Below are 230,686 nucleotides of genomic sequence, written 5' to 3'. Positions count from 1 at the left end.
TTTCGCCGTACAGCCGGTACCGGGCTTCCGTGCGAACGGAGGGTTTTAGCAATCCCAGGCGGTCATAGTGGTGTAACGTGCGCACGCTCACACCCGCCAGACTCGCCAGCTTTTTAACGGAATACGTTCTCATAATCACTACCTTACTAAGCTTGACGCTGTAAATGTAGGCTATGACGTAAGGGGAGAGTCAAGAAAAAAAGTGAGTTTTTTAAACTTTGCCGTATTTTAACGCACTCATCGATTCCCTTGGAGACAAATCAGCCCGCTACCGATCTGATCCGGCCGGTTAAAACCACCGCCGACGCCGATGCGTTACTGCGCATGATGGAAACGTTTTGCCGTCATTTTGACTATCCGTTCGACGCGTCGCTCCGGCAGAGCCTCATCCGGGCTGTGCTGGAAAATCCGGCGCTGGGTTCGCTCTGGCTGGTTGGGCAGAACGGGCAGGCGGTGGGCTACGTGGCGCTGACGTACGGCTTTGCGTTCGAGTTTGGGGGTAAAACCGCACTGGTAGACGAGCTGTTTATGGAAGAAGCGCACCGGGGCTCGGGACTGGGTCGGCGGGTGCTGCTCGGGGTTCAGCAGTTGGCGGGTCACTTGGGCGTATCGACGATTCTTTTGCAAACCGAAAAATACAACACCCGCGCCAGACAGTTATACGAGTCGCTCGGCTTTGTCGATCAGGACCGCCACACGCTGATGTGGGTTAAACCGATTTAAATTCTGATGAAATTCTTTGTTCCCGCTACCAAAAATCCGGAAGAAGCCGAAAAAGTATACGGTATTCTGCGAAAATCCATGCTGAAACACCGGTACGAAACCACTGACCAGCGCATTTATTCCATTACGTTTGACGACAACGGCTTTAGCCTGACCGAAACCGTGGGCAAACCGTCTGAAACCTCCGGCGAAACCATCGTGGCCATTTTTCAGTCCGGCGATCTATACCTGATCTGCACCAACAACCGCGGAGTGCTGCGCGGTATGCCCATGATTGCGGGCGAGTGGGCGGTAACGAACGTGGAGTTGTTTGAAAATGCGGAGTAAGGCGTTACCCGTTTATCACTGCTTCCTGACATATTCCACCGTGTACCCGCCCGGCACTTTGGGAATAATAACAAAATTCCCCTGCCCATCGGTGGGTGAGCATTGCTTGCAATACAGTTCGGTAACGGTGTAAACAATCCGTTTGTTGGCGTCGTCGCGCCGGACATTCCGCTGGTAACTGCTGCTGCACCCACGGTTCACGGTCGATAGGCCCAGCACATCACTCTCGTTGAAATTGACCGCTCCCAGATGACCGTTGCAGCAATTGGCAAAAAGCCGCTGGTAGTCTTCAGAGGTCGAAATCCGGATTCCCTCCCTACCCAGGTCGCCAGCCGCCGGATCAAGCGCGACGCGGTTGGACAAAACGCCAATGATGATGCCCGTGGCTTCGTCGTCTGTTTTTTCACAGGTAGGTTCGTCCTGACAGGAAAGGAAGGGCAAAAGAAGTAGAAGTAGCAAATTTTTCATCCCGCAAACGTTGAGTTTACCTCTAAGACTGCTTTCCGGGATGAAAAGTTGCAGATGGACCGAATAAAAACCGCACAGACCCTCTGCTCAGACCGTCTGCGGTCAGACGGTCTGCGAGAACAGCCGCGTCTGGGGTTGCGCGCGGTTCAGCCGGGCATCAAACGCCATGCAGATGTTCCGCAGAAAAGGCCGCCCTTCGGGAAACACCTGCAAACCGTTGGTGTCATACCTGAGCAGACCGTCGAGCTGGAACGTTTCCAGTCGGGCACTCAACTCCGCCCACTCGTTTTCCGACCACCGATCAATTGGCCACCGGGTTTGGCCCTGACACATGATGTTCAGAATCTGCCGGCGCAGAAACTGGTCCTGATCGTCGAGAACGTGGCCGCGCAGCAGCGGCAATTCACCCGCCTGCACCCGGTTTAAATAGGCATCCAGGTCTTTTTCGTTCTGGGCAAACGCCGACCAGACATCCCCGATGGACGATGCCCCAAGGCCAATCAGTACCCGCGTCTGGGTTGTGGTGTAACCCATAAAATTCCGGTGCAGCGTGCCGTTGTGCAGGGCTTTGTAGAGCGCATCGTGCGGTAACGCAAAGTGATCCATACCAATTTCAACGTATCCCGCGCCTTCCAGTAAATCGCGGCCCTTTTCGTAGAGCAGTCGTTTCTGTTCACCCGTTGGCAAATCTTCATCCCGAAAACCGCGCTGACCGTTGCCTTTGATCCAGGGAACGTGCGCGTAGGAATAAAACGCAATGCGGTCGGGCCACAGGGTCAGCGTTTTGTTGAACGTATCGGTGATGGATTCCGGCGTCTGAAACGGCAGACCGAATACAATGTCGTGGCTGATCGAGGTATAGCCAATTTCCTGCGCCCAGTAGGTTACCTGCTGTACATTTTCAAACGGTTGAATCCGGTGGATAGCCCGTTGCACGGTCGGATCGTAATCCTGCACGCCAAAACTTACCCGCCGAAAACCGTAATCGTACAGCACCTGCAAGTGCTCACGGGTGGTGTTGTTCGGGTGCCCTTCCCAGCCGTAATCGGGCGCTTCGGTAGGCGTTGCCCGTTCAAAAATCCCGGCCAGAAGCCGCTGGAGTTGTTCCGGAGCAAAAAAGCTGGGTGTTCCGCCCCCCAGGTGCAGTTCAGCAATGCGCGGGCGTTCCGGCAGCAAGTCACAATACAGTTTCCATTCGGCCAGCACCGCATCGATGTACGGTGTTTCGACGCCGTGATTGCGGGTGATCCGCTTGTTGCAGCCACAAAACGTACACAGGCTTTCGCAGTACGGCAGGTGGATGTACAGACTTAGGCCCGTGCTGCTGTTGGTAATAGCGACCGCCTGTTGTAAATGGCTCACCCAGGCGGCTTCACTGAAGGTGGTTTCGTCCCAGAACGGCACGGTCGGATAACTGGTATAGCGCGGGCCCGGAACGTTGTATTTCTGAATCAATGACTGCATGTAACGTGAAAGGTTTTGGGCGGAAAAGCCCAGGAAACCAGCGGTTTTAACCCAGGCACTACGGCCACGACAAAATTGGCTACTGGATGGCAACTATACGCTGACTTCTCTCATGCCGTCCGCTGATGATCGTCAACCTTTCAGAACAGACGTGTGACCAATTTGCGTAAAATTTTAAAGTATGCGTACGGCAACGATTTCATCCACGAGCTGCTACCACTGCGGCAACGATTGCACCGGGCACGAAATCCGGTACGACGAAAAACCGTTTTGCTGCGAGGGTTGCCAAACGGTTTACAGCATCCTGCAACAGAATCAGCTTTGTCAGTATTATACGCTGGAGGAAGGCAATCGGCCGGGCGTCAGTTTGCAGTCGAACAATACTCCCAAAAACCGGCTTGAATTTCTGGATCACCCCGATATCGTCGCCCAGCTGCTGGAATTTTCCAGCACCACGGCGGCCCGCGTAACGTTTTACGTTCCAACGATTCACTGTAGCTCGTGTTTATGGCTGCTCGAACACCTCTACCGCCTTCATCCCGGTATTCAGCAGTCGCGGGTTGATTTCCTCAAAAAGCAGGTTCATATCAGCTACCAGCCCGACCAGCTTACGCTCCGGCAGGTGGTTGAACTGCTGGCGTCCATCGGTTACGAACCGCTGATCAGCCTGAACGATGTGGTGAAGGAAGGACAAAAACCGTCGTACCGTCCGTTGCTGTACCGGTTGGCGCTGGCGGGTTTCTGCTCGGGCAACATCATGCTGCTGAGCTTTCCTGAATACCTCGGCCTTGACGACCCATCGTATAAAAATTATTTCGGCATCCTCAATATGCTGCTCGCCATTCCGGTGGTGTTCTACTCGGCTTCGGACTATTTTGTGTCGGTCTGGACGAGTCTGAAAAAAGGGATGATCAACATCGACCTGCCCATTTTGCTGGGTATTCTGGTTGCTTTTTTCCGGGGAACCTACGAAGTGCTGTTTCTCGACGGTGCGGGTTATTTTGATTCACTCACCGGCCTGACGTTCTTCCTATTGTGTGGAAAATGGTTCCAGCAACGCACCCACGAATTTCTGTCCTTCGAACGGGATTACAAGTCGTATTTTCCGCTGGCCGTAACGGTTCTGAAACCGGAAGGCGAAACCGCCGTTCCGGTGGCGCAGGTCCGGAAAGGTGACCGCATTCGGGTTCGGAATCACGAACTGATTCCCGCCGACGGTTTGCTGTATAAAGGTCAGGCCCTGATTGATTACAGCTTTGTTACGGGCGAATCGGAGCCGGAAACGCAGAAACCGGGTTCGCTGCTCTACGCGGGCGGCAAGCAGATTGGCGAAGCCATCGAACTGGAAGTGGTGCGTGATGTGTCGCAAAGCTACCTGACCCAACTCTGGAACAACGACGCTTTCCGCAAGCAGGACACCACCCGGATGCGTACGTTCGCTGATGCGGTCGGTAAATACTTTACCCTGACAGTCATCACGTTGGCAACCGTGGTGGCCCTGTACTGGTATTGGCAGCATGACCCCGCCCGGGCCGTCAACGCGTTCACGGCGGTGCTGATCATTGCCTGCCCCTGCGCCCTTTCACTGTCCTATCCGTTTGCGCTGGGTAACGGCCTTCGGAAACTGAGCCAGCGGAAATTGTACCTCAAAAACGGGGAAGTAATCGAGCAGCTGGCGCAGTGCGACACCATCGTTTTCGATAAAACCGGCACGCTGACGGAAATAAAGAGCGAAAAAGTAAGTGAGCCGGTGAGCGAAGTACCCGGCACCGGAATCGTGGAAGATTTTTCACCCGGTATAACCGATTTCGAACGGTCGCTGGTGGCTTCGCTGGTGCGGCAATCGGCCCACCCGCTCAGCCGGAAGCTGGCGGCTCTTCTGGCGAATGCAAAACCGCTGACGGTTGACGGTTTTACGGAAATTCCGGGCTGCGGGTTGCAGGGCGTCGTTGATGGCTGGGATGTTAAAATCGGCTCGCGTGCGTTTGTCGATCCGCAAACCAATGCCGCGCAAACGAAAACCGATTCCAACGGGACGCGTGTTCACGTTTCGGTTGAACAGAATTACCGGGGCTGTTTCCGTTTCCCGAATCAATACCGTCCGGGACTGGACGAGATGCTTACGGCCCTCAAATCCAGCCACAACCTGTACCTGCTGTCGGGTGATAACAACGCGGCCCGTTCGGAGTTAACCCGCTGGTTTTCGCACGAAAACATGACCTTCAACTGCCAGCCGCAGCGAAAACTGGATATCGTGCGGCAGTTGCAGAACCAGGGGCACCGCGTCCTGATGATTGGCGACGGTCTGAACGATGCCGGGGCGCTGAAACAGGCCGATGTGGGCATTGCCGTAACCGACGACACCATCCAGTTCACTCCGGCCAGCGACGCCATTCTGGAAGCTTCTTCCCTGCGGCTCTTACCGAAGTTTCTGGACTACACCCGGTTTGGAATGCGGGTCATCCGGTTCAGTTTCGTGGTGTCGCTGTTGTACAATTTCATCGGCCTGACCTATGCCCTGACGGGAGATCTCTCGCCCATTGTGGCCGCCATCCTCATGCCGATCAGCTCGGCCACGATGCTGCTGATTGCAACCATCGGAATGCGTTGGAAGAAAATCGAAAATGGATGAGCAGGGCCCAAACGGTTCTGCCCTACGTTGGAAACGGTTTCCTGCTGATGATTCCGGTCGTGATCTGGAATCTGGCTTTGACGGATCAGCTCCCGGCCGTCTTTCAACCGGAAATCTTCTGGAACGACATTCCAGCCTGGCTGACCTATGGTGAAAACGGCTCCCGTATTCTGGTTTTCGCTCTGGCAGGGCTCATGCCCATCCGCTCGTCAACCAAAAATCAGGGCGTCGGCTTTTTTAGCTACCTGGCCGGTCTGGTCCTTTATTTTGCCTCCTGGCTGGCATTGATGTATTTTCCGGATAGCCAATGGAGTACGAGCCTGCCGGGGTTTATGGCCCCGGCTTTTACACCTTTGTTCTGGCTCACCGGTATTGGACTCATCGGCGAATCGTTTTATTTCAACCTGCCGTTCAGGCGCTGGATTTTCATGCTAACGGCTTTCCTGTTTGTGGTCTTGCATTGCTTCCACACCTACACGGTTTACGACCGGCTTTACTGATCAGTTCATCCGACGTTGTTCGTCTTCCGAAACCGTCCGGCGATTGCCCCCTCCTTTCAACTTCTGGTTGCCGAAATTATAGGTAAACGTCAGCCGGGCCACGCGGGTTTCGGTGTAGGTGCCAAAGCGAAAATCCATGTTCTGAAACCGGACCTTGCCGTAAAACCGCTGGGTTTGCAACAGGTCGTTCCAGTTGAAACGCAGCACGGCTTTTTTCTGCCACAAACTCTTCTGAACCCCGATGCTCACCTGCCCGAATGCCTTCATCCGGTTCTGGCTGTACACGTAGGGCGAGTTATAGGAAGCGGTCAGTTCGGCCGTCAGACCGTGCCCAAATACAAACGTATGGCTGCTGTTGAGGTTGGCCGATAGCTGCCGGTAATGGAGGGGCGTTCCGCCTAGTTCGGCCCGGTAGGCATCCCGGAAAATACTCGCCGAATGGCGCGACGACCACCAGCGCGAAAACCGCAGGGGTGTACTCAGAGTCAGGCTGATGTTGCTCTGCCGGGCCAGGTTGGTGAATGTAATCCGGGTCACGCCGGTCTGGTCGTTTTGCTCGTTGATGTCAACCACAACGTCGCGCGTCCGGTTGTAACCCAGACTCACGGTTGTTTCTTCTTTGTAGCTGTATCCAATCTGGAAAGCGTCGGTGTACTGCGGTTTCAGATACGGATTGCCCTGCTGGTAGGTATAGGGATCAAACACCCGGATAAACGGGTTCAGATACTGGTAATTCGGCCGGTCGATCCGGCGGCTGAACGCATATTGAAACTGGTGATTTTCGCCCACTTTCCGGGTCAGTGTGACGTTGGGAAACAGGTTGAGGTACGAACGGCTAACCGTGCTGTTGGCTGTCACCGAGTGCGCATCGGTCTGGGTATACTCCAGCCGCAGCCCCACTTGCAGCGTCCAGCCCGTCCAGGTTCGGCGGCCCGAAAGGTAACCCGCGTGAATGATTTCCCGGTATTCAAACTGATTGGTTCGGCCCGTATCCAGTTGCCACGGAACGGTTTGCCCCACTTCGGCCGATTTGGTTTCGACGCGCAGATCGTTGTTCAGCGTCACGTAACTGCTTTTCCAACCGGCTTCCAGGGTTGTTTGCCTATCGAACGGATGAATGTAATCGACCTTGCCCGCCCGAATGGACGCATCCGATACCATGTCCAGGTGTTGAGATGACCGTGGGCCGGTTTCCACCTGCCGGGCGTTGAAATAACGGGTTTCGAACAGCTCGTCAGGATGAAAACTGGCGTCGGAATAATCCACATCCACAAGCAGTTCACGGCCTTTACCGCCCCGGCGGGTGGTATCAAACTGATGCCGGAAATTTACGTTGGCGGCCAGTCGGCTGATGTCGCGCTGGTTGTCGTTCTGCGTCCGCTGCGCTGAGGTCAGTACATCCGACTGATAAAGGGTGCTGGTAGCCCCACCCTGCGAAGCGCCGTTGACCTTCGTGCCGTTCACCAGCAGGCCCAGCGTGGTGCGCTTGCTGAAGGCGTAATCGGCCCCAAACCGATACGTGTGGCTTGTGTTCTGGATAGGCCGGTAGTTTTCCTGCTGGATGAGGGTAGGCGGAGTGGTGGTTTGCAACCGGCGGTCGATTTTAGCCATCGACCAGTAATGGCGCTGATCAATCGCGTAATTGCCGAAGAAGCTCCACTTGCCGGGCCGGGCGTTCAGGGTCAGGGCCGCGTTGTATTTGGCAAAACGACCATACCCGGTGCCAACCGTCAGGTTCCCGTTCAGGGGCCGACCGGATTTGTTGCGCTTCAGCCGGATGTTGATGATACCCGCCGTACCAGCCGCGTCGTAGCGCGCCGACGGGTTCGTAATAAGTTCGATGGTTTCGACGGTATTGCTGGGCGTGTTCCGCAGGAGTTCCAGCACCTCGGCCGTTGACAGGTAGGTAGGTTTGCCGTCGAGCATCACCAGCACGTTGTCGCGTCCTTTCAGGCTGATCTGCCCGGATTGCAGATTGACCACCACACCGGGTGCTTTTTCGAGGATTTCCAGCGCCGTGCCGCCACTGGCCACGATGCTGTTCTCCACGTTCAGAACGGTTTTGTCGAGGTGCTGCTCAATAAACGGTTTCTGGGCTTTCACCGTCACCTTGTCTAGCTGACGGGTTTCTTCCTGAACAACGAGGGGCGCAAGCTGGTATTTGTTATGCTGACTGTCAATGGTGAACGGTTCGGAATAGACTTTCTGATGCCCCATCATCGAAGCCGCTACCCGGTACTCGCCCGACGGAACCGACTCAACCGTGTATTGCCCCTGCGCGTCGCTGACAGCGCCTTTTACCAGCGTAGAATCACCGGCTTTTACCAACAGCAGCGTCACCAATTCCAACGGTTTGCCAGCGGAGTCCTTCACCAGCCCGGAAACCGTACCAACGGGCGGACTGGCGGCTGTTAAAGGGAGGGAAAACAGCAGAAAAGCGAGGGTAAGCGGCCAGTTTTTCATCAGGTTGATCGTGTGAATACCTGACGAAAATAGCCGCTGATGGCGTGTTCCGGCACCGTTTTTTGTCTTAACTGCCGAATTTGCGGTTTCAATTGTCGGTTGTGTTCTCCGAAATGCTTTATGCAATTTCGACAAATTGATGTGCCCTCGCCGGCTTCGGGTTAAATAGCTTTATGGATAGTACATCACCATAAATTTGTTATACCTTTGTTATAACAGCATAAGACAAGGATTATGGTACAGATAATTCGTAAGATTGGCAATTCGCAGGGTATTCTTCTTCCCCGCACCGTTCTGCAACAGGCTGGCATTGAGGGGGCCGTCGATATTGAAATAGCCGAAGGTGCATTAATTCTGCGGGCGATCAAAAAGCACCCCAGAGACGGCTGGGAAGCCGCCTTCGACGAAGCGATTCAGGCCGGTGACCAACCCGATGACGACCTGCTCGAAGGGACTTCCAACCAGTTTGACCAAACAGAGTGGACATGGTAATTGAACGATTTGATGTCTGGCTGGTTTCAATCGACCCAACCCAGGGCAGCGAAATTGCCAAAACGCGGCCCTGTCTGGTCGTATCGCCCGACGCGATCAATCAACGGCTTAATACAGTTATGGTGGCTCCAATGACCAGTACGCAAAAACGGTATCCTACCCGGGTCAATTGTCATTTCGCCGGGCAGGATGGGCAGATAGCTTTAGACCAAACCCGCGCCGTTGATAAATCAAGACTCGTCAAACGGATAGGACATCTGGATGATGCTACCTGTCGGCAAGTATGTCAAACGCTGGTCGCTATCTTCACCTATTAACCAGCAACTCCTCTTTACATATACGCTTCGTCGCGCCCGAGCCGGAGCTTGATTACGCCGACTTTGTTGAGCAGCAGGAGCAGCGGATAAGCCGGGTCGAACTCGTGCCAGCGGAAACCGCCGAAGTTGGGCCGACCACCGAATTTGTGGTGGTTGTTGTGGTACGACTCGCCCATCATCAGAAAATCAAACGGCAGCAGGTTTTTAGCCGTATCGTTCACTTTGAAGTTCGTATATCCGTACAGGTGAGCGCACCAGTTGATGATCGCGCCATGCACCGGCCCCATCAGATAATGCACCGGCAGGAGCAGAAAAAGCCAGGGCGAGGTAGCAAACTGTATATAAAATAAGGTGTAAACCGTTCCCCAGGCTACCCGCACCATCCAGCGATCGCCAAACCGCTCCATCCACTGCCAGTTGGGCACCCCTTTCTTGAACTTTGCCGGAATGCTGTCGCGATTATTCAGAATGTCGTTGTAAAACTGCCGGGTCTTCCACATCATATCCATCATATTGTCGGAATACTTGGGCGAATGGGGGTCATTTTCCGTGTCGGCGTAGGCGTGGTGAAGCCGGTGCATGATACCGTAGGCGCGTGGACTCAGAAACGATGAGCCCTGACCGATGAACGTCAGCACGTAAAAAACTTTTTCCCAGCCCTTGCTCATGGTAAACATCTGGTGGGCGGCATAACGGTGGAGAAAGAGGGTCTGCATCAGCACCGACAGGTACCAATGGCCGAGAAAGAAAGCGAGGATAATCATGGATAAATTGAATTTGGCCTCAAAGCTAGGCCCTCTTCATCAGCCCATTTCTAACGCTTATCAGGCCATCGGCTGAGTTTTGTCATAGCCTTCTGCATGCTGAATTCTGTCAGGTAACCGGCTGACAAAGCTCATAGGCACCCTCCCGGAATACCGGCAATTTTGAATCAGCAAACGCTTACGGCTATGAATATAATCTTCTTTATGATTGGTATTAGTCTGCTGCTGGCTCTGGGCTTTTTCGGCGCTTTTCTGTGGGCGATGCGCAGCGGTCAGCAAGACGATTTATACACACCCTCGATGCGGATTCTGCTCGAAGACAAGGAACCAACTACCACTGATACACCTGCATAATTATCTATTACCACTATGAACGTCGCGCAAAAACCGCCTACCACCGTTCCCCCCCAGCGAATCTGGCCGAAGCCCGAACCCACTCCGGTTGTCGAGCATTTCGAGTACGATAACCGCATTGTCCGCAACTTCGCCATCGCCACCATCATCTGGGGCGTGGTCGGAATGCTGGTCGGCGTGCTGGTCGCCAGCCAGTTATTCGCTCCGTCGGCGAACCTCGGCAACCAGTATACCACCTTTGGCCGGATTCGGCCGCTGCACACCAACGCCGTCATTTTTGCTTTTGTCGGGAATGCCATCTTTATGGGCGTTTATTACTCGCTGCAACGGCTTTGCAAAGCCCGAATGTTCAGCGACCTGCTGAGTAAGATTCACTTCTGGGGCTGGCAGGCCGTCATCGTTGCAGCCGCCATTACGCTGCCGCTGGGCCTGACGACCTCCCACGAATACGCCGAACTCGAATGGCCCATTGATATTGCCATTACGCTGATCTGGGTGGTTTTCGGGATTAACATGTTCGGTACGATCATCAAACGCCGGGAACGTCACCTGTACGTAGCCATCTGGTTTTACATCGCCACGTTCGTAACAGTAGCCGTGCTGCACATCGTCAATTCCTACCAGATGCCGGTGAGCCTGTTTAAAAGCTACTACGTGTACGCTGGGGTGCAGGATGCACTTGTGCAGTGGTGGTACGGCCACAATGCCGTGGCATTCTTCCTGACTACGCCGTTCCTGGGGCTGATGTACTATTTTCTGCCCAAAATGGCCAACCGCCCGGTGTATTCATACCGTTTGTCGATTCTGCACTTCTGGGCGCTGATTTTCATCTACATCTGGGCCGGTCCGCACCACTTATTATATTCCTCCCTGCCCGACTGGGCTCAGTCACTGGGGGTTGTGTTTTCGATCATGCTGATTGCACCGTCGTGGGGCGGGATGATCAACGGTTTGCTGACGCTGCGCGGAGCCTGGGATAAAGTCCGGGAAGATACCATCCTGAAATTTATGGTGGTGGGCGTAACGGCGTACGGGATGGCCACGTTTGAAGGACCGTTATTGTCGCTCAAAAATGTGAACGCTATCGGCCACTTTACCGACTGGGTCGTGGCTCACGTACACGTCGGCGCTCTGGGCTGGAACGGTTTTCTGACCTTTGCGGTGCTGTACTGGCTGATTCCGCGTCTGTACCGTACGCCGTTGTATTCGCAGAAACTGCTGAAAACGCACTTCTGGCTCGGCACGCTGGGTATCCTGTTCTACGCCATTCCGATGTACATTTCGGGTTTTACACAGGGCATGATGTGGAAAGAATTTACACCCGAAGGCGTCCTGAAATACCCCAATTTCCTGGAAACCACAATTCAACTGTTGCCCATGCACCAGATGCGGGCCATAGGCGGGGCGTTTTATTTGCTGGGCGCGATTCTGATGGGGTATAACCTCTTCAAAACAATGGCCGCCGGAAAACTGGTTGCCAACGAAGCCGCCGAAGCGCCGGCCCTGACGAAAACCTACGCCCCGACGGGACACGATACCTACTGGCACCGCTGGTTTGAGCGCAAACCCGTTCCACTGCTGCTGGGTTCACTGGTCGTGATTCTGATTGGTTCGCTGGTGGAATTGATGCCCACGTTCATGGTGGAATCCAACGTGCCGACGATTGCCGCCGTGCAGCCGTATACCCCACTGGAAGTAGAAGGGCGCGATCTTTACATCCGCGAAGGATGCGTGGGTTGCCACAGTCAGATGGTCCGGCCGTTCCGCAGCGAAACCGAGCGTTACGGCGACTACTCCAAAGCGGGCGAATTTGTCTACGATCACCCGTTCCTGTGGGGCAGCAAACGCACCGGCCCGGATCTGCACCGCGAAGGTGGCAAATACCCCGACTCCTGGCACTACCACCACATGCGCGATCCCGAGTCGATGTCACCGGGTTCCATTATGCCGCCATACCCGTGGCTGCTGGAACAGAAACTTGATGTTTCCACCACAACGGCCAAGCTGAAGGCGCTGGAAAAAGTAGGCGTTCCCTATGATGAAGCCGCAATCAGTTCGGCCAACGAAGACCTTCAAAAACAGGCAAGAGAGGTTAGTGAGCGGCTGGCAAAGGACGGCATCAAGGTTAGCCCTGACCGTGAAATCGTCGCCCTGATTGCCTACCTGCAACGGCTCGGTACGGATATTAAGAAAATGGAAACAGCCAATAAATGAGTCATGAATTAAGAATGAAGAGTTATGAGTTACTCATGAACGTTAACTCTTCATTCTTAACTCCTCACTCCTAACTCTCAAAAAGTTATGTTCAAGCAATTCATATCCAAAATCCCCGGCGCGGACGTCTACATGGTAGGCTCGTTTGTCACCTTCCTCGCCTTTTTTATCCTGGTTGGGCTTTATCTGGTGCTGGTTGATAAAAAATACATTCGCCAGATGAGCCAGATGCCGCTCGATGAATCGTCAACCGATTAACCGTTCTTCTTCCCATGCATTCGATCTTCTTACTAAACAATGGGCTGCTGGCCCAGGCACCCACCACCTCCATCTGGAACATCAAGTCGGGCGAAGACCTGCTGCTGCTTACGCTGGCGATGGTTTTGCTGGCGGGCCTGATTGCGGTGCTGGCGGTGGCCCTGAATCTGGCATTCATTCTTAAAAAAGCACTTGAACCCGAATCGGCCGCCAAACCCGTAGATACCCGCACCACCTGGCAACGCATCATGGGCCTGCACGCCCTGAGTCAGGAGAAAGACCTGGTGATGGAACATTCGTACGACGGTATCACCGAACTCGACAACCCGACTCCGCCCTGGTTCATGGGGCTGTTTTACGGCTCCATCGGGGTAGCTGTGGTGTATCTGCTCGTTTTTCACGTTATCGGAACGGGCAACATCATGGAGCAGGAATACACGCAGGAAATGGCGATTGCTACCAAACAGCGCGAAGAATACATCCAAAGAGTGGCGGGGTCTATCAACGAAAATACCGTCACGCTGCTGAAAGATGAACAGGGCATTGCCGAAGGCAAATCCCTCTTTGCGCAGAACTGCGTTGCCTGCCACGGTGCCAATGGAGAAGGCAAAGTCGGCCCGAACCTGACCGATGCCTACTGGCTGCACGGCGGTGATGTCAAAGCGATTTTCCACGTCATCAATGAAGGCGTTCCCGAAAAAGGGATGCTTTCCTGGAAAAAACAACTGAACCCGTTGCAGGTCCAGCAGGTTGCCAGTTACATTCTGTCGCTGCAAGGCTCAAACCCCGCCGGGGCGAAAGAACCGCAGGGCGACAAGGTGGATGCAACAGAGGCCGTGGCTTTAAACAAGTAACAAAATGGAATCAACCATCGCCCAAAAGCAAACCTTTCGCGACCAGCTCCCTACCGCCGACGCTTCGGGTGGTCGGCGGTGGCTTTACCCTCGCAGCACCTCGGGACGGTTTACGCGTTGGCGGACGGTTGTGGCGGTGGTCTTACTGGTGGCCCTCTTTGCCGGCCCGTTTGTGTGGGTCAATGGGCATCCGCTGTTTCTGTTCAACGTACTCGAACGACGGTTTATCTTCTTCGGGGTGATGTTCTGGCCGCAGGATTTTTACCTGGTGGCTATCGGTCTGCTTACGTTTATCGTATTCGTCGCCCTGTTCACCGTTGTCTACGGGCGGGTATGGTGCGGCTGGGCCTGTCCGCAAACCATCTTTATGGAAATGGTTTTCCGGAAAATTGAAGGCTGGATTGAAGGTGACCACAATGCCCGCAAACGGCTCGACGCCGGACCGTGGACAACCGAGAAAGTGGTCAAAAAGAGCCTCAAACACGGCGTCTTTTTTCTGATGTCATTTGCCATCAGCAACACGTTTCTGGCCTACCTGATCGGGCGTGACCAGTGGCTAACGCTCATTACCGACGATCCGGCCCAACACCTGGGCGGTCTGACGGCGATGCTGGTGTTTACGGCGGTGTTCTACCTCGTTTTTGCCTGGCTGCGCGAAATTGTCTGCACGACCATTTGCCCCTACGGACGGCTTCAGGGCGTATTGCTCGACAAAAACTCCCTGCTCGTTGCCTACGATTACATCCGGGGCGAACCGAGGGGAAAAAGAGTTAAGACCGGGCCGTCGGGCGGTGAAGAGTTAAGCGTCAAGAGTAGCGTGCGCCCGTCAACTCATCACGCCCAAAAGGGCGATTGTGTGGATTGTAAACTCTGCGTGCAGGTTTGTCCGATGGGCATCGACATCCGCAACGGTACGCAGCTTGAATGTATTAACTGTACGCTCTGCGTCGATGCCTGCGACGGCGTAATGGACAAAATCGACCGGCCACGGGGTTTGATCCGGCTGGATTCGCAGGCTGGCATTGAAGAAGGAAAACCGTTCCGGTTCTCAGGCCGTATACTGGCGTATAGTGTGGTATTGGTGGCCTTACTGGGTCTGATCGGTTTTCTACTCGTTAGTCGGCCGGTGGTGGATGCAACGGTTCTGCGGGCACCGGGGCAGTTGTTCCAGCGGGAGCCGGGTGGCCACGTTTCCAACCTGTATCTGGTCGAAATCATTAACAAAACGTATCGGCCCATGCCGGTTCAGCTTCGGGTCAATCAGCCCGGCGCCACCCTGCGTTTTGTTCAGCCAATTGCGTCGGTTCCGGCGGGTGAACTGATTAAAGGGTCGTTTTTCATCCAGTTACCGGAAAAAACAATCCGCCAAAATAGCACCCCACTCCGCATCGACGTGCTGGCGGGTGACGAAATCGTTGATCAAATTCAAACCACGTTTCTGGGACCTGTAAAATAAGGAGGCAAGGATGGAAGGAGTGAATCAATAACACCGCTTTCTCATTCTCACTTTTATTCTATCATTCGCTCATTCCATCATTCACTCATTGCATATTATGAACTGGGGAAAAGCTATCATACTTATTTACATCGTGTTTGCCGGGTTTATCGGCAGCATGGTTTACCTGATGTGTCGTCAGCGCGTTGATCTGGTGCGCGACGATTATTACCAGACCGAACTGGCATATCAGCAGCAGATTAACCGGATGGCCCGCACGGCCCAACTCGCACAGTCGCCCGCAATTCGCTTTGATGCCGATCAGCAAGTGCTCCACATCACACGGGCCGCCCAGACCCTGGCAAACGGTAAACTGACCTTTTACCGCCCCTCCGACCGACGCCAGGACCGGGTTGTTACCTTACAGCCGGATCAGACTACGGTATCGACTGCCAGCCTTGCCAAAGGGTTCTGGCGCGTTCAACTGAACTGGTCCGAAAACGGGCAGGAATTTTACAGTGAAGAGAGTTTAACCCTTCCGTAATCATGTCCTCTGTCTGGATCATCGCGGCCCTGACGACGGGTTTGGTTGGTAGCCTGCACTGCGTCGGCATGTGCGGACCGCTGGCGATGGCCCTGCCCATCGGGCGGCTTCCGCGTTCGCAGCGGGGGCTGGCAATGGGCCTTTATCACGTAAGCCGGGTGACGGCGTATGCAGGGCTGGGTACGCTGGCGGGTACACTCGGACAGGGCCTGCTACTGGCAGGATTTCAGCGGTCGGTCTCGGTGGCTGCTGGCCTTTTTCTGCTGCTCTGGACGGTTTTCCGACAAGGAAAATTTTCGGGTTTAACCACCAGCCGAACCGCGCAGTGGATCACCCGCCCCATGAGCCGGTTTCTGCAAAGCCCGACTCTGGGAGCGTTTGCCGGACTCGGTTTCCTAAACGGCCTGTTGCCCTGCGGTTTTGTTTACGTGGCCCTGACCGGAGCCGTGACCACCGGCAGCGCGGTTGGTGGAGCCGCCTATATGGGTTTGTTTGGGCTGGGCACAGTTCCTGCGCTTATGCTGGTGCGGTTTGTGCCCGATTTGTTTCCGGTAACGCTCCGGCGTCGGTTCACGGCTTTTATGCCGGTTTTGACGGTGGCGCTGGGCGTGTTGCTGCTGGTCCGGGGCGTATATCCATCAACCGTTGCCGACCGGGCCGGTCATGAAGTCCCCCTTTGCCACGGTGGGCGAACGGAAGTAAATCAGAAGACTCCGTAAACAGGTATCGGATAACCTTCAAGGTCTTACGACTCTAAACAGTTACCGCGAACGATCTGATACCCAGACAAAATCGCACAAACTTCCCTACACTTATTTCCTCCAGAATTATCCATAACTGATCTGTAGAACGGGTGTTTAATACAAATCTACCCTCTAGATAACACTTTAAAAATCAACGCATTACTAAAACCAGGTTGATCGTCTAAAATTTTTTCTATTTTTTTTCAAACATTTCGATCCCGGCGCAAGTTTTATATTCAAGTAAGTCGCTGATAACCGGGGATATTGTGAAAAGTATCTGATTGTAAAAATAAACCGTTTATTAAGCGATTAAGAAAGCCAGGTGACTTCAAACGTCGTCTGGCTTTTCCTTTTTTGGTAGCCTGCTTACCGCTTCACACTAGCCGTTGTGGAAACTCAATCTATTCTACCCAAACCGTATGTTGCTTGAAAAACCAATCCCATTGACTTTTTTAATTCGCCGGATTCGCCGGGAAGTTTTATTTATTCTCTTATTTTCAAATGTGGTTGTTCTGGCCAAACACTTCTTTGACTTATGGTACCTGACCATCCCGATTGCCATTCCAACGCTGCTGGGGACCTGTATTTCGTTGCTGCTCGCATTTCGGACCAATCAGGCATATGAACGCTGGTGGGAAGCACGCACCATTTGGGGCGCTATTGTCAATGATAGCCGCAGTTTTATCCGACAACTTTTGATGTATCTGCCCGCATTGCCCCACCGTCAGACAATTATTCATTCGTTTGTGCAGCGGCAATGTGCCTGGTGTTTTGTCCTGGGAGACTCACTGCGCGAACAGAGCCTGGCCGATCGATTAAGCGAATTTTTGCCCCCCGAAACCGTTAAACACATTTTGTCATTCGACAATAAACCCAACGCCCTGCTGCTCGACCACGGTTTGTCCATTCAGCAACTTTACCGCGACGGCCACCTGACGGATTATCAAATGGTACACCTGAGTACCACCCTCAATAACCTGACGGATTCGATGGGACGCTGCGAACGGATCAAAAGCACGCCGTTTCCCCGCACCTATACGTTTAATATGCAGGTGTTTATTTATCTCTTTGCGGCTATTCTACCCTTCTCTTTTGAGGAAAGTCTTTATTACCTCGACGTGCCGCTGGTGACACTGATTTCCAGTGGTTTTCTGCTCATTGAAAAAAGCGCCCTCCAGCTCCAGAACCCATTCGAAACTAAAGAAACCGATACGGCGGTGACAACTATTGCCCGCAACATCGAGATTACCCTTAAAACGATGACAGGCTATACGCCGATTCCGGATAAAATACAGCCCTACGATTTTTATGCGCTGTAATCCCGGCTAGCTTTCGGGAGTCAGCACCAGAAAACCGTTGGCGGGCAGGGTTAAAACGGCAGAAGCAAGAAAGCCGTGTGCTATGCTTTCTTCGGCCCATACATGGCCCCCATTGCCGACAGCGTGCGGATTTGGAAAACCGTTTTCGTAGGCATCGCTGTTAAAAACTTCGCGCCATTGCCCGGCCTGGGGTAAACCGATGCGGTACGTATGATACGGTGTATTGGCCAGACTAATAACAATAACGACATCCTGCCCGCTGCCCGGCACCCAGCGATGAATAACCAGCACCCGGTTGCTGTCGTGGCAGTGGCTGACCTGCAGACCGTCGCCCCGCAGACCGGGCAAACGCCGTCGTAACTGAATCAGATCCTGACAAAAACGGAGGTGGTCGAGCATGGCCGGATCACCCGCTTCCAGGCCCGCCCAGAACAGCCGGAGTTCGGGTTTCCACGCCAGGTTATCCGACCACTGTTTGTCTTCCAGAAATTCCTGGCCCATAAATAACATCGGAATACCCGGTGCCACCAGACCCAAACCCGTGGCAACACGGCTCCGTCGGCGCCCCATCAGCGAGCGCGGATCGGCAGGATCGCTCAGTCGGGCGATGCGCTGTTCACGCGAGTTATCACTGTCGCGTAGCACAAGATCGTGGTTTTCCGGCCCCTGCACAAACTGGTAAGAAAACTGGAAGCCCGTTGGCCAGAGACTATCGCCCAAAGCCGTCATCGGTAGCGGACCGTTAAGGCCGTTGTTAGCCTGACTGATCACCCGCCGGATCGCAATGCGCAGACCGTCGGTCAGGGCGTGGTGTCAAAACCGGCCCCACCCTGCGCCGTTGGCGTTACTACGGATGGATTGACGCCCCAGTACTCGGCATGGTGGAGCGCACCCGGCCGGTGACCATGCAGCACGTCCGTCAACTCCTGACAAAACCGCCAGCCGTGGGGCTTTCCATCGTGATCAATCACACTAACCTGATCGTAACGCAGGCCGTCGATGCGGTATTCATCCAGCAGAAACGTTGCGTTCCCAATCAGAAACTCCCGGACCTGATCTTTACTAAAGTCAAAAACCTGGCCCCCGGCATGGCCAATTTCGGTAAAATAAAGCGAGTTACGGTATTGGGGTGGCTGGTCGTTCTGCCCCGGCTGGCGGTCGAAGAAATAAATGCTCTCGTCTCCGAAACCGCCCCCTGCATGATTATAAACCACATCCAGCATCACGGCCATACCGTATAAGTGACTCAGATCGACCAGTGCTTTAAGCTGGTTCATCTCGCCCCGCAGGTCATTTTCCTGATAAACCGGCTGGCCCTGATCGACAAGAAGCTGATTGATCCTGGAAAGATATTCGGCCAGGTGAGCGTCTTCAATGGCAAAATCCATTTCGGGCGAAAAATAATCCGTCCCGTTGTAGCCTAAACTAAATGTAGACTGAAACTCCTGAATAGGTAACAATTGTAAAGCCGTCACCCCCAACGCCGACAGATACGGCAATTTAAGCGCAACATCCAGAAACGTTCCTCCTTTCCGGCGCGTTTCCCAGTTGGGCGTATCAAAAACACCCACATGAAGCTGATAGATAATCCATTCGGCAAACGCCGGAGTTTTGAAGGTAGTGGGATGCCAGGGAAAATCAGACTGGCGGATAATGCAGTCGCTGGGGTACGGTGTGGCCAGTTCGCGCGCCAGCGGGTCGCGTTTCCAGCCCTCGCTGCCCAGCCCCACCACCCAGAATTTATACCGTTGCCCGTTGCGAACGCCGGGAATAAAGCCGCGCCAGTAGCCCCGGTCATCGACGGTGAGCAGGCTATCGGCTTCATGCTGAAAATTGTTAAAATCGCCACAGGCGTGGACCGCCAGTGCGTGGGGTGCCCAAACCCGAAACGTAGCCCCCGAACCAATCAGGTGGGCTCCCAGGGGCGTTTGGTCGGTGATGTATTCAAGGGAGGCAGGCATTACAATCAGCTTGGTAGAGCGTATAAAACAAACCGCGACTAGTTTAATGACAAAAGAAGGCGAAACAAAGCGCTGAAAAACGGTATTTATCCATCGGCAGCCTGCCCGCCCGGACACTGACAATGCCTGTTCAGAAGTCCCTAGGGAACAGCTTATTTTTTCATTCTCCATCCATTCCGTTTCTTTGTCCGGATACCGTAACCCCCGAACCCATGTCCACTTTTCTCCTGCGCTCTAGCCGCGTTATCGCTCTGGCCGCCTTGCTGATCAACGCCCTGCCGGTAATCGCTCCGGCACAAACCCGTTGGAACCCCGCCGACTCCCGGTCCCTCGATCGGTACATTGTTCAGCTGATGGACAGCGCCCACGTTCCGGGTTTATCGCTGGCTCTCATCGACCGGAATCAAATCGTGTACAGCCAGGGATATGGCCTGACCAAAGCCGATTCCACGCAACGCGTTACGGCAGAAACGGTTTTTGACGCAGCTTCGCTGAGTAAGCCGGTTTTTGCCTACGCCGTTTTGCAACTGGTGGAGGAAAAAGTACTGGACCTGGATAAGCCGCTGTATCACTACCTGCCGTACCCGGACGTGGCCGATGACGAGCGTTACAAACTCATTACGGCCCGGATGGTGCTGAGCCACCGCAGCGGTTTTCCAAACTGGCGCAAAAACCGACGCTCCCGACAACTTCCCATGATCGGAACACCGGGCGAACGGTTTGGCTACTCGGGCGAAGGCTTTGTGTATTTGCAGAAAGTGGTGGAAAAGATTACGGGTAAACCCGTTAACGAGTTGCTAACCGAGCGCGTCTTCAGACCGCTGGGCATGACGCGAAGCAGTTACGTCTGGCGAAACGATTTTGATTCGGACTTTGCGCAGCCGCACGGTGAATCAGGCGAACCAGAAGCCAAGTGGAAACCCGTAGGCGCTAATATGGCGTATTCCTTACAGACCACCGCCCCAGACTACGCGCGTTTTGTTCTGGCGATTCTGAATGCCCAGGGACTGCAACCCGCTACGGTGCGCCAGATGCTCTCGCGGCAGAGCCGATTGCCGCAACGGTTTTTGGGCAGTGATACGCTGTCAACAAGCCTTTACTGGGGTTTGGGCTTCGGGCTGGAAACTACCGCAACGGGCGATTATTTCTGGCACTGGGGCGACAATGATAGTTTTAAATGCTTTGTGATGGCCAGTCCCGCTCAGCAAAAAGCCGTTGTTTATTTCACCAACAGCGGAAACGGATTGAGTTTTATTACGGATATACTCAAACACTGCATCGGTGGAGAGCACGTAGTAGCTGCCTTTTTAGGGTATAAATCATACCGAAACGAGACTAAGTAGATACCTGCTTCCGTACCCGGATAGTACTCACTTGAATTATCATATATCTCCACGAAACATTTATAAAAACTCTGTACTAACGAAAAGTACTATGTTATGGGCAGCCCTTCTCTGAACCAGCGGCTTTTGCTCGACACACAGCGTTTTAGTATGTATTATCGTACTAAAAAAAGTAAATATGGCATATCTGACTGATTTATAACGGGTCCTATTATATGCCTTTATTCGTATAACTGCCTTATTATCCCCATCTCCATCCCTTCTTTTCTAACGCTATAACTTTTTACCGGTTTATAAATCTATTTAATTATCAGACAAAAGTTTCTTACTTTTAACAAATTGTCATACCGACGGTTATACTAGAAGGTCATTTGCAAAAAAAAGAGGTTAGCTGGGCCGGTTATTTGACAACAAAAAATTTAACGATTTCCAAAAAAAAGTTATTTTTCTTAGTAATTAGTACTCAATTCAGTAAATTGCACAAGATTTATTGAGACATTCTCACCATATAAATCTACCTATAAAACTACACAACGATTATGACCCACTTTTTACACTCCTTCTCACGCTTTCAACGCGTTTCCTGTGCGTTCACATTAACGGTCTGCTTCACATTAGGAATAACTTCCGGGTTGTTTGCCCAAACTATCTCCACAATAGCTGGTAATGGAACCTTAGGTTTTAGCGGAGACGGCGGCTTAGCCATCAACGCTCGCTTACGGAATCCGCAGGATGTAGCCGTCGATGCACAGGGCAACCTCTTCGTTGCTGATACTGATAATAATCGTATTCGTAAAGTAGCCCCCAACGGGGTCATCAGCACCGTCGCTGGTACGGGTAGCGCGGGCTTTAACGGCGATGGAAAGACCGCCATCAGCGCCAATCTGAACCGCCCTAGCGGTGTAGCCGTTGATGCGCAGGGCAATCTTTTCATTGCCGATCGTTTAAACCAGCGAATTCGGAAGGTGGACGCCAGCGGAATGATCAGTACCGTCGCCGGCAGTGGCACCCGGGGCTTTGCAGGAGACGGTGGTGCCGCTACCAGTGCCCGTCTGGCCGATCCGCAGAATATTACGCTGGATGCGCAGGGCAACCTGTTTATAGCCGATTCGGAAAATAACCGGATTCGGAAGGTGAGCACAAACGGCATCATCAGCACCGTGGCCGGTAATGGTACGGCCGACTTCAGTGGCGATGGCGGCCCGGCCACCAATGCCGCTCTGTATGTTCCGCAAGGGGTAGCCGTTGATGGGCAGGGCAATATTTATATCGCTGATCTGCTGAACCTGCGCGTTCGTAAAGTAACAACGAATGGTATCATCAATACCGTAGCAGGAAACGGCTCTACGGGTTACAACGGGGATAATCAGGCAGCTACGAGCGCCAGTCTGGATATACCGCAAAATGTAATGGTAGATCCTCAAAATAATCTTTTCATCGCCGATATTTTAAACCATCGTGTTCGCAAGGTGACTTCTAACGGTATCATCAATACTGTAGTGGGTAGCGGGGTCCAGGGCTTTAGTGGCGATGGTGGAGTTGCTACCAGTGCCTGCCTGTACCGTCCGGCCAGCATGGCGGTGGATGCCCAGAATAACCTGTTCATCGTTGATTCGCAGAACCATCGGATTCGCAAGGTAACCGCGCAGTCAGTGACGTTGTCGGTTGTTAGTTTCAGCCTGATCAATGCCGATACCGATCAGGAGATCAAGGTCCTGACGCCGGGTGAACAGTTGAATCTGGCCACGCTTCCTACGCGTAACCTCAACATCCGGGCCAATACCAGCCCAACCACGGTGGGCTCGGTGGTGATGCAGTTAAGCGGTCGGCAAAACCGTACCCAGACGGAAACGGAGGCTCCTTATGCCTTATTTAATGACACAGACGGCGATTACAAAAGCTGGACACCGTACACCGGAAATTACAGCCTGACGGTCACTCCGTACACCGGGCCTAAAGGAACGGGCACCTCGGGCCAGCCCCTTACGCTAAGCTTCAGTGTGATTGATCAGCCATCGGGAGCCCGTTTAAATATGAGAGGGGAATCGACGTCAGCGGAGCAGGTACTGTACTACCCTAACCCGTTCCGGGATTCATTTACGGTAAAGCTGCAAGGTCAGGAAAATGCGCCCATCATGATTTATGATCAGCAGGGCCGTCTGATCTGGCAGCGCACGGAAGGCCAGCAGGAACAGCGGGTTGAGTTGGATAATCGGTTGCAGACGGGTATGTATCTGATGCAGGTGGGTGTTGGTCCGAAAGCCAAACGCTATAAGCTGATTAAATCCCGGTAAGCCAGCCGTTGCGGACTGGTTCAGAAAGCCTGAATTCCGTTACCCCAATCTTCAAAGAAACGCTGCGTTTTGGAGATTGGGGTAACTTTTTAAGTAGACTCAAGAGAACCGCGATCCGTTCGCGGTTTCCGGCCGAAGCGTCACTTTTTTTCCACGCTGACGGTATACACCTGCGTACTGCCGTCTTCCGCCGTTACGGTATAATTGACCGGCTTGGTGAAATCCTGAGCGATTCCGGAAGCCGGAGAAATTGTTGCCTGCGGGGAGACGGCGATGGTTGGCGCCAATGCACTCAGGTTTACGCCAGCCGGAACGGTCGCTGCGATGGTTCGTTTGCTTTCATCGATAGCAGCAATAACGGGCGGATTCAACGAGGTAAACACAAAACGGACAATCTGCTTCTCCGAGGACTTGGGGGGAATCTGCTCCTCCACTTTTACCGTATAAACCTGCGTTGTTCCATCTTCGGCGGTGACGGTGTACCGGACCGGATTCGTATAATCCCGGGCAACCGTAGGATCAGGGCTAATCTGGGCCTTCTCACTGATTGTATACGCCAGTTTTAAGGATTTCACGTCCACTCCGGCAGGAACGGCAATCGTGTGCGTAAACGTAGTTGAATCGTAGCTGACTTTTGCATTGATGATTCCCACCAGGGCAAGCTGCGCAAACTCCTTCTTGGTACTTTTGGGAGGAGTATCAACCTGTTTTTTACAGTTGGCTAACAGGCCGATCAAAGCCAGAAAAAAGAGTAAGGAAACAGATGTTTTCATGATTTCAATAGATGTGTTATTAGGGAGCAGCCAGTATCATCTTAGGAAGTTTAAAGATGGCTGACTAAAACAATATGGCCAAAGCTGACGCGAAAAATAGGGCATTAGACGCAAACTACCTAGGAAACAAAAAACACAAAGTACAATTACTAGTTATATCTATTGTATGGCTGTCTATTATACCCGGATTTTGACAATTGAATTTCAAAAATTTCTAAACAGGCACGGACAATTCTGAGATGAAACGATTTGGGGTTCTTTTCCAGCCACAAAGCTAGTTTCAACGCGCTGTTATGAGTCCGGCCAGCTTTCTATTCATCGAAAAAACCCGCCTGCTAGCAAAAAAAATAAGTACAAATACACCATCTAACCAAAGACCGATAAACCAAATTCGACTTCTTATAAATTTTATAGCTATATACGTACTAAAGTAAGTAATTTACCCTATAAATTAGCGCACAATATATACCGCTTTTATAATACCGTTAAATTTCGCAAACAATCCCGTTGTTTATGATCGTACGAATCTACCTCCGTTATTGTATTCTCTGTATGCTGTTGTTTTCAGCGGCCAGCTGTGAGGACATTGACCCCGAAGACCACGAACAAGCGGCTGTCGTCACGGGTCAGGACAATACCTTTTGTGGTTCGTGTGGGGGATGGTTTATCGAAGTGGAGGGCACCCGGTACCGGGCTGATGTTCCCACGACATTCGCCTGCCCGGCCACCAGGGTATGGATTCAATATGAGCTGGATGAAAGTGACGGGTTGAAGAAAATGGGCAAATGGATTAAAATTCAGTCTATTAGAAGGCGTCTGAGTTGAAAAGCAGATCAATAACCTGACCATACTTCCTGAAGGATGGACTAGACCCCAAGCCTGATCCCGAAAAGTAAAAAAGCCCTCTACGCTATCGTAGAAGGCTTTTCGTGAACCCGAAGGGATTCGAACCCCTATCTTCAGAACCGGAATCTGAAATTCTATCCATTGAACTACGGGTCCATAACGGGCGTATACCCCGTTTCGGGTTGCAAATATAGCAATTGTTACCTCTTTTTCGCAAACCCAATTTTCTCTTTTTTCATCTTTCTTTTGCCAAACCTCGTAACCCAACCCCGCTAACCGACCCTTACCTCCTCACTTACAGCAACTTCATGGTTTCATAATCGCCCACAGCCTGCAAATACAAAAAATGAATAAGCAGGCCGTTGATGTTCGTAATGAGCTTATGCGCTTCGGGCAACGTCATCACGGCGGTGGTAATGCGCTCAAATTCCGACGCCACACCCATGTCTTTGTGGTGAAATTCCAGGATCTGCGCCCGCGGCATTTCACGCTCGATGTAGTAATAATGCATAGCCTCGTCGCTGGTGCCGGTACTCGGAAAGCAAAGCCCGGCAATCAGGCGGGTCAGTTCCTCCGGTTTTACGTCCATGCCAATTTCCTCACCGACTTCGCGGGCGGCTACTTCCGCCGGATCGTCGGACGCATCCACCATACCCGCCGGGTGTTCGTAGGTATGTGAGCCGTCGCAGATCCGCCGTTGCCGCACGAGCACCACGTATTTTTCTTTCGTTTCCTGATCAATCAGACACACCAGTACCGAAACCGCGTGGCCTTTCAGAAAAAGTGCGGGCGGAATTTTGTCGCCTTCCGGCGTGTCGGCATCCACTTCCAGCATGGCAAAAAGCACTTCGCCATTATGACGCCGGCGAATGTAAAATTCATCCACTTTATTAATCTTCAGGCCATTCGATTCGGCCTGCTGTCTCCAGAAGCGGTATTTTGGCGCATCGGCCAACAGTTCTTTTTTCATAGTCGTCTGACGGGACATTGCTGTTTCCGGACCCCAAACCGGACTCCGTTCCCGCAAATAACAATCCCTTTTTGGAAATTGTAATCAAAATCTGGCCGAAGCGATAATTTCAGCGGTTTGCAATGAACGTGCGGACCGCCAACGACTTGTTTTTGCAAAAACTGGTTTAAAACAGAAGTCTGGTTTCGGAAACCTGTATATTTGCCATTCGCCATAGCTTGTAGTTTGCTGACTCAATGACGTATTGTTTAGGTATCAAAGTAGCCTCCGGCCTGGTCGCCATTGCCGACACCCGACTGACCTCTGGCTCCGAAGTTTCGAGTAATCGCAAGATTTCGGTTCATGAGCTGGAAAATCACTCCCTGTTCATCATGACCTCCGGCCTGCGCTCCGTGCGCGACAAGGCCATTACGTATTTCAAAGAAGTCATTGGCGAAAAAGACCGTTCGTTCAATAAGTTATACAAAGCCGTGAACGCGTTCGGCGAACAGGTCAGACGCGTTGCGCAGGAAGATAAAGCTGCCCTCGAGGCCTCCGCCCTGCATTTTAACCTGAATGCCATTGTGGGCGGACAGCTCGAAGACGACGAAGAACATAAGCTGTATCTGTTGTATCCAGAAGGAAACTGGGTAGAAGTAGACCAAGGATCACCGTTTAAAATCATCGGCAACTCGGGCTACGGAAAACCGCTGCTCTACCGCAGCCTGACGTATGAATCTTCCTTGCAGGAAGCCCTGAAAATGGGTTTTCTGGCCTTCGATGCCACACGGGTCAGTGCCAACGATGTAGACTATCCCCTTGATGTGGTGGTTTACGCCAAAGATAGCTTTCATCTGGCTGAACACCGGTTTCAGAAAGACGATGTGGAAGCCGTATCGAATCAGTGGAGTGCGTTACTGAACAACTCCGTCCGGAAACTACCGACTGCCTGGATGGACCCTATTTTTGACAAAATCCTGTAAGTCGAACGGCTACTTTGGATTAAACTTTACCCTTCTCCATGAAACTTCGGGTCAGACACGAACTCCGGTACAACTATTCGGCCATGGTATCCCTGGAACCGCATACGTTGTACTTATACCCCCGCATCTACCCGCACCAACGGCTGCTCGACTACCAGCTTTCGATTGATCCGGTACCCGGCAAACAGGTCCTGAATGTGGATAGCGAGGGAAATGTCCAGCAACTTGTCTACATCAACGCCCAGACGGATTCGCTGGTGATTCGGGCGGATATGGAAGTCGAATCAGACTTGTACAATGCCTACGATTTTGTCTTGTTTCCGTTTGAAACCCAGCGCATCCCGTTCAATTACACCGATGCCGACCGGAAACTGCTGGAACCGTATCTGGAACGCTCGGCCGTGACCACCCTGATTGAACAATACGCCCGGCAGATTGCGTCGGAGGCCAAATGGCAGACCGTGCCATTTCTGTCGCACCTCTGTACGACAATTCGTAATAACTTCGTCTACGAAACCCGCCGGGAAGGAGCCGCTACCTCCGCGGAGATGACGCTCATCAACCGCAAGGGTTCCTGCCGCGATTATGCCGTGCTGTACATTGCCGCCTGCCGCAGCATTGGCCTGGCCGCCCGATTTGTCAGCGGGTATCTGTACGGTAATCCGCAGCAGGAACACGAACTTCACGCCTGGGCGGAGGTTTATCTGCCCGGTGCGGGCTGGCGCGGCTTCGACCCCACGGAGGGTTCGGTGGTCATCAATCACCATGTCTCGCTGGCCGCCTCTTTCTTCCACGACCGGCTGGCACCGGTGGCCGGTATTTTCCGTGGGACCGCTCGCTCAACGATGACGGCCACCGTGTCGATAACCGGCGCGGAATAACCAGCGGATGAAAAAAGCGACTATATTTGCTGCCGATGGCTGAATGACCGAATTGTTGACTGGTCGAATTGTTGAATGATGAAGAAGTCAATAACGGAATCCGGGATTGTTTTTCTTACCACATCCAACTATCAGAACCATTTGACCATCCATAGCATCTGACAATCAAATCATCCATCCATTTAGTGTTTTAATCATTCCTCTAACGTGGCATTAATCAAGTCGATTTCCGGGATACGCGGAACAATTGGTGGGCGAAGTGGCGACGGTCTGACGCCTTTGGATGTAGTGAAGTTTACGTCCGCCTATGGACAATGGCTCCGGCAGCGACACCCCGATAACCGCCTGGTTGTGATTGGGCGAGACGGTCGGCTGTCGGGCGAAATGGTTTCAAAACTGGTGTCAGGTACGCTACAGGGGTTGGGACTAAACGTCATTGATCTGGGTTTATCCACCACCCCGACGGTTGAAATGGCCGTAACGGGCGAACAAGCCGCCGGTGGAATTATTCTGACCGCCAGCCATAACCCCATTCAGTGGAATGCCCTCAAATTATTGAACGAGAAAGGTGAGTTTCTGTCCGAAAAAGACGGCTCTGACATCCTGACCATTGCGGAGGCCGAAGCCATCGACTTTGCGGATGTTCGGAAACTGGGAAGCTGCCGGACCGATACCACCTGGCTCCAGAAACACATCGACGCCATTCTGGCCCTGCCGCTGGTTGATAAGGAGGCCATTGCCGCCCGCAAATTCCGGCTGGTGGTCGATGCCGTTAATTCCACCGGCGGAATTGTCGTACCGATGCTGCTCGAAGCCCTGGGCGTCGAAACCGTGCATAAACTGCACTGTGAGCCAACGGGCCATTTTGCGCACAACCCCGAACCGCTGCCCGAGAATCTGCACGACATCATCCGCGAAATTCAGAAAAATGAATACGACCTCGGCATTGTAGTCGATCCGGACGTTGACCGGCTGGCGCTTATTTGCGAAGACGGTTCGCCGTTTGGGGAAGAGTACACGCTGGTGGCGGTGGCCGATTATGTCCTGAAAAACCGGGATGCCGGTCAGGGACCGGGCAATACCGTGTCGAACCTGTCGTCGACGGTAGCCCTGCGCGATGTGACGCAGCGATACGGCGGGAAACATTCGGCTTCGGCGGTTGGTGAAGTCAACGTCGTGGAAATGATGAAGGAAGTGGGCGCGGTTATCGGTGGCGAAGGTAACGGCGGTATTATTTACCCCGATCTGCATCTGGGCCGCGATGCGCTGGTTGGTATTGCGCTCTTTCTGACGCACCTGGCCAAATTCGGCAAATCGGCTTCGATTCTGCGCCGGACGTACCCCAACTACTACATTTCAAAGAATAAGATCGAGCTGACGCCCAATATCGACGTCGATGCGGTGCTGGAGCAAATCAAGACCAAGTACGCCAAAAACCCCATTAACACGATTGACGGGGTTAAAATCGAATTTGATAAAGAATGGGTTCACCTGCGCAAATCAAACACCGAACCCATCATCCGGATTTATTCCGAATCCGATACGCTGTCAACGGCGGATTATCTGGCGAATAAAATCATTTCGGACATTAAGGAAGTGATCTCAACCAAACGGTAACGTATCTTCAGGGGCGTAAAATGTACTCCGGCGGGATCCGTTTTACGCCTTTTCCTTCCCATTCCATGACCGACCAAAGAAATTGGGGGTAGTTTTCTAATTTTGTACCTTTGTGGTGTTATTACACGACATCACATGCGCGCTTACCTTGACAATGCCGCCACCACCCGGCTCGATCCGGCGGTACTGGAAGCCATGCTTCCCCTGATGACCGAGGATTTCGGCAATCCGTCATCCATTCATGCCCACGGACGAAAAGTACGGACGGTGATTGAACGGGCCCGGAAAACCGTGGCTACCCTGCTCCATACGTCGCCAGCCGAGATTTTTTTCACCTCCGGCGGCACCGAAGCCGATAATACCGCCATTCGTGGCTCCATCGAAACCTACGGCCTGAAACACGCCATCACCTCCCCGCTCGAACACCATGCCGTGCTCCACACGCTGGAACACCTGGCCAGTCGGGGAATCATCAAGCTAAGCCTGGTTGAAGTCGATGAAAAAGGCCGTCTGAATCTGGCGCATCTGGAAGAATTACTGCGCACCCATCCGGATACGCTCGTCTCGCTGATGCACGGCAACAACGAAATCGGCAATTTGCTCGATCTGGAAACCGTCGGAAATCTGTGCCGGGAACACAACGCCGTGTTTCATTCGGATACGGTGCAAACGATGGGGCACTATCGTCATGATTTACAACAGCTTCCGGTCGATTTTATTGTTGGTTCGGCCCATAAATTCCACGGCCCCAAAGGCGTTGGATTTCTGTATGCAAACGCCACCACCAAATCCGGGCGGGGACCAATTCACCCGTTTGTTCACGGTGGTCCGCAGGAGCGGAATATGCGGGGCGGAACCGAAAATGTTTACGGTATTGTGGGGCTGGCCAAAGCACTGGAAATAGCCTATGCCGAAATGGACCAACACCGGCAATACATCGAAAGCCTGAAGGTTCGGATGATCGATCAGCTCCGCGAAAAACTAGACGGTGTGGCTTTTAACGGCAGTTCGGACGATCTCGCCCAAAGTCTCTACACGGTTTTAAACGTCAGCCTGCCGTCGTCTGAGATGAGCGATATGCTGCTGTTCAACCTCGACATTGCCGGTATTTCGGCTTCGGGTGGCAGCGCCTGCACCAGCGGCTCCAACCTCGGTTCACACGTTCTGTCGGCTCTCCCTGGCAATGATGCCGACCGGGGCGCTATCCGGTTCTCGTTCAGCAAATACAACACACCCGAAGAAGTTGACTACGTGGTTAACACACTGGTTGAACTATTCCAGCGCGAGCAGGAAGCCGTAAAATAAGCCTACTAACCCCTGCGGGGGTTATCCAGGGGCCTATAGGTGGTTTTTTGTAAACTTCTTGCCTTCGGGCGGGTTACTTACACGACGCTAATCTAGTCATGTAATCCCAGCCATCATGTCTGCCCGCATTTGTCTGATTACCGGTGCCAACTCCGGCTTAGGTCGGATTACGGCCCTTGAACTGGCTCGGAAAGGCTTCAATATTGTCATGTTGTGCCGGGACATCGAGCGCAGCCGACCGGTTCAACAGGAAATACAGGCCGCTGGACGATTGGCCGGTTGGCAAACACCCACTGTTGAGTTGATCCCCTGCGACCTGGGCAGCCAGCAATCCATCCGGGAAGCCGCCCAGGCAGTGCGCAACCGGTTTGAGCGTCTTGATGTCCTGATCAATAATGCCGGGCGGGTGGTCGATTCGTTGCAGTACTCGCCGGAAGGCATCGAATTAACGTTTCAGACCAATTACCTGAGCCACTTTCTGCTCACGCATCTGCTGCTGGATTTGCTGCGCCGGAGCGATGAAGCCCGGATCATCAACGTAGCTTCCGAATTCCATCGACTCGCTCGTTTTAAGGAAATTCCTAGCCGGGATGCCAGCCATTACAGCGCCATTGGTGCCTACAACGACTCCAAACTGGCCAAAATGCTGTTTACGTTCGAACTGGCCGACCGACTGATGGGTGAAGGCATTACAGTGAATGCCTTACATCCGTGGCTGGTAGATACCCATTTTGCTGAAGGCGGTGACGCCAAGGGCCTGTTATATTTAGCTTTTCAGTTTTTTAAAACGTTCGCACCGGGTCCGGAAAGGTTGGCAGAAACGCACATTTATCTGGCCTCTTCGCCGGAAGTTCGGCACGTAACCGGTTTGTATTTTGCCAATTGCCGCTGGGAGCCACCGAGCCAGATGGCTCAAAATCGTGAATTGGGCCGGAAACTCTGGAGCCTGAGTGAACAATTAACCGGTATTACTGATTATGTAGCTTCACCCTATTCACTAACCTAGCGATCTTAACCTCATGAATCCATCCCGAACCTGTCTGATCACCGGTGCCAATTCCGGTATTGGGCGAGTAACGGCCCTGGAATTAGCAAAGAAGGGCTTCGACATTATTATGTTGTGCCGGAATATGGAAAAAGCCCGGCCCGTTCGTCAGGAAATCAAAAAAGTGAGCAAAACCGGCCATGTCGATCTGGTCTGGTGCGATATGGCGAGCCAGGTGTCCGTGATGCAGGCCGCCCGCGAAATTGCGGATCGCTACGACCGGCTTGATGTACTGCTTAATAACGCCGGTTTGTACATCGACAAAAAACAGGATTCGCCCGACGGCATCGAACTGACCTTTGCCACCAACCACCTCGGCCCTTTCCTGCTGACCAACCTGCTGCTGAACCTGCTCCGGAAAGGCACCGATCCGCGCATTGTCACGGTTTCGTCCGAAGCCCACCGCTGGGACCACGGGTTTGTCATCGAAGAACTGGCAAAACCGCGCAAGTACGACGGTATGCGGGCTTACGGCGCATCAAAGCTGTGTAATATTCTGTTCACCAACGAGTTGGCAAAGCGCCTGGCAGACGACGGCATTACCGCAAACAGCCTGCATCCGGGTGCTGTCAAAACCAATTTTGGTCAATCCATCAGCAGCGTGAAAAGTCTTGTCTTTAGCCTGATGCGGCCGTTTTTCATTAGTCCCGAGAAAGGGGCTGAAACCAGCATTTACCTGACTTCTTCCCCTGACGTACAAGGACAAACGGGCCTGTATTTCGCCAAATGCCGCCCAAAAGTGCCCAGCGCAGCGGCCCAGAGCCAATTCAATGCCAGTCAGCTCTGGACCCTAAGCGAGCAGCTAACCCAGTTGAAAAGCCGTCTGGTAACGGTTTAAAGCGATTTGGCGTGAAACAGCGCCTGCTCTAAATCCGCAATCAGATCATCGGCATGTTCCAGCCCGACCGAAATACGCAGCAGATTCTGGGGGGTCCTGGTGGTTGGCCCTTCCACCGACGCCCGGTGTTCGATCAGGCTTTCAACCCCGCCCAGACTCGTAGCCCGGGTGAAAAGCTGTACGTGTCCGGCTACCGCCATCGCGGCTTCGGCTCCGTCTTTGATCTGCACGGACAACATGGCCCCGAACATCGTCATCTGTTTCTGGGCAATCTCGTAGCCCGGATGCGTTTCCAGTCCCGGATAATACACAGCTTCGACCGCCGGATGCCGGTCCAGAAATTCGGCCAGTTGCAAAGCCGTTGCCGATTGCGCCCGGACGCGCGTAGTGAGCGTTTTAATGCCCCGCAATAACATCCAGCAGTCGAATGGAGCGGCAACGGCCCCGCCCAGCGTCTGATACCGCCGAACCCGTTGGTAGAACTCGCCGTCCTCCTTAAAAACCAGCGCCCCACTGAGCACGTCGCTATGGCCGCCGATGTATTTGGTGGTTGAGTGCATCACCACATCACAGCCCAGGTCGAGCGGACGTTGCAGAATGGGCGTGGCCCAAGTATTGTCGCAGGCACACCACGCCCCGGCTTCGTGCGCCAGGTCGGCAATGGCCTGAATATCGGCGATTTTAAGCAGCGGATTGGATGGTGTTTCGATCCAGACCAGCCGCGTATTTTCGTGAATCGAAGCCCGAATAGCATCAAGGTTCGTGAAATCGGCGCGGGTATAGGTCAGCCCCCAGGGATGGAAAAGTTCTTCGAGCAACGCCGGCGTTCCGTGGTAGGCATCATCGCCGATCACAACATGATCGCCGGGCCGGAGCCCCAGCAGCAAGGTCATAGTAGCAGCCTGTCCGGAGCTAAACGCCAGACCGGCAAAACCACCCTCCAGAGCGGCCAGAGCAGCTTCGAGTGCATCGCGGTTCGGGTTGCTGGTGCGGGCATATACGTGGCCGTGCGGAAAGGCTCCGTCAGCATCCCGTTCAAAGGTGGTACTGAGGGAAATCGGGGGAGCAACAGCCCCGGCGTTGGCGTCGGTTACACGGTTCTGGTAGATGGCAAGTGTTTCGGGATGCATACGGTTTTGGTTTACGCGCAAAAATACGGTTAGTTTACCTGTAGTTTATCAGTTGCGGTCCTTACCCCATTGGATAAACGATCAACCCTACCCATAACCTTAAATTGTCCAGGTATGATAAAAACAGATGGAATGCTTCGCGAGGACGCGTTGAAAGATAAAACAATTATTGTTACAGGCGGTGGCACCGGCCTCGGGAAATCGATGGCCCGGTACTTTTTGCAACTAGGCGCTCACGTCGTTATTTGCAGCCGGAAGTTACCCGTTCTGGAAGCCACGGCCGCCGAGCTGATGGACGAAACGGGTGGTCAGGTGTTGCCACTGGCCTGCGACGTCCGGAATCCGCAGGAAATTGAGAACGTCATCGCCCAGACAATCGAACGGTTTGGCCGAATCGACGGCTTGCTGAACAACTCGGCGGGCAATTTTATCAGCCCAACGGAGCGATTGTCGTACAAAGCCTTCGACGTGGTAGTCGACATTGTTCTGCGCGGAACGTATTATTTCACACTGGCGGTCGGAAAATACTGGATCAATAACAACATCCCCGGCACGGTTTTAAATATTTCAACAACCTATGCAACAACGGGTTCCGGCTACGTGGTACCGTCGGCGGTAGCCAAAGGCGGGGCCCTGATTCTGGTCAAATCGCTGGCGGCAGAATGGGCCAAATACGGTATTCGCCTGAACGCCATTGCGCCCGGTCCGTTTCCGACCAAAGGAGCCTGGGACCGGCTTTTTCCCGAACCATTAGTCCAGATGCTGGACCCCACCAGCCGCATTCCGCTCAAACGCGTGGGCGATCATCAGGAACTGGCGAACCTGGCAGCCTACCTCCTGTCGGACTATTCAGCCTATATGACCGGTGAATGCATCACCATCGACGGCGGGGAAGTCCTATCGGCGGGAGAGTTTAATCACCTGGACATGATCCGTCCGGAGCAGTGGGACGAAATCGGGAAAGCCATCAAGCAAGCCAACAAACCCGATAAAGAGTAAGCCAACGGCCTAAAGAATTTTAAAGCTCTGGCAAATACCGTAACTTTACCGTAAAATCTAGAACTGGGATTAAAGGGATTTTTCAGGGCTTTCAGGATGGACGGTTTTGTGTTCCAATCATCCTCCCGATCTCAATAACCCGGCATGTTATGTATAAAACCACAGAAATTACCTCCGCCGAAATTGCTTCCGACAACCCCGTTCACCAGCGGTTGCTGTTTCCATACGTCGAAGCCGCCCAGATCGTGCGCGGTAAGGTGCTGGAAATCGGGTGCGGCTGGGGGCGCGGTCTGGAGTTGCTGACCCAGGCGGCTGATCATTATACCGGCATCGACAAAAACGACGCGCTGATTCAGTCACTGCGTCAGGAATACCCCAAATCAACGTTTATTCAGGCAAACATTCCGCCCCTGAGCGGTCTGGCCGACAATACGTTCGATTATATTGTTACCTTTCAGGTGATCGAACACATTCAGAACGACGACCTGTTTGTGAAGGAAGCCTACCGCGTACTGAAACCGGGTGGAACCCTACTGCTGACGACGGTAAATCGTTTGTTTTCGCTGACCCGCAATCCGTGGCACGTTCGGGAATACACGGCGGATGAGTTGAAGAACCTGCTGCTACGGTATTTTCCGACGGTCGAAACGCAGGGCATCCACGGCAACGGAAAAGTGATGGACTATTACGAGCAGAATAAAAAGTCGGTTGAGAAGATTACGCGCTACGATGTATTCGATCTGCAACACCGGCTGCCGCGCTGGATGCTCCAGATTCCGTACGATTTACTGAACCGTTTAAACCGAAATAAGTTACTGGAAGCAGATAGTCTGGCGGCCGAAATCCGGTATACGGATTATCAGTTGACAAACACCCCCGCCGGTAGTCTGGATTTCTTTTACCTGGCAAAGAAATAACGTCCTGAAGTTGACGGGTTTGGCGGGTTTGTTCGTTGTATGGAAGAATACCCTAAAATCAGTATGAGAATAGCAGTTATCCTACTCTGTACGGCTTTGCTTGGGGCCTGTGCGTCCGGAAAACGAAATAAAAATACGGACAGTGCGGCCAACCGAATGGAACGTACCAGCGAACAACCGAACGATCGGCCCCGTGAGCGTACCGCCGACCGCCCGACGGAACGGTCTGGCACCCGGACGGCTTCGCAACCCGCCCAGACCAACCCGCAACCCGCTGAGAGCAACTGGCGCGTGGTGTCCACCAAAGGCCGTTTTATGGGAAAAGATTCGTCTACCATTCGGGTGTATATGAATGTGATGGTTCGGAAAGGCAGCGAACACGCGACGGTGGAAGACTTTACATCCCAGTTCATGTACAATTACGTGATTTACCCGGATTACAACAGCCGCGAACGGCTTGGCTACGGCAATGTACCGCTCAATGCCGAATCGGTGGTCCGCGAAAATTCCCCCGAAGCAGGTGATGTACTGACGGTTTTCTTTGATGTCAAGAAACCAGCCAACGCAGCCAACGGCGTGATGCTGAACGAGATTACCGAAATAAGCACCGGCCGGAAAGTTCTGAACGACCTGCCCGTTCGGTTTAAAACCGTTAAACTGGGCGACCGGTTTGCGATTTTCAACCCCAAAACCAACCTGCCGCAGCTCCATCATTTCATCAATGCCGGTGATACCGTCGTGATCCGGGATGTAAACGGCGCGGCTTCCAAACCGTTGCACCTGTATCGCTACCGGCACGATTTCGACCCCGCGCAGTCGCCGATGAACACCACGCCCCGCCCGACGACCAAAACGCTGGACATTGACTCGACAATGAACATTACGACCAACCAGCCGTTTACGCTGCCGAAAGAGGGCTTGTATTATTTTCTGGAAGATACCACCGATGCGTCCGGAATCGGCCTGGTTGTCGCCGACCGCCGGTTTCCGAAACTGACCCGCCCCGAAAAACTGGTCAAACCTGTCCTGTATGTCAGTACCAACACCGAAATTAACGGGTTAAATTCGGCGACAGACTTCAAAAAAGCACTGGACCGGTACTGGCTGACCATGATGGGCGGTGATCAGAGTCTGGCGCGGGGTGCCATTAAAGCCTACTACGGACGGGTTGAAGAAGCCAACCGGCTTTTTACGACCTACAAAGAAGGCTGGAAAACCGACAAAGGCATGATTTACATTGTGCTGGGTCCGCCCGACCGCGTGCAGCGCAGCCGCGACCGCGAGGTGTGGGTGTATAACCAGCGGGCCAACGTGTCGGAAATCAATTTTACATTTAATCGAAAACCTAATCAATTTGTGGAGGATCACTACGAACTGGTGCGATATGTTGAATATCAACCCGTCTGGTATCCCGTCGTTGAAGCATGGAGAACCGGCGCAATTCGCGAGTAAATCCGTATCATCAGAACAAGCCCAAACAATACTCCAGCGAGGAGATGGTGTTTGGCATCCAATCCGTTACCGAGACACTGCGTTCGGGTAAGGATATCGACCGGCTTTATCTGGTCAAAGAAGGCAGTTACCCTGAAATTCAGCAACTGGCGTTTGAACGGCGCGTGACTATTCAGCGGGTTCCGGCCGAAAAGCTCGACCGCATTACGCGCAAAAACCACCAGGGCGCGATCTGTTTCGTATCGGCCATTCATTACGCCAAACTCTCGAACGTCATTGCGGGGGTGTACGAACAGGGGCAGATACCACTGCTGCTGGTCCTCGACCGGATAACGGACGTGCGCAACTTCGGCGCCATTGCCCGAACGGCCGAATGCGCCGGGGCACAGGGCATTGTTATTCCGGCGCGGGGTGCGGCCCTGATCAACGCCGATGCCATGAAAACCTCATCGGGCGCACTGAGCCACTTGCCGGTTTGCCGCGAAGTGCATCTGGAGGAGACGATAAAATACCTAAAGGAATCCGGTATTAAAGTCGTGGCCTGTACCGAAAAAACCGATCATTACCTCTACGACGTGGATATGTCCGGACCGACGGCCCTCATCATGGGATCGGAAGACGACGGTATTTCGGAAGATTTGCTGCGTCTGGCCGACCACCACGCCCGCATTCCGCTGGTGGGGCAGGTCGAGTCGCTGAACGTGTCGGTGGCAACGGGGGTGGTCTTGTACGAAGCCGTCCGGCAGCGGATTTTCAACGAGCCGCCGATTGATGAAGGGTTTTAGATTTCCTTCATACAACATAAGTATAACCCAAAAAACCCGCTGATAGCGGGTTTTTTGGGTTAGGAACAGTCAGAAGATTACGCTTTCTTCTTGGCTGCGGGTTTCTTGGCCGGCGCTTTCGAACCGCCATCCAGTGAGTTGATCCACTTGGCCATTTTCAGGGCTTCATCCTTCGGAACGCTTTTCAACGGAGCCATCGGCGGATAACCGGGCCAGTGTTCGGGTTTTGGGTCATAAATAAGCTCAACAATCTGAGCATCAGTGTATTTTTTCTTCGCAACCTCTTTGTAAGGAGGACCCACTAAACGCGTATCCGGATTGTGGCAAGCCAGACAGGCGTTCTTTTGCAGCAACGCTTTGATGTCGTCAGGAATCACAGTTTGTGCTTTACTATCGACGGTAATTGCGGTCAGGGCAACAGCAATGAGCAGTCCAAACGTTTTTTTCATGTAAATCCAAATAAAAAAGCTATAAGTTATGATTACCAACGGACTTAGACTAGCAAAGTTAAAAGGCTAAGTCATATAGACCAACACTAGCCCAGCTTTTTCCTTATCCTACTCTTATGACAACCAATTGCCAGCAAGGTTTAATATCTCCTAAAAAAATTTAAATTTAATGAACGAAACCGCTGCGCACTCCCTGAGTCAGAAAATATAAAACCGCATCCCCTATGGCAATTCTTGATCGCTTCTCCGGCCATGCCGATCTGTACGCCCAATACCGGATTGACTATCCCACCGAATTATATACCTATCTCTTCGGATTGGTAACAAACCGCCAAAAAGCCTGGGACTGTGCAACAGGCAACGGCCAGGTAGCCCATGTGCTGGCGGAAGAGTTTGCAACGGTTGAGGCCACGGACATTAGTGCGCAGCAAATGGAAAAAGCCGCACAGTATCCCAACCTTCACTATACGGTTTGTCCCGCCGAACGAACACCTTTTCCCGAAGGGTCGTTTGATTTGATTACCGTCGCGCAGGCCCTGCACTGGTTTGATGCCGATGCGTTTCATCACGAAGTCCGGCGCGTTGCCAAACCGGGCGCTGTTCTGGCCGAATGGGGATACGGCATGGCCGACATCAATCCGGTCATTAATCCGGCTTTTTACCATTTCTACGAACACATTATCGGTCCCTACTGGGATGTCAACCGTAAGCATATCGAGGATCGCTACGCCCGCATCCCCTTCCCCTTCAGCCGGGTTGAACACCGGGAATTTACGGTTATCCGCGTCTGGAACCTCGACCGTTTCCTGAATTACCTCCGCACCTGGTCCAGTGTGCAGAAGTACATCCAGCAACACGGTACGGATCCGGTTTTGTGGATGGCCGAGCAGTTAACTACCGCCTGGGGAAACGACGAACGGGAGGTGCGGTTTCCGGTATTTTTGCGGGCAGGAAGCGTCTAAGGAGTAATGAATGAACTCTTCACTCCTTAAGCCGTCCAGATAACCCGCAATACGCGCGCGTGAACGCCGATCATTTGGAAAAACTCCAGCCAATGAAGCTGCTGCGCGCCCAGGTGGTCGGTTGGTGATTTGACCTCGACAAACTCATACACGCCCTGTTCGTTCCAGACCATCAGATCCGGAAAACCACGTGTATTTTCGCGCAGGTTCCGGGAAATTTCGAGCATAATCAGCCCTAACTGCTGCGGTTCCAGCAGCTCAATCATCTGAAGGTTCAGGTTCAGGAGTTCCTCGTTCCAGTCCACCAGAACGTTGGTAATACCGTATTTCTCGAAGTACACCGTTTCAATGTGCTTTTTCCAGGCATCGCGCGTTTGCAGGTCAGCCAGGCGTTTTTTCAACTGCGCTTCCCGCTTCACATAAAAATCCGGCAGGTAAAAATCCGACGGCATCCGTTGCAGCGGATGGTGAATGGTCTGCACATTGGCGTCGTGAATAATATCCCAGAACACCAGCCCGAACAACCCGCGCCAGGGGTAATTCTCGGTGAAAGCGGCTTCCCAACCCGTTTCCAGAAAGTGGTTCATCACGCCCGCTTCGACGTGGTGCCGGTAAATGGCCGGAATATCGACGCTTTCGGCATCCGACAAAAACCGTGTGGTGGCCTTACGGCTGCGTTTTTTCTCCCCGGCGCTCTGAATCTTCTCCCGGAAATCGGTGGCAAAATACCGTTCATCGGCGTTCTGCGGACTCAGGGCCATTTCGTCGCACAACGCCAGGGCTTCGTCGATCAGGCCGGAGCGGAAGAGGAGCCGCACACGCCGTTCGCGGGCCGGAACCCGGTCGGTCAGGTTGTATACCTGCATGGCCTGTTCGGGCATTTTCTGGCGTTCCAGATAACCGCCGATGTTCGTCACCAGCTTGGCATAACCGGGCATTGCAATCTCACTCAGTTCGGGTTTGACCTCGTCCCAGTTCATAAACCAGTTGTACACATCTTCCGGGGGCGTTACCGAATCCCGAAGCTCCCGAAACTCCTCGTTTGTCAACGAAATCAGCAGCTTGTCTTCCACTTCCTTGCGGCTTCGAAACCGGGCCGTCAGCTTCGATTCGTCATACCGTTCGAAGGTAACCATACCCAGATCGCGGATCACGAATTCGGTCATATCCGCCGAACGGTTGCCAAAAAACAGGTATTTCAGCATCATCACCTCCGCATCAAAATTCGGCTTTACCACGGTTTCGTACTGCGTCAGGCTTTCGACAATCCGGGCAAAATCCAGTTCATGCAGCGAATACCGGACGATGTTCTCTTTCTTGGCTTTTCCCAGCGGTTTAAGTTCCTCCGGGTCCAGCGGCAGCAATTCCAGTAACTCGGGCTTGGTAAACGTGTTCAGTACGTCCTCCCCCATAGCTTCGTGCGTTGGGTTGAGCCGCTCAATAAAACCGTTCAGGAGCAGTTCGCCCACGGACGCGGGCAGGTCTTCGATTTCTTTGTACTGGAGTTTTTGAATCCGAAAGAACGTACTCCGGCGGTTGCTGAAGCGGACGTACATGCATTGTGCATCTTCGGTCAGCTCCCGGAACCGATGGATAAATTCTTTTTCTGCGTCATTTAAGAGATGACCATACATCCGCTGGACAAATCCGATCAGATAGCGGAAATAATCAAGGTAATATTTGGGAGGTAGTTCAACCTGCTGCGGTTTTGTTGCCATATTTTGCCAGAAAGAAAAGAAAAAAGAACCCGGGTGAAAATCCGTTCATTTCCTCAGGGTCTTCTTTTTTTAATCCATTTGTTCATCTTTGCTGTTATATCTATAACACCATTTATCGTTAATATGTCCCCGGAAAGGGTCTTACAAGAACTTGCCGATCAGCAATTAATCAACGATAAACAGCGGGCTGGCATTCAGACGGTTGAAGATCATAAACTGTTCTCGGCTCATTGGGAATTACGGTCGCTGCTCTACGTTGGCATTCTCCTGTTTACCACGGGAACGGGCTGGCTGATTTACAAATACATTGATCAGATTGGTCATACGTTTCTGATTATTGCCCTGTCGGTGCTTTGTGCCGCCAGCTTTGCGTTTGCCGTTCGCTATAAAGGCACTTTCACGAGGGGCCGCAGCTACAGCCGTTCGCCGTTTGGCGATTACGCCCTGCTGCTGGCCTGTCTGCTCTTTCTGAGCCTGGAAGGGTATCTGCAATACCAGTACACCATTTTCGGCACGCGTTACGGTCTGGTAACCTTTCTCCCCGCCATCCTGTTTCTGAGCCTGGCTTATCTGTTCGACCACCGGGGCGTCCTGGCAATGGGGCTAACGGCCCTGATTTCGTGGATTGGTGTGACAGTGCGGCCGCTGGAGTTTTATTTCAAAGGCAATCTGAAAGACATGACGGTATTGCTCTCGGCTCTGGCCCTGAGTATTTTTCTGATGGTTGGGGCTCTGATGCTGGATAGGCAACGGATCAAGCCCCATTTTACCATTACGACGCTGGGTTTTGCCGGAAATCTGCTGCTGGTGGCGCTGCTGGCGGGCCTGTTCAATTTTGAAAATCTCCACCTTCAGTTTGCCCTGGCGCTGGCGGTGGCCTGCGCTGGTTTCGACTGGTACGCCCGGCGGGAACGGTCGTTTCTGTTTTTGCTGATGAGTACGTTTTACGGTTACATTGGCGCGACCTATCTGGTTTTTCATTACCTGCATCTGCGCGACGAAGCCACGTATCTATACTGGCTTATAACCGGCATCGGTGTTACCGTCTATTTATCGGCCAACCGCAAGATTGATGCAGTTCCCGGGGTAAAAAGCGAAGAGGGCAAAAATTAACGGTTAGCCCTCCTAACTCAACACGCAATTCCATGAAAGCATATAACGAAACCTGGGTGCATAACAAACGCTTGATGGAGTATGTCGCGCGCTGGCAACGGCAGGGGATGCTCGATGCTGCAAAACTGGCGCAGATCCAGGCGAAATTTCCGGTCGGTTTTCGCGAATCCAACGGTTTTATCGAGATTGGCTTGTTTGTCTTTTCCATCGTGGCTACCAGCGGCAGTTATTTTTTGCTGGCTACATTGCTGGGTCAACTGTTCAATCACGACGTCTTTTATCACGTTTTTAACATCGGGTCTGGATTGGCGGTTGGTTTTCTGGCGGGGCGCCTGATCAACAGCCGGAACTATTACCGCTCGGGCGTTGACAATGCGTTGGTGATTGCGGCTGTTGCGCTCGTAACGGCGGGTGTCGTGGGGCTTCTTCCCAACAACCTGCCCACCTGGCAGTACTGCCTGATTATCCTCCCCCTGGTGCTGATGGGCGTCTGGTACTACAGCGATCTGTTGCTGACCATGGCCGCTTTTGCCACCCTCATAACCGCTTTGTTTGATTTCTTTCTGGACTTCCCCGCCGGAAAAACAGGGTTGCCTTTTGTTCTGATGGCCATATCGGCGGGTTTATATGGGATGGCCCGCCGGTACGAAAACCGCGATCATCTGGTGTATTGGCGCGACAACTTCATTCTGTTGGGATGGCTGTCACTAACCCAGTTGCTGATTAGCTGCAACTACTTCGCCGTTCGGCAACTGCATTACTGGACCCTGGACAAACGGCCCGCCGAAGCGCCCGAAATCGCCCTGGCACCCTTGTTCTGGCTTCTGACCACCGCTGTTCCGATTGTCCTGCTCTATCTCGGTATTCGTCAGAAAGAACGCCCGTTGCTGATCATGGGGGCTATTGGCTGGGGCCTGGCCCTGGCGACCTGGCGGTATTACTACCCGGTGTTTTCGCTGGAATTTTACCTGATTAGCAATGGAATCCTCCTGGCTCTGACCGCCATTTTCCTGATTCGTTACCTCAGCGTACCGCGCAACGGTTTTACCGACCGGCCCGACGAAGACTCTCCAAAAGAATTGTTCCTGAATGCCGAAGCGCTGTCAACCATCCAGGCTACCTCGGGCCATCCTGGCTCCAAAGAGGATATGCAGTTCGGGGGTGGCGACTTCGGCGGGGGCGGCAGTGGAGAGCGGTATTAGCATCATATATGAGAGCAAACGTTTTATAGTGAAACCCACAAAATTGAAACCATATAATTTAATTTATAACAAATCCAATAAGCTAATTTTCAGATTGCTTCATTTGACTAAAAACTCCTAAGTTCGGGCCGATTTTATTAGCCAACAGAGAACCTCCGTATGAAAACACTAGACGCTTATAATTTTTCCGGTAAACGCGCCCTGATCCGGGTTGATTTCAATGTTCCGCTGAACAATAAATTTGAAATTACGGACGACACGCGAATGAAAGCCACGCTGCCGACGATTAATAAAATCCTGAAGGATGGCGGTTCGTGCGTGCTGATGTCGCACCTGGGTCGGCCCAAAGGCGGTCCGGAAGATAAATACTCGCTGAAACACCTCGTCGGTCCGCTGTCGATCATGCTCGGCGTCGATGTTAAATTTGCCGACGACTGCATCGGTGAATCGGCCAAAGAGCAGGCCGACGCCCTGCAACCGGGCGAAGTGCTGCTGCTGGAAAACCTGCGCTTTTACAAAGAAGAAGAAAAAGGCGACGTAGGTTTCGCCGAAAAACTGTCAAAACTTGGTGATGTCTGGGTCAACGACGCGTTTGGAACGGCCCACCGCGCCCACGCTTCCACGGCGGTCATTGCGCAGTTCTTTACGGATAAAGTCTGCGGATACGTTATGCAGGCCGAACTGGACAACGCCCAGCGGGTACTGGAAAACGCTGACCGTCCGTTTACTGCCATCATGGGGGGCGCCAAAATTTCGGATAAAATCCTGATCATCGAGAAACTGCTGGACAAAGTTAATAATCTCATCATCGGCGGGGGAATGGCCTACACGTTTTCCAAAGCCCAGGGCGGCAGCATCGGAAAATCGCTGCTCGAAGCCGACAAACAGGAGCTGGCGCTTGAACTGCTCGAAAAAGCAAAAGCAAAAGGCGTTCAGGTGTACCTGCCGGTTGACAACGTCATTGCCGACGATTTCTCCAACGACGCAAACCGTCAGGTGGTGGCCACCGGCCAAATCCCCGACGAATGGGAAGGGCTCGACATTGGTCCCGAAACCGTGAAGCAGTTTGCCGAAGTGGTTGCATCATCAAGAACCATTCTCTGGAACGGTCCGATGGGTGTGTTTGAGTTTCCGAATTTCGCCATCGGTACCAATGCCATTGCCGATGCGGTGGTGAAAGCGACGGAAGACAACGGTGCGTTCTCGCTCATCGGCGGGGGCGATTCGGCTTCAGCCGTCAACAACGCTGGCTACGGCGACCGCGTCAGCTACGTTTCAACGGGGGGCGGTGCCCTGCTAGAGTACATGGAGGGCAAAGCCTTACCGGGTGTTGCGGCTCTGGACTAAGTTATGGAGTGTGATACGTCATTCGGGGTAAAAAATTGTATTTTCCTGAATGAAAATTATTTATTCACATATTCGCAAAAAAGGCCGTCATGAACGGCCTTTTTTTATGACTTTTAAATTATAATTACGAAAACACTGCCATTCTATCAATCTCAGTTACCATGAATTACCAAATGATATTTTGAAATTCCTTGTTGGTACATTATTTTTAAACAATGAAAAAGCCACTCCTCAAAGTGGGAATGGCTTTCTGCTTTCTTAACCTAAACTAATTATCTGTATAGTGTAACGGCGGAGCGGTGAAAAACTGTCCGCCGTTTTCATTTATTTAACGATTATTAATTATTTCCGCCCCCGGCCCGGTTCCGTTCAGCTTCCGTACTGGTGCTACGCTGACGGGCCGCTTTCACATTCTGGTTGCCGAAACGGTATGTAAACGTCAGACGGGCAATCCGGCTTTCCCAACGCGCCCGAATCTTGAAATCAATATCCTGATACTTGGCGTATCCCTGGAATTTATTCAGCCAGAACGGGTCGTTGACGTTCAGTTTCAGCGTCGCTTTGTTCTTCATCAATGATTTCTGCACGCCAAGCCCAAAAGCGCCCTGGGGATGGACCGTGTAAAAACCGTAAATGCTTTTTGAGTTATACCACCCGAATACCTCGGCCGTAAAGCCTTTGGGCAGGACAAAGTTCTGTGAAGTGTATACATTAAAGGCAACGAAGTCTACATTATACTGTGCCCCGAGGTACGGAGATTCGTACTTATTGTAAAAAATGTTGATATTGTTCTGCATATTCCACCACTTGGTCACCGCCACCGGAAAACTCATCGTCAGACTAACGTTATCCTGCGTCGCCAGGTTGTCCGTTGTCACATAGGTAATGTTTTGTTCGGGAATCTGGCCCGGCACTTCGTCCACAATCACATCGGTGGTGCGGCTGTAGCCCAATGTCGTCGAAAACTTGCCTTTGTAAACGTGGGTCAACTGAAACGAATTCGTAAACTGCGGTTTCAGGTACGGGTTGCCCTGCTGGTAGGTGTACGGGTCGAGATAAAACCGGAACGGATTCAGATTCTGATAGTTCGGGCGGTCGATCCGGCGGCTGAATGAAAGGTTCAGCACGTTGTTGGTATCGAGTTGGCGCGACAGAAACAGCGTCGGAAACAGGTTGGTATAATCCCGGTCAACAACTTTGTTCAGGGTCAGCGAATTTCCCCGCGAGAAGGTATGTTCCAGTCGTAATCCGGCCTGAATACGGGTTTTCGTATCCAGCTTGCCCGCAAAATTAAGGTAACCCGCGTTGATGCTTTCGGTGTATTTGAAGCGGTTGCTCTGACCCGGATTGACCAACCAGCGGCCGTCCACAAAGTCTTCGTAAACCAGGTTGTTATCCGATTTTACCGAACTGCTTTTTACACCGGCTTCAAATTTAGCCCCTTTTTTCAGCGGATGTACGTAATCCGCCTTGAACGCCCAGATGTCGATTTCGGAGGGCATATTGTTCCGAACCAGTGCTGCGGGCTGCGCAATGCTGTCGTTGGCGTTCCGGTAGGTCGTGTTCAGGTTGTTGTACGAATCGCCGTTGAAGCGCGAATAGTCGAGGTCGGCGGTTAGTTCACGACCTTTTCCGTCAAAATCATACTTGTAGTTAACGTTTCCCGTCAGGTTCGACCACTTGTTTTTTACCGAAACATCGGTAGTCGGTTTGAGCGTAATCTGGCCCTGTTCGTTCCGGATCACGGCATTGTTGATTCCGTTCGGCTGCCGCCAGTCGTTGAGAAACCCCGTTGCCAGAACGCCGATGGTGCTTTTTTTATTCAGAAAATAATCGACGCCGGTCCGGAATGTGTGCCCGTCGAAGCGGTTGGGCCGGTGCGATGCCTGATCGAAGTACGTAACAGTCCCGTTGTACGGAATGATCCGGTTCAGCTCATTTTCCTGAAACCGATGGTTATGAAAATAGCTGTAGTTTCCGAAGGCGTTGATTTTGCCCACGCGGTGGTTCAGGTTCAGGCTGGCGTTGGCTTTCTCGTACCGGCCATACCCTACTCCCGCAATGGCCGTTCCGTTGGTCCCGAAATTCTTGTTTTTCTTCATCCGGATGTTGATGATGCCCACATTTCCGGCGGCATCGTATTTGGACGAAGGATTAGTAATGATTTCGATTTTCTCGATGTTATCGCTGGGCGTGTTTTTCAGCAGGTTCGACACTTCCTGACCCGACAAATACGTCTGTTTGCCGTCAATCATGACCATCACACCCGACTTGCCTTTTAACTGGATATTATCGTTCTGGCGGTCGATGGTAACACCGGGAGCTTTTTCCAGCACTTCCAACGCCGTGTTGCCGCTCGAAACGATGCTGTTTTCGACGTTAACAACGGTCCGGTCGATTTCCTGTTCGATGAACGGTTTTTTAGCCACCACCTTTACCTCGTTCAGGCTTTTGGCCTCTTCCACCATCGTCAGGGTTTTGACCTGTACTTCCGGATTGGCGGCATCAATCGTGAACGGTTCCGAATATACTTTTTGATACCCTACCAGTGACGTTGCAACCCGGTAACGACCTTCGGCTACGTTGTCGAGTTCGTACTGTCCCTTATCGCTGGTTACGGCTCCCTTCACCAGTGTGGAGTCTTTGGCTTTCAGGAGGAGGATGGTGACAAATTCCGACGGTTTCTGCTGCTGATCAATAACCAGCCCGCGCACTTTTCCTTTCAGAGGAGACTGAGCGATTGCCGATGTCATGACCAGCCATGCACACACAGCGGTGATAAAGGTTTTCATGAGATTTAATAGTAACTTGTTGTTTACTGCTTACGCGTTGACTCGCGTTGTTTACTGCTCGGCACTTAATGACTACGGCTCAAAATTAAGTAGTATGTATTACATAGAACCTGATCTTACATAGATGGTCATTTTATATGGATGACCGGTAAAAGGCCGTATTCTGTCGGAACGGGTACCACTTGCCAGATGCAAAGATGAGCGGACAGGTTGCATTCTTCAATAAAAAAGATGTTAACGGACGTTAAAAGAGGTTAAACGGAACCGGCTTTTGATAGTTAATAGGGAAGCAGTAGAAACACCCCTTATATATAAAGATGCTTCAACCCTTATACAATACCTCGCTCAGCCTGCTTACCGATCTTTACCAAATCACAATGGCCTACGGATACTGGAAGTCCGGCACGGCCGAGAAAGAAGCCGTTTTTAACCTATATTTCCGTAAACATCCTTTCCAGGGCGGCTTTACAATTGCCTGCGGTTTGTCGAGCGTCGTTGAATACCTGAACGCCTTTTCCTTTTCCGATGACGATGTTCAGTACCTCGGCACCCTGACCGGCACCGACGGGCAGCCCTTGTTCGATCCGGCTTTTCTGGATTATCTGCACACCTTACGCTTTACCGGCGACATCGACGCCGTGCTCGAAGGCACCGTGGCCTTCCCGAACGAGCCGCTGGTGCGGGTGCGTGGCCCCATCCTCCAGTGTCAGCTGCTCGAAACACCCCTGCTGACGCTGGTCAATTTTCAGTCGCTCATTGCTACCAAAGCCGCCCGGATGCGGCTAGCCGCCCAGAACGATACACTACTTGAATTTGGCCTCCGCCGGGCACAGGGTATCGACGGCGGCATCACCGCCAGCCGGGCCGCCTACATCGGCGGGTGTGATGCCACCTCCAACGTGCTGGCCGGAAAACTCTACGGGATTCCGGTACGCGGTACGCACGCCCATAGTTGGGTGATGTCGTTCGACAGCGAACTGGAGTCGTTTCAAGTCTATGCGGATGTACTGCCCAACAACGTGACCTTACTGGTCGATACATACGACACGATTCAGGGGGTAAAAAACGCCATCGAAGCCGGCAAAAAGCTGAAAGAAAGAGGCTACCAGTTCAGCGCCATCCGGCTGGACTCGGGCGATCTGGCCTACCTGAGCATCGAAGCCCGCAAACTGCTCGACGAAGCCGGTTTTGGGGAAACCGGTATTGTGGGCAGTAACGACCTGGACGAATATCTTATCACCAGCCTGAAACAACAGGGGGCCAGGATTAACATCTGGGGCATTGGTACCAAACTGGTGACGGCATACGATCAACCCGCCCTGGGTGGGGTCTACAAACTGGCCGCCATCCAGAACCCGGCGGGTGAGTGGGAGTATAAGCTGAAACTGTCGGAGCAGGCCATCAAGATTTCAACGCCGGGTATCCAGCAGGTCCGACGGTATTACAACGAACGCGGTTTTATCTCCGATATGATTTACAACGAGGAAACCCCACCGGCTGGCCCGTCCACCATGATTGACCCTTACGACTTTACACGCCAGCGTCGTTTTACCGAGTCAACGGCTTTTGAAGATTTACTGGTACCGGTCTTTCGAAAAGGGCAACCCGTATACACGCCCCCCGCCATTCAGGCGGTGCGGAACCGTGTTCAGCAACAACTGGCCCGGCTTCACCCCAGCATCAAGCGGTTCACCAACCCGCACGCGTACCCGGTGGGGCTTGAGCAGCAACTCCATCAGTTGAGAACCGATCTGATTCTGAAAATGCGCCAACGTTAGGAGACGGCAGGAACATCAGGCTCGACGCGATTTTCTGCGCGAATTCCTGAATAAACCAATTTCTCCTCCAGATTTGTTATTCTTGTAAAAAGCGAAAAACCACATACATGAAGCTCATAAAAGTTGCTGCCGGTGTTGTCAACCAGATCCCGATGGCCTGGGAACACAACCGCCGGACGATTATCGACGCCATTGAAGACGCTAAAAGACAGGAAGTCAGTATTTTATGCCTACCTGAGTTATGTATCACCGGCTACGGCTGCGAAGACATGTTCTTCTCCAACGAGCTGATCGAGCAGGCCAAACAAAGCCTGCTGGAAATTGTGCCGCATACCGGCGGGATTATCGTGGCCGTCAGCCTACCGCTGCGACTGGCCAATAACCGCACCTACGACACGGCCTGTCTGATTGCCGACAAGCGGATTCTGGGCTTTGTCTGTAAGCAGGTTGTCGCCAATAACGGTATTCACTACGAAAGCCGCTGGTTCCAGCCCTGGACGGCGGGCGTGCGCGACGAAATCCAGATTGGCGAATTTACCTATCCGGTCGGTGATCTGCTGTTTGATGTATCGGGCGTAAAAATCGGTTTCGAGATTTGCGAAGACGCCTGGATTGCCAACCGACCGGGCCGCAGCCTGCACGAACGCGGTGTCGATATTATTCTGAATCCCAGCGCCAGCCACTTTTCGTTTTTCAAGTCCGTGGTTCGGGAGCGGTTTGTGATCGACGGTTCGCGGGCGTTCGGCGTGAGCTACATTTACTGCAACCTGCTGGGCAACGAATCGGGCCGGGCCATTTTCGACGGTGACGCCATGATTGCCGCCAACGGTCAGCTGCTGGTGTCGGGGCCGCGTTTCAGCTACGCCGATCATATGCTGGTCTGCGCCGTGATCGACGTGGACGACACGCGTTTGAGCCAGGTCCAGAACAAGGTCAATCTGGCGTATCTGTACCCCAACCTGCGGGTAGCCGCCCAGTTCGATTTTCCGAAAATCAAGCCCGTGGTTCAGAAACCGGAACTGGAATACTGGGAACGGGGCAATCACCTCAAAGAAGAAGAATTTGCGCGGGCCGTGGCGCTGGCCCTGTTCGACTACCTGCGCAAAAGCCGTTCGCACGGTTTCGTGCTGTCGCTGAGCGGTGGAGCGGATTCGTCGGCCATTGCCGCCCTGGTGTCGCTCATGATCCGGCTGACCGACGAGAGCATCGGACTGGACGGTTTAAAAAAGAAACTGAGCTACATCAAAGCGATTCAGAATCTGAATACCGTCGAGGAAATCTGCGGTGCGTTGCTGACGACCATCTATCAGGGTACTGAAAACAGTTCGAAGGATACCTTACACTCCGCCGAGTCGCTGGCAAAATCCATCGGCGCGACGTTCTACAACATCAACATCAACGGGCTGGTCGAAACGTATACCAAACTCATTGAAGACCAGATTGGCCGGAAGCTAAGCTGGAATACCGACGACATTGCCCTGCAAAACATTCAGGCCCGGGTGCGTGCCCCAAGCGCGTGGCTGCTGGCCAACATCCATAACGCCCTGCTGCTGTCGACCTCCAACCGCTCGGAAGCGTCAGTGGGTTATGCCACGATGGATGGCGACACGGCGGGCAGCATCTCCCCCATTGCCGGCATCGACAAACATTATCTGCGCGGCTGGCTCCGCTGGGCCGAAACCGAGGGCGTGGGCGGCACGATCAAAGTGGAAGGACTGAAAGCCGTCAACAACCTGCAACCCACCGCCGAACTTCGTCCGCTTGACAAAAAGCAAACCGACGAAGAAGACCTGATGCCGTATGAGGTTCTCAATGCCATTGAGAAGGCCGCCATTCGGGATAAACAGTCGCCGAAGGAAGTCATGCAGCACATGGAGGTAATCTTTGACGGACAGTATAGTCGGGAACAGCTTTACGTGTCGGTCGACCGGTTTTTCCGGCTCTGGAGCCGCAACCAGTGGAAGCGCGAACGGTATGCGCCGTCGTTCCACCTCGACGACGAAAACGTGGACCCCAAAACCTGGTGTCGTTTCCCGATTCTCAGCAGCGGTTTTGAAAAAGAACTGGCGGAGTTGAAGGAATATGTCGACGGGAAAGATGGCCCGGGCCGAAAGGGAAAAATCGGGTTTTGACACACCGTCCCTACGGGCTAAAATCCGTAGGGACGTTTTTTACCACCCTCCTCCCGCAAAAATCTTCAGGAGAGCAACGTTTGCCCGGTTGTCGGCGTATGGCACACAATCGACAACCTTCACGACCAGTAATTTGGTAACGCAGAATGTGAGGGCACCAAACGGTTTTGCAAATTCAATGGGGCGACTGGTACAACAACAAGCTTCCCCGTACCTTTACGGTATGAAATTTTTCCTCCCCGGTCTGCTTTTTGCCGCGCTTTGGGCGTCAGCATCGGCGGCCACCAAATTCGGCGTTCTGTCGGTCGATCCGCTTATTCTGGCACAAATTCGGTTTTTTATTGCTGGTCCTCTGATGTTGCTGGTGGCGCACGGTATTCAGCGTAACGCCCTACCGAACCGGCTGGAGTTTACCCGGCTGACAATTTTTGCCCTTCTTAATACCACCATCTACCTCGGCGCGTTTGTACTGGCGCTCAAGCAGGTTTCAGCCGGAATTGGTAGTCTTTCAACGGCTACCAATCCCTTGTTCATTACCCTGATTTCGGCCCTTTGGCTTCGTCGTCCCATCCGCTGGTACGAAGGGTTGGGCATTGCGCTCGGGATGGCGGGTGTACTGCTGGCGACGTATCCGCTCCTGGAAGGCAGTTACGCAACGCTGTCGGGTCTGTTGATTCTGCTGGGCGGCATGGTTTCGGTTTCGGCAGCTACGGTATACTATGCCCGGTTTACGTGGCAATTGCCCAACCTGGTTATCAACGGCTGGCAGGTGCTGATCGGCGGCATTTTGCTTCTCCCTTTCACGCTGCTCTTTGCCGATTTTGACCACTCACACTACGACGCCCGGTTCTGGGGCTCGGTATTCTGGCTGATCATCCCGGTTTCCGTCATTGGCCTGCAACTCTGGTTTTACCTGGTTCGACAGGATGCGGTTCAGGCGTCGCTCTGGCTGTTTCTCTGCCCGATTTTCGGTTTTGCCTACTCGTCCATTCTGCTGGACGAACCGCTGACGATTTACACCTTTCTGGGCACGGTACTGGTGTTGGCGGGCCTTTATCTGGGTCAGCGCGATAAGTTTCAAAAGGGCAAAAAAGTCGCCTAACTCTTACGGCTTTTCGATTACTGTAAATTCCAGATCGACGGTGTTATTCTCAATGTCAGGCAACGGATTAATCCCAATTTGTGTCGGATTAAAATAACCCGACTCAGCCAGTGCTTTCTGGGATTGGATCAGCTTGGAGCGGTTGAAAAGCTCACCCGGGCGAACCGCAACCATTTCGAGCAACTGCTTGGTTGTGATCTTTTTATTGCCTTTAAAAACCACGTTTTCAACATTCGCCGGCTTTCCTTCAAAAACCTCTAACTCCAGATTCACCGCATTACCTACCCGTTTTTCGTGGACCTCCGTGCTAAAAAATAAATAGCCTTTATCCATGTAAAGAGACGCTACATCCGTTCCGGGCTGATTGATCAACCGGCTTGCAAACCCTTCTTTCTCATACAGATCACCGGGTCGATTGCCCAGCACATCGGTTAACTGTTCGGAAGAGTAAACCGTGTTACCCTTCCAGACTAAACGACTAATAGAAACGCCTTTTTGCGGTTTTACGTCCTGAGCCTGAAACGCAGGACGGTCATTATTTCGGAAACAGGAACCAACAAGCAGCGAGAGTGCCAGCACGGGTAGTACCATCAAAAATTTTAGCTTTTGCATAGGACTGGACGGTTTTTGAGTGAGCATTTGAATCCGGCGAATCACCTGCTTGTTCGAGAACGGAGCCATCAGGGGCAGCGGGTTTTGGGCCGTTAATTTCAGGAGCAGGTAGCCGTATGATTTGACAGTACCGCAGGTTCGGGTCACAATGGCATCGACGGCATATTCGTGGACCTGCTGAATAGCAAAATGCAGGTAATGGACAACCGGATTAAACCAGAACACAACACCCGCCAGTTCAAACAGCAGCAGATCGAGCGTGTGCCGGTGCCGGACATGAATTTCTTCGTGCAGCAACACCTGGGCCTGTTCTTCCAACGTCAGCGAATCATTTTCAGGATTAAGAAGAATCGAACGCCCGAATGAAAAAGTTGGTAAATCGGATTGTACATAAACGGCATAAGCTGCCCCCTCCTCCACCTTTGGGCTGGTTTGGATCAACCGGAAAACTGCGTCCAGACTTCGGTAAAGCCGCCAGCTTTTGTACAACACACCCAGCAGATACAGCGTCAGTAGCGTATACCCAATGAGCTGTGCCTGCCCAACAGCTTGAGTCGCATCCTCCTCAGCCTGAAAAGCAGCTTCGTTAGTACCGGATGGAATCCTATCGAACCGCAGTTCCAGCCCCATCGAAACCGGCGTACTCCACAAACCGGAGGTGGGCACTAACGGCATGAGAACACTGAACAGTACACTGGCGAGCAAGTAGATACGGTTCCACTTGAAATGGGTCAGGCGGTCGAAAAGAAGCCGGTACGTCAGGGCAAAAACCGCCATTGATACCGATACCTGGATCAGATAGAGGAAGAAGTCATTCAGCATGGCCGTCGCGTTTGGCAGTATTTCCGGCCTGATCCAGCAGTTCCATCATCCGCTGAACCTCCTCGGAGTTCAGCTTTTCTTCGCTGACCATAAACGACACGACTTTCTCCGGCGATCCTTCAAAGTAATTGGTCAAAAAATTCTGGAAGGTAAATTTCCGGTAAGCGAGTTTTGAAACAGTCGGGAAATATTCGTGGGTTTTGCCGTAGGCTTTATGACCCACAAATCCCTTTTTCTCCAGAATTCGGATCAACGATGATATCGTATTATACGGCGGTTTAGGGTCGGCCATTTGGTCGATGACATCCTTCACAAATCCTCTACGAATGGTCCAGAGAATCTGCATCACCTTCTCTTCGGTTTTCGTTAACACTTCCATAAAACAAACTTAAAACGTACAAATCAGTTATGCAACTATTTAAACAGTTAAATAACGTTAAAATACGTTGATCGATAGAAATGATCTGAGGTTTTTGATTGGAGCGCTCTAAAAATCGGAGGGTAAAACCGGGAAGCCAGAACTAGTTACAGGCCGGGTGGAAAAGCATAAAATTACTACAGAAACCCATTAAAAACCAGCACATTATACCTACAAAATAATTGCAAAATTCGGAACATCAACAGGCGGTTTTTTGTTCTATTTATATGAACACGAACACAGACAATACGATGAACACGGAAAGTAAAATGGTGCCCTTTACACCTGGTCAGCCTGCGGATGAAACCTGGCGGAAATCCATTCCGGCTCAGGTATTTCTGAACCACTTTTTCGCGATCGACTTCCACATTCAGCGGCTGGACGACCTGTTTGACATGGCCCGGTTTCCGCTGTTTCAGGAGTTTGCCCCGGCCGTAACGGATGAGCAGCGGAAGGCGCTGGAAAAACTGTTGCTCAATAGCTGGAGCGCCGAATATGCGCTGCGGATTACGCCGGTCGTGAACGATAATCAGTATTTACAAAGCTCCCTGCACTGGACATTCCCGCAAGCGTATTACAGCGTTTTGTTCGGCGTACGGGCTTTCCTGCATACGATGGGCGAACCCGTCAGCAATGAAGAAATTATTCGCCGTCGCATCGGCAACATGGTGGTGCGCGGTTACTACCCGGCTTCGATTGGCTTTTATGCCTCCGGTCCGCTGAACAATTACCGGACCATGCGGCTTCCGCTGGCGAAGTTTGATATTGCCAAACCGGACCTGATGCTGCCCTCACGCGAGTCGGCGGCTCAGATCGAGATTGCCCAATTCCTGAAAACCTCCCGCGACCGGCACATCAAAGCCCTGCGGCAGGCCATTCAGAACAATCCAAAGACGGCCCTGCGCAGTCCTAAAACGGGTAAGATTTTACAGAAATTTGGGGCGGATCAATACAAGCAATTGGGCAAGCAGATCGGTTATACAACCTATTTCGACGCCCTGAGCCGCCTACGGATTTCGTCAACCAACCGCGAGATTGAGCGGTTTGTGGAGTCGGAGATTGACGTGCGGCTGTTCCATGAATGTTTAGTGAATATCGTTTCACACATCAATGCCGTTCATGAAGCCTACATTGCCAAGGCATTGGGTATTCAGGGTTACAGGCAGTTGATTGCCAAACTGCCTTCGTACCTTCAGGAGGGTTTTCTGCGGGAACGCCTGCAAAACGTCATCGAGCCGATGCTGGAATCGGGCGATCAGACCCTGCGCATGGCGGCTTAATCAAAACCGCATTCCACATAAATCAAAAAGCCCCGGCAACACTGTCGGGGCTTTTATTTTAGGAACGGCTTTCCAGATAAGTTCGGCACAGGTCGAGGTAATGATTGGCCGACGGCATGGCGACATCCGTTTCTTTGGCCTGCTCATCCCAACCGCGCACCTGCAAGATTCCCCGAAAATACGGGTTTTGCTCAAAATCGTGCGCTTCCGCTTCGGTCATCGGCCCGCCCTGAAATTCGAGTGTTTTCAGGCTGGCTTCCGAGAGCTTATTAAAATACGCCGGATGCTTGTAGGTCAGATACCGTTTGGCATTGACATGGTGTTCAATCAGTTGGGCAACTTTCTCCGAAAAACCGCGTTCGCGCAGCCAGTCGGCGCCCAGCTTTTCATGATCGACGCGACCATAATTATCCATGTGATCTTCGGCCAGTTCCGACGGCAGCAAATGCCCAATGTCGTGCAGAAAAGCCGCAATAATTGTCTCGTCGTCGGCCCCGGCCCGTTCGGCCAGCATCGCCGATTGCAGCATGTGTTCGAGTTGGGAAACCGGCTCACCGTAATAATCATCGGCCCCGTGCTTTTCAAATAACTCCGTAATTTCAGAAATCGTCTCGTCAGTTGTCATCGTCTTTCAATGAGCGAATGAGTGAATGATAGAATGAGTGAATAGCTACCGCGATCAGCAAAAGCAAGATCTTTGATCTTATTCACTCATTCTATCATTCAATCATTCAAAATTATTACTTATCCCACCACACGGAGGTGTTGATATCATTAGGTCCCTGGCGCTGGACGGCTTCGTCGATTGACGGCTTGTTCAGGCTCAGCTCCGAACTTGGATAGGTAAACCGCACCGGAACCCGGTTTTGGTTCAGGTTCGACGGTCCCGGCTTGATAGCGGGAAAACCCGTCCGGCGCCAGTCAAACCAGGGTTCCAGACCGTTGTAAAATAACGCAATCCATTTCTGAGTTCCAATCAGTTCGAGTGCTTTTGCGTCCGCAAAAGCCACATCCGGCTGCGTCAGATACCCCGCCGGAACATCCAGCGCGTAGTAGTTGAACGAAGCCGTAATGCCTTTTTCGTAATATTCCTTGGCGTTGCCGGTGATCATCTTTTTCTGCGCGGCTTCGGCCAGAATGAATTGCAGTTCGGCGTAGGTCATAATGATGCCCTTCGCAATGTTCAGGTTGGCGTCCGTCGGGGTTCCAAAGCCGTCGATGTAATAGTTCGTACCCACGCGCGACACATTCTGAGCCCCGCCGTTGTAGGTCAGCGCCGAGTTATCGTCCAGACCATTCGGAACGCCCACGTAAGCCGGTTTTCCGGCGGCTACCGACGCGACGGTTGGGCGGGCGAAAATACCCAGCCGGGGGTCGTTCAGCTGCATCAATTTATCACCCAGAGTTTTGCTCAGCCGGAATTCATCGAACGAACCCACCCGCGAGGTATACAACGGGAACTGGTTAGGCACCGTCGGCAAATACCGCAGGGCCGCATTGTCGGAATTACTGGTAAAAATCGGCGTGGCCGTCTGGTTGCCTACAATGGCCTGCATGTCGGCTTTCACGTCGCGTTTGTTTGAAATCCGCATCAGATACCGCAGCCGCAGCGAGTTGGCCATTTTTCTCCACTTCATTACATCACCGCCAAACAGAATATCTCCGTTGACCGCACCGTTTTCCGGAGCCAGCAGGCCATTCGCTTCCGCCAAATCTTTTAGAATACCGTTATAAATGGTTTCCTGCGAATCGTATTTCGGAAAATACATCAGGTCTTTCCCCCTGATCGCTTCCGTGTAGGGCGCATCGCCGTAGGCATCCGTCACCAGCGACATCATCCACGACTTCATGATCAGCGCAATGGCCTGGTAGTTTTTCTGAACCGGCGACGAATTGGTGGCAATGTTGTACATGTTCTGCACCTCCCGGAGCGTCGAGTAGGTTACGTTCCAGATGCCGTTCTGCTCACCCCACAAATACCGGTCTTCGTTCACGAACTGGATTTTGGCCGTGTACTGCATCACGCTGTTGCCAATCCCCCAGGCCGTTCCCATGTTTTCGTTGATGGGAGCCCGGATGATGTTCGGCAGCAGCAAGTCCGGCGTAACGGTATTCGGTACGTTCGGATTGGTGTTTACTTCTTCAAAATTGTTGTCGCAGGAAGTGCCAGCGGCTACCAGCAGCAGCATATAAGCAAACAACTTAATGTATCTTCTTTTCATGAGTCAGTTTCTTATAGGTTAAACGACAGGTTAACGCCGTAATTCCGCGCCGACGGAATGGCTACCGATTCGGATCCCGGAATGACGGTTCCACCCGCCACCGAGGACGTTTCCGGATCGATATGCGGCACTTTGGTCCACAGAAACAGGTTCCGGCCCACCAGCGAAAGCGTTACGTTGCGGAATGGCAGCTTTTTGCCCATGATGCTGTTGGGCAGCGAATACCCCAGTTTGATTTCGCGCAGCTTGGTAAATGACGCGTCAAAAATGGCGCCCTCCAGCACCCGGCGACCGAGCGTAAAAGCCGTATGCCACTCACGGGCCGAAATCCGGCGCTGGTTCGGAGCAAACTGACCTTCACCGGTTTGCACCACGCCCGGCACCACATAATAGGTCCCCTCCGGTGCATTCTTGAACTCCTTGTCCGTCGAATTGTCGTAATACCCGGTTTCGCGGCCCTGCAACGTTTCCACCAGTTGCCCGGCTTCCCGACCTACCACATACGTATGCGAGTAGACTTCGCCACCTTTCCGGATATCGAACAGGAAGCTTAAATTGAAGCCTTTGTAGGTCAGGGAGTTGTTAATACCGGCCAGCCAGTCGGGGTTGTAGTTACCGAGTTTTTTCAGGTCGGTTGTCGAGATGGGCCGCCCGTCGGTTGTGGTCACCATCTGGCCGACGTACTGCCCCGTCGGATCGTAGTACGGGCTGCGGGGGTCGCTGCTCACGCGCTCGTAGGCATAGCCATACATATCGCCCATGCGCTCGTTGACGCGGGCCTGCACCGAGAAATACCGGTCGGCCAGCTCATAAGTAGAAACACCGTTGGCCAGTTCGAGTACCTTGCTGCGGTTGCGCGAGAAGTTGACGTTCATGTCCCAGCGGAAACCCACGTTGTCCAGCCGAACGGGCGTCAGGTTCAACATCACTTCCACCCCGCTGTTCTGAATCCGACCGGCGTTCTGCACAATCTGGCTGTAGCCCGTCGTTCCCGATAGCGGCAGGAAGATAATCTGGTTCCGGCTGATGGTGTTGTAGTACGTTACATCCAGCCCAACCCGGTTTTTGAGGAAACGAATATCCACACCGTATTCCTGCGAACTGCTGATTTCCGGTTTCAGGCTCAGGTTCGGAATCCGCGTCGATTCGCCAAACGTCGGCGTTGTTCCCCAGGGCGTTCCAGGGTTGTACGGCTGCGAAAACTGGTACGGTTCGGTGTCGTTCCCGACCTGCGCGTAACCCGCCCGCACCTTGGCAAATGACACCCAGGACGGCATTTTCACCCAGTCACTCACCACGGCGCTCAACGTTCCCGACCAGTAGAAGTACGAATTATCGGCATTCCCCACCACGCCGGTCGGCAGCGTCAGCGTACTCGACCAGTCGTTGCGGCCCGTCAGTTCCAGCGTCAGTTTATCCTGATAGGTCAGTTGGCCCGACGCAAACAGGCTGTTGATCCGGCGCTCATTTTGTTCTTGCCGATACTCGAGCGGAACCCGGCTGTTGTTCAGGCTGTAGACACCCGGAACCGTCAACTGGGGCGCAAAATTATCGACATAATCGTAGGTATTCAGCCGTTGGTTGCCACCCGCCGTACCGCTCAGCGTGAAGCTCTCGTTGATGCGCTTATCGACCAGAAACAGCAGATCGGTGTTGCGTTCGAGTGTTTTGACGGCCTCCCGGCGGTAGGAACCGTACGGATACCGCTGCGTGCTGAACGCCCGGCGCCGGGTCCGTAATTCGTCCTGATAATCGACCTGCGTACGGCCCTGTACCGACAGCCAGTCCGTCAGTTGGTACGCCAGCGTGACGTTCCCGATCACGCGGTTTACGTCCTGGCCGTTCGTGTTTTCGTACAGGTTGAAGTACGGATTATCGTGGTAGTTGTAGTTAAAGTTAAACTGCTGAATGTCCTCCAGACCCGGCTGCCAGTAATTCTGCATCGACTTCATATCGATGTGGCGGCCCCACCAGCAGTTGAGCAGGTACATAATGTTCTCGGTTCCGTAGCTCAGGTTCGGGCGGTTGTCGCTGTGGTTGCGGATGTAGCTGACGTTCGTGCGGGCCGTAAAACGGTCGGTCAGCTTATAACCGGCATTGAGGTTGAAGCTGTTACGGGTCAGATCGGTATTCGGTACGTAGCCTTTCTGCGCCAGGTTGGTAAACGACAGACGAAAATCGCCCTTGTCGTTGCTTCCCGTTACGGCCACGTTGTTGGTCATAATACGGCCTGTTTCAAAAAAGTCGCGGATGTTGTCAGGATGGGCAACAAACGGCGTCGGCGTAGCAACTCCGGGACCGCCGGGCACGCGGGTATCCCCGGCCCGGTAGCCTTTGTCGGTAGGCGAATCGTGCTGAACAAGCAACCGGCCGTCCATTTTCGGACCCCAGCTCTCGTCAACACCGTCGCGCAAACCGCCCCCGGAACCGTCCTGAAACGAGAATTCACCGTTCAGGCCCTGCCCGTACACGTTCTGGTAGTCTGGCAGACGTAGCACGGATTCAAACGTCAGGTTCGAGTTGACGCTCACCCCGATGCCTTTCGTGCCTTTGCCGCTTTTGGTCGTAATCACCACAACCCCGTTGGCCGCCCGCGAACCGTAGAGCGCCGTGGCGCTGGCTCCTTTCAGAACCGTCATGGTTTCCACATCGTCGGGGTTAATAAAACCTGCCCCGTTGCCGTAGTCCGCATCCTGGTTGTTGCGGCCCGACGAGCCAACGAAGTTGTTGTTGATCGGCAAACCGTCGATAACAAACAGAGGCTGATTCCCATTGATGTTCAGGGACTTTTCACCCCGGATGGTCACGCGCGACGAGCCGCCGATCCCCGACGGGCTGTTGACGACGGTTACGCCCGCAATTTTACCCGCCAACTGGCTCACCAGGTTGGTTTCCCGCGCCTGTACCAGCGCCGAATTGTCGATTTTCTGGGTAACGTAGCCCAGGTTCCGCTGCTGCTTGGAAATCCCCAAAGCCGTTACGACGACCTCGTTCAGCGCCTGCGTCGACGGCGTCAGCGAGACGTTAATCGTCGTCTGATTGCCTACCGAAACTTCTTTGGCTTCAAAACCGATAAACGAATAAATCAGCACTGCCGATTTATTCGGTACCGTCAGGGAGTACGTTCCGTCGTTGCGGCTCGTGGTTCCAGTGGCAGTTCCCTTGACAACGATTGAAACACCGGGCAAGCCTTCACCGGCTTCAGACGAAACGACTTTACCGGTAATGGTTTGCGCCAGGAGCGGCAGCGCCAAGAACAGATGAGCCAGCGTGAGAAATGCACGATAACAACTAGCCCTTCGCACGTCAGCAGAAAGTAGCTTTTTTTTCATAGTACAGTTAGGGATGTTCCGACAGCGCAGAACCTTTAAGAAGATGGTTAGTAATAGGAATGATTCCCTTGCGAAACCGCAAAGGTACTGGGCACTTATTGCGCAATTATTAAGGAAATATAAACTTACTACTACGTCCAGACGGAGTACTACAAAATTTGCATATTCCGCTATCTGAGGGCATAAATATGTAGTATTACTGCAAAATCAAAAAATATCCTATCGGAAAATTCAAAATATTATTAATATAAATCCGGGCTGGCCATATCTGTTGCCGCCTAAACCCCCGTTGTTCGGTTAAACGTAATGACTTGTCTACCGGCAGAATTCGTTTAGCCAACAGTTGAACCGCGCACAATCAATTGGGTCGGTAACATCACCTGTTCCGGCTGCGGGCGGTCGTCTTCAGCCGCCAGTTGGTTCAGCAGCAGGCGAGCCGCCTGCTGACCAATTTCATTCACCGGCTGCGATACGGTAGTTAAACCGGGTTCGATCAGGGCCGAAATCGGATCGTCGCTGAAGCCCACCACGGCAATTTCTTCCGGAATCCGGAGTCCCCGGCTTTTAATTACTTTCAGGGCTTCGATGGCGGTAGGGTCATTAATGGCAAACAGGGCATCGGGTGGCTGGGGCAGGTTGAGCAGGTGATTGACGTAAATGTTAGCCTTGTCGAGCGTGAGATCATAGGAAATAATGAGCGCGGGGTCAATCGGTATCTGGTTATTCGTCAGGGCATCCCGGTATCCGTTCAGCCGGTAGCGGCTGTTCATCAACGAATCTGGGCCAGAAAGGTGGGCAATACGCCGTTTACCGGTTTTGATCAGATGCTCAACCGCGCGGTACGCACCTTCGTAATCATCCACGGCCACTTTCGATACACTCAGTTCATCGACAATCCGGTTGAAAAACACCACCGGAATGCCCTTCCGCTCAAAGATTTTGAAGTGTTCAAAGTTGCGCGTCTCCTTCGTGTGCGACACCAGAATACCGTCTACCCGGCTGGCTAACAGCAGCCGGGTATTGGCCACCTCCGTTTCATACGACTCATTGGAGTGACAGATAATCACGTTATAACCCGCCTGGGCCAGCACCTCCTGCGCTCCGATAATCACTTTTGGGAAAAACGGACTCAGAAACTCCGGCACCATAATGCCGATGGTTTGCGTCCGGTTGGTCAGCAATGAAATAGCCAGTTGGTTGCGCTGGTAATCAAGCTGGTTCGCCAGTTCAAGCACGCGTTCACGGGTTTTCGGCTTCACGTTAGGATGGCCGGTTAACGCGCGGGATACCGTCGATTTGGATAGGTTTAAGGTTTTTGCAATGTCAATGATCGTGGTCTGGTGGCTTTTCATAAATATAACTATTCTAATTTATACCTTATTTACACAAACAGGCTCCCACTATTTTCCCACTAAATGGCCCTCTTTTTGGGAATGTTCCCAAAATTTTGGGAACATTCCCAAAAATATAAGTCAATTTTTTCTTTGTAAAATTATCATACAGACCTAATATTAAGTAAAAGAAGCGAAAAACAGAGATCTGACTGTCTTAAGGGCGATTACATCCTGCTCCAGCCAATAAAATGGATCTCTTGCGCCTTCAATCACCAAAACCCTAAAATTTGTACTTTTTCTATTACCAACCTTTAACCTTAAGGACAATGTCCCGACATACGTATGCTACTCTCTAAACCCGTTCTGGCAGCGAAGGGCCTGATTTGGCTCTTCCTGCTGTCACTCACAATTCCTTCCTTTGCCCAAAACAACCGGGGCCTGACGGTTCGCGGTCGGGTTACCTCCGGCACCGAAGCCCTGCCCGGCGTCAATGTCATTATCAAGGGGGCGCAACAAGGCACCACCACCGATGTTGACGGGCGGTATAGCCTGGCCGTACCCAACAGCGGATCCACGCTCACGTTCTCGTATATCGGCTACGTTACGCAGGAAATTGCCGTCGGCAACCGCAGCACCATCGACGTTTCGCTTCAGTCCGACGAACGGTCGTTGAGTGAAGTCGTGGTGGTAGGGTACGGAACGCAGCGCAAGGTAGAAACCACCGGTTCGATTGCCTCCATCAAATCCGCTGAACTCACCCAAACGCCGGTTGTCAACGTGGCGCAGGGCTTGCAGGCCCGGGTTGCGGGGGTGCAGGTAAACCAGAACACCGGGGCACCGGGCGGAAACGTCAGCGTTCGGGTGCGCGGTACCAACTCCATCAACGGCAACTCCGAACCGCTCTATGTGGTGGACGGCATCCAGATTTCCAACGGGGGCGGTATTACCGATGTTAGCCCGCTTTCGACGATCAACCCGAACGACATCGAGTCGGTTGAAATCCTGAAAGATGCATCGGCCTCGGCCATTTACGGGTCGCGGGCGGCTAATGGCGTTGTTTTGATCACCACCAAACGCGGTAAAAGCGGAGCCACTCGGGTGACCTTCGATAGTTACTACGGCGTTCAGAAGGTAAACAAAACCCTGCCGGTGATGAACGCAGCCGAGTTTGCGCAGCTGGAAAATGAAGTTTTCAAAAACAACTTCTACCCCGATCCGGCTTCGTTGGGCGAAGGCATTAACTGGCAGAACGAGATTTTCCGGCAGGCTCCCATTCAGAACCACCAGCTTTCGATCAACGGCGGGAACGAAAAAACGCAACTGGCGCTGTCGATGAACTATTTCGATCAGGACGGGATCATCATTAGCTCCGGGTTCAAACGCTACTCCCTGCGCCTGAACCTCGACCACAAAATCGGCCAGCGGTTTAAGGTAGGAACCAGTATTCTGGGTAGCTATTCGATCAATGACGGGATTACGACCGGTAGCCAGACCATCGGTGATGCGGGGGTTGTCACCGGCTCGATTCTGGGTGCGGCACTCGGTGCACCGCCTAACCTGAAACCGTATCGCCCGGACGGCACGGTGTTCCCGTTTGGCGAACAGGCCACCCAATACCGGGAAGTTGCCAACCCGCTGGGTTTTGCCGCCCAGTTAAATGAACGGAGCATCAAACGGGTCCTGGCCAATGTGTACGGCGAAGCCAATATTGCTAAAGGACTGACCTACCGGGCTTCTTTCAACGTCGATCAACGGGCCGAACTGTACAACAACTACAACCCCCGTTCCATCATCAACCGGACTGACCTGAACGACAACTCCGGCTCGGCCCGCAAAGACAACATCAATTACCTGGCCCTGCTGCACGAAAGCATCCTGACGTACAATACGGTTTTTGGGAAAGACCACACCCTGAAAGGAACGGCGGTTTTTGCAACCCAGGCCGAAATGTATAACGACAACAGCATCAGCGCCACCGGTTTCCCGAACGACGCAACGCAGAACGAAGCCCTGCAACTGGGTCTCACCCGCACCGTCAGCAGCAACCGGAACCGCCAACGGCTGGATTCGTACATGGGCCGTGTCAACTACGGTTTTAAAGATAAACTGTTTGTGGATTTCACGGTTCGGGTTGATGGATCGAGCAAGTTCGGCGCCAATCACAAGTACGGGGTGTTCCCGGCTGTATCAGCCGCCTGGCGGTTGATCGAAGAGCCTTTCCTGAAATCGGTTACCTGGATTTCGGACCTGAAACTGCGGGCCAGTTACGGGATTACCGGGAATGCCGGTGGCATCAATCCCTACCAGTCGCTGGCAACGGTTTCGGCTTCGGGCAGTAACTACAACCTCAACCACGCTTATGTAACCGGTATCAACCCTTCCGGTATTGCGAACCCGGATTTGCGGTGGGAGCGTTCGGCCCAGACCAACATCGGTTTTGATTTGAGTTTGCTGAACAACCGGGTTAGTTTTATCGCTGATGTGTACCACAAAAACACAAAAGACCTTTTGTACGTAAAAGCACTGCCCCTAAGCTCCGGTTACAGTACAATCACGGGTAACTTTGCATCGCTGGAAAACAAAGGAATCGAACTGGCCGCCAATGGACGCATTCTGGATGGGCCGGTGAAATGGGATATCTCGGCCAACGTGACCTTCAACCGCAACAAAGTGCTGGGCCTCGATGGTGGTGTAACCAACGAACGGTTTGTAACGACTTATACCATCCTGAAAGTCGGCGAACCCCTGGGTCTGTTTAAAAACTATGTTTTTGACGGCATCAACCAGACCGGTGAAACCATTTTACCCGGTTACGACGGCCGGATCGGTGGTCATAAAGTAAAAGACGTAACCGGCGACGGCCAGATTACGGCCGATGATCAGGTCATTACCGGTAACCCGAATCCGAATTTTATTTACGGTTTTTCGACCAACCTTTCTTACAAAGGATTTGATCTGAGCGCGTTTTTCTCGGGCTCACAGGGCAACGACATTTACAACGCCAGCCGATTGTCGTTCGAAAATCCGGCGGGTCAACGGAACATGCTGAAAGGGGTTGTCAATCGCTGGTCGCCGACGAATCCGAGCAACCAGTACGCCAGTGCCTTTGTGGCCGGCCGGTTGCCAATTACCAACTACGTGGTGGAAGACGGTTCCTACATGCGCCTGAAAAACCTTACCATCGGTTACAACGTGCCCCGCATCAAGGGTGTTCAGGGTATCCGGGTGTATGTCAGCGGTAACAACCTGCTCACCTTCACCAAATACAGCGGATTTGACCCTGAGGTGAATACGTTTGCGGGGTCAAACACGGTGATCGGTGTTGACAACCTCGTGTACCCACAAGCGAAATCATTCCTGGGCGGTATTCAAATCACATTATAATTGAGCGAATTGTGATTAAGTGATTGGGCGGTTTTGTTAGCTCCTTCACTCAATCGCTCATCCACTCAATCACTCAATCCATCATGAAAAAGATATTCATTCCGATACTCGCAGCGTTTTTGCTAACCTCCTGCGAACTGGACGAAACCATTTACTCGTCCATTTATACCGAAGCCTTTTACAAAACAGCCGCTGATGCCGAGAAGGGGCTGATTGCCGCCTACGGCCCGATGGGTGACCTGGGCAGCGGCCCTGCCCTGACCCTGCTGGCCGACATGAGTGACGACCAGACGTACCCTCGTTCGGTGGTGGGGCGCAGTACGCTGACCCTCTTCACGTATGATGTAAACTACACCAATCAGAAAAGTAACGGGCGGCTGATGGAATCGCCCCAGCAGGTCTGGGCGGCCAGCTACGACGGTATCGAAAAAGCCAACTGGGTGATTGCCAAAGTGCCGGAAGCGTCGATGGACGAAACCCGGAAGAAGCAAATCCTGGGTGAAGCCTATTTTCTGCGCGCTTTTTACCACTGGATGCTGGTGAAAAACTTCGGAGATGTGCCCATCAAGATTACACCAAGTTACACCGAAGCCGAAGCCCTGACGGCAAAAAGCCCGAAAGCGGAGGTATTCAAACAAATTTACGCGGATCTGGAACAGGCCGAAGCCGCCGGACTGCTCTCTTACCCGTCCGTCGAGAAAGGGCGCCCCGCCAGGGAAGTTGCCACCGCACTGTACGCTAAAGCCGCTTTGTATAACGAAGATTGGGCAAAGGCGCTGGAAAAAGCGAACGCAGTCATCAATTCTGGCAAGTACAAACTGATGCCCGAAGTGAAAGATGTGTACCGGTACGACAAGGAAGACGAAGCCCGGATCGAAAACATGTGGGCCTACGAAGTCGACCCGATCTCTCCGGGCCGGAGCCACCAGTTGGTCGGTTTATACGGTCCCAGCGGTAGCGCCGGTGCCGAATACGCCCGGACGTCTTTTGGTTCAATGTTCGCCTATCAGTCGTTCTTCGATTCATTTGATCCGACTGACAAACGCCGTACGCTGCTGGACACCAACTACCTGAACAAGAGCGGGAAGGTGGTCGCTCAGAAAGACATTACGCCCATTTCGGCAAAAGGTGTGCTGGTCAAAAAATACCAGGATCCGGTGTCGACCATCGGCTCGATTCCCAACATCCCGATTCTGCGGCTGCCCGATATGTACCTGATTGCCGCCGAAGCCGAAGCCCGCCTGAACGGCCCGACCGCAACGGCCTACGGATTTATCAATACCGTTCGCAAACGGGCTGGGCTGGCCGACCTGAAAACCGGCTTGTCGAAGGACGCCTTCATCGACGCCGTAATTCAGGAACGTGCCTGGGAGTTTTTTGCCGAGGGTGACCGCTGGTACGACCTGACCCGCACCGGTAAGTTCCTGACCGTTATCCCGAAAGCCGTCAACGATGTATACCCTGTGCGGAACGTGCAGCCGAAAAACCGGTATTTCCCGATTCCGCAGGACGAACTGAACGCCAATCCGAAGCTGGAACAGAACCCGGAGTGGAAGTAACAACGAGTAGTTCATTTACGGTATTCGGTTTATTCCCATAAGGGCCAATAACCAGTTGTTGGAGCAAATCGAATACCGTAAAATCATAAGAAAATGCGTAAACAGGGCTGGTTGTTTTTTGGATGGGCGTTGCTGGTGTATTTCGGTTTTCCGGAAAGCGCCCGGGCTGCCGTGGCTCCGCCGGAGAAAGTCCGCGAATACACCATTACCGAAAATGATACGACTTCGTATGTGCTGAAACTGGCTTTTGACGAATCGGGCAACCCGTCGTACTACTTCCGCAATGTGTTTACTCCGGTTTGTCTGACGGGCGAATGCAAACCCGTGTACATCAACTTTTACTGGGATTTGCTGGGCAATTACCTCCGGTTCGACTTTCCGCCCCGCGAGGTACTAACCAAGATGGACCACGAGGAATTCAAGCCGGAAGATTACGAAAAATTGCAGGATATTTTGAGCAACTCCAACTCGCTGCTGAAAGACGTGGCGATGGAAGACCTGATTGGCAAAGGCACCGAAAACCTGGCCGACTCGGTGGATGCGAAGGCCGGAGCCACCCTGAAAACCATCAAAAACGTGGTGATCGACGGGGCGGTGTACACCTGTTACACACTCTGGCACCTCGCGCACGGGTCCGTCGTGGATGAGATGCTGAAAATTACCGAAACCTACCGTACCGACGCCCTGCTGCACCAGTTTCTGAACAGCACCAACCATCATTACCAATACTGGGCAATGGAGCGGGTGATCGATCAAAGCGGGACGGTTGCCGCATCGTTTAGCGCCGATTTGATGCAGATTATGCGCGCCAAAAACGTTTTCACCGCCCGACACGCCCTGCAAAAAGTAAACAGTCAATTCTTTTCGAGCGCCGAGCGGCAAACCTGGCTGTGGGAAACCTACACGAAGGCCAGCTATCCGCTGCAAATTGCCATCCTGAAAAAACTGGCGACGGTTCCCTTTCGCGCTCCGCTGGCCCAACAGACGGCGCAGTTCTTACTGAAAGCCAATCCGGAGCAGTTTAAGCTGATGCTGAATTTGCTGGCGGCCCAGCCCCGGCTACCGGAAAAAGCCGTGCAGACACTCGCGAATCACCTGACTGATTCCAACGCGGACTATACCGCCGAAATCTACCGGGTTCTGACGGCTTTAAAACCCCGGAGTCCGCTGGTTCAGCATAAAATGAGAATCTATAAAGAGGCTATTTCTAAATCCTAACTACACCCGATCAATGCCATGAAAACCGTACTCAGAATAATCGTATGCCTGCTGATAGGCTGGCGGGCCGTTGCCCAGGACCACATTTTTGTGGAAACCGAATCGTTTGAAAACAAAGGAGGCTGGGTGATTGACCAACAGTCGTTTGTAGTTATTGGCTCGTCGTATCTGATGGCGCACGGCATGGGCCGCCCCGTGAAGGATGCGACCACCACCGTCAGTTTCCCCAAAAAAGGCAAATACCAGCTTTGGGTCCGTACTAAAGACTGGGCACCGTTTCCGAAAGGCCCGGGCAAATTTCAGGTCGTACTGGATGGAAAACCGGTCAATACCATCTTTGGCGAAAGCGGTTCCGACGCATGGAAATGGTATCCGGGTGGCGAAATCGATGTCAAAACCGATCAGCTTAAACTCGCCCTCCACGACCTGACGGGTTTTAATGGCCGCTGCGACGCCATTCTGTTTACCAACGCGCCCAAATTTACGCCCCCCGACAAACCCGCCGAACTGACGGCTTTTCGCAACAAACTATTGAACCTGACCGACAAACCCGCCGAAGCCGGAAACTATGATCTGGTGGTAGTCGGTGGCGGTATTGCCGGAACCTGCGCGGCCATTTCGGCGTCGCGGATGGGCTTGAAAGTTGCGCTGATTCAGGACCGTCCGGTGCTGGGCGGCAACAACAGCTCCGAAGTCCGGGTGCATTTGCGGGGTGATGTAGACAAAAACCACTACCCGAAGCTGGGCCGGATTGTCCGGGAAATGGATAACGGCGACCCCGGAAACGGCCATCCGGATGGTCAGGAATACGGCGATACCCGGAAAACCGACATTGTCAAAGCCGAGCGAAACATCACGCTGTACCTGAATACGCACGTTCATAAAATCGAGAAAAAGGGCAACGCCATTACCGCCGTCATCGGGCGCGACATTGCCACCAACAAGGAAGTGCGGTTTACGGGCACCTACTTCTCCGACTGCACGGGCGACGGTACGCTGGGCCATCTGGCCCGGGCCGACTACCGGTTTGGCCGGGAAAGCAAAGCCGAAACCGGCGAATCGCTGGCCGCCGAAAAAGCGGACGATTTCACGCTGGGCACCTCCAATCTGTGGGCCTCGCTGGAGCGCGATACCGCCACCTCTTTCCCCGAAACACCCTGGGCGCTGCCGTTCTCGGACGAGTACCACATCGACGAAGCGCGGTCGGACTGGCAGTGGGAAACCGGTTTTGGCAACTTCAATACCATTACCGACGCCGAGAAAATCCGCGATCACAACCTGCGGGCGATCTTCGGTAACTGGTCGTACCTGAAAAACAACAAGAAAGAGAAATACGGCAAGCGCGAACTGGCGTGGGTGGCTTACATCGGCGGCAAACGCGAATCCCGGCGGTTGCTGGGCGACCATATTCTGACCCAGATGGATATTCAGGAAGGCAAGCAGCATCCGGACGGCACCGTTACGGCCACCTGGACCATCGACCTGCATTTCCCGGACTCCAAAAACAGCAAATACTTTGAGGGTCAGGAGTTTTTCGCCGGAACGAAGCACATCAAAGTAGCGCCCTACACCATCCCGTACCGCTGTTTGTATTCGAAGAATATCAACAACCTGTTCATGGCCGGTCGGAACATCAGCACCACGCACGTGGCCTTCGGCAGCACGCGGGTGATGCGGACCTGCGGCATGATGGGCGAAGTGGTCGGTTTTGCGGCTTACGTGGCGAAAAAATACAACACGTCACCGCGTGGGGTCTATCAGGAACATTTGCCGGAATTCATGGCGATCATCAAGGACGAGCCAACGGCGGCTAAACCGTAATGTGATTCATCAGCCCACGATTCGTTTCATCGTGGGCTGTTAACCCGGTTCTTACAATGAAATACCTTCTTAGTTTAGCATCTATTTTATTCACGGTCAGCAGCTTTGCCCAGAAGCCCAAAACCGTTAGCCTGTCAAACGACCGGATTCAACTGGTTTGGGAATCGACGGCGAACGGCTGGCGGTTACAGAAAGTAGCCGCCCAGAAAGGCAAGCAATGGCAGGCACTGGCCAAACCGTCCGGCGAAAATACCTTGCTGTATGCGGCTGAAAAACCGTCGGACAAACCGGAAACGACCTTTAAAACCATTACCGGCCAGGAATTTCCGGGCAAAGAATACCATTACCAAACTGCGCAATGGGCTGAAACCACCAGTCCGGTGGCGCTGAATACCGCCGGGCAAACTATCCATTTCTTCCCGAAAGAAGCCAAGCAGGCTAGTAAAAACAGCCTCACGTTCCGGCAGGAAACCGACGCGGCCACGGTCAGCACCGAATGGAGTATTGACCCAAAATTCCCGCAGGATGTGGTAGTAAAACAAACGCTGACAGCTAAAAAAGGGGGTTATTTCTCGCTGGCGTCGCCCACGCTGGCCGATATTCCCGAACAGAATCTGACGTGGGCGACGGTGCCGGGCTATTTTCAGGGCAATAAACTCCAGCCCAATTTTGTGCTGGCCTACGCTTACGGTCACGGCATTCCGACGCTGCCGGTATTGTACCGCGAACGCTGTGCCAGTACGCTGTCGCCCATGATCAGCACGAAAAACGGCCTGACGCTTTCGGTTATTCCCGAACCGGGGCTGGCCCGCGACCCGTGGGCGAACGACAAGATCACGCAACTCGACTGGAACATCGGCCTGTCGCACATGAACCGTAAGGCGCAACTGTCACCCACGCTGTATTTCCCGGTGCTGGGCGAACCCAAATCGGCCCTGAAATCCGGCGAAACCGTGAGCTACACCTTCCGCTACAGCCTGACCGACGGCGACTGGTTTAAGGCGCTGAATCACACGGTGTACGACATTTACCAGTTTAAAGAATCGCTGGCCCTGCGGCAAAGCAAACAGTCGCTGACCGACCGCATCCAGAAAATGCACCACTACCTGACCGACCCGAAAACCTCGCTCTGGAACGTGGAAGAATTTGAGGGCAAAAAGATTGGCGCGCAGTCGTACCTCGGCGGGGTGGTTGGGTCCAACAAGGATGCCATGAAAAATTCGGACTACGGCGCGATGTGGATGCTGGCAACCGCCACCGGCGATCCGCTGCTGACTAACAATGTGTTGCCCTACGCCGAAAACTTCAAGCTCGTTCAGCAGGAAACCGCCGATAACTTTTTCAAGGGAGCCGTCGAAGGGCAGTATTATTTAGCCAAATCGAAGAAGTTCGTCGAGGAATGGGGTGCGGTAGTCGAACCGATTGCGCTGACGTATTATACCATGCTCGACATCGGTAATATGCTGCTGTTCAAACCCGACGACCAGGAACTGAAAGACCGGTTACGGTTTGGTGCCGAACGGTTGCTGACCTGGCAAAAACCGGATGGTAGCTGGGCGGTGGCCTACGACAAGCAAACGGAAAAAGAAATTTTCAAGGACATTCAGGATGTTCGGCCCACGTTTTACGGCCTGATCGTTGCGAACCGCATCCTGAAAGACCCGAAATACCTCGCGGCCGCCCGTAAAGGCGCCGATTGGCTGATCAAAAATGCCGTCGAAACCGGGAGTTTTCTGGGCGTCTGTGGCGATGCCCGCTATGCCCCCGACTTTGCCACCGGTCAGTCGGCCCAGGCGTTTCTGGATTTATACGACCTGACCCGTGACGAACGGTATAAACAGGCTGCCATTACCTGCGCCAAAATTTACACCACGTCGATTTACACCCACCCGATTGCCAGCCGTAAACCCAAAACCGTCAACGGCACCCCGCGCGAAGACTGGGAGATCAACCAGTCCGGTCTGAGTTTCGAACACGGCGGTATTTTCGGCTCGGCGGGGCGGCACGGTCCGATTCAACTGGCGAGCCATGCCGGGATGTTTATCCGGATGTACGGCCTGACGAAAGAACCCATTTTTGCCGACATGGCCCGCGCCGGAACCATTGGTCGAGATGCGTTTGTGGACCCGAAAACCAGCGTGGCCTCCTACTATTGGCAGGCCATGAACCGGGGTGCCGGGCCGTATCCGCACCACGCCTGGTGGCAGGTTGGCTGGCTGACGGATTATCTGCTGGCCGAAGCGGAATTGCGTTCGAACGGAAAAGTAACGTTCCCGCGTGGGTTTGTTACCCCCAAAGTCGGGCCGCACCAGACCTACGGGTTTGCCGCCGGAACCGTCAACGGAGAGAAAACGAAACTGCTGATTGACGAAAACCGGGTCAAAATCGACAATCCCTCGGTCGATTACATTCTGGCCCAATCCGAAAAGCAGAATAAGACTTTTGTGATTTTGCTAAACAACAGCGCCCAACCGTCTGACTTTCAAATAACAGTTTCCGACAAACCGGCAAGCCGCAAGCAATTACCGCCGTTTGGGCTGGAGGTTCTTACGCTTGAGAATAAGTAACGAATCGGCATGAATACAACCATAGATACCCTCGTTATCCTCGTTTTCTCGGCTTTCGTGCTGGGAATCGGGATGCTGTTTGCCCGGACCGGACGCAACCTGAAGTCGTTTTTCGCGGGCGGTGAAGCCGTGCCGTGGTTTATCGGCGGCTTGTCGCTGTTCATGAGTTTTTTCTCCGCCGGAACGTTCGTGGCCTGGGGCTCCATTGCCTACAAACACGGCTGGGTGGCCATTACCATTCAGTGGACCATGTGCATCGGCGCGCTGGTAACGGGTCTGTTTCTGGCTCCGCGCTGGAAATCCACCGGGGCACTGACGGCTGCCGAGTTCATCCGCGAACGGCTGGGTACCACCGTCCAGAAAGTCTATATCTTCATTTTCACACTGGTTTCGCTGTTTATCAAAGGCTCGGTCCTCTATCCGGTAGCCAAACTGGTCAGTTCATCGCTGAATCTGCCGCTGGTACCCTGCACCATCGGTCTGGGTATTTTCATGATTGCCTACACCGCCGTTGGTGGGCTGTGGGCCGTGATGGTTACCGATATTTTGCAGTTTGTGGTGCTGTCGGCTGCGGTGTTCATTCTCCTGCCGCTTTCGCTGGACCGCGTAGGCGGTTTTGACGGTTTTACCAGTGCCGTTCCCGACGACTTTTTTAACCTGCTCAACGGTGAGTATACGTTTGGTTTTGTGATGGCTTTCGTGATTTATCACATTTGCTACATCGGCGGCAACTGGACGTTTGTGCAGCGGTATACCAGCGTTGACAGCCCGAAATCGGCCCGAAAAGTGGCGTTTCTGTTTGCCGCCCTTTACCTCGTCAGTCCGGTGATCTGGATGTTACCGCCGATGATTTACAAAGCCATCAACCCCTCACTGACCGGTCTGGATACCGAAAACGCCTACCTGATGATTTGCAAGCTGGTCTTGCCGCCGGGGTTGCTGGGCCTGATGCTGACGGGTATGTATTTCTCTACCTCGGCCAGCGCCAACACGGCTTTGAACGTGGTTTCGGCGGTTTTTACCAACGACATTTACAAAGGACTCATCAACCCGCTGGCATCGGATAAGCAACTGATGCGGGTCGCGCGCGGTTCTTCGTGGTTCTTTGGAATTGGCATGATTATCATTGCGCTGCTGGTTCCGGCGGCTGGCGGAATTGTTGAGGTGGTGCTGAGCATTTCGTCCATCTCCGGCGGTCCGCTGCTGGCTCCTCCTCTCTGGGCCCTGTTTTCCAAGCGTTTGACCAGCAAAGCAACCCTCTGGATTACGGGTATTGGCCTGACGGTCAACCTGTTTTTCAAGGCCATTTCGCCCTGGCTGCTGGATTTCAAACTGACGCGCGGAGCCGAAACCATCATCGGGGTTGGCCTGCCGCTGCTGCTCCTGCTGGCCTACGAACTCTGGGCGGCCCGCCGTTCGGCGCATTCGCGCAACGAGGTAGCCGCCGAAGAACTGACGTATCAGGCCGCCAAAGACCAAAAGCGGGCTAATAACACCGAAAATGTGAGCCTTGAAGAAGCCATCGAAGTAAAGAAACAAAACCGCTTTGGCTTGCGGATTATTGCCGTATCACTGGCGTTTACGGCGGTGATGCTGTTCGGCCTGAGTTTCCTAACCACGCAGGGGGCGGGTATCACGGCGGTCATTTCGGGCGTCGTTTTAGTAGCCTCGCTGATTCCCTGGCGGGCGTCACGGCGCGTTCAAATTCCCACGACCCAGCAACAGCCCGAGAGATTTGCGAATTCAAATCACGACTAATTCGGGCATAACACGATCATTCCCCTTGATTTTCCTATGAAACCTATACACAACCTGATCCTTTTATTGTTTCTGCATCTAACCACGGTTTCCTTCGGGCAATACACCGTCCGTGATCCGAAGGCCATTCCGCTGAACGGCGAGTGGGTCTTTGCGATGGACCCGAACGAGGTGGGCGAAACGGGCAAGTGGTACCGCGAGGACGCCCCGCTCAATCGCTGGAACAAGGTCACCGTACCGCACTGTTTTTCGACCGACCCACGCTACCAGTTTTACACCGGAACCGTCTGGTATCGACGCACATTTCCCTGGCAACCGACCACGGGCAAACGGATTATTCTGCACTTCGACGCGGCTTATTACGAAACCGTCGTCTGGCTCAACAACCAGAAAGTTGGTACGCACGAAGGCGGGTATACCCCCTTCCATTTCGACATTACCGATTATCTGAAAGCGGGCACCAACACCATTGCCGTTTCGGTCAACAACAACACCTGGCGCACCGGCACCATTCCGGGAGCGAAAGACAACAACCAGCCCAACGACCCATTTCCCGGCTGGATCAATTACGGCGGACTAATTCGCCCCGTTTACCTGACCGTCGAACCCGCGGTTTACGTCGAAAACGTCAAAGTAGAAGCCACGCCCGATTTGGCAAAGGGAACGGCCACCCTGAAAGTCAAAACCCGGATTCGCAACACCACCGGACAGGCAACCGCCCCCAAACTGGCTTTCCGGCTCGAACAAACCGGCAAAACCGTCAATGTTACCTGGAAACAACAGTCCGGCAGCACAACGAATCAAACCACGGTTTGGGAAGCCGAAACCAGCCTGAAAGCCGCCGATGTAAAGCTCTGGAGCGTTGACCAGCCGACCTTGTACGACCTTCAGGTTGTAGCCGCAACCGACACCGTCCGCACCCATTTTGGTATCCGGAAAGTAGAAGTAAAGGGAACGCAATTGCTGCTCAACGGCCAGCCGATCAAGGTGGCGGGTGGCAACCGGGTAGTCGATTATCCGACCCTGGGGTCGCTGGAACCGGACTGGCTGGTGGAAAAAGACCTGCGACTGATGAAAGAAGCGGGCATGGAACTGCACCGGCTGACGCACTACACTCCCGCCGAAACCGTCTACGACTGGGCCGACCGCAACGGTATGCTGATTATCACGGAAGCCGGAAACTGGCAGCTCACCCCCCGGCAGATGGACAACGACACCATTCGCACCAAGTTCCGGCAGCAGTTTCGTGAGATGGCCGAGCGCGACTGGAACCACCCGAGCGTGATTGCCTACAGCGTGGGAAATGAATATCTTTCCGAACAGCCCGCCGGGCAGCGCTGGACCAAAGACATGATTGCCTACGCCCGCGAACTCGACCCCACGCGGCTCTACACCTTCGCTTCCATGCGCCTGAATATTCTGCCCAAAAAACCGGAAGACGAAGCCAGCCAGTACTGCGATTTTATTTCGACCAACACCTACGGCAACCACGCCACGGTTCTGAAACACATTCATTCGCTGTACCCCGACAAGCCGATTTTCATCAGCGAGTACGGCACCCGCGCAGACGGTAAAGATGGCGAAACGGGTCAGGTTACGCACATTGAAAAATTCCTGAGCGACATCCGGCAATTACCGTACGTGATCGGCGCGTCGTGGTGGTCGTACAACGATTACCTGAGTCGGCACGACGGCACAAATCCGGACGGCACCCGTCCCTGGGGCCTGGTTCGGCACGACCGCTCGAAACGGCCTTTGTATGATGCCCACCGATCTGGTATGGCTCCCGTAACCGTCGAAAAACTCAGTTGGACACCCGGCCCGGAAGGGGTGCATCAACTCAAACTCCGGGTTACGGCCCGGAATGATTTTCCGGCGTATGCCATCCGGCAGTACCAATTAAAAACGGGCACGTCAAGCCTGCGCATTCCTGACCTGCAACCGGGGCAAACGGCTGATTTCACCCTTCCGGTCAGCGGTTTTGACAAAACCATAACCATCGAAATATTAAAACCAACGGGCTTTTCTATTCTAGCACAAACGATTGATTTAACGAATGATACGCGAACAAGCAACCGATAAACGAACGCCTAAAACCGTCCGGCACGATGCTGATTTGATTGTGGTAGGCGGAGGTCTTTCCGGCACCTGTTGTGCCGTAACGGCGGCCCGCGCGGGGACCCGCGTTGTGCTGGTGCAGGACCGGCCCGTGCTGGGCGGCAACTCGTCCAGCGAAGTGCGGCTATGGGTGCTGGGGGCCACCTCCCACATGGGCAACAACAACCGCTGGGCGCGCGAAGGCGGCTTTATTGACGAGGTTTTACTGGAAAACCTGTACCGCAATCCCGAAGGTAATCCGCTGATTTTCGATACCATACTGCTCGAAAAAGTGATCAGCGAGCCCAATATTACGCTCCTGCTGAACACGGCGGTGTATGAGGTTGAGAAGTCGGGGCCGGAAACCATCAGCGGGGTAAAAGCTTTTTGTACGCAAAACAGCACAGCGTACGAACTGACGGCTCCGTTGTTCTGTGATGCGTCGGGCGACGGCGTTATGGCGTTTCAGGCCGGGGCGGCTTTCCGGATGGGCGCCGAATCGACCGAAGAATTTGGGGAGAAGTTTGCGCCTACGGCAGAGTACGGCGAATTACTGGGCCATTCGCTCTATTTCTACACGAAAGATACCGGTAAACCCGTGCGGTTTGTGCCACCGGCCTACGCATTGCAGGATATTACCAAAATTCCGCGTTACCGACGGTTCAACGCCAAAGAATTCGGCTGCCAGTTGTGGTGGATCGAGTACGGCGGGCGGCTGGATACCGTTCATGATACCGAAACCATCAAATGGGAACTCTGGAAGGTGGTATACGGGGTCTGGAACCACATCAAAAACTCCGGCCAGTTTCCCGAAGCCGAAACCATGACGCTCGAATGGGTCGGGCAGATTCCGGGCAAGCGCGAAAGCCGTCGGTTTGAAGGAGACTATATCCTGAAACAGCAGGATGTAGTCGAACAGCGGACGCATCCGGATGCGGTGGCGTTTGGCGGCTGGTCGCTGGATCTGCACCCCGCCGACGGTATTTTCTCCGAAAAGCCGGGTTGCAACCAGTGGCACAGCAAAGGGATGTACCAGATTCCATACCGTTGTTTCTACAGCCGTAATGTCAAAAACCTGTTTATCGCCGGACGGATCATCAGTGCTTCCCACGTGGCCTTTGCTTCGTCGCGGGTGATGGGAACCAGCGCCCACGGCGGGCAGGCGGTGGGCATGGCTGCTGCCCTGTGTACGCGCGACGGCCTGCTTCCGCGCGATTTGACCGAACCCATCCGGATGCACGAGTTGCAGCAGGAACTGCTCAAAACCGGTCAGCACATTCCGGGTCTGCACCTCTACGATGGCTCTGATCTGGCCCAAAGCGCAACCCTGACGGCTTCCAGCGAATTGATCCTGACTGAGTTTCCCGCCGATGGGCCGCTAACACCGCTCACGTCGGCGGTGGGTCAGATGCTGCCCTTACCCACCGGGCCGGTTCCGCAACTGACGGTCTGGGCCAGCGCCGATCAGGACACGACCCTGACGGTTGAACTGCGCCGGAGCAGCAAACCGGAAAACCATACGCCGGACGTGACGCTCCAGACACTGACGGTTCCGGTCCGGAGAGGTCAGCAGGAACTAACGCTGAATTTTGACGCAATGATCGAAGAGCCAGCTTACGTGTTTGTCCTGTTCATGAAAAACGAGCACGTCCGGCTGCAATACAGTGAATTACGGGTAACGGGCGTTTTGTCGGTTTTCAATAAAGTGAACGCGGCTGTTTCTAATTTTGGGAAACAGGAACCTACCGAAGATATTGGCGTAGAAGCATTTGAGTTCTGGACCCCCGAGCGACGACCCAAAGGACAGAATCTGGCGATGAAAATTAACCCCGGTATCGCCCTGTTTGGTGTCGAAAACCTACGGAATGGTGTGCAACGGCCCACCAATCAACCCAACGGTTATGTCGCCAACCCGACCGACCCGAATCCGACGGTAACGCTAAGCTGGCCGGATGTGCAGCGCATCAGCCGCGTGGAACTGTTCCTCGACGGTGATTTTGACCACCCGCTCGAAACCGTCATCATGACGCACCCCGAAACAGAAGTGCCCTTCTGCGTGCGCGATTACCTTCTCTGCAACGACCGTAAGGAGCGTGTTTTCCAGAAAACGGGTAATCATCAGACCCGCAATACGGTTTATTTTGAGCAACCCATCGAGTCCTCCAGTCTGACGATTCATCTGAAAACCGTGAACGGAGCGGCCCCGGCGGCTCTGATGGAAGTCCGGGTTTACTAAAATCTTCATTATTCTTTCAGGATCGGATATGATTTTGTCAAAACGGCAAGTCATATCCGATCTTGCTATTTTCATATTTCACTAAAATACATATTACTATTACCATCTGATATTGTCTTATTCTTAACTATGATCAGATGAGATAGCCCGAAATGGGCCTCATCAGGTTATTTGATGAGATTTATCATCAGTTTTATCTATATTAAATCAATAAATCCAATGAGGTTGGCATCCATTTTCTTCCCATTTTTGTCAGGAAATTATTTGCAGACAACCTGTATAAATTACTTCAAACTATGAAAAATCATATTGTATCCGTAGGTTCACAGTTTCCAGAATTCAAAAAGCTGGCGGTTGTTTCCCTGGAGAAAGGCAACGAGTTTTATGAAGTTTCTTCCGACGACCACAAATCGGCTGGCAAATGGCTGGTGATGTTCTGGTGGCCGAAAGACTTTACGTTCGTTTGCCCGACCGAAATCGCCGAGTTCAATAGCAAATACGAAGACTTCGCCGACCGCGATACCATGGTGATCGGTGCTTCTACCGACAGTGAGTTTGTTCACCTGGCATGGCGTAAAAACCACGATGATCTGCGTGGTCTGAAATTCCCGATGCTGGCCGATACGTCAAAATCACTGGCCGAAGAGCTGGGCATTCTGGAAGCGAACGAGAAAGTGGCTTACCGTGTAACGTATATCGTTGATCCTCAAGGCATCGTTCGTTGGGTATCGGTTAACGACCTGTCGGTTGGCCGGAACGTGAACGAAGTGATCCGCGTACTGGACGCGCTGCAAACCGACGAACTTTGCCCTTGTAACTGGGTAAAAGGCGAAGAAACGCTGAGCGCATAATTTTAATTTTGAAGGAGCGAATGATAGAATGAGTGAATACTTTCTCCAGAAGCCACCATTCTATCATTCACTCATTCTATCATTCAAAATTGAATATGACCACTTCGATCCAAAACGAAACCATTCTGTCGCTGCTGACCAATCTGGGACTGGATACGACGGCTTCTTATCCGACGCTGGAAACGCTCGGGCAAGTTGACCACCGGTACCTGCGCGATCTGAAAATTAACCTCGGCAACGTTCTGAATAGCAGCCAGAATCTGACGAAGAAAGAAACCAGCCTGCTGGCGTTGTCGGTTGCGGTCAACGAAAAATACCAGCCGCTAGTCGATAGCTTTTCAGCCCTGGCCCGTCAGGAAGGTGCTACGGATGCCGAAATTGCCGAAACAGTTGCCTGTACTTCGTTGTTAAGTACGAACAACGTTTTCTATCGCTTCCGGCATTTTACCGGAAAAGATTATTACCAGCAGACGCAACCCGGTATTCGGATGAGCATCATGATGAACCCGGTTCTGGGCAAGGAGTTTTTCGAATTGATGAGCCTGGTTGTTTCCGCCGTCAACGGTTGTGAATTGTGCGTTCGCTCGCACGAAGAAAGCGTGCTGAAACATGGCGCTACAGAAGCACGGGTTTTCGACGCCATCCGCTTAGGTTCGGTTGTCAAAGGCTTAATTACCGTTTTATAAGAGATAAATTACACTTCATCGACAAACCGGCAGGGCTTTTCAAGCTCTGCCGGTTTTTTTGTGACCAAAAAATAAAATAGAGACGATAATGCTACACAGCAATAGCCTTAACTATCTCAAATGGCGTAATTTATATACTTCCTCTTTATAACCATATCATGAAAAAAGTCTTCAGAATCCTGGGCATTATTGCCGGCGTCGTTGTCCTACTGATTGCCGGTAGTGTTGCTTACATCAAAACGGCCCTCCCCAATGTGGGCCCCGCGCCGGAACTAACCATCCAGGCCGACTCCGCGCAAATTGCCCGGGGAAAATACCTGGCCAATCACGTCGCCGTTTGTATCGACTGCCACTCCGAGCGCGACTGGAAGATAGTTGGCGGGCCGCTCGTGGCCGGAACGGAAGGAAAAGGCGGGGAACCCTTCACCCGCGACATGGGCTTTCCGGGCAGTTATTACGCCAAAAACCTGACGCCCGCCCACCTGAGCGGCTGGAGCGACGGCGAAATTTACCGCGCCATTACCACCGGGGTCAGCAAAGATGGAAACGCCCTGTTCCCGGTGATGCCGTATCGGAATTACGGGCAGATGGATTCGAACGATATCAAGGCCATCATTGCCTATGTCCGGACGCTGAAGCCCATTGAAAATCCAGCGATTCCAGCGTCGCAATCCGATTTCCCGATGAACCTGATTATCAACACGATGCCGACAAAATCAGAGGGCAGCAAACGGCCAGAACCGGCGGATTCGGTGGCTTACGGGAAGTACATGCTGACGTTTGCCGGTTGTGGCGAATGCCATACGCCGGTCGATGAAAAAGGTCAGCCGTTGCCGGGCATGACACTGGCCGGTGGCCGCACGTTTGCCATGCCGGTTGGCACGGTTCGTTCCGCTAACCTGACCGCTGATGCCGAAACGGGCATTGGACGCTGGACCAAAGAAGCGTTCATCGCGCGGTTCAAGGCGGCAGAAAAAGATGACTTTACACATCCGGCGACGCTCGAACACGCCGAATTCAATACACTAATGCCTTGGCGAATGTATGCCGGGATGAGTGAGCAGGACCTGGGAGCGATTTTCACCTACCTGAAAACCGTAACCCCGGTGAAAAATAAGGTGGTGCTGTTCACCCCAAGGGGCAAAGAAATAGCCGTCCGCTAAAACAAAAGACCCGCTTCACGGCGGGTCTTTTTTATTTCTTTACGAACAACAACGTTCAGGGCAGTTCAATCACCCCGCCTTCTTCACCAAATCCACCAGCAGTTCAATCCAGATGGGGCTGTCGTTCAGGCTTTCGACCAGTTGCCAGCGTTTGCCGCCATGCTTCTCGAACAATTCCTTGTATTCCTCCCCCACTTCAATTGTCGTTTCCAGACAATCGGCCACAAAGGCGGGTGAAAAAGCCAAGACGCTCCTGATGCCTTTTTGCCCCAGTTCCTGAACCACATCTTCGGTATACGGCTTAATCCAGGGATCTTTGCCTAGCCGGGACTGGAACGTGGTGGTGTATTTTCCTTCCGGAATACCGAGTGCCCGCACCAGCAGCCGGGTAGTTTCGAAACACTGCGCCCTGTAACAATACTGGTTCTGGGGGTGGAGCGACGAACAGCAGTCACCCAGCTTGCACACCGTGCCGGTCACATCGCCTTTCCGGATCTGACGCTCGGGCAAACCGTGGTAACTAAACAGGTAATGGTCAAACGATTCCTTATCCATGTAGGGGCGGGCGCGCTGCGCAAACCCTTCAATAAACTTCGGATGATCCAGAAAACTGTTGGTGAACTCAATTCGCGGAATAATCTGCCATTTCCCCACAATTTCCATTACTTTTTCGTAAACCGAACCCGTGGTGGCAGAGGCATACTGCGGGAAAAATGGGATGACTACAATGTCGGTTAAACCCAGTTTCTGAAATTCGGAAAGACCGGCTTCGAGGCTGGGATTCTGATACCGCATGGCCAGTTTCACCACGTAATTGTCGCCTAATTGCCTCTGAAGTTCGCGCTCAACAACCTCTCCGTAATACTTCAAAGGGGAACCCTTCTCGGTCCAGACTTCCCGGTACACCTTCGCGGATTTGGGCGCCCGGAAGGGAGCAATAATGCCGTTGACCAGTGCATACCGCTGAACATACGGAATGTCAATCACCCGTCCGTCCATCAGAAATTCCCGGAGATATTTCCGAACGTCCGGCACCGACGGGCTATCAGGCGTTCCGAGGTTGACGATTAGAACGCCGGTTTTGCCGATTGATTTTCGGGCAGCCGGAGATTGTTGCAAGACAGTGACATCCATACCGGGTACTTCCATGACAAAATAATAAGTTAGTAGATCAAAATTACAACGGAAAACCGTATAACTTCAATCAATATCTTTTATTTTTACATCGATAATATTTATGATCGTTAGAGGACTTTGATGGGCGGTCTGCTTACGAAGCGCCTATTCTTTATAGTCTGCCAAGAACTATCTTGGATCATACGATCTATTCTAGCCATTCAACCACTCCGTTAATGACCCTTTCGCAGTTAGATTACATTGTTGCCGTTGACACCCACCGCCATTTTGCCACAGCCGCTGAACATTGCCACGTCACCCAGCCAACGCTCAGCATGCAAATTCAGAAACTGGAAGACGAACTGGGTATTTTGCTGTTCGACCGCTCCAAGCAACCCGTTGTGCCTACCGAAACCGGCCAAATTATTCTGGAGCAGGCCCGTGAAGTCCTGCGGGCGGCCCGACGCATTCCGGAAATTGTCAAAGAGTCGCGGGAAGATTTCAGTGGAGAACTCCGGCTTGGCATCATCCCAACCCTGGCACCTTATCTGCTTCCGTACTTCATCGGCCCGTTCATCGATCAATATCCGGCCGTAACCGTACAGATTCAGGAAATGATGACGGAACAAATTCTGGAACGGCTTAAAAACGGTTTAATCGACGTAGGCATTGTGGTAACACCGCTGGATGAAAACGGTTTGCTGGAAATACCGCTATTCTACGAACCTTTCGTCCTCTACGCGGCCAACTCGCACCCGCTTTTTGAGAAGCCCGCCGTTTGTTCCACCGATCTTCAAACCGACGGCTTGTGGTTATTGACCGAAGGACACTGCTTTCGAAATCAGGTAGTTAGCCTCTGCGGGGCTGACAAACGCCAGAGTGGCAGCCAGCCGCTCCGCTACGAAACGGGTTCGCTCGAAACCCTGATTAAACTGATTGATAAACAGAACGGTTTTACGCTCCTGCCCTATCTGGCAACGCTCGACATGGACGATACCCGTAAAGCCCGCATCCGGCCCTTTGAGGCTCCACAACCGGTGCGGGAAGTCAGTCTGGTAACGCATCGCAGCTTTCTGAAGCGGAAGCTAATCGATGCACTCAGGCATGAAATTCTGGCTCATTTACCTGCCGAACTGACCACGAAGAAAAAGAATACCGTCGTTCAGATTTAGCGACGGCTAAACCGGCGACGATTACCGTTTCGGAAATCGTTGCTGGCTGTTTCACTTCGTTTTTCGGAACGGTTGCCCGGCGTTTGCGAACGGGTTGGCTGCTCCGGCGATTCAATGGCCGGGGCCGTTCCCAACGGATATGGATGGTTATCCACCACCGGAATGGCCTTGGCAATCAATTTATTAATGTCCCGCAGGTATTCTTTCTCTTCCGCGTCGCAGAATGAGAACGCAACTCCATTGTTACCGGCACGGCCCGTCCGGCCAATCCGGTGAACGTAGGTTTCCGGCACGTTTGGCAGTTCGTAATTAATGACGTGTGAAAGCTCTTCGACGTCAATGCCCCGGGCGGCAATATCGGTAGCGACCAGCACGCGGGTCTGCCGGGTTTTGAAGTTGGACAGGGCGCGTTGGCGGGCGTTTTGCGACTTATTGCCGTGAATGGCTTCGGCCTGAATCCCGGCTTTTGCCAGATCTTTGGCCACTTTGTCCGCTCCGTGTTTGGTGCGGGCAAACACCAGCGCCGAACCAATCTTTGGATCGTTCAGCAGGTGAATCAGCAGCCGTTTCTTGTTGGCTTTATCCACAAAATACACGGCTTGCTTCACGGTTTCGGCGGTGGATGAAACTGGTGTCACTTCCACTTTAGCCGGTTTTCTCAAAATGCTATCGGCCAGTTTAGCTACATCCGGCGGCATGGTTGCCGAGAAAAACAGCGACTGGCGCTGCGAAGGCAACTTGGCAATCACTTTTTTAACGTCATGCACGAATCCCATATCCAGCATCCGGTCGGCCTCGTCGAGCACAAAGAGTTCAATCGTGCGCAGATCAATAAACCGCTGGTTCATCAGATCGAGCAGACGGCCCGGCGTGGCAATCAGAATATCAACACCGGCTTTCAGGGCCTGCGTTTGCGCGTGTTGCGAAACGCCCCCAAAAATAACGGTATGGCGCAGGTTCAGGTATTTTCCGTACGCCGTAAAGCTTTCGCCAATCTGAATGGCAAGTTCACGCGTAGGCGTCAGAATCAGGGCTTTAATGGGGCGCTGACCGCGTTCGCTGCCTTTCTGTTCGCTCAGAATTTGCAGAATCGGAATGGCAAAGGCGGCTGTTTTACCGGTACCGGTCTGGGCGCAACCCAGCAAATCCCGGCGGTCGAGCAAAATGGGAATGGCTTGTTCCTGGATAGGTGTGGGAGTGGTATAACCTTCGGCGCTCAGAGCCTCCAAAATGGGCTCAATGAGCGGTAATTTCGTAAAAGACATGTGTTGAATTTAGGTACTTATATCTGTACAACTATTTTAGGACAAATAAAGTGCCATTAAATCATCAACAACCGCCAAACGCCGGAAATCAACAGCAGAACCAGGCCGATGGGCGTCAGGACTTTCCAGCACAGGAACATCATCTGATCAACCCGCACACGGGGAAACGTCCAGCGGACCCACATCTGCAACAGAATTGCCAGCATGGCTTTGGAAAACAGCCAGAAAAAGCCGGTGATGTTACCCCAGGCCGTGCCCGGCAAACCGCTTGTCCAGTCGGCCAGCCGCAGAGGCCCCAGATTGGGTAAGGGCGTGTTCCAGCTTCCCAGAAACAAAATAGCGCCCAGAAACGACACCAGCAACATCATGGCATATTCCGACAGCATCAGTAGCGCAAACCGCATTCCGCTGTATTCGGTGTTGTAACCACCCACCAGTTCCGATTCGCCTTCGGGCAGGTCGAAGGGCGCACGATTGCTCTCAGCCAGGGTGGTAATGAAGAAAACGATGTAAGCAATTAGCAGGAACGGGTTCCGCAGAATGTTCCAGCTAAAAATACCGCCCCAGTTGGTGACATCGATATTCAGAAATTTCAGGCCAAACAGGTAATTGGTTTCTTCGGCATAAATGCCCTGCTGAAAGCTCATATCCTGCAAATTCAGCGTCTGCCCGATCATAACAGCGCAGAGAATGGTCAGGCCAAGCGGTATTTCGTAGGAAATAATCTGGGCTACCGAGCGCATCGCCCCCAGGAGTGAGTACTTGTTGTTGGAACCCCAGCCCGCCATCATAATTCCAATGACATCAACCGACACAATTGCCATCAGGTAGAAAACCCCCACGTCGGTTGTCGCGCCCTGCAAATCAGGTGTAAGCGGCAGAACGGCATACCCGGCAAAGACCGACGCAAAAATCACCATCGGAGCCAGCAGAAAAAGCCGTCGATCGGCGGCTTTGGGCACAATGTCTTCTTTCTGCATCAGTTTGAGCAAATCCGCAATCAGTTGCAGCAAACCGTATTTCCCGACCTCCATCGGACCAAGCCGGTCCTGAATAAAGGCCGAAACTTTTCGTTCGAGGTAAACCCCTACCACAACGAAACTAACCGCAAGCACTAAAAAAATGGGAAGAGCGAGCATATACGAACCCACGGACTGAAACCCGTGTTTGAATCCTGAGCATTGGCGACTTTTCTGGCTTTGGCCGAAAAACCGTATTGGTTGCCAAAGATAGGTACGTCTGGCTAATATCAGGATTAAAGTCCGTGGGTACGCCAAACATTTCTGCCAAATCGTCTAATTTGACTCACAGCACCTTCCAGCCCACCGTCCAGGTCCGGCCACCCGGTTTGAGCTGATCAGCTTTGGGAAGCGGCACACCCGCCAGACCGGTCTGCGGATTCAGGCAGATCAACGTCACACTGTAAGGCTGCTGACCGGCGGCCGAAACCAGCTTGACGGACCGCAGGAAAAGCTGCCCCGAACGCTGGTCCACATCGTCAACAATGGCGTATAACAGGTCGTTTTTGCCTAATTTCTGGTCCCCGATCTGCGCCCCTTCTGTCAATCGGAACTGCCACGTTTACCCGATAGCGATCTTGCCCGGTTTGACGAGTTCGGCCTGCACGTCGCCTTTGAACAACGTAGAGGCAACGGGTTTGGGTCGTGACAAAGCCCCCAGCAAACTATCGACCGAAGCACTTTCAAACCGCAGTTCCAGGCTTTCCTTCGGCTCGATGGCAAAACCGACTGGTTCCGGCTCTTCAGCCGGAATGATGCCCCGCGCAATGGCTTCGGCCCGTTCGCGTTCGTAGGAGTTTACCGATGCCATCAGGTTACTGGTCAGGTACTGCCCCGGAAACTGGAAAAACTCCTTGACGGCCACGATCTTGTAGAGGTAATCGCTCGTTTCCTGATTCATTGACAGAAAGTAATAATTCGTTTCGTGCTGCTTTTTCATGTGCGACTGCATGCGGCCAATGCCCCCGTTGTAGGCAGCCGCCACCATCGTCCACGAACCCAGGTTGCGATACAGAATCCGCAGGTAACGACAGGCCGCATCGGTCGATTTGAGTAGGTCTTTTCGTTCATCCACTTTATCCGTCAGTTTCAAACCCAGTTCCGTGGCGGTTTCGGGCATGAGTTGCCAGTAGCCCAGCGCGCCCTTGTGCGAAATGGCATCGGCCTGCAAGCCACTTTCGACCACCGCCAGGTATTTAAAATCGTCGGGAATCCGGTATTTTTTCAGAATCGGTTCAATGATCGGGAAATACTGTGCAATGGCCCGACGGCGGAAGTTCATCAGGTATTGCTGAGACGACACATTCCGCATCAGCGCCATCGATAAGTTGTGTGCCACCGCCCCGCTTTCTACCGGAACGGGTTCTCCGCAAAAATTAATACCCGCCGGTTTGGGTATCGAAGCCGTTCGAACCGGTAATTTGCGCACTATACCACCGGATTTACGCTGGGCCAAAGCCGTAGTGGCAACCGTACTACTGAAAAAGCTGATAAGGATAATCGAAAAGAAAAAACGTTGTTGATGCACGCCCTAAAACCTTGGTTTTCACTACAAAACGCTCACAAACCGTGATGTGTTCCGGTTAGACGGAGATTTTGAAAAAAGGTCACTGCCAGAATCGATAAAAACCGGACATTTTCTGCCCGTTATGTTGAAATACTCTGTCTATTAATTTTTAGAATCAAATTTGACACAAAAGCTTGCTTCTTGTAGTTTACCTACCGGAAGACGAGGACACTATGACTACCCCCATCAGGAATACAACCGCCGAAAGGCTACCGACTCAACCACTGCGGGAGCCGAGTGCGATGATGCAGGCCGTTATGGATGCAGCCCGGAACTGCCTTGTCTATTGCGTGGCGGTTCGGGATGAACAGGCCCAAATTATCGATTTCAGCTACCAGATCGTTAATCAGAAAATGGTTGAGCTTATGGGGCTCGAACGGGATCAACTCATTGGTCAATCCCTGACCCACCTGTTTCCGGAGGCCCGATCAAGCGGTCTGTTTCAACGGTACGTTAATGCCATCGAATTACAACAATCCCAGGTGGTTGAATTTTCTCACCCGATCAATAACCGTATTACCTGGTTTCTGATTACGGCGACACCGTTGTACGACGGCCTGGTGCTTTCCTTCGAGGATATTTCCGACCGGAAGTGGGTCGAACAGATGCAACAGGAGCAGGCCGAACGTCTTCAGGCCACGCTGGACGCTTCGCTAAGCAGCATCATTACCATGCGGGCCATTCGGGATGAAAGTGGGCAAATTATTGATTTTCTGATGCAGACCGCCAACCGGGCCGTTGAACGGGATTTGTTTCTACCCCCTAATGAAATTACCGGGCACCGTCTGCTGGAAGTTTTTCCCGGCAATATCGAATCCGGCTTATTCAACTTTTATAAGCAGGTTACCGAAACCGGTGAAACGGATCAGACAACGCAGTATTACACCGATGAGAACGGTCTGGAAGCCTGGTTTACCGTAGCGGCTGTTCGGCAGGGACCCGATCAGATTGTGATTACGTTCATGAACATCACCGAAAGCAAACTTCAGGAGCTTCAGTTGAAAAAATCCAACGAAGACCTGATCCGGTCGAACGAAGCCCTGGAACAGTTTGCCTATGCGGCCAGCCACGATTTACAGGAACCACTGCGAAAAATCCGGGCGTTTTGTGATCTGCTGCGCGAAAAGCTCGGCGTTCAGCATGACGACAGCGTCGATCTGATCCAGCGTATGCAGTCCGCAGCCAGCCGGATGTCCGATCTTGTGGCCGATCTGCTCACCTATTCGCGGCTTTCAACGCAGCAACCCGAACCGGTTCCCATTTCCCTCAACAATCTGATCAGCGATGTGCTGACGGATCTGGAATGGGCGATTCAGCAAAAGAAAGCGGTGATTGAAGTCGATTCGCTCCCGACCATCAAAGGCAATATGAGCCAGTTGCGGCAACTGTTTCAAAATTTATTGAGTAATGCCCTGAAGTTTTCGTACCCCGAGGTGCCGCCCCACGTTCGGGTATCGTTTCGGGAAATCCGGTTGGGTGAATTACCAGCAGGACTGAGTTTTCCGGTGTTGCCCGTTATCCTGGAACCTTTGCAAAAAAGCGTCCGATTCTACGAAATCAGCATTCAGGATAATGGGATTGGCTTCAAACCCGAATACCGTCAGCAGATTTTCAGGGCATTCCAGCGTCTGCACAGCCAGAAGGGGCCGTATTCCGGTACGGGCCTGGGCCTGGCTATTGTCAAAAAGGTTGTCGAGAATCATTACGGTGCCATCATGGCCGAAAGTCAGGAAGGTCAGGGAGCACTTTTTCGAATTTACCTGCCTATCAGTCATTAAGTTGTTACGGGTGGAAACGACAAAAAGGGGCGCTAGCGCCCCTTTTTGTCGTTGATCGGTGAAACATTACACCCAGTCCCAATCGAACAGGGGTTGAATTTTACGTCGGGCGGCCAGAAAAACCTGGTACAACCGCGACCGGCGGAACCGCAATACCCGACCACCCAGCAAGGCGGCTGCGGACATCGGCGCATGACCGGGCGATGTCATCATCGAACCCGAATCTTCAGCCGACCCATCGCCACCCGTCGAACCGTTGATAATCTGCGCCAGAGCTTCTTCCAGTAGATTCCGGCTCCGGGGACCCCAGGTTGGCTCGGGTTCAACACCCGGTTCGGTGCTCTGCCGAACAAACGGCATGACCCCCGGCTGAAAACGCTCGCCCGGCAACGGCTTGGTCAGGTCGGCCAGCACGGCCGGATGCAGCATATCGCTGTACATGCGCGGACGCGTCAGCAATTCTTTGTACGCCAGAACCCGGTACAGATACGTGCTGGTTTCCCGGTGGAGCCGCAGATTGTAATAACTCCGGATACCCTGCTGGTCGATGCGTTTCTGAACGTGGGTAACTCCGCTGTTGTAAGCAGCCGCTACCAGCGTCCAGGAACCCAATTCACTGTACAGCTCGCGTAGGTACAGACAGGCCGCAACGGTCGATTTTTGCAAATCTCTCCGCTCATCCCGGCCCGCTCTGACGATTAGCCCATAGTTCCGGGCGGTCTGGGGCATCAACTGCCAGTAGCCCCCCGCCCCTTTAGGCGATGTGCTTGACCCTGACAAATCACTTTCGGCCAGTGGCAGATACTTAAAATCCCGGGGAATTTTGTACTTGGCCAGGATAGGCTCAATGACCGGAAAAAAATGAACCGCTCGTTTACGAAGCCGGAGCAGATAATCCCGGTGACGGGATTGTTGTAATAAAACTGTTACCCAGCGACGGGTAACTTTAGATTGTCTAAGGGGAACAGACTCCCCGCAAAATTGGACCGGCTGTAAACTTTGGATGGTCGCGGTTCCAGGCAACCTTACACTGACGGTGCCATTGGAATGGGACGTGAACTCTCTTGAATGAACGTCCTTCGCCGTCGCGAAATTAAGGCTCGACAGCAGCAGAATTACACTCGCTTTTTTTATCAAAACAGACTTGGTTGTTGTTTACGTCAACACGACGGTCACGGATTAATAAAAAGACATTTATACGAAGCTAGTTGATTTTCTGCACTTTACCAAATAGCGGTTCTATAAAAATTACTAAACGGCCTTCCTACTAATGCCATAGACCATTCAGAGAATGCGCCCCATCAGGGCCGCCACAATCCGGATTTTAGCGTAGTCGTACCGGCCCTGAAGCGCGTCGTAAATTGGCTTTAACGCGCTGTTTTCCACCCCGGCACGGGCAATGGCGCGTTCGATATCCAGGCGTTCGGCGGTGCCAATAAGTTCGGCCAGATCGACCTCGTATCCGTTGTCCGAAAGGTAGATCAGATGCGAGGCAATGGTGGAGGAAGAAAGTTTTCGCTCCTGGGCAATTTCATCAACCGTCAGCCCTTGCAGGTAGAAATCATACGTCAGCAGATGCGTCGCACCTTTCAGGTTGGTTCCCTCCCGTGCCTGTTCGGTCAGAAACGCAGCAATGGCCTGCATAAACGGTTTGCCGAAAACCTGTAATTTCCGGTCGCCAACGCCACCAACATTTCGGAACGCTTCGGGCGTCGTGGGCCGTAGGCGGCTCATTTCTTCGAGCGTCGAGTCGGTAAAGATCACATACGGCGGAACATTCTGTTCGTCGGCCAATTGTTTCCGCAGTTGCCGCAGCCGCTCGAACAGCCCGTCACGCGCCGTCTCTGTTTTGGTTTTCGGTTTTTGTTCGGCTTTGAGCTGGGCCGCATCCTCCGGTTTGATTAATTGGATTTTTCGATTCTGAAACAAGACCGCATCGGCCAGAATACCCCGACGCAGGAAATAATGATCGTCGTAGGCAACTTCAATCACGCCGATGTTGATGAGTTGTTGCAGATAACTCCGCCACTCATCGAATTTCAGATCGCTGCCCGCGCCGTAGGTTTTAATCAGATGGTAATTATTTCGCAGGACCGTCTGGTTCCGCGATCCGCGCAGCACGTCAATCAGCGTGTTTACAGGTACCTGTTCCCTCAGCCGTACCAGTGCCGACAGGGCTTTCTGGGCCAATACCGTACCGTCGAATGTCACGCGCGGATTTCGGCACACATCGCAATTGCCGCACGCTTCCGAAAAATCTTCGGAGAAGTAACTCAACAGAATCTGCCGCCGGCATAAGTGCGCTTCGGCGTATTGCTGCATCCGCTCCAGCTTGGCCATTTGCAGGCCCAGATTGGCCGGTGCGTTTTCGGACAGCATTTCCTTCCAGTTGGCAACGTCGGCAAAGCTGTAAAACAAAACCGTCTCGGCAGCCGAACCGTCGCGCCCGGCCCGCCCGATTTCCTGGTAAAAACTCTCCAGGTTTTTGGGCATGTTATAATGAATCACCCAGCGCACGTTGGATTTGTCGATGCCCATCCCAAAGGCGATGGTCGCGCACATAACCCGTACATCGTCGCGCACGAACTCTTCCTGCGCCTGCGCCCGGCTTTCCGCGCTCATCCCGGCATGGTAGTAACCGGCACGGTAACCTTTTTCCTGCAACTTAGCCGCCAGGCTTTCCGTCGATTTACGGCTCTGGCAATAGATAATCCCCGACTCATCGGGCTTCTGGGCCAGAAACCGCTCAATCTGCTGCATCCGTTTCAGGCCGGGCAAAACCCGCAGGCTCAGGTTAGGACGGTTGAAGGAAGCGATGAAAACCGCCGGATCGTTCAGGTGCAGTTGGGTAATGATGTCCTGCCGCGTCAGTTTGTCGGCGGTGGCCGTCAGGGCGACCACGGGCACATCGGGAAAATGGTTTTTCAGCAGGTTCAACTGGGTGTATTCCGGGCGAAAGTCGTGTCCCCAGGACGAAATACAGTGGGCCTCGTCGATGGCAAAGAAACTGATTTGCAGGGTATTCAGAAAAACAAAAAACGACTCCGACAGCATTTTCTCGGGCGAAACGTAGAGCAGTTTCAAGCGACCGGCCTGACACTCCTGCTCAATCTCGCGCTGCTCCTTGCTGCTTTGTGTGCTGTTCAGGTAAGCCGCCGAAATACCGTTCAGCAACAGGGCCTCGACCTGGTCTTTCATGAGCGCAATCAGGGGCGACACCACCACACAAACGCCCGGTTTCATCAGCGCCGGAACCTGAAAGCAAACCGACTTGCCCCCACCCGTCGGCATCAGCACGAGCGTATCACGCCCGTCGAGCAGCGTCCGGATGATGTCTTCCTGCATGGGCCGGAACCGGTCATAGCCGTAGTATTGCTTCAGAAAATCAACCGGTTGCAGTGTTGCTGTTTCGTTCATTGTATCTTGTCTCTAATCTTACCCTCCGGCGGGCCGCTGCTGCCAGAAACACGTTGTAGACGTTTTCGGCTACCGTTCGTCACACCCCATCCCCAGAACGCCGAAGAACGTTCCCATCCATCATTTCGTCAAAGAACGTGAAGTGTGCCGGAGTGGCTTCAGGAGGTTTCACTCATTAAATTCAGTTTTCAAAAATACGAAAATCGGCCCGCTTATCCCACCAAACCGGCGATAAACATCCGGTCCAGCCGGGTAAAACAGCGCGGGGTATTCCACCTAAAAATTCCGGATTATCCGTAAGTTTGAGGCACCAACACTTCTCAATCTTTCCGAAACTCGCATGAAAAAAATAAGCTTGATGGGCAGTCTTCTGCTGCTATCGCTGAGCACACAGGCGCAAACTCCGCTCACCCCCGAACAGCTCTGGAAATGGGGCCGCGTATCAGGGCTGGGCATTTCAAAAGACAAACAGTCGGTCGTTTATGCGGTCAGTACGCCCAGCGCCGAGGAAAACAAAAGCGCGCGAAAACTCTACAAAATACCGTTAACCGGCGGCCCGGCGGTGGAAATTGCCAATGCCGATGAGCTACTGCTCAATTCCCGGATTTCGTCGGATGGCAAACACATCATCAGCAGCGAAGCCGTGAAGCTGGAGGACATCACCAGCGTCGATAAATACCCGGACCTTAAGAAATCAAATGCGTACGTTTATAATTCGCTGAATTACCGCCACTGGGACACCTGGGAAGACGGCAAATACGATCACGTTTTTGTGGCTCCACTGGTCAACGGGAAAGCCGGAAAGGCCAAAGACATCATGCCGGGCGAGAAGTTCGACTGTCCGCAAAAACCGTTCGGGGGCGATGAGGACTTTATCTGGCACCCCGACGGCAAACGCATTCTGTACGTCACCAAGAAAAAAGCAGGAACGGACTACGCCGTCAGCACCAATACCGATCTGTACGAATACGATCTGGCCACCGGTACGACCAAAAACCTGACGGAAGAAAACAAGGGCTATGACGTTAGCCCCGAGTACAACGCCAAAGGGCAACTGGCCTGGCTGCAAATGAAGCGCGACGGTTATGAAGCCGACAAGCAGGATATTGTGGTCATGAACGGCCCCGCCAAACTCAACCTGACGCAGCAGCGCGACGATATTCACGTCAACAGTTTTAAATGGAGCCAGGACGGAACGGCGCTGTTTTTTACGTCGGCCGTCGATGGTACCATCCAGCTCTTTAAAGTGACGTATCCGGGACTGACTAAAATGATGCCGGTGATTACGCAGATTACCAAAGGTGATTTCGACATTACGGGCATCATCGGGCAGGCTGGGAACACGCTGGTCGTTTCCCGGACGGACATGAACCACCCGACCGAACTCTATACCGTTGATCTGGGCAATGGGTCGCTGAAACAACTCACGCACGTCAACGACGCGGTTCTGAAAAACACCGGTATCTGCAAAACCGAGCGCCGGATGGTCAAAACCACCGACAACAAGCAAATGCTGGTCTGGGTGATTTACCCGCCGGGTTTTGATGCGTCCAAAAAATACCCGACACTCCTTTACTGCCAGGGTGGTCCGCAGTCGGCCCTGACGCAGATGTATTCCTACCGCTGGAACTTCCAGTTGATGGCATCACAGGGCTACATCGTTGTGGCTCCAAACCGTCGGGGGATGCCGGGGCACGGCACCGAATGGAACGAGCAGGTCAGCAAGGACTGGGGCGGACAGGTTCTCAAGGATTACCTGAGCGCAATTGACGATGTGGCGAAAGAACCGTATGTGGATAAAAACCGGCTCGGCTGCGTTGGTCCGAGCTTCGGCGGGTACTCGGTGTATGCGCTGGCCGGGATGCACGACAAACGGTTTAAAACGTTTATTTCGCACGACGGTGTTTTTGATTTCCGGAGTATGTATGGCACCACCGAAGAATTGTTTTTTGTCAACTGGGATTTCGGCGGACCGTATTGGGACCAGAAAAACAAGGCTGCCCAGCGTACGTATGAACAGTCACCGAGCAATTTTGTGGATAAGTGGGACACCCCGATTTTCATCATCCAGGGCGGCAAAGACTACCGGGTTCCCATCGAGCAGGGCCTGCAGGCTTTCCAGGCGGCTCAGTTGCGCGGCATCAAAAGCAAACTGCTTTACCTGCCCGACGAAAACCACTGGGTGCTGACGCCACAGAATGCACTGGTCTGGCAGCGGGAATTTTTCGCGTGGCTGAAAGAGACGCTGTAGCAAAAAAGGGAATGTGGAGGAAAAGGACAAATTACCGTTACTCCACATTCCCTTTCACCTTCAGCCCGCTGGGCACGCGGGTTGGAACGGTTTTGTCGAACGAATCGTCGTTGAGCGTGTTCAGGAATTCAACAATTCCGGAAATATCCCGGAAATTCACGTCCATTTTTCGGGCCAGCGGGTCCATCTGGCTGGCGGTCACGTGCGGATTTTCTATTTTCCCGCCCGCCACATCTTCATAAAACAGCAGCACCTGATCCAGCGTAGCAAACCGCCCGCTGTGCATGTAGGGGGCCGTATACCGCAGGTTGCGCAGCGACGGCGTCCGAAACGCATAGTTGTTGTGAACACCCGCATCCGATTCCTGCCGGTTCTGGGTGTCGGGCACCCCCAGCGTATGCAATTTAAAGTCGGACAGCATCGGGCCGTTGTGGCATTTGGCACAACCGGTTCGTAAAAACAGATTCAGGCCGTCTTTTTCACTCAGCGAAAGCGCATTACTATCCCCCCGCATGTATTGATCAAACCGCGACTGGTTCGCTACCAGCGTCCGTTCGTACGCGGCAATGGCTTTCGCCAGATTGTTCGCGTGTACGGGGTTTGTCTCTCCCGAAAACACTTCGCCAAACCGCGTCTGGTATTCCGGAATGTTGCGAATCCGGGCAATGACTTCATCCAGAATGGTCTCCTCCGTATACGCATGACCCCGCATTTCTTCCAGGGTTTTAATCGGGATCAACGCCTGTTCTTCCAGCCCTTTGGCCCGTAAATCCCAAAACATGGGAGCCAGAACGGGATTATACTCACCGTGGTTGGTGATGCCGTTGAACGCGGTATTCAGGATAGACTGCGAGTTTCGCTTGACAAACGGAATGGAGTTGGGCGTTCGAAACTGCCGTTTGCTGCCGCTCCCGGTTCCGTTCACCCCAATCGATGTTTCCAGAAATTCGGCGTAATTGAAATCCGGCTGATGGCAGGTTGCACAGGCCACATCCCGGTTGCCGGACAAAATCGGGTCGTAAAACAGCAACCGCCCCAGTTCCACTTTCTGCGGGTTCGTCGGATTATCCGGCGGATCAATCACCGATTCGGGCAGGGCACCCAATACGTCGATGGACTCAGACACTTTCTTCTCCTTCCTTTTCCGTGTTTCGCCTTCGTCACCGCATGACATCGAGACCAGGAGAACAAGACTCAGAATCGGTAGCCGAAAAAAGAGGAAGGAAAAACACTTCATGAAAACCAGAATACAACACCAATAAAAACGATTGACGTTTAGCTTTACGGCCAACCGGGTCTGCACCGTTACGAAATTAAGAATAATTTAGTTTTTTATAAAAATAATACTTCATTTTCCCAAGCCGTTCGGTTTCCATCGGAATGAACAAAGGCGTTCCCGGGTTTTCTTCAGGTTGGGCGCGATCTTCGCCGTGGATGCTGCGACTGGGTACTGGAAACAGCCAAAAGAAAAACGTTTCAGGGTTCTAACAATAGGATTCGACGGGTTTGCCAATTAGAAGAGATTACCAAAAAAGCGAGGTCTCCGACGGCTTACAACCGGCAAAGACCTCGTTCTGCACGTCTTCAGTAGCTCAAAACGGATTTACCAGCCCGGATTCTGCGGGGCCAGATTCGGATTGAGCGTCAGTTCCTGCGACGGAATCGGATAGCGGTACATTTTGTCGTCCCACGTCCGGCTGGTGATGTTGTTGTAGGTCCGGATGTAGTTGTTGGCGTCCACCACAATATTAGCGACCTGCGTGGCCGGGTACATCGCCCGCATTGCGGGCGTCAGCTTCATGCCCAGAACGGTTTCGGGATTTTCGATCAGCTTACCGGCTTTCCAGCGCAGCAAATCATCCAGCCGGAAACCCTCAGCGGCCAGTTCGATGCGCCGTTCGCGCCGGATTTCGTCCAGCAGGGCGGGCAGGGCCGGAAAGTCGGATTTTGGATCTTTCGGGACATTCACGTTCAGGGGCGGCATGGCCACCCGCGCCCGGATTTTGTTGATCGAGTTGTCCAGCACCGCCTGATCCGCCTGCCCCAGTTCGGCCTTTGCTTCGGCGTAGACCAGCAGCGTTTCGGCATACCGGAAAATAAACAGGTCCAGTGTTGACTGATTGGCGTTCCACTGCGCCAGGTCCGGCGAGCGGCCTTTGATCACCTGATAGCCCGTCGGGGCCACGCTGGTGCCGATTCGGGGCAGGTTGATGGTATCGCGGGTGCCGTTGGCATTGACTTGAAACACAAAGCCCCGGGTGCCGATCAGCTGCTTGAACCGCGGATCGCGGTTGGTCGCTTCCTCTTCCAGCGTGTTGTCGCCTTTGTACAGCGGACTCAGGCTCGTCGGCAAACCGTCTTTCGACAGGAAGGCCCGCGCGAAGTTTTTGCTGAAACCCGTACCCGATTCGCCCAATTGCCGCGTCAGGTTGTGCATCAGCACGTCTTTCAGGTAGCGCATGGGCATAATGGCTTCCGGATTGCTCTGTAGTTCTTCCTGAATAAACAGGTTGTAGTAATCGGTATTGGGATTGCCGGTTGTCCAGATGCTGTACAAACCCGAATTCATGATCAATTCCGATGCATTGACGGCTTCCTGCAAATACGGCTGGTGGTCGCCCAGCGCGTGGTATTTCCGGAAAGTACCTTCCCACAGACAGATGCGGGCTTTCAGGGCCGCGGCCGCATATTTGTGCAGGCGGTTGGCTTCGGCATCTTTAGGCAGGGGCAGATTTTCAACGGCAAAGTTCAGGTCCACCAGCACCGAATCCATCACTTCCTTATGCGGGCGCTTGGGGTCGGTCAGTTCTTCCGACACGTCGGTTAAATCTTTGCTGAGCCACGGCACATCGCCAAACCGCACCACTTTGCGCCAGTAGTTGTAGGCCCGGAAAAACCGTACTTCGGCGGCATACCTGTTTTTCACGGCGGGAGCCGCATCGGCCCGCTGGTAACGGTTCAGGAAATAATTAGCGTTGCGTTCGTTGGTCCAGGTCCAGCCGCCCTCCGAAGCTGTAACCGGCACCACATACAAGCCCGACAGAAAACTGTCGCGGTTATTGGGCACAAAATTGTCAGATGCATTTTCGGACAGGCTCGTCTGAACAGGTAGTGATGGATAAAACTGATTGGCGTAGAGTTTCAGGTCGTTCTCGTTTTTAAAGAACGTCTGCTCGGTCAGGGCACTTTGCGGAAACCGGTCCAGGAAATCCTCCCGTTTGCAGGAAAGGCCCACCAGCGCCAGCATCAGGAAATACAGAATAGATTTATAGCGAAACATGACGGTATTGCTTTTCGTAAAACTTAAAGACCAATCTGGATGCCCCCGGATAACGCCCGGTTCAGCGGATAAGCGCCCTGGCTGAAGGTTTCCGGGTCGAGTGCCTTGTAAAACTTCGTGACCTCAAACAAATTCTGCCCGGTTACGTACACCCGCACGGTTTGCAGTTTGATTTTGTTGGTCAAAGCCCGAGGCAGGGTATACCCCAGCGAGATGTTTTTCAGCCGCGCGTAGGCCCCGTTCTGTAGGTATTTGGTCTGCGGCTGGAAATTCCCCCCTCCGCCAAACCGCATCCGGGGGTAGTAGGCACCCGTATTTTCGGGCGTCCAGTAGTCCAGAATCGGTTGCAGCGGCACATCCCACTCACTGGTAAAACCCCAGAACTGGCGTCCCGAAAGCGCCAGATCCCGTTTGCCAATTCCCTGCACCAGCATCGTGAAGTCGAAGTTTCTGTACTGCGTTGACAGGTTCAGGCCAAACTGGTAGCGCGGGGTCGAGTTCCCGATAACTTTCTGGTCGCCGGGGTCCGACAGGGTGTTGACGCCCCGCGTAATCTTACCATCTCCGTTCTGGTCTTTGTACTGAATATCACCGGCCAGCCACGTACCGCCCCAGATCTGCTTTTGATCCACCTGAGCAGCCGCGTCGTCGGTTGCAAAGAAGCCCGCGGTTTCAAACCCCCAGATTTCGTTCAGCCGCTGGCCGTTGTAATAGTTGCCGTTCCCCAGATTGGTAATGGAATTGGTGGTGTTCAAATCGTATTTGGTAATTCTGGCGGTATAGTCCGACAACGCCAGCGTCACCTCATAGGTCCAGTCCTTGTTAATCCGGTCGCGCCAGGTAGTGCTCAGTTCCCAGCCTTTGGTGCGCAGGTTGGCCGCATTTTGCCGGGGGGCGCTGGTTCCCAGGACGGCGGGCAGCGGAGACGCCCCGACAATCATGTCTTTCGTATCCCGGATATACCAGTCGAAATTGGTGATCAGGCGGTTGTTAAACAAACTAAAATCCACCCCGAGGTCCATTGTGGTCACTTTCTCCCACGTAAAATTGGCACTAATCAGCCCCGGTGTGCCGACGCCGCCCCCCCGCTGGCCCCCGAAGATGTAATTGACTAACCCCGCCGACATGGTGGCCAGGTACGGATAATTGCCCAGCACGTCACCGGCCTGATTGCCCAGTGTTCCATACGACCCCCGGAATTTCAGGTCGTTGACCACATTTTGCAGCGGTTTAAAGAATGGTTCTTCCGAAATCCGCCAGCCCGCCGAAATAGACGGCAGGAACACGTAGCGATTGCCGCGCGGAAACCGGGAAGTTCCGTCATACCGTCCGTTTAGCTCCAGCAGGTATTTCCCGGCATAATCGTAATTCAGGCGAAAAAACGTGCCGCTCACGGCCCACTCGCCCCGGCTGGCACCAATGCCGGGCGCGGGGTCGTTGTTGAGGTTGGGCGCAGGGATGGTCTGATCAATCAGGTTTTTGATGGAGCTGGAATCGAATTTCATCTGCTTCAATTCCTGGTTGTAACCCACCAGCGCCTTGATGTTGTGTTTGGTGCCGAAGGTGCGCTGGTATTCCGCGTAGGCATTCAGCGCCGTGTAGGTGTCCGTGTTATACGCTTCCGTGACGCGGCTCGGGCGCGACCAGGGGAAGGTTCCGAGCAACACGCCGTTGGCTCCGTATTCGTTGTATTCTTTCCAGTGGCGCTCGATGTTCCGGTTGTAGCCATTCCAGGTGTAATTGGCCTCCACCCGCAAGCCTTCGATGGGCCGCAGCACGATAGCTCCGGTGAGCCACAGGTCATTCGCCTTATCAAGCGAGCGTCCGTTCAGCGTCGCCAGCGCAATGGGGTTGGTGAAGCTCCCCTGCCCGGAAAAATTTCCGTCGGGATGGTAGACCGGCATGATGGGGCGCAGGTCGTTACTGATCCAGCTTTCGGCGGTGCCGCCGGTGTTGGCGGGCGTCGGTCTGTTGCCCTCGGTCCGGTTCAGGTTAAACCGGAAATTCAGGTCCATCCATTTGGTTACCTCCGTCGATACTTTCAGGTTGGCGTTGTAGCGCCGGAAGGTTTCGTTGGCTACGTCCAGGATTCCTTTCTGCCCCAGATACCCCAGCGAAGCCACGAAAGACGTTCTTCCCTCCCCACCCGACAGCGACAGGTTGTGGTCGGTCATCGGTGCCCAGCCCGGATACTGTTCGGCAATCCAGTCGGTATTGCCGACGTAACGGTATTTCGACGGGTTGCCCGGATCGACATAAACCGGCAGGTTGTTCGCCGGATCGGCCAGGTATTTTTCGGCATTGGCCAGGTCGAGTTCCGTAAACTTTTCGGTGGCCTGCGAACCGCCACTGCTGGCCCCGGTGGCGTCGGCTTCGCGGTGCATCCGGATGTACTGGACGGAATTAACGTATTTGGGCAGGCGCGTCGGCCGGGTGGTGGTGATCGAACCCGAATAATTGACCCGCAACGGTGCGTTCTTTTTGGGCGTTTTGGTGGTAATCAAAATAACCCCGTAGGCCCCGCGAACCCCGTAGACAGCCGCCGAAGCCGCATCTTTCAGGACGGTCACGCTGGCGACATCCGCCGGATTGATCAGGTTTGGGTCCATCTGCACCCCATCGACCAGCACCAGCGGCCCGCCCCCGTTGATGGACGTAGTTCCCCGGACGTTGTAGGTAGCCCCCCGGCCCGGCGCCCCGCTGTTGATGTTGATGTTCAGGTTCGGCACCAACCCCTGCAAGCCCTGCGCCAGATTGACCAGCGGACGGCTTTCGAGCACCTCCCCGCCCACGGTGGAAACCGCTCCGGTCAGGTTTGCTTTTTTCTGCGTACCGTAGCCCACCACGACTACTTCGTTCAGGGATTTGGTATCCGCTTTCAGGCTGATGTTGATGGATGTACGGTTTCCGACGGTCACTTCCTGCGCTTCGTAACCAACAAAACTAAATACCAGGACAGCCTTGCCGTCGGGAACGACAATTGAAAAATTACCGTCGGGATCGGTGGTTGCCCCCCGCTGCGTACCTTTCAGCACCACACTCACCCCGGGCAGCCCGCTCCCTTTTTCGTCGTCCGTTACTTTACCCCGCACGGTCACATCCGCCACGGTTTCCGCCCCCCTGCCGGATGGCAGAGCGGAATCCTCAGCCGATTTTTCGCCAGGCAGCTGATTACCAAAACCTTCCGAATGGATATATGTTAATGGCTGATCGTCGGTAGACTTTGGCCCCTTCTTTTCGTCCAGAATCAGGTACGAACCTGCCTTAATTTTTTTGTAGTGTAATTGATTGGGCCGCAGAATCTTAGTCAGGTTCCGTTCGACACTCTGATTGAAATCGACGACCTCGGCGGCTACCCGTATGCCGTCAATCAAACCTCCTTCGAGCAAAATATCGACATTATAACGGCTTTTGATCTCCCTCAGGACGTCTTTCAACGGGCGCGTTTCGGGAGCAATTGCCGTTTTGGCCTTGCGGGCGACCTGCCGGGTCATGGCCAGCGTCTGCGACCAGCCGGGGGTCTCAGCAACACAGAACGCCATTACAAGAAGCCCTGCCTTAAAACGAGTTGGTAATAAATTTTTCATACGAGAAAACAGGTTATGCGCAGGTTAGAAATTACTCTTGAAACAAGACGGTATGCCCCTGACGGTGTACAGTAATCTGGAGCAACTCGGCAATCACACTCAGAAATTCGTCGGCGTTTTTAGCCTGAAACGAGCCATCCAGCGTCCGGTTAGCCAGTTTTTCGCTTTTGATTTCGACCTTCAGGCCGTAGATATCCGCCAGCATCTCAATCAGTTCGCTGATTTTCGTGTTTTCAAACAGAAAGCGGTGATCCTTCCAGGCGGCATACTTGCGGGCAATCACGGTTCGAACGTTGGGGCGCCGTTGGCCCTCAATCGTCAGCAAGTCACCGGGTTTAAGGAAAACCTGACCGGTTTTTTTTTCGACCTCATACCGCACCTGAACTTTGCCTTTGTTCAGCAGAACTTTTGCACCCCGCGAACGGGCATACACACTGAACTCCGTTCCGAGCACGACCACATCGACGCCTTTGTCGGTTTTTACAATAAACTTCTGGTCGTCAACGGTATGAACCACCGAGAAATACGCTTCACCCTGCAGCAGTACTTCCCGGCTGTAGTTGCCAAAACCGATCCGGGGCACCTGCAACAACGAATTGGCATTTAACGTCACCCGGCTGCCATCGGCCAGTTCAAACATCCGGGTTTCGCCAAAGTCTGTCCGGTACGATTCGTAGAGCAGCGTTTTGCGGTAAAGCCAGCCGGTCAGCCCCAGCAGAATCAGCGCTGAAGCCGCCACCAGCCAGCGGGTCCAGAACGGACGGTTTCGGGTGGTGTGTCCGCTTTGATCCGGCTGCTGAACCACCCCATCAACGACCGGCCTGTTTTCCATGTGCTGCCGGTAGCGGTGCAGGGCATGGTCGGTTTCGGGCAGGTACAGCGGAGCCTGCTGTTCCCACTCGGCCAGCCACTGGTAAAAGGTTTCCTGATTGGCCTCGTCACGCGACCATTCTTCAATCAATCGTTTTTGCAGGGGGGTCGTTCGGCCCGCGAAGTGATCGAATAGCAGGTTTTTAGTTACCGAAGGAATCATACTGGTATTGAAGCGACATCTATACGTGGGACAAAATCAGTGGAAAACCTACGCAGTTGAGTCTGAAAAATGTCGGACGGATGGGTTATCAAAAAGAAAAGCACACGAGCAGGACCAGTTCGACCCAGTGGTCTTTCAGACCGTTGCGCAACGTAGCCAGGGCTTTGGCAATGTGCCCTTCCACGGTGCGGACAGACAGGTGCAGTTCGTCGGCAATTACACGGCTTTTTTTCCCTTCAAAACGGTTCATTAGAAATACTTTCTGACACTGGGGCGGCAAGGTCGCAACCAGCTCATCGACCTTGTGATACAGTTCCTCAAAATGCATGATCGGTTCGGGCCGGTCGGACGGGGGCGTTTCGTGCTGCGTGGCCGACTCGAGGGAATCATTTTTTTTCAGTTCGTTCAGCAGGTAATTGTAGGCCCGGTTCCGCACCGAACGAAACAGGTACGAACGATAGGAAAGCCTGACGGAACGAAATGCCTGGGTATTCCAGAAGGTATAAAAAACGTCGGCCACCAGGTCTTCGGCCATATCACGGGAATAAACAAACCGGACGGCATGGGTACACAACACCCGGTAGTACAACCGGAAAAGTAGCTCGCAGCCTTTTTGCGGGTCTTCGTCAAATGCTTTCCGGATAAAAAGCTCCGCATCCACTTCCGAAGTTCCGGACGCTGCCGACAGCGATAAACCAGCGTCGAACCGTTCGCGGGACCAGCCTTGCGGAACGTTCTGTTCCGGATTTTCCGAGGTAGAGTTAACCTGCATACACTACGGTTTAAAAGCAATTAGGGGTCAGGAATAAGCACTTCTGTTTTAAAGACAAATTTGACCGAAAACCTACGTGGTCTTTTTATTTTTTTACTTTAAACCCTTCTGTTCCGCGACGCCCCGGAATCAGCCGAACCCAAGTGCCTGAAGCCCGCCAACCGGCGAACGAGGGAAACAAAAAAGGAGGACAGAGCAACCGAATTGCCCTATCCTCCCTGATTTATTTCTGACTACGTACGGCTTAAAACTCCGCGCTCTTCGGCGTTCTTGGGAACGGAATTACATCCCGAATGTTGCTCATGCCCGTCACGAACAGCACCAGCCGCTCGAAGCCCAGACCAAAACCGGCGTGCGGAGCCGAGCCAAACTGACGGGTTTCGAGGAACCACCAGATGTTGGCCGGATCAACGCCGACTTCCTGCACCCGCTCCATGAGTTTCTCGTAATCATCTTCCCGCTGCGAACCGCCAATGATCTCGCCAATACCGGGAAACAGCACGTCCATAGCCCGCACGGTCGGTCCGGGAGCCGCCGACGACGGCTCGTCCTGCTTCATATAGAACGACTTGATTTCTCGCGGGTAGTTGGTCAGGATAACGGGTTTTTTAAAGTGTTTTTCCACCAGAAACCGCTCGTGTTCCGATTGCAGGTCGACACCCCAGCCAACGGGATACTGGAATTTCTTTTCCTTATGCGGTTTCGATTGCAGCAGAATGTTGATGGCTTCGGTGTACGTCAGTCGCTGAAAATCGTTGTTGACAACAAACGACAGCTTTTCAAGCAGCGGCATCGGGCTGCGTTCGGCCTGCGGTTTATTTTTTTCCTCTTCCAGCAGCCGGGTTTCCAGAAATTTCAGGTCGTCGGCGCAGTGTTGCATGGCGTAGCCGATCACGGATTTCACAAAATCCTCGGCCAGATTCATGTTGTCTTCCAGTTCGTAGAAGGCCATTTCCGGCTCCACCATCCAGAATTCGGCCAGGTGGCGCGTGGTGTTGGAGTTTTCGGCCCGGAACGTCGGCCCGAAGGTATAGATTTTCGACAGCGCCAGCGCGCCCAGTTCGCCTTCCAGTTGCCCCGAAACCGTCAGGTTGGTTTCACGGCCAAAAAAGTCCTGCTTATAGTCGATAGCCCCTTCTTCCGTGCGCGGCAGCTTGTCCAGATCCAGCGTTGTGACGCGGAACATCTCGCCCGCCCCCTCCGCATCCGAAGCGGTAATGATGGGCGTATGCAGGTAGAAAAAACCGTTGTCGTTGAAGTATTGATGGATGGCAAAAGCCAGGGCGTGCCGAATCCGGAGCACGGCGCTGAACGTATTGGTACGCGGGCGCAGGTGGGCGATTTCCCGCAGAAACTCCATCGAATGTTTCTTGGGCTGCAACGGATATTTATCCGGATCGGCGGGCCCGTAGATATGAATGTCTGTTGCCTTTACCTCTACTTTCTGCCCCGACCCCTGCGACTCCACCAGGGTTCCGGTAATGGCCACGCAGGCACCGGTCGTTACCAGCCGGATGGTCTCTTCGTTGAATTGACCCGGTTCGGCAACGGCCTGTAGGTTATGGATCGTCGAGCCGTCGTTAATGGCGATGAAAATGGCGTTTTTGCTTTCCCGCTTGGTTCGAACCCAGCCTTTGACGGTAACGGTTTGGCCGGTTGTGTCAGACGCGAGCAATTGTTTAACAGGTAAAAGACTCATTCTGAAAAGTAAATAAGTGAAAGACAGCCGTAAAGTTACGTCATTCGGCGAAATATGAAGCGACTTCTTCTACGGGTTGCGAACCAATAATTGAAAAACATCCCAAACAATATCTTAATTATCAGACTTATATATTCTTCTTAGATAAAATTAAGTAGGACGGATAACATTATTTTTTTAAAATTGGTCTGGAATTTGATAGGAGCGCCCAAAATACCGTGCCAAGAGGTTGTGGACCAGAATATTGTTACCTTATGCAAAGACTTAGCCTTACCCAATCACTCCAGCAAAAGTTATCTCCGCAGCAGATTCAGTTTATTAAACTGTTGCAGATTCCGACGGCAGAGCTGGAAACCCGTATTGAAGAAGAACTGGAAATTAACCCGGCTCTGGAAGAGGGTCTTGATACTGATTTCGACGAACCCAACTCCGATGATCCGTTTGCGGATGACTATAACGATGATGATTATAAAGAGCGCAACGACGAAGTTGACCTGGGCAGTTATCTAAACGAAGACGACTACAACGGGTACAAAATGCAGGGCGACGGCAATTACGGCGAAGAAGAACGCGAGATGCCGGTGGCCAACCGTTCGACGCTCACCGATACGCTGATGCAGCAGTTTGGTTATCTGAACCTCGATGAGCGGCAGGAAGTCATTGGAATGCAACTCATTGGCAGCATCGAAAACGACGGTTACATCCGGCGGTCGATGCAGGCCATTGTCAACGACCTGGCCTTTTCGCATAATATTTTTACCGATATCGAGGAGCTTGATACCGTGTTGAAGCGGATTCAGACCTTCGACCCGCCGGGCATTGCCGCCCGTTCATTGCAGGAATGTCTGCTGCTGCAACTCCAGCGGAAAGATCTGTCGGACCCCGCCGTTCCGCTGGCAATCCGGATTATCGAGGACCTTTTTGAAGAATTCTCGAAAAAGCACTACGACAAAATCCAGAAACGACTGAATATCACGGAAGACCAGCTCAAGAAAGTGATTCAGATCATCACCAAGCTGAATCCGAAACCGGGTTCGGTCGAGGGTGAAGACAGTGCCGTTCAATACCTCATTCCGGATTTTATTCTGACCAACAACAACGGCAAGCTCGAACTGACGCTGAATTCCCGCAATGCGCCCGAACTTCGCATCAGCCGGTCGTTTGCCGAGATGCTCGACACCTACGAGAAGAGCGATAAAAACAACCGATCGCTGAAAGAAACCGTTTCGTTTGTCAAACAGAAACTCGACGCGGCCAAGTGGTTTATCGACGCCATCAAGCAACGCCAGGCCACGCTGCTTAAAACGATGAACGCCATCGTCAAATTCCAGTACGACTTTTTTCTGGAAGGTGACGAAACCAAGCTCCGGCCCATGATTCTGAAGGACATTGCCACCATGATTGACATGGACGTTTCGACGATTTCGCGCGTGGCCAACAGCAAATCCGTTCAGACCGAGTTTGGGATTTATCCCCTCAAATACTTTTTCTCCGAAGGGATTTCGACGGATTCGGGCGAGGATGTCAGCAGCCGGGAGGTCAAGAATATCCTGAAGGAGTTTATCGACCATGAACCCAAAGGCAATCCGCTTTCGGACGACAAACTCGAAAAAATGCTCAACGAGCGCGGATACAATATTGCCCGCCGGACGGTGGCTAAATACCGTGAACAGTTAAACATTCCGGTGGCCCGGTTGCGGAAGCAATTGTAATTGTTTTGGTTTTCGGTTGACGGTTTAAACGCTACTATTAATCGTTACGCTTTGTTAATTTTGCTAAATGATTGAAGAGCAACGGTTGACCGAAGACCGAAATTTGAAACCCGAGAAGGTAAGCATCATACTGGCCCGCGCGCTGTCGGCGATTTTTCACCCGCTGTTGATGCCCACCATTCTGTTCAGCATTCTGTTGTTCAGGGCACCGGCGGTGCTGGGGGTCGACACGTTTACGGCAACTTTTAGACTAAGTCTGCTGATGCTGATTGGCATCAGTACGTTTCTGGTTCCGGCCTTTCTCATTTATTTCATGCACCGCATGGGGCACGTCCGCAGCCTGCACATGGACGAGTTGCGCGACCGGCGGTTGCCGTATTTCCTGACGGCCCTGCTTTACACCACCACTACCCTGCTGTTTACGTTCCGTCTTTCTCCGCTTTCGGATATTGCACCGGAAATCGGGATTGTACTGGGCAGCGTAACGGTATCGGTTACGTTAGTTGGCCTGATTAGTCTGTTCTGGAAAATCAGTGCCCATAGCGTCGGCATTAGTGGAATGGTGGGCGTCCTGTTCGGCATTGCCGTCAAATACAGCGAACTCACGCTGCTGTATCCGCTCCTGTTGCTGATCATTCTGGCGGGTTTGCTGGCCAGTGCCCGGTTACACCTGAACGCCCACACACCCACCCAGGTCGCGGCTGGTATGGCACTGGGATTAGTTGTGAGCCTGCTAACGGTTGTGCTAATGATTTGACGGGGCAAACCGGCACCGGTCGCCCAAACCGCCTTTACCCTTAAACCACTCCACCCATGTTTGAACACCTGCTGTTTTCTGTTTCGGACGGTATTTGCCAGATCACCCTTAACCGCCCGCAGGTACACAACGCGCTGAGTCCGGCGTTGATCCGGGAGATTACGAGCGCCATCCAGACCGCCGGAGCCGACGATACCGTGCGCGTGGTGATTCTGACGGGTGCGGGCGACAAGGCATTTTGTTCGGGCGCTGATCTGAAGGAAGCCGCCGGACAGCTCCAGGGCACGGACGGCTTTTCGATGGGCGATCTGCTGCGCTCGACGTATCACCCCATGATTCGGGCGATCCGGAATCTGCCAAAACCGGTGGTTTGCCGGCTAAACGGGGTAGCCGCCGGGGCAGGTTGTTCGCTGGCGCTGGCCTGCGACGTGGTGATTGCCACCGATGAAGGGTATTTATCACTGCTCTTTGTCGGGATTGGCCTAATGCCCGACGCGGGCTCTACGTTTTTCCTACCGCGCCTGCTGGGTGCCCAGCGCGCATTTGAGCTATGCAGCACCGGTCGGCGGGTATACGGTCCGGAGGCCGCGCAACTGGGTCTGGTCACCCGCTCGGTTCCAGCCGCCGAACTGGACAATGCCGTGGCCGAAATCGTTACGAATTACGCCAGCGCTCCTACCCAGGCCATCGGATTGATGAAATTAGCGTTGAATCAATCGCTCCATAACGATCTGGAAGCGCAGTTGGAGCAAGAAGCTCAGTATCAGAATCAACTGGGGCAGTCGCGGGATGCCGCCGAGGGGATCATGGCTTTTTTGCAGAAGCGAAAACCCATTTTTATGGGGAAATAGCCGAAAAATTTCTGGCCAGCCATTTGAATCGTATCTTTTTTATTTTACTTTTGCAGTCCCAAGACGGGAAATGCATTCGTAGCTCAATTGGATAGAGCACCTGACTACGGATCAGGAGGTTTGGGGTTCGAATCCCTACGAGTGCACGAAAATTATCAGAAACGCCCAATACATCACGTATTGGGCGTTTTTCGTTTCCTAACCCGGTTCCGAATTGTTTTTTCAGCCCGGCAATAGAACAGCGGAGGGTGCTTAGGTAGCCTAACTGAATTTGTTTACCTTGGTAGAAAAACTCGCCTACTCATGGACAACTCGGAAGAACAGGACCACCGTATAGACCTACCCCATAAGCCGAATTTTGAAAAGCTAAGAGAAGCTTTTATCAACTTGCTGAGCAGTGTTGATCCAACGATTGACTGGTCGAAGGTGCACTGGGACCACCAGACCGGCGAAGGCTTCGGCTCCTGCACCTCCGACGATTCGGAAACGAAACAAAAATTAAAAGCCGCCTACGTTACCCTGAACACTGGTCAATCAGACGAGCGTTAAGCAGGCGGCACAGCTACGATCATCGGGAGGATATGGGCGCTTTCCGTACTCTTCCCCAGGCCACAAAAGCGGCCATGACGGCAAAAAATACATTCGTCCCGATTTGCGATGCTTCTCCCCGGACAAGATGAAAAATACCGGCGCAGACCATCAGGACCACTAGGCAACTAGCCGCAAGGGGCGTTACTAGCGGTTTTAGGCGAAACAGGGCGGGCAGGATCAAGCCGACAGCCCCCAATAAATCTACGATGCCGGTACCTTTTACCAGGCTAACCGGAACCTGACCGGCCCAGGGCCACATGACGGCTAACGTTTCAATCGGTTGAAACAATTTCATTCCGGCGGCCCAGCTAAAACTGGCTGCCAGTATAACCTGTGCGGCCCAGAGAAGCAGGTGCATGGTTTTTAAAGACTTTGGCGGATTGGTCATTTGATGATCTTTTTTATGAATGACACAAAAGTCTTTACATTCGCTTTCCAATCGAAAGCACTTCCACGTTGGATAGCGCTATCCTCCGAGATAGTATCGCAAAAACATACACTAGCTAAACAGTCAAGAAATGCTGAAAGGAGAAGGATGCCCCAAAAATATGCTTTCCATCAGGGACGCCCTGGAAGCACTGGAAGGCCGGTGGAAATTACTGATTTTATTTGCGTTAGCCTCAGGTCCGAAACGGTTCAAGCAACTGTCAAAAGAAGTGCTGGGCATTACCGATAAAACGCTGTCGAAGGAGTTGAAAAGTCTGGAGGGAAATAAACTGGTACAAAGAGCCGTCTATGATACCTTTCCGCCGACGGTCGAATATTCCATTACAGCCCACGGAAAGTCGTTGGAGAAGGTACTAGAAGAACTCCATTACTGGGGCCTGACCCATCGCAAAGAGATCATCGGGAAATGAGGACAGCAACTTCTTACCTGTTCAGGAAGGGTTTCAAGAAGCCGTAGAGCGATGGCGGGTTAGAGATGCCGGGCGGGGCCAGAACCTCATTTAGCTGCTGCCCGGATTTGCTTCTTTGTATCTTAGCCCGTGAAAGTATGTTAATGAATGCCTTAAACTGGATTAGTACACTCTTGATCAACTTCCTGCGATACCCGAACGGCCTTCAGCCGGCGTTCCATTCGGTAGTCCCCTACGGAAGAATAGGCTTCAATCTAAAATATTCTGTTAATATTGTAGTTTGTCAATCACCTTCCTTATGGCTAATAGCTTAACCCAACTCATCCAATCAAACAAAGCACGGCTGCTTGATCTGTGGATCCAGAAACAATTAACCAGTGACAGCCTTCGGGACGACTTAATGAGCAACGACGAACTGCGTGCTCAGTCCGAAGAATTAGTAAATGCATTAGCCAGAAGTCTGACGGAGGAAAATATCGATCAGGTCGATTCTATCCAGTTCGACGAAGTATTCGAAATCCTTTCCGGCATTTCGGTTTACCGCGCCCAGCAGGGTTTTTCACCCCGCGAAACCGGTTTATACATCTTCAGTCTGAAAGATGCCATCCTGGACCTGATCCGGCAGGAGATAACCGACCCCGCCCGGCTCTTTGAGGAAAGCGTAAGAATCAACCGCCTGCTGGACTCGCTGGGGGTGGTTACGTTTGAAACGTTTATTAAAGGCCGTGAAGAGGTCATTCTGCGGCAAACCGAGGAAATCAGCGATATTTCAACCCCGGTTATTCAGATCTGGGAAGGAATTCTGGCGCTGCCCATCATTGGAACGCTGGATAGTTCACGCACCCAGGTTGTGATGGAAAACCTGCTTCAACGCATTGTGGACACGGGCAGCAACATCGCTATTCTGGACATCTCCGGCGTACCCGCCGTGGACTCGCTGGTGGCCCAGCACCTGATCAAAACCGTCAGTGCTACACGTTTGATGGGAGCCGAGTGCATCATTAGCGGTATCCGGCCCGAAATTGCGCAAACCGTTGTTCACCTGGGTATCGATTTATCGAATATTATTACCAAAGCATCTTTAGCCAGCGCCCTCAAACATGCTTTCGCTATGAGCAGAATGGCCGTCAAGCGAATCGATGTAGATAAAAAGGCTCTCTAAACCGTATATGGATAAAATACCCATCCTGCGAATGGGGCCTTTTCTTTTGGTCACCATTCAAGTTGATTTGTACGACCGACTGGCCTTAAATCTGGAAAGCGATCTGGTTCAGAAGGTTCACCAAACCGGGGCTCGGGGTGTGCTCATCGACATTTCGGCGGTATCCATCGTCGATTCGTTTATGGGCCGGATTCTGGGCAACATTGCCAGTATGACCCGCGTACTGGATGCCGAAACCGTTGTCGTGGGCATGCAGCCCGCGGTTGCCATTACCTTGATCGAGCTCGGTTTATCGTTAAAAGGCGTGCATACGGCCCTCGACGTCGAACGAGGTATGGCCCTTTTGCAAGAAAAGCTTGACTGGGATACTGACGTGGCAGACGACGATGGTGATAACATTGAGTAAAGACCGTATGTCCATCTCGCGTGAACAGGACCTGGTCCCTTTCCGAAATCGCGTCAAGGAAGCGGCTGTTAAAATCGGCATGGGCATTGTCAACCAGACCAAACTCATCACGGCAGCCAGCGAACTGGTCCGGAATATGTTTCGTTACGCGGGCGGGGGTGAAGTCCTGATCGAAGTGGTGAGCAAAGGACGCGAATCGGGCGTCCGACTTACATTCACGGATAAAGGCCCCGGAATTGCAGACCTGAGCCTAGCCATGCAGGACGGCTACTCGACCGGGAAAAGCCTGGGACTGGGCCTTCCCGGCGCCAAACGGCTGGTTAACGAATTTGATCTTAAAAGTACCGTAGGGCAGGGAACGACTGTGACAATTTTAAAGTGGAAGAATGGATAACTCCCCGCACGTACGATTTCAGGCCACGGATCGGAGTTATCTGGCGCTCGCCAAAAAAGGAATTACCCAGATTGCCACCCAGGTGGGATTCCGCCCCCAGCGATTAAGCGAGATTGACCTGATTACCGCCGAACTAACCTCAAATCTGGTCAAACACGGCGGTGGGGGCGAAATTCTGGTCCGGCATTTTCAAACCACCAGCAGGACGGGTCTCGAACTCATCAGCATCGACAACGGCCCCGGCATGGCCGACCCCGCGCGAATGATGCAGGACGGCATCTCTACGACGGGTACACTCGGAAACGGATTGGGAGCCATCAATCGGCTGGCCGACCAGTTCCAGCTTTATTCCCTGAAGGGTTGGGGAACCGTCCAGCTGGTCCGGCTTTTTAAAGACCCGATGCCAGCCCCACCACCGACGGGCGGGTTTGAGTTTCGGTCCCTGCTGGTGCCCAAACCCGGTGAGATCGTCTGTGGCGACGGCTGTTACGTAAAACGAACATCCGAATACATCAAAATCTTTCTGGGCGATGGCCTGGGGCACGGTCCGGAGGCAAACCGGGCCGTACAGGAGGCTATCAAGGCCCTGCGTATTTGCCCGCATCACCAACCGGTAGATATCATTCGGTACATTCACCAGTCGGTGAATAAAACCCGGGGGCTGGTGGGTTCGGTGATTGTCTTTGATGCAAAAAGCCAGCAGTGGAGCTGGTGTGGCGTAGGCAACATTTCAACCCGGCTCAGCGGCCCTACACTGACCAAAAACGTTCTGTCCTACAACGGCATTATTGGCATGAACCTGCCCAATACCATGAATAATCATGTCATACCGTTTTCGCGCGGGCAGCTCGTGGTAATGTGTTCGGACGGGCTGCAATCCCGGTGGGATGTTTCAAAATATCCGCAGATTCACCGGTATGATTTAACAATTCTGGCCGCGGCCTTGTATAAAGATTATGCCCGACGAACGGATGACACCTCTGTATTGATCGGACGTTTATAAAAAGGATGGAGGAACTAGTTAAGGTATCGCTCGATAACGAGATGGATTTGATTTTGGCCCACAAACGGACCATGAAACTGGCCGAACTGGCAAGTCTGTCCCTGGCTTCCCAGACCACGTTTGCCACGGCGGTCTCGGAGGTGGCCCGATACGCCATGGAGCAGGGAACCCGGCCCCAGCTTACCCTGGGGGCTATTACCTCCCCCAAAAAACACTATTTAGCAGCCTGCATTGAAGACCCGAATCTGCCGGTGGCCAACCCGCTTCATCAGGGCCTGTTGTATGCCCAGCGGCTGGTGGAGAAACTTGAAATTGCCAGTAGTGAAAAAGGAAACCGGATCACGTTATATTACAACCTGCCCCCAACCCGTAAAATTAATGCCACGCACCTGACCAACTGGCGGTCGCAATTCAGTACGGACCTGCCCCTGTCGGCTTACGATGAAATCAAAAACAAAAACGAGCAGTTACAGGAACTGGCCGGACGGCTTCAGGACAGTGAGCAGCATTACAAACGGGTAACCGATGCCCTGCCGCTCATGATTTTTACCGCCAACCAGGCCGGGCAACTTCTGTATGCCAACGCCTGGGTGGGCGAATTTACCGGCCATTCCATTCAAAACCTGAACCAGACCCGATGGGCGAAGGTGATGCACCCGGACGATTTTTCGGCCTACTGGAAAGAATGGACCCGACAGGCGGCTAAAGGACTCCCGTTCCAGTACCAGTGTCGGCTCAGAGAGCAGGCCAGTCAAGCTTACCAGTGGCACCTCTTCTCGGCCCTGCCCGTAACCAACGAGCCGGCCCCGGTTGCCGCCTGGACGGGTTTTGCGGTGAATATTCACGCCCAGAAGATTGTGGGCCAAACGTTGCAGGAAAAAGAAGAACTGGCGCTGGCAAAATCTAAACTCGAACAATCGCAGCGCGAACTCCAGGCAACCGTCAGCGAACTGAACCGGAGCAATGCCGAGTTAAGTCAGTTTGCCTACGTCGCTTCGCACGACTTGCAGGAGCCCCTGCGCAAAATCCAGGCGTTTGGCGACCTGCTCATTACGCAGTATGCACCGAAGCTCGACGAGTCCGGCACCGATCTGATTACCCGGATGCAGAGTGCCGCCGTTCGCATGAAGGTATTGGTAAAAGACCTGCTCGCCTATTCCCGACTGACCACCCAGCAACAACCTTTCGAAGCGCTGAATCTTAATCAGATTCTTTCCGAAGTACTTGTCGATCTCGAAACCAGCATTCTTCAGAAACAGGCTACGATCGAAACCCAAGACCTTCCCGTTATTCAGGGTGACGCCTTGCAGTTACGGCAGCTTTTTCAGAATCTGCTGTCGAATGCGCTGAAATTTTCCAAACCCGGCCAACACCCGGTTATTCAGATCAGCACGTCCATCCTGCCAGCCAGCGAGCTTCCCGCGGTGATCGTACCAAACGGTTCGCCCACGTATGCGTTTATTTCGATTACAGACAACGGTATCGGATTTGAGCAGAAATATGAAGACCGCATCTTCCGGTTGTTCCAGCGGCTGCATGGTCTCAACCAATACCAGGGTACGGGCATAGGGCTGGCCATCTGCAAGAAAGTCATTGACAATCATCAGGGTTATATTACCGTACGCAGCCAACCGCATCGCGGCAGTACGTTCGTGATCTATCTTCCTACGGAAAGTCATTTAAACAGCGCACAGGGAAGCGGTAAATAACATATATACGGCCCCACGGTTTCGGACAGGCGGCCCGTGTCGCGGGAATCCTGATTCCCGCGCCTGGTTAATCCCGAATAAATAAATAAATAAATAAACAATCATCACCGGTTGTAAACCCAAGGAGCGTACTGACTGGTACGCCCCTTGAGAGCTTTCAGATCAGGACCAACTACCGCAAGGCCCGCTGTACATACGGTTTCTTGTAATCGTGGCCGTACAGCAGGCTGTAGTAATAATCAGAACCTGCCCGTTTGGCAGTTCCCAGGTAGTCGCTTCGCAATGTGCGTTTTTCTTTCACAAACCAAAAAGGGAGCAGCGATCTGGCCTAAGCCACAAAGCTGCTCCCTTCCGGTCCCATAGGTGTTTGTCAAAACCAGTCGCAAAAGTCGGACCGGCCCTCGTATACCTAGTTCTGTTTCAACACGTTAGCGCCCATAATATCGATTTGTGCCTGCGGAATGGGGAAGTATTCGTTTTTCCCTTTTACAAACGTAGCTCCCCCCAGGTACGTCCGCTTCTGGCTTTCTTTGGCGACATAGGCGTTCAGCACCTGATCGGCCACACCCCAGCGGACGAGATCAAAGAAGCGGTGACCTTCCATCGCCAGTTCAACCCGACGCTCAAACCGAACGGCTTTGCGGGCATACTCCTGATTGGCAAAAGCCGGATACGATTTTACCAGGTAGTTAGCCGCTGGTTTGCCGGATGCGTCCATCACAACCACATTCCCGGCGCGGGTCCGGATCTCGTTCACAATTTTCAACGCCGTTGGCAGGTCGTTTTCTTCCACGGCTACTTCGGCCCGCATCAGCAACAGGTCGGAATAGCGGAAGGCCCGGTAATTGTTAGCGTTGGCCCGGGGCGATTCGGCACCCGCATTCTCTCCACTGTAGGCAAAGAATTTCTTGAAGGTATACGGCCCGCCGAAACTCTGGTCACGGATCCAGTTACGACCCGGATGCACACCCCAGTTCAGGAACGGAATGCCCCGGCGGCCCACCGTCCAGTCCAGCCGGGGGTCCAGCGTGCCTTCGTACGGCGTAAACGGATCGGTAGACGCCAATCCTTCGTCATTCTTCACGTCCGTGTTGTTGAACGTATCGAGCAGCGGCAAGCCGTTGGCATCGGTTTTGAAGGCATTCACCAGGTTTTGTGACGGTTGGTAAAAACCGCAGCAACCGCCCGGTGCCGACCCGTACGGGAAGTTCCAGTTATCACCCCAGCTTCCGTTTTCTCCATTTCCGCCGTCACCGACCGACATCTGAACCTCAAAAATCGACTCGCTGTTGTTTTCCGTCGGGATGCGGAAGTTGTCGTGATAGCTCGTCACCAGCTTGAAAGGACCGTTGTTGATGACATCATCGAGCAGCGGTTTAGCAGCCGCGTAATCCTGCTGGTACATGTGGACTTTGGCCAGGTACGATTTGGCGGTCCATTTGCTAACGCGGCCCACCTGCGCTTTGGTAGCCGAAACGTTGTCAATCGCAAACTGGAAATCCGCTTCGATCATCGGCCAGATGTCCTTGTCGTTCGGCAGGTTGATATAATCGGTTACCGTTTCGTCGACGTAAGGAACCTTGTTCCAGATTTTCTTGGCTTCAAAATGGTACCACGCCCGCAGAAAACGTGCTTCACCGGCAGCCTGCGCTTTTTCGGCCTCGTTCATGTCGGTGACTTTCGGAAGCAGTTTCAGCACGTCGTTGGCCCGGGAAACGCCGTCGTACAACGTCACCCATTTGTCGTTGTAAAGCCCCAGATCGGCTTGAAACGAATACCGTTCGAGGGTCGTAATCTGGGCCTGATCGCCAACGTCGCTGCCCTTATAGGCATCATCCGACGCGACGGAGCCAAAAATCCAGTTGCTGACCGAGGAGGTTGTGCTAAAGCCGGAGCCTACGCCGTCGAGCAAACTGTAAGCGGCAATCAGGACGGCATTGACGCCGTTTTTATTCGCCAGCAATTGCTGGTTGGCCACGCCCAGGGGCGTTTTTTCCAGAAAGCTTTCGCTGCATGAGCTCATGAGTCCCATGCAAACCGCGGTGATGAGTAAGAACTTCTTTTTCATTATCGTATGAACCGGTTGTTCCGGCAGACTGTAAAATCGTTAATTAAAACCCAAAGTTGATTCCGATCTGGTACATCTTGGCATACGGATAATTACCCTGATCGACGCCCAGAACCGTGCTGCCCGGGGAAGAACCCACCGACGTTACTTCCGGATCAATACCGCTGTATTTGGTAATGGTAAAGAGGTTTTGCGCCTGGAAGTAAACCCGCACGTTTTCGAACTTGATTTTTGAAGCCACACTGGCGGGCAGGGTGTAACCCAGCGTCAGGTTCTTCATCCGGAAATACGAACCGTCTTCGATGAAGTAGCTCGACGGCTGCTGGCTGCGGCTGTCGTTGGCATCCAGAATTGGCAGAACGGCATCGGGGTTTTCCGGCGTCCAGGAGTCGTACAGCATCCGAAGGCTCCGGTTACCGGCCTGGTTGTTGAAGTCAACCCAGCGTTTCACCATGTTCAGCAGTTGGTTGCCCTGCACACCCTGGAAGAAGGCCGACAGATCGAAGTTTTTGTAGCCTAGATTCAGGTTGATACCGTACGTAAAATCGGGGTGCGGATTGCCCAGGAAGACGCGGTCGTTGTCCGTGATGGTACCGTCACCGTCGGTATCGTGGTACTTATACTTACCAACAGCGGCATAACCGGGATATTTAGGCCCCGCGTCCACTTCGCCCTGATTCTGGTAAATACCGTCGATTTGCAGACCGTAGAACGAAAACAGCGGCATTCCGGCCACCGAACGGGTCCAGGTGTAGCTCCGGATGGCGGGGCCGAGCAGTACGGCGGAAGCACTGTTGTTGAGCTTAATCACCCGGTTTTTGTACGTCGAGACGTTGACGCCAATACCGTAGGTCAGTGCGCCGTTCATGGCTTTGTCGTTGTAGTTCAGGGCCAGGTCAATTCCCTTGTTGTTCATTTCACCGACGTTCACAAACGGAATCGTGGCAACACCCTGCGTCGCGGGCAGACTCACCTGATACAGCATATCGGAGGTGGTCCGGTCGTAGAGGTCCAGGTTGAAGCCCAGCTTACCTTTCAGGAATGTAGCGTCCAGACCGATGTTGGTCTGCGTAGTGGTTTCCCACTTGGCATCGGGGTTACCGAAAGCCTGGGTATCGAAACCGGCCTGCGTGGAGTTGTTCGACCCGTCAATGGCATAAGCCGACTGACTCAGACTCGAACGGTAGGTGCTGAATCCGTTGTAGTTTCCAATCTCCTGGTTCCCCGTTTGTCCCCAACCGACTCTCAGTTTCAGGTCGTTAATCCAGGTCAGGCTTTTCATGAACGACTCTTCCGAAACGCGCCAGCCGGCACTGAAAGCCGGGAAGGTTCCGTACCGGTTGTTCTGACCAAAACGGGAGGAGCCGTCGCGCCGGATGGTGGCTTCCAGCAGGTAACGGTCTTTCAGTGAGTAGTTTACTTTCCCAAACAGCGAGAACAGCGCCCATTCGTAGCCAGCACCCGCGTTGTTGATCCCGGCGGTTCCGGCACTCATAAACATATACTTTGGATCTTCCGAGAAGAAGGTAGTCCGGGTGGCGGAGAAGTCGCGGCCCGTGCCTTTGATGGCTTCGCTACCCACCAGCACGCTCAGCCGGTGGTCGGTCCCGAAGGCTTTGTTGTAATTCAGGGTGTTCGACCACGTCCAGTTAATGTCGTAGGCATTGGCGTTGGTCAGGGCATTATTTGCTTCAATTTCGGCTTCTTCCAGGTCCATCAGGGTGTAACCAACCCGGTTGGCGCTGGTGATGTCAATACCGATGCTCGAGCGGGCTACCAGGTCTTTCAGGATGTCAACCTCGGCGTAGGCGTTCCCGAAGGCCCGGAACGTATTCAGTTGGTTGTTTCGGGTACGCCACAACTGGGCTACGGGGTTCGTAGCGGGTCCGAGACCGGCCGCGCGGGTAGCCGCGAAGTTGCCCATGATGTCGTACACCGGAATGATGGTCGGAATACGGTATCCGTTACCAATGGGGTTGCCGTCCTGGTTGTTGCTCGAACTGGCCGTACCGTTGTTGTTGTAATACCCTTTGTTCTGGGTGTAGCTTACCTCCAGGTTTTCACCCAGGCGAATCCGTTTCAGAAACTGGAATTCAGTGTTGGAACGCAGCGAATACCGGTCGAACGACGTATGAATCAGCACCCCATCCTGCTTGAAGTAGTTCAGGGCAATGGCATACCGTCCGTTTTCGGTACCACCGTTCGCACCAATGTTGTAGTCCTGAATGGCCGCCGGGCGCAGAATCTCCTGGTGCCAGTCGGTTCCTTCCTTGTTGGCCCGCACGATCTGGTAGAATCCGTTGCGGTTGTAGTTGTACAGCGACGGATCGGTGCGGGGATCGCCTTCCTTCAGACCGTAGCTGGCTCCGGCCAGAATGTAGTCGGGCACCACCGCCGTCGGGCCGTTGCCGTACTGCTGGTGCGACGGGTTGCCGTTGGTCAATACCCCGGCGTTCCGGCGCTGAATCCAGAGCAGGTCGCCAAACTCCTGCGGATTTTTGATCAGGCCCAGATCCACTTTACCCACCTGCACCCCGGTCCGGGAGTTGAACGTAAACTGCGGAGCACCCGCCTTTCCTTTCTTGGTGGTGATGATAATGACCCCGTTACCGGCCCGTGAACCGTAAATGGAAGCCGCCGAAGCATCTTTCAGCACCTGCATCGACTCGATGTTGTTCGGGTTGATGTTGTTCAGACCGCCCTTGGTCGGTACGCCGTCAATGATGTACAGCGGATCGTTGTTGTTGATGGTACCAAAACCCCGAATCCGGACGGTTGCTTCGCCCCCCGGAGTGTTGTTCGACGTAACGGTAACGCCGGAAACCCGTCCCTGCAACTGCTGGGCCACGTTCGGGGCCGCTACCTTCGTCAGTTCTTTGGTATCGACCGTTGCAACGGCACCGGTAATGTCCCGGCGCGACTGCGACGAATACCCCGTCACCACCACCTCGCTCAGCGCCTTAACGTCTGATTGCAGCGTCACCTGAATCTGGCTCTGGTTACCAATGGTTATTTCCTGGGTTACAAAACCGATGGACGACACAACCAGCGTGGTGCTGCCGTCGGGCACATTAAGCGTAAAAGCTCCGTCGGCATCCGTAGTAGTTCCGACGGATGTACTGCCCTTGAGCACCACCGTGGCACCGGGAATCGCCGAACCGGACGCATCAATGACTTTTCCCCGGATCGGCAGCAGAGCTACCTGACCCGCCCTAATGGTGGTTGCCGTTGCCATCGGAACCGTCCCAACAGCAAAAGAAACCCCCGAAAACTGACTTAGCAGCACCAATTGGACAAGGCCCATGCGTTTGATACGCGGCCAGGAGGTCTGCTGGTAAAAGCGTTTTTTCATAATAGGTTGATTTTTAAATCAGAAAAGTAAGCGCAATAGGCTGTCTGCCTCTTTTTGAGTGAAGAGAGAGTTAAACAAGCAGATAAAATAGGATTTACAGACAAGTGAATACCGCAGCCGCCTTATTCACTTCTTGCTTTTGAGAAATTCAGCAATCTATCCTGAGCGGGATCATGAACATTAATTTAGGTTAGAAGTTTGGAGATGGTCTACAGTCAACGTGTGCATCCAAAAATAAGAACTCACGATTGGATTCAAAATATAATTTTGACTATTATTGGAATAACAAAATTTAATTACGATATCTTTCAAAACACGAACCCTAAGACCCAACGCATGATGGATATTTTTCGCTACAGGCTTTGTAACGAATGCTTTTCGTATCAATTTGCAATCTGTCGTTCTTTGACACCCGATTCAACGCCCCTCACCTTAATCAGCACCACTTAACCGACAATCTCATGCAGCATTTTGATGATACTTCAGCCCCGAATTCACGGCGCGAATGGCTCAAGAAAGCCTCTTTGATGGGTTCTGCCCTGCTGGCTGGTCACGCCCCCGAAGCCGCCCCTCAACCGAAGGCACCCGTCGTCCGGAGAATTCCGATCAGTGTTTCGAGCTATTCGTACTGGCATTTTACCCCGGAGAAGTTTCCAATCGAAAACGTCATTGACAATGCCGCCCGGCTGGGGTTCGATGGAGTGGAAGTTCTGCACCGCCAGATGGCCGATGAATCCATTGCCTACCAGAACAAGTTAAAGCGACTGGCTTTCGACAGCGGTCTTTCCATGCCGCTCCTTTCGATTCACCAGAATTTTCTTCAGCCGGATCTGGCGAAACGAAAGGCCGATATTGAGCACACGTTTAAATGCATCAACATCGCCACTCAGATGGGCATTCCCTGCGTTCGGATGAATACCGGCAGTTGGGGAACCATCAAAAATAAACGGCAAACGAATTACTATCAGACGGGTATTGAGCCGCCCATCGAGGGCTATACGGACGAAGACGGTATCAAGTGGGTAATTGACGGTATGGGCGAATGCCTGAAATACGCGGAAAAAGCGGGCGTTGTGCTCGCACTGGAAAACCACTGGGGGCTTTCGTCTAACACCGATTACCTCCTCCGCATGTACAATGCGCTGAAAAGCTCCCCGGCGATGGGCCTCAACGTCGATACGGGTAACTTCGTCGGCGAACCGTACAGTGGCCTTGAAAAGCTGGCCCCGTATGCCACCATTGTTCAGGCGAAAACCTACTACGGCGGAGGCACCTTCTACGACAAGGAGATGGACTACACCCGCATCGGTAAAATCTTCCAGAAAGCGAATTTCAAAGGGTTTGTTTCGCTTGAGTTTGAAGGAAAAGAGGACCCGAATACCGCCGTTCCCAAAAGCCTGGAAGTACTCCGGAAAGCCTTCACCTATACGATAGGCTAGGCTCTAAACTGTTACAATAAGTAACCGGTAATCCCTACAACGGTTACCGGTTATTTCTGTTCGTCCGAAGTCAGCTGCCGAATCACCCGGCACGGATTCCCGGCGGCAAACACATCCGGCGGAATATCCCGCGTTACGACGCTGCCCGCGCCAATGATGGTTCGGTCGCCAATGGTGACGCCCGGACAGATGACCGCACTACCACCCACCCAGACATCCTCCCCAATAACAATCGGCTTGGCATATTCCACTGCCGAAGCCCGCACCTGCCAATCCGTGGGGTGCGTGGCGGTGTAAATCTGGACGTTCGGACCAAACAGCGTCCGGCTGCCGATGTGGACCGTCGTGACATCCAGCACGATGCAGTTGAAGTTGAAAAAGACTTTCTCGCCGGTGATGATGTTGCTGCCATAATCGCAGTAAAAGGGCGGTTGTAGCCACAATCCATCGCCCGCCCGTGGGATCAGCGCCCTCAGGATTCGGGTTCGTTCGTCGGGCTGATCTTCCCGGCTGGCGTTCAATTCCTGAATCAGTAACCGGGCCTGAACCCGTTCTTCGCTCAGTTGCGGGTCCAGCGGATCGTACAAGTCACCGGCCAGCATTTTTTCTTTTTCGGTTTTCATCCAGTCAGGAGATCGTCGTGTTTTACGGTATGAACCGGGAAACGCCGGGCACGGTTTTGTAAAATTTGCGGAACTGCCGTTAGGTTACGGTTTCCAGGTGCTTTATTCGCGAAAAGCCCGGAAAGTATGCCAGAGAAAACCGTATTGATTACCGGAAGCACCAGCGGGATCGGGCTGACCATTGCCCGCGCCTTTGCCCGTGAAGGCTACAACCTCATTTTTAACGGCCTGGAACCAGATGGTGAGCAAATTGCGGCTGCGGTGGCCCGGGACCATGGCATCGACCATGTTTTCGATGCGGCCAATATGCTGAATCCCCAGGACCTGCGGACCATGATCCGTCGGGCGGAAGAACGGTTTGGTACTATTGACGTGCTGATTAACAACGCCGGTATTCAGCACGTATCGCCGGTTGAGACGTTTCCGGAGGAAAAGTGGGATGCCATTATCGGCATCAATCTGACGGCGGCTTTTCACCTGACAAAAGCCATCTGGCCCGCCATGAAACAGCAGCAATTTGGCCGGATCATCAACATCGCGTCGGCGCACGGTCTGGTGGCTTCCGAATACAAAAGTGCCTACGTGGCCGCTAAACACGGTTTGATTGGTTTCACGAAAACCGTGGCGCTGGAAGGAGCGCCCCACGGCATTACCGCCAACGCGATCTGCCCCGGTTACGTCAAAACTCCGCTGGTTGAAAAACAGATTGCCGACCAGGCCCGGACTCACCAGATTCCCGAGCAGGAGGTGGTCGAAAAAGTAATCCTGACGAAACAGGCCATCAAAGACTTTATTCCCGCCGAATCCATTGCCGCGCTGTGTTTGTTTCTGGCTTCCGACGGGGCGGCTACGTTAACGGGTGCGGCCCTGCCCATCGACGGTGGCTGGCTGGCCCAGTAATTTTTACCGCGCACGATTTGTCTACATAACGAGTAGGATTAGTAGCGAACCATTTTTTTAGAAGAAACAGGTTTCTTACTTTTACCGCCCTGTATCGTGTATTCCAGCCCAATTATGCCTAAATACTTCGTTCATTTCCTGGTACTCCTGGCGCTCTCTTCCGTTGCAAACGCCCAAAACCGTTCGAATGCGACAGCCCAACGCCCCAACATCATTTTTATTCTGGCCGACGACCTGGGCTACGGCGACATCGGCGTGAACGGTCAGAAACTGATCAAGACCCCGAACATCGACCGGCTTGCGGCTGAAGGCGTGCGCTTCACGCAGTTTTACGCAGGCACGTCGGTTTGTGCGCCCTCGCGGTCATCGCTCATGACCGGCCACCACACCGGCCATACCTACATCCGGGGTAACAAAAGCGTGGAGCCCGAGGGCCAGCAACCCATTGCCGACTCGGTGGTTACCATGGGCGAAACCCTGCAAAAAGCCGGGTACACCACGGCGGCTTTTGGCAAGTGGGGACTGGGGCCGGTCGGGTCGGAAGGCGACCCCAACAAGCAGGGTTTCGACCGGTTTTACGGCTATAACTGTCAGAGCCTGGCCCACCGCTATTATCCCAACCATCTGTGGAATAACAGCGAAAAAATTGTTCTGGAGGAAAACAAAAACCTGCTGCACGCCAAGCAGTATGCACCCGATCTGATTCAGCAACAGGCACTGAACTTCGTACAGGCCAGCGATCCGCAAAAACCGTTTTTCCTGTTTCTGCCGTACATCCTGCCCCATGCTGAACTGCTCGTTCCGAATGACAGTATTTTCCAATACTACAAAGGCAAGTTTGCGGAAAAGCCGTTCAAGGGAGACGATTATGGGCCAAATGCCAGAGATGGCGGTTACGCATCGCAGGAATTCCCGCATACGGCCTTCGCGGCTATGGTAACGCGGCTCGACCTATATGTGGGTCAGATTCTGGCGGCTCTGAAAGCCAGGGGACTGGATCAGAATACACTGGTTATTTTTTCCAGCGACAACGGCCCGCACCTGGAAGGGGGCGCCGATCCGAAGTTTTTCAACAGCGGGGGCGGTTTTCGCGGATTCAAACGTGATCTCTACGAGGGCGGCATCCGTGAGCCGATGATTGCCCGCTGGCCCGGAGCCATTAAAGCCGGTACACAGAACGACTACATCGGCGCTTTCTGGGACTTACTGCCGACGTTTGCCGAACTGGCCGGTACGAAAGCGCCCGCTGCCCTCGACGGTATTTCGTTCGTGCCCGCGCTGACGGGAAAAGGAACGCAGAAAAAACACGATTATCTTTACTGGGAATTCCACGAACAGGGCGGTAAACAAGCCATTCGGCAGGGCAACTGGAAAGCCGTTCGCCTGAACGCGGCCACCAACCCCAACGGCCCCGTCGAATTGTATGACCTCTCGAAAGACCCGGCTGAGACTACGAATCTGGCCGCCAAAAACCCGGCGAAAGCAGCCGAATTGGGCTGTCTGATGAACCAGTCGCACGTACCATCAGCCTTGTTTCCATTTGGCAACGAAAAAGCGGCCCGTTAGACTTAACGGGGTGGGCCGATCTGATGAGCCCACCCCTATTTTTTATCTCGCCAGGTAACCGCCATCCACCGGATAATAGGCTCCGGTCACAAACGACGCCTTATCGGACGAAAGCCAGATGACCAGTTCGGCTACTTCTTCCGCCGTTCCCAGTCGCCCAATGGGGTGTAATCCAACGAGCATTTGCCGGCCCTCCTCTGGAAGCGCGCTCAGAAGCGGGGTATCGATGTAGGCCGGTCCAACGGAGTTGACACGAATGCCACGCGTGGCGTATTCCATGGCTGCGGTTTTGGTCAGGCCCACCACACCGTGTTTAGCCGCGACGTAGCCCGGCGACTGCGGAGTACCGACCTGCCCCAGAATGGAGGCCATATTGATGATGGAGCCAGTACGGTTCTGGCTGAGCATGGCTTCCAGCTCGTACTTCAGGCAGAAAAAAACGCTGTTCAGGTTGATGTTAATGATCCGCTGCCAGCCTTCCAGCGAATAGTCGGCCGTCGCATTTAGCTCCCCGCCGATTCCCGCGTTGTTACAGGCAATATCCAGCCCGCCAAAGGCCGAAACCGTTGCCTGAACCAGTTGCTGACACTGGGCCGCGTCGCCGACATCGGCTTTGAAAAAGCGGGCCTTTCCACCGGCTGCTACAATTTCGTCAACCACCTGCTGACCCAGTTGTTCATTCACATCCGACACCATCACATTGGCGCCGTGCTGGCTATAAAGAATGGCTACTGCCTTGCCGATCCCGGAAGCGGCTCCGGTAACCAGAGCGGTTTTTCCTGCTAAGTCTTTCTCCATAAGAAAATACCGTTAAAGGTTTATTTTGGTCTGCTTTAATCGTTCAAAATCACTGTGGCAAAACTAGAACAGGTGGTTTACCCAAACCCTGATGTTTCTTTTGCGGGTGAGTGATAAATGTCAGGTTAACAGTCCAAGCGTTAGGGCTTCCTTATGGGTAATGCGCTTTAATCGGGCAAAGGCATCCTTTCGAACCTTCACCGACGTATCGTCGAAGCGCCTGAAAGTGGCCCAGTCGACATATGCCCGGTTTGACTCCTGATCCAGAAAACCGCCATACTCGAGCTGATGGTGATCCAGTTCTGAAACGTAAATGACGGTTAAGGTGATCGCCGGTTCCGTTTTGGAGTAGAAGGTCCAGGTGAGTTTCATAGCCTTGGGTTCGTTTTACAACGATACGTATTTTTCGTCGTAAGTTATCCGTGTTCGGTCAGTAAGGCTTGTCCCCTCCCGAAACTATCCACGGCAACCTTGCCGGTTCCGCGCCCCGAACCCCGAAGGCTAACCCCCGGCAGTATCCACGACCTTTCATTGGTTAACGACTGGTTTCTCCCTATTTTTAGTCCCATCGTTCCAACCAGAACTGTTCATCGTGAAGAAAATACCGCTCCTCTCCCTCTTGTGTATTCTGCTTTTCTCTTGTGCCGGTTTTGCCCAGAAAACGGTTCTACCAAGTACCGTCGTAAAATGGCCCGATCATCTGCCCTGGTGGGAACCGAACAACCTGCGCGTCATCCAGACCAACCTCCCCGCCTATGAAGCCGCCACGCTCAACCCCGATTCGCTGCTGCAGGACCTGCTGGATTGCTCGGCCAATACGCTGCTGATCAACGCGGGCGGCATCATGGCCTTCTACCCCACCCAGCTTGATTTTCACTATACGAATCCGTACATGAAGCCCAATACGCTGGGCGAGGTCATCCGGAAATGCCACCAGCACGGCATCCGGGTCATTGTGCGATTTGACTTCAGCCGGGTACACGAAAGCATTTTCAAAGCCCATCCCGACTGGTGCTACATCTCCCCCAAAGGCGAGCGCATCATCAACACGGATATGTACGTCGTGTCCATCAACGCGCCGTATGTGCAGGATAGGGCGTTCAAAATCATTGCGGAAGTGATCGACCAATTCCCGATCGATGGGATATTCCTGAACATGCCGGGCTACCAGGTTCGGAACCCCTACGAAAACGTGTACCACGGCATCGACCAGAACGAATACGACAAAAAAGCCTTTGCCCAATTCAGCAACGGCCTGACACTGCCGACCGTGGAGGACAAAGCCGATCCGGTGTTTCAGAAATACCTGGCGTTTAAGAAAGCCACGGTGGAGGACTGGTCGAAGCGGCTGCATGAACTGGTCAAATCCAAAAACTCCCAGATTGCCATCTGTACCTACATGGACAAATACGTGGACATTATCCGGCACGAGTCGCAGTCGAACACCAGCCTGCCCTACTGGCCCTACACGGCTTCCGACAATGTGGCAAATGCCGTCAACTCGTTCCCCGACCACGTCATCAGCAACGCCAGCATCCAGCAGATTTCGTTTCAGTCACGCTACAACGCCGTTGAACCAGAGGAAGTTGGCATTCGGTTATACGAGAACATCGCCAACGGTTCGGGGCTGGATATCAGCCTGATGGGCGACATGCGCGGCTACGAAGACGAGCGCAATTTTGCTGTTGTGAAGAAGCTATACGCCCACCACAAAAAGTACGAGCCCTATTTCGGGAAATACCGTTCCGTCGCCCAGATTGCCGTTGTCGCGCCGGGAGCCTGGCCGAGTGGCGAACCCATGCAGGAGTACCGCGGCATTCAGCTCATGCTCAAGGAAGCCCACATTCCATTCGATATCATCGAAGACGCGCAGCTTGCCAACCGGGCCGAAAAAGTAAAATCGTACAAACTCTTGATTCTGCCGGAAATCACCTACCTGAGCACCGACGCCATCCGGACGCTGAAAGAAGCGAGTCAGCAGGGCACCAGCCTGATTGCCACCAACCGCAGCTTATTCGACAGTCCGGAAACGTTGCAGGAACTGTTCGGAGCCAAAATCATCAACAAAGACCACGACGGGGCCGGTTTTTACCTGAATCCGGAGAATAAAACCGTCTTTAAACGCTTTGCTAAGCAGAAAATGCTGTTCTGGAAATTCAACCTCGGTCTATACGACCTGAAAGGTGCCGACCAGCGTTTTTTGCCCATTCTGGCGAAGGGCCGACCGGGACCGCCCGAAATCATCGGCGGCCACGATCCCACGGGTTATTTCGCGATGGGCGTCAAAAATCACCCCAAAAGCAAGGCCGTTATCCTGCCCGTCAACCTGGGTCGGCTGTATTATATGCACGGGTATGAGCAGCACAAAAACCTCCTCCTCGACGCCATCGACCACATTTTCCCAGCGGCCACCGGGCTTATAAAAACCAACGCCCCGGCGCGCGTCGAAGTCATTGTGCAGGAATACACCCGGAACGTTCCGGCCAATGTGAACAAGAAAACCGCCGACGGCCAGATTCTACACCTGGTCAACCTGACGGGTTTCAGCGGCAACACCTACTTTGAACCGCTGCCGGTTTACGACCTGACGTTCCGCGTAAAATCCCCCTTCAAACCGTCGAAAGTCTTTTCGATGGCGACCGAAAAACCGATTCCGTTTACCTGGAAAGACGGTTTTGTGGAATTCAGGGTCGGGAAACTGGGCGCGTTTGACGGGGTGGTGATGGACCGGTAAAATTTATCGCTTCCCGGCCAAAAGCTACTGACATAGGGCTGTCACCAAGTCGCGTTTACTTTGTGATGTAAACAAAACCCAACAACTATGTCACAGCTCATTGAAATGCTTTTGAAGGAAATGGATCAGGAAGCCAACACCACCCGGAAAATGCTCAGCCGCGTGCCCAACGACCAATACGACTGGCAACCGCATCCCAAAAGCATGACCGTTCGCTCGCTGGCGACGCACATTGCCGAATTACCGACCTGGGTTTCGCTGACGCTGAACACCGACGGACTGGATTTTGCCACGACCCCCTATCAGCCCAAAGAAATCAACGATACGGATCACCTGCTCCAGTATTTCGAGGAATCGTTGAAGGAAGGTCGTGACGAATTGGCTAAGGCCACCGACGAAGAGTTGCCGAAACGGTGGGTACTGCGCAATGGGGAGGAAATTTACAGCGACGGCACCAAAGGCGAGATGATCCGCATCGCCTACAGCCAGATTGTTCACCACCGCGCCCAGCTTGGCGTTTACCTCCGGCTGCTGAATATCCCGATTCCGGGCAGTTACGGCCCCAGTGCTGATGAACAATAAGTGAGAGAAAAGACAAGAGAATAAAGACTTAACGATAAAGCGATGAGACAAAGGAAGAAAGAGTTCAGCCTGTACCGGACACTTGTAGGGGCGGTTTCTTTCTTCCCCTGTCTCTGCTCGCTTGTCGCAATTCTAGTGCCGCGTCAATATCCCTGTAGACTCAGGTCTTCGGTTTCGATCATCTCCACCCGCTTGCCCATTTTTTTCTGGATGATTTTGAAATGGTGTTCGTCGTCGGGTGTAATCAGGGAGATGGCTTCCCCCTCGGCTTCGGCGCGGCCCGTGCGGCCAATCCGGTGTACATAATCTTTGGGCGAACGCGGCAATTCGTAATTCACTACGTAGGGCAGCAACTGAATGTCGATTCCCCGCGAAATCAGGTCGGTTGCCACCATCACCGGCAGCGACCCGGCTTTAAACTTTCGCAGCGTTTCGGTGCGGGCACCCTGGCTTTTGTCGCCGTGGATTGCTTCGGCCTGAACACCGTTCTTGCGGAGTTTTACGACCAGATTGTCCGCCGTCCGGGTCGATGAAACAAACACCAGCACCTGCTTCATCTGCTTCTCTTTGATCAAATACCGTAGCAACGGCCCTTTACGTTCGGCATCGATGCGGTAAGCCACCTGTTTGATCTGATCCAGATTCTGCGGCTCTTCGGCAATTTCGACCTTGATCGGGTGGTGCAGCAGGTTGTCCCGGATTTCCTGAATGGCTTCTTTCAGCGTCGCGGAAAATAGCAGCGTCTGCCGTTTTTTGGGCAGCATCTCAAAGATCTGGTTCATCTCGTCGGCAAACCCTAACTCCAGCATTTTGTCGGCTTCGTCGAGCACCAGCACTTCCACATCCCACAGATGCAGGGCGTTGGAAGCTACCAGATCGAGCAGCCGGCCCGGCGTTGCTACCACCACTTCGGCATCCCGCACGGCAATCATCTGCGGATTGATCGACACCCCGCCGTAGACCGCCAGCGTTTTTATCTTCCGGGGTAGATACGCGCCAAACGCCTGAAAAACTTCGGTTACCTGAACAGCCAGTTCGCGCGTTGGCACCAGCACCAGGGCTTTGACACTCCGGTTCACCCTGGTTTTTCGGCGGTGCAACCGCTCCAGAATGGGCAGCACAAACCCGGCGGTTTTGCCCGATCCGGTTTTGGCAATCCCTAATACATCATGCCCTTTCAGAATGACAGGAATTGCCTCCTGCTGAATGGGATATGGATTGATATACTGCTGGGCCGCGATGGCTTTCAGCAAAGGCTCGGATAAACCGAGCGAGGAAAAAGACATAAAATTCCGGTATGGTTGGAAAGCAAAACGCGTTATCTTTTGCTGAAATAATCAGCCAGCAACATGAAAACAAAAATGGGTGTACAGCCCGGCGCTTTACCCGCAAAAGTAGGTAAAACACCCGATCAAAGGCTCCGGCGGGCGTTATTTCTTATTTTTAGTATGGGCCTGACAGCCTTTAGAGGCACCGCTTTGGCCCAGCCTAAAAGCGCGCCAAACAACGGCCTGGTTATGCGGATGGCCAAACTCGTTATTGACCCCGAGCAGTTGGAACGCTATAAAGCTGCGCTTAAAGAGCAAATCCAGACTTCCGTTCGCGTCGAACCGGGCGTGCTGGCGCTCAATGCGGTGTATGATAAGAAACCGCCCACGCAGGTAACTATCCTGGAGATTTATGCCAACGATGATGCCTATAAAGCGCATTTGCAAACGCCCCACTTTAAAAAGGACAAAAGCACTACCCTGAACATGGTGAAATCCCTCGAACTTGTGGAGGTAGTTCCCATTGCGCTTGCCTCAAAGCTGAAGCCGTAAGGCTAGCGCGTTCCGGCGGTTTTTTAATTATTCTTCCGGGTTTTCTTGATCGGTTTGCCGTACTTCTTCATCATCTCCTTGGCGTGATCCCGGCGGACGTTTACCTTCTTGTTTTTTTCTGATTTTTCGTGAAAAGCCCCACCGAACGTCTCACTTTTGTGAATCTTTTCGACGGCCTGTTTCCGGTTTGATTTCGGCTTTTCGTCATCAATCAGTTCGTCCGAAATCTCAAGGCTCTTCGGCAGCGGCAGCATCGGAATCCGATAATTCATCAGTTCCTCAATGGCCTCCCGTTGTTCCTTCTGTTTTTCGGTCACGAACGCAATGGCAATCCCGTTTTTGTCGGCGCGGCCCGTGCGGCCAATCCGGTGAATATAACTCTCGGGCGTTTCGGGCAGATCAAAATTGACCACGTGCGACACTTCGGCAATGTCGAGCCCGCGGGCAATAATGTCGGTCGCAATCAGAACCCGGTATGTTCCGTCTTGAAACTGGCGGACGGCGTTAAACCGGTAATTCTGCTCCTTGTTCGAGTGAATCACCCCCACCTGATCGGGAAGCTCCCTGATCAATTCGTCGTAGAGCAGATTGGCCAGTTCCTTGGTAGCCACAAACACCAGCACCCGGTTCATTTCCTCATCCCGGTAGAGCAGGGCTTCCAGCAGATTCACTTTCGTGTAAAAATTGGGCACTTCGTAGGCCGACTGCTGAATGTTTTCCAGGGGCGTTCCGACCGGGGAGGCTTCCACCCGGGCGGGGCTGTTGAAATACGTCTGGATCAGCGTTTCGACCTCTTCGGTCATCGTCGCCGAAAACAGCAGGTTCTGTCGTTTGGCCGGCAGCAAGTCCAGAATGGTTTCCAGTTGCGTCCGGAAACCGAGGTTCAGCATTTCATCGACCTCATCAATCACCAGCCGTTTAATGCTTTTGGTCTTTAGTAAACCCTTGATCGACAGATCAATCAACCGACCGGGCGTTGACACCAGCACGTCCATTCCCTTCTCCACTTCGGCAATCTGCGGTTTGATGTTAACCCCGCCGTACAGCCCCACCACCGTCAGGGTCGTGTATTTGCTCAACTGCTGCACCGCTTCCACGACCTGCACCACCAGTTCGCGCGTGGGCACAATGATCAGCAATTGCGGGGAGCGATCCTTCGAAAACTGGAATTGTCGCAGACTCGGGAGCAGGTACGCAAACGTTTTTCCTGTTCCGGTCTGGGCAATCCCGCACACATCCTTGCCCGACATTACCACCGAAAACACCTTGCGCTGGATGGGCGTGGGCGTCGTATAGCTCAGGTCCGCCAGGGCGTTCAGGAGCGGTTTATTCAAATTTAAATCTTCGAAAGTCATATCCGTAAACAATGTCGGTCGTTTTATTCTTTACAAGGAAAGCTGCCTCCAACGTTCCATTGACCGCCATGAAAACGCAAAATTACGAAAACCACGTTCGATATTACCCACCTCACCATTTTGTATTTTATCCGGTTGTCCTTCTTTTGTTCGGCATCAGTATTTATTTCACACTGAACGACAAAGAACATTCCGAACTGTGGCTCTTTTTTGCACTTTTAACCATCGTGATCACCGGCCTGGCACTGATGCTCCGGCAGCACTACGCCCTCAACAACCAGAACCGCATCGTCCGGCTGGAAATGCGGTTTCGGTATTACGTCCTGACCCACCAGCGGCTCGAACTCCTCGAAAACCGTCTTTCGTTCGGCCAGATTGCCGCCTTCCGGTTTGCTTCTGATGAAGAATTGCCGGGGTTGGTTCAGCGCACGCTGGCCGAAAACTTAAGTCCCGACGAGATTAAAAAATCCATCACCAACTGGCAGCCCGATCATATGCGGGTATAAATGCCGTCGGTCCTGAAAAGCCCTCATCGAACCCCCGGTTTCGTCGCTGAAACAATAGCCGCTGAATGGTCGGCGCCACCCCACTTTATTTTTTATCTAATTCCATAAAAATCCTATTTTTGCTACATCATACGGTTTTCCGGCCGTATGCTCCATCTCTACCCGCTAACACGAGTTGAAAGGCCCTTCTGACGGTTTAACCCGCGCAGTAAAAAAGGCATTCTCACGCCTTATTATCTTAATTCAAGAAAACTAAAATTGAATGAACCCAACCTTTACGTTTTTATCGGGCCGGTTTTCCGTAACCGCCCAACGGTATTTGCTTTGCCTGTTCATCGTGCTACACGGTCTTGCTCTGCCCTCCGCCCACGCGCAGGACGGTAAACTGAAAGTAAAAGGCAAAGCGCTGGATGCCCAGACCAACGCACCCCTCATCTACGCCAGCGTCCGGCTGTTCAAACAAACCGACAGTTCGTTTGTAGCGGGCGCGATCACGACCGAAACCGGCGATTTTTCGGTCGATGCTACAGCCGGAAACTATTACGCCGTTCTGGAATTTATCGGTTATAAATCGCTGAAGAAATCCGGCATCCGCCTGACCCGCGAAAACTCCCCGCTCGACCTCGGCACCATCAAACTCGCGGCTTCGGCCAGCACGCTGGATGAGGTGGTGGTGCAGGGTGAGAAAAGCACGATGGAATTTTCGCTCGACAAACGGATTTTCAACGTCGGCAAAGACCTCGCCAATGCGGGCGGAACCGCCGTCGATATTCTGAGCAACGTGCCTTCGGTGGCCGTGGATGTGGAGGGGAACGTCAGCCTGCGGGGCAGCAGCAGCGTCCGGATTCTGATCGACGGAAAACCGTCGGGACTGGTTAGCTTCAAAGGCGGCAGCGGGTTGCAGCAGTTGCAGGGCAGCATGATCGAACGCATCGAGGTGATCACCAATCCGTCGGCCCGCTACGAAGCGGAAGGCATGGGCGGGGTTATCAACATCGTGCTGAAGAAAGAGCGGAAAGAAGGCTTCAACGGTTCGTTTGACGTTATTCTGGGCAATCCGGCCAATTACGGTCTGGCGGCCAACGTTAACTACCGGCGCAAAAATCTAAACTTTTTTGTGAACTACACGGCTTCGTACCGCAACACCCCGGGCCGCAGTTCGCAATATCAGGAAGTGTACCGCAACGACTCCACCTTTCTGACCCAGCAAAATTCGACGGGCAAACTGAAAGGTCAGAACAACAACGCCCGCGCCGGAATCGACTATTTTTTCAACGACAAAAACGTCCTGACGGGGTCGTACACCTGGCGGATCAGCAAGGGAAAACGGTTTACGGACATTCGCTACCAGGATTACCTCAATAGCCTGACCAACCCCCAAAGCATTACGTACCGTACGCAGGACGAAACCGAAACCGAGCCGAACTCGGAATACGCCCTCACCTACAAACGGTCGTTCAAACGCCAGGGCCACGAGCTGACCGCCGACGTTCGGTATCTGGACAACTGGGAAAAATCCGACCAGTATTTTGGTCAACGCACGGTGTTGCCCGATGGCCGCCCGTCTTCCATCCCCAACAGCCTGCAACGGTCGGTCAACGATGAAACCGAAAAGCAGTTGCTGGTGCAGATTGACTACGTTCAGCCCTTCGCCAAAGACGGAAAATTTGAAGCCGGTTTGCGAAGCAGTTCGCGCGATATGACCAACGACTACTGGGTTCGTCAGCAAACAGCGGAAGGCGGCTGGACTCCCCTGCCGGGCTTGACCAACGACTTTCTGTACGAGGAAAACATCAACGCCCTGTACGGTATTATTGGCAACAAAACCCGTAAATTATCGTATCAGGCCGGTTTGCGGGCCGAGTGGACCGATGTAACCACCACGCTCCGGCAAACCAATGACGTCAACCCGCGCAGTTACGCCAACCTGTTTCCGAGCGTTCACGTCACCTACGATCTGCCACGCCAGAATGCCCTCCAGGTGAGCTACAGCCGCCGGGTGCGCCGACCGACGTACAACGACCTGAGCCCGTTTATGACCTTCAGCGACAACCGGAATTTCTTCAGCGGCAATCCCGACCTGAACCCGGAATTTACGGATGCCTTCGAAATCGGTCACATCAAATACCTGGGAAAAGGCTCCATCGGTTCGTCGCTGTATTACCGCTATACCACCGGCAAAATCATCCGGATTCGCCGGGTTGACGAAAACGGTTTTGCCAACACCCGCCCGGAGAACCTGGCCACGGAAGATTCCTACGGGGCTGAATTCACGACCTCCTATTCGTTTTTCAAATGGTGGAAACTGGACGGTAGCGTCAACTTTTTCCGGGCCATCACCAACGGCGACAACCTCGATACCGACTTTCAGAGCGACACGTATAGCTGGTTTGCCCGGGCGAATAACCGCCTGACGGTCTGGAAGAATACCGACATCCAGCTGCGAGGCAATTACGAAGCGCCCCAGCTAACGCCCCAGGGCCGTCGCAAAGCCATTGCCACCCTGGATTTTGCCGCCAGCCGGGATATCATGAAGGGCAACGCTACGCTGACACTCAACGTGCTCGACGTGTTTAACTCGCGCCGGTTCCGCTCCATCACCGAAGGAGGCAACTTTTACACCGAAAATAACTCACAGGGCCGATTGCGGCAGGTCAACCTGACGTTTAACTACCGCTTACGGCAGGCCAAGAAGAAGACCAAAGACGTAGGCGAAGGGGATTATTAAACCGACTCAGACTCTGTTTCCAAAAAAGCCGCGATTTCGTCGCGGCTTTTTTATTTCTCTTTATAAAAAACGCTACTTCTCTCCTTTGCGGAAAAAGGCAACCCGGCTCCAGACCGCAAAGAGTTGATTTCCGAATGATTTAAAAATCCGTCTGTGCTTCGTTCAGGTCCAGTTCCTTAATCCAGATGTTGCGGTAGAACACATCGTGTCCTTCGGCTTGCAGTTTCAAACCGCCCGGCGTATCGGTAATGCCTTTGCCACCATCGTTTCCGCCGTCAATACCCGAATTGGCCCCACCCCACACCTGGTTAATCGGCTGATTGGTATGGACTTTTTTGCCGTTGAAATACATCGTCAGCATGGCTTTTTCCACCCGCTTTCCGTCTTTAAAACGGGCCGCCCGGAAAGTAATGTCGTACGAATTCCACTTGCCCACACCGTTGTAGGCGTAATAAGGCGAGGGCGTTTCGTTGATGACGGCGGCCATGCCGTGCGAGGTGGTATCGCCGTCGAGTACCTGAATTTCGTAGCGGTTTTGCAGGTACACCCCGCTGTTGCCGCCCGGTTTACTAATGAAAAACTCAAGGTGCAGCCGGAAATCCCGGTACGGCTTTTTCGTCACGATGTCGGCGGAACCGTATTTTCCGCCCGCAGCCGTTGGGTCGTTGCTGTTCAGAACCGTTCCCTTACCAGCCGGGTCTTTTTCAATCGTCCATTTGATCGGCAGGCTGGCTGCCAGTCGGGGGCCTTCCCAGTAGGTCCATTTCGCATCGAGCATGGCCCGCGATCCGTCGAACAGAACTTCAGCCCCTTTGGGTGGTTTTGTACCAACCCCAACCGGCTCCCGGAAATAGGTGCTTGATCCTAACAAACAGACTAGTAGCAACAACGTGAAGGAAAAAACTGGTTTAGCGCGGAGAAATCGTTTCATGAAACAGGCGTTTTTGGGTAAATGGAAGGCTAAAGATAAGCGCGATTTGCGAATTACCGATTGAAATTTTCCAATCTTCCGCTGTACTTTCCCACCATCCCCGGGGGCCTGACACGAGTAGTTTCCGGCCTGATCCGGCTTCCTGAATTAAATCTATTCCGTTTCCTGAGCCATGAACAAAGACCTTTTTACTGTATCCCGGCGGAAATTTTTGCTGGCGGCTGCGGCCACGGCCCTGGCGCCCCCGCTGACCCTCAAGGCGTCCAAACGCAAACTGGGTCCGAACGACAAACTCAATCATGCCTGCATCGGTGTGGGCGGCATGGGCTGGGGTGACCTGCAAAACTTCGCCAAACACCCGAAAGTCAACATTGTGGCGCTCTGCGACGTGGATGAAACCCGGCTGAAAAAAGCCGCCGAAGCCTTCCCGAATGCCCGCACCTATACTGACTGGCGGGAGTTGCTCGAAAAAGAAAACAGCAACATCGACTCGGTGAACGTCACGGTGCCGGATCATAACCACTTTGCCATTGCGATTCAGGCCATCCGGGCGGGCAAGCACGTGTATTGCCAGAAACCGATGTGCCATGATGTGGTGGAAGTTCGGGTACTGACCGAAGCCGCCGTTAAGGCCGGAATCGTCTCCCAACTGGGAACTCAACATGCCTCCGGCAAAGGCGACCGAACCGCCGTGCAATGGATCAAGGAAGGTGTTATTGGGAAGGTAAAGCATGCCTATCTCTGCTCCAACCGCCCCGGCGCCATTGACCATTACCGGCTGGTGGGGCCGCGACCGACCGAAGGGCAGGAACCGCCCTCCACCTTGCATTGGGACCTCTGGATCGGTACGGCGCCCCCTCGTCCGTTCGTGCCGGACATCTACCACCCGACCAAATGGCGGGCCTGGCAGGATTTCGGCACCGGCTGGTCGGGCGATATTGGTTGCCATATTTTCGATGCCGTGTGGAAGGGGTTAGGCCTGAAAGCCCCCAAAACTGTCATTGCTGAGGTGCAGAAATCGTGGGAGGACTCCCCCGAGCGCCGGGGCGACACCTGGCCGCAGGGCGATCACATCACCTGGACATTTCCGGGCACTAAGCTCACCACCCGAAACCTGACGGTGGAGTGGTTCGACGGGGAGTTTTACCCACCCGAAGAAATCCGCGCGCTGTATTCGGTGCAGGATTATCCCGCCGAATCGGCCATGCTGATCGGAACCAAAGGAGCCCTATTGATTCCGCATACCGGAATGCCGGTCTTGCTGCCGGGTGATAAATTCAAGGAATATAAAACTCCGGAACTGGAAGAACGGAACCATTACCACCATTTTGTGGATGCCTGTCTGGGTGGACCAAAAACCGAGTCGCATTTTGCGCAGTCCGGCCCCATGACCGAGGCCATTATTCTCGGAACGGTGGCCATTCGGGTACCCGGCAAACGGCTGGAATGGGATGCCGCCAACCTGAAAATTCCGAACGCGCCCGAGGCTGAAAAATACCTCAGCCGCATCTACCGCGACGGCTGGCAGATTGCGGGCTTGTAAGTGGATGGTACAGCGGCAGGACGAAAGCCGTTGTTATTTTCAGTTAAGTTCATTACGCATCGTCACTGAACCGCATCCTCACAAAAAAGCAGGCAAACGGATTTGTTCGCCTGCTTTTTTGCAATTAAAAAGAGTACTCAGAAGATTTAAGGTCCTTATTCCACAAAATGCGTTCAGCTGTTCAACCAGCCGCCAGGCTAAGTCGTGCTTATCACAGATACTGCTGGAGGTAAATCATACTGAACGGCTAGATATAAAAGCCGAATCAAATGGCTTGAGTCAGAACTTATGATTCCCATACTTTTGTCAAGATTAGACTCTCGAAGCCGTCCAATCTTCATCTATTAGAGGGCTAATAATTTCAAATTTTTACTAAGAACAGGTTATGTATGTTATAAATAGGAGGTTGGATTTACTATATTTGCATGTATTAGCAATTATATAATATAATTTGAATCTACCATGAGTAAGCAACCCTTAGGTGCTATGTATAATTGCCGATGGCTATCTATGCTATCCTTGTTACTAGGTCTGGTCAAAATAGCTACTGCCCAGACTAATGCCATTACCAATGGTACTTTCAGTAGCGGGTTAAGTGGCTGGACTACTACAACCTATAGCACTTCAAATCAGAATTTTTTTAGCTATCAAAATTTCGCTTACACCTGGAACGACCAGTATCCGGCAGGCACATTTCTGGCTCAGAATGTGACAAACGGGACAGATGCGCCTACGGTCAGCTTTAGATTATCTTGGGTGTTAGCTACTAATCGAACCAATGTTGAGTTTTGGTATGGGGGAGTAAAATACGCTCACTTGGCCAACGATGCAGCCGGTGCTATAACCGTAACCAAGTATGCTGGTGCTACCGGCACGGACTCGTTTAGAGGTGGCATGAGCACTTTTTATACTTTTACCTTTGCCCTGCCAGCAGGCCAGTCCCCTTCCGCTCAGTTTCTGATCAAGGTGCTGCCAACCACTAATTCAAGAGATGATGAGATAGGCATTGACGATGTGTTTGTAACTGGGAACGCGGTTCTGCCTGTGACCTTAGTTGACTTTTCTGCTCTGGCGCAGCAGGACCGTACCGTACTGGTCAAGTGGACCACCTCTTGGGAGCGGGCCAATAAAGGCTACGTAGTAGAACGTAGCCAAGATCTAAAAAGCTTCGAGGTAGCTGGTGAGGTCAACGACGTAGCTGGTAGCAGTAACGGTATAAACACCTATCGGTTTGTGGATAAGAGTCCATACCGGGGCACGAGTTATTACCGCTTGAAGCAGGTGGATGCGGATGGCCGCACTGAGATCTTCCGGGCCCAGTCGGTGGTGATCGATGGGCAGTATGGGGTGTATCCTAATCCCGTGGTGAGTCAGCAGTTCACCCTGCAGTTGGATGAACCAGCCGATGCGGTCCTGCACCTTTACAATACCAGTGGGATAGAAGTGCCGGTCAGCAAGTCAAATTTCACTCAGCAGAGCGCCACCATCAGTCCCTTACGCAAGCTCTCGAGTGGGGTGTATATCCTGCATATCCAGGAGCGGGGTCAGACCCGTAGACACCGGATCATTTTCGAGTAAGAATCTACTGATCAAATTGCTTGTAGAAATCACAACTTAGGTAGACAATAGCCTGTACAGAATTTTGCAGGAAGCCGAACCTGATCGGATACACCCAGTTCCTCAGTCTAAGATAAGAAACCAGGTATATCCCCTCACTTGGTGGATCGTTTAAAACCGGTCGCTGAACGTGGCTTTTTTGAAATAAATCGATTTGGCGCTTTTAGCGGGCAAAATCGACTGAATAGCTTCGGCGGTTTCGATGGGCAGGTCGGACTCCAGAATGCTGGCACCGTCGGCGAAAACATTCCGGTAGGCTTCGGCCCGCTCCGCCGGGGTTTTGAGCTTGTCGTAGCTCGGCGCTGACGAAATCATGCACATCACCCCTTTGGCATTCAGCAGCTTGTACATCTCCTTATTTTCGGGTTTGACGCGCGGCCCGATGTAGGCGATAAGCTGCGAGAAGGGAATACGGGCTTTTTCGTAGTCCGCAACAACCTGGGGGGTCAGCATATGCGCCGAGAACATCTGATTTTTGTGTCCTTTCAGGTAATACGCGGCTTCGGCCGGGCTATGCACCGTCAGCATCACAAACGCTTCGGCTTTATGCTTCCGGATGATGTCGGCAATCATCGGAAACGGCACGTCTTTTTTATCCAGATTCAGCACGGTTTTGCCCCGCGCCCACTCGATGGTTTCGGCCAGCGTCGGAATGCGGTGTTCGGTGACGTTGCCCTCGGGGTCTTTCAGCCGGAGCTTTTTCAGTTCTTCCCAGGTGTAGTCCCCCACTTTTCCGGTGCCGTTGGTGGTCCGGTCGAGCGTGGCATCGTGCATCAGCACAATCACGCTGTCTTTCGTCAGTCGCGGGTCGATTTCGAAAAAAGCCGGGGTGTGTTTCAGGGTATTTTCAAACGTCGCCAGCGAGTTTTCCGGAAATCCCTTGATCATACCGCCCCGGTGACCGCTGACAATGGGAATGTCTTTCCCTGTCCACCGAAAAAACTGATGCAGCTCTTTGGGCGATTTAAACGCCAGCACATGCAGCGTCTGCTGGGCCTTTACACCCGTCGTCAAAAGAATCAAAAACAGGGCTGTGATTAATCGTATCATACGCTTATCCTCAAGTTAACGGCAATTCAATTTGAGCAAACTAAACTCATTTTCTTCGTCCAGCGTAAAAACCGTAATCGTCGAATTGTCCTGCATCAACCGCCGGTAATTTTTCAGGGGCATCCCGAGTTTCCAGGCCATGTAAAACCGGTTAACGGCATTGTGCGCGACCACCAAAACCGTCTGCCCGTCGTGCTTCTGGCGAATGTCCTGAAAGAAATCATCGACCCGGTTGACGACTTCCATTGCCGTCTCCCCGCAACCACCCGCCCGCGTATCGTCGGGCGAGGCACACCAGTTGTCCCACAACTCCGGTTTTTCGGCAATAAATTCTTCCCGCGTTTTTCCTTCCCAATCGCCAAAACTGGCTTCCGTCAGCCGCTCATCGGCCACGACTACCTCCGGTTTTCCGGAAGCAATCTGCGCCGTTCGGAACGCCCGCTGAAGCGGTGACGAGTAAATGGCATCGAACGCAAGACCGCTTAACAACCGGGCCGCGCCGTGGGCCTGCTCAACTCCTTTGTCGGTTAATCCAATATCGGTGGCCCCGCAATAACGGTTACCGTCCGCATTCCAAAACGTTTCTCCGTGCCGGAGCAAATAAACTGTCAACATTTGTTTTTCTAGTCAATAAATCCTTTTTCCCGCAATGTACCGACAAATCGCTGATAACCGACCTCGTAGGCCCGCACCAGATCGTCGGACGGTTTTATTTCTTTTTCTACCTGCGTCATGGCCTGAGCCGCTTCCGTCAACGAACGAAAATGCGTCTGGGAAGCCGCCAGAATAGCCGCCCCCACCGCACCCGTCACCTCCGCGCACTTGAAAACCGGGCGGTTTAGCACACTGGCGCGAATTGTCAGCCAGACATCGCTGTTACTGGCTCCCCCTGCCGTATACACCGCCCGCACCGTCTCGCCCGACAACTGCTCAATCAGTTCATAGGCGTAACGCTCCAGGTAGGCAACACCCTCCATATTAACCGCAAACAAATCAACGTCCGACAGTCCTTCCGGCGCAAAACCGCGCGCCTGGACCGAAATAAACGGAAACCGTTCGCCCGCCTGCCGCAACGGATAAGCCGTATAAGGTGTCGGAATCCGCTGAGCGGCCGCTTCCGTTAGCTCCGGCAACCGGTCACGGAATCCGGCGGTTACCCAATCGGCCCCGGTATTGCTGGCTCCGCCCGGCATCCAGTAGCCTTCGGGGTGCCGGTGGCTGTACAGTCGGCCTTCGGGGTCTTTTACTTCCCGGGTCGTCACGCCCTTGACTACCAGCGTTGTGCCGATGGTCGTATTCCAGTCGCCGGGCCGCACGGCCCCCGACGCCACCTGCGAGGCACAACCGTCGGTCATGCCCGCGACAACCGTAATTTCGGGCAAACCCAGCGTGTTCGCCAGTTCGGGCCGGAGTTTGCCGATCGGTTTTCCGGACGGCACCACCTCCTGCATCCATTCGCGTTTCAGGGGCAACTGCTCGAAAAGATACGCGGGCCAGCCGCCATTTTTTACGTCATACCCCGATTTTAACGCATTCGTCAAATCCGTCACCCGAAAATTCCCGGACAACTGGCCCGTGATGTAATCGGCGGCATGAATCCAGGTGTGCAACCGGGCGGTTTTCTCCGGAAAATGCTGCGCAAACCAGACCATTTTGGAAAGGCCGCTCGATGCATTGAAACCCGTATAGCCCTCCGGCTGAAAACGCTCAGCCACGGTTTTGCACTGTTTGCCTTCCGCGGCCGACCGGTTGTCACTGTACATCAGGGCATCGTGCAGCGGCTCGTTCTGCGCATCCAGCGGAATCACCGTGCCGGAGGTTGACGTAACCGCCACTGCCTTGACCTGTTGCAGATCGATTTCGTTCCGCAACGCGGTCAGAACGGTTTTCAGGCAATCCAGCGCCGACGCCCACCAGTCTGCGGGCGACTGTTCCTCGCGCGAACGGTCGGTCAGCGGCAAAACCGCTTCCTGACTGCCCCAAACCCGACCGGTTTCATCCGTCAGCACCACCCGCACGCCCTGCGTCCCCACATCAATTCCAATAAAATAAGCCGCCATTATTGCATGGTTTTAAAAACGTTCCGCGTCTTTTTCCACGCTTCGTATAACTGCTGAAACCGTTCCGGCTCCTCCGGCTGAACCTCGTCTTCCGTCACCGGCGCCATTCCCGAAATGCCCAGCGCGTCGTTGCACAAAAAGGCCCCACCGACCACCGATGCCTGTTGGTACGTATTCCGGATGCGAACGGTTTTTTGAGTCAGATTGGCGAGATACTGGCGCAGGGTCCGGCTTTGCATACCGCCCCCGCAGGTCCAGACGTAGCTTTCGGTATGCGGGGTAACGGCGCAGAGGCTCCGGTAATTTTCGTAGATGCTGCACGCCATGTCCCAGAGCGTGGCCCGCACGAAGTCGGCCCGCGTGAGCTGATGCGAAACCGGCGTATTGAACAGAAAACCGCCCCGGATAAGCGGAGTTTTTTCGTCGGCCAGCAAGGAGCCCAGCGCTGCGACACAATTGGAATGATCCGTTCCGGCCAGCTCGGTTTCAATGACTTCGTAGCTTTCGTTGGGGTAAAAAATCGCTTTCAGCCGCTGGTAATTCAGGCCGGTTACGCCCGCGTTGGTTTCCAGAATAAAGCCGGTTTCGTCAATGTGCCGATTGGTCCAGGTGCGCTGCTGTTCATCGGTCAGGTACTGATCGACCAGCTTGATGATCGGTGTCGTGGTACCCGATACAATGACCACATCATCGACCGACGGTTGCAGGCTCCGAATCGCCAGTTGCGTATCGGCCCCACCAACCACCACCTGCGCATCGGACGGAATGCCTAGTTCAGCACCCATGCCCGGCAACACCGGTCCCAGCACGGTTCCGGCACCCTGCAAAGGCGGCAACAGGTCCGTATCCAGATCGAAAAAACCGCACAATTCCGCCGACCATTGTTTGGCGGCAACGTCGTACAGCAGCGTTTCCGATGCCTGCGAATGTTCGTACCGGGCCGTGCCGCTGAGCTGGTACTGCACCCAGTCGCTGATGCTCAGGAAAGTGGCCGTTTCGCTCCAAAGCGCCTTTCTCCGTTCCCGCAGTCCGACCAGTTTCAGGGCAGAAAACAGGGAGGTGGGATACCGCCCGGCGAGCTGATACACCCGGTTTTTGTCAGCTATCGAATCTTCCCACTCACGGCCCCGGTGGTCGATGTTCGGCATCCCGATCAGCGACTGGCCCGCCTTGCCGATGGCTACAATGCCTTCCCGCTGGCTGGTGGCGGTAATAGCCCGAATCTGGACCGTTCCGCTATCGGCCAAAGCTGTTTTGGCCAGTCCGACAATCAGTTGCCAGAGGTGATCGGGGTCGAAATAAATCGATTCCGGATAAGCTTCATCCCGTTCGTAGGGCATATCCGCCCGCGCAACGCCGAGCACGGTTCCGCTGGGCTCGACCACGGCGACCCGGACATTACCGGTGCCCACGTCGATAATTAAATAGGCATCCTGACCCATGGGCTTACGCGTTTTTAACGGTCAATGCCGACGGGTTGACCAGTTGCCGGACGGCCTTGTTGTCTTCGATAAAGAACTGCCGCAGGGCCTTGTTCATGATGTCGGCGTGATGATCTTCCACCTCGAATGTAGCCCCGGCAATGTGCGGAGTGGCCAGCACATCCTCCCTGTGAATGAGTTTGTAATCCAATTCATCCGGCGGTTCGTGGTCGAACACATCCAGAATGGCACCCCGAATTTTGCCGTTTTCCAGCACGTCCAGCAGAGCCTCGCGATTCACTACCACGGCCCGGGCGGTATTGACAAAAATCGCATCCGGTTTCATCAGCGACAACAACCGATGGTCGATCAGTCCTTTGGTTTCGTCATTAACCGGCAGGTGAATCGACACCACATCGCTGTTTTTGAAGACGGTTTCCAGATCGGTTTTGACGTACGCCGGATCGTCGGACGTGTAGTACGGGTCGTAGTACTGAATCCGGGCCGGAAAATGCCGGAGCAGGTTCGCGATGGTCTGGCCCACCGCGCCAAAACCCACCATCCCGATGGTTTTGCCCGCAATTTCGTTTCCCTTGAACTGGAGATACGACGTATGCGCGCCCTCTTCCCAGTTTTCGCCCTCCAGCCAGCGAATGGCCGCCAGCGTGTTCCGCATCAGCGTAACGAGGTTCGCGATAAACATTTCGGCCACGGCCTGAGCGTTGCGGGCCGGGGTGTTGAACACCGGAATGCCTTTTTCGGTTGCCGTCGAAACCGCCACGTTCGAGGGTGTTCCCCGGCACACGCCGATAAACCGTAAGGCCGGATACGCTTCGATCACGGCGGCTGTGACCTCATCGTGTTCGGTAATGAGGGTGTCGGGCCGGATCTCCTGAAGCAGTTCGATCAGCTCGGATTCCGTATAAGCTCGTTCCTGGAGTTTCCAGGGACGGTAAATAATTTCGCCAAACCAGCTCGTCAATTCGTCCTGCGCCGTCTGGTGGTAGGGTGCGGTGATTAGTATTTTCATGCGTTAAAAAAGGGTGCCAGTTTACGGTTTACTGACAGATTAAATGGTGACCGTTTGCGGCTCGGAAGCCGTTTCTTTGGGTAGGGTGATAAACCGGGTGAGGACGGCGCTGATGAAGTACAGGATGGCCAATACCCAGACCACGCCCTCGCTGCCGATGGAGCCGATGGTCAGCCCGACGATGGCGGGTCCGACAAAAACCGGCAGTCCGGCGCCCAGATTCAGAATGGCCATTGCCGCCCCCTTATCTTCTTTCACCAGCGAAGGCACCAGTGCCGACAGCGGCACATAGCCCGCCAGCAAACCGCCCCAGAGGACGCCCGAGAGCAGCACCAGCGCGTAACTTCCGCCAAACCAGACGGGCGAATAGTAGAACAGCAGCGTGGTAATGCCGCAGCCCACACCCCCAAACCACATAATGGTATTCTGCCAGCCCAGCCGGTCGCCAATGAAGCCGAAGAGCAGGTTAAAAATGATGTTACTCGTGAAAATCGTCCCCCAGATCTGGAGCCATTCGACCGTGCTGAAACCAAAATCGGCCAGGTAAATGGGCAGGAAAACCGGAAAGGCGAACTGCGCCGTTGTGTTGATGATCCGGACAATGCCGCCAATGAGCACCTTGGGTTCTTTCTGTACGATGGTCAAGCCGTTGAGGAGTTCTTTTGTCTTATCGCCCGCCCGAGCTGCCGACGGAACAAATTTGTCGCGGTTCAGGACGAGGGCGAAAAAACCGCCCAGCGCCACCCAGAAGATAGACGACCACAGGGTGTTCTGATAGCCCAGTCGCTCGATGGCCCAGCTCGAATAATACGCCCCGAAGACGTTCAGACCGCCGGTGAACACAAACCAGAACCAGCCCACGGCCCGGCCCAGCTTTTCCTGAGGAGTGCGGTAGGTAATCCAGACCAGAAACGAATACGCAAACAACGGATAGCCAAAACCGCGAACGGCGTAGGTCAGCAGCATGACCGGGAAATCCAGCTTAGCCATACCGAAACCGACAAAACCGACCGTGCCGATGATGTACAGCAGCAGGCCCGCCAGCATGGCCTTCCGGGGACCGTAGCCCTCGGCCAGTACGCCCGAAAACCAGGATGAAATGGCGATGGTGATGCCGTACACCGTAAACAGCGAGGCCGATTGCTGGATGCTCATACCGTGTTCGAGCAGGTACGGACTGAGCCAGCCCTGTTCGACACCGTCGCCCATCATGAAAATGATGATGCCCAGGTAGCCCCAGGCCAACGGTTTGGGCAGACCGGCTTTTTCAAAAAGTGACGGAGAATTCATAGACAATTAAGGTTTAGGAATAGCCCAATCCGATTTGCATTTAAATCAGATTAACTTGTATGCAAACAAACAAATAAAAAATAGTTAAACAAAATGAAATATAATTTAACTTTATGAAACCTTATTAGAAAGAGTTTGGTCCTGTCTGGAAAGAAATAGTCCTGAATCGTATTGGTATCCAGCGCCCTTCTTTCTAGTCTCCAAAACAAGGTTTTAGTTGATTTATGAAGACGATTACCGAAAGACATCAGTTTATATTGCAGCGGTTGAAGGAAAGCGGCACCGTTTCTATTCAGGAACTCAGCGACCTGATGGAAGTGTCGGGCGTAACCATCCGGAAGGATTTGAAACTGCTGGAAGATAAGAGCCTGCTGTTCCGGACGCGCGGGGGCGGCTCCATCACGAATCCGTACGCCTTTGAGAAGCCAATCGACGAGAAAGCCCTAATCCGGGCGGACGAAAAACAGAAGATCGCCAAAACCGCCCTGACGCTCATCGGCCAGAACGACTCCATTCTGATCAGTTCCGGCACAACGGTCTTTGAACTGGCGCGTATCCTCCACCCCACCCATCGGCTGACGGTCATCACCCCGGCGGTGAAAGTTGCCGCCGAACTCAGCAACCGGCCCAACGTGGAAGTCTGGCAGCTCGGCGGACTCATTCGCCCGAATTCGTCGTCGGCGGTGGGGTCGTATGCCGAACAGATGCTCGATAACCTGTCCTGCGGGCTGTTGTTTGTGGGGGTCGACGGCGTTGATTTTGAGTTTGGCCTGTCGATCAGCAACCTGACCGAAACCAGTCTGAACCGGAAAATGATCGATACCGCCCAAACCGTGGTGGTGCTGGCCGACAGCTCGAAATTCGGCAAACGCGGCATTGGCAAGATTGGCTCACTCGACCAGATTCATTACCTGATCACGGATGCGGGCGTGCCGGACGAAACCGTGCAGCAACTGGAAGAACGCGGGGTGAAAGTGTTGGTGGCAGGGTAAATTTAGTGTTAACGGTTTTTCCATTACTGCCAGGTGGGTACGCCAATGGCCCCATACCAGGTCAAATAACAGGTGGCGACAAAATGCAAAATCGCCAGCACAGCGGTGTGCCAGTAGATGGTCCTGCTCCCGTTCGGCTTCCGTTGCCGGATCAGGGTGATGACGGACCAGACAGCCGCCAGCGCAAAAAGAACAGACAAAATCAAACCGGAAACCGACACAAACCCGACCTTTCCCAGCCGCTCCATCGGGTCGGCCCCACCAATGATACCCACGATCGTGGTCGCCAGAAAAAGCAGACTCGTCAGAAAAGGCCACTGAATAAGGTGGCGCGTCTCCTGGCTCCCCCGTCGGGTCCGCCAGTACCGAATAAACCAAATGCTCCCGAAAAGCACCGAACCCAGCAGGTAAACTATCCAGATAAGACTCAGCACGTATTGGCCAACCGCCAGAAACGGTGAAACCCGCATCAAAACCAGCCCTCCCAGATGAACGACGTCCCCGGCCAGCGGGTCGTTTACCTGCACCAAACTGATTTTGCCCGTCTCGGGCGAGGCATACTGCCGGTCGGTTACGGCGACGTGGGTTTCTAAACCGCCCCCGAAGAGGTTTCGGCTAAAAAGAAAATTTTTGTTCCGCCAAAGGCGCTTCACGTCCACAATTCGCTGTTGAAAATACATCTTTTGCACCCGTGGGTTAATCGGAATGTAATAGCCCGAAAGCACATCGTCAAACTCCTCCGCCAGCGGTTTTTTCCGGGCCGAATCACCCTGAAACGGGGCGGTTTGAAAATTCCGGATCAGCTCCCCAATCTGGTGGAGGGCATTTCCGTTCAGGCTATTGATCATGATGGCGTAGCCCACACGGTATTGCGGGAGATACGAAAAATCCGCCATTCCGCCGTTCACTCCACCATTGTGGGAGCGGTACACAAACCGCTTAAATGGGGTCGAATAATTGGCCAAACCGTATCCATAGTCCAGACCAGCGCGGGCACCGGTGGTCGTGGAAGGCGTTTCCATACGGTTCAGGGAGGCTGCACTCAGGAGTTGCCGACCACCCGCCTGACCACGGTTGATAAAAAACCGGAGCATCTGGGCCATGTCCTTCGGCGACGCATTAATGGCTCCCGATGGACGAACGCTGATGTTCCAATACGGTTGGGGATCGTTGTTCACGTACAAGGTGGCTCCCTGTTGCCGGTAAAGGTCCGACGCAAAATACGTGGCCGTTGTCATGCCCATCGGCTGAAAAAAATGAGCCTGTATGTAGTCTTCAAACCGCTGGCCGGTCAGTTTTTCGAGGATGTAGGCGGCTACCGGCGGTCCCGAATTGCTGTAGGCCATCCGCGTGCCCGGCATCCAGCGGGACGTCCGCGTGTCGGGTAGAAAGTCGAGCCCCTGTTTCAGCGTTAGGTTCGGATCGTTGAGGGCATAATCCGCAATGTGCATATCGTCCCAACCCGTGGTATGTTCCAGCAAATGCTCGACCCGAATCGGGGCGGTATCCTCCCACGGGTTCGTAAACGCGATTTCCGGAGCCAGATCCCGGACCTTGTCTTTCAGACTGATCCGGCCTTCTTCCTGAAGTTTCAATACCGCCAGCGACACGAACATCTTCGACACCGAACCGATCCGGAACAGCGTATTTTCGGTAGCGTTTATCTTTTTCTCCCGATTGGCCAGCACCAGTCCCGCTACCAAAACGGCACTGTCACCCTGCACCAGAGCCACCCCAACGCCCGGGGTTCCGGTTCTTTTCAGAACGGCTTCAATGGCCCGTTGTAACTCCGGTATGGTTTTCGGCGGAATCGTTTTTTCCTGCGCCCGAAGGAAAAAAGGACAGAAACTGAGAAAAAAGAAAACTACAGCACAAAGAATTTTCTTGGCGGACGTCATCGGGAAAACCGGTTGCTTTTTGAGGATGCTCAATATAGCACGTTTCTAGCTCATTTACAGCCGTTTTCCCGAACATATCCTTATAAATTACGCCACGGATGACGGTTTACTTCACCGGCGTAAACGTCATTTTGGGCAGCTTCATCGCGTTGTCGATCAGCTTGATTTCCAGCCGCAGGATTTCCTCCTCAGCTTTCGCGTCGATTTTGTCCGGATCGTCGCCCGGCTTGTGGTAATCCGGGTGGCCACCGGTATGGAAAAACAGCACCGGAATCTGTTTGGCGTAAAAAGCCGCATTGTCGGAGCCACCGTTTCCGGCCCGGTCGGTGAAGAATTTAATGTCAGCCGTAACGCCTTTGAACACGTCCGGCCAGGCATCGGCGGTTCCGTAGCCGCCAATACCCACCCCCCGATTCGGGTCATACCGGCCAATCATATCCATGCAGATCATGAAGTTCAGCCGGTCGAGCGGCAATGTCGGGTGGTTCAGGAAATGCCGCGAACCCAGCAACCCCAGTTCCTCCGCCCCAAACGCCATGAACAGCAGGTTATACGGTTCTTTGACGTTGTTTTTGGCGTAGTACTGCGCCAGTTCCAGCAAACCGGCCACGCCCGAAGCATTGTCGTCGGCCCCGTTGTGAATCTGTCCCTGTGCATTTTCTGCCAGCGAACTGCCCTGATTGCCCGTACCCAGGTGATCGTAGTGGGCACCAATGACGATGGTATGGGTTGCGCCGTTGTCCAGAAAACCGATGACGTTGGCGGCTTTGCGGATACTGTCGAGCACCACCACGCGCCGGACTTTGGCCGTAAAATGCTGGTAAAAACCGTCTTCGCCGAGCGGTTTCAAACCGTATTTCCGGAAATGACGGGCAATGTAGGCGGCTGCTTTGGCGTTTTCGCGGCTGCCGGTTCCACGCCCCTTCATTTTGTCGGAAGCGAGTTTTTCAATGTGTTTCTGAATGCGGTCGGCCGATGGTTCCTGCGCCAGCAGCGGGGCCGTTGTGAGAAGAAATAAGGCAAGAATACGATTCATCATGCCCGCAAAGGTAGGGCATTTTGGCGGTTTCGGAGTTGTGATCAGTTGCCCGATGGTACAAGATAGGAAACATTTTTGCAACTTTGCCTAAGACGGTTTCGGATGCTTCTTCATCAGCCAACTCTTCCTCATGCGTATTCTGACGGCATTTATTTTCGCCCTTCTTTTCCACGGTTTTGCCCCGGCGCAATCCACACAAAAGCCGAAACTGGTGGTGACGCCCCTTACCGATCAGGTGCTTGTCCATACCACCTACGGGGTGTATCAGAACAACAGCATTCCTTCCAACGGCCTCATTATCAAAACGAAGGACGGCATTGTGCTGGTAGACACGGGTTGGGACAGCGACGGCAACACCGACAACACCCGGCAACTGCTTCAGTGGGTGGCCGACAACCTGCGTCAACCCGTCCTGCTTTGCATTGTCACCCATGCCCACGAAGACCGGATTGGCGGGGTGAGCGAACTCCGAAAGGCAGGCATCCGCGTGGTCAGCACCCCGCTGACGGCTCAGAAAACCGTGAAGCTGGGCTACGAATCGCCCGAAGGCAGCCTACCGAACGATACGACCTTTACGATTGGGCAGGAACCGATTCGCTGTTATTTTCCGGGCGAAGGGCACACGAGCGACAACATTGTGGTCTGGCTACCGAATCAGCAGATTCTGCACGGCGGCTGTTTTGTCAAGAGTGTGGCGGCTTTCGGGATGGGCAACGTTGCCGACGCCAACCTGAAGGAATGGGCGAATTCCATCCGCCGGGTTCAGAGCCAGTTTGGCACGGCGAAGATTCTGGTGCCCGGCCATGAGGAATGGAGCGACACCCGGGCGCTGGAACACACCCTTCAGTTGCTGGAGAAACATGGAGCGAAGCAGCGGTGACCAAACCGTGGCATCAGAGCCCGGCTTTCACGGGTTTGGCGGGCCTTCTCCGTTCCATTCCTTTGCCAATGCGGGCTTTCAAGGGTCATTGACCAAAATTTGCCAGAATACCGTTCGTACAGCACGTGGGCAGTAACGGGCGGATTTTAATTGGCAGGAGGATGATGTGGGGTTGTCTACAGGGTAAAAATGGCTATATTAACCCCTGTATCTAAATCTTTTCCTCCATGAATCGCAAAATTCTGCTCGTCACCGGTGATGGTGGCGAAAGTTACGAAACCCTCTATGCTCTTCACCGCTTTCAGGAAGAAGGCGATACGGCGGTAATTGTTGCCCCCAGTAAACGCCGACTTAATCTGGTGATGCACGATTTTGAACCCGGTTGGGATACTTATATGGAGCGGCCCGGCTATTGTCTGGCATCAGACCTGACAATTGAGGAAGTGGTGGTAGACGACTATGACGCCATTCTGCTGCTGGGCGGCCGCGCCCCCGAATACCTGCGCAACAATGGCACGCTGCTGGAAATAGTCCGCGAGTTTGACCGGCAGGGTAAATGGCTTTTTGCCATCTGCCACGGTATTCAGATTCTGATCACGGCCGGATTAGCAAACAACCGAACGCTAACCGCTTACGAACACGTGCGTACCGAAATTGAGACGGGTGGTGGCACCTACTCTACCCAACAGGCCGTCCGCGACCGAAATATAGTAACCGCACAGACCTGGCAATCACACCCCGAGTTCTATCGCGAAGTTTTTGCCTGTCTCAAAAAAGCGGAACTCGTAGAAGGGTAGATCAGAATCGGTAGACTTGTCGGTTCTGCCTACGTTATTCCTTGCTAAAGAAGACGGAAAGTTCGTTGTCACTCGCGTACCGCGAGTGACAACGCTCCCCAGATTTAGTTAACTTACTTTCCAAACGCAACCCAGCTCAGCGCACCGATATTCTGGGCTTTCGGGTCGTCTTTCACAAAAACGAAGTACAAATCCTGCTTGCCGCCTGGGTTCTGAATCGGGGCGGTTAGCTCGGCAGTTTTGTTCCAGGCACCCGTGGCCGTGTAGTTCACCGTGCTAATTACCGGCCCTTTCAGCGAACCCGTCCGCACCTCAATCGTGCCGTCCTGGTCTTTCGACGCAACCTCGAACGTCAGCTTCTGGATGCCTTTCAGGTCCACGCCTTTCAGCACAAAATACGCCTTGTTGCGGGTGGCGGCCAGCCGTCCGCGCTGACGGTTCATGTTGTACACCTCATCGGCTTCTCCGGCCATTACTTTAGCCGGGCGCAGAATCAGGCTCTGGCTGCTGGTCAGGGGCGTAATGGCCCCGCCCTTGTCGGTATACGACGCCGACAGAATGTAACGGCCCGTCTGCTCCTTGCCCACGTGCTCCTTCAACACCGTCGCGCCCTGCTGCGGCAGGGTTACGTCCGGCTGCTGCATCGAGAGTGCCAGGACGTACTTCACTATTTCGGTGGCGTCTTCCTTCGACAACTGCGGGTGGGCGTTCATCGCGTGTTCCCCCCAGACACCGCCCCCGCCGGTAATCACCTTGTTGGCCAGCCGGGCCAGAGCGGTTTTGTCGCCCCGGTATTTTTTGGAAACTTCCATAAACGCCGGTCCGACCGATTTGCCGTTGATCTGGTGGCAGGCTTTGCAATCGCTGCCCTGCATCAGGCTCTTGCCCAGGTTGAAAGTACTCGTGATCTGCTGGTGCCCTACCAGCGGCTCGTTACCGGCCACTTTTGGGATGTAGTTCAGGGCCACTTTCACCTTCTTCCTGTCAATCGTCTTGTCCTCGTTGTCCGTCACATTAACCGTGTATTTGAACGGCGTCTGATCGGCAAAGAAAAACGTGCTGTTGTCGGGGGTCGCAATAGCCACCTGCGGCAGCGTGTTTCCGACCTTGATTTCCAGCGTATCGACGGAACTGGCTCCCGTTGGGTCGGTTACTTTCAGCGTCACCTTGTAAATACCGTTTTTCTGGAACGTGTACGTCGGGTTCGCTTCGGTCGAACCTACCTGATTGCCTTCAAACCGCCATTCGTAGCTCAGTTTGTCGTCCTCGTCAAAATCGTAGCTCTGGCGGCTGTTAAAGGCAACCTTCAGCGGAGCCAGACCGATGGTGTCCCGGGCCATTACGCGGGCAACGGGTGCCCGGTTGCCGGGGTTATACTCGATCTTGACCAGCCGGGCGTCGTCGTTGTCAATGCCGTACACCGAACCGTATTCGAGCATATAAATCTCACCTTTCGGGCCAATTTCCATATCCACCGGACGGCGGAAATCGCCCCGAACCGGCATAAATGCTTCCATACGCTTGTAGTTCTGGCTTTCGTCCAGCCGCACGGCATACACCCAATTCCGCATCCAGTCGTACATAAACAGCGCCTTGTCGTAGTATTGCGGCAGTTTCACGTCCGATTGCAGACTGGCATCGAAGTGATACACCGGGCCGCCCATCGCGCACCGTCCGCCCGTTCCGAGCTCCGGAAACTCCGTCGATTTGCTGTACGGATACCAGACCATCGCTTTTGTTACCGGCGGCAGATTTTTTAGACCGGTATTGTTCGGCGAATTGTTCACCGGCGCGTTCGGGTCGAACTCCGCACCGACGGCTTTGGTCGCGAAATCGTAGGCTTTGTACGGCTTGCTGTCTCCTACGAAAAACGGCCAGCCGTAATTTCCGGCTTTTTTGGCCTGGTTAAACTCGTCGTAACCCCGTGGTCCCTGCGGTCCGTCAGTACCCGAATCCGGACCGATTTCACCCCAGTACACAATCGACGTTTCCGGATCGACCGAAATCCGGTACGGGTTCCGGCAGCCCATCACGTAGATTTCGGGCCGGGTTTTGTCCATGCCCTTCGGGAACAGGTTGCCTTCCGGAATGGTGTACGAACCGTCTGGTTCGGGATGGATGCGCAGGATTTTACCGCGCAGATCGTTTGTGTTTCCCGCCGAACGGGCCGCATCGAACGTCAGTCGCCCGGCCTGCCAGTCGGTCGGTGAAAAACCGCTTGACTCAAACGGCACGGTATTGTCGCCCGTCGAAATAAACAGGTTGCCGTGTTTGTCCCAGGCCATCGACCCGCCGGTATGGGCGCTCACTTCCAGATCAATCGGAAACTCGATGATGGATTTTTCCGATTTGAGGTCCAGCGTACCGTCGTCGTTCATCACAAACCGCCCGATGCGCTGCTTCGTCTGCTCACCGTCCTGAATCGTGTAGAAGAAATACAGGAAGTGGTTTTTGGCAAAATTCGGGTCAATCGTCATGCCCAGCAGACCGTTCAGGTATTTCTCGACGGCTTTGACCGGAAAATCGTAGACCAGTTTGGTGCTTTTGGTTTTCGGGTCGTACATATAAAACTTACCGGGCCGCTCGACCATAAACACCCGGCCATCGGGTGCCACGGCCAGTTCCATCGGTTCGTTGAGGTCGTTGGACAGGACGGTTTTGACAAACCGCGTTTCGTCCGGTGTTTTCACGGCGTACGACTTCGAATAATCGAGGTCTTTGTTGTCACCCATCACGTATTTCAAACCGCCCAGCAGGTGCTGCACAAACAGCGGTTCGCTGAAGCTCTCGTGGGTATGCCCCCCGCCCGTGTAGAATGCCCGGCCTCCGTCGAATTCGTGGTACCAGACAAACGGGTGGTTATCGCCGTTGCGGCCTCCTTCGTAGGTCGTTTCGTCCAGCTTCGCCAGCACTTTCACATCCGGATTAAGGCTTTTGTAGCTATACAGTTCGTCGAAACGCTCCCAGCGGTCGGGCAGAAAGCTCGTCGACGGGTGGTTTTTGTCGATTACGTCAATGGCGGCTTTCTGTTGTTTGGGGTGGTGCAGAAAATACGCCCCGGCCAGTTTGTTGTACCACGGCCAGTCGTATTCGGTATCGGCAGCCGCGTGAATGCCCATGTAACCGCCCCCGGCCTGAATGTAGCGTTCAAACGCCACCTGCTGATCGGCGTTCAGGACGTTGCCGGTGGTACTCAGAAACACCACGGCGCTGTAATTTTTCAGGCTGTCTTCCACGAAATACGCCCCGCTCTTGGTCGTATCGACTCGAAAACCGTTCTCCTGGCCCAGCTTCTGAAGGGCCGCGATACCGGTCGGAATGGATTCGTGGTAGAAACCTTTGGTCCGCGAGAACACCAGAACGCGGGGTACTTTCGGCGCAGGAGCCGGGGCCGCAGCAACGGCCTGCGGAGCCGATTGGGTTGGTGACTGGCTGGCAGCCGCTTTGGGCGATTTGCAGCCGTAAAAACTCCCGGCCGTGGCAGCCGTCAGGAGTAAAGCGGCTGCAATCGTCCCGGTTTTAGTAGAGGTTAGCATATAGGGATTGGTAAAGATTCATTCCATCCGAAGGAATAAAACAGTAAAAACCGTTCAAAAGTAAGGATTATAATAGAGTTAGCCCACGGTTTAATCGCAGGGCGACCCGTCCGTGGGCTGATAAAAGGGTGTCGTGGAACACGAACCGTTGGAACCGTTTTGACCTGACTAGAGCTTAATGGCCCATTCCGCTTTGAGGGGGCGTTCCAGCCGGGCGTTGGCTTCCTTGTCTTTTTTGAACTGCTCCTTTTTCGGATTCCATTCCAGCGGACGTTTCAGCTCGTAAGCAATGTTGCCGATGGTGCAGACCGATGCCGTGCGGTGCCCGATTTCCACGTCGCAGATCGGTTTGCTGCGTTTCCGCATCGCGTCCAGAAAATCCTTGTAGTGATTTTCGCTGTGGTAAACGTGTTTTTCGTCCGGGCCGACCACTTTTGTTGCGAGCGTAACCGGCGTAGTTTCGAGCTTTCTCCGCTGAATATTCAGGGTTCCTTCCGAGCCCACAAACTGAATGGCGTTGCTCCACTCCCAGGGTTCGTGGGTCATCGTAATACCGTTGTCGTAGCGGTAGGTCAGGAATTTGTGATCCTTGCCGTCCGGCGGAATCACCTCGACCGGGCCGCTATCATCCATATCCAGCGCCCACTGCACAATATCGAACATATGCGCGCCCCAGTCGGTTACCATACCGCCCCCGAACTCCCTGTAATTCCGCCAGTTGGGAAAAACGTCCTTCGACAGCGGGGGTGCCAGTTCGGAATTGAAAGCCACCGGCTGATTCGGTCCCAGCCACAAGTTCCAGTCCAGTCCTTCCGGGATGGGTTCGGCGGGCAGATCGTACCGTTTCGGCGGGGGACCGACGTTGACTTTAATGTGCTTGATATCTCCCAGATAGCCGTTGCGTACCAATTCGGCGGTTTGCCGGAATTCCGGCCAGGAGCGTTGCATACTGCCGGTCTGGAACACCCGGTTATGTTTGCGGGCCGCGTTTACCATCGCCCGGCCTTCCTTAATGGTGAGCGCCAGCGGTTTTTCGCAATAAATATCCTTCCCGGCTTCGGCGGCTTTGACGGCCATGACCGCGTGCCAGTGGTCGGGGGCGGCAATGACCACGGCGTCGATGTCCTTGCGGTCGAGCAGTTGCCGGAAATCGTTATACGCCTGAATAGCGGGGTGCGTACCCTTTACTTTGGCCTTTCCTTCTTCGCTGGTGTAATACGCTTTGGTTTGTTCAATGAAAAAATCCCGTTTGGCTTTATAGACCTCCGCAGACGCCAGAATCCGGGCTTCGCCGGTTGCCAGAAAGTTACGGGCCAGCCCACGGCTTTGCTTACCGGTTCCGATAAAACCGAGGCTGATGATGTCACTCGGTGCCAGATAGGCCGAACCGTCCGCCCGTTTTCCGCCCAGCACAAACCGGGGAACAATCAGAAAAGCCGACAGGGCTGCCGATGCCTGACCAATGAATTTACGCCGGGACAAGGCGCTGAACGTGTCTTTTTCCATGGGGTTTGGAATGAGGATCTTGATTTTCTACTAAAAGCGCAGCACCGGGCCAATTTACTACCTTCTCCTTCCGAAACGACCAGTAATTCTCCATTTCATGCCCTTCTTTTTCCGTTTCAACTGGCTTACTACAAGCAATTTAACAGCAAGCCCCGAACTTTGTCGCACTCAGTAAACACAAATCACTACGAAAATGAAAATGATTATGATGACGCTGCTGGCGGTGGTGCTGCTCAGTAGTTGTAAAAAAGACACTGACTCCGTGATGCCGGGTGGTCATGTTCCAACGGAAACCGCCGGGAAGTGGATGTATGGCTCGTTTGCCATGAGCGAGTTCTGGTCGTACGACGGCACCTACCAGGGCAATCCCTTCGAACTGGCCGTGATGTTCGACTTCAAAACTGACGGCACCTACGAGAAGTATTTCGTTGCCACCACCCGCGACTACTCCGGCTGCAAAACCGAAGCTTTTACGTTTGAAAAAGGCAGCGTGGATTTCAACGAAGCCGACGGTTCGTTTACCACCACCCCGACGGAGGGCCATTACCGGGGCTTTTATTCGTGCTTTCCCAAGCAGAACGTCAACCGGAAAATGGACCGTTCGGAACTGAAACCGCAGACCTATTACTACGAAACCACCACGGCCTCCAACGGCCAGCCCAACCTGGTGGTGCGGTTCAATAAGACCGATACCAACGTAAGCACCTTCCGGCCTACTTCATGGTAATCACAAAACCGGAAACCGGCGATTAATTGGCCAGAAAATACACGATCCGGCAGGCGGTTCCGGTGCTTTTGGGATTTTTGGTGGCCGCCATCCGCAGGTGCAGCGTGTGCTTTTTATCCGGCAAATTTCCGGCAAACAGCTTGTACCACGGCAGGTGCAACTGCTGGCTCCACTGCGTTTGCAGGTCCATTTTCCGGTACGGGCCGTTGTCGATGCGGTATTCCACCTCGCCCGCGTCCGGCCCCGACACGATGGCTATGCCTACAGCGGTTCCTGTAAAATTCAGCGTCAGTGTCGCACCCGGCGTGGTGGCTTCCAGCATGGGCCGGTCGACAAAACCGGCCCGGGTGCCCACGCCATCCGCCGGTTTCCAGTTTTCGACCAGCTTCCAGCCGCTGCCCAGTCTGGCCTCCTGAATCGGCACGTACCGCCCGCGCTCAAAACTGCCCCGGTTCAGTGGAGCCGTTGAAGCCGACGGTTTACCGCCATTTTCGGTTGACTGAAAACCGGCATTCAGTAAATATTTAATCGTCTGAAAATAGATTTCCTGCCCGAATGGCGACGGGTGCAGGTCCTTGAAATCGTATTCCCACGAAAATTCTCTGGCGGCAATCCGGTCGTAGACTTCGCGGGCCAGGTCGATGGACGGCAGACCATAATGAGCCGCTACCCGCTCGTGATTGGCCAGCTCGACCGGCTTTTTGCCCTGCCGGAAATCGCCAAACTTGTCCGGGTCGGCAAATTCCATCAGCACAATATCCACCACCGGATTCGTTCGGCGGGCATGCCGCACAATGCCTTCCAGCGCCCGGAGCTGCGTCAGGCTGTCGGTTTCGTTGGTGCGGTCGTTGACAGCGGCTTCCAGAAAAAGCAGGTCAATTTTGCCCTTGCTCAACACGTCCTGCTCCACCCGGAACGCGTGCGGCAAACTCCCCAGCGACGGAATCCCGGCTTTGATAAACGTAAACTCGGTTTGCGGAAACCGCTCCTGCAAATACTGGCTCACCTTGTCGCGCCAGCCGGGATTGTGCGTGATGGACCCGCCCAGAAACGCCACGGTGGCTTTTTTCTGCTCCGTAATGGTCCGGTAGACGTTCGGCAAACCGTTCCGAACCTGCACATAGGGCTTGTGGTTCAGCGGTTTTTGAACCGGATACGAATGCTGCTGGATAAAATCGGCCCAGCGTTCGGGGTGTTCAATCGGAAAATGATGTCCTTCCAGTTTTTGCGCCCCCCGCGACATGGTGTATACCGTGGTCGGGCCGCCCAGTTTCTGATACCGTTCGACGAGCGGAAACGTGTTTTCGTCGTTCGGCACCACCCGGTCGGTCAGGCTGATGACGTGCAGAATCGGAACCTTGTAAGCCGCCAGTCCGGTCAGGTTATCCATCGGCTGATCGGCATAGGCCAGCGCCTGCTGCTCCGTGAAGCCGTAGACTTCCAGCAGTTGCTGCCACGACTTAGCATCGCCTTTGCTCTTGCCTTTGCCACCGGGCCAGCTTTTGAAATCACAGACGGGCGCTTCGGCGTAAATGCAGCTCACTTTGGCGGGGTTACGTTTGGCCCAGGCGTAGACGTACAAACCGCCCCGGCTGACGCCCTCCAGCGCCACCTTCGGCGCAAAGCCTTTTGCGGAAACCAGATACTGGTAAAAATCGTCCCAGGCCATCATGGCTTTGGGCGCACCGTACTGATCGTTGGTGTTAATGTAGGCGATGTGAAAGCCGCGTTCAAGCAGAATGCTGTCCATCTCGACGTGCCAGTCGGGAAAGTGCGCCCGCCAGACCCAGGGATTTCCGGGCAACGGCTTTCGGGGCTTGATGTACCGTGCCGGAATGCCGTTCAGCTTGAATTCCACTTTTTCGAAGCTATGCCACAAACTGATCTTTTCGTCCGTTTGTGCCCGGAGTGCGGTACTGTAAAGGGTAAAAAAACCGAAAATAAAGAGGATAACGAAGCGCATGGAAGGGTACGGGTCAGGTTAAAAAGGAAGGCAAAAACCGGCGGTATCTACTCTTTTGCGTATAGGAGTACGTTTTGCTGAAAAAAGACCGGGTTGAATGTTGGTAAAACAAGGACTAATTTGCCTTCGTTTATCAGCTTGAAAACCGACCCTGCCTCATGCGGTATCAACAACAAAAACCGTCACCCGCCTTAGCGCCTTACGTAGCCAGTTTCTGGATGGGCGAGGTGGATGTCAGCCCGGAACAAATTTTTCATTACCGGGATATTGCGCGAAGCCGGGTCGAACTGCTTTTTTTATACGAAGGCACCTTCGATGCCCCGGTTACCGGGGTTGCCGGCCAGGGGTTGCACGGGCCAAGTAGCTGCCCAAAACCGTATCGATCTTCGGCGCGTACGCTTGGCCTTTTCGGGGTGCAGTTTTACCCCCATGCCCTTCCCGAACTGTTTTCCATTCCAGCCATTGACCTGGCGAATGAATCCGTTGATCTGGCGGATTTTCCGGGCCGTCAGCAGGCTGCCCTGGCCGAGCAGATTGGTTTAGCCGGTTCATTTGCCGAACGGGTGCGGATCATGACCCTTTTTCTGGAACGCCGTCTTCAGAACGCCATTCCGCAAAATCCGGCTATCACGTCGGCCATCTACCAGATTCGGCAAACCCGCGGGTTAATCAACATCAGGGATCTGGCGCAGGAAACAGCCTACTCACAACGGCAGTTTGAACGGCTTTTCAAGCAGCAGGCCGGTTTTTCACCGAAAGCCTACGCCCGGATCATTCGGTTCGAATCGGTCATCGCCCGCTACTGCCAGTCCGCCAAATCCCTGACCGAACTGGCCCACGAATGCGGTTACTTCGATCAGGCCCACTTCAACCACGACTTCAAAACCTTCACCGGCTACAACCCTTCCCAATTCTTTTCGTACCTGGCGAATCCCTTCAGCGCGAACGGCTGAATGTCGTTTTTTTACAAGCATTGCCCATTGGGTTGCCTCAACTTTGCGGTTTCCAACCCTTTCGACAACCCGCTATGAACGCCATCACGCCTATTTTCCCCTGCCAGTCGCTGCCCGAACTGCTGGAATTTTACGAGCTTCTCGGTTTTGAGATTACGTATCAACAAAAAAGTCCGAACCCGTATGCATGCCTCAAACGGGGCTGGATCCGGCTGGATTTTTACGGCCTTAAACAGTATACGCCCGGCCAATGCTACCATACCTGCTACATTCTTTCGGAGGAGGTCGAGCAATTGTATGAAGACTTTACGGAGGCCCTTCGGCAGAAGTACGGCAAACTCCCCACCCGTGGGTTGCCGCGCATCAGCCAGCTTAGGGATAAAGTATCAACGAAATACCCGAGCACCCGGGAGTTTATGTTTTCGGATATTGCCGGAACCTGCATCCGCATCGGCAAAACGATTGTTCATCCGGCCGAGGACGACTATCCGGAAGCCATCAAAGCCGCCAGCCAGCGCCTTTCGCTGGCGCTCGATTTTGCGTATAAAAGCGAGGATGAGCCGGATGAATACGCCAAAGTTGCTAAAGTATACGATACCGCCATCGCCCGGGATCAGGACAAACCGTGCGAGAATCTGTTCAAGGTGATGGTTCACCGGGCCGAGCTAGCTGCCGATCATGGCGAGCCGGAAGTGGCCCGCGAACTGCTACAAACCATTCAGGCCGATCCTTATTTCCAGCAAAACCGCCCGCGTTTCAAGGCTGAGACAGCCCGCATGAGCGATATTGCGAAAAAGCTGCCTTCGGTTTGAGACTCCCGCACCGACCGTTGGCTCAATCATCCGCCAGCCCTTTCATTTGAAGGGCTGGCCCGCGGTTTTCGTCTCTCCGTTACGTCGCCCGGCGCGGACGGCTGTTTTGCGGTTAATTTTGGAATGGCTTTTCAACCAACGGTTTACCGCTAGCCAGCTCCCTTATTTTTCCGCAAACAACAAGAACAATGACACCCGTAAAACTTACCCCTGTCAATACCGCGTGGCAAACCCGGCCGATGAATGGCGGTCGGGTACTGGCTTCCCTGCTCCTCTTTTTGCTGGCGCTGAGCGCTACCGGAACGGTTTTCTGGCTCTGGACCACCGGCCAGCCCATCGCGGCTCTGTGGGTGGGCCTGACGCTCTGGCTAACGGTCCTGGTAGCTGGCATGTCTTTCTGGCTGCTGTCACTCGGCAGACAATCCTGAGGAGTCGCCGTTGGCCCGGTTTTACCTAGGCAACCCGGTTCCTTCTATCTCATGTAGAATTATTACCCATGCTTTCTTGGCTTTAGTGACTTTCTTCTTGCCCTACCGTCCTACGCTTACCTTTTGCGCTAAAGCAAAGGAGACTAAAACGGTTTATTTCATCACTCGGAACCTCGTTCCGACCTAACCAGATGAACCCGTTTGCCAAGCTTCAGCGATCCGGCTTAGGTTTTCGGGTTTATCATTCAATCACATGAAGTCATTTTATAGCGAATTCAGATTGCGATTTTTCCACCGCCAGGCTGCGTTATTGGTGTCACGCTGGCTTTTTGTTTTGCTAGCCCTGTCTTTCCAGGTTTCATTGGCACAAACGCCCACCCCTTTTGACTGCTCGACCGGATTGGGTTACATCCTGACCAACCCTACGACCAACGCCAACGGTAATGTCACCAGCTTTTACTCCTTCAATCTGTCGGACGGTAGTTCGACCCTGATTAAAGCCGGTGTCTTGCCCGAACCCAACCGATTCCTCAACGGATTTGGCTACAACACCGCCGATAATTTTCTGTACGGATATCGCTACAACACCAACCAGATTGCGCGTTTGGGGAGCAACGGCGAAATCCAACTTCTGACGGTATCGGGTTTGAGTATGTCGGGCAATTTTGCATCGGGCGATGTAAGTCCAGACGGCATTTTGTATTTGTACGGTTCAGCCGGCGTTGTCGCCATCAACCTTAATCCAACGTCACCCGATTACCTCGTGGCAAAAACCCGGCTGAGTGGTTCGGCCACGGCGGCTCTAAACGGCCTCAACGACTGGACCTTTAATCCGGTAGATGGCAAAATCTACGGCATGACAACCGCCAAAAATTTGGTCAGTTACGATCCTGCCACCAATACGGTCACCCCGCTGGGGCCTGTCAACGGATTAGCCAGTGAAACCGGCGCGTTCGGAACGGCTTTTATGGACAGCTTTGGAAATATGTACATTGGAAACAACGCCAGCGGTAACATCTACAAGATTTCTACCCCCAATATGGCATCATCTCCTTTCACGGCAACCCTGTTTTCCAGCAGTCTGGCGGGAAAAAGCCCCGGCGACGGAGCCCGGTGTGCCAACCAGATCGTGCTGCCGTCGGCCAACGATGATCAGGCCTGTCTGACATCGGCCACAGCTCCCCTCTCCCTTAGCGTCGTGGCTAACGATGGCGCGGGCAGTTTCCCGCTCGACCCGGCTTCCGTTCGGCTGGTCGATCCGGCAAGCGGTTCCGACGTAACTTCTGTTACCATTGCCGGTGAAGGAACGTACTCAGTGAACACCACAACAGGCGTCGTTACATTTAGCCCGGCTTCGGAATTTACGGCTTCGACGGTAACATATACCATCAACGATACACAGGGCGGCAAATCCGGACCGGCCACGCTGACCGTCAGCCTTTGTAGCCTGCCGGTTCGTTTGGTAAGCTTCACGGCCAGAGGAGTTGAACAGGCGATTACCACAAACTGGAAAACGTCGGAAGAAATTAACTTTGACCACTTTGAACTGGAACGCACGCTCGACCCTCGCAGTGGGTTCGAATTTCTGGCTTCTCTAGCTCCAAAGCCGGATGTCATGAAGGGGGATTATTCCTATCTGGACAAAACCGTACAACCCAACACGTATTATTACTACCGGTTAAAGATGGTAGATCGGGATGGCCGTTACGAATACTCCAAAGTGCAATCCGCCCGCTGGGAGTTAATAGGAACGCTGAAAATTTTCCCTAATCCGGTCGCTACAAACTTAACGGTTACCTGCGCCGAACCCATTGCATCGTTCCGTCTGACTAATTCTTCAGGAAAAAAGGTCTTGTCTCAGGCTGAGCTCAACACCGCCCAACTTACGTTTTCTGTAACAAACCTGGCGACGGGCTTATATGACTTACAGATTACGACCCGGACTGGCGTTTCCGAAAGCCGTAAAGTAATCATCCGGAAATAATCCTTATTTCAATTTCATACATTGCAGTGGCCCTGCCCACCAGACACCCTCAGCAATGGGGGTGTCTTTTCGGGCTCCGACAATACCCTGTCCGATTGCCAGACAGCGGCCGTTGCCGATGGAACGAAACCAAACTTTATTGAAAAGTTTACATCTAAAACTTCGCTTCGGTAGTTATACCTCTATTTCAAAACCATAGGACCTATGAAGAAGCGCTATCTCAGTTCTAAAATCCCTTTTTTATTAACCCTCAGTCTCCTCTGCTGGAGTAGCTGGGCCGTTGCTCAGGGCGTTCGCGGACGTGTAATGGATGCCCAGAGCAGAACGGCGCTGCCGGGCGTTTCTGTCGCTGTCGAAGGCACAAACTCGGGCACCACCACGGATGCAGACGGCAATTTTACCCTTTCGCTCCAACCGGGTAGTTACTCCCTCCGCGTCAGCTTCATTGGGTACACTACCCAAACCGTGGCCGCTCAGGTCAGTGGCGCCGATTTCACGACGGTAAACGTGGCCCTGCGGGAAGAAACTTCCAGCCTGAGCGAAGTCGTCGTGATCGGTTCGCGGTCAACCCAAACCCGCACCAGCACCGAAACCGTATCACCGGTGGATGTGATTCAATCCCGCGATCTGCTGGCAACGGGTCAGGTAGAACCCACACAGCAACTTAATTTCGTGGCCCCTTCCTTTAACTCCTCCCGCCAGACGATTGCCGACGGCACTGACCACATTGATCCGGCCACACTGCGCGGTCTGGGTCCCGATCAGGTGCTGGTGCTGCTGAACGGCAAACGACGGCACAATCAGGCGCTCATTAACATCAACGGAACCGTCGGACGCGGCTCGGTGGGCACCGACCTGAACGCGATTCCCTCGGCGGCCATCGAACGCATTGAAGTACTGCGCGACGGGGCTTCGTCTCAATACGGTTCTGACGCCATTGCGGGCGTAATCAACCTCCGGCTCAAGGAACGGCCCGGTACCACCGTCAACGCCCAGTTGGGCCAGCAGTACGAAAGCGATGGCGAGGTGGCCCAGATCGGCGTCAACCACGGTTTCAAACTGGGCCAAAACGGTTTTTTGAGTTTAACCGGCGAATTCCGGCACCGGGGCGCTACCAACCGCGCCGGTACCTACAACGGACCGGTGTACGTAAACTGGAACGTGAACCGGGCAACGGGCGAAACCGATGCGGCTTACATCGCCCGTCGGCAGGGTTTGTACAATCAGGATCAGGCGTTGATTCAACAGAATAATTTCAGCCTGGAAAACAACATGCAGGTCGGTAATTCGCGGGTCGATAACGCCGGTTTGTTCCTGAATATGCGGCTTCCGCTGGGAGCCACCACCAGTTTTTACGCGTCGGGTGGTTTGAATTACCGGAAAGGCAAAGCCGCCGGGTTTTACCGGTATCCGTTCCAGACCACGCAGGTTATTACGGAGATTTACCCCAACGGTTTTCTGCCCAATATTGAGTCGACGATCAACGACCAGTCTTTACTGATAGGCGTTAACGGTGAATCGAACGGCTGGCGCTGGGACATCAGCAACGTTTATGGCGGCAACTCTTTCCGCTACGACATTACCAACACCAACAATGCATCGCAGTTTGCGCTGAAGGCCAGCGCCCCAACCCAGTTTTACGCCGGTACGCTGAGTTTTTACCAACACACATACGACGCCAGTGTTGCCAAGGATATTGGTTCACAGCTTGGTCTGAAGTCCTTCAACGTGGCTGCCGGGTTGACGTTCCGGAATGATCAGTACAGAATCAAAGCCGGAGAGGAAGCGTCTTACACCAACTACGATCCGGCTTCGGGCCGGTCGGGGGGCGCGCAGGTTTTTCCGGGTTACCAGCCCGCCAATGCCGTCAATGCCACCCGAAGCATGGTTGGCGGCTACGTAGATATAGAAACTGACCTGACGGAAAACCTGCTGGTGAATACCGCAGCCCGCTACGAATACTACAACGATTTCGGCGGGAACCTGGCCGGAAAGCTGGCCGCCCGTTACAAATTCAGCGATGCCTTTTCACTACGGGGTTCCATCAGCAACGGTTTTCGGGCTCCTTCGCTGCACCAACGGTATTTCAGCGCCATCAGCACGGTATTTGTCTCTACGGGGCAAGGGCTTGAACCCCGCCAGACCGGAACGTTCCGCAACGACAGCCCCATTGCCCAGGCGTTTGGCGTGCCGGAGCTAACGGCCGAACACTCGACCAATTACAGCGTCGGGATTACGTCACAACCCGGCCGGGCGGTTAGCATCACCCTCGATGCGTACCAGATCAACATCCGCGACCGGATTATTTACAGCAACCAGTTTGCGCGTGGCACCTCGGCAGCGGGCGTCATCATTGGCACTATTCTGGATCAGGCCGGGCAACAGGAAGTGAATGCAGCCCAGTTTTTTTCCAACGCGATCAACACCCAGACGCGCGGTATTGACGTGGTGGTGGCAACCAGTCCCCGGCTGGGCAAAGGCTCGATTGATCTGACCCTGGCGGCCAACTTCAACGAAACGAAAGTGGTCGGCGACATTCAACGGCCCGGCGCCCTTCCCAACGATGCAGCCCTGGGCAATTTCCTATTCAACCGGCAGGATAGCGCCCGACTGACGGTGGGCCAGCCCCGAAGTAAAATTGCCCTGACGGCCAATTACCGGCTGAACAAATTCGGTGCGGTGCTGCGGTTTACGCGGTTCGGCGAGGTGCAGGCGTTTGACCCGTCCAATCCCCGGCTGGATGAATTTGCCAATCCCCGACTCATAACGGATTTCAGCGTTTCATACCGGCTTCAGCCAACCATTACCCTGACGCTGGGCGCGAACAATATCTTCGATGTTTACCCGGACAAGCTCCGGATGACGCAGCAACCAACACCGGAGCGGTTTGGCTCGGCCGTATTGGATAATTCCTCGTATGGGCGATTCGTCTACGGTCGGTCAGCCACGCAGTTTGGCTTCAACGGCGGCTATTATTTCCTGAACGTGTCGGCCAGTTTTTAAAGCAAATAATCCTAAAAAAGAAGGAGCGCGGCATTCCGCGCTCCTTCTTTTTTTATCCACTGGCTCTACACTCTGTTTTCGGTCCAGGTGTTACGAGCAACGGGGGCAGGAATCAATATCCGGGATTCTGCGCCAGATACCCCGGCAGGTTCGAGGCTCCGTCGATGGCGGTTTGCGGAATCGGGAAGATGCGTTTCTGCGGGTTAGCGTCCGTTTTTTCCGTCCACTTACCCTCATACTTTCCGAAGCGAATCAGGTCCGTCCGGCGAACCATTTCCCAGTACAGCTCAAAGCCCCGCTCGCGCAGCAGCAGATCGAGATTCATGCTGGTCAGAGCCGGGGCCGGGGTGGTCGATGTCCGGGCCGCCCGAACCGTGTTTACATCCGCCAGTGCAGCAGCCGCATCGTTGCTTTTCCGCAATTTGGCTTCGGCCCGCATCAGGTATACGTCGGCCAGCCGAACAATGGAAATGTCGACATCGCCCAGGTTCCGGCCTGACTGCGATTTGGGGCTAAACTCGTACTTCAAAACCCGGTAGCCGGTGTTGTAGTCACTGCCCGTTACTGTAAAATCCACCTGCTCCGTAAACGTTACCGGTAACGTGGGCCGGTTGCGCGTTACGTTGAATAATTTGCCAACGCGGTAGTTACTGCCGCAGCGCACAAACGCCCCGTTGACCCGCACCAAACCGTATTGCGGCCCCCGCAGAATCCCCCGGTCCATAATCACGTCAGCAGCCGCCATACAGGAGTCGGCGGGGATATTCAGGTTTTTCTTGTAAAAGCGTGGGTCACGACCGGCGGGGTCGCCCGGCGCGTAAGCCGCTACCCAGCTCTGGTAAAAATCGGGCGTAATGGCCGGGCCATCGGTACCGTTGGCGCCCGGGAAAGCAGGCAGCGGAAACTGATCACCGGATAAGGAGAAGTAAGCCAGCCGGTTGTGGCCGTTCAGTTCGGCCCGCTGATCGACCGCAAAAATCAGTTCCTTGTTGGTGTGATTATCGGCGTTGAAAATCGAGAAGTAATCCGCCGACAACTGGTATTGACCAGAACTGATGATTTTGTCGCAGTATTCAATCGCCTTGTCCATGTCTTCGGGCTTGAAGCTAAACTGAGCCGCGTAGCGATCCCGGTAGACGGCGGCATTCAGATACAGCCGGGCCAGCAAACCCCACACACCCGCCTTCGTTAATCGGCCGGGTCCGACGTTTGTTGCCAGATCCGGTTCAGCGGCCAGAAATTCGGCCTTCAGGTATTCCAGGGCTTCGGCACCGCGCAGAATTTGCGAAACCCCCTGCGGATCGTCTTTGACAAACACCAGTCCGAACAGATCGAGCAATACCATGTTGTAGTAAGCCCGCATACCCCGCGCTTCGGCGATGTACGTTTTCACGCTGGAATCGTTGATACCCGGCAAGGTATTGAGCGCCGTAACGGCCCGCGAAATTCCCTGGGTCAGATGCCCCCAGGTGTTGCGCAGGTTCGGGTCGGTGCTGGTGTGCGTATGCTGGTGCAGAGCCAGGTAAATACCGTTATCGCCCCAGTCTGTCCCACCCCGGTAGGGCAGAATGGCTTCGTCGGTCGAGATTTCCTGAAGAGCAAAGTAGGTGGTATGCTGAAATATGTCCGGCAGACGAGCGTAGACGGGGGCCAGGTTTCCGTCAGCGGCCTGTTTTTCGGTCAGGCCGGTCGCCGATGATTCGTCCAGTACGTTTTCCGTCAGGTTCGTACAGCCGTTCAGGCCCAACAGGGCTATGGTTACAATAAGAATCTTTTTCATGGTTGATAATCGCCTTCTCCAATTGTAGAAATCGGGCAGGATTACAAATTAAAAGGTGACATTAAGGCCAAAAACAAACGAGCGGGCTTTCGGGTAGCTCAGGTAATCAATCCCGTACGAGGAAATACCGTTCACGGTCCGGTCCGTGTTGACTTCAGGATCGTAGCCGTTGTAGTTGGTAATGACGAACAGGTTCTGGCCGGTGGCCGAAATCCGGACGTTGGAAATCCACCGCTTCATCCCGATCAGTTGGGGGTTGAGGTTGTAGCCCAGCGTCAGGTTGTTCAGCCGGAAGAAAGAGCCATCTTTCAGGAATCGGGTCGAAACCGGAGCCGAGTTATTGATCGACTCGTTCGATTCGCCAATTCCCTCGGGGGTTGTGTTGAGTCCCTTCACTAACCGGGCTCTGTAGAAAAGGGCATTGGCGGTATTGTCGTAAATTTTATTACCGGATACACCGTTGAAGTTGGCCGTCAGGTCGAAGCCCCTGTAAGATGCCGTAGCGTTGAAATTGAACTGCTTTGTGGGCAGGGCACTGCCAGCCGCAATCCGGTCTTTGTCGGTTCCAGGGTTGCCGTCGCCGTCCGTATCGCGGTAGGCACTCAATCCTTTCTCATCGATACCAATGTACTCGCGCAGGAAGAACGTTCCGATTGGCTGGCCGTTGACGTAGCCGTTGACAGTTGCCGACGTAAGACCGGAGCCCGAAGCAGAACCCGACGTAATGACCGAGTAAGGTGAGTTGTTCACCCGGTTTTTGATAAAGGTAATGTTACCGCCCAGGTCCAGCCGAAAACCGCTCTTGCTGGCATATCGGTAGTTCAGGCCCAGTTCCACGCCCTGGTTGGTGATGGTCATGTCCGGTACGTTGGTCCAGTAGGTCGAAGCCGGTTGAATGGGATCAGCCGGAATTACTTCCAGCAGAATTTTACCGGATACCTTGCGGAAATAATCCAGCGTACCCGTTAAGGCACCCTTGAACAAACCAAAATCCAGACCAATGTCCGTCTGGGTGGATACCTCCCACTGAATGTTGGGGTTGGCGAACCGGGTGTAGGTTGTACCGGCCGGGTAGGTCGTCGAAGCGTCGAGCGGGTAGCTGGTCGATGCGCTCACCTGCGAGGTAAATAGTGCCTGGGTGATCTTCGACGGTATTTCCTGATTACCGGTCTGACCCCAGCCCGCCCGAATTTTCAGATCCGAGAAAGGTCCCGACCGCAGGAAGGGCTCGTCCGACAACCGCCAGCCTGCCGAGAAGGACGGGAAAACACCGTACTTGTTGTTGGCTCCGAACTTACTCGAACCGTCGGCCCGGACGGTGGCCGTGAGCAGATACCGGTCTTTGTACTGATAGTTTACCCGCGAGAAAAAGGATTGCAGTTCGTTTTCAAGCGCCAACCCGATGGGCCGGTTGTTGGCCAGCGTCAGATCCTGCCCCAGTCCAACATTGTTAATTGGCTCAATGGGCGAAATGGGAAACTTGTTGATACTCCAGGTGCGCTCCCGAATCATAAACTTCTGGTACGAGTGTCCCAGCAGGGCCGTCAGACTGTGGTTATTCCAGCCACGCGTGTAGGTAAAGTAGTTCTCGATCAGGAAGTTCTGGTTTGTTCCGTAGAGACTTTCGAGCCGTCCGTCCTGCTGGGGAACCAAATTGGCCAGCGTTTGCTGATCGCGGGTCGAGCTGGCGTTATCCACGCCCAGACTCATCTTGTAAACCAGGTCTTTAGTGAGCTTGAACGAAGGGGACACATTCGCTACGACCCGGTTGATGGTCGTGATGTCTTTCTGGAGATTCAGCGTCAGCACCGGATTCGTAAATGCCTGATACCGCGCCGGAGACCCCGTTGCATCGTAGGCCGGGTATGTTGGATTAGCCGAAAGAGCCGAGCCCACAATGCTTTCGGTGGGTGGCCGCTGGTTGCGGGTTTGCGAAGCCGTCAGGTTCACATCCAGCACCAACCGGTCTTCCAGAAATCGCTGGGAGGCATTGAAGCGGCCCGTATACCGGTTAAACTGGCTGGTTTTCAGGACGCCCTCCTGATTCTGGACGCTCAGCGAACCGTAGTAGGTCAGCCGGTCGGCACCTCCGCTCAAACTCAGGTTGTAATCCTGGGTGATGGCCGTCCGGCTGATTTCCCGCTGCCAGTCGGTCGAAGCCTTCTGGTCCTCTAACGTCCCACCGAGCCCGGCCACCTGCTGGCGGTACTCATCCGCCGAGAATACGGGCAGATAGTTCGCTACGTTCGAGATGCCGACATTGGCCGAAACCGTCAGGTTGGAGGTTCCCGCTTTCCCTTTCTTGGTCGTGATCAGAATAACACCGTTGGCTCCGCGGGCCCCGTAGATCGCCGTGGCCGAAGCATCCTTCAGCACGTCGATGGATTCGATATCCTGCGGATTGAGGAAGTTCAGGGGATTCAGCGGACTGGACGACCCGCCGGTATTGGAATTGTCCAGCGGAATGCCGTCGAGAACAAACAGGGGTGTACTTCCCGTACGAACGCCCCCCGGCCCGCGAACCGTGATCGTTTGCCGACCGCCCGGCTCACCACTCGCCGAGGTGACGTTTACCCCGGCCACCTTGCCTTGCAGCAATTGCTCCGGTGAGTTGATAATCCCCCGGTTAAATTCGGTGCTTTTCAGGGTGGTCAGCGCACCCGTGGCGTCTTTCTTGGTGGTGGTTCCGTAACCAATAACAACCACCTGACTGAGTTCCGACGCCGATGCCTTCAGCGCCACGTTTATCGTGGTCTGGCTGCCCACGGTTACTTCCTGGGAGACAAAACCGATGAAACCAAACACCAGCACCCCACCGGCGTCCGGCACCGTAATCCGGTATTCGCCATTGGCGTCGGTGGTGGTACCGCGTTGTGTTCCTTTCAGGACAACGCTGCAACCCGCCAGGGCTTCGTTGGTGGTTGCGTCGGTCACCCGGCCGCTGACGGTTATTTCAGCCACCGTCCTGTTACCCGAAGAAACGGGCGTTTGGGCTGTCGCCAGCAGTTGGCTCTTGCCTTCCACCGCCAGCAACAGGAGAGCCAGCAGCATACAGTACATCCTCCTCTCAGCCTTCACTGAGGGAGGAGAAAAAGGGTAAAAAAACATCATAGTTGGGAAAGTGTTAAAGGTGGCAAAGTTGCTGGAATCAATCAGATTCCTACTTCAATCGTCAAATATTTAAAAATAATTTAATATAGCAATAGGCTCTCCAAAAGGTTCAGCCGGAGCGTTCTGAGCGCGTTTGACGGATGGCCGTACGCCGTGGGAAACTTTTAAGCTCCTCGCCAGTTCACGATTGACAGGCACCTCTCACTTCTTCCCCAAACGGATGCGATGAAAAGCAACAAATGGTTTCTGCTACTGCTGTTTGCAGGCTGGACAGCACCGATTCTGGCACAAAATGTAACCAGGACAGCCATCAAACGGTACATCAACGTTCCGGCGGGCTATCTGATGGTGTTGCGGCAGGGAGACGATGTGTTTGCGCACCTGGAAGAGCTGGCCCGGAAAGAAAAAATTCCGTCGGCAACTTTCACCGGAATGGGCTTTGTCAACGCAAAATTCGGGTATTTCAACCGGGAGACGAAACAGTATGACCCCCGAGAATTTGAGGATGTGGAGCTAGCGAGCCTGAGCGGGTCCATTGCCTGGCAGGATCAGAAACCGTCGCTGCACGTACACGGGGTCGTTACGGATAAAAATTTTCAGGCGTTTGGCGGCCACCTGCTGGCGGCTACCGTCGGCACCGGGTCGGTGGAAATTATGGTAACGGTTCACGATAAACCGCTTAAACGGGTCATGGAACAACCGCTCGGGGCCAATATCCTGAATCTGGAACCCGATTAATTGTTCGCGATCGCTTTACACGTTGTGATGGGTCAACTTTTATCCAATCAAATTTGTTGTAGCTACATCAAATACCGTTCTCTCATGGAATAACCTTCCGTTTTAACTTAAAATAGTATGGAATTAGGAATCAGTAGCTTTGGCGAAGTTGTACCCGACAATGTGGCCGGGAAAGCCGTTCATGCCCACCAGCGGATGCAGGACCTGCTGGAGGAAATCAAACTGGCCGACGAAGTGGGGCTGGACGTGTATGCCCTGGGCGAACACCACCGGCCCGATTTTATGGTATCGGCCCCCGAGGTGATCCTGGCGGCAGCGGCCACGCAGACCAAAAACATCCGGCTGTCGAGTTCGGTCACGGTGCTGAGTTCCGCCGATCCGGTGCGGGTTTTTCAGAATTTTGCTTCACTGGACCTTATTTCCAACGGTCGGGCCGAAATCATGGCCGGACGCGGGTCGTTCATCGAATCGTTTCCGCTGTTTGGCTACGATCTGAAGGACTACGATGAACTCTTTACCGAAAAGCTCGATCTGCTGATCAACATTAATAAAAACGAGATTGTCAGCTGGCAGGGCAAACACCGGGCGTCCATTAACGGTCTGGGCGTTTATCCCCGCCCCTATCAGGCCGAACTTCCCATCTGGCTGGCCGTGGGCGGCACCCCGGCTTCGGCGGTTCGGGCGGGTACGTTGAACCTCCCGATGACGGTGGCCATTCTGGGTAGTACGCCCGACCGGTTTGTGCCGTTCGTCAACCTGTTCCGGCAATCCGCGCAAAAAGCGGGACACGATGTATCGAAGTTACCCCTGGCGATCAACTCCCATTTTTATCTAGCCGACGATTCACAACAGGCTGGTGATGAACTTTTTCCGGCCTACGCGTCGATGATGAACCGGATTGGTCGGGAGCGCGGCTGGTCACCGCTGGGCCGGGAGCAGTACGAGTATATGCGGCAATACGGTCCGCTGATGGTGGGCAGTCCGCAACAGATTGTTGACAAGATTCTGTATTTCCACGAACTGTTCAACAACACCCGCTACCTGGCGCAGGTGATCGGTGGTGCCCAGCTTCCGCACGCGAAGATTATGCGCTCCATCGAATTGTTTGGCACCAAAGTGGCGCCGGAGGTCCGGAAGGCGCTGAAAGCGAAGGAAATCAGCGCGTAAGCAGGTGTCTTACGGCCTGGGTTCTATCATAAACACTGGAGCCGCAACGGGTGGTTGCGGCTCCAACATCTTTTATAACTTGATGCCGAGTTTCTTGGCAATATCCGCAAACATTTCCGGATCGATTTCATCATCGCCGGGGGCATTCAGTTGCGGCTCTTCGTCCAGATCGGGGGCCGGGAATCCTTCGGGATGGCCAAAAACCACCTCCACTTCCTGTCCATCGTCGGGGTGCGTACCGTTCCAGATCAAACCGGCCTGCTGATAATCGTCCTTGCTGAACGTGTACAGTTTCAGGTGCAGTTTATTTTCCATGAACTTCTTGGCTTCCGGAAAAGCGTTGTTGCTCAGGTTCGGAATCGGCAGCAGTTTGGTCACTTCCACGCCGGTTAGTTTTTCGAGCGCTTTGGCATAAGCCACTACGTGTAAACCGCCCCGCACCAGCAGATAACCGATCATGGTCCGGGCCGTTGGGTCGCTAACCATTTCGTAAACCCGCATTTTGTTGGCGCGGGCCCCGCATTCCAGAAAGAAATTGTGCAGCAGATCAAGCTTCAGGTTCCCACTGTTGAAGACGTTTTGCCCCGTCCAGTAATGGCCCATCGAGTCCATTGCCAGCGCCGACTGTCCACTGGCAATAAAATGGTGCGTGTTACGGGCGTTCACTGCATCGGCCAAAGGTGCCGTTGTTGGATCAAAGCCGCGTTTGGACGTACCGGTCAGCAGCAGGTTGACGGTATAGGCGACCACTTCAATATGGCCGTATTCTTCACCCGCAATGCTGCTGATTACATCATAAAAGGGGCGGATTTTTTTACGACCTCTGAAGTTGAACGACTGGTAGGTGTAGTTCATCAGGGTCGACATTTCCCCGAATTTTCCACCGAGAAGTTCCTGTACAGCAGCCGCATCGTTGGGTGACGGGTTTTTGGGAGTAGGCAGCTCAATCGGCAGCCGATCCATTTTTAGAATCATAACCTGAGTTGATTAGAGTAAGAACACAATGTTTTTTTCTTCAACTCGCCATGCACCAGATGGTTAGTAGCGGCCGGCTCTAAAAAAAGACCTGGGGGCTAACTCGCTAAACAAAAGCCCTTTCTGTCAGCTCTTCCAAAAAGTAGTTAGCGAACGGCCCATTTTTAAACTTTCTCTTTCAACAACCGTTTCCTCGGGCGTTTCGCCTAAGTAAAAAATAGCCGTTACCACACAATCGTCCTTGTGTCTATTAACTCGGTGGTCGTTCACCGCGTCGCAGTGCATTGACAAGGTTGTGTGCCCGGCGGGTCGGTTCGGGAATTCGGTAGCCGCCGTCGCAGCGCAGGGTGAGGTCAATCGCCGTCTGGAAGTCGATCAGGTGGCCGGGCGAAACATAGACGGGATTGACCTTGTTTTTCGTCCGTAAAGCCGCACCAATCGTTTCGCCGTAATGCTTCATGGGCGACCACACGCCCCGCTCCGGTGCCGGTTCGTCGTACTTGCCGACCAGCACCGACTTGGCGCATCCGAACGTGGGCCGGTTGAGAAACAAACCGCCGTGCGAAGCAATCCCAATCCGGCGCGGGTGAGCAATTCCCTGCCCGTCGAACATCACCACATCGGGTTCGGTTTTGAGTTTGGCCCAGGCTTCGAGCAGCGACGGTATTTCGCGGAACGACAGCAAACCGGGAATGTACGGAAAGGTAGCCGAACTGATCACGCCCGCTTCTTCAATCACCTGCATGGTAGCCAGTTCCAGCACCACAATCCCGGCATACACCGTCTCCTCAAACTTGTTAAATGAAATATCACACCCGGCAATCGTCTCGACGGGTTTGGTCAGTGGTTCAATTCGGATCTGGTGCCGCAGTTGCTGTTGCAGCGCGACGGCTTCGGTGGGTGTAACGGTCCAGTCGTGGAGGAGTTGATAACTTGCCATTGGGTTACGAGTTGTCACTCCCTAACTCCAATTCAGGCGTTGCGGTTTAAAAGCCCTGGGCTAGTGGACCACGCTAACCGCCATCATTCCGGGTCAAATGCGCTTGGCTACGTAATTTCCACCCTGATGCACAATCACTTGCGTTACGTTCCCGGAAGCGTCTTTGAAAAACGTCAATTGAGCGTCTACCGTTTTTAGAAAAAATCTGGTCTGGCTCTCGGCAAATAACTCAAACTTAGGCTGACCCGTAACCTGCAAAAAAAGCTTTCCGGCTTCGTAGGTGACAGTGAGCGTGCGGGCGGCATCCAGCTTGTAGTTGCCCACATACTGCCGCAGGACGGTTTCGCTGACCGGAACAACTTTCCGGTTGACCGGCAACTTATACGGTTCGTCGTAAACAATTTTCATCAGGTCCGTCACAATCGGGTCCAGCGTTGTCAGGTCCGAAGCATCATCCACGTTGCACAGCAGAATCACAACCACATCATCCTCAGGAACCTGCACGTAGAAGGTTGCAAAGCCGGGGATGTTGCCGTTCTGGTAAATGAGTTTTTTTCCCTCGCCAAAGTAACTGATGCCCCAGCCGTAGCCCCAATTCCCCTTGTCGGGTGGCGTCAGGGCCGTTTCCCAGGTTTCCGGTTTGAGCATCCGGCGATTCTGCACCACCCGCGACCAGCGGTATAAATCTCCCACCGAACTGTACATGCCGCCAGCCGCGTAAGCCACGGTCGAATCTATGGTTCGGGTTTCAACCAGTACCGAATCTTTCCAGAACGTGTAACCCGTAGTTTTCCCGCGATTTTTCAGGTTGACGAAGTCAAAACCGGATTGGGTCAATTGCAGAGGTTTAAAAAACCGTTCGCGCACGACGGTTTCAAACGGTTTGCCGGTTATTTTCTCGATGATCAGCCCCAGCAGATAATACCCCGAATTGGTATAATTGACGGCTGTTCCCGGTCTGGCGGTCAGCGGCTTACCTTTAAACTGAGCCACCAGCCATTCTTTGGAAACGGGCCGCGTCACCCGGATGCTGTCGGGACCGTACAGAATATTTTTGAAGTCGTAAATGCCCGACGTGTGGAGAAACAACTGTTCGAGCGTGATCTGGTCGCCCTGCGGATAATCCGGAAAATACTTCGTCAGCCTGTCGTTCAGCGACAGTTTTTTTTCTTCCTGCAATTGCAGAATAACCGCCCCGGTAAACGTCTTGGTGATCGAACCGAGTTGGTACAGACTGCTGGTATCGTTGGGAATGTTGTTTTTTACATCCCGCCAGCCGAATCCCCTCTTCAGCAACACCGTACCCTTCTGGGCCACCAACACCGTACCGTTGAAGCGGTGCAGGTGGGCCGAAGCCGTCATGTATTCCTCCAGTTTTTGGACGGTTGTTTTGGGATTGGGCCGCTGCTGCGCATGGACCGGCAGGAACGCGGCACATAGCAGCAGGCTGATTATAAATAGAATACAGTTTTTCATGGATAGGTTATTAACGACAAAATTAAGTTACGGGCTGGTCTTTAGCCGCCATCAGAAGGTATTATTGTTTCAGGAACTCGGGTTCAATTTCTTCGACGTTTACGTAAAAACGGATTTCGTCTACTTCAAAATCGTCGGCGGTCATGTTGGGTAGTGTCATCGTCTGCCAGTCGTTTGTGGGTGTGATGAATTCGAACTGATCCGGCTTCTGGGTGACCAGAATCGGCATCCGGAAATTCGGCTCATCGGCCTTCCAGCGGTATTGGACCATCAGCGACGACCCTTTCTCAACCAGTTTCACCTGCAAAGTGGGAATAGTCGCATGGTTTAAGTATTGATCGAAAAACGAGGTATAGTCCGTTCCGGTTATTTCGTTAATATAACCAATAATGTCCTTTGAGGTGACGGTTTGTAACCGAAACCGCTGTTGAATGCCTTTCAGAATAGCCGCCCAAAGCGTGTCATTTTGAAGGGCGTGACGGAATGTATACAGGACCAAAGCACCTTTGGCGTACATATCACCGATTTCGTAATGAATATGGTTCACATCGCGAACGCCAATGATAGGTTCCCGGCCAATGACCTGTGGTGACAACGAAGCGATATACCCCAGTTCGCCATCCTCATTAACTACCGAGTCCAGCAGAAAGCCTTCCGAATACGTCGCAAACGCTTCGTGAATCCACAAGTCGGCCAAGTCACGGCAACTGACGTTATTTCCCCACCACTCGTGCGAAACTTCGTGCCAGACCAGTTGCATCAGACTCAGACTATCGGTCGCCGTCAATGAGTCGGCGCGGCTGGTGGGTAATTTGCCGAAGGACACCGCACTCTGGTGTTCCATCGGGTAGAGCGATTCCATCAGCGTAAAACCGTCACGCGGAAACGGGTATTTTCCATAATGCTTTTCCAGCGTCGCCAGCATTGGCTTCACCCCGTCGAAAACCCAGCGGAATTTTTCCTGATTGTAAGGCATGCAATAGTAATCCAGCGTCAGCGAATCGGGGCCGTAGGTTTCCCGCCGGTGCGCGTAGTTCCCGATGTTCAGCGTCACATTGTAGTTGTTGATCGGGTAGCTTACATACCAGTCGTACTGCGTCCAGTTGCCCGGCAAGACGGTTTTGCGCCGAAGCCGCCCGTTCGAAATGCTCATCAAACCGTCCGGAACGGTCACGCTGATGCGCATGCTGTCGGGTTCGTCGGAGAGGTGATCTTTGTTGGGCCACCACAAACTGGCACCCGAACCCTGACAAACCACCTGCACCCACGGTTTGCCGGCGCGGTCTTTCTCCCACAAAAATCCACCCATCATCGGCACCGAAAAATACGGCACCTGCGGTTTTCCCGAATAGTCGATTTCCAGTTCGTGCTCCCTGCCCGCTTTTAGCGTTTCCGGAAATTCGACAAAAACCCCATTGAACTCCCGCGTATAACGCAACGGTTTTCCGGCGTGTCGAATCTGGTGAATCTGCATATTGGCATACAGATCAACCTGAAGTTTGTCCAGCGGAGTTAGCACTCGAAACCGCATCCGGTTTTTGCCACTGATCGTTTTGTTACCGATGTCCACCTTCACGGCCAGATCGTAGAACGTTACGTCGTAACTGCTCCGCAAAGGCGTGAGTTTCCCCCGCAGCGTATCGGCGCGGGTAAAGCCGTTCTGCCGGTTTCCAACCGGGTCGCCAACCGGGTTTCGAATCTGTTTTTTCACCGAGTCTGGTTTAGAGACGGCTCTTGGCGGTTCGGGAAGCACGGGATCAGTAACCGTCCGCTGCGGGATGTGGTCACTTTCCCCCAAATCCAGGTTACTCTGATTGCTAATCAGGGAACTAAAAGGACTCTGGTTTTCAGCCAAATTGCCTTCCGTGAACGGCGAAACGCCTTTCGGCCCCACGTCCGTGATGGTGAAACGGGTTGATACCTCCCAGGGCTTTTCGATTAGGTTCCGTGATTTACTGTCAATCTGAAAGCTGTATTGCCGCTCGACATGACTCAGGTTCCACTGGCCTGAACCGCCCGGCCCCTCGGGCTGGCTATAGGTTACCACTTCTTTGAGCCCCGTAAATTTCAGATTCATTCGGTGAACCGCTGACGCCAGCTTTTTTAGAAGCCACTGCCGGTTGTTCTCAGCGTCAATGCCCGCTTGCGTTAGCTGAAATTCGGACCGGACAAACGCCATCGTCTGGGCGTCAATGTACAACTTACCCACACCAAATGCTTTCCGCTTCCGTTTACCCGGCTTCACGTCGATGACATACATCAGCCGGTCGCCCTTGAAGGTGCTCAGCGTAAAATCGTAGTATTTGTAATTTCGTTCGTTAATGGTGTTGCGCTTATCGAAAGCCCTCTTTACAAAGTCACCGTACAGAAGGGAGGTCCGCGCTCCGTTGCTTAAATTGATGATGAGCGGTAGCTGATGAGTTGCCCGGTCATACTCCTTTTTCCGGCCTTTGAGCAGCTTCAGGCCATCGTTGATTTCGGACTGGTTGTAGGCCGCTTTATAGACGGACAGCACGGCTTCGCTGGAAACAACCGGTTTGGCGCCAAACTGCTGATCTTCCCGGTAAAAAGCCGTCAGTTGCCTCGACGTGGTATCATAATTACGCGGGATGGCGGCCACGGCTTCGCGTAGGATGTCAACGGCCGTTTTCCGGCGGGCCTGCACCCGCACTTCGTCCAGCTTCACGGCGGCTGGCTTCAGCCGAATGGTCAGATTTTGCCGACCGGTTGCCGGAATCTTCCGGGTCGCTGACCGAAATCCAATACTCGAAACCCGCAGGCTATCGGAAGCAGAAACCGTCGGAATAGTAAGCCGGAACGCGCCTTTCTCATTCGTAACCGTCCCGACAGTTCGCCCGACAATCGTGATGTTTGCCGAAGGGATGGGGTCGCCGGTGGTCTGGTTAACGACCTTTCCGGCCAGCGTCAGGGAGCCGGGTTGAGCCCGGACAAAAAGGGTAAAAAGAGTCAAGAAGAGTCCGACCAGAAAGCGGTAGAGGAGATGGGCTGAATACGGCATTGTCGTGTTGTTTAGGCCAAAACAGGCCAAAAACAGCACATCAGTCTGCTCAAATCCGGATTTGAGCGCTAATTTCAGAAAAATAAAGCATCACAGCCCGTTCGGAGTTGGTGGGTTAGGCAGTTTCGCGGTTGAGGTATTCTTTGGGGGAAACGCCAGTCATCTGCTTGAACGTTCGCTGGAAGGTGGCCTGCGAGTTAAAGCCGCACTCGAACGCAATACCGGTTATTGTCAGGTTAGCGTTGACGGGATCGTTCAACCGACGTTTGACTTCTTCCAACCGGTATTCATTCACGAAGGTGTTGAAGCTCTTGCCGAGGTGCTGGTTCAATACGGCGGAAATCGTTTTGGGCGACACCTGCAAATGCCGCCCCACTTTCTCAACGCTCAGTTCCGGGTCGAGATACAGCCGGTCGGTTTCCATCGCCCGGAGTAACCCGCCCGACGTTTCCCGAACAAGCTCGTCGGCCAAGGCCGTGGTGCTTGCTTTCCGAACCGGTTCGGGCAACACCGGCGTTCTGGAATGGAGGTACCCCCACAAGCCCAGCCAGTAAATCATGACCACAATGGGAATGTAGATCGGATACCAGCCAAACGCATCCAGCAAGGCGTTGCGGGTGGCCGGAATGATGTACGGAACCAGATGAATAAACCAGATGACCTGAAATCCCAGAAACACCTTGAGAAACATCCGTAACCAGCGCATATTTACCCGGTGCGGTTCGGTGAGGGGCGGATTTTCGCTCTGAAACCGGTTCAGCCAGCGGTAGGTCAGGAGCAGGTAAACCGTTACCGAAATCCAGCGCGGAATATCGGCGTAGGTATTATACTCGTCCATCAGATAACCCACCTTCCGGTTATCGGTATGATCAAACACTCCTGCAAAAACACCTATAATAAAAACCCAGCCGATTAGTTTGCTACCCCAGTCGATGATCACCGGCCAGAAATGCCTTTTCTCCCGTTTTCCCAGCCGAAAACCGGGGTCGAGCAGAGACCGGGTGTAAAAATAGATCAGCGGCCCAATCGGCATGGCCATGATCAACGGTGCTAAGTCCAGAAACAGGCTGATTTGCCAATTTGCAACCGGAATGCCCACGGCCAGACTCGCCAGCGCCAGCAAACCGACCAATGCGGCCAGCAACCGGTTCGAGATCCGGTTGCCCTTCCGGTTAAACCACAGTAAAATCGCCAGGATGAAGCCCTGTGCCGTCCCGAGCAGAAGAATTAAATCCAGGGGTGGAATCGTCATACAGCAAATTACCAAAAAGATCGGCACCGCTCAATAGACACAGAACCTCTTTTGCGTAAAAACAAAAACCCGTCCTCACTGAAGAAGACGGGTCTGATGAATTAATGGTTCTTGTTAGCTTCTGCGACCGTAACCGTTGCCGCGATCGAAGCGGTTTGACTGCTGAAAAGCAAACCATTTTTCGCGTTGCTTACTGGTCAGCACATTCAGGATTTCCTGCTGTTTCTGAGCCTGAAACCGTTGGTACATTTTCGGATTGCGACGTTGCCGGCTCGCCATTTCCATTTTGTCGTAACGGTCTTCGATGCGCTTGATCTCTTTCTCCTGTTTCCGCGACAGGTTGACTATCGCATCCAGTCGGTCGATTTTGATCTCTTCTTTGATATCGTCCTGACGCGAACCGGGTAGAGCCTGCGGAGCCGGATTACGGTTGACATTGGGATTATATCCGCGTTGCGCCATGGAAACACCGGTGCTTAACAGGGCTACAGTTGCGAGGGCGAAGATTGTCTTTTTCATGATCGTAAGTGGTTTATTTGTCCGTTTATGTCCGTTAGAGGCCCTTTTAGCCCCCGCGTTTAACGAACATTTCTTCCACTCGACCAGCAGACGGTTTTCACCGATTACCCGGATGTTTTCACCGATTAGTACGCCCAAACAAACTGTAGACCGCGGCCGCAGCCAGCCCACCCACCAGATACCAGCCGATGGTCATGGCCGCCGTTGCCGGGGTTCGGGCACTTGGTTCCGTTCCCAGGCCCATCGGTCCGGGCAGCGCCACCGCCCCTACGCCAGCCGCAGCCCCCAGCGTGGAACCGAGCAGCCAGGCATTTTCTCGACCGCCAAGCCCCACCAGACTGTAATACAAGGTATTGGCTACCATATCACCGCCCAGCGCCAGCGTGTGCAGTTTATCGTCCGGGGGCGGTTGTTGCCCAGCCGCACGCAGCCCCTTCGCAATGGCCCGCATCCCCAGCAGGTCGGCCCGGGGCGCTTCGGGGACCACCCGACGAACCGATTCGTGCAATACCGTTAATACAAAAGCACCCGCTAATCCGCTACCGAGCGATTGAGCAAGGGTTTCAGCCGTCAATTTTTCGTCCATCGTTTTCAATAGAATGAGGGTTGTTCGATTGGTTCCTGTTGCTAGTAACCACTCGGGCCGTCAGAAGTTGGGCAATTGTCCTATTTTCTGTCTTTATCGACCGACTTCCACTCTTCGATACCATGCCGGACTTTGGGCAGAATACAGTATAATTGAACATCAGAAGGGTTTTACGGAAAACAGAACTGATGAAAACAGGTATCAAGCTCGCTTTTTTCTCGCTGATGGGTTGCCTGATGCTGGCGTTCAGACAGGATGTACCGCCCCGCCTGAAGGTGTTCCTGCTCATTGGACAGTCGAATATGGCCGGGCGCGGAATACCCGAAGCCGCTGATCAGCAGACCAATCCGCGTATCTGGATGCTCACCAAAGAACAGACCTGGACACTGGCCCGCGATCCGATGCACTTTGACAAACCGGCGGTGATCGGCGTGGGGCCGGGTTTTTCGTTTGCGAAACAACTGGCTAATGCCTATCCCAATCTGAACATTGGGCTGGTGCCCTGCGCGGTGGGCGGCTCGGGCATTGACGTGTGGAAACCGGGCGCTTATTATGAACCGACGAAATCATACCCCTATGACGACGCCCTGCGTCGGGCCAGAAAGGCACTGGAAAACGGCGAGCTGGCCGGTTTTCTCTGGCACCAAGGCGAGTCGGATTCCAAACCGGAACTTACAGCGGCCTACGGCCAAAAACTGGCCCAACTGGTGCAACGGCTCCGAACCGACCTGAACGCGCCCAACGTGCCGTTTGTCGTCGGAACGCTGGGGGACTTCATCGTCAGCCGCAACCCCGATGCCGGATTGATTAACCAAACGTTACAAAATGCCACCAAAGACATTCCCAATGCCTACTACGTGCTGGCAACCGGGCTGACGCACAAAGGCGATTCGACCCACTTCGATACGCCTTCCGCCCGAACCCTGGGCCAGCGATATGCCGACGTTTTTATCCAGCAGAACCTACTCAAAGTCAATCCCTGACTACAATTCATATCCGATATGTCACGATTACAAATCACGTTTTTACTCTTCCTGATCACCCTTGTATCGGCTTACAGCCAGACTGTTACAGACTCCGTTTTGATTGAAGGACATTACCGCACCTTTCATTTTCTGAAACCGGCCCAACCGAACGCATCGCTGGTTTTTGTGCTCCACGGTTCGGGCGGCAACGGCCTCGGCAACCGCAAGGGCGCCAGCAAACTCGAAGCTATTGCCCCATCTGAAAACATCCTGCTGGTTTATCCCGACGGTTATAAACGGTACTGGAACGAATGCCGCAAAACCGCGCAGTCGGCGGCCAACCTGGAAAACATCAACGACAATGCGTTTTTTGACGCCATGATTGATTATTTCCGCAAAAACCACCGGATTGATCCGAAACGCGTTTTCGCCGTCGGCACCTCGGGTGGTGGACACATGGCGTACAAGCTGGCCCTGACCATGCCCGAAAAATTCCGGGCCGTAACGGCATTGATCGCCAACCTGCCCGACACGAATAACCTGGATTGTCCGGAAAAACGCGTCGCAATTCCGATCCTGATCGTCAACGGAACCGCCGATCAAACCAATCCATACGAAGGCGGGGAAGTCCGAGCCAACGGTATTAGCCTGGGCCTGGTGCGCTCAACAGACCGGACGTTTCGCTACTGGTCGGATCTGGCTGGCTATCAACAGCAACCCTCCAAAACACGCTTGCCCGATACCGACCCCAACGACGGCAAAACCATTGAGCGGTATACCTATCAGGCCAAGGGCAAACCCGAAGTCACGCTGCTGAAAGTCATCGGCGGGAAACACGATTATCCGAACGATATTGATGTGTATCTGGAAGCCTGGGCGTTTTTCAAGCGGCAGATGAAGTAAACACACTCCTTGTTCTAAGGGTTATTTCAAAGACGGAGCCGCCGGGCGGTTTAACTTTAGCAATCTCCGCCCCACTCCGCGAAATAACTTACAACCTGAAAGTCAGTGAAAAACCACCCCACTTCCTCCTTTTCGTTTTCGTCCATCAGCGCCCTGGCCGCCCGAGCCGGATTAGACTGGTTTCTGCTGGCACTGCTCGGCATGATCGGGCTGGCCTACCTCTGGCCCGAACCCGGTATTCAGGAAGGGCCGTTCTCGCTGTCGAATCTGGCCAACATCGGCGTCTCGGTTATTTTCTTTTTCTACGGCCTGCGGCTCAGTGGCGACAAGCTGCGGGCGGGATTGAGCAACTGGAAGCTGCACTTCACGATTCATCTTACAACGTTTGTTGTCTTTCCGCTGATTATTCTGGCCGGATTACAGCTTTTTGGTACCGACGAAAACCGTCTGCTGTGGCTGGGGACTTTCTACGTAGCGGCCCTGCCCTCCACGGTTTCATCGTCCGTCGTCATGGTGTCGCTGGCGGGAGGCAACATTCCGGCGGCTATATTTAACGCCAGCATTTCCAGCCTGATCGGCGTGTTTATTACGCCCCTCTGGATGGGCCTGTTTCTATCGACGGGTTCGGCGGATTACGATCTGGGCAGTGTCATCGGCAAACTTGCCTTGCAGGTCATTGTGCCGGTTGTGCTGGGTATTGTGCTCAACCGCTGGCTGGGTGCCTGGGCCGAACGCCACAAAAAGGCCCTGAGCAACTTCGACAAGATTGTGATTCTGGTGATCGTCTACACCTCGTTTTGCGAGTCCTTCGAGCGCCGGATGTTTCAGAGCCTGACGGCTTCGGATCTGGTGGTATTAGGCGCGTGTATGTTAGGTTTGTTTTTTCTGATCTACGCACTGGTCAATCTGGCGAGTCGGCTGCTGGGCTTTAACCGCGAAGACCGGATTACGGCTTTATTCTGCGGCTCCAAAAAATCGCTGGTGCAGGGCAGCGTCATGGTTACGGTGTTGTTTCCGGACAACGTTGTCGGCATTGTTCTGCTGCCCATCATGATGTACCACGCCTTACAATTGATTGCCGCCAGTATACTGGCGCAGAGCATGGCCCGGCAGGCAAGTCAGTTTAGCGCGTAAAGATTTCATTTGGCGGAACGGCACCGACCAAAAATCGGCTCTCAGTGTACTGGCAAAAACAGTGAGAAGACGTTTATAGAAAGCAGCCGAAAAACAAAAACGGGAAAGCAAAGCTGCTTCCCCGTTCCAACGCTACGGTAGGTATGTTACTCATAAACGGCTTTGATTACGTTGTTTTTAATCAAAACCGCAGACTGCTACTACTCAACTGACTTGTGTTCATTAGTACCGGCGGCCGTAGTAGCCCCGGTCGTTCCGGCGGTATTGTTGTTGGTAGGCAAAAAGTCTTTCGCGTTGCGACGGTGTCAGCACCGACATCATTTCCTGATTTTTCCGGCGCAGGGTATATTCATACGCTCGTGGGTCACGACGGCGGGCGGCTTCCATCTCGCGGAAATCGTAACGGTCTTCAATGCGTTTCAACTCCTTCTCCTGCCGACGCGACAGGCCGACAATGGCATCCAGCCGGTCAATTTTGATGTCTTCCTGAAAATCGTCACGCCGTTGGTTTTCGTAATTCCGGCTGTTGTACCGGGAATCAGGATAACGATCATATCCGCGTTGCGCCATGGCGCTTCCAGTGCTTAATACGGCGAGAGTAAAGAGAGTAACGAGGGTCGTTTTCATGGTTGGTCGTGTTAATTTGTGCTTTTATGTCTCTTAGAGGAGCAACCCGACCGAACGTTTAATCCAGTTTTATCTTTTTTTTTCACAATTCTATTTTCATCGACCAACAGCCGGTTTTTATCCCTCAACACCGGATTTTCGTCGGTGAATTTTTCTACAACAGCTCCCGGAAGGGAAAGCCGCCGGAGCTGACCGGCCAACGAAGCTGTTCGCTCAGAAAAGCGGCTGACCGGCAACATTCCGCAGCCGGGGCGGTTGAGTATAATCAACACAAAGACACGACACAATGACTTTATCCAGCACGAATAAACTAGGCTTGTGGGGACTAGCCGGAATTGGCGCTGTTCTGGCAGCCAAAGCCCTCCTGAACCAGTTTCGAAAGATTGATTTTCGGGGTAAAACCGTGGTGATAACCGGCGGTTCGCGGGGATTGGGCCTGGTGCTGGCCCGGCAATTTGCACAGGAAGGGGCTAATCTGGCCATCTGCGCCCGGGATCAGGACGAACTGGAACGTGCCCAGGCCGATCTGGAGTTGAACGGCGTAACGGTTTTTACGTATCGCTGCGATCTGACCGACAAAGATCAGGTAACGGAATTTATCCAGACCGTTGAGGAGGAAGTCGGCCCAATCGACGTGCTGGTCAACAATGCGGGTACGATACTGGTCACGCCCATCGAGCACGCTACAGAAGAGGATTTCCGGGAGGTGATGGAAATCAATTTCTGGTCGGCTTTTCATACTATCAGCGCGGTATTGCCCCGGATGCAGATGCGCCGGGCGGGTCGTATCGTTAATATTGCCTCCTTTGGCGGGAAAGTATCGTTTCCGCACCTGCTTCCGTACACAACCAGTAAGTTTGCGCTGGTGGGCTATTCGGAAGGGCTGCGGGCCGAACTGATGAAAGATGGTATTTACGTCACGACGGTTTGCCCGGGGCTGATGCGAACGGGCAGTCCGCGAAATGCTTTTTTTAAGGGACAAAACGAAAAAGAATACGCCTGGTTTAAAATTGGCGATTCACTGCCGGGTTTGTCGAAAAGCGCGGAAGAGAGCGCCCGGCAAATTCTGGAAGCCTGCCGCTATGGCCAGGCCGAACTGATCATTTCGCTGCCCGCCAAGTTAGCCACGGCAATACACGGTTTAGCGCCGGGTCTGACCGCCGAAGTGTTATCGGTGGTAAACTTGTTGTTACCGGGACCGGGCGGTATTGGCGAGCAACGCGCCAAAGGGCAGGACAGCGAAACGTCAGTAACCCGTTCGGTTTTTACAACCCTGACCGACGATGCCGCCGAAGCCAACAACCAGTATCAGTGGTGAGTGCCTGAGCGGCTTTACGACAACGAATCGTATAGTCTGGCGATTGCCCCGGGGCGGTCGCCTTTTTTGCGTTTGTTCCTTCTAAAACTTCTCCGTAAGTTGCCAATACATTCCTGGACGGCCTATGAAAATCTCTATTCTACCTGCTCTAAGCTTCTTTTTCGTTTTCCTCATCACCTGCCCCGCCCACAGCCAGACGGCTCCAGCCCGCAAAGGCACCGCCGAACGTATCAAGGTCCACGGCAAAGGACTGGAAGGCAACCTCTCCGGCGATTCGCCCGACCGGGAGGTGTCGGTTTACCTGCCGCCGAGTTACAAAACCGACAAAAAACGGCGCTACCCGGTCTTATACCTGCTGCACGGTTTTACGGACAACGATGCGCAATGGTACGGCTTTACCAAACACTGGATCAACCTGCCCGAAGTGGTCGATAAAGCCTTTGCGGACCCCGCCGTGCGCGAAATGATCATCGTTACACCCAACGCCTACACACGGTTTTTCGGCAGTTTTTACTCCAATTCCATCACCACCGGCAACTGGGAGGATTTCGTCGCCAAAGAACTGGTGAGTTACATCGACAGCCATTACCGCACCATTCCGAATGCCGCCAGCCGGGGACTAACGGGCCACTCGATGGGCGGCTACGGTACAATGCGCATCGGGCAGAAATACCCGGAAATTTTCTCCAGCATTTACCTGCTGAGTCCCTGCTGCATGAACACCGGTATTCACGCGAACCGGTCGGAAGAAGCAGCCAGAAAAATAGAAGCGATTCAGACGATAGAAGAAGTTCAGAAAGCGGATTTTGGCACCAAAGCGGCTTTTGCCACCTCGGCTTCGTGGTCGCCCAACCCCTCGAACCCGCCTTTCTACCTCGACCTGCCGACGAAAAACGGCCAGGTTCAGCCGATGGTCATGGCCAAGTGGGCGGCCAACGCACCGCTGGCAATGATTGATCAGTATATCCCGAATCTAAAGAAATTAAACGCCATTGCGTTTGATGCCGGCTCAAAAGACGAGAGCATTGCCGCCAGCATCAAAGTCCTGGATGGGGTGCTGAACAACTACAAGATCAAACATACCTACGAAGAATACGAAGGGGATCACGTGAACCGGATTGCCGAACGAATCGAGAAAAAGGTACTGCAATTCTTTTCAGAACACCTGTCGTTCGAGCAGCCTAAACGGAAGTAAACAAAGCCTATACTAAAAAGCCCAACGCAGTCTCGTCAGGTAACTGTGTTGGGCTTTTTAGTATCAAAATTACTCCTTGCGTGTCGAGTCTTTCGCCAACTCTCTATAATCCTGCCGGGCAGAATCGAGTTCAGCCTGTTCTTCTCTCACATCACTGGTGTCGCCTTCTTTCTGTTCGTCAACGACATCTTTGTATTCTTCTCGGACTTCTTCAGACTTTTGTTCCGTCTTAGATTGGCAGGCCATCTGCGTGGTCGCTGCCAGAAGGGCCAGTGAAAGCCCACATATCCATTGTTTCGTTTTCATACCGTTGCTAAAAATTGCTTACGGCAAAATAACTTCCCGGTCTTCCGGTTTGTTTGAAAACGATTAACAATTTGCCCGAATGAAAACGATCATTCATGGCCGAAATTCCTTTCCTTCCCGGGCTCTGGGCGGTTCCGAGCTAAAAAGACGCCTGACCCGGAGCTTGCTAACCTGAACCGAACAATGTGCCTGAAAAGCAGTTGTATCGGATGAAAATCCTATCCGAAATCACCGATGGCTGTTATTGGCGAATTAATTAGAAAAGCAATTGACGTGTATGGCTTTATTGCGTCGGAACCCGATCCGGGCAAGGCGCAACGAACCGAACTGAGAAACCTTCTGGAAAAAGCCCGACTAACGGCTTTTGGCAAAAAACACAATTTCACGGACATTCTGGCCAGCGACGATATTGTGAAAGCCTTCCAGCAGGCGGTTCCCGTTCACGACTACGATAAACTTTACAACGATTGGTGGCATTTCCTGCTGGAAGGCCATCAGAACGTCACCTGGCCCGGCGGCCAGCGCTATTTTGCCCTTAGTAGCGGCACTACCAGCAACAGCAAGGCCATTCCGGTAACGGACGACATGCTGGACTCGATCCGGAAGTCGGGGATTCAGCAGGTGATGAGCCTCAAAAACTTCGATATGCTACCCGCCGATTTTTTCGAAAAGCAGATTATGATGCTGGGCAGCAGCGTGAGCCTGATCGAGAAAGACGACCATCAGGAAGGCGAAATCAGCGGCATCAGCGCGGCCAATCTGCCGGCCTGGTTCCGGACGTTTTACAAACCGGGCGTTGAGATTGCGGGCATTAAAGACTGGGACGAGAAAGTACGCAGAATTGCGCAGGAAGCCCCCAAATGGGATATTGGCAGCCTGAGCGGGATTCCGTCATGGGTGGAAATGATGCTGAAAGAAATCGTTTCGTACAACCGGGTGAATACCATTCACGACATCTGGCCAAACCTGCACGTCTACACCACGGGCGGGGTGGCGTTTGAACCCTACCGGAAAAGTCTCGAAAAACTGTTTGCCCACCCGCTGATTTACATTGACACCTACCTGACGTCGGAAGGCTACCTGGCAACGCAGAAACGGCCCGACACCTCGTCGATGGCCCTGATTCTGGACAACGGTATTTTCTTTGAGTTTGTCCCGTTTACCGACGACAACATGGACGAGCAGGGCCGCGTCAGAGAGGATGCAAACGTGCTTTCTCTCGAAGAAGCCGAAGAGAACGTGGATTACGTGCTGCTGATTTCGACGGTTTCGGGCACCTGGCGGTACATGATTGGCGATACGGTGATGATTACCGACAAACAACGCTCCGAAATCAGGATTACGGGCCGCACGAAGCATTTTCTGAACGTGGTGGGCGAACAGTTGTCGGTGTTTCAGATGAACCAGGCCATGGAGCAGATGCAGAAGCAGTACGACATCGAGATTAAGGAGTTTGTGGTGTCGGCAGTTCAAAAAGACGGTGCGTATATCAACAAATGGTATATCGGCTCCAACCGGGTTATCGACGGACCGGAGTTCATGAACTCGCTTGATCAGGCGCTGTGCGAAGTCAACAAGAATTACAAAGTAGCCCGGAGCAAATCCCTCAAAACCGTGGAAGCCGAGGTGATTCCGGTGGAGAAATTCTACCGCTGGAGCGAGGAATTCAAAAAGCTGGGCGGCCAGACCAAGATTCCGCGGGTGATGAAAGAAGCCGATTTTCTGGATTTTGAGCGGTACATCAGGAGCCTTGCCTAAAACCGTTCCAGGTAGCCGCTTCCTTGAGGAAGCGGCTACCTATTTTTATCTTTAAAGTGCCTTTTTCTGCCTTTCGAGCTTTTCTTCTTCCAGCTTTTTCACCTGCTCCACAATCTCTTCGGGCGACACATACAGCCGGGCAATCTTGTCTTTGTAAACCTGCGGCAGTTCGGCGTGGTCGAGAATAAACCGTTTGGTTTCAACCAGGTATTTCCCCAGCCCGTGCGTCACGGCGTACCAGTCGGCAATACGCTCGACTTTTTTGATGTATTCGGCGGAAAAAACGTAGCCGACCCCAAACTTCACCATGCCGAAATTGCTCCGGCATTCGTAGTCCATAATGTGCCCCAGTTCATGCCCGATCCAGCCAATCATGATGGCGTCGGGGATGTGGTGAATGGGAATGGCGGTATGCGTGAGCTTAAACATCGCGCTGATGTTAATCCGGTACTGACGGTCTTGCCGGGGCTTCAGCAACGTCCGGAAAACCGGCTGGGCCTGCATAACGGACGACCGTATTTTTTGCTTGAAGCAAAAGCGGATACAGGTATTTTTCAATTCCGGATAGAACGACAAAGCCGTCAGGACATTTTTCTCGATCACCGACGGAATGATCTTTCTCGTCTTAAAATCAGCCAGTTCCGGCGTAATTCCACTCTTTTGCGCGTTGATGTCAGATGCCAGCATAACCCTCATAATGAACCCAGGTCTTTTCTTAACGCGTCAGAAGCCAATTGGTTTTTGAGCGGCTCTGGATACGTTTTGCCAGTCACCCCTTCTGGCTGACAATCCAAACGGCAAAACTGACGCTTCACCGCACTTGCCATTGATCTTCGGGGCGGTTGTCTAGTATGTTTGCAACGAACAATAAACAACTACTCTAATGAAAAAAGTCTTAATTTTCCTGTTTGCACTGGTTACGCTTGCCGCCTGTAAGAAAGACACCGAGAAGGCGGAAGAAGTCACACCGAAAGACCCGGCCGCAGCCATCGCGGGTGCCTACAACGTAACGTCCTTTTCGTACGAGGTTAACGGCGAAAGCGTGGTAACTTACAACAAATTACCGGTTACAGAAGACGGCGTTACGGTTTCAGCAATTGCCAACATTGAAAAAACATCAGAAGGTAAAGTTTCGCTGGTTCTTCTGCTGAAAGCTACCGGCGAGCAGGATCAGGAACTGGATCTGGGCGAATACGTAGCGAAGGCCGACGGTTCTGACTACGGTATTTATAGCGAAAACGGCTCGCAGCTAGCCGAAATCAAATCCGGCAAACTAGACTTCCAGGCCTCTGGCACCTCCGACGGCGAAACCGTTGAAATCCGGTTCACCGGCAAAAAATAAGGATTTCTGTTCTTTCCATACCAAAAAGCCGGTCAGCACACGACCGGCTTTTTTGGTATCTACTGGAAATTAATTCAGTGCAACCGCCCGTTCAGATTTCTGTCAGGCTGGGGCACCGCCTGCCGACCGTTGGGCTTCTGACGCCGATCCCACGCCTGCCGAATGCGCGCGTTTTTCCGCAGCGACAAAAACCGGTCGGCCTGTTGTTTCGCTTCGGGTTCGCCGGTCTGATACAGATAGCCCACAATCGACAGGGCCAGTTCGGGCGACCCCGCGTTCAGTTGCTTCTCCATAAGCACCCTCCCCACGCGCGTAGATAGAGCGCCAATGGCTTTCAGGGCTTCGTACCGAACCGCACTTTCTTCATGCTCCGTTTCGGCCAGCCGCACCAGTTCGTCCATGACTTCGACGGTTTTCTGTCGGCCTAGCGCAGCAATGGCGCGTTTTCTCACTACCGTATTCACCGAGAAACGCTCCCCGGCCATGACCTTCAACACCTGAAATTCGTTTTCACTAAACGTGAGGTCCAGCGGTTCACTGAAGGCACAGGTGCCCGCCATCAGCTTCTGATTCAGGCCCATGCGCAATTTAATAGCTTCGAATTGATCGAGATTCACCAGCCGCGAAGGCCGGGTAGGAGGTTTTGTCGTTTCCATTGTGTTGCAGGCGGTTGATTAAATAAATACCATAAAACCGTGTCCCATCATCGTCCGATACTGATCGTAATTGAGGGCAGGCCCCCGCACTCCGGTATTAGACCGCATCAGATTATCCGTGTCTTCCAGGTGCGACAGGCCCAGATAATGCCCGACTTCGTGCCCGATCAGCTTGCTCAGCACATCGGTATTGAGCCGCCGGACGCCCAGGGCATCGGTGTAACCGGTTTTCTCCACCGCCACCCCGTCCGTATTGCCGGTTTTGGACGTGGGTCCCGGAATGTCGCCCGCGTAGCCGTTGTAGCCACTCCAGTTAAAATCCTGACAGACATAGATATCCACAAAATCGTTGGAAACCGACCAGTCACTCAGCAGATTCCGGAATTCTGTTTCGCTGTCGATGGTGGTGTAGCCCCCGGCCAGCGAATTATTGATGATGTAGCGCTGCACTCCGCGTAAGGTAATGTCGCGCTGCTCAAAAATCTGCCGCATGATGTCCACCGAGTTGTAAAGATCAATGTGCTCCTGCGAACCAAAATCACCGACTTTTATGATATTCACGCCATAGGCCAGCATCACCCGACAGGTAATCTGCCCCTTGATGATTCGCCCGTCGCTGGCTTCCATCTGGATTTCCAGCGCCAAATCTTCTTTCGCGTGGTATTTGTTATAAATACCGCTGCCGCTGGGCGAGCTAAACCAGTACGACGCCTGCCAGACGGAATAAGCCGGCACCACCGGATTACTGGACAAATCGAAACTGCCCGATTCAACCCGCGAACCGCTGCCAACGCCACCATCCCAGAAGCTCCAGTTGACCCGCCGTTTCATGGTGACGGCCGACGCATCCCCGTTGGCAATGGTCACCTGACATTCGGTCAGAAACGTGTTGCTGCCCGGTTGAAAGGCGCCCCGTGCGCTCCAGGTTCCGGTTACGGTGGCTCCCGCCGGAGCTACCTGAAGCGATAGCGGATTGGAAGGCAGGACGTAAAACGATTTGATGAAGGACGCCTGGCTGCCGTCCCGACGGTATAAATCGACTGTAAACCGTACCAGCCCCACCGGCAGCGTCTGCGTTTCGTCGAACGCCACCGTTACCTGCTTTTTGCGCCGGTCCGCGTCGGTCAGTTCCTGCTGAATCAGAAACGGTTCTCCCGCCCAGTGAACGTCGATGTTTACCAGTTCGGCAGGTTGGTCGAAATCATTCTGGAAGCTAATCTGGAGGGCAAAAGGCCGGTTACTGAGCACATACGTTTTCTCCGCTGTTACATCCGTAACGATAAACCGGGGCATGGTTCGGAACGTAAAGTGGCGCTCCAGCACCTCCGCCGTCGCTTTGGTTACGGCTCGGGGTTGGCGCAGGGCTTTTCGCAGTTTTTCCGGACCGGCGTGTTGCTGGGCCAGCTTCTGTAATTTAGTGCTTTCCCCCTTCGAAAGCCCGAACGTCCGGGTGATCTCTTCGACAGAAGCTCTCGAAAAATCGGGAACCTGATACGCTGGCGTATCGCTCAGTGAGAACGCATTGCCGGGAGCCGTTCGCAGAAAGGCCGTCCGGACGGTTGTTGCAGTTGTTGCCATAAGTGTAGATTAATGTACGAGCATAAATGCTACACCAAGGTAGGAAGTCGTCCGATGGAATGGGTAGAGGGCAAGTACGGCTTTACAGACGTATAAATACCTGATTGACTGACGGGTAACCAAGCTGTTAAGCCCAAAAATTTATAGTTTTTCAGCTTCGATAATAAGCGTCTCCATACGAAAGAACTGCCCATTCACATTCTGATCTGGCTCGTTTTTTTCAATGACCTCCATCAAGCCATAGCCATTTTTAGTCAGCAATTCGACCACATCCTCTTTTTCATATAATGTAAAATCATACGCTGTAAACGGTAACTTCTCCATTACCGATTTAGGACGAATCGCCAGCAGCAGCCTTCCTCCCGGTTTTAAAACCCGCCGGATTTCAGTTAGTTCCTGCCGAGGATCGCTCCAGAAATAAAGCGTATTGATGGTAAAAACCGTGTCGAACGTTGCATCCGGAAACGGCAGCGCATTCGACGGCGCCAGAAGGAATGTTACCTGCCCGTCTTCGACAAGTGACGCGTTAAGTTTGCCCGCTTCCTGCACCATAGTTTCCGAAAAATCGCAGCCCGTGTAAGTAACAGACGGATAATGGGCAACGATGTCTTTCACAAAAAAGCCGTTACCCATGCCAATTTCCAGTAGCCTGGCGTTGTTTTTCAGATTCAGTTTCTGGATTGTGTAGAAATTGATCGCCCGGTTGCTCTCGTTCATTTTAGCACCCATCTGTTTCCCGAAATCACCATCGGGTTTCCTCAACTGTGCAGCTACGGCTTTAAGGTCCATTCTCGTTTCTGAATTTCGGTTGTTGTTTAAAGAATCAGGCATCAAAATCGGCAATAAACACAAAATCCGAAAGCTTTTCGTCCATATCCATTTTTTAATCGTAGATTTGCCGCCCTTTTATCCATTAATAGCTGCATTATACCGTTTTGGTCCGGGCCCGGTTTCGGATGCTGGACGGTTTTTGCCGGTTAAAATCTCCTGTAAACAACAATGAGCAGCCTATCCTGCGGAATCGATTTCGGCACCTCTAACTCCAGCATTGCCCTCGCCCAGAACCAGACCATCAGCCTGGTGCCGGTTGAAGACGCACACGTCACTATCCCAAGCGCCATTTTCTTCCAGCAGGTCGATAACAAAGCGTTTTACGGACGAACGGCCATCAACCTGTTTTTCAGCCGTCAGCCGGGCCGGTTTATGCGAAGCCTGAAGCGGGTGCTGGGCACACCACTGATGAAACAGGGCACGGTTGTCAACGGTACGGCCATGAATTTTTCCAACATCATTGCTTCATTTCTGCGAAGCCTGAAGCAAAAAGCCGATGCGGGGGCGGGTCAGGAAGTCGAAAATGTGGTGATGGGGCGCCCCGTTCATTTTGTGGATAACTCGCCGGAGTCCGATGCCCGGGCGCAGGATGAATTACGGGAAATAGCCCGGCGGATCGGCTTTAAAAACGTTGATTTTCAGTACGAGCCCATTGCTGCAGCTTTTGCGCACGAAGCCCGGCTTACCGGCGAGAAACTGGCAATTGTGGTTGATCTGGGCGGTGGAACGTCCGACTTTACGGTCATCCGGCTTTCGGGTCAATCCGTTCGCAAAACCGACCGCACGTCCGATATTCTGGCCAACACGGGTGTCCGGGTGGGTGGAAATGACTTTGACAAAGATTTGAGCCTGGCGGCCATCATGCCCGAACTGGGCTACCGGAGTACGTACGGTGACAAAAATCTGGAAGTGCCCCTGAAACCGTTTCACGATCTGGCGGAGTGGAGCAAAGTTAACTTCCTGTATACGCCCAAACTGATTACGCAAACCCGGCAATTGCTCCACCAGTCGCACGACAAACGACGGTATCGGCGGCTGCTGAGCGTACTTGAAAACGAAACCGGACACGCTCTGCTGGCAGCTACCGAAGGGGCCAAAATTGCGCTGACGGATCAGGAAATGTACGAAACACCGTTCGAATTTGTAGAAGAAGGCTTTGTTGTTCCCATCAAACGCCGGTTGTTTGAAGACGCCATTCGTCTGGAAGTCGAGAAAATTGTAACCTCGGCCACGCAGTGTCTGCGGGATGCGGGCGTCGGCAATGAGGCCATTGAACTGGTTATTCTGACCGGCGGCTCCACCGAAGTCCCGCTTGTGCAGTCGGAGTTTCGGCGGCTTTTCCCGAATGCTGCCGTGGCCGACGAAAACAAGCTTTCCAGCGTCGGGCTGGGTCTGGCTTACGATAGTCAGAATAAATTTGGCTCCCACGTAGCGATAAAAGCCTGAGAAAGACACTTTACGGCCAACTTAACTTTCTATAACCAGAAGCATTATCTAATCGGCTAACGCTGACAAAACTATCCATAAAAGCCCCTCTCTGCTGACATATTTACAGCTCAAAATGACACATTGTCACAATTATAAAATGTGCCTGCCAGATATTTAAAATTGGCATTCGAGTTGTTTAAATGAGGAGTGAAAACGTTTCATGTTTCACTTTAAACCTTAAAGAACAATGTCACTGGTTAAATTCAATGGAAACGGGAATCGCCCCTCTCTGCTGGATGAATTCATGGGCAGAGACATGGACGAATTGTTTAACTTCAACTGGCCGGGCGTAACCCGGTCACGGGTAGGTGCTACCGTACCGGCGGTGAATATTAAAGAAGATGCCGACCGGTATTCCATCGAGTTAGCAGCACCGGGAATGCGGAAAGAAGACTTCAACCTGACGCTCGACAACGGCAAACTAACGGTGTCTTCGCAACAGCATTACCAGAACGAAGAAAAAGACCAGAACGGTCAGTATACCAAACGGGAATTCAGTTACCACGCCTTCTCCCGTTCATTTTGGTTGCCGGAAACCTGTGATCAGCAGCAGATAGAAGCGCGCTATACCGACGGTATTCTGCACATCGTGCTTCCCAAAAAAGAAGAAGCCAAGCAAAAAGCTCCGACCCAGATTCAGATTTCATAAGGAAGTTCAGAAGAGTTTCACCAACCGGGTAGTTCCCCGGTTGGTGAAAGCTATCGATGGTCCTTTCAGTATGCGTTCAACAACGGTTTGGATTGAAATAATCCGCGCTTTTTTATTTCGCGTCCACCCTTCTGCGCTTACGCCGAATCCGGCTAATCTCTTACTTCTTCCGCTTCTTCCGCCCCAGTTCAAACTCCTCCGCTTCTTTCAGCAGCGCCTTCAGGTCAAACTGGGCTGCGTCGCTGGTAGCGACGGTTTCTTCGTAGGTGTCGTTATCGATATTAACTACTCTGATGGGCTTCGTCAGGTATTTTTCAATTTCGGATAGAATTGGCTTTTCCTCCGGACTGCAAAACGAAAACGCCTGACCTTTCTGCGTACCGCGCCCCGTCCGCCCAACGCGGTGAACGTAGTTTTCAGGTTGCTCCGGCAGGTCGTAGTTGACCACGTAATCTACATTCGCAATATCAATACCTCTCGCACTTACATCTGTAGCAATCAACACTTTAACCGAACCGTCCCGAAACTGATTCAGGACCTGCAAGCGGTCTTTCTGCTCCTTGTCGCCGTGAATCGTCTGGCTCGAAATGTTCACGCGCTCCAGGGCTTTCATCACCCGCTCAGCCCGCACCTTGGTCCGGACAAACACCAGAATTTTGCTGTCGGGATGCTCGCGGATAAGCCGTTCCAGGAAAAACCGTTTGTCGTCCATGCCGACGAAAGCCACGGAATGGTCGATGTTTCTGGCCACCGGATCGTTGGGCGAAATCTGAATCCGGATGGCGTTGTGTACCAGCGAGTACGCCAGCTTCTTGATTTTTTCGTTAATCGTCGCCGAAAAAAACAGTGTTTGCCGCTTCCGGGGTAAAAATTTCATCAGGTCCTGAATGTCCTTGATAAAACCCAGATCGAGCATGTGATCGGCTTCGTCCAGAATCAGAATTTCAACCCGTTGCAGCCGGATATAACCCTGGCTGACCAGATCGAACATCCGGCCCGGCGTGGCAATCAAAATATCAATACCGTTTTCCAGTCGGGCAATCTGCGGCCCCTGCTCCACTCCACCGAACACCGAAAATACTTTCAGGTTTGTATAACGGGCAATTTTTTCAAACACGCTCGTAATCTGAATGGCCAGTTCCCGCGTTGGCACCATCACCAGGCACTTGATCCCTTCGATGCTCCGGGCCATTTTACGTTCAGAAAGAATACTCACCACCGGAATGGCAAAAGCCGCGGTTTTTCCCGTGCCGGTTTGCGCAATCGCCAGCACATCCTCCCCTTTCAGAATCGGCGGTATCGACTTGTACTGAATATCGGTCGGCTTTTTAAAACCTAAACCTTCCAGGTTCCGCTTGATTTGGGGGGCAATACGATAATCTTCAAATTTCATGATGGTGCACGTTCAAGTCGGGGCCGTTGCCGGTTTTGCCCGACGTACCGCGAAGTAAAGAGAATATTTTCGAAAACCGTTCCAACCTTTTTTACTTACCGGGCGTCATACCTAAAAACAACAGATACATAATGAATAAGTTTCCGGCCTAACCGGAACTTCAGGTAAGATATCTAACCTCATTCTCACGGTCTTACTAATTATCCACACCGACAAGAGCCATTTCGGCAAAAAACAAAAAACCACCTCCGCGTAACAGAGGTGGTTTTTCAGTTTAAAAACTTTTCAATTATTCCGCGGGAGCGTTCATGACAACCATCCGGGTTGGCGTGGTGACCGGTTTGGTGACCAGATTCACCTGCTTCCGGATAGCGCCCTCGGCCGACTTGAATTCCAGTTCATACGCACCGTCTTCCAGATTTTGCACATCCAGTCTGGCCGCGTATTTCAGTTCTTTTTTCGAGATCGTTTCCCGAAAAATGATTTGTTTTTTGCTGTTCCGCAGCAGCAACACCACCGACGCAGGAGCCGACTTTTCAACGGCTACCCGAATATGATTTTGCGAAGTTACATACGCACTCGCACCGAAGGACAGCGCCTTGGGAGCCGTGGTTTCACCATTGGTAGGGACGCTCAACAGAGCGGTACAGATCAGGTTACTCAGCAGATTTAACATGGCGTTTCGTAGTTAGTATTTGTTGTTGTTTGTTATTAATTATGTTCAAAAGTGTTGTTTACAAATTCGTTTAGTAAGAATTCAAATGCCGTGCCAGTTAGATAACATGCTTATAAACAGAATTTTAACAACCAAGCCAGCTATATCAACTGTACGCTTACGGACATTTACTGTTCACTGGCGGACAAAATTCTACGGCTTGCGTACCCGGACGCTGTACTCCGTGAAAGTGGTAGACTTTTTTTCTGGGCAACTAGTTTACGGAGTACAGCGCCCAACTCAATCCGCTTTGTACATTACAAAGATAACCAGCCATTCAGCTGGTATTCAATTAACTGTATACTGAAGTCGCCAAAATCCGGGATGAAGTAGCCCATCCCGCGTCTAAACCCGACAAGGCTTTGTTTGCCTTTCGCCATTCGATTCTGTAGTTTTGAATTACCCCAACCAACGCGTTCGTTTATGAAAGTGACGCATATTTTTCTGGCAACAACTATGTTTCTGACGGCTTTCGCAGCAGCAAACGGGCAACCGACGGCGAACAATCCTTTTTTCAGCGCCTACACTACCCCGTTTGGCGTACCGGACTTTGAAAAAATTAAACCCGAACACTACGAACCGGCTTTTGACGAAGGCATTAAACAACAGGCGGCTGAAATTGCGAAGATTACCGGCCAGACGCAGGCCCCGACTTTTGCCAACACCATTGAAGCCCTGGAAGCCAGTGGCGATCTGCTCAGCCGGGTCAGTACGGTATTTTTCAACCTTAACAACGCCAACACCAGCGAGGCTCTTCAGAAAATTGCGCAGTCTGTTGCTCCCAAACTGGCAAAAAATGGCGACGATATTTCGCTAAACCCGGCGCTGTTCAAACGGGTCAAAGCCGTATACGACCAGCGTAACAAACTGAAGCTAACCGGCGAACAGCAACGCCTGCTCGAGAAAACGTATAAGAGTTTCGTACGGGGTGGTGCCGCGCTGACGCCCGAAAAGCAGGATCGTCTGCGGAAAATTAACGAAGAGCTGTCGGTACTGACCCTGAAATTTGGACAAAACCTGCTGGCCGAAAACAACGCCTATACCCTGGTAATCGACAAACCGGAAGATCTTAGCGGTTTGCCAGCCGCCCTGGTGAGCGCAGCCGCCGACGAAGCGAAAAAGCGCAATCTGGCCGACGGGCCGACGGGTCGGAAGTGGGTATTTACGCTGCAAAACCCGAGCATCATGCCGTTTCTGGAGTATGCCGACAACCGGGCACTCCGTGAGCAGATTTTCAAAGCCTACCTCGAACGCGGCAACCACAACGACGAGCGCGATAACAAGGAAATCATGGCCCGGATGGTGAAGCTACGGGCCGAAAAAGCGCAGTTGCTGGGCTACGAAAACCATGCCGCGTACATCCTGGAAGAAAGCATGGCGCAGACCCCGGCCAAAGTAAGTGAGTTGCTCAACCAGCTCTGGGCGGCCACGGTGCCGGTTACCAAACAGGAAGCCGCCGAGTTGCAGGCCCTGATGGACAAAGACGGTAAAAACGAAACGTTAGAAAGCTGGGACTGGCGGTATTATGCCGAAAAGCTCCGCAAGGAAAAATACGCCCTGAACGCCGAAGAACTCAAACCCTATTTTTCGCTCGACAACGTGCGGAACGGTATTTTCATGCTCACCAACCGGCTGTACGGTCTGCGCTTCGAACTCCGGAAAGATTTGCCGGTGTATCACGAGGAAGTGCTGGCTTATGAGGTCAAGGAAGCGGATGGACGACATGTGGGCATTTTTTACATGGATTTCCACCCACGGGCGAGCAAACGCGGGGGTGCCTGGATGACCAGCTTCCGGCGGCAGGAAGTACAGAACGGCAAGAAAATAACGCCGGTGGTGTCGATTGTCTGCAACTTCTCGCGCCCGGCCGGTGATGCCCCCGCCCTGCTCAGTCTGGACGAAACCCGTACGTTCTTCCACGAATTTGGTCACGCCCTGCACGGTCTGCTCTCTAATGTTACCTACGGTAGCCTGTCGGGAACGTCGGTACCGCGCGACTTTGTGGAACTGCCCTCGCAGATCATGGAAAACTGGTCGGAGGAAGCGCAGATGCTGAAACTGTACGCCAAACACTACAAAACCGGCGAAGTAATTCCGGATGCGCTGATCGATAAAATCAACAAAAGCAGCCTGTTCAACCAGGGGTTTGCCACGACCGAATACCTGGCCGCTTCGCTGCTTGATATGGATTACCACACGCTCAAACCCGACCAGACGCCCACCGACGTGCTGGCGTTTGAAAAACAGTCGATGGACAAAATTGGCCTGATTCCGCAGATTCCTCCGCGGTACCGGAGCACGTACTTCCAGCACATTTTTGCGGGTGGTTACTCGGCGGGCTACTACAGTTACATCTGGTCGGCGGTGCTGGATGCCGACGCCTTTGAGGTGTTCAAGCAGAAAGGGCTGTTCGACCCGAAATCGGCGCAGTCGTTCCGGAAAAACGTACTCGAACGCGGGGGCACCGACGAACCGATGACGCTCTACAAAAACTTCCGGGGTGCCGAACCGGACATCAAACCGCTGCTCCGGCGTCGGGGGTTGATCAAGGCTTTATAGCGTATAGCATTCCCAAACTCATAACTCATAGAAAACACGGACGTTAGTCCCTTGGTACGACGATGATAAAATACCTGTCTGGCCTGCTGCTGGCTTCTTCCCTGATTGCGGCCACCCTCGTTGACATTCCGCAAGCGCAGATTTCCAACGACTCGGTGAAAGCAACGCTTTATTTACCCGATACAGAAAACGGTTACTACCGGGGTACGCGCTTCGATTGGGCCGGGGTTATTGCGAATCTGGAGTACAAAGGCCATACGTATTTTGGCAAATGGTTTCAGCAATACGACCCGTATCTGCACGACGCCATCATTGGTCCGGTTGAAGCCTTTGACCCCATCGGTTACGATCAGGCCAAACCGGGTGAGTTGTTTGTCAAGATCGGTGTGGGCAGCCTTCAGAAAATTGATAACGGCCCCTATAAGTTTGTGGCTCCATATAAACACGTGGATAGCGGCAAGTGGTCGGTGCAGAAAAAAGGCGATCAGGTGCGGTTTACGCACGTTCTGAAGGATGCCGCCGGGTATTCGTATGAGTACGAAAAAACCGTTAAGCTCACCAAAGGCAAGCCCGAACTGGTGCTGGAACACCGGCTGAAAAACACCGGAAAGCAAAAGATCGAAACCGCCGTGTACAACCACAACTTTCTGGTGATCGACGAACAGCCGTCGGGTCCGGATTTCCGGGTACAGTTTCCGTTTGCCATCAAACCGACCGATGATTTGAAGGATATTCTGGCCAGCAACACCCGGGAATTGCGCTTTCTGCGTCCGCTGCAAAACCGGGAAAGCATCTACACGCTGATTGAGGGCTACGGACCCAACGCCAGCGATTACGACATTAAGGTGGAAAACACCAAAACCGGCGCGGGCGTCCGGATTCGCGCCGACCGGCCCCTGTCGAAACTGGCTTTCTGGTCAAACCCGAAAAACCTGTCGCCCGAACCGTTTATTGCGGTGAACGTGGAGCCGGGCAAGGAGTTCACCTGGAAAATCATGTACGAATTTTATACGCTCGACAAGTAAGGGTTCAGCGGAATTTTGACGGGTCGGTATTTCAGCTCAACTCTGCTTTTAAAATCTAACCAAAACCGTTTCTGATGAAAGAAATCCAGCGCGACGGAACAACAATTCGCTACCGGTTGGAAGGTAAAGGTAACACTACACTGCTGTTTGTGCACGGGGCGTTTATCAACCAGACGTATTGGGACAATCAGGTGGCTTTTTTCAGCCCAGACTTTCAAGTGGTTACGCTGGACTTACCGGGTCACGGAGAGTCGGGTCGCGACCGGGCGCATTGGTCGGTGGAGGGTTTTGGACAGGATGTGGTGACGCTCATCCGGGAATTGGAGTTGCAAAACGTCATTCTGATTGGGCATTCGATGGGGGCCTGTGCCACGCTGGAAGCGGCTGTGGCTTACCCCGAACCCATCATCGGCTTTATCGTTGTCGATATGTTCAAGAATGCCGGTACACCCCTGCCCGACGAGTATCAGGAGCAGGCCGAAGCCCTCGTAGAGAATCTGAAAACGGATTTTGAAAATACCAGTGAACAGTACGCTTATCTGGCCCTTCTCACCCCGCAAACGCCCGAACCCGTTGCCAGAAGGGTGGCCACCGATTACCGCACTGCTTACCCACCGATGGGCCGCCCCATCATCGCGCAGGTTTTCAACTATTACCAGCGGGAGCGTGAACTGCTTCAACAACTGAAATTCAAATTTTACGTCATCAATGCGGATTATCTACCGTTTAATGAAGAACCGCTACAACGGTATCTGACGGTCGATCACGAAATTTTCCACGTTCCGAGTACCTGTCATTATCCGATGATTGAGGACCCCGACCGGTTTAATCAGACGCTGACGGAAGTAATTGATAAGGTGCTTGCCCGTAAATAAACAGGGGCATCACCTTACCGGTAATGCCCCTGTACCTAGTATGTAAATTCTGGTTCCCGCCAGTCGGGTCATCTTTATTGGTGATAAGCTTCCAGAATTTCGGCGGCTTCCACATTTCCCTGCTGAATCGCCAGATCCATAGCCGTCAGGCCACGGTTTTCCCGCAGTGTGGGATTAGCCCCGTGGTCCATCACCAGTTTTACCAGCTTGTTCCGGCCAAACATGGTGGCAAACATCAGGGCCGTACCGCCATTCCCGTGTTGCAGATTCAGGTCCGCTCCGTGGGCAATGAGCAGTTCAGCAATCGGCGCATAGCCTTTGAAACAAACACCCATCAGGGCCGTGTTTCCGCCCGCGTCACCGGCATTCACATCGGCACCGGCTTCGAGCAAAACCCGGGTTGCTTCCAACTGCTCATTATAAGCAGCCAGGATGAGCGGAGTGTAGCCCCTCGCATCCCGGCTGTTGATGTCCACACCCGCAGCAATCAATTCGTTCAGCAGGGCAACGTCGCCGGTCCTGGCGGCATCGAAAAGGGCATTCACCTGACTATCCATCTTATTTCGTTTGAGAACATCAATACGGTTTTGCGTCGGTTGATTCCTGTTCGGCCTGCTGAACAGCCTGCCCTTCTCTCTCGGTTTTGGATACGTCCATCCTCTTTTCCTTCGACTCAGCCGCCATCTTCAACCCTTCTGCCACCCGGCGGCCATAGTCCTCATCACATTGCGTGAACATTTCAACCATCTTGTCCTGAATGTGTTTTTCGGAGGCTGAAAGTGCGCCCACCAGGTTGGAAATAAGTTCATCCCGTTCCCAATCCTCGAAATTGCGGTAGGTTTCACCGGCCTGTTTGAAATCGTTCTGCCGGCTGATTTTCTCCCGAACCAGTTTGGCCTGATAAGACGGCGTATAATCCTTGCCGGGGCGGGTTGCCTCCTTCAGACCGCCCAGGCTGGAGGGCTCATAATTCACATGCGGGTTTGTGCCGGGCGCAATGTCCTGATAATAGGCCATTTGCCCGTCCCGCTGGTTGGTAGCCACGTGTTTGCGGGGTGAGTTGATCGGTAATTGCAGGTAATTGGTTCCCACCCGATACCGTTGTGTATCCGAATACGAGAAGGTGCGCCCCTGCAACATTTTATCGTCCGAGAAATCCAATCCATCCACCAGCACACCCGTACCAAAAGCCGACTGCTCGACTTCGGCAAAGTAATTAACCGGGTTACGGTTCAGGGTCATTTTACCAATCGGATACCACGGAAACTGATCGTTAGGCCAGAGTTTGGTATCATCCAGCGGATCAAAATCCAGTTCCGGGTGATCGTCGTCGCTCATGATCTGCACGTTGAGTTCCCATTCCGGAAATTCACCCTGCTCGATGGCTTCGTACAAATCCTGCGTCGCATGATTGAAGTTTTTGGCCTGAATTTCTTCCGCCTGCTTCTGCGTCAGGTTTTTAATGCCCTGCAACGGTTCCCAGTGGTACTTCACCAGAACGGCTTCCCCTTCGCTGTTAACCCATTTGTAGGTATTGACGCCGGAGCCCTGCATATGCCGGTAGCTCGCCGGAATCCCCCAGGGCGAGAACAGGAAGGTTATCATGTGCATGGCCTCGGGCGTGTGGCTGATAAAGTCAAACTGCCGGTTGGGGTCCTGCCGGTTCGTGACCGGATCGGGTTTAAAGGCGTGGATAAAATCCGGAAATTTCAGGGCATCCCGGATAAAAAAGATTTTGAGGTTGTTGCCCACCAAATCCCAGTTGCCATCCTCGGTATACATTTTGACGGCAAAGCCGCGGGGATCGCGTAAGGTTTCGGGCGAGTGTCCACCATGAATAACCGTTGAAAAACGCACAAACAACGGTGTAACCTTTCCTTTTTCAAACACCTTGGCCCGTGTGTACTTTGAAATGGGATCGTCGCCAACGGTTCCATAGGCTTCAAAAATGCCGTGAGCACCTGCCCCCCGGGCATGTACCACCCGTTCGGGCACCCGTTCCCGGTCAAAATGGGACATCTTTTCCAGCAACTGATAATTTTCAAGCGTCGCTGGGCCGCGGTTCCCCACTGTCCGGGTATTCTGGTTGTCGTAAATAGGGTGGCCCTGCCGGGTAGTCAGGATGGTTGTGCCTCCACCTGCCGATTCCTGCTCAGGCAGCTTGTTGTTTCCAGAGGTGTTGTGGTTGTTGTCCTTTGGCTCGATCATGGCGTTCGTTTTTAGTAGATTATTGTAAGCAACAATCGAATTAAGCAACAATTTCGGTCGTAGTTGGTTTAAAATTTTTCTATCTTTTTTACCAACCGCGGCCGGTCTTCTCCGGCAGTTGTGGCAAGCGTTTCTATCCGCTACCCGCAGCGGGAAAGGGCTTGTTCAAACCGGCACTCTCTGGTAAGCGTCCTTCAAAACCGCCGTTCGATAAAAATCAAGATAATTAGCTCCCTGAGCGATTCATCCTGACAAAAAGCAGCACGTTGGCCGACATACCGGCACGCCCGCGACGGTTCCACGGCATAAGTTGGACGTGGGACCATCGCGGATCCGGGAGATTAAACCCGGTAGATACCGTCGTCCTTAATTACAATTTTCCGTTCTTTAAAAAGCGTCCCCACGGCTTTCTTGAAGGTTTTCTTACTCATTTCCAGCACCCGGTAAATCTCGTCCGGATCGCTTTTGTCGTGAAGTGGCAAAAAGCCGCGCCCGTCGTCCAGCGCATCCAGAATCCGCTGGGCACCCGATTCGACGTTTTCGAAGCCCGGTTTCTGCAAGCTTACATCCACCCGGTTATCCTCCCGAACCTGCTTGATGTAGCCCGTCAACTGGTCACCGGGATAAACACGCTGGAAAATTTCGTTGGCATACACCAGCCCCCGATACCGGTTGTTGATGATCACATTGATACCCAGGTCGGTGGATTCATACGCCAGCAGCGACACCTCCTCGCCTTCTTCCAGATTCGGTTTGCCCGTGTCCAGAAAGCGGTTCAGGCGGTTGGAAGCCACCAGCCGGTCGGTTTCGTGATCGAGGTACAGATACACCACATACCAGCGCCCGACTTCCATCGGACGAGTTTGCTCCCGGTAGGGCACCAGCAAATCTTTTTCCAGCCCCCAATCCAGAAACGCCCCCACACGTGTGACCGAAACCACCTGCAACCGGGCAAATTCGTTACGCTTGATCCTGGGTGTCAGGGTGGTCGCAATGGGCCGGTCTTCGGAATCGGTATAAACAAATACATCGATCAAATCATCCACCCGGAGCGTTCGGGGCACGTATTTGTTCGGCAGTAAAACATCATTATCATCCTCATCGCCCAGAAAAAAACCGACGCTGGTTTCGCGCAGGGCTTTAAGGGTATTTATTTTTCCAATCTGTATCATTCGAAACGTGTGTTCAGCCCTTGTTAATTTCCCTGCCGCGCGGCCCAGGCATCCATTTTCCGCTCCAGCACATCCAGCGGCATACAACCGTCTTTCAGAAATTCGTCGTGGAAAGCCGCCAGACTAAACTTGTCGCCCAGTTGCTGCTCGTATTTGGCGCGCAGTTCGCGGATTTTCAGCGCGCCGATTTTGTACGACAGTGCCTGACCGGGTATGGCCATATACCGCTCAATTTCGGCCACCGCGCCGTCTTCCGCAATCGGCTCGTTGGCCATCATGTACTGAATGGCCTGCTCGCGGGTCATCTGTTTGGTATGAATCGCCACATCAACCACCAGCCGGATGGCCCGGTGAATTTCGTCGTTCAGCGCCCCCATGTACTGGTACGGATCGGTGTACAGGCCCAGTTCCCGGCCCAGCGACTCGCAATATAACGCCCATCCTTCGCCGTAAGCCCCGTACCACGCAAACCGCCGGAACTTGGGAAGGTCGGTATTTTCCTGTTGCAGCGAAATCTGGTAGTGGTGCCCCGGAATGGCTTCGTGCAGAAACAGCGATTCCATGCCAGAGGTCACGTTAAACTTGGTCGCATCCGGAATCGGCACGTAAAAAATACCGGGTCGGCTGCCGTCCGCCGAGGCCGGGTTGTATTCGGCGCTGGCCGATGCCTCCCGAAACTTCTCCGTTTGCCGGATTTCGAATTTCGACTTCGGCGTTTGGGTAAACATCTTTTTCAGGTTCGGCTCAATCTTGGCCAGAATGGCGTTGAAAGCCGCCAGCACCTCCTTCGGCTGTTTGTACGGATACAGTTTCGGGTCGGTTTTCAGGTGCGTAAAAAACTGGTCCAGCGTACCGGTAAAGCCCACCTGCGTTTTTACCTTCTCCATTTCGCCCCGAATCCGGGCCACTTCTTTCAGGCCGGTCTGGTAAATTTCTTCCGGCGTTTTATCGGTGGTGGTCCAGGTCCGCACTTCATACTGGTACAGTTCCGCCCCCTGCGGCCAGGCATCGACACCCGAGCTCGTGCGCGCTTTGGGCAGGTATTCGTTTTTCAGGAAATCGCCCAGTTTTTTGTACGTTGGCACAATTTCCTCCAGAATAGCGGTTTTGTAAGCCGCCGTCAGCCGGGTTTTATCAGCTTCACCAAAATCTTTGGGCAGGCGGTTAATTGGGCCGTAGAACAGGCTTTTGGTCGGGTCGGTCACCACCAGATCGGTCATCTGGGGAATCATTTTCTCCACCAGACTTTTGGGCCACACCACCCCGGCGGCCAGACCCTTGCGGAAATTGGCCACCGCCGTATCGCCCCATACCCGGAAGGCCGAAACCCGTTTCAGCCAGTCGTCGTAGTCCTTCACGGTTGCGAACGGCTGTGCCCCCGCTCCGCTGCCCAACTGGCCAAACGTCAAGGTCAGCCCTTCAAACTGCGAAAACGGCACGTATTCGAGGTGGAATGTAAATTGCTCTAGTTGCAGTTCGAGTTCACGTTTGAGAATATCGTACGAAATCTGATCCTGCTCCGATAGTTTCTCCCGGTCAAAAGCCGTCAGCTTTTTAAGATAAGATCCATAGAACGCCCGGGTCTGATCGAGAAATTCCTGCGAAATGCTGTTTGGAAGCTGATCGTTATACCGGTCATCGCCCTGAAAGGTCGCTTCCAGCGGAAACAGTTTCAGGCGTTCTTCGTAATAATCATCCACGGTTTTCGCGAAATCCGCGTTGGTGGCAGTGTGGTTCTGTCCGTTGTTACAAGCCATCAGGGAAGCCATCGTCAAAACGGCAATTATTATTTTTTTCATAACGTGATCTCACGCCGGAAAGGTTTTGGCCTGAAAGTTAGAAAGAAACCGCTGAAAAGCCTGACAACGGTTTTATTCCGAAACACCGGTATCTGTAGCGCCCTGTGCAAGCGCCGTCGGTATTCACTCAACGTGTTTTACAACTTTCTGTCATCGGAAAGGTTATGGATAGACCAACAAATCAACGATATGAGCAAGATTGATCGACGGGAGGATGTCAGCCCCAACGAAGGGCAGCATCAATACGGTGACGTAAAGTTTGCCGATCCGACCAACAAAAAATACCCGATTGATACGCCGGAACACATCCGGGCGGCCTGGTCGTACATCAACCACAAAGACAACGCGGCCAAATACGACCCGGATGAAGTAGAAACCATTAAAGACCGGATTCGCCAGGCCGCCAAAAAGCACGATATCGAAATCAAGGCGGACTAACCATCCACAAAAATCACCTTAACTACAAAAAGACCCGTCCGGGTCTTTTTGTAGTTAAGGACCGGATAAAATAAAAACATAGCCGTAGGGGTAAACAGTCATTTGGGAGTCTTTGCTTATATTCACCTGTATTCCTAAATGCGGCTACTTTCTTATGCAATCCACGCTTGCTCCTCCCCTTCAACTGGCTAAAATCCCCACCTACATCTACGCGGTGGTGTTTTCCTCACTGTGCATCGTCTGGGGGCTGCTCTGGGACATTATGTGGCACATGAGCATCGGCCGCGACGGTTTGTTTGCGCCCCCGCATTTGCTGATGTACATCGGTGCAGTGGTAGCCGGTTTGTTTTCCGGCTTCAAGATTTTACAGCTTACGTTTGCCCGAATGAATCCGGAACGGGCCGCATCGGTCCGGTTTTGGGGCGTTTTCTACGGATCGCTCGGGGCCATGTACTGCGTCTGGGGTGCCCTGACCATGCTGACCTCCGCCCCGTTCGACGACTGGTGGCACAACACCTACGGTCTGGATGTGCAGATTCTGACACCCCCGCATACGGTTTTGCTCATTGGTATGATGACGGTGCAGTTCGGGGCCATGATTGGGGTACTGGCGCTGCAAAACCGGTTTTCGCAAAACCTATCAATGAATGAATCCGAAACCGACCCACCGGCTCAACGGCTTAAGGTGATGTTTACCATTTCCGCCGGGTTGCTGCTGAGCATTCTTTACACAATGCTGGCCGAGAAAATGGGGAGCTGGGCATCGCACCATTCCTCGTCGTACATCACCATGAGCATTGCATTTCCGTTTTACCTGCTGGCGGTAGGCCGGGCTTCGTCGCTGCGCTATCCGATCACCATCACGGCTGCGGCTTATATGCTGACCATGCTCATTCCGAGCTGGATTTTACCGCTTTTTCCGGCTACGCCCCGGCTGGGTCCGGTGCTGAACCCCATTACGCACTACCAGCCTTTTGTGTTTCCGCTGCTGCTGATCGCCCCCGGCTTTGTGCTCGACAAACTGCTGCACCGGTTTGGCAACGGCCGGCTCAACGACTGGCTGCTGGCCGCCCTGACCGGCACGGCTTTCGTGCTCGTTATCACCCCGGTTCAGTGGTATTTTGGCGGTTTCCTGCATACGTCGCCCAACGCCCAGAACTGGTTTTTCCTGTCATCTTCCATGTCGTACGACACCGATCCGACCTGGCCCTACCATTACAAATTCCACCCCCACTGGCTCGAACCGCTGCCCGATTTTCTGAAAGGCATCGGCATCGCTCTTGTCTGCGCCATCCTGTCGGCCCGCATTGGGCTGCTCTGGGGAAACTGGATGAAACGGGTTCAACGGTAGGAGTTAAAGAGTTAAAAGAGAAGAATTAAGAGTTAAAAATTAAAAATAATGAGCTTTCGGTTCAGGGTATTTTTGTATTCACTCCTTCTATCATTCGCGCATTCGCTCATTGCCTTCGGCCACGTGGGCAGTCCGGGGGTACTGGTGCAGAAACAGGCGGGAAAGTATCAAATTCTGGTGAGTGTGGTGCCGCCGGATGTCGTGCCGGGAACGGCCAATGTAACGGTCTTTGTCGAGAGCGGCCGCGTCAGGACCATTCAGGCCCGACCCGTGTATTTCTTCGCGGGCGACGAAGGCGCACCGGTTCACGACGAACTGAAACCGCTGGGCGACAACCGCTTCGAAGGCGTGGTCTGGATGATGGAATCCGGCTCCTCCAGCGTCGAACTGCTCCTCGACGGCCCCGACGGAAAAGCCACCATCGTGGCCCCGGTCATCTCGGTTCCAACAAAAATGGAGCCCATGCCCGCCGGAACCGGCCTGATTCTGGCGGCTCTCGGCGTGCTGCTAGTGATTCTGCTGATTACGACCGTGGGCGCCAGTCTGGCCGATGGAACGCTGAAACCGGGGCAGGCCGTACCCGCTTCGTTTCGCCAGAAACGCCTGATTGGTATGAGCATTGCCGCCCTGTTGCTGACGGTCGGGCTCACGGGCTGGCGTACCTGGTGGACCAGTTGGGCCGACGAATACCGCACCGAACAGTTGTATGCGCCCCTGCCCATTACGTCGAACGTAGAATCCGTTAACAACCAGCACCGCCTGACCATCCGGATTGATACGTCACATTTTGCAGAAAGCGGCAGCAAACGCCGGAAGCTGAATTTTCTGGTACCGGATCACGGCAAACTGATGCACGTTTTTCTGGCCCGAACGCCCCATCTCGACGCCTTTGCGCACCTTCACCCCGACCGGCGTACCCTCACCGACTTCCAATCGAACGTACCGGATCTTCCGGCGGGTCAGTATCTGGTGTATGCCGATATTGTGTACCGAAATGGGTTTACCGAAACCCTCACCGATACCGTTCTCATCCCCCAAAGGGCCGCTCCTGCGGTTAGCAGATTACCAGAGTCGGACCCGGACGATAGCTGGCTGGTGACCCAGCCTATGGGGGTAAAAGAAAATGCCGTAGGGCTTCCGCACCTCGACGACGACATGGTGTTATGCGGTATTCCGGGGGCCAGTTCCAGTCTGGGCGATGGCTCCACCATGCTCTGGACCGACAAGCCCGCGCCGGTTCTGGAAGTCGGAAAACCGTACCGGCTGAAGTTTGCCGTGGCCGACGCGCAGGGCAAACCGGCTGCGCTGGAACCGTACCTCGGCATGGAAGGACACGCGGCTATTGTTCGTTCCGACGGTACGGTTTACATTCATTTGCACCCGGTGGGCACGTATTCGATGGCCGCCGAAACGTTTCTGGTGGACCGCATTGCCGACACCACCCGCCGTTTCCAGTATCCCGACCCCACGGTTTTCCGCGACAGCATCGACCGATACGTTGCCGACCTGAAACAACGGCCCGAGTCGGAGAAAAACCAGCGGCTGATGGCCGGAATGCCCGCTATGTCGCACACGATGAAGGTGAACAATATGGTGGAGTTTCCGTATGCATTTCCGCGCGCCGGTCATTACCGCATCTGGGTGCAGGTGAAACGCAATGGCCGGGTGCTGACGGGTGTTTTTGATACGCAGGTAAAGGAAAGTTTGTTGTAACTGCGGAGAGAAGCCGCCGGATTCAAATACTTTTTGCCGCCCCTTTCTATCCACTTCGCCCGCATTTCTGCCTTTCCTCTTATCTTTACGAAAAGTCAAATCTGCGTCATGAGAATTGTGTTTGCATTGGGGCTTTGCCTTTTAACGTTAACCGGTAGTGCACAAACCAAAAAACCTGCATCAAAATCGGCTCCCGGTCCGGGTCAGCAAATCTATGAACAGTACTGCCTGACCTGCCACCAGGTTGACGGCTCGGGCGTCCCGAATCTGAACCCGCCCCTGAAACAAACCGACTGGGTGCAGGGCGATAAAACCCGGCTGATCAACGTGATTCTGAAAGGATTACAGGAGCCGATTGAAATCAATGGCGAAACATTCGATAACGTCATGCCCGCTCATGACTTCCTGTCCGACAAGGAAATTGCCGACGTGCTGACCTTCGTCCGCAGCAATTTCGGAAACAAGGCCGATGCCATCACGGCGGAGGAAGTAAAGAAAGTAAGAGCGGGGAAATAATTAGAAAAGGGCCGCCCTGTTGGATTAAGCCGATTAAATGATTAACTAGGCAACCGGTTTATTTCGTATTCCTGCCCCATGAAAACGCTTCTTTTTTCTACGCTGCTCGCAGTTGGTTTAACGCTTTCTGGTTTTGCACAACCCAAATCGCCGGTTGGTCTGCAACTGTATAGTTTTCGGGAACAGTTTCCGAAGGATGTCGAAGGAACGCTGGCGAAGGTCCGGGAGATGGGCTTCCGGGAGGTCGAACTGGCGGGCACGTACGGTTTAGCCCCTGCCGATTTCAGGAAGCTACTCGCTAAATACGGTCTGAAACCGATCAGTACCGGCGCTTCCTATGAAGATCTGGCCAGCAACGTGCCGAAAGTACTGGAAGAGGCCCGGGCATTGGGTGTGAAGTACGTCATGTGTGCCTGGATTCCGCATAACGGTGACAAATTTACGATTGACGATGCCAAACGCGCCGTCGATGTTTTTCATACCGCCGGTAAGCTACTGAAAGACAACGGTCTTTCCTTTTGTTACCACATCCACGGTTACGAATTCCAGCCGTACGAGAGCGGTACCTTCTTCGATTATCTGGCGGAAAACCTCGACCCCCGGTACGTCAACTTCGAAATGGATGTATTTTGGGTTAAACACCCCGGACAGGACCCCATTGCGCTCCTCAAGAAATACCCGGGCCGTTTTCCGCTCATGCACCTGAAAGACCGGAAACCCGGCACGCCCGGCAACGATACCGGCCACGTCGATGTTGAATCAAACGTCGCCATCGGGAAGGGGGATCTGGGCATCAGCGAGATTATGAAACAGGCGAAAAAATCCGGCGTCAAACACTCCTTCATTGAAGACGAGTCCTCGCGCTCGATGGAACAGATGCCCGAAAGCGTGGCTTATCTGCGGGAAGTGATGTAGTTTGTGTCATTCCAGCGCCAGCAGGAGATCGGGTGAAACTCCTGCCGACTTTTTGTCCTCTTCAGGCCCAATCAGGCCGGAACATTCAACGGTTTATTGTCGGTATGTTGCTTCTTCTGCGGATCGTATGCGATGAAGAAGGTAAGCCAGCTCCGACGGGCCAGCCGGAAAAAGTACGGCGTCAATAACACCAGCGTCGGCATCAGACCCATTAAATAATAATCCAGATCCACGTTCAGCCATTTGACGGCTACAAAAAACGTGATCAGCGTGTAGATGGTATAAAACGCGTAACTCACAAACATGGATCCCCAGTAGAATCCCGGCTCGGGGATGAGCACTTCCCCGCAATGCGGACACTTTTCGTGCATTTCGTCAAAATGCCAGCTATAGGCACTTTTCGTTATGAAGAAATCGCCCTGGTGGCAACGGGGACATTTATTGAACACAACGCTGTATAATCGATTATCTTTTAACATGGCTATCGGCGTTTAAATACGGACGGCTTTTTGAGTCCGTGAGTACCCTGCAAAAGTACCGTATGGCCGATTCTTCCGGAAAGACAAAACCGGAGCGTTATGGTACAAATCAACGATTACCCCAATAATGCCTGACGAAACTCGGCGGGTGTCTGCCGGGTGTGTTTTTTAAAGAACCGGACAAAATAAGAAGGATCTTCGAAGCCTAGTTGAAAGCCAATTTCCTTGATCGACTGGCCCGTGTGCGTCAGCAGACGCTGGGCTTCAATCACCTGACGCTCGTGGAGCAGTTGACTGGCGGTTTTGGCGAGCACTTTTTTGCAAATGTGATTAAGGTAATTGGGCGTCAGGTTCATCTGCTCGGCATACTGGCCCACCTCCCGAACGGTCAGAAACTGCCGTTCCAGCAACTCTTCATACTGCCGGATGCGGTCGTACAGATTCGTATCAACGATGGGCCGCTGCTCGGTATACAGCCGACTGGCCGTTTCCAGAATCAGGTGGACAAACGACAGAAACACCTCCGAACGGTTGGGCAGATGCGCGTCGTATTCCTGCCAGGCATACCGAAACAAATCCTGAAAAAGTCCCGGCGAACCCGCAACGTCCAGCAGCGGCTGGTGCTGGTGTGAATGATAAAACGGGTACTGAAACAACCGGCTGCCGAAGCGGCTGCGGAAAAAGTTAGCTTCAAAAAACAGGTTGAACCCTTCGATGTCGGCGGACAATTGCCAGCTGTGGACCTGCCCCGGCGTCAGAAAGTAGAGTTGGTGGGCCGCTACCGGGTAGGTTTTGAAGTCGATGGTGTGCGTACCGCTTCCATGGGTGATCCACATCACCAGATAAAACGTGTGCGAATGCGGTTTGTCGATGCCCTTGAACTCCTGCACCAGTTTCTCCAGCCGGGTCATGTAAAAGAGCGCATTGGGCTCGTGCCGCGGAAATGCCTGAAGTTTGTAGACGGGTACGGAAGAGGACATAGGATGGAGAAACAGGAGGATAGACAAGAAAACAACGATGAAACCACTCCGGCCTATCCTCCCCCGGCTTTTTAATAAATACTTGTTTTGGCTACCCGCTTCGCCCGCAGAAACCGGTTTAATTCATACACGTCGAAATTCGGTGCCGTAGGATTCATGCTTGAAATCCTGATCTGGCCTGATGCGTGAATAAACTCGTTGTTACCAATCCACATACCCACGTGAACCACGCGCTCAGGCTTGTCGAGGGTTGCAGGTTCGCCAAAGAACAGCAGGTCGCCGGGCCGGAGCTGGCTAAAGTTCTTCCCGGGGGTTTCGACGAGTTCGCCCACATTGACCTGCTGCGAGGCATCGCGCGGCAACTGCTGCCCATTGAGCATATAGACGGTTTTGGTAAATCCGCTGCAATCCATGCCTTTTACCGATGTGCCACCCCATAAATACGGTATTCCCATCAGGCTTTTTGCCGTGCTGACCAGCGCATTTTCGGTAGGCCGGACCATCGCCTGCCAGCGATCCAGCCGCTGCGCATCGCGTTTGGGAACATAACCCGTCCGACCGTCGGGGTAGCGTACCTGATAACACTGCCGCTGTTCGCTAACCAGCGCCAGCATGTCACCGGCCACAATATCCGACACGGTTTGCGAGCGTTTGCTGGACTCGCTGTACACAAAACCGACCGGACTCGTGTAAATAATCTTCTCGGCAGCCTGCCACTGCTCGTAATCGACGCGGGTCATGAGCTGCAACGCCCCGGAATCCGTCCAGGAAATATATTGGTCGGGCGTTTGCACCTGGTACCAGTTGCGGTCTTTATCCAACACATTCAGCGGCATTCCCAGCAGCGCCTGCGTGGCCAGTTCGGCAGAATGCCGGGCGTTGGAGCGCAGGTTAGCGACCGATACATTGACAATGGCGAACACTTTTTCGCCCAAAACCGGAGACGGCAGCAGTTGAATCTGGTCCACCACGGGCCGATCAGCCGCCTTAAGCTGGTTGAGTAGCGCCTGTTTTGCTTCGGGCAGGTTCGTAAAACCGGTCAGGTTGCCCAGCGAATCGGCCTCCACGTTAAAAATGGCTACCCGTTTGTCGGGCGCGTATTGCTTCCGAACGGCTTCCACGATCTGATCGATGGATTGCGCAAAACCGTTGGCCGAAACCAGCAAAAGCAATAAAAATCCGGTACAAATTCGTTTCATAGTTCCCTTTACAGATTGTACAAAAATACAAAAGCCAGAGACGAATACGAATCTGGCCTTTGCGTATGTGGCTGTTAATTTTCAGTTTATGCCTTATTTTTTGGCGTTGAAAGCCAGTTTCAGTTCTTCGCCCGTATCGGGGTCCTTTTCCGATATATTGAAGATGATAAAACCGCCATCAGCATCGCCAATCCGCTGCCCATCGACGTAAAGTCCGAAATTGGAACCCACTTCGCGCACCTCAATAACCTGATCCTCAAGCAGGGAAACATTACCTTCGCCTTCGATGAACAGGCTTAAGTCCAGCCCTACTTTTCCGTCTGACTTCTTCGTCATTTTAGCTGTTCCGGACGCGACCGTTTTACCGCCTTCTACCAACGGCAGCGTCGGCAGTTCAACTTCGTTGGCGCCCTCAATAAAATGGAAAGAACTCAGTTTATAGGTTCCCGCTACTTTTTCCGCCGGGGTTGCTACCGGTTTTTCGTCAGGCTGCGGATCGTTGTTATCTTTTTTACAGGCCGCAAAAGCGATAAGCACAAACAGAAAGAGAAGGACTTTTTTCATCAGTAGAGTTGTTTTATTCGCTACAAACGTAGTGTTGAACGAACCCGATCTCAACCGATGGTTACATGAATTGTCATTTTAAGCACCTGAACCGTTGTCAAATGCCGTTGAAAGCCCTGCGTGAATTTCATTAGTCATCGTAGCCCACCCGAAACCGGCTCAGGTCGGGCAGATTAGGCCGTTTCCGATTCACCTCGTAGTCGAAGATAACCCGGCCCAGATTGGCCAGAAACGGATGGCCAATCGTTTGATAATCATATTTGTTATCGTTAAAAATCCCGTCTTCGTTGCAGTAAATCACCGCCGACAGCAGGAATTCAATATTCTTCTCGAAATCAACGACGTAAGCATTGTCGATCATGTAACCGTAGGCATCGCCCACTTTGTTGAAAATCCGCACCGACGCCGGTATTCGGCTTTTGGCGTCGCCGAATACCAGAAACTTGACATAACTGTCGTAATAAGTCGAATCGTATCGGGGAAACTTCGTCTCACGGGGCAACTGCGAGAGGTAGCGGTATAAAAACCGGTAATCGTCGGCAGTCAGATCAAATTTGTTCCGCACCGGCACATCGTCGGGAAACAGGACGGCCCGCAGCATATCCTGCTGGTCTTCCAGCGAAAAAAAGTTTTTTTCTGTGAAATCAAACGGTTCTTTCACCAGCGTACTGCCTTTCAGGTAGCCCGTGCCCCGCAGAATTGGCTGGTCGGGCCAGAAGGTTTTGTCACAGACCTGCGCGGGTTGCCCATACAAAACCGTATCGCCTTTCACAAACTGCACGGCATTGGTCCGGCGGTTTTGCTCCGGGGTCAACGGGATGGAAAGCCGGTGCGTGATCCGCGTATTTTTATAGCCTTTCTCGCGCAGCCGGTCGTTCAGTTCGCACGGGCCAACAAACTCATACAAACGGTTAAACGCGTCATTATCGCTCACCAGCAGAATTTTCCGGGCGTAGTGGGCCACCGAGGGCAGGCCATTTTCCGCCGTCGAATCCTGGCGCACGCCGGTCTGGTAACCCGTTGAGTCCGTCAGCATCGGCGTGTCAATTGACAGATCGGGCTGTTTTTTCCGAAGCTGATTGATTTTTTCCAGCGCCAGCAAAACCGTCGGAAGTTTGACGGTACTGGCCGGGTAAAAATACCGGTCTTTGTCGAGCCGATACCGATACGTTTTAAACAACGGACGGTTTTTCTCGTCGCGGTTAATCTGCGTGTAGACAATCTGAACGTCGTATTTCGCCGGATTTTCCAGCACTTTCCCAAACAGTTCCGGATTCTTTTTCAGCAGTTCTTCCAGGAATTTATCGGTTTGCTGGGCCCGTGCGGGCAGACCGACAGCCAGCAGTGCGATGAGCAGCAGTCCTCGCAACAGAGGGCCCAATCGGCGGTTTTTGATGATATTATCCCGTTTTTCCATCCAGGCAGTCGGCTAGTTGTTCGATGTCTTCCGGCTGATGCAAGGCGCTGATGACGATGCGCGTATTCGGTTTGTCGGCGGGTGTTGGGTAGGCAAACGAATAGATCAGAATCCGGTTCGCTAACAGATACGAATATAACTGATCCTGTTCAGTATAAAAGACCGGATAAGCAGGAATGTGCTGAAAGCGATCAGATGGCCCAATTCGGCTTTCGAACCGGGCAATATTGGCCTGCAACCGGTCAAAAGCCGTGCGGTACAACGTCTGCGCCCGCCCGAAAGCGTAGAGATAAGCCGGTGGTATGGGCGAACACGCGCCAAAAAAAGCCGTATGCCGAATGGACTGGAGCGTTTTAGGGTCGGCAAAAATCACCCCGCCCGGCATTCCCATCGCCTTTGCCAGCGAAGCCGTCACAATCAGCCGGACGTTTGGCCGTCGCGGAATCATCGGCCCGATGCCACTGCCCTCCGGCCCGATGACGCCCAAACCGTGCGAATCGTCCACCAGCAGCGTAATGTCCGGCCCTTCGGGCAGTTGATTCACCCAATCAAACGAATAGCGCATCGAACAGAGCGCATCCAGCGAATTAAGCGCAATGACGACATGCGGGGTGGCGGCTGCGGCCACCAGTTCGGGCAGCTGCGCCGTCCAGTCGGCAAACGAGAGGGTGGGCAGGCTGGTGTTGGGGTCCTGCCAGATGGCCGGGTGCGCCTTGGGTCCGTAAAGAAAGCCTAGCCCCTGCGCCTTCAGCCAACTGACCACGGCCTGCCCCGCCAGCATACCCGACGAGAGCGTCAGGGCGGCTTCGGCTTTTGCAAATGCGGTCAGTTGCGCTTCCGCTTCCTCGTAAATGCTCAGTTGCAGATTACCGTTGCGCGACGATCCGAACATGGTTCCGTACCGCGCCATTCCTTCGGCCAGCAGGGCCTGAAACGCCGGATTCTGCGCCATGCCGAGGTAGGCCGTGCCGCTGAAAAACAAATAGTCCTGCCCCTCAAACTGGATGGTCCGGCCGGGCAGGTGGTCAATGGAATAGTAACTGCTCATCGATTCGTAAACAGCAGGAGTCGGCCCTGCTTCTTATTTTTTCAGGGAAGCCCCCGTTCCGTTTTCCCGGGCGTAAATCACCCGGCCAAAATCAAAGGTCACGCCCGTAGCGGGGTCGTTGGTAATGAGCAATGTACCGTCCATGTCTACGTAATCCAGCAGCGGCAACAACTGCCCGATGGCCGAAATGCCGACGCTGGTTTCGTTCATACACCCTACCATCACGTTCAGGCCGAGTTGCCGGGCTTTTTCGATCATGCGCCGGGCGGGCGTCAGGCCCCCGCATTTGGTTAGTTTAATGTTGATGCCGTGGAAATAACCGGCACAGCGTTCCACATCACTTTCCACAATGCAGCTTTCGTCGGCAATAACCGGCAGGACGCTCTGTTCCATCACCCGTTTCATACCGTCCCAGTCGTCGGCTTTGAGCGGCTGTTCGATAAATTCCACACCCAGTTCTTTCAGGGCCCACGCGTTGGAAATGGCGGTATCGGCCGTCCAGGCGCAGTTGGCATCCACCCGAAAAACCGCATCGGTATGCTTCCGCAATTCGCGCACAATCGCCAGATCGTCGGGCGTGCCGAGTTTTATTTTGTAAACAGGCCAGGGCAACTCCTGCATTTTCCTGACCATCGTGTCCACCGTATCGATGCCGATGGTGTAATTCGTAAGCGGATTGCAGCTTGGGTCCAGATTCCAGTAGCGGTAAAGCGGTTTCCCGGCCTGTTTAGCCACCAGGTCGTGGGCGGCTTCGTCCAGCGCACACTGCGCAAACGGGTTGTCTTTCAGGTGGTCATGCGCCAGTTGCCAGAGTTCCTCGGCGGTGGTCCACGTACCCGCTTCAATCAGCCCGCGGATGCTTTCGAGGTCCGCCGTCATCCGGTCGAGGGTAATGCCGTAATATTTATTGGATGTAGCCTCGCCAAAGCCGCTCAATGGGCCGTCCTGCAACTCCACAATGAGCGTCGGCTGAACATCGCGGGAGTCGTGGGCAATGGTGAATGTATGCTTTAATCGCAGGTCGAAACGGTGGAAACGAAGTGAAACAGGCATAAGTAGATTCAATTCTGACTTGACGGATTCGGAGCAAAGGTAATTTATTGGCGGTTTGCGATCATAATCGCCGTCAGGTCTTCCGCATTTTTCAGGTCCTGGGCAATCTTGCGGTTCCAGCGTTCCTGCTCGGCCTGGTTAAGACCGTGCTGCGTTTCAGAATCGTACTGTTCCTGCCAGCGGTTCATGTCCCGGTATGCTTCCAGATACAGAAACTGCACGCGGCTGTTGTAATCGTCGAGGTCCATCGCGTCGTCGGATACAATCCGCTGCTTAAACCGTTCGACAATCAGTTTGACAATATCGAAATGTTTCTGCTCGTGGAGTAAGCCGTAGTCTGTCTTACTGCCGGGCCGCACCCACGACATGCTCTTGACCATGAACGTCTTGAACGTCAGCTCTAGCTGAATATAGCCGTTCACCCAGCGGCTGTGCCCCTCATACGAAAAGGTCGGGAAGATCGTCGCGGCATTCCGGCTGCCCAGGCGGGGCTCGGCCTGAAAATCGTCCCAGCTCAGGGGGCGTAGCGGACTGTAAAAAACCGTATCGCCCGACGCCTGCTGCACGCTGTGATCAATCAGGACAAACTTGATTCCCTTCACCAGCGCCGGGCTTTTGTCACGGTTTATCTTGATCCAGTTGGAAAGGTATTGAACGGCACTTTCCAGGGCTTTGCGCCCCACGAGTTCAAGCCGGTCGGTCTGGCCGAAGGAACGGGTGTAAATGGTCCGGGCGGTGTAGGTCGTGAGCAAAACGGGGTTGCCGTCGCGCATCACATCGAACGCCAGTTCCAGCCGACAGACTCCCTCGGCCTGCGAGTCGTTCTTTACTTTTTCGGAAAACACAAACTCGCGCACGCGGATGATGATGGGCACCCGCGACGAATCAGGGCGGAAACCGGAGCGCAGCAGGTCGGTAAAAACGTCGCCCACTTCGTCATTACTGCGAACGGGAGAACTGCTTTTTGAACTGGCCAGAACCGTCCCGAGGTGTGATCGGAGGGAACGTTCATCCCGAATCCGCAGCAGCGAAAACGTTGGAGCCTTCACAAAAACGGGATCTTTCCGGAAGGCAATCCATACCGGTTGTTGCCACGCCAGCGACAGGTGGGAAATGAATAGAAAGAGTATGATATGCCCTGATTTCACAGTATGTCCCCACGAACGTTGGCCGGTGTTATGAAAGATACAACTTTCATCTTTCGATACTCTTTACAATCAACCGATTACGGATAAAACAAGACAATTATTTTTAGCCGCATCAGCGGAAGGTATACACCGGAAATGCTTCGCCTTCCTTAAATTCACTGCGATCCGGCGGCAATTCCATAAAACCGTCGCAGCGAAGCAGATTGGCGTAATCGGCTGAGCCGCTCCCCGGCAACGGTTCGGCCTGCCAGATACCGTCGGCGCTTACCGATAAACTCACGGGCAGGAAATAAGTTAGCTTCGGAGCAAACGAAATAGCACGTTTTAATCGTACGACCGACGGTTGCGCCACCGGCAAACCCAGCGAAGCCCGTAGCCACGGCAGCAGATAGCGGTAAGCGCACAAAAAAGTGGAAACGGGATTGCCCGGCAAACCGAAAACAACCTTTCCCGCGTCGGACGTACCAAACCATAACGGCTTTCCGGGCCGCTGTGCCACCTGATGAAATTGCTGCCGCACGCCCAGCCGCTGCATCACGCCGGGCACAAAGTCGGCTTTTCCGGCCGAAACGCCCCCACTCAGGACCAGCGCATCAAAGTCGGTCAGCAGGGCTTTCAGGTCGGTTTCCATCGTATCGGCTTCGTCGGGCAAATGCAGCAGAACGGTTTCGGCCCCGACGGATTGCAGCACCGTTTGCAGCAGGTAGGTATTTGAGCGCCGAATCTGGTACGGTTGGGGCGTTGCCGCCACATCAACCAGTTCGTCGCCCGTCGAAATCAGCGCAATGCGCGGCAGCTTGCTTACGGATACCGTCGCTTTTCCAACTGAAGCGGCAACGGCCATTTCCGGCGGGCCCAGCCGCGTTCCAATCGGCACCAGTTCCTCATACTGCTTTCGGTCGGTGGCCCGATGATGCACATTCTGCCCCGGTTTAATCTCATCGATGCGGATTTGGGCCACACCGTCGGTGATTTGCACGTCTTCGTAGCGAATGACGGTATCGGTTCCGGCCGGTAACATGGCGCCGGTCATTACTTCCAGACAAGCGGTTTCGTCTGCCAGCGTCTGCCCGGGTTGCCCCGCAAACTGTGCTCCGGCGACCCGGAATTGCCGCTGGCCCTTGCTCCAGGTTTGGTAGGCAATCGCAATACCGTCCATCGAAACCCGGTCGAAGGGCGGCAGGTCGCGGTCGGCAGTGAGCGGCTCCCGCAAAACCCGCCCGGCAGCCTGGACTAACGGTATTTCTTCAGTCGGTAAGACCAGGGAGTTATTCAGAACAATCGAATAGGCGTCGGCAACGGAGATCATCGGCTCGTTTTTTTTGCAAAAGATACAGGGATGGTTACGCAAAAAACGCGAAAGGCGGAGAATTTACCAGAATCTTAGTAAAAACTCCGCCAGCCGCGTTTACAAACAAACCAACGTTTACTCTTCGATCAGGATGCCCATTTTACCGATTCGGAAATCCCGGTAGGCTTCCATCACTTCAATTTCGTTGTTCATCACAAACGGACCCTGGGCAATGATTTTCTCGCCAATGGGTTCGCCCGACATCAGCAGGACCCGCGTATCTTCCAGCGCTTCGATGGTGATGCCTTCGCCGTCGTTTTCCGGCACAACCATATACCTGGGTTTTACTTCCGTCTGTTCGCCGACGCGCAGTTTGCCGTCCAGCAAATACAAAAACGCGTTGTGACTCGTCGGTAGCGGCAGGTAAATTTTCCCACCGGCTTTGAGGTACAGGCTGGCCGAATTGATGGGTGTAAACGTCGGAATCGGTCCTTTTATACCCAGCAATTCACCCGAAATCACGTTAACCGTTACCAAACCGTCTTCGCTGACGAACGACGGCGTTTCTTCTTTCAGCAACGGATAGTAGCTCGGCTGATCTTTTTTATGCGCCATTGGGGTATTGACCCACATTTGAATGATTTCCAGTTCGTCGGACAACGGGCGCTCGCTGTGCATGATGCCCAGACCGGCGTTCATCCACTGCGTACCACCCTCGTACACGCTCCGGTCGTTGCCCCGGCTATCGCGGTGACGCACCCCGCCTTTGAACACAAACGTCACGGGCGAAAAGCCACGGTGCGGATGCGGCCCCACCCCGGCGTGGTTGAGGTTTTCTCCGTCCCGCAGGAAACTGTGGCTGTGATGCAACAGGACAAAGGGATCATGGTAGGGCAATTGAGACGACGGCAGCGGCTGCCGAACCCGAAGTTCACCCATGCTTTGTAAAGGAGCCGGTATCAATTGCTGGATGGTGCGTTCCGTTTTCATAATCCTGACGATTTAAAAGTATAAACATTTAATGTATATACATTAAATTGCAAAAAGAAGTTCCTCTCTATTTTTCACCCAGCGACATCAGGCCAAAATAGCCCTTCGGGCTTGGGGTCTACCGCCTTGATTTCCTTGCTTATTATCAGATTTTATTGTTGGATTTAGAGAAAAACAAACTTCGGCAGAGTTCAGGCCGTTTAAACAGGCAGAACTCTTTTCCATACTATGCCCGACGCATCCGTTCAATCGACTTCGCCCCGCTTCACCCGAGCCTCATCCGACCAAACCGTCACCGGCCATACCGGCGTGCATTACGAGATTTTTGTCCGCGCCTTCTGCGACTCCAACGGCGACGGCATCGGTGATCTCAACGGAGTTACGTCAAAGCTGGATTACCTGAAAGAGCTGGGGGTGTCGGCCATCTGGCTGATGCCCATTAATCCGTCGCCCAGCTACCATATGTACGATGTAACGGATTATTACAGCATTGCACCCGAATACGGCACGATGGACGATTTCCGGCGACTGATCCGGGAAGCCCACCAACGCGGCATGAAGGTCATCATGGATTTTGTAATCAATCACACCAGCCGCCAGCATCCGTGGTTTGTTGAAGCCTGCAAAAGCAAAGACAACCCCTACCACGACTGGTACGTCTGGATGAGTCAGAAAGAAATTGACGCGCTGAATATTGCCTCCCGCGAAATGACCGCCGATTCGCAGGAGAAAAACCCGTGGCACCGGGTACCCGGCGCACCGTTTTCGGAGAAATATTATGCCCTGTTCTGGAGCGGAATGCCGGATTTGAACTACGACAACCCCAACGTCCGGCAGGAAATTTATAAAGCCGGTAAGTTCTGGCTCACCGACGTGGGCGTAGACGGTTTTCGGCTCGATGCGGCCCGGCACATTTACCCGGACTGGGAGGAACCCAAAAACCACCAGTTCTGGGAGGAGTTCGGGCGGGAAATGGAGTCGGTCAAACCGGGGGTGTATACCGTAGGCGAAGTCTGGACGCGGGCCGAGCGGATTGCCCCGTACTTCCGGGGCCTGAAAGCCAACTTCAATTTTGATCTGAGCCTGGCGTTGCAGGAAATACCGTTTAAGGAACGGGATACGGCGGGGATCATCCGGATTCTGTTGCAGAACCACGCCATTTTTGCGCAGGTGAACCCGAATTTCATCGACGCCATCATGCTCTCCAACCACGACCAGACGCGGATTGGCAGTTTTCTGAACGGCAACCTTAATCACCTGAAAGTGGCGGCCAGCCTGCTGCTGACGCTGCCCGGCAATCCTTATATTTATTATGGCGAGGAAATCGGCATGCTGGGTGCCAAACCCGACGAAAACATCCGGGAACCGTTTCTCTGGAACATCGGCAGGCAGGACCCGCAACGCGCCCGCTGGCGCCGGGCTCACTACTCAACCAGCCGGACGGTGACGCCCCTGGCGCAGCAGCAGGCCGACCCCAATTCGCTTTATAATCATTACAAACGACTCATTCACTTCCGCAACAGCCACCCCGTGCTGAACGACAACCTGAGCAAACTGGAAGCAAGTGAGATTCAGCAAAAAAACGTGATTGCCTTCGTCCGTAAATCCGGCGACCGGTCGGTGCTGATCCTGCACAACCTCAGCAAGCGCGGACTGGATGTGGTGATTTATCCGGCTGAAACCGCTGAAGGCAGGCAAATTGTGCTGGATACCGTCGGTGGGGCGAAGTTGTTCAAAGACGGCAAAGTGCGGGTTCCGGCATACGGTTGTGTGGTGCTGGAGCGAGTATAAGTAATACGTAAGCTATCAGCACTTATTTACTAATTACTAACCAGTTAGCAGACATTTTCAAGGTTTTAGTTCTATATTTATAAAAAGCTATATAAAACTATGGATAAGATTTACCTCTCAAAGAGCTTTTTAAAGAATCCGGCCTACGCGGTTTCGGCATTACTGACCGCCATTGTCTTAGTTGAAGCCATAAACTGGCTGTTTTCTTTCGAAAGAAAGATAGCCGTTGTGAAAAAGTTTGGTGGTTTCCCCGACTATCTCTATCTCGTTCTGCGCGGTATGATCATTCCCGAATTAATCACTACTATCATTATCCTTGCCCTGATCAACCTTGTCCATACGTGGTTCAGAATCTACACGGTTCGTTTGTCGTGGCTGGGGGTGCTGCGGTATGAGCTTCTCTTTTTGCCGGTTATGGCGGTAGCTTTTTTATTCTTTAATCCCATTACTCAGTCCATTCGCTATTTAATGGTCGAATTTCCTGATTATAACTTTTCTTTTTATTGGGAAACTTATCTGCTCGGCACCTATTCATGGCGGGCCTATTTCTTATATTTAATTCCCGTCCTGATTATAGGTTATCTTTCTCTTAATATGTCGCTTCTGAATGATTTTATTAAAAGTGCCCGAAACTGGAAATATCAGAATCCGGCAGTCGGTTAATGATCCGGTTTTGTTATCAACCATTCTTTTCTCAACCCACTCGGTAACGGCTCCTGGGCCAACTAATAAAGAAGGATTTAACTACTATCAATGACTTCGTCCATAGATGGCATGAGATTCACCAACCTAAACAGATAACCTGGGAAGGTCAGCGAATCTATGTATTTTTCTAATCCAGGGCATTTACGGTTTTCGTTTAAAGAGTTTAGTTAATCCACACACCATAATCGTGGTTATAAAACGAGTTGAAATTCAGCGCTTATTTTACTTTATCTCTTTTTGGCGAATTTTCGCTTTATATAAAGTGCCATACATAGACAACCAATCTTCACCTTCGCCTATAATACTAACCTTTCCGTCAATAAGCCTGTCTGACGAAACATCAATCTCGATGCCTAGGGTATCTTTATGGCCTGTGATGGAGTACCAGTAATAAAGTTGATGCGCATTGCCTTTCCATTTATGAATAGGCCCTTTGAATAATCTCGAATCGATTCCATGATCAAGTAGATAGCTACTAAAAAGTTGTCTAGCTTCAGCATCTATCTCATAGTTATCTTTCTTTTTAAGAAAATGTAAATAGATGAAGTACAATATAGCAACGGCCATTACAAAGCTCATTATTCTAATAAAAGTTTTCTGTCCCATTCCAAAGGGTATTACTTTGCATTGAACTTGTAGATACCTGACTTCCTTTAAAAGTAATTGCAGCTTGGGCTCTCCGCCCCATATGCAACCCAATCTTTAACTTTAGTTATAAAATTACAGACTCCAACAATAAAGCTATTTTAAGGATTTGGCTGCTTTTCAAACTTGTGGAAATTAGTAACTTCGGTTGACATTGCTTTTCAACCAAGGTTGAAGAATATATACTTAGAATAGTACAATATAAGTACTGTTTAACTAATTGCAATTAGCCCAGATCCGTCGTATAACTAACGTGGCTGTTGCAAAAGTTTGGTTTGATCGCTATGCCCCGGCTATTAATAACTCAAAAATACCGATTTTTGAAGCTTCTGATTGCAGGTTGAAGCTTTTGACGCATTGGAAACTTATCAAAACCATCGATGGAGTTTATGGAACTGGACACAGAAGGACAACCAACGCAAAGGGCGGAACGTGCAGGACATACCAAAGGTTATTCGCTTTTTAAACAGCGGTAATTTGAAAGAGAATGGAGAAAGATGACAAATCGTGGCCAATAGGAGCAAAATGGTAAAGAAGTTACTTAGACTATTAGGAATAATTATTCTTTTGATTGCAGCATTTGTAGTTTGGGTGGAGCAATCCCGTTCATTTTACTGCTTATCAGAAGATATATGTATTACGGTGTGGAAGCGTTCAAGTGGATGCTATATTATTCCGTATAAATATTACGGAGTATTCAAACCTACAAATAATTATATAAAAACGAGTAATACTGGATATGTAGATATTATATTATCTGGCAACAATAGTTTACTTGTCGATCTTGAAGAGAATGCCGAAATCGTACAACCAATATCTGGGAAAAATTTGATAGAGCGGTATAGTAAAAACCAAGCTGTCAATGATAGTCTCTATACCATCTTTGATGGCACATACACGATGTACAAAAAGGATGTTAGTTTCATCAGCATAAACATCAAGGAGAACTATGCCAGACTTAAAAAAGATCACCGATAGGGCCTAAACAATCATTTGAAGGATTAACAGGAATGGCTTTGGATAATAAAATGGTTGAATTTGAACAATCTAAAGTTAAAGAAGACATAAACAGTTATAAAGGAAGTGTTTTAGACTTTATTATTAGTAATATCAATGGTCTTTTTACAGGGTATGTTGCAAAACCCCTTGGATCAGGAGCCGTTAACGATGTATAAAAGAAAGCTTTAATGGAGGTAAGTCTTTTAATTTCAAGAATTATGTAGACAGGGCAAAATTAGGATATGAACTAATGAAAAAGATGCACAATGAATAAGATTATAAACTCCCCAATATTATATATAAGCTTGTTTATTACTGAAACTATAGGCTGTTTTTTAATGGTTTTGTTTTATTTTAGTTCTGATTCATTAGATTTTAAGGAAAGTTTTGATGCAGTTACTTTATGGAATTTTTGTAGAGTGCTGTTTTACGGCATACCGTTTATAATTTTGTATTCTCTAGCGTTTAAGTACATTGGCAATATCAAGTTATACAAGCCTTTATTATTTTCTCTTTATAATGTATTAATTTACGTTGGCTTATCTATTTTGTCAAGAGTTATTTGGGGCAATAATATTCCCTTACCACCAGAAGGGATAATGTTTTGGGTAACGTGTATTTTCGTTTTTTTAAGCCCTTTAATTTTATGACAAGTGCCTTACTTTAAAAACCTAATGCAAAGTTTATAAGGCAATAAAACCCGATTTGGTTCGGAATTTTATCATTTACAATAAATTCAATTTAGTAGCCTTAATAAAGTTTTGATAAAAAGCAAACTTCACTGATGTAACACAAATAAAAAAACTTATATAACATCTGAATAAAACCAAAATATACAGAAAACCTTCAAGTAATGATAAAAACAATTTTAAGTCTTTTTTTAGCTATAGTTTTTTTTAGTTGCAACAAAGGCAAAAAAGAAATCATTGTCATACCTGATAAATTCAAAGGATATATTTTAGTAATATTTAATCAAAAAATTGGAAAAGATGAAGCTTATCGAAATGGAAGTAGGATTTACAATATACCTACTTCTGGCGTTCTTAAAACAAAGTTTAGAGCGAACTATAGCTGGAGTGAAGCGCCTGAATTTTATTACAATAAAATAAATGAAAAACAGAAATTGCCAACATACTTCGAAACCAGGAAAATTCCAGAAGGCATTATAGTAGGCTTAATAGGGTCAAATGGGAGTGCAAATAAAGACTTTGAAGCAAAAGAAACAGTTGAGTTTGCTTTTTTTTACGTAGGCACAAAACTTGAAATAGAGCAATATAAAGAGGAGGCTCAAAAATTAGATATAATTGAGTTAGCAGAATAACAAAGGTTAAAGCGTATTTTTTGTAAAATAGGAGCGTGTCCAGTTTTGGCAATCAGACCTTCGGGTGACATCGCTTTTCAACCAAGGTTGAAGAATATACACATAGAATAGTATAACATAAGGGCTATTTAACTAATTGCAATTAGCCCGGATCCGTCGGATAACTAACGTGGCTGTTGCAAAAACGAACCGTATCTTTATATACCGTATCTTTATATAAAGCAAACCCAACGGCAAAAAAGCCTTTTAAGTCCTACAAGTAAAGAGTTGCCTCACGAAAAAGCTGTTCCTATTGCTGAGCCTACTGGCGTGTGGCTGTTGAAGAGTCTCCCCTTTTGAGATCGATCCCCACGAAAAATATACCGTAGCGAAATTAGGGAAACGGACGCCCGCCCGGTGCAGACAGCCGACCATGGAACTCCTAATGACCTCCGGCCCCAAGTGGGAAGGCGGCCCGCTCGGCCCTGGGCGACTCCCTGACCAGAAAACAGGCACCAGCCGCCAAAATCAGGCAAATACCGCATAGCGCCAGCGCATTCAGCGGGTCGTTGTTCAGGACGGTTTCATACAGAAAGCCAATCGTCATGTTATTGATGATCTGCGGCACCACGATAAACCCGTTAAACAGACCCATATAAACACCCATGCGCTCCTTCGGCACCGAGGTCGACAGCATCACGTACGGCATGGACATAATAGAGCCCCAGGCCAGCCCCACCAGCGTCATCCCCACCAGATAAATGTTTTTATCCGACGATAATAGCATGGAAAGAAAACCCAGCCCGCCAATG

The 230,686-nt window shown here is 53.1% G+C and carries 188 protein-coding genes and 2 tRNA genes (2 of these 190 only partly in view); 103 read left to right on the top strand and 87 right to left on the bottom strand.

Translation table 11 applies throughout. The annotated features are described in order from the left end of the window. Window positions 1-133: the 5' end (the start) of a MerR family transcriptional regulator gene (locus LX87_RS18075; protein WP_111629659.1), read on the bottom strand. 641 nt of this gene lie to the left of the window's left edge; only the first 133 of its 774 coding nucleotides appear in the window; the start codon lies at window positions 131-133; its stop codon lies beyond the left edge, outside the window. Between the two features lie 116 nt (window positions 134-249). Here LX87_RS18075 and LX87_RS18070 point away from each other — a divergent pair, with 116 nt between their 5' ends. Then, entirely contained in the window at window positions 250-723 is a 474-nt protein-coding gene (locus LX87_RS18070) for a GNAT family N-acetyltransferase (protein WP_170139387.1), read from the top strand. Window positions 724-729: 6 nt separating this feature from the next. Then, the gene (locus LX87_RS18065) at window positions 730-1,050 is read left to right on the top strand and encodes a hypothetical protein (protein ID WP_111629657.1); all 321 of its coding nucleotides are present in this window, start codon (window positions 730-732) and stop codon (window positions 1,048-1,050) included. 15 nt (window positions 1,051-1,065) lie between these two features. On the opposite strand, the gene LX87_RS18060 is transcribed toward LX87_RS18065, so the two are convergent. Further along, window positions 1,066-1,518 (bottom strand): hypothetical protein, encoded by a 453-nt coding sequence (locus tag LX87_RS18060; protein WP_111629656.1) that lies wholly within the window; start codon window positions 1,516-1,518, stop codon window positions 1,066-1,068. A gap of 102 nt (window positions 1,519-1,620) precedes the next feature. Further along, window positions 1,621-2,982: an oxygen-independent coproporphyrinogen III oxidase gene (gene hemN / locus LX87_RS18055; protein WP_111629655.1), complete on the bottom strand. Its 1,362-nt coding sequence runs from the start codon at window positions 2,980-2,982 to the stop codon at window positions 1,621-1,623. 181 nt (window positions 2,983-3,163) lie between these two features. Here hemN and LX87_RS18050 point away from each other — a divergent pair, with 181 nt between their 5' ends. After that, on the top strand, window positions 3,164-5,614 hold the full coding sequence (locus LX87_RS18050; protein WP_111629654.1) for a heavy metal translocating P-type ATPase: 2,451 nt from the start codon (window positions 3,164-3,166) through the stop codon (window positions 5,612-5,614). Further along, complete coding sequence (locus LX87_RS18045; RefSeq protein ID WP_111629653.1) at window positions 5,611-6,114, top strand: hypothetical protein; 504 nt, start codon at window positions 5,611-5,613, stop codon at window positions 6,112-6,114. Before LX87_RS18050 ends, LX87_RS18045 begins: the two co-directional genes overlap by 4 nt. On the opposite strand, the gene LX87_RS18040 is transcribed toward LX87_RS18045, so the two are convergent. Next, a complete protein-coding gene (locus LX87_RS18040; protein WP_146624500.1) occupies window positions 6,115-8,577 on the bottom strand; it encodes an outer membrane beta-barrel protein in 2,463 nt (820 codons plus the stop codon). A 234-nt stretch (window positions 8,578-8,811) separates the two neighbouring features. Here LX87_RS18040 and LX87_RS18035 point away from each other — a divergent pair, with 234 nt between their 5' ends. Beyond that, window positions 8,812-9,069, top strand: a complete 258-nt coding sequence (locus LX87_RS18035) for an AbrB/MazE/SpoVT family DNA-binding domain-containing protein (RefSeq protein ID WP_111629651.1) — start codon at window positions 8,812-8,814, stop codon at window positions 9,067-9,069. Further along, window positions 9,063-9,386 (top strand): type II toxin-antitoxin system PemK/MazF family toxin, encoded by a 324-nt coding sequence (locus LX87_RS18030; protein ID WP_211325327.1) that lies wholly within the window; start codon window positions 9,063-9,065, stop codon window positions 9,384-9,386. Before LX87_RS18035 ends, LX87_RS18030 begins: the two co-directional genes overlap by 7 nt. A gap of 14 nt (window positions 9,387-9,400) precedes the next feature. On the opposite strand, the gene LX87_RS18025 is transcribed toward LX87_RS18030, so the two are convergent. Beyond that, window positions 9,401-10,150 (bottom strand): acyl-CoA desaturase, encoded by a 750-nt coding sequence (locus LX87_RS18025; RefSeq protein WP_111629649.1) that lies wholly within the window; start codon window positions 10,148-10,150, stop codon window positions 9,401-9,403. Between the two features lie 186 nt (window positions 10,151-10,336). Here LX87_RS18025 and ccoS point away from each other — a divergent pair, with 186 nt between their 5' ends. The 8 genes from ccoS (at window position 10,337) to LX87_RS17990 (ending at window position 17,871) form a co-directional block, all read left to right on the top strand. Further along, on the top strand, window positions 10,337-10,504 hold the full coding sequence (gene ccoS, locus LX87_RS18020; protein ID WP_111629648.1) for a cbb3-type cytochrome oxidase assembly protein CcoS: 168 nt from the start codon (window positions 10,337-10,339) through the stop codon (window positions 10,502-10,504). Window positions 10,505-10,519: 15 nt separating this feature from the next. Continuing rightward, on the top strand, window positions 10,520-12,718 hold the full coding sequence (gene ccoN, locus LX87_RS18015) for a cytochrome-c oxidase, cbb3-type subunit I (protein ID WP_111629647.1): 2,199 nt from the start codon (window positions 10,520-10,522) through the stop codon (window positions 12,716-12,718). 87 nt (window positions 12,719-12,805) lie between these two features. Further along, window positions 12,806-12,976, top strand: coding sequence for a hypothetical protein (locus LX87_RS28825; RefSeq protein WP_170139386.1), 171 nt, complete (start codon window positions 12,806-12,808; stop codon window positions 12,974-12,976). Between the two features lie 14 nt (window positions 12,977-12,990). After that, a complete protein-coding gene (locus tag LX87_RS18010) occupies window positions 12,991-13,830 on the top strand; it encodes a cbb3-type cytochrome c oxidase N-terminal domain-containing protein (protein WP_111629646.1) in 840 nt (279 codons plus the stop codon). A 4-nt stretch (window positions 13,831-13,834) separates the two neighbouring features. Next, window positions 13,835-15,286, top strand: coding sequence for a cytochrome c oxidase accessory protein CcoG (gene ccoG / locus LX87_RS18005; protein WP_111629645.1), 1,452 nt, complete (start codon window positions 13,835-13,837; stop codon window positions 15,284-15,286). A 97-nt stretch (window positions 15,287-15,383) separates the two neighbouring features. After that, on the top strand, window positions 15,384-15,809 hold the full coding sequence (locus LX87_RS18000; RefSeq protein WP_111629644.1) for a FixH family protein: 426 nt from the start codon (window positions 15,384-15,386) through the stop codon (window positions 15,807-15,809). A 2-nt stretch (window positions 15,810-15,811) separates the two neighbouring features. After that, window positions 15,812-16,528, top strand: coding sequence for a sulfite exporter TauE/SafE family protein (locus LX87_RS17995; protein ID WP_111629643.1), 717 nt, complete (start codon window positions 15,812-15,814; stop codon window positions 16,526-16,528). A 467-nt stretch (window positions 16,529-16,995) separates the two neighbouring features. Next, the gene (locus tag LX87_RS17990) at window positions 16,996-17,871 is read left to right on the top strand and encodes a bestrophin family protein (protein ID WP_229310714.1); all 876 of its coding nucleotides are present in this window, start codon (window positions 16,996-16,998) and stop codon (window positions 17,869-17,871) included. Between the two features lie 6 nt (window positions 17,872-17,877). Here the strand turns inward: LX87_RS17990 and LX87_RS28975 are convergent, their stop codons facing one another. Next, window positions 17,878-18,642 carry an alpha amylase C-terminal domain-containing protein gene (locus LX87_RS28975; protein ID WP_211325326.1) on the bottom strand — a complete coding sequence of 255 codons (765 nt, stop codon included), beginning with the start codon at window positions 18,640-18,642 and terminating at the stop codon, window positions 17,878-17,880. Between the two features lie 29 nt (window positions 18,643-18,671). After that, window positions 18,672-19,832, bottom strand: coding sequence for an alpha-amylase family glycosyl hydrolase (locus LX87_RS28970; protein WP_211325325.1), 1,161 nt, complete (start codon window positions 19,830-19,832; stop codon window positions 18,672-18,674). A 212-nt stretch (window positions 19,833-20,044) separates the two neighbouring features. Between LX87_RS28970 and LX87_RS17980 the strand changes: the two genes are divergently transcribed. Then, the gene (locus LX87_RS17980) at window positions 20,045-21,175 is read left to right on the top strand and encodes a serine hydrolase domain-containing protein (RefSeq protein ID WP_111629641.1); all 1,131 of its coding nucleotides are present in this window, start codon (window positions 20,045-20,047) and stop codon (window positions 21,173-21,175) included. A gap of 539 nt (window positions 21,176-21,714) precedes the next feature. Further along, window positions 21,715-23,469: an NHL domain-containing protein gene (locus LX87_RS17975; RefSeq protein WP_111629640.1), complete on the top strand. Its 1,755-nt coding sequence runs from the start codon at window positions 21,715-21,717 to the stop codon at window positions 23,467-23,469. Window positions 23,470-23,609: 140 nt separating this feature from the next. Here LX87_RS17975 and LX87_RS17970 read toward each other — a convergent pair whose 3' ends face one another. Continuing rightward, window positions 23,610-24,242, bottom strand: a complete 633-nt coding sequence (locus LX87_RS17970) for an SGBP N-terminal domain-containing protein (RefSeq protein ID WP_111629639.1) — start codon at window positions 24,240-24,242, stop codon at window positions 23,610-23,612. Between the two features lie 513 nt (window positions 24,243-24,755). Here LX87_RS17970 and LX87_RS17965 point away from each other — a divergent pair. After that, window positions 24,756-25,067: a hypothetical protein gene (locus tag LX87_RS17965; protein WP_111629638.1), complete on the top strand. Its 312-nt coding sequence runs from the start codon at window positions 24,756-24,758 to the stop codon at window positions 25,065-25,067. Window positions 25,068-25,172: 105 nt separating this feature from the next. Here LX87_RS17965 and LX87_RS17960 read toward each other — a convergent pair. Together LX87_RS17960 and LX87_RS17955 are read right to left on the bottom strand one after the other, a co-directional pair. Then, window positions 25,173-25,244, bottom strand: a tRNA-Arg gene (locus LX87_RS17960). A gap of 139 nt (window positions 25,245-25,383) precedes the next feature. Continuing rightward, window positions 25,384-26,058, bottom strand: coding sequence for an NUDIX hydrolase (locus LX87_RS17955; protein ID WP_111629637.1), 675 nt, complete (start codon window positions 26,056-26,058; stop codon window positions 25,384-25,386). 236 nt (window positions 26,059-26,294) lie between these two features. On the opposite strand from LX87_RS17955, the gene LX87_RS17945 reads away from it, so the two are divergent. The 6 genes from LX87_RS17945 (at window position 26,295) to LX87_RS17920 (ending at window position 32,706) form a co-directional block, all read left to right on the top strand. After that, window positions 26,295-27,020 carry a proteasome-type protease gene (locus LX87_RS17945; RefSeq protein WP_111629635.1) on the top strand — a complete coding sequence of 242 codons (726 nt, stop codon included), beginning with the start codon at window positions 26,295-26,297 and terminating at the stop codon, window positions 27,018-27,020. A 38-nt stretch (window positions 27,021-27,058) separates the two neighbouring features. Continuing rightward, on the top strand, window positions 27,059-27,901 hold the full coding sequence (locus LX87_RS17940) for a transglutaminase family protein (protein WP_111629634.1): 843 nt from the start codon (window positions 27,059-27,061) through the stop codon (window positions 27,899-27,901). Between the two features lie 207 nt (window positions 27,902-28,108). Beyond that, complete coding sequence (glmM, locus tag LX87_RS17935) at window positions 28,109-29,518, top strand: phosphoglucosamine mutase (RefSeq protein ID WP_111629633.1); 1,410 nt, start codon at window positions 28,109-28,111, stop codon at window positions 29,516-29,518. 135 nt (window positions 29,519-29,653) lie between these two features. Beyond that, window positions 29,654-30,823 (top strand): cysteine desulfurase family protein, encoded by a 1,170-nt coding sequence (locus LX87_RS17930; RefSeq protein WP_111629632.1) that lies wholly within the window; start codon window positions 29,654-29,656, stop codon window positions 30,821-30,823. A 115-nt stretch (window positions 30,824-30,938) separates the two neighbouring features. Then, window positions 30,939-31,829: an SDR family NAD(P)-dependent oxidoreductase gene (locus LX87_RS17925; RefSeq protein WP_229310713.1), complete on the top strand. Its 891-nt coding sequence runs from the start codon at window positions 30,939-30,941 to the stop codon at window positions 31,827-31,829. A 13-nt stretch (window positions 31,830-31,842) separates the two neighbouring features. Further along, window positions 31,843-32,706: an SDR family oxidoreductase gene (locus LX87_RS17920; protein WP_111629630.1), complete on the top strand. Its 864-nt coding sequence runs from the start codon at window positions 31,843-31,845 to the stop codon at window positions 32,704-32,706. Here LX87_RS17920 and LX87_RS17915 read toward each other — a convergent pair. Further along, on the bottom strand, window positions 32,703-33,836 hold the full coding sequence (locus LX87_RS17915) for a trans-sulfuration enzyme family protein (protein ID WP_111629629.1): 1,134 nt from the start codon (window positions 33,834-33,836) through the stop codon (window positions 32,703-32,705). The genes LX87_RS17920 and LX87_RS17915 overlap by 4 nt on opposite strands. Before the next feature lie 114 nt (window positions 33,837-33,950). Here LX87_RS17915 and LX87_RS17910 point away from each other — a divergent pair, with 114 nt between their 5' ends. The 4 genes from LX87_RS17910 to rlmB all read left to right on the top strand — a co-directional run bounded on the left by LX87_RS17910 (window position 33,951) and on the right by rlmB (window position 37,989). After that, window positions 33,951-34,835, top strand: a complete 885-nt coding sequence (locus LX87_RS17910) for an SDR family oxidoreductase (RefSeq protein WP_229310712.1) — start codon at window positions 33,951-33,953, stop codon at window positions 34,833-34,835. Between the two features lie 149 nt (window positions 34,836-34,984). Further along, window positions 34,985-35,752, top strand: a complete 768-nt coding sequence (locus LX87_RS17905; protein ID WP_111629627.1) for a class I SAM-dependent methyltransferase — start codon at window positions 34,985-34,987, stop codon at window positions 35,750-35,752. Window positions 35,753-35,815: 63 nt separating this feature from the next. Next, window positions 35,816-37,204 carry a GWxTD domain-containing protein gene (locus tag LX87_RS17900; RefSeq protein ID WP_111629626.1) on the top strand — a complete coding sequence of 463 codons (1,389 nt, stop codon included), beginning with the start codon at window positions 35,816-35,818 and terminating at the stop codon, window positions 37,202-37,204. After that, window positions 37,177-37,989, top strand: a complete 813-nt coding sequence (rlmB, locus tag LX87_RS17895; RefSeq protein WP_111629625.1) for a 23S rRNA (guanosine(2251)-2'-O)-methyltransferase RlmB — start codon at window positions 37,177-37,179, stop codon at window positions 37,987-37,989. The genes LX87_RS17900 and rlmB overlap by 28 nt, the downstream gene beginning before the upstream one ends. A gap of 77 nt (window positions 37,990-38,066) precedes the next feature. On the opposite strand, the gene LX87_RS17890 is transcribed toward rlmB, so the two are convergent. Next, window positions 38,067-38,438: a c-type cytochrome gene (locus LX87_RS17890; RefSeq protein WP_111629624.1), complete on the bottom strand. Its 372-nt coding sequence runs from the start codon at window positions 38,436-38,438 to the stop codon at window positions 38,067-38,069. Between the two features lie 224 nt (window positions 38,439-38,662). Here LX87_RS17890 and LX87_RS17885 point away from each other — a divergent pair, with 224 nt between their 5' ends. Next, window positions 38,663-39,400: a class I SAM-dependent methyltransferase gene (locus tag LX87_RS17885; protein WP_111629623.1), complete on the top strand. Its 738-nt coding sequence runs from the start codon at window positions 38,663-38,665 to the stop codon at window positions 39,398-39,400. A gap of 26 nt (window positions 39,401-39,426) precedes the next feature. Here the strand turns inward: LX87_RS17885 and LX87_RS17880 are convergent, their stop codons facing one another. After that, on the bottom strand, window positions 39,427-41,118 hold the full coding sequence (locus LX87_RS17880; protein WP_111629622.1) for a VRR-NUC domain-containing protein: 1,692 nt from the start codon (window positions 41,116-41,118) through the stop codon (window positions 39,427-39,429). A gap of 123 nt (window positions 41,119-41,241) precedes the next feature. Between LX87_RS17880 and LX87_RS17875 the strand changes: the two genes are divergently transcribed. The 3 genes from LX87_RS17875 to LX87_RS17865 all read left to right on the top strand — a co-directional run bounded on the left by LX87_RS17875 (window position 41,242) and on the right by LX87_RS17865 (window position 44,780). Beyond that, a complete protein-coding gene (locus LX87_RS17875) occupies window positions 41,242-42,231 on the top strand; it encodes a DUF2157 domain-containing protein (protein ID WP_111629621.1) in 990 nt (329 codons plus the stop codon). A 32-nt stretch (window positions 42,232-42,263) separates the two neighbouring features. Then, window positions 42,264-43,433 carry a hypothetical protein gene (locus LX87_RS17870; RefSeq protein ID WP_111629620.1) on the top strand — a complete coding sequence of 390 codons (1,170 nt, stop codon included), beginning with the start codon at window positions 42,264-42,266 and terminating at the stop codon, window positions 43,431-43,433. A gap of 159 nt (window positions 43,434-43,592) precedes the next feature. Further along, entirely contained in the window at window positions 43,593-44,780 is a 1,188-nt protein-coding gene (locus tag LX87_RS17865; RefSeq protein ID WP_111629619.1) for a phosphoglycerate kinase, read from the top strand. Window positions 44,781-45,118: 338 nt separating this feature from the next. Here the strand turns inward: LX87_RS17865 and LX87_RS17860 are convergent, their stop codons facing one another. Next, a complete protein-coding gene (locus LX87_RS17860) occupies window positions 45,119-47,572 on the bottom strand; it encodes a TonB-dependent receptor (RefSeq protein WP_111629618.1) in 2,454 nt (817 codons plus the stop codon). A 317-nt stretch (window positions 47,573-47,889) separates the two neighbouring features. On the opposite strand from LX87_RS17860, the gene LX87_RS17855 reads away from it, so the two are divergent. The 3 genes from LX87_RS17855 to LX87_RS17845 all read left to right on the top strand — a co-directional run bounded on the left by LX87_RS17855 (window position 47,890) and on the right by LX87_RS17845 (window position 52,584). After that, window positions 47,890-49,350 carry a nicotinate phosphoribosyltransferase gene (locus LX87_RS17855; RefSeq protein ID WP_111629617.1) on the top strand — a complete coding sequence of 487 codons (1,461 nt, stop codon included), beginning with the start codon at window positions 47,890-47,892 and terminating at the stop codon, window positions 49,348-49,350. Between the two features lie 107 nt (window positions 49,351-49,457). Next, on the top strand, window positions 49,458-51,482 hold the full coding sequence (gene nadE, locus LX87_RS17850) for an NAD(+) synthase (RefSeq protein ID WP_111629616.1): 2,025 nt from the start codon (window positions 49,458-49,460) through the stop codon (window positions 51,480-51,482). A 223-nt stretch (window positions 51,483-51,705) separates the two neighbouring features. Further along, the gene (locus LX87_RS17845) at window positions 51,706-52,584 is read left to right on the top strand and encodes a DMT family transporter (protein ID WP_111629890.1); all 879 of its coding nucleotides are present in this window, start codon (window positions 51,706-51,708) and stop codon (window positions 52,582-52,584) included. A 3-nt stretch (window positions 52,585-52,587) separates the two neighbouring features. Here LX87_RS17845 and LX87_RS17840 read toward each other — a convergent pair whose 3' ends face one another. After that, entirely contained in the window at window positions 52,588-54,018 is a 1,431-nt protein-coding gene (locus LX87_RS17840) for a M56 family metallopeptidase (RefSeq protein ID WP_111629615.1), read from the bottom strand. After that, window positions 54,008-54,397, bottom strand: coding sequence for a BlaI/MecI/CopY family transcriptional regulator (locus LX87_RS17835; RefSeq protein WP_111629614.1), 390 nt, complete (start codon window positions 54,395-54,397; stop codon window positions 54,008-54,010). The genes LX87_RS17840 and LX87_RS17835 overlap by 11 nt, the downstream gene beginning before the upstream one ends. A gap of 290 nt (window positions 54,398-54,687) precedes the next feature. Here LX87_RS17835 and LX87_RS17830 point away from each other — a divergent pair, with 290 nt between their 5' ends. After that, window positions 54,688-55,716, top strand: a complete 1,029-nt coding sequence (locus LX87_RS17830; RefSeq protein WP_111629889.1) for a hypothetical protein — start codon at window positions 54,688-54,690, stop codon at window positions 55,714-55,716. 58 nt (window positions 55,717-55,774) lie between these two features. Here the strand turns inward: LX87_RS17830 and LX87_RS17825 are convergent, their stop codons facing one another. The 4 genes from LX87_RS17825 to LX87_RS17810 form a co-directional block, all read right to left on the bottom strand. After that, window positions 55,775-56,341 (bottom strand): phosphonate degradation HD-domain oxygenase, encoded by a 567-nt coding sequence (locus LX87_RS17825; RefSeq protein WP_111629613.1) that lies wholly within the window; start codon window positions 56,339-56,341, stop codon window positions 55,775-55,777. Window positions 56,342-56,456: 115 nt separating this feature from the next. Continuing rightward, window positions 56,457-57,938 (bottom strand): SusD/RagB family nutrient-binding outer membrane lipoprotein, encoded by a 1,482-nt coding sequence (locus LX87_RS17820; RefSeq protein WP_111629612.1) that lies wholly within the window; start codon window positions 57,936-57,938, stop codon window positions 56,457-56,459. An 11-nt stretch (window positions 57,939-57,949) separates the two neighbouring features. After that, window positions 57,950-61,270, bottom strand: a complete 3,321-nt coding sequence (locus LX87_RS17815; RefSeq protein WP_111629611.1) for a SusC/RagA family TonB-linked outer membrane protein — start codon at window positions 61,268-61,270, stop codon at window positions 57,950-57,952. 332 nt (window positions 61,271-61,602) lie between these two features. Further along, window positions 61,603-62,622 (bottom strand): LacI family DNA-binding transcriptional regulator, encoded by a 1,020-nt coding sequence (locus tag LX87_RS17810; RefSeq protein ID WP_111629610.1) that lies wholly within the window; start codon window positions 62,620-62,622, stop codon window positions 61,603-61,605. A gap of 324 nt (window positions 62,623-62,946) precedes the next feature. Between LX87_RS17810 and LX87_RS17805 the strand changes: the two genes are divergently transcribed. From LX87_RS17805 to LX87_RS17755, 11 genes are all read left to right on the top strand, one after another. Beyond that, window positions 62,947-65,988, top strand: a complete 3,042-nt coding sequence (locus tag LX87_RS17805) for a SusC/RagA family TonB-linked outer membrane protein (protein ID WP_111629609.1) — start codon at window positions 62,947-62,949, stop codon at window positions 65,986-65,988. A gap of 83 nt (window positions 65,989-66,071) precedes the next feature. Then, complete coding sequence (locus LX87_RS17800) at window positions 66,072-67,547, top strand: RagB/SusD family nutrient uptake outer membrane protein (protein ID WP_111629608.1); 1,476 nt, start codon at window positions 66,072-66,074, stop codon at window positions 67,545-67,547. A gap of 93 nt (window positions 67,548-67,640) precedes the next feature. Then, the gene (locus tag LX87_RS17795; protein ID WP_111629607.1) at window positions 67,641-68,765 is read left to right on the top strand and encodes a hypothetical protein; all 1,125 of its coding nucleotides are present in this window, start codon (window positions 67,641-67,643) and stop codon (window positions 68,763-68,765) included. Window positions 68,766-68,783: 18 nt separating this feature from the next. Continuing rightward, the gene (locus tag LX87_RS17790) at window positions 68,784-70,586 is read left to right on the top strand and encodes an FAD-dependent oxidoreductase (protein WP_111629606.1); all 1,803 of its coding nucleotides are present in this window, start codon (window positions 68,784-68,786) and stop codon (window positions 70,584-70,586) included. A 56-nt stretch (window positions 70,587-70,642) separates the two neighbouring features. Then, window positions 70,643-73,153, top strand: a complete 2,511-nt coding sequence (locus tag LX87_RS17785; protein ID WP_111629605.1) for a glycerophosphoryl diester phosphodiesterase — start codon at window positions 70,643-70,645, stop codon at window positions 73,151-73,153. Between the two features lie 9 nt (window positions 73,154-73,162). Then, a complete protein-coding gene (locus LX87_RS17780; RefSeq protein WP_111629604.1) occupies window positions 73,163-74,911 on the top strand; it encodes a sodium:solute symporter family protein in 1,749 nt (582 codons plus the stop codon). Window positions 74,912-74,947: 36 nt separating this feature from the next. Continuing rightward, window positions 74,948-76,993: a glycoside hydrolase family 2 protein gene (locus LX87_RS17775; protein WP_111629603.1), complete on the top strand. Its 2,046-nt coding sequence runs from the start codon at window positions 74,948-74,950 to the stop codon at window positions 76,991-76,993. Further along, window positions 76,968-79,244: an FAD-dependent oxidoreductase gene (locus tag LX87_RS17770; RefSeq protein ID WP_111629602.1), complete on the top strand. Its 2,277-nt coding sequence runs from the start codon at window positions 76,968-76,970 to the stop codon at window positions 79,242-79,244. Before LX87_RS17775 ends, LX87_RS17770 begins: the two co-directional genes overlap by 26 nt. A 296-nt stretch (window positions 79,245-79,540) precedes the next feature. Then, window positions 79,541-80,095 (top strand): peroxiredoxin, encoded by a 555-nt coding sequence (locus LX87_RS17765; protein WP_111629601.1) that lies wholly within the window; start codon window positions 79,541-79,543, stop codon window positions 80,093-80,095. 95 nt (window positions 80,096-80,190) lie between these two features. Then, the gene (locus LX87_RS17760) at window positions 80,191-80,781 is read left to right on the top strand and encodes a carboxymuconolactone decarboxylase family protein (RefSeq protein WP_111629600.1); all 591 of its coding nucleotides are present in this window, start codon (window positions 80,191-80,193) and stop codon (window positions 80,779-80,781) included. Between the two features lie 158 nt (window positions 80,782-80,939). Then, on the top strand, window positions 80,940-81,944 hold the full coding sequence (locus tag LX87_RS17755) for a cytochrome c family protein (RefSeq protein ID WP_111629599.1): 1,005 nt from the start codon (window positions 80,940-80,942) through the stop codon (window positions 81,942-81,944). A gap of 69 nt (window positions 81,945-82,013) precedes the next feature. On the opposite strand, the gene hemH is transcribed toward LX87_RS17755, so the two are convergent. Further along, the gene (gene hemH, locus LX87_RS17750; RefSeq protein ID WP_111629888.1) at window positions 82,014-83,078 is read right to left on the bottom strand and encodes a ferrochelatase; all 1,065 of its coding nucleotides are present in this window, start codon (window positions 83,076-83,078) and stop codon (window positions 82,014-82,016) included. A gap of 218 nt (window positions 83,079-83,296) precedes the next feature. On the opposite strand from hemH, the gene LX87_RS17745 reads away from it, so the two are divergent. Further along, window positions 83,297-84,232 carry a hydrogen peroxide-inducible genes activator gene (locus tag LX87_RS17745; RefSeq protein ID WP_111629598.1) on the top strand — a complete coding sequence of 312 codons (936 nt, stop codon included), beginning with the start codon at window positions 83,297-83,299 and terminating at the stop codon, window positions 84,230-84,232. Here LX87_RS17745 and LX87_RS17740 read toward each other — a convergent pair. From LX87_RS17740 to LX87_RS17725, 4 genes are all read right to left on the bottom strand, one after another. After that, the gene (locus LX87_RS17740; protein ID WP_111629597.1) at window positions 84,229-85,497 is read right to left on the bottom strand and encodes a DEAD/DEAH box helicase; all 1,269 of its coding nucleotides are present in this window, start codon (window positions 85,495-85,497) and stop codon (window positions 84,229-84,231) included. The genes LX87_RS17745 and LX87_RS17740 overlap by 4 nt on opposite strands. Before the next feature lie 56 nt (window positions 85,498-85,553). Continuing rightward, the gene (locus tag LX87_RS17735; protein ID WP_111629596.1) at window positions 85,554-86,636 is read right to left on the bottom strand and encodes a complex I subunit 1/NuoH family protein; all 1,083 of its coding nucleotides are present in this window, start codon (window positions 86,634-86,636) and stop codon (window positions 85,554-85,556) included. A gap of 166 nt (window positions 86,637-86,802) precedes the next feature. Continuing rightward, entirely contained in the window at window positions 86,803-87,063 is a 261-nt protein-coding gene (locus LX87_RS17730; protein ID WP_111629595.1) for a hypothetical protein, read from the bottom strand. 15 nt (window positions 87,064-87,078) lie between these two features. Further along, the gene (locus LX87_RS17725) at window positions 87,079-88,044 is read right to left on the bottom strand and encodes a lytic transglycosylase domain-containing protein (RefSeq protein ID WP_229310711.1); all 966 of its coding nucleotides are present in this window, start codon (window positions 88,042-88,044) and stop codon (window positions 87,079-87,081) included. A gap of 212 nt (window positions 88,045-88,256) precedes the next feature. On the opposite strand from LX87_RS17725, the gene LX87_RS17720 reads away from it, so the two are divergent. Further along, entirely contained in the window at window positions 88,257-89,861 is a 1,605-nt protein-coding gene (locus tag LX87_RS17720; protein ID WP_111629594.1) for a sensor histidine kinase, read from the top strand. Between the two features lie 66 nt (window positions 89,862-89,927). Here LX87_RS17720 and LX87_RS17715 read toward each other — a convergent pair whose 3' ends face one another. Then, window positions 89,928-90,884 (bottom strand): lytic transglycosylase domain-containing protein, encoded by a 957-nt coding sequence (locus LX87_RS17715; RefSeq protein ID WP_262511088.1) that lies wholly within the window; start codon window positions 90,882-90,884, stop codon window positions 89,928-89,930. A 261-nt stretch (window positions 90,885-91,145) separates the two neighbouring features. Beyond that, complete coding sequence (recQ, locus tag LX87_RS17710) at window positions 91,146-93,278, bottom strand: DNA helicase RecQ (protein WP_111629593.1); 2,133 nt, start codon at window positions 93,276-93,278, stop codon at window positions 91,146-91,148. A 340-nt stretch (window positions 93,279-93,618) separates the two neighbouring features. On the opposite strand from recQ, the gene LX87_RS17705 reads away from it, so the two are divergent. Then, window positions 93,619-95,529 carry a S9 family peptidase gene (locus LX87_RS17705; protein WP_111629592.1) on the top strand — a complete coding sequence of 637 codons (1,911 nt, stop codon included), beginning with the start codon at window positions 93,619-93,621 and terminating at the stop codon, window positions 95,527-95,529. 37 nt (window positions 95,530-95,566) lie between these two features. Here LX87_RS17705 and LX87_RS17700 read toward each other — a convergent pair whose 3' ends face one another. The 6 genes from LX87_RS17700 to asnS all read right to left on the bottom strand — a co-directional run bounded on the left by LX87_RS17700 (window position 95,567) and on the right by asnS (window position 105,900). After that, complete coding sequence (locus LX87_RS17700) at window positions 95,567-96,655, bottom strand: cytochrome-c peroxidase (protein WP_229310709.1); 1,089 nt, start codon at window positions 96,653-96,655, stop codon at window positions 95,567-95,569. Between the two features lie 477 nt (window positions 96,656-97,132). Then, a complete protein-coding gene (locus tag LX87_RS17695; RefSeq protein ID WP_111629591.1) occupies window positions 97,133-98,809 on the bottom strand; it encodes a RagB/SusD family nutrient uptake outer membrane protein in 1,677 nt (558 codons plus the stop codon). Window positions 98,810-98,832: 23 nt separating this feature from the next. Next, window positions 98,833-102,396 carry a SusC/RagA family TonB-linked outer membrane protein gene (locus tag LX87_RS17690; protein WP_211325324.1) on the bottom strand — a complete coding sequence of 1,188 codons (3,564 nt, stop codon included), beginning with the start codon at window positions 102,394-102,396 and terminating at the stop codon, window positions 98,833-98,835. Between the two features lie 31 nt (window positions 102,397-102,427). Next, window positions 102,428-103,429, bottom strand: a complete 1,002-nt coding sequence (locus LX87_RS17685; RefSeq protein WP_111629590.1) for a FecR family protein — start codon at window positions 103,427-103,429, stop codon at window positions 102,428-102,430. Window positions 103,430-103,517: 88 nt separating this feature from the next. Beyond that, window positions 103,518-104,201, bottom strand: a complete 684-nt coding sequence (locus tag LX87_RS17680; protein ID WP_111629589.1) for an RNA polymerase sigma-70 factor — start codon at window positions 104,199-104,201, stop codon at window positions 103,518-103,520. Window positions 104,202-104,445: 244 nt separating this feature from the next. Then, window positions 104,446-105,900, bottom strand: a complete 1,455-nt coding sequence (gene asnS / locus LX87_RS17675) for an asparagine--tRNA ligase (RefSeq protein WP_111629588.1) — start codon at window positions 105,898-105,900, stop codon at window positions 104,446-104,448. 254 nt (window positions 105,901-106,154) lie between these two features. Here asnS and rpoN point away from each other — a divergent pair, with 254 nt between their 5' ends. From rpoN to LX87_RS17650, 5 genes are all read left to right on the top strand, one after another. Then, window positions 106,155-107,612, top strand: a complete 1,458-nt coding sequence (gene rpoN / locus LX87_RS17670) for an RNA polymerase factor sigma-54 (RefSeq protein ID WP_111629587.1) — start codon at window positions 106,155-106,157, stop codon at window positions 107,610-107,612. 67 nt (window positions 107,613-107,679) lie between these two features. Continuing rightward, the gene (locus LX87_RS17665) at window positions 107,680-108,369 is read left to right on the top strand and encodes a phosphatase PAP2 family protein (protein ID WP_229310708.1); all 690 of its coding nucleotides are present in this window, start codon (window positions 107,680-107,682) and stop codon (window positions 108,367-108,369) included. 56 nt (window positions 108,370-108,425) lie between these two features. Continuing rightward, window positions 108,426-109,220, top strand: coding sequence for an enoyl-CoA hydratase/isomerase family protein (locus tag LX87_RS17660; protein ID WP_111629586.1), 795 nt, complete (start codon window positions 108,426-108,428; stop codon window positions 109,218-109,220). Between the two features lie 72 nt (window positions 109,221-109,292). Continuing rightward, window positions 109,293-109,366, top strand: a tRNA-Arg gene (locus tag LX87_RS17655). A gap of 157 nt (window positions 109,367-109,523) precedes the next feature. Beyond that, on the top strand, window positions 109,524-109,769 hold the full coding sequence (locus LX87_RS17650; protein WP_111629585.1) for a hypothetical protein: 246 nt from the start codon (window positions 109,524-109,526) through the stop codon (window positions 109,767-109,769). 19 nt (window positions 109,770-109,788) lie between these two features. Here the strand turns inward: LX87_RS17650 and LX87_RS17645 are convergent, their stop codons facing one another. Next, the gene (locus LX87_RS17645; protein ID WP_229310707.1) at window positions 109,789-110,169 is read right to left on the bottom strand and encodes a DoxX family protein; all 381 of its coding nucleotides are present in this window, start codon (window positions 110,167-110,169) and stop codon (window positions 109,789-109,791) included. Window positions 110,170-110,329: 160 nt separating this feature from the next. Between LX87_RS17645 and LX87_RS17640 the strand changes: the two genes are divergently transcribed. The 6 genes from LX87_RS17640 (at window position 110,330) to LX87_RS17615 (ending at window position 115,342) form a co-directional block, all read left to right on the top strand. Next, on the top strand, window positions 110,330-110,668 hold the full coding sequence (locus LX87_RS17640; protein WP_111629583.1) for a winged helix-turn-helix transcriptional regulator: 339 nt from the start codon (window positions 110,330-110,332) through the stop codon (window positions 110,666-110,668). A 298-nt stretch (window positions 110,669-110,966) separates the two neighbouring features. After that, a complete protein-coding gene (locus LX87_RS17635) occupies window positions 110,967-111,830 on the top strand; it encodes an STAS domain-containing protein (RefSeq protein ID WP_111629582.1) in 864 nt (287 codons plus the stop codon). A 7-nt stretch (window positions 111,831-111,837) separates the two neighbouring features. After that, complete coding sequence (locus LX87_RS17630) at window positions 111,838-112,236, top strand: STAS domain-containing protein (RefSeq protein WP_111629581.1); 399 nt, start codon at window positions 111,838-111,840, stop codon at window positions 112,234-112,236. A gap of 7 nt (window positions 112,237-112,243) precedes the next feature. Beyond that, a complete protein-coding gene (locus LX87_RS17625; RefSeq protein ID WP_374755135.1) occupies window positions 112,244-112,630 on the top strand; it encodes an anti-sigma regulatory factor in 387 nt (128 codons plus the stop codon). Further along, a complete protein-coding gene (locus tag LX87_RS17620) occupies window positions 112,623-113,633 on the top strand; it encodes an ATP-binding SpoIIE family protein phosphatase (RefSeq protein ID WP_111629579.1) in 1,011 nt (336 codons plus the stop codon). The genes LX87_RS17625 and LX87_RS17620 overlap by 8 nt, the downstream gene beginning before the upstream one ends. A 5-nt stretch (window positions 113,634-113,638) precedes the next feature. Then, window positions 113,639-115,342 (top strand): ATP-binding protein, encoded by a 1,704-nt coding sequence (locus LX87_RS17615; RefSeq protein WP_111629578.1) that lies wholly within the window; start codon window positions 113,639-113,641, stop codon window positions 115,340-115,342. 172 nt (window positions 115,343-115,514) lie between these two features. On the opposite strand, the gene LX87_RS29280 is transcribed toward LX87_RS17615, so the two are convergent. From LX87_RS29280 to LX87_RS17605, 3 genes are all read right to left on the bottom strand, one after another. After that, window positions 115,515-115,643 carry a hypothetical protein gene (locus tag LX87_RS29280; protein WP_262511086.1) on the bottom strand — a complete coding sequence of 43 codons (129 nt, stop codon included), beginning with the start codon at window positions 115,641-115,643 and terminating at the stop codon, window positions 115,515-115,517. A 108-nt stretch (window positions 115,644-115,751) separates the two neighbouring features. Continuing rightward, entirely contained in the window at window positions 115,752-117,410 is a 1,659-nt protein-coding gene (locus LX87_RS17610) for a RagB/SusD family nutrient uptake outer membrane protein (RefSeq protein WP_111629577.1), read from the bottom strand. A gap of 43 nt (window positions 117,411-117,453) precedes the next feature. Next, window positions 117,454-120,762, bottom strand: coding sequence for a SusC/RagA family TonB-linked outer membrane protein (locus LX87_RS17605; protein ID WP_229310706.1), 3,309 nt, complete (start codon window positions 120,760-120,762; stop codon window positions 117,454-117,456). A 371-nt stretch (window positions 120,763-121,133) separates the two neighbouring features. On the opposite strand from LX87_RS17605, the gene LX87_RS17600 reads away from it, so the two are divergent. Further along, complete coding sequence (locus LX87_RS17600; protein WP_229310705.1) at window positions 121,134-122,201, top strand: sugar phosphate isomerase/epimerase family protein; 1,068 nt, start codon at window positions 121,134-121,136, stop codon at window positions 122,199-122,201. A gap of 50 nt (window positions 122,202-122,251) precedes the next feature. Here LX87_RS17600 and LX87_RS17595 read toward each other — a convergent pair whose 3' ends face one another. Continuing rightward, window positions 122,252-122,824, bottom strand: a complete 573-nt coding sequence (locus LX87_RS17595) for a sugar O-acetyltransferase (protein WP_111629575.1) — start codon at window positions 122,822-122,824, stop codon at window positions 122,252-122,254. Window positions 122,825-122,950: 126 nt separating this feature from the next. Between LX87_RS17595 and LX87_RS17590 the strand changes: the two genes are divergently transcribed. Both LX87_RS17590 and LX87_RS17585 read left to right on the top strand, forming a co-directional pair. Then, entirely contained in the window at window positions 122,951-123,724 is a 774-nt protein-coding gene (locus LX87_RS17590) for a 3-hydroxybutyrate dehydrogenase (RefSeq protein WP_111629574.1), read from the top strand. A 114-nt stretch (window positions 123,725-123,838) separates the two neighbouring features. Beyond that, the gene (locus tag LX87_RS17585) at window positions 123,839-125,290 is read left to right on the top strand and encodes an arylsulfatase (protein ID WP_111629573.1); all 1,452 of its coding nucleotides are present in this window, start codon (window positions 123,839-123,841) and stop codon (window positions 125,288-125,290) included. 42 nt (window positions 125,291-125,332) lie between these two features. Here LX87_RS17585 and LX87_RS17580 read toward each other — a convergent pair whose 3' ends face one another. Then, window positions 125,333-126,088, bottom strand: a complete 756-nt coding sequence (locus LX87_RS17580; protein WP_111629572.1) for an SDR family NAD(P)-dependent oxidoreductase — start codon at window positions 126,086-126,088, stop codon at window positions 125,333-125,335. 120 nt (window positions 126,089-126,208) lie between these two features. Next, window positions 126,209-126,460, bottom strand: coding sequence for a hypothetical protein (locus LX87_RS17575; RefSeq protein ID WP_111629571.1), 252 nt, complete (start codon window positions 126,458-126,460; stop codon window positions 126,209-126,211). Between the two features lie 220 nt (window positions 126,461-126,680). Between LX87_RS17575 and LX87_RS17570 the strand changes: the two genes are divergently transcribed. Then, entirely contained in the window at window positions 126,681-128,822 is a 2,142-nt protein-coding gene (locus tag LX87_RS17570; RefSeq protein ID WP_111629570.1) for an alpha-amylase family protein, read from the top strand. A gap of 87 nt (window positions 128,823-128,909) precedes the next feature. Next, window positions 128,910-129,404: a DinB family protein gene (locus tag LX87_RS17565; RefSeq protein ID WP_111629569.1), complete on the top strand. Its 495-nt coding sequence runs from the start codon at window positions 128,910-128,912 to the stop codon at window positions 129,402-129,404. A 143-nt stretch (window positions 129,405-129,547) separates the two neighbouring features. Here the strand turns inward: LX87_RS17565 and LX87_RS17560 are convergent, their stop codons facing one another. Then, entirely contained in the window at window positions 129,548-130,690 is a 1,143-nt protein-coding gene (locus LX87_RS17560) for a DEAD/DEAH box helicase (RefSeq protein ID WP_111629568.1), read from the bottom strand. A gap of 63 nt (window positions 130,691-130,753) precedes the next feature. On the opposite strand from LX87_RS17560, the gene LX87_RS17555 reads away from it, so the two are divergent. Further along, window positions 130,754-131,224 carry a putative quinol monooxygenase gene (locus LX87_RS17555; protein ID WP_111629567.1) on the top strand — a complete coding sequence of 157 codons (471 nt, stop codon included), beginning with the start codon at window positions 130,754-130,756 and terminating at the stop codon, window positions 131,222-131,224. A 23-nt stretch (window positions 131,225-131,247) separates the two neighbouring features. On the opposite strand, the gene LX87_RS17550 is transcribed toward LX87_RS17555, so the two are convergent. Beyond that, window positions 131,248-132,579: a DEAD/DEAH box helicase gene (locus LX87_RS17550; protein WP_111629881.1), complete on the bottom strand. Its 1,332-nt coding sequence runs from the start codon at window positions 132,577-132,579 to the stop codon at window positions 131,248-131,250. Window positions 132,580-132,647: 68 nt separating this feature from the next. On the opposite strand from LX87_RS17550, the gene LX87_RS17545 reads away from it, so the two are divergent. Together LX87_RS17545 and LX87_RS17540 are read left to right on the top strand one after the other, a co-directional pair. Continuing rightward, window positions 132,648-133,085 (top strand): DUF6526 family protein, encoded by a 438-nt coding sequence (locus tag LX87_RS17545; RefSeq protein WP_111629880.1) that lies wholly within the window; start codon window positions 132,648-132,650, stop codon window positions 133,083-133,085. A 262-nt stretch (window positions 133,086-133,347) separates the two neighbouring features. After that, on the top strand, window positions 133,348-135,813 hold the full coding sequence (locus LX87_RS17540) for a TonB-dependent receptor (RefSeq protein ID WP_111629566.1): 2,466 nt from the start codon (window positions 133,348-133,350) through the stop codon (window positions 135,811-135,813). 139 nt (window positions 135,814-135,952) lie between these two features. On the opposite strand, the gene LX87_RS17535 is transcribed toward LX87_RS17540, so the two are convergent. Continuing rightward, window positions 135,953-136,744, bottom strand: a complete 792-nt coding sequence (locus tag LX87_RS17535; RefSeq protein ID WP_111629565.1) for a 3-keto-disaccharide hydrolase — start codon at window positions 136,742-136,744, stop codon at window positions 135,953-135,955. A 172-nt stretch (window positions 136,745-136,916) separates the two neighbouring features. Here LX87_RS17535 and LX87_RS17530 point away from each other — a divergent pair, with 172 nt between their 5' ends. Further along, the gene (locus tag LX87_RS17530) at window positions 136,917-138,287 is read left to right on the top strand and encodes a Gfo/Idh/MocA family protein (RefSeq protein ID WP_111629564.1); all 1,371 of its coding nucleotides are present in this window, start codon (window positions 136,917-136,919) and stop codon (window positions 138,285-138,287) included. A gap of 510 nt (window positions 138,288-138,797) precedes the next feature. Further along, window positions 138,798-139,865 (top strand): T9SS type A sorting domain-containing protein, encoded by a 1,068-nt coding sequence (locus LX87_RS17525; protein WP_170139385.1) that lies wholly within the window; start codon window positions 138,798-138,800, stop codon window positions 139,863-139,865. 150 nt (window positions 139,866-140,015) lie between these two features. On the opposite strand, the gene LX87_RS17520 is transcribed toward LX87_RS17525, so the two are convergent. From LX87_RS17520 to LX87_RS17495, 6 genes are read right to left on the bottom strand one after another with little or no spacing between them, the layout of a single operon-like run. Continuing rightward, window positions 140,016-140,954 carry a glycerophosphodiester phosphodiesterase family protein gene (locus tag LX87_RS17520; protein ID WP_111629562.1) on the bottom strand — a complete coding sequence of 313 codons (939 nt, stop codon included), beginning with the start codon at window positions 140,952-140,954 and terminating at the stop codon, window positions 140,016-140,018. Between the two features lie 15 nt (window positions 140,955-140,969). Further along, the gene (locus LX87_RS17515; protein ID WP_111629561.1) at window positions 140,970-141,569 is read right to left on the bottom strand and encodes a histidine phosphatase family protein; all 600 of its coding nucleotides are present in this window, start codon (window positions 141,567-141,569) and stop codon (window positions 140,970-140,972) included. An 8-nt stretch (window positions 141,570-141,577) separates the two neighbouring features. Beyond that, window positions 141,578-143,014 carry an FGGY-family carbohydrate kinase gene (locus LX87_RS17510; protein ID WP_111629560.1) on the bottom strand — a complete coding sequence of 479 codons (1,437 nt, stop codon included), beginning with the start codon at window positions 143,012-143,014 and terminating at the stop codon, window positions 141,578-141,580. Next, window positions 143,014-144,456, bottom strand: a complete 1,443-nt coding sequence (locus LX87_RS17505) for an FGGY-family carbohydrate kinase (RefSeq protein ID WP_111629559.1) — start codon at window positions 144,454-144,456, stop codon at window positions 143,014-143,016. Before LX87_RS17505 ends, LX87_RS17510 begins: the two co-directional genes overlap by 1 nt. Before the next feature lie 4 nt (window positions 144,457-144,460). After that, a complete protein-coding gene (locus tag LX87_RS17500) occupies window positions 144,461-145,465 on the bottom strand; it encodes a 2-hydroxyacid dehydrogenase (protein WP_111629558.1) in 1,005 nt (334 codons plus the stop codon). Between the two features lie 39 nt (window positions 145,466-145,504). After that, on the bottom strand, window positions 145,505-146,755 hold the full coding sequence (locus LX87_RS17495; RefSeq protein WP_111629557.1) for an MFS transporter: 1,251 nt from the start codon (window positions 146,753-146,755) through the stop codon (window positions 145,505-145,507). Between the two features lie 224 nt (window positions 146,756-146,979). Between LX87_RS17495 and LX87_RS17490 the strand changes: the two genes are divergently transcribed. After that, window positions 146,980-147,747: a DeoR/GlpR family DNA-binding transcription regulator gene (locus LX87_RS17490; protein ID WP_111629556.1), complete on the top strand. Its 768-nt coding sequence runs from the start codon at window positions 146,980-146,982 to the stop codon at window positions 147,745-147,747. A gap of 23 nt (window positions 147,748-147,770) precedes the next feature. Here LX87_RS17490 and LX87_RS17485 read toward each other — a convergent pair whose 3' ends face one another. Together LX87_RS17485 and LX87_RS17480 are read right to left on the bottom strand one after the other, a co-directional pair. Next, a complete protein-coding gene (locus LX87_RS17485) occupies window positions 147,771-149,645 on the bottom strand; it encodes a serine hydrolase domain-containing protein (protein WP_111629555.1) in 1,875 nt (624 codons plus the stop codon). Window positions 149,646-149,751: 106 nt separating this feature from the next. Then, entirely contained in the window at window positions 149,752-150,684 is a 933-nt protein-coding gene (locus tag LX87_RS17480; RefSeq protein WP_111629554.1) for a M20/M25/M40 family metallo-hydrolase, read from the bottom strand. Window positions 150,685-150,814: 130 nt separating this feature from the next. On the opposite strand from LX87_RS17480, the gene bla reads away from it, so the two are divergent. Then, a complete protein-coding gene (bla, locus tag LX87_RS17475) occupies window positions 150,815-151,564 on the top strand; it encodes a subclass B1 metallo-beta-lactamase (RefSeq protein ID WP_111629553.1) in 750 nt (249 codons plus the stop codon). A gap of 227 nt (window positions 151,565-151,791) precedes the next feature. Next, complete coding sequence (locus LX87_RS17470; RefSeq protein WP_111629552.1) at window positions 151,792-152,361, top strand: DJ-1/PfpI family protein; 570 nt, start codon at window positions 151,792-151,794, stop codon at window positions 152,359-152,361. A 113-nt stretch (window positions 152,362-152,474) separates the two neighbouring features. Here the strand turns inward: LX87_RS17470 and LX87_RS17465 are convergent, their stop codons facing one another. Continuing rightward, window positions 152,475-155,897 (bottom strand): ThuA domain-containing protein, encoded by a 3,423-nt coding sequence (locus LX87_RS17465; RefSeq protein ID WP_111629551.1) that lies wholly within the window; start codon window positions 155,895-155,897, stop codon window positions 152,475-152,477. A gap of 168 nt (window positions 155,898-156,065) precedes the next feature. After that, window positions 156,066-157,403: a Gfo/Idh/MocA family protein gene (locus LX87_RS17460; RefSeq protein WP_111629550.1), complete on the bottom strand. Its 1,338-nt coding sequence runs from the start codon at window positions 157,401-157,403 to the stop codon at window positions 156,066-156,068. Between the two features lie 193 nt (window positions 157,404-157,596). On the opposite strand from LX87_RS17460, the gene LX87_RS17455 reads away from it, so the two are divergent. Beyond that, entirely contained in the window at window positions 157,597-158,130 is a 534-nt protein-coding gene (locus tag LX87_RS17455; protein ID WP_111629549.1) for a hypothetical protein, read from the top strand. A gap of 22 nt (window positions 158,131-158,152) precedes the next feature. Here the strand turns inward: LX87_RS17455 and LX87_RS17450 are convergent, their stop codons facing one another. Continuing rightward, entirely contained in the window at window positions 158,153-160,093 is a 1,941-nt protein-coding gene (locus LX87_RS17450) for an SGNH/GDSL hydrolase family protein (RefSeq protein ID WP_111629548.1), read from the bottom strand. A 158-nt stretch (window positions 160,094-160,251) separates the two neighbouring features. Between LX87_RS17450 and LX87_RS17445 the strand changes: the two genes are divergently transcribed. The 5 genes from LX87_RS17445 to LX87_RS17425 all read left to right on the top strand — a co-directional run bounded on the left by LX87_RS17445 (window position 160,252) and on the right by LX87_RS17425 (window position 167,273). Beyond that, the gene (locus LX87_RS17445) at window positions 160,252-161,046 is read left to right on the top strand and encodes a helix-turn-helix domain-containing protein (RefSeq protein WP_111629547.1); all 795 of its coding nucleotides are present in this window, start codon (window positions 160,252-160,254) and stop codon (window positions 161,044-161,046) included. Window positions 161,047-161,120: 74 nt separating this feature from the next. After that, complete coding sequence (locus LX87_RS17440) at window positions 161,121-161,858, top strand: DUF8817 family protein (RefSeq protein ID WP_111629546.1); 738 nt, start codon at window positions 161,121-161,123, stop codon at window positions 161,856-161,858. Between the two features lie 188 nt (window positions 161,859-162,046). After that, window positions 162,047-162,286 (top strand): TIGR03758 family integrating conjugative element protein, encoded by a 240-nt coding sequence (locus tag LX87_RS17435; protein ID WP_111629545.1) that lies wholly within the window; start codon window positions 162,047-162,049, stop codon window positions 162,284-162,286. Between the two features lie 253 nt (window positions 162,287-162,539). Then, complete coding sequence (locus tag LX87_RS17430) at window positions 162,540-164,270, top strand: DUF6923 family protein (protein ID WP_111629544.1); 1,731 nt, start codon at window positions 162,540-162,542, stop codon at window positions 164,268-164,270. A 204-nt stretch (window positions 164,271-164,474) separates the two neighbouring features. Continuing rightward, a complete protein-coding gene (locus tag LX87_RS17425) occupies window positions 164,475-167,273 on the top strand; it encodes a TonB-dependent receptor (protein WP_111629543.1) in 2,799 nt (932 codons plus the stop codon). Window positions 167,274-167,385: 112 nt separating this feature from the next. Here LX87_RS17425 and LX87_RS17420 read toward each other — a convergent pair whose 3' ends face one another. Both LX87_RS17420 and LX87_RS17415 read right to left on the bottom strand, forming a co-directional pair. Then, window positions 167,386-169,053, bottom strand: coding sequence for a RagB/SusD family nutrient uptake outer membrane protein (locus LX87_RS17420; protein ID WP_111629542.1), 1,668 nt, complete (start codon window positions 169,051-169,053; stop codon window positions 167,386-167,388). Window positions 169,054-169,101: 48 nt separating this feature from the next. Further along, window positions 169,102-172,113, bottom strand: coding sequence for a SusC/RagA family TonB-linked outer membrane protein (locus tag LX87_RS17415; protein WP_111629541.1), 3,012 nt, complete (start codon window positions 172,111-172,113; stop codon window positions 169,102-169,104). Between the two features lie 276 nt (window positions 172,114-172,389). On the opposite strand from LX87_RS17415, the gene LX87_RS17410 reads away from it, so the two are divergent. Together LX87_RS17410 and LX87_RS17405 are read left to right on the top strand one after the other, a co-directional pair. After that, entirely contained in the window at window positions 172,390-172,902 is a 513-nt protein-coding gene (locus LX87_RS17410; RefSeq protein WP_111629540.1) for a PPC domain-containing DNA-binding protein, read from the top strand. A 117-nt stretch (window positions 172,903-173,019) separates the two neighbouring features. Then, on the top strand, window positions 173,020-174,069 hold the full coding sequence (locus LX87_RS17405) for an Atu2307/SP_0267 family LLM class monooxygenase (protein ID WP_111629539.1): 1,050 nt from the start codon (window positions 173,020-173,022) through the stop codon (window positions 174,067-174,069). Window positions 174,070-174,141: 72 nt separating this feature from the next. Here the strand turns inward: LX87_RS17405 and LX87_RS17400 are convergent, their stop codons facing one another. The 7 genes from LX87_RS17400 to LX87_RS17370 form a co-directional block, all read right to left on the bottom strand. After that, entirely contained in the window at window positions 174,142-175,044 is a 903-nt protein-coding gene (locus LX87_RS17400; RefSeq protein ID WP_111629538.1) for a manganese catalase family protein, read from the bottom strand. Window positions 175,045-175,294: 250 nt separating this feature from the next. After that, the gene (nfi, locus tag LX87_RS17395; protein ID WP_111629537.1) at window positions 175,295-175,984 is read right to left on the bottom strand and encodes a deoxyribonuclease V; all 690 of its coding nucleotides are present in this window, start codon (window positions 175,982-175,984) and stop codon (window positions 175,295-175,297) included. A 93-nt stretch (window positions 175,985-176,077) separates the two neighbouring features. Beyond that, window positions 176,078-177,460 carry a serine hydrolase gene (locus LX87_RS17390; RefSeq protein ID WP_111629536.1) on the bottom strand — a complete coding sequence of 461 codons (1,383 nt, stop codon included), beginning with the start codon at window positions 177,458-177,460 and terminating at the stop codon, window positions 176,078-176,080. 61 nt (window positions 177,461-177,521) lie between these two features. After that, entirely contained in the window at window positions 177,522-180,479 is a 2,958-nt protein-coding gene (locus LX87_RS17385; protein ID WP_111629535.1) for a M1 family metallopeptidase, read from the bottom strand. Between the two features lie 115 nt (window positions 180,480-180,594). Then, window positions 180,595-181,731 (bottom strand): helix-turn-helix domain-containing protein, encoded by a 1,137-nt coding sequence (locus LX87_RS17380; RefSeq protein WP_111629879.1) that lies wholly within the window; start codon window positions 181,729-181,731, stop codon window positions 180,595-180,597. 114 nt (window positions 181,732-181,845) lie between these two features. Then, window positions 181,846-182,250 carry a hypothetical protein gene (locus LX87_RS17375; RefSeq protein ID WP_111629534.1) on the bottom strand — a complete coding sequence of 135 codons (405 nt, stop codon included), beginning with the start codon at window positions 182,248-182,250 and terminating at the stop codon, window positions 181,846-181,848. A 118-nt stretch (window positions 182,251-182,368) separates the two neighbouring features. Next, on the bottom strand, window positions 182,369-182,836 hold the full coding sequence (locus tag LX87_RS17370) for a hypothetical protein (RefSeq protein WP_111629533.1): 468 nt from the start codon (window positions 182,834-182,836) through the stop codon (window positions 182,369-182,371). Window positions 182,837-183,024: 188 nt separating this feature from the next. Here LX87_RS17370 and LX87_RS17365 point away from each other — a divergent pair, with 188 nt between their 5' ends. From LX87_RS17365 to LX87_RS17355, 3 genes are all read left to right on the top strand, one after another. Continuing rightward, window positions 183,025-183,819: a sialate O-acetylesterase gene (locus LX87_RS17365; RefSeq protein ID WP_111629532.1), complete on the top strand. Its 795-nt coding sequence runs from the start codon at window positions 183,025-183,027 to the stop codon at window positions 183,817-183,819. 18 nt (window positions 183,820-183,837) lie between these two features. Then, a complete protein-coding gene (locus LX87_RS17360; protein WP_111629531.1) occupies window positions 183,838-184,704 on the top strand; it encodes a CE1 family esterase in 867 nt (288 codons plus the stop codon). A gap of 105 nt (window positions 184,705-184,809) precedes the next feature. Continuing rightward, window positions 184,810-185,838 carry a bile acid:sodium symporter family protein gene (locus LX87_RS17355; protein ID WP_262511085.1) on the top strand — a complete coding sequence of 343 codons (1,029 nt, stop codon included), beginning with the start codon at window positions 184,810-184,812 and terminating at the stop codon, window positions 185,836-185,838. Between the two features lie 222 nt (window positions 185,839-186,060). Here the strand turns inward: LX87_RS17355 and LX87_RS17350 are convergent, their stop codons facing one another. Further along, on the bottom strand, window positions 186,061-186,465 hold the full coding sequence (locus LX87_RS17350; RefSeq protein ID WP_111629530.1) for a hypothetical protein: 405 nt from the start codon (window positions 186,463-186,465) through the stop codon (window positions 186,061-186,063). A gap of 286 nt (window positions 186,466-186,751) precedes the next feature. Between LX87_RS17350 and LX87_RS17340 the strand changes: the two genes are divergently transcribed. Both LX87_RS17340 and LX87_RS17335 read left to right on the top strand, forming a co-directional pair. Beyond that, the gene (locus tag LX87_RS17340; protein ID WP_111629528.1) at window positions 186,752-187,783 is read left to right on the top strand and encodes an SDR family NAD(P)-dependent oxidoreductase; all 1,032 of its coding nucleotides are present in this window, start codon (window positions 186,752-186,754) and stop codon (window positions 187,781-187,783) included. 124 nt (window positions 187,784-187,907) lie between these two features. Beyond that, on the top strand, window positions 187,908-188,978 hold the full coding sequence (locus LX87_RS17335; protein ID WP_111629527.1) for an alpha/beta hydrolase: 1,071 nt from the start codon (window positions 187,908-187,910) through the stop codon (window positions 188,976-188,978). 69 nt (window positions 188,979-189,047) lie between these two features. On the opposite strand, the gene LX87_RS17330 is transcribed toward LX87_RS17335, so the two are convergent. Beyond that, window positions 189,048-189,284 (bottom strand): hypothetical protein, encoded by a 237-nt coding sequence (locus LX87_RS17330; RefSeq protein ID WP_111629526.1) that lies wholly within the window; start codon window positions 189,282-189,284, stop codon window positions 189,048-189,050. Between the two features lie 234 nt (window positions 189,285-189,518). On the opposite strand from LX87_RS17330, the gene LX87_RS17325 reads away from it, so the two are divergent. Continuing rightward, window positions 189,519-191,042 carry a GH3 family acyl-acid amido synthetase gene (locus LX87_RS17325; protein WP_111629525.1) on the top strand — a complete coding sequence of 508 codons (1,524 nt, stop codon included), beginning with the start codon at window positions 189,519-189,521 and terminating at the stop codon, window positions 191,040-191,042. A gap of 51 nt (window positions 191,043-191,093) precedes the next feature. On the opposite strand, the gene LX87_RS17320 is transcribed toward LX87_RS17325, so the two are convergent. Next, entirely contained in the window at window positions 191,094-191,729 is a 636-nt protein-coding gene (locus LX87_RS17320; protein ID WP_111629524.1) for a hypothetical protein, read from the bottom strand. Between the two features lie 196 nt (window positions 191,730-191,925). On the opposite strand from LX87_RS17320, the gene LX87_RS17315 reads away from it, so the two are divergent. Then, window positions 191,926-192,384 carry a membrane lipoprotein lipid attachment site-containing protein gene (locus LX87_RS17315; protein ID WP_111629523.1) on the top strand — a complete coding sequence of 153 codons (459 nt, stop codon included), beginning with the start codon at window positions 191,926-191,928 and terminating at the stop codon, window positions 192,382-192,384. 74 nt (window positions 192,385-192,458) lie between these two features. Here the strand turns inward: LX87_RS17315 and LX87_RS17310 are convergent, their stop codons facing one another. The 3 genes from LX87_RS17310 to LX87_RS17300 all read right to left on the bottom strand — a co-directional run bounded on the left by LX87_RS17310 (window position 192,459) and on the right by LX87_RS17300 (window position 195,407). Then, a complete protein-coding gene (locus LX87_RS17310; RefSeq protein WP_111629522.1) occupies window positions 192,459-193,040 on the bottom strand; it encodes a HEAT repeat domain-containing protein in 582 nt (193 codons plus the stop codon). Window positions 193,041-193,058: 18 nt separating this feature from the next. After that, window positions 193,059-194,618 (bottom strand): zinc metalloprotease, encoded by a 1,560-nt coding sequence (locus LX87_RS17305; protein ID WP_111629521.1) that lies wholly within the window; start codon window positions 194,616-194,618, stop codon window positions 193,059-193,061. Window positions 194,619-194,759: 141 nt separating this feature from the next. Continuing rightward, a complete protein-coding gene (locus LX87_RS17300; RefSeq protein ID WP_111629520.1) occupies window positions 194,760-195,407 on the bottom strand; it encodes a class I SAM-dependent methyltransferase in 648 nt (215 codons plus the stop codon). A gap of 210 nt (window positions 195,408-195,617) precedes the next feature. Between LX87_RS17300 and LX87_RS17295 the strand changes: the two genes are divergently transcribed. Continuing rightward, on the top strand, window positions 195,618-196,895 hold the full coding sequence (locus tag LX87_RS17295; RefSeq protein WP_111629519.1) for an Hsp70 family protein: 1,278 nt from the start codon (window positions 195,618-195,620) through the stop codon (window positions 196,893-196,895). A 229-nt stretch (window positions 196,896-197,124) separates the two neighbouring features. Continuing rightward, a complete protein-coding gene (locus LX87_RS17290) occupies window positions 197,125-197,586 on the top strand; it encodes an Hsp20/alpha crystallin family protein (protein ID WP_111629518.1) in 462 nt (153 codons plus the stop codon). A gap of 160 nt (window positions 197,587-197,746) precedes the next feature. Here the strand turns inward: LX87_RS17290 and LX87_RS17285 are convergent, their stop codons facing one another. Both LX87_RS17285 and LX87_RS17280 read right to left on the bottom strand, forming a co-directional pair. Next, window positions 197,747-198,979, bottom strand: coding sequence for a DEAD/DEAH box helicase (locus LX87_RS17285; RefSeq protein WP_111629517.1), 1,233 nt, complete (start codon window positions 198,977-198,979; stop codon window positions 197,747-197,749). A gap of 289 nt (window positions 198,980-199,268) precedes the next feature. Further along, window positions 199,269-199,655, bottom strand: a complete 387-nt coding sequence (locus LX87_RS17280; RefSeq protein ID WP_229310703.1) for a hypothetical protein — start codon at window positions 199,653-199,655, stop codon at window positions 199,269-199,271. Between the two features lie 462 nt (window positions 199,656-200,117). Between LX87_RS17280 and LX87_RS17275 the strand changes: the two genes are divergently transcribed. From LX87_RS17275 to LX87_RS17265, 3 genes are all read left to right on the top strand, one after another. Further along, window positions 200,118-202,253, top strand: coding sequence for a M3 family metallopeptidase (locus LX87_RS17275; protein WP_111629516.1), 2,136 nt, complete (start codon window positions 200,118-200,120; stop codon window positions 202,251-202,253). A 62-nt stretch (window positions 202,254-202,315) separates the two neighbouring features. After that, a complete protein-coding gene (locus LX87_RS17270) occupies window positions 202,316-203,278 on the top strand; it encodes a hypothetical protein (protein WP_111629515.1) in 963 nt (320 codons plus the stop codon). 74 nt (window positions 203,279-203,352) lie between these two features. After that, complete coding sequence (locus LX87_RS17265; protein WP_111629514.1) at window positions 203,353-204,153, top strand: alpha/beta fold hydrolase; 801 nt, start codon at window positions 203,353-203,355, stop codon at window positions 204,151-204,153. A 74-nt stretch (window positions 204,154-204,227) separates the two neighbouring features. Here LX87_RS17265 and LX87_RS17260 read toward each other — a convergent pair whose 3' ends face one another. From LX87_RS17260 to LX87_RS17245, 4 genes are all read right to left on the bottom strand, one after another. After that, a complete protein-coding gene (locus LX87_RS17260) occupies window positions 204,228-204,710 on the bottom strand; it encodes an ankyrin repeat domain-containing protein (protein ID WP_111629513.1) in 483 nt (160 codons plus the stop codon). Between the two features lie 19 nt (window positions 204,711-204,729). After that, window positions 204,730-206,361 carry a catalase gene (locus LX87_RS17255; RefSeq protein WP_111629876.1) on the bottom strand — a complete coding sequence of 544 codons (1,632 nt, stop codon included), beginning with the start codon at window positions 206,359-206,361 and terminating at the stop codon, window positions 204,730-204,732. 341 nt (window positions 206,362-206,702) lie between these two features. Continuing rightward, complete coding sequence (locus tag LX87_RS17250; protein WP_111629512.1) at window positions 206,703-207,533, bottom strand: CvfB family protein; 831 nt, start codon at window positions 207,531-207,533, stop codon at window positions 206,703-206,705. Window positions 207,534-207,556: 23 nt separating this feature from the next. After that, on the bottom strand, window positions 207,557-209,332 hold the full coding sequence (locus tag LX87_RS17245) for a DUF885 domain-containing protein (RefSeq protein WP_111629511.1): 1,776 nt from the start codon (window positions 209,330-209,332) through the stop codon (window positions 207,557-207,559). A 189-nt stretch (window positions 209,333-209,521) separates the two neighbouring features. Between LX87_RS17245 and LX87_RS17240 the strand changes: the two genes are divergently transcribed. The 5 genes from LX87_RS17240 (at window position 209,522) to LX87_RS17220 (ending at window position 214,265) form a co-directional block, all read left to right on the top strand. After that, window positions 209,522-209,770 carry a DUF6582 domain-containing protein gene (locus LX87_RS17240; protein WP_111629875.1) on the top strand — a complete coding sequence of 83 codons (249 nt, stop codon included), beginning with the start codon at window positions 209,522-209,524 and terminating at the stop codon, window positions 209,768-209,770. Between the two features lie 154 nt (window positions 209,771-209,924). Then, a complete protein-coding gene (locus LX87_RS17235) occupies window positions 209,925-211,121 on the top strand; it encodes a hypothetical protein (protein WP_111629510.1) in 1,197 nt (398 codons plus the stop codon). Window positions 211,122-211,193: 72 nt separating this feature from the next. Then, on the top strand, window positions 211,194-212,834 hold the full coding sequence (locus tag LX87_RS17230; protein WP_310587917.1) for a DUF8832 domain-containing protein: 1,641 nt from the start codon (window positions 211,194-211,196) through the stop codon (window positions 212,832-212,834). A gap of 108 nt (window positions 212,835-212,942) precedes the next feature. Continuing rightward, on the top strand, window positions 212,943-213,350 hold the full coding sequence (locus LX87_RS17225; protein ID WP_111629508.1) for a c-type cytochrome: 408 nt from the start codon (window positions 212,943-212,945) through the stop codon (window positions 213,348-213,350). Between the two features lie 78 nt (window positions 213,351-213,428). Continuing rightward, the gene (locus LX87_RS17220) at window positions 213,429-214,265 is read left to right on the top strand and encodes a sugar phosphate isomerase/epimerase family protein (RefSeq protein WP_111629507.1); all 837 of its coding nucleotides are present in this window, start codon (window positions 213,429-213,431) and stop codon (window positions 214,263-214,265) included. Between the two features lie 71 nt (window positions 214,266-214,336). On the opposite strand, the gene LX87_RS17215 is transcribed toward LX87_RS17220, so the two are convergent. The 10 genes from LX87_RS17215 to LX87_RS17170 all read right to left on the bottom strand — a co-directional run bounded on the left by LX87_RS17215 (window position 214,337) and on the right by LX87_RS17170 (window position 224,434). Continuing rightward, the gene (locus tag LX87_RS17215; RefSeq protein WP_111629506.1) at window positions 214,337-214,744 is read right to left on the bottom strand and encodes a DUF983 domain-containing protein; all 408 of its coding nucleotides are present in this window, start codon (window positions 214,742-214,744) and stop codon (window positions 214,337-214,339) included. A 116-nt stretch (window positions 214,745-214,860) separates the two neighbouring features. Then, on the bottom strand, window positions 214,861-215,724 hold the full coding sequence (locus LX87_RS17210) for a helix-turn-helix domain-containing protein (RefSeq protein ID WP_111629505.1): 864 nt from the start codon (window positions 215,722-215,724) through the stop codon (window positions 214,861-214,863). Window positions 215,725-215,795: 71 nt separating this feature from the next. Then, window positions 215,796-216,923 (bottom strand): C40 family peptidase, encoded by a 1,128-nt coding sequence (locus tag LX87_RS17205; RefSeq protein ID WP_111629504.1) that lies wholly within the window; start codon window positions 216,921-216,923, stop codon window positions 215,796-215,798. Between the two features lie 93 nt (window positions 216,924-217,016). Next, a complete protein-coding gene (locus tag LX87_RS17200) occupies window positions 217,017-217,487 on the bottom strand; it encodes a hypothetical protein (RefSeq protein WP_111629503.1) in 471 nt (156 codons plus the stop codon). Window positions 217,488-217,617: 130 nt separating this feature from the next. Then, complete coding sequence (locus LX87_RS17195; protein WP_111629502.1) at window positions 217,618-218,904, bottom strand: serine hydrolase; 1,287 nt, start codon at window positions 218,902-218,904, stop codon at window positions 217,618-217,620. Then, complete coding sequence (locus LX87_RS17190; protein WP_111629501.1) at window positions 218,888-219,952, bottom strand: aminotransferase class I/II-fold pyridoxal phosphate-dependent enzyme; 1,065 nt, start codon at window positions 219,950-219,952, stop codon at window positions 218,888-218,890. The genes LX87_RS17195 and LX87_RS17190 overlap by 17 nt, the downstream gene beginning before the upstream one ends. A 33-nt stretch (window positions 219,953-219,985) precedes the next feature. Beyond that, window positions 219,986-221,005 (bottom strand): dipeptide epimerase, encoded by a 1,020-nt coding sequence (locus LX87_RS17185; RefSeq protein ID WP_111629500.1) that lies wholly within the window; start codon window positions 221,003-221,005, stop codon window positions 219,986-219,988. A gap of 44 nt (window positions 221,006-221,049) precedes the next feature. Further along, a complete protein-coding gene (locus LX87_RS17180) occupies window positions 221,050-222,153 on the bottom strand; it encodes a DUF922 domain-containing protein (protein ID WP_111629499.1) in 1,104 nt (367 codons plus the stop codon). A 112-nt stretch (window positions 222,154-222,265) separates the two neighbouring features. Then, window positions 222,266-223,462 carry a molybdopterin molybdotransferase MoeA gene (locus LX87_RS17175; RefSeq protein WP_111629498.1) on the bottom strand — a complete coding sequence of 399 codons (1,197 nt, stop codon included), beginning with the start codon at window positions 223,460-223,462 and terminating at the stop codon, window positions 222,266-222,268. A 117-nt stretch (window positions 223,463-223,579) separates the two neighbouring features. Next, complete coding sequence (locus LX87_RS17170) at window positions 223,580-224,434, bottom strand: pirin family protein (protein ID WP_111629497.1); 855 nt, start codon at window positions 224,432-224,434, stop codon at window positions 223,580-223,582. A gap of 228 nt (window positions 224,435-224,662) precedes the next feature. On the opposite strand from LX87_RS17170, the gene LX87_RS17165 reads away from it, so the two are divergent. Continuing rightward, window positions 224,663-226,225 (top strand): alpha-amylase family glycosyl hydrolase, encoded by a 1,563-nt coding sequence (locus tag LX87_RS17165; RefSeq protein WP_111629496.1) that lies wholly within the window; start codon window positions 224,663-224,665, stop codon window positions 226,223-226,225. A 99-nt stretch (window positions 226,226-226,324) separates the two neighbouring features. Beyond that, window positions 226,325-226,888, top strand: a complete 564-nt coding sequence (locus LX87_RS17160) for a hypothetical protein (RefSeq protein ID WP_111629495.1) — start codon at window positions 226,325-226,327, stop codon at window positions 226,886-226,888. 264 nt (window positions 226,889-227,152) lie between these two features. On the opposite strand, the gene LX87_RS17155 is transcribed toward LX87_RS17160, so the two are convergent. Further along, complete coding sequence (locus LX87_RS17155) at window positions 227,153-227,536, bottom strand: hypothetical protein (protein ID WP_146624499.1); 384 nt, start codon at window positions 227,534-227,536, stop codon at window positions 227,153-227,155. 564 nt (window positions 227,537-228,100) lie between these two features. On the opposite strand from LX87_RS17155, the gene LX87_RS17150 reads away from it, so the two are divergent. The 3 genes from LX87_RS17150 (at window position 228,101) to LX87_RS17145 (ending at window position 229,895) form a co-directional block, all read left to right on the top strand. Then, window positions 228,101-228,553 (top strand): hypothetical protein, encoded by a 453-nt coding sequence (locus tag LX87_RS17150; RefSeq protein ID WP_111629493.1) that lies wholly within the window; start codon window positions 228,101-228,103, stop codon window positions 228,551-228,553. A 32-nt stretch (window positions 228,554-228,585) separates the two neighbouring features. After that, window positions 228,586-228,750 carry a hypothetical protein gene (locus tag LX87_RS28820; RefSeq protein ID WP_170139384.1) on the top strand — a complete coding sequence of 55 codons (165 nt, stop codon included), beginning with the start codon at window positions 228,586-228,588 and terminating at the stop codon, window positions 228,748-228,750. 677 nt (window positions 228,751-229,427) lie between these two features. After that, complete coding sequence (locus tag LX87_RS17145; RefSeq protein ID WP_111629492.1) at window positions 229,428-229,895, top strand: DUF6843 domain-containing protein; 468 nt, start codon at window positions 229,428-229,430, stop codon at window positions 229,893-229,895. 421 nt (window positions 229,896-230,316) lie between these two features. On the opposite strand, the gene LX87_RS17140 is transcribed toward LX87_RS17145, so the two are convergent. After that, a protein-coding gene (locus LX87_RS17140; RefSeq protein ID WP_170139383.1) for an MFS transporter crosses the window boundary here: on the bottom strand, window positions 230,317-230,686 show its 3' end. Its footprint extends 983 nt past the window's final position; the window shows 370 of its 1,353 coding nt (coding positions 984-1,353); the start codon falls outside the window, past its right edge; its stop codon occupies window positions 230,317-230,319.

Origin of the sequence: Larkinella arboricola (assembly GCF_003259745.1) — a bacterium.
Taxonomy (GTDB): domain Bacteria; phylum Bacteroidota; class Bacteroidia; order Cytophagales; family Spirosomataceae; genus Larkinella; species Larkinella arboricola.
This window is presented reverse-complemented; position numbering and strand designations above follow the sequence as displayed.

Excerpts from the sequence above, each read along its gene's own strand:
- LX87_RS18065 (WP_111629657.1), top strand. The coding sequence starts at position 730 with ATGAAATTCTTTGTTCCCGCTACCAAAAATCCGGAAGAAGCCGAAAAA.
- LX87_RS18060 (WP_111629656.1), bottom strand. The coding sequence starts at position 1,518 with ATGAAAAATTTGCTACTTCTACTTCTTTTGCCCTTCCTTTCCTGTCAG.
- hemN (WP_111629655.1), bottom strand. The coding sequence starts at position 2,982 with ATGCAGTCATTGATTCAGAAATACAACGTTCCGGGCCCGCGCTATACC.
- LX87_RS18050 (WP_111629654.1), top strand. The coding sequence starts at position 3,164 with ATGCGTACGGCAACGATTTCATCCACGAGCTGCTACCACTGCGGCAAC.
- LX87_RS18045 (WP_111629653.1), top strand. The coding sequence starts at position 5,611 with ATGAGCAGGGCCCAAACGGTTCTGCCCTACGTTGGAAACGGTTTCCTG.
- LX87_RS18040 (WP_146624500.1), bottom strand. The coding sequence starts at position 8,577 with ATGAAAAACTGGCCGCTTACCCTCGCTTTTCTGCTGTTTTCCCTCCCT.
- LX87_RS18035 (WP_111629651.1), top strand. The coding sequence starts at position 8,812 with ATGGTACAGATAATTCGTAAGATTGGCAATTCGCAGGGTATTCTTCTT.
- LX87_RS18030 (WP_211325327.1), top strand. The coding sequence starts at position 9,063 with ATGGTAATTGAACGATTTGATGTCTGGCTGGTTTCAATCGACCCAACC.
- LX87_RS18025 (WP_111629649.1), bottom strand. The coding sequence starts at position 10,150 with ATGATTATCCTCGCTTTCTTTCTCGGCCATTGGTACCTGTCGGTGCTG.
- ccoS (WP_111629648.1), top strand. The coding sequence starts at position 10,337 with ATGAATATAATCTTCTTTATGATTGGTATTAGTCTGCTGCTGGCTCTG.
- ccoN (WP_111629647.1), top strand. The coding sequence starts at position 10,520 with ATGAACGTCGCGCAAAAACCGCCTACCACCGTTCCCCCCCAGCGAATC.
- LX87_RS28825 (WP_170139386.1), top strand. The coding sequence starts at position 12,806 with ATGTTCAAGCAATTCATATCCAAAATCCCCGGCGCGGACGTCTACATG.
- LX87_RS18010 (WP_111629646.1), top strand. The coding sequence starts at position 12,991 with ATGCATTCGATCTTCTTACTAAACAATGGGCTGCTGGCCCAGGCACCC.
- ccoG (WP_111629645.1), top strand. The coding sequence starts at position 13,835 with ATGGAATCAACCATCGCCCAAAAGCAAACCTTTCGCGACCAGCTCCCT.
- LX87_RS18000 (WP_111629644.1), top strand. The coding sequence starts at position 15,384 with ATGAACTGGGGAAAAGCTATCATACTTATTTACATCGTGTTTGCCGGG.
- LX87_RS17995 (WP_111629643.1), top strand. The coding sequence starts at position 15,812 with ATGTCCTCTGTCTGGATCATCGCGGCCCTGACGACGGGTTTGGTTGGT.
- LX87_RS28970 (WP_211325325.1), bottom strand. The coding sequence starts at position 19,832 with ATGCCTGCCTCCCTTGAATACATCACCGACCAAACGCCCCTGGGAGCC.
- LX87_RS17980 (WP_111629641.1), top strand. The coding sequence starts at position 20,045 with ATGTCCACTTTTCTCCTGCGCTCTAGCCGCGTTATCGCTCTGGCCGCC.
- LX87_RS17975 (WP_111629640.1), top strand. The coding sequence starts at position 21,715 with ATGACCCACTTTTTACACTCCTTCTCACGCTTTCAACGCGTTTCCTGT.
- LX87_RS17970 (WP_111629639.1), bottom strand. The coding sequence starts at position 24,242 with ATGAAAACATCTGTTTCCTTACTCTTTTTTCTGGCTTTGATCGGCCTG.
- LX87_RS17965 (WP_111629638.1), top strand. The coding sequence starts at position 24,756 with ATGATCGTACGAATCTACCTCCGTTATTGTATTCTCTGTATGCTGTTG.
- LX87_RS17955 (WP_111629637.1), bottom strand. The coding sequence starts at position 26,058 with ATGAAAAAAGAACTGTTGGCCGATGCGCCAAAATACCGCTTCTGGAGA.
- LX87_RS17945 (WP_111629635.1), top strand. The coding sequence starts at position 26,295 with ATGACGTATTGTTTAGGTATCAAAGTAGCCTCCGGCCTGGTCGCCATT.
- LX87_RS17940 (WP_111629634.1), top strand. The coding sequence starts at position 27,059 with ATGAAACTTCGGGTCAGACACGAACTCCGGTACAACTATTCGGCCATG.
- LX87_RS17930 (WP_111629632.1), top strand. The coding sequence starts at position 29,654 with ATGCGCGCTTACCTTGACAATGCCGCCACCACCCGGCTCGATCCGGCG.
- LX87_RS17925 (WP_229310713.1), top strand. The coding sequence starts at position 30,939 with ATGTCTGCCCGCATTTGTCTGATTACCGGTGCCAACTCCGGCTTAGGT.
- LX87_RS17920 (WP_111629630.1), top strand. The coding sequence starts at position 31,843 with ATGAATCCATCCCGAACCTGTCTGATCACCGGTGCCAATTCCGGTATT.
- LX87_RS17915 (WP_111629629.1), bottom strand. The coding sequence starts at position 33,836 with ATGCATCCCGAAACACTTGCCATCTACCAGAACCGTGTAACCGACGCC.
- LX87_RS17910 (WP_229310712.1), top strand. The coding sequence starts at position 33,951 with ATGATAAAAACAGATGGAATGCTTCGCGAGGACGCGTTGAAAGATAAA.
- LX87_RS17905 (WP_111629627.1), top strand. The coding sequence starts at position 34,985 with ATGTATAAAACCACAGAAATTACCTCCGCCGAAATTGCTTCCGACAAC.
- LX87_RS17900 (WP_111629626.1), top strand. The coding sequence starts at position 35,816 with ATGAGAATAGCAGTTATCCTACTCTGTACGGCTTTGCTTGGGGCCTGT.
- rlmB (WP_111629625.1), top strand. The coding sequence starts at position 37,177 with ATGGAGAACCGGCGCAATTCGCGAGTAAATCCGTATCATCAGAACAAG.
- LX87_RS17890 (WP_111629624.1), bottom strand. The coding sequence starts at position 38,438 with ATGAAAAAAACGTTTGGACTGCTCATTGCTGTTGCCCTGACCGCAATT.
- LX87_RS17885 (WP_111629623.1), top strand. The coding sequence starts at position 38,663 with ATGGCAATTCTTGATCGCTTCTCCGGCCATGCCGATCTGTACGCCCAA.
- LX87_RS17880 (WP_111629622.1), bottom strand. The coding sequence starts at position 41,118 with ATGGCAACAAAACCGCAGCAGGTTGAACTACCTCCCAAATATTACCTT.
- LX87_RS17875 (WP_111629621.1), top strand. The coding sequence starts at position 41,242 with ATGTCCCCGGAAAGGGTCTTACAAGAACTTGCCGATCAGCAATTAATC.
- LX87_RS17870 (WP_111629620.1), top strand. The coding sequence starts at position 42,264 with ATGAAAGCATATAACGAAACCTGGGTGCATAACAAACGCTTGATGGAG.
- LX87_RS17865 (WP_111629619.1), top strand. The coding sequence starts at position 43,593 with ATGAAAACACTAGACGCTTATAATTTTTCCGGTAAACGCGCCCTGATC.
- LX87_RS17860 (WP_111629618.1), bottom strand. The coding sequence starts at position 47,572 with ATGAAAACCTTTATCACCGCTGTGTGTGCATGGCTGGTCATGACATCG.
- LX87_RS17855 (WP_111629617.1), top strand. The coding sequence starts at position 47,890 with ATGCTTCAACCCTTATACAATACCTCGCTCAGCCTGCTTACCGATCTT.
- nadE (WP_111629616.1), top strand. The coding sequence starts at position 49,458 with ATGAAGCTCATAAAAGTTGCTGCCGGTGTTGTCAACCAGATCCCGATG.
- LX87_RS17845 (WP_111629890.1), top strand. The coding sequence starts at position 51,706 with ATGAAATTTTTCCTCCCCGGTCTGCTTTTTGCCGCGCTTTGGGCGTCA.
- LX87_RS17840 (WP_111629615.1), bottom strand. The coding sequence starts at position 54,018 with ATGCTGAATGACTTCTTCCTCTATCTGATCCAGGTATCGGTATCAATG.
- LX87_RS17835 (WP_111629614.1), bottom strand. The coding sequence starts at position 54,397 with ATGGAAGTGTTAACGAAAACCGAAGAGAAGGTGATGCAGATTCTCTGG.
- LX87_RS17830 (WP_111629889.1), top strand. The coding sequence starts at position 54,688 with ATGAACACGGAAAGTAAAATGGTGCCCTTTACACCTGGTCAGCCTGCG.
- LX87_RS17825 (WP_111629613.1), bottom strand. The coding sequence starts at position 56,341 with ATGACAACTGACGAGACGATTTCTGAAATTACGGAGTTATTTGAAAAG.
- LX87_RS17820 (WP_111629612.1), bottom strand. The coding sequence starts at position 57,938 with ATGAAAAGAAGATACATTAAGTTGTTTGCTTATATGCTGCTGCTGGTA.
- LX87_RS17815 (WP_111629611.1), bottom strand. The coding sequence starts at position 61,270 with ATGAAAAAAAAGCTACTTTCTGCTGACGTGCGAAGGGCTAGTTGTTAT.
- LX87_RS17810 (WP_111629610.1), bottom strand. The coding sequence starts at position 62,622 with ATGAAAAGCCACCAGACCACGATCATTGACATTGCAAAAACCTTAAAC.
- LX87_RS17805 (WP_111629609.1), top strand. The coding sequence starts at position 62,947 with ATGCTACTCTCTAAACCCGTTCTGGCAGCGAAGGGCCTGATTTGGCTC.
- LX87_RS17800 (WP_111629608.1), top strand. The coding sequence starts at position 66,072 with ATGAAAAAGATATTCATTCCGATACTCGCAGCGTTTTTGCTAACCTCC.
- LX87_RS17795 (WP_111629607.1), top strand. The coding sequence starts at position 67,641 with ATGCGTAAACAGGGCTGGTTGTTTTTTGGATGGGCGTTGCTGGTGTAT.
- LX87_RS17790 (WP_111629606.1), top strand. The coding sequence starts at position 68,784 with ATGAAAACCGTACTCAGAATAATCGTATGCCTGCTGATAGGCTGGCGG.
- LX87_RS17785 (WP_111629605.1), top strand. The coding sequence starts at position 70,643 with ATGAAATACCTTCTTAGTTTAGCATCTATTTTATTCACGGTCAGCAGC.
- LX87_RS17780 (WP_111629604.1), top strand. The coding sequence starts at position 73,163 with ATGAATACAACCATAGATACCCTCGTTATCCTCGTTTTCTCGGCTTTC.
- LX87_RS17775 (WP_111629603.1), top strand. The coding sequence starts at position 74,948 with ATGAAACCTATACACAACCTGATCCTTTTATTGTTTCTGCATCTAACC.
- LX87_RS17770 (WP_111629602.1), top strand. The coding sequence starts at position 76,968 with ATGATACGCGAACAAGCAACCGATAAACGAACGCCTAAAACCGTCCGG.
- LX87_RS17765 (WP_111629601.1), top strand. The coding sequence starts at position 79,541 with ATGAAAAATCATATTGTATCCGTAGGTTCACAGTTTCCAGAATTCAAA.
- LX87_RS17760 (WP_111629600.1), top strand. The coding sequence starts at position 80,191 with ATGACCACTTCGATCCAAAACGAAACCATTCTGTCGCTGCTGACCAAT.
- LX87_RS17755 (WP_111629599.1), top strand. The coding sequence starts at position 80,940 with ATGAAAAAAGTCTTCAGAATCCTGGGCATTATTGCCGGCGTCGTTGTC.
- hemH (WP_111629888.1), bottom strand. The coding sequence starts at position 83,078 with ATGGATGTCACTGTCTTGCAACAATCTCCGGCTGCCCGAAAATCAATC.
- LX87_RS17745 (WP_111629598.1), top strand. The coding sequence starts at position 83,297 with ATGACCCTTTCGCAGTTAGATTACATTGTTGCCGTTGACACCCACCGC.
- LX87_RS17740 (WP_111629597.1), bottom strand. The coding sequence starts at position 85,497 with ATGTCTTTTACGAAATTACCGCTCATTGAGCCCATTTTGGAGGCTCTG.
- LX87_RS17735 (WP_111629596.1), bottom strand. The coding sequence starts at position 86,636 with ATGCTCGCTCTTCCCATTTTTTTAGTGCTTGCGGTTAGTTTCGTTGTG.
- LX87_RS17720 (WP_111629594.1), top strand. The coding sequence starts at position 88,257 with ATGACTACCCCCATCAGGAATACAACCGCCGAAAGGCTACCGACTCAA.
- recQ (WP_111629593.1), bottom strand. The coding sequence starts at position 93,278 with ATGAACGAAACAGCAACACTGCAACCGGTTGATTTTCTGAAGCAATAC.
- LX87_RS17705 (WP_111629592.1), top strand. The coding sequence starts at position 93,619 with ATGAAAAAAATAAGCTTGATGGGCAGTCTTCTGCTGCTATCGCTGAGC.
- LX87_RS17695 (WP_111629591.1), bottom strand. The coding sequence starts at position 98,809 with ATGTTTCGCTATAAATCTATTCTGTATTTCCTGATGCTGGCGCTGGTG.
- LX87_RS17690 (WP_211325324.1), bottom strand. The coding sequence starts at position 102,396 with ATGAAAAATTTATTACCAACTCGTTTTAAGGCAGGGCTTCTTGTAATG.
- LX87_RS17685 (WP_111629590.1), bottom strand. The coding sequence starts at position 103,429 with ATGATTCCTTCGGTAACTAAAAACCTGCTATTCGATCACTTCGCGGGC.
- LX87_RS17680 (WP_111629589.1), bottom strand. The coding sequence starts at position 104,201 with ATGCAGGTTAACTCTACCTCGGAAAATCCGGAACAGAACGTTCCGCAA.
- asnS (WP_111629588.1), bottom strand. The coding sequence starts at position 105,900 with ATGAGTCTTTTACCTGTTAAACAATTGCTCGCGTCTGACACAACCGGC.
- rpoN (WP_111629587.1), top strand. The coding sequence starts at position 106,155 with ATGCAAAGACTTAGCCTTACCCAATCACTCCAGCAAAAGTTATCTCCG.
- LX87_RS17665 (WP_229310708.1), top strand. The coding sequence starts at position 107,680 with ATGATTGAAGAGCAACGGTTGACCGAAGACCGAAATTTGAAACCCGAG.
- LX87_RS17660 (WP_111629586.1), top strand. The coding sequence starts at position 108,426 with ATGTTTGAACACCTGCTGTTTTCTGTTTCGGACGGTATTTGCCAGATC.
- LX87_RS17650 (WP_111629585.1), top strand. The coding sequence starts at position 109,524 with ATGGACAACTCGGAAGAACAGGACCACCGTATAGACCTACCCCATAAG.
- LX87_RS17645 (WP_229310707.1), bottom strand. The coding sequence starts at position 110,169 with ATGCACCTGCTTCTCTGGGCCGCACAGGTTATACTGGCAGCCAGTTTT.
- LX87_RS17640 (WP_111629583.1), top strand. The coding sequence starts at position 110,330 with ATGCTGAAAGGAGAAGGATGCCCCAAAAATATGCTTTCCATCAGGGAC.
- LX87_RS17635 (WP_111629582.1), top strand. The coding sequence starts at position 110,967 with ATGGCTAATAGCTTAACCCAACTCATCCAATCAAACAAAGCACGGCTG.
- LX87_RS17630 (WP_111629581.1), top strand. The coding sequence starts at position 111,838 with ATGGATAAAATACCCATCCTGCGAATGGGGCCTTTTCTTTTGGTCACC.
- LX87_RS17625 (WP_374755135.1), top strand. The coding sequence starts at position 112,244 with ATGTCCATCTCGCGTGAACAGGACCTGGTCCCTTTCCGAAATCGCGTC.
- LX87_RS17620 (WP_111629579.1), top strand. The coding sequence starts at position 112,623 with ATGGATAACTCCCCGCACGTACGATTTCAGGCCACGGATCGGAGTTAT.
- LX87_RS17615 (WP_111629578.1), top strand. The coding sequence starts at position 113,639 with ATGGAGGAACTAGTTAAGGTATCGCTCGATAACGAGATGGATTTGATT.
- LX87_RS17610 (WP_111629577.1), bottom strand. The coding sequence starts at position 117,410 with ATGAAAAAGAAGTTCTTACTCATCACCGCGGTTTGCATGGGACTCATG.
- LX87_RS17605 (WP_229310706.1), bottom strand. The coding sequence starts at position 120,762 with ATGAAAAAACGCTTTTACCAGCAGACCTCCTGGCCGCGTATCAAACGC.
- LX87_RS17600 (WP_229310705.1), top strand. The coding sequence starts at position 121,134 with ATGCTTTTCGTATCAATTTGCAATCTGTCGTTCTTTGACACCCGATTC.
- LX87_RS17595 (WP_111629575.1), bottom strand. The coding sequence starts at position 122,824 with ATGAAAACCGAAAAAGAAAAAATGCTGGCCGGTGACTTGTACGATCCG.
- LX87_RS17590 (WP_111629574.1), top strand. The coding sequence starts at position 122,951 with ATGCCAGAGAAAACCGTATTGATTACCGGAAGCACCAGCGGGATCGGG.
- LX87_RS17585 (WP_111629573.1), top strand. The coding sequence starts at position 123,839 with ATGCCTAAATACTTCGTTCATTTCCTGGTACTCCTGGCGCTCTCTTCC.
- LX87_RS17580 (WP_111629572.1), bottom strand. The coding sequence starts at position 126,088 with ATGGAGAAAGACTTAGCAGGAAAAACCGCTCTGGTTACCGGAGCCGCT.
- LX87_RS17575 (WP_111629571.1), bottom strand. The coding sequence starts at position 126,460 with ATGAAACTCACCTGGACCTTCTACTCCAAAACGGAACCGGCGATCACC.
- LX87_RS17565 (WP_111629569.1), top strand. The coding sequence starts at position 128,910 with ATGTCACAGCTCATTGAAATGCTTTTGAAGGAAATGGATCAGGAAGCC.
- LX87_RS17560 (WP_111629568.1), bottom strand. The coding sequence starts at position 130,690 with ATGTCTTTTTCCTCGCTCGGTTTATCCGAGCCTTTGCTGAAAGCCATC.
- LX87_RS17555 (WP_111629567.1), top strand. The coding sequence starts at position 130,754 with ATGAAAACAAAAATGGGTGTACAGCCCGGCGCTTTACCCGCAAAAGTA.
- LX87_RS17550 (WP_111629881.1), bottom strand. The coding sequence starts at position 132,579 with ATGACTTTCGAAGATTTAAATTTGAATAAACCGCTCCTGAACGCCCTG.
- LX87_RS17545 (WP_111629880.1), top strand. The coding sequence starts at position 132,648 with ATGAAAACGCAAAATTACGAAAACCACGTTCGATATTACCCACCTCAC.
- LX87_RS17540 (WP_111629566.1), top strand. The coding sequence starts at position 133,348 with ATGAACCCAACCTTTACGTTTTTATCGGGCCGGTTTTCCGTAACCGCC.
- LX87_RS17535 (WP_111629565.1), bottom strand. The coding sequence starts at position 136,744 with ATGAAACGATTTCTCCGCGCTAAACCAGTTTTTTCCTTCACGTTGTTG.
- LX87_RS17530 (WP_111629564.1), top strand. The coding sequence starts at position 136,917 with ATGAACAAAGACCTTTTTACTGTATCCCGGCGGAAATTTTTGCTGGCG.
- LX87_RS17525 (WP_170139385.1), top strand. The coding sequence starts at position 138,798 with ATGCTATCCTTGTTACTAGGTCTGGTCAAAATAGCTACTGCCCAGACT.
- LX87_RS17520 (WP_111629562.1), bottom strand. The coding sequence starts at position 140,954 with ATGATACGATTAATCACAGCCCTGTTTTTGATTCTTTTGACGACGGGT.
- LX87_RS17515 (WP_111629561.1), bottom strand. The coding sequence starts at position 141,569 with ATGTTGACAGTTTATTTGCTCCGGCACGGAGAAACGTTTTGGAATGCG.
- LX87_RS17510 (WP_111629560.1), bottom strand. The coding sequence starts at position 143,014 with ATGGCGGCTTATTTTATTGGAATTGATGTGGGGACGCAGGGCGTGCGG.
- LX87_RS17505 (WP_111629559.1), bottom strand. The coding sequence starts at position 144,456 with ATGGGTCAGGATGCCTATTTAATTATCGACGTGGGCACCGGTAATGTC.
- LX87_RS17500 (WP_111629558.1), bottom strand. The coding sequence starts at position 145,465 with ATGAAAATACTAATCACCGCACCCTACCACCAGACGGCGCAGGACGAA.
- LX87_RS17495 (WP_111629557.1), bottom strand. The coding sequence starts at position 146,755 with ATGAATTCTCCGTCACTTTTTGAAAAAGCCGGTCTGCCCAAACCGTTG.
- LX87_RS17490 (WP_111629556.1), top strand. The coding sequence starts at position 146,980 with ATGAAGACGATTACCGAAAGACATCAGTTTATATTGCAGCGGTTGAAG.
- LX87_RS17485 (WP_111629555.1), bottom strand. The coding sequence starts at position 149,645 with ATGACGTCCGCCAAGAAAATTCTTTGTGCTGTAGTTTTCTTTTTTCTC.
- LX87_RS17480 (WP_111629554.1), bottom strand. The coding sequence starts at position 150,684 with ATGATGAATCGTATTCTTGCCTTATTTCTTCTCACAACGGCCCCGCTG.
- bla (WP_111629553.1), top strand. The coding sequence starts at position 150,815 with ATGCGTATTCTGACGGCATTTATTTTCGCCCTTCTTTTCCACGGTTTT.
- LX87_RS17470 (WP_111629552.1), top strand. The coding sequence starts at position 151,792 with ATGAATCGCAAAATTCTGCTCGTCACCGGTGATGGTGGCGAAAGTTAC.
- LX87_RS17465 (WP_111629551.1), bottom strand. The coding sequence starts at position 155,897 with ATGCTAACCTCTACTAAAACCGGGACGATTGCAGCCGCTTTACTCCTG.
- LX87_RS17460 (WP_111629550.1), bottom strand. The coding sequence starts at position 157,403 with ATGGAAAAAGACACGTTCAGCGCCTTGTCCCGGCGTAAATTCATTGGT.
- LX87_RS17455 (WP_111629549.1), top strand. The coding sequence starts at position 157,597 with ATGAAAATGATTATGATGACGCTGCTGGCGGTGGTGCTGCTCAGTAGT.
- LX87_RS17450 (WP_111629548.1), bottom strand. The coding sequence starts at position 160,093 with ATGCGCTTCGTTATCCTCTTTATTTTCGGTTTTTTTACCCTTTACAGT.
- LX87_RS17445 (WP_111629547.1), top strand. The coding sequence starts at position 160,252 with ATGCGGTATCAACAACAAAAACCGTCACCCGCCTTAGCGCCTTACGTA.
- LX87_RS17440 (WP_111629546.1), top strand. The coding sequence starts at position 161,121 with ATGAACGCCATCACGCCTATTTTCCCCTGCCAGTCGCTGCCCGAACTG.
- LX87_RS17435 (WP_111629545.1), top strand. The coding sequence starts at position 162,047 with ATGACACCCGTAAAACTTACCCCTGTCAATACCGCGTGGCAAACCCGG.
- LX87_RS17430 (WP_111629544.1), top strand. The coding sequence starts at position 162,540 with ATGAAGTCATTTTATAGCGAATTCAGATTGCGATTTTTCCACCGCCAG.
- LX87_RS17425 (WP_111629543.1), top strand. The coding sequence starts at position 164,475 with ATGAAGAAGCGCTATCTCAGTTCTAAAATCCCTTTTTTATTAACCCTC.
- LX87_RS17420 (WP_111629542.1), bottom strand. The coding sequence starts at position 169,053 with ATGAAAAAGATTCTTATTGTAACCATAGCCCTGTTGGGCCTGAACGGC.
- LX87_RS17415 (WP_111629541.1), bottom strand. The coding sequence starts at position 172,113 with ATGTACTGTATGCTGCTGGCTCTCCTGTTGCTGGCGGTGGAAGGCAAG.
- LX87_RS17410 (WP_111629540.1), top strand. The coding sequence starts at position 172,390 with ATGAAAAGCAACAAATGGTTTCTGCTACTGCTGTTTGCAGGCTGGACA.
- LX87_RS17405 (WP_111629539.1), top strand. The coding sequence starts at position 173,020 with ATGGAATTAGGAATCAGTAGCTTTGGCGAAGTTGTACCCGACAATGTG.
- LX87_RS17400 (WP_111629538.1), bottom strand. The coding sequence starts at position 175,044 with ATGATTCTAAAAATGGATCGGCTGCCGATTGAGCTGCCTACTCCCAAA.
- nfi (WP_111629537.1), bottom strand. The coding sequence starts at position 175,984 with ATGGCAAGTTATCAACTCCTCCACGACTGGACCGTTACACCCACCGAA.
- LX87_RS17390 (WP_111629536.1), bottom strand. The coding sequence starts at position 177,460 with ATGAAAAACTGTATTCTATTTATAATCAGCCTGCTGCTATGTGCCGCG.
- LX87_RS17385 (WP_111629535.1), bottom strand. The coding sequence starts at position 180,479 with ATGCCGTATTCAGCCCATCTCCTCTACCGCTTTCTGGTCGGACTCTTC.
- LX87_RS17380 (WP_111629879.1), bottom strand. The coding sequence starts at position 181,731 with ATGACGATTCCACCCCTGGATTTAATTCTTCTGCTCGGGACGGCACAG.
- LX87_RS17375 (WP_111629534.1), bottom strand. The coding sequence starts at position 182,250 with ATGAAAAAGACAATCTTCGCCCTCGCAACTGTAGCCCTGTTAAGCACC.
- LX87_RS17370 (WP_111629533.1), bottom strand. The coding sequence starts at position 182,836 with ATGGACGAAAAATTGACGGCTGAAACCCTTGCTCAATCGCTCGGTAGC.
- LX87_RS17365 (WP_111629532.1), top strand. The coding sequence starts at position 183,025 with ATGAAAACAGGTATCAAGCTCGCTTTTTTCTCGCTGATGGGTTGCCTG.
- LX87_RS17360 (WP_111629531.1), top strand. The coding sequence starts at position 183,838 with ATGTCACGATTACAAATCACGTTTTTACTCTTCCTGATCACCCTTGTA.
- LX87_RS17350 (WP_111629530.1), bottom strand. The coding sequence starts at position 186,465 with ATGAAAACGACCCTCGTTACTCTCTTTACTCTCGCCGTATTAAGCACT.
- LX87_RS17340 (WP_111629528.1), top strand. The coding sequence starts at position 186,752 with ATGACTTTATCCAGCACGAATAAACTAGGCTTGTGGGGACTAGCCGGA.
- LX87_RS17335 (WP_111629527.1), top strand. The coding sequence starts at position 187,908 with ATGAAAATCTCTATTCTACCTGCTCTAAGCTTCTTTTTCGTTTTCCTC.
- LX87_RS17330 (WP_111629526.1), bottom strand. The coding sequence starts at position 189,284 with ATGAAAACGAAACAATGGATATGTGGGCTTTCACTGGCCCTTCTGGCA.
- LX87_RS17325 (WP_111629525.1), top strand. The coding sequence starts at position 189,519 with ATGGCTGTTATTGGCGAATTAATTAGAAAAGCAATTGACGTGTATGGC.
- LX87_RS17320 (WP_111629524.1), bottom strand. The coding sequence starts at position 191,729 with ATGCTGGCATCTGACATCAACGCGCAAAAGAGTGGAATTACGCCGGAA.
- LX87_RS17315 (WP_111629523.1), top strand. The coding sequence starts at position 191,926 with ATGAAAAAAGTCTTAATTTTCCTGTTTGCACTGGTTACGCTTGCCGCC.
- LX87_RS17310 (WP_111629522.1), bottom strand. The coding sequence starts at position 193,040 with ATGGAAACGACAAAACCTCCTACCCGGCCTTCGCGGCTGGTGAATCTC.
- LX87_RS17305 (WP_111629521.1), bottom strand. The coding sequence starts at position 194,618 with ATGGCAACAACTGCAACAACCGTCCGGACGGCCTTTCTGCGAACGGCT.
- LX87_RS17300 (WP_111629520.1), bottom strand. The coding sequence starts at position 195,407 with ATGGACCTTAAAGCCGTAGCTGCACAGTTGAGGAAACCCGATGGTGAT.
- LX87_RS17295 (WP_111629519.1), top strand. The coding sequence starts at position 195,618 with ATGAGCAGCCTATCCTGCGGAATCGATTTCGGCACCTCTAACTCCAGC.
- LX87_RS17290 (WP_111629518.1), top strand. The coding sequence starts at position 197,125 with ATGTCACTGGTTAAATTCAATGGAAACGGGAATCGCCCCTCTCTGCTG.
- LX87_RS17285 (WP_111629517.1), bottom strand. The coding sequence starts at position 198,979 with ATGAAATTTGAAGATTATCGTATTGCCCCCCAAATCAAGCGGAACCTG.
- LX87_RS17280 (WP_229310703.1), bottom strand. The coding sequence starts at position 199,655 with ATGTTAAATCTGCTGAGTAACCTGATCTGTACCGCTCTGTTGAGCGTC.
- LX87_RS17275 (WP_111629516.1), top strand. The coding sequence starts at position 200,118 with ATGAAAGTGACGCATATTTTTCTGGCAACAACTATGTTTCTGACGGCT.
- LX87_RS17270 (WP_111629515.1), top strand. The coding sequence starts at position 202,316 with ATGATAAAATACCTGTCTGGCCTGCTGCTGGCTTCTTCCCTGATTGCG.
- LX87_RS17265 (WP_111629514.1), top strand. The coding sequence starts at position 203,353 with ATGAAAGAAATCCAGCGCGACGGAACAACAATTCGCTACCGGTTGGAA.
- LX87_RS17260 (WP_111629513.1), bottom strand. The coding sequence starts at position 204,710 with ATGGATAGTCAGGTGAATGCCCTTTTCGATGCCGCCAGGACCGGCGAC.
- LX87_RS17255 (WP_111629876.1), bottom strand. The coding sequence starts at position 206,361 with ATGATCGAGCCAAAGGACAACAACCACAACACCTCTGGAAACAACAAG.
- LX87_RS17250 (WP_111629512.1), bottom strand. The coding sequence starts at position 207,533 with ATGATACAGATTGGAAAAATAAATACCCTTAAAGCCCTGCGCGAAACC.
- LX87_RS17245 (WP_111629511.1), bottom strand. The coding sequence starts at position 209,332 with ATGAAAAAAATAATAATTGCCGTTTTGACGATGGCTTCCCTGATGGCT.
- LX87_RS17240 (WP_111629875.1), top strand. The coding sequence starts at position 209,522 with ATGAGCAAGATTGATCGACGGGAGGATGTCAGCCCCAACGAAGGGCAG.
- LX87_RS17235 (WP_111629510.1), top strand. The coding sequence starts at position 209,925 with ATGCAATCCACGCTTGCTCCTCCCCTTCAACTGGCTAAAATCCCCACC.
- LX87_RS17225 (WP_111629508.1), top strand. The coding sequence starts at position 212,943 with ATGAGAATTGTGTTTGCATTGGGGCTTTGCCTTTTAACGTTAACCGGT.
- LX87_RS17220 (WP_111629507.1), top strand. The coding sequence starts at position 213,429 with ATGAAAACGCTTCTTTTTTCTACGCTGCTCGCAGTTGGTTTAACGCTT.
- LX87_RS17215 (WP_111629506.1), bottom strand. The coding sequence starts at position 214,744 with ATGTTAAAAGATAATCGATTATACAGCGTTGTGTTCAATAAATGTCCC.
- LX87_RS17210 (WP_111629505.1), bottom strand. The coding sequence starts at position 215,724 with ATGTCCTCTTCCGTACCCGTCTACAAACTTCAGGCATTTCCGCGGCAC.
- LX87_RS17205 (WP_111629504.1), bottom strand. The coding sequence starts at position 216,923 with ATGAAACGAATTTGTACCGGATTTTTATTGCTTTTGCTGGTTTCGGCC.
- LX87_RS17200 (WP_111629503.1), bottom strand. The coding sequence starts at position 217,487 with ATGAAAAAAGTCCTTCTCTTTCTGTTTGTGCTTATCGCTTTTGCGGCC.
- LX87_RS17195 (WP_111629502.1), bottom strand. The coding sequence starts at position 218,904 with ATGGAAAAACGGGATAATATCATCAAAAACCGCCGATTGGGCCCTCTG.
- LX87_RS17190 (WP_111629501.1), bottom strand. The coding sequence starts at position 219,952 with ATGAGCAGTTACTATTCCATTGACCACCTGCCCGGCCGGACCATCCAG.
- LX87_RS17185 (WP_111629500.1), bottom strand. The coding sequence starts at position 221,005 with ATGCCTGTTTCACTTCGTTTCCACCGTTTCGACCTGCGATTAAAGCAT.
- LX87_RS17175 (WP_111629498.1), bottom strand. The coding sequence starts at position 223,462 with ATGATCTCCGTTGCCGACGCCTATTCGATTGTTCTGAATAACTCCCTG.
- LX87_RS17170 (WP_111629497.1), bottom strand. The coding sequence starts at position 224,434 with ATGAAAACGGAACGCACCATCCAGCAATTGATACCGGCTCCTTTACAA.
- LX87_RS17165 (WP_111629496.1), top strand. The coding sequence starts at position 224,663 with ATGCCCGACGCATCCGTTCAATCGACTTCGCCCCGCTTCACCCGAGCC.
- LX87_RS17160 (WP_111629495.1), top strand. The coding sequence starts at position 226,325 with ATGGATAAGATTTACCTCTCAAAGAGCTTTTTAAAGAATCCGGCCTAC.
- LX87_RS17155 (WP_146624499.1), bottom strand. The coding sequence starts at position 227,536 with ATGGGACAGAAAACTTTTATTAGAATAATGAGCTTTGTAATGGCCGTT.
- LX87_RS17150 (WP_111629493.1), top strand. The coding sequence starts at position 228,101 with ATGGTAAAGAAGTTACTTAGACTATTAGGAATAATTATTCTTTTGATT.
- LX87_RS28820 (WP_170139384.1), top strand. The coding sequence starts at position 228,586 with ATGGCTTTGGATAATAAAATGGTTGAATTTGAACAATCTAAAGTTAAA.
- LX87_RS17145 (WP_111629492.1), top strand. The coding sequence starts at position 229,428 with ATGATAAAAACAATTTTAAGTCTTTTTTTAGCTATAGTTTTTTTTAGT.